General features: G+C 62.2%; 209 protein-coding genes, 1 tRNA gene and 1 riboswitch. Of the genes, 128 read left to right on the forward strand and 82 right to left on the reverse strand.

From position 1 onward, the window contains the following. Positions 1-132: 132 nt before the first annotated feature. Positions 133-1,014 carry a LysR family transcriptional regulator gene (locus tag HT585_RS03235; RefSeq protein WP_176351574.1) on the reverse strand — a complete coding sequence of 294 codons (882 nt, stop codon included), beginning with the start codon at positions 1,012-1,014 and terminating at the stop codon, positions 133-135. 116 nt (positions 1,015-1,130) lie between these two features. Here HT585_RS03235 and HT585_RS03240 point away from each other — a divergent pair, with 116 nt between their 5' ends. The 3 genes from HT585_RS03240 to HT585_RS03250 all read left to right on the forward strand — a co-directional run bounded on the left by HT585_RS03240 (position 1,131) and on the right by HT585_RS03250 (position 5,100). Then, positions 1,131-2,627 carry a CoA-acylating methylmalonate-semialdehyde dehydrogenase gene (locus tag HT585_RS03240; RefSeq protein WP_176351575.1) on the forward strand — a complete coding sequence of 499 codons (1,497 nt, stop codon included), beginning with the start codon at positions 1,131-1,133 and terminating at the stop codon, positions 2,625-2,627. A 321-nt stretch (positions 2,628-2,948) separates the two neighbouring features. After that, a complete protein-coding gene (locus HT585_RS03245; protein WP_176351576.1) occupies positions 2,949-4,055 on the forward strand; it encodes a YjgN family protein in 1,107 nt (368 codons plus the stop codon). Next, positions 4,045-5,100, forward strand: a complete 1,056-nt coding sequence (locus tag HT585_RS03250; protein ID WP_176351577.1) for a M48 family metallopeptidase — start codon at positions 4,045-4,047, stop codon at positions 5,098-5,100. The genes HT585_RS03245 and HT585_RS03250 overlap by 11 nt, the downstream gene beginning before the upstream one ends. Positions 5,101-5,206: 106 nt before the next feature. On the opposite strand, the gene HT585_RS03255 is transcribed toward HT585_RS03250, so the two are convergent. After that, a complete protein-coding gene (locus HT585_RS03255; protein ID WP_425513723.1) occupies positions 5,207-6,226 on the reverse strand; it encodes a Fe(3+) ABC transporter substrate-binding protein in 1,020 nt (339 codons plus the stop codon). A gap of 213 nt (positions 6,227-6,439) precedes the next feature. Between HT585_RS03255 and rirA the strand changes: the two genes are divergently transcribed. Continuing rightward, positions 6,440-6,904 (forward strand): iron-responsive transcriptional regulator RirA, encoded by a 465-nt coding sequence (gene rirA / locus HT585_RS03260; protein ID WP_176351579.1) that lies wholly within the window; start codon positions 6,440-6,442, stop codon positions 6,902-6,904. A 98-nt stretch (positions 6,905-7,002) separates the two neighbouring features. On the opposite strand, the gene HT585_RS03265 is transcribed toward rirA, so the two are convergent. Both HT585_RS03265 and HT585_RS03270 read right to left on the reverse strand, forming a co-directional pair. Further along, positions 7,003-7,524 (reverse strand): response regulator, encoded by a 522-nt coding sequence (locus tag HT585_RS03265; RefSeq protein WP_176351580.1) that lies wholly within the window; start codon positions 7,522-7,524, stop codon positions 7,003-7,005. Between the two features lie 25 nt (positions 7,525-7,549). Next, positions 7,550-8,263, reverse strand: a complete 714-nt coding sequence (locus HT585_RS03270) for a LuxR C-terminal-related transcriptional regulator (protein ID WP_176351581.1) — start codon at positions 8,261-8,263, stop codon at positions 7,550-7,552. A gap of 658 nt (positions 8,264-8,921) precedes the next feature. Between HT585_RS03270 and HT585_RS03275 the strand changes: the two genes are divergently transcribed. The 8 genes from HT585_RS03275 (at position 8,922) to HT585_RS03310 (ending at position 16,396) form a co-directional block, all read left to right on the forward strand. Then, complete coding sequence (locus HT585_RS03275; protein ID WP_176351582.1) at positions 8,922-10,517, forward strand: ABC transporter substrate-binding protein; 1,596 nt, start codon at positions 8,922-8,924, stop codon at positions 10,515-10,517. 216 nt (positions 10,518-10,733) lie between these two features. Continuing rightward, positions 10,734-11,738 carry an ABC transporter permease subunit gene (locus HT585_RS03280; protein ID WP_176351583.1) on the forward strand — a complete coding sequence of 335 codons (1,005 nt, stop codon included), beginning with the start codon at positions 10,734-10,736 and terminating at the stop codon, positions 11,736-11,738. A gap of 10 nt (positions 11,739-11,748) precedes the next feature. Then, a complete protein-coding gene (locus HT585_RS03285) occupies positions 11,749-12,657 on the forward strand; it encodes an ABC transporter permease subunit (RefSeq protein ID WP_176351584.1) in 909 nt (302 codons plus the stop codon). A 2-nt stretch (positions 12,658-12,659) separates the two neighbouring features. Next, positions 12,660-13,514: an ABC transporter ATP-binding protein gene (locus HT585_RS03290; protein WP_176351585.1), complete on the forward strand. Its 855-nt coding sequence runs from the start codon at positions 12,660-12,662 to the stop codon at positions 13,512-13,514. Then, the gene (locus tag HT585_RS03295) at positions 13,511-14,338 is read left to right on the forward strand and encodes an ABC transporter ATP-binding protein (RefSeq protein WP_176351586.1); all 828 of its coding nucleotides are present in this window, start codon (positions 13,511-13,513) and stop codon (positions 14,336-14,338) included. Before HT585_RS03290 ends, HT585_RS03295 begins: the two co-directional genes overlap by 4 nt. A gap of 176 nt (positions 14,339-14,514) precedes the next feature. Further along, positions 14,515-14,862, forward strand: a complete 348-nt coding sequence (locus HT585_RS03300) for a RidA family protein (protein WP_025426006.1) — start codon at positions 14,515-14,517, stop codon at positions 14,860-14,862. 178 nt (positions 14,863-15,040) lie between these two features. Continuing rightward, positions 15,041-15,211: a hypothetical protein gene (locus HT585_RS03305; protein ID WP_171986904.1), complete on the forward strand. Its 171-nt coding sequence runs from the start codon at positions 15,041-15,043 to the stop codon at positions 15,209-15,211. 54 nt (positions 15,212-15,265) lie between these two features. After that, positions 15,266-16,396, forward strand: coding sequence for an AI-2E family transporter (locus HT585_RS03310; RefSeq protein WP_176351587.1), 1,131 nt, complete (start codon positions 15,266-15,268; stop codon positions 16,394-16,396). Between the two features lie 18 nt (positions 16,397-16,414). Here the strand turns inward: HT585_RS03310 and HT585_RS03315 are convergent, their stop codons facing one another. Further along, positions 16,415-17,212: a response regulator gene (locus HT585_RS03315; RefSeq protein ID WP_176351588.1), complete on the reverse strand. Its 798-nt coding sequence runs from the start codon at positions 17,210-17,212 to the stop codon at positions 16,415-16,417. A gap of 165 nt (positions 17,213-17,377) precedes the next feature. Between HT585_RS03315 and HT585_RS03320 the strand changes: the two genes are divergently transcribed. Beyond that, a complete protein-coding gene (locus HT585_RS03320; protein WP_176351589.1) occupies positions 17,378-17,596 on the forward strand; it encodes a NepR family anti-sigma factor in 219 nt (72 codons plus the stop codon). A 61-nt stretch (positions 17,597-17,657) separates the two neighbouring features. On the opposite strand, the gene HT585_RS03325 is transcribed toward HT585_RS03320, so the two are convergent. Further along, positions 17,658-17,906: a glycine zipper domain-containing protein gene (locus HT585_RS03325; protein ID WP_065775524.1), complete on the reverse strand. Its 249-nt coding sequence runs from the start codon at positions 17,904-17,906 to the stop codon at positions 17,658-17,660. A gap of 551 nt (positions 17,907-18,457) precedes the next feature. Between HT585_RS03325 and HT585_RS03330 the strand changes: the two genes are divergently transcribed. From HT585_RS03330 to HT585_RS03345, 4 genes are all read left to right on the forward strand, one after another. Beyond that, positions 18,458-18,781 carry a hypothetical protein gene (locus HT585_RS03330; protein ID WP_176351590.1) on the forward strand — a complete coding sequence of 108 codons (324 nt, stop codon included), beginning with the start codon at positions 18,458-18,460 and terminating at the stop codon, positions 18,779-18,781. A gap of 567 nt (positions 18,782-19,348) precedes the next feature. Next, positions 19,349-19,513, forward strand: a complete 165-nt coding sequence (locus HT585_RS03335; protein ID WP_037105882.1) for a DUF1328 domain-containing protein — start codon at positions 19,349-19,351, stop codon at positions 19,511-19,513. Between the two features lie 164 nt (positions 19,514-19,677). Further along, on the forward strand, positions 19,678-20,181 hold the full coding sequence (locus tag HT585_RS03340) for a TIGR00645 family protein (protein WP_176351591.1): 504 nt from the start codon (positions 19,678-19,680) through the stop codon (positions 20,179-20,181). 63 nt (positions 20,182-20,244) lie between these two features. Continuing rightward, a complete protein-coding gene (locus HT585_RS03345) occupies positions 20,245-21,498 on the forward strand; it encodes an NAD(P)/FAD-dependent oxidoreductase (protein ID WP_176351592.1) in 1,254 nt (417 codons plus the stop codon). Positions 21,499-21,577: 79 nt separating this feature from the next. Here the strand turns inward: HT585_RS03345 and HT585_RS03350 are convergent, their stop codons facing one another. Continuing rightward, positions 21,578-22,324, reverse strand: coding sequence for an SDR family NAD(P)-dependent oxidoreductase (locus tag HT585_RS03350; protein ID WP_176352170.1), 747 nt, complete (start codon positions 22,322-22,324; stop codon positions 21,578-21,580). A gap of 97 nt (positions 22,325-22,421) precedes the next feature. Here HT585_RS03350 and HT585_RS03355 point away from each other — a divergent pair, with 97 nt between their 5' ends. Further along, positions 22,422-23,048 (forward strand): TetR/AcrR family transcriptional regulator, encoded by a 627-nt coding sequence (locus tag HT585_RS03355; protein ID WP_176351593.1) that lies wholly within the window; start codon positions 22,422-22,424, stop codon positions 23,046-23,048. A 182-nt stretch (positions 23,049-23,230) separates the two neighbouring features. Here HT585_RS03355 and HT585_RS03360 read toward each other — a convergent pair whose 3' ends face one another. After that, positions 23,231-23,632, reverse strand: coding sequence for a hypothetical protein (locus HT585_RS03360; protein WP_176351594.1), 402 nt, complete (start codon positions 23,630-23,632; stop codon positions 23,231-23,233). 254 nt (positions 23,633-23,886) lie between these two features. On the opposite strand from HT585_RS03360, the gene HT585_RS03365 reads away from it, so the two are divergent. Beyond that, entirely contained in the window at positions 23,887-25,026 is a 1,140-nt protein-coding gene (locus HT585_RS03365) for a fumarylacetoacetate hydrolase family protein (RefSeq protein ID WP_176351595.1), read from the forward strand. A gap of 235 nt (positions 25,027-25,261) precedes the next feature. On the opposite strand, the gene HT585_RS03370 is transcribed toward HT585_RS03365, so the two are convergent. After that, complete coding sequence (locus HT585_RS03370) at positions 25,262-25,444, reverse strand: YegP family protein (protein ID WP_176351596.1); 183 nt, start codon at positions 25,442-25,444, stop codon at positions 25,262-25,264. Between the two features lie 185 nt (positions 25,445-25,629). Between HT585_RS03370 and HT585_RS03375 the strand changes: the two genes are divergently transcribed. After that, entirely contained in the window at positions 25,630-26,268 is a 639-nt protein-coding gene (locus HT585_RS03375) for a class I SAM-dependent methyltransferase (RefSeq protein WP_176351597.1), read from the forward strand. 189 nt (positions 26,269-26,457) lie between these two features. On the opposite strand, the gene HT585_RS03380 is transcribed toward HT585_RS03375, so the two are convergent. Both HT585_RS03380 and HT585_RS03385 read right to left on the reverse strand, forming a co-directional pair. Beyond that, positions 26,458-27,297 carry a porin family protein gene (locus tag HT585_RS03380; RefSeq protein ID WP_176351598.1) on the reverse strand — a complete coding sequence of 280 codons (840 nt, stop codon included), beginning with the start codon at positions 27,295-27,297 and terminating at the stop codon, positions 26,458-26,460. Positions 27,298-27,508: 211 nt separating this feature from the next. Continuing rightward, positions 27,509-27,582 (reverse strand) — tRNA-Gln (locus HT585_RS03385). Positions 27,583-27,913: 331 nt separating this feature from the next. Here HT585_RS03385 and HT585_RS03390 point away from each other — a divergent pair. The 3 genes from HT585_RS03390 to HT585_RS03400 all read left to right on the forward strand — a co-directional run bounded on the left by HT585_RS03390 (position 27,914) and on the right by HT585_RS03400 (position 30,698). Next, entirely contained in the window at positions 27,914-29,461 is a 1,548-nt protein-coding gene (locus HT585_RS03390) for a Ppx/GppA phosphatase family protein (protein ID WP_176351599.1), read from the forward strand. A gap of 112 nt (positions 29,462-29,573) precedes the next feature. Then, positions 29,574-30,311 (forward strand): RlmE family RNA methyltransferase, encoded by a 738-nt coding sequence (locus HT585_RS03395; RefSeq protein WP_173419101.1) that lies wholly within the window; start codon positions 29,574-29,576, stop codon positions 30,309-30,311. Between the two features lie 3 nt (positions 30,312-30,314). Beyond that, a complete protein-coding gene (locus HT585_RS03400; protein WP_176351600.1) occupies positions 30,315-30,698 on the forward strand; it encodes a VOC family protein in 384 nt (127 codons plus the stop codon). 24 nt (positions 30,699-30,722) lie between these two features. Here the strand turns inward: HT585_RS03400 and HT585_RS03405 are convergent, their stop codons facing one another. Then, entirely contained in the window at positions 30,723-32,132 is a 1,410-nt protein-coding gene (locus HT585_RS03405; protein WP_176351601.1) for a DHA2 family efflux MFS transporter permease subunit, read from the reverse strand. Between the two features lie 180 nt (positions 32,133-32,312). Between HT585_RS03405 and HT585_RS03410 the strand changes: the two genes are divergently transcribed. From HT585_RS03410 to HT585_RS03430, 5 genes are all read left to right on the forward strand, one after another. Continuing rightward, positions 32,313-33,305, forward strand: coding sequence for an MBL fold metallo-hydrolase (locus HT585_RS03410; RefSeq protein ID WP_176351602.1), 993 nt, complete (start codon positions 32,313-32,315; stop codon positions 33,303-33,305). 193 nt (positions 33,306-33,498) lie between these two features. Next, positions 33,499-35,001, forward strand: a complete 1,503-nt coding sequence (gene guaB, locus HT585_RS03415; RefSeq protein ID WP_176351603.1) for an IMP dehydrogenase — start codon at positions 33,499-33,501, stop codon at positions 34,999-35,001. Between the two features lie 106 nt (positions 35,002-35,107). Continuing rightward, positions 35,108-35,524, forward strand: coding sequence for an MAPEG family protein (locus HT585_RS03420; protein ID WP_176351604.1), 417 nt, complete (start codon positions 35,108-35,110; stop codon positions 35,522-35,524). 253 nt (positions 35,525-35,777) lie between these two features. Then, positions 35,778-36,806: an alcohol dehydrogenase AdhP gene (gene adhP / locus HT585_RS03425; protein WP_176351605.1), complete on the forward strand. Its 1,029-nt coding sequence runs from the start codon at positions 35,778-35,780 to the stop codon at positions 36,804-36,806. A 141-nt stretch (positions 36,807-36,947) separates the two neighbouring features. After that, positions 36,948-37,823 carry a dienelactone hydrolase family protein gene (locus HT585_RS03430; protein ID WP_176351606.1) on the forward strand — a complete coding sequence of 292 codons (876 nt, stop codon included), beginning with the start codon at positions 36,948-36,950 and terminating at the stop codon, positions 37,821-37,823. A 127-nt stretch (positions 37,824-37,950) separates the two neighbouring features. Here HT585_RS03430 and HT585_RS03435 read toward each other — a convergent pair whose 3' ends face one another. Next, positions 37,951-38,901 (reverse strand): LysR substrate-binding domain-containing protein, encoded by a 951-nt coding sequence (locus tag HT585_RS03435; protein WP_025426032.1) that lies wholly within the window; start codon positions 38,899-38,901, stop codon positions 37,951-37,953. Between the two features lie 210 nt (positions 38,902-39,111). Between HT585_RS03435 and HT585_RS03440 the strand changes: the two genes are divergently transcribed. Then, positions 39,112-39,408, forward strand: a complete 297-nt coding sequence (locus HT585_RS03440; RefSeq protein WP_176351607.1) for a YjiS-like domain-containing protein — start codon at positions 39,112-39,114, stop codon at positions 39,406-39,408. A 244-nt stretch (positions 39,409-39,652) separates the two neighbouring features. On the opposite strand, the gene HT585_RS03445 is transcribed toward HT585_RS03440, so the two are convergent. The 6 genes from HT585_RS03445 to HT585_RS03470 all read right to left on the reverse strand — a co-directional run bounded on the left by HT585_RS03445 (position 39,653) and on the right by HT585_RS03470 (position 45,964). Next, positions 39,653-40,483, reverse strand: coding sequence for a DUF937 domain-containing protein (locus tag HT585_RS03445; RefSeq protein WP_176351608.1), 831 nt, complete (start codon positions 40,481-40,483; stop codon positions 39,653-39,655). A 92-nt stretch (positions 40,484-40,575) separates the two neighbouring features. Then, a complete protein-coding gene (locus tag HT585_RS03450; protein WP_176351609.1) occupies positions 40,576-41,949 on the reverse strand; it encodes a glutamate--cysteine ligase in 1,374 nt (457 codons plus the stop codon). Positions 41,950-42,094: 145 nt separating this feature from the next. Next, on the reverse strand, positions 42,095-42,832 hold the full coding sequence (locus HT585_RS03455) for a 16S rRNA (uracil(1498)-N(3))-methyltransferase (protein ID WP_176351610.1): 738 nt from the start codon (positions 42,830-42,832) through the stop codon (positions 42,095-42,097). Between the two features lie 10 nt (positions 42,833-42,842). Further along, entirely contained in the window at positions 42,843-44,348 is a 1,506-nt protein-coding gene (locus HT585_RS03460) for an inorganic phosphate transporter (RefSeq protein WP_176351611.1), read from the reverse strand. Positions 44,349-44,462: 114 nt separating this feature from the next. Next, a complete protein-coding gene (locus HT585_RS03465; RefSeq protein ID WP_176351612.1) occupies positions 44,463-44,969 on the reverse strand; it encodes an NUDIX hydrolase in 507 nt (168 codons plus the stop codon). 206 nt (positions 44,970-45,175) lie between these two features. After that, a complete protein-coding gene (locus HT585_RS03470; RefSeq protein ID WP_343213908.1) occupies positions 45,176-45,964 on the reverse strand; it encodes a FadR/GntR family transcriptional regulator in 789 nt (262 codons plus the stop codon). Positions 45,965-46,149: 185 nt separating this feature from the next. Between HT585_RS03470 and HT585_RS03475 the strand changes: the two genes are divergently transcribed. Next, positions 46,150-47,424 carry a DUF3422 family protein gene (locus tag HT585_RS03475; RefSeq protein WP_176351614.1) on the forward strand — a complete coding sequence of 425 codons (1,275 nt, stop codon included), beginning with the start codon at positions 46,150-46,152 and terminating at the stop codon, positions 47,422-47,424. 3 nt (positions 47,425-47,427) lie between these two features. On the opposite strand, the gene HT585_RS03480 is transcribed toward HT585_RS03475, so the two are convergent. Next, a complete protein-coding gene (locus HT585_RS03480) occupies positions 47,428-48,324 on the reverse strand; it encodes a LysR family transcriptional regulator (RefSeq protein ID WP_176351615.1) in 897 nt (298 codons plus the stop codon). A 106-nt stretch (positions 48,325-48,430) separates the two neighbouring features. Here HT585_RS03480 and HT585_RS03485 point away from each other — a divergent pair, with 106 nt between their 5' ends. The 4 genes from HT585_RS03485 to glcF all read left to right on the forward strand — a co-directional run bounded on the left by HT585_RS03485 (position 48,431) and on the right by glcF (position 52,916). Continuing rightward, a complete protein-coding gene (locus tag HT585_RS03485; RefSeq protein WP_176351616.1) occupies positions 48,431-49,870 on the forward strand; it encodes an FAD-linked oxidase C-terminal domain-containing protein in 1,440 nt (479 codons plus the stop codon). After that, a complete protein-coding gene (gene glcE, locus HT585_RS03490; RefSeq protein WP_176351617.1) occupies positions 49,867-51,078 on the forward strand; it encodes a glycolate oxidase subunit GlcE in 1,212 nt (403 codons plus the stop codon). The genes HT585_RS03485 and glcE overlap by 4 nt, the downstream gene beginning before the upstream one ends. Before the next feature lie 33 nt (positions 51,079-51,111). Further along, positions 51,112-51,492 carry a DUF4870 family protein gene (locus tag HT585_RS03495; RefSeq protein WP_176351618.1) on the forward strand — a complete coding sequence of 127 codons (381 nt, stop codon included), beginning with the start codon at positions 51,112-51,114 and terminating at the stop codon, positions 51,490-51,492. A 128-nt stretch (positions 51,493-51,620) separates the two neighbouring features. Further along, the gene (glcF, locus tag HT585_RS03500; protein WP_176351619.1) at positions 51,621-52,916 is read left to right on the forward strand and encodes a glycolate oxidase subunit GlcF; all 1,296 of its coding nucleotides are present in this window, start codon (positions 51,621-51,623) and stop codon (positions 52,914-52,916) included. 90 nt (positions 52,917-53,006) lie between these two features. Here glcF and HT585_RS03505 read toward each other — a convergent pair whose 3' ends face one another. Beyond that, positions 53,007-53,702, reverse strand: coding sequence for a L,D-transpeptidase (locus tag HT585_RS03505; RefSeq protein ID WP_176351620.1), 696 nt, complete (start codon positions 53,700-53,702; stop codon positions 53,007-53,009). A 192-nt stretch (positions 53,703-53,894) separates the two neighbouring features. Continuing rightward, a complete protein-coding gene (locus HT585_RS03510) occupies positions 53,895-54,668 on the reverse strand; it encodes a L,D-transpeptidase (RefSeq protein ID WP_176351621.1) in 774 nt (257 codons plus the stop codon). A gap of 252 nt (positions 54,669-54,920) precedes the next feature. Between HT585_RS03510 and HT585_RS03515 the strand changes: the two genes are divergently transcribed. Continuing rightward, positions 54,921-55,556: a DNA-3-methyladenine glycosylase I gene (locus HT585_RS03515; RefSeq protein ID WP_176352171.1), complete on the forward strand. Its 636-nt coding sequence runs from the start codon at positions 54,921-54,923 to the stop codon at positions 55,554-55,556. A gap of 24 nt (positions 55,557-55,580) precedes the next feature. On the opposite strand, the gene copM is transcribed toward HT585_RS03515, so the two are convergent. Next, positions 55,581-55,961 (reverse strand): CopM family metallochaperone, encoded by a 381-nt coding sequence (gene copM / locus HT585_RS03520; protein ID WP_176351622.1) that lies wholly within the window; start codon positions 55,959-55,961, stop codon positions 55,581-55,583. 278 nt (positions 55,962-56,239) lie between these two features. Here copM and HT585_RS03525 point away from each other — a divergent pair. Further along, positions 56,240-57,453 (forward strand): IS3 family transposase gene (locus tag HT585_RS03525; RefSeq protein ID WP_176351623.1). Its coding sequence is split into 2 segments (ribosomal slippage): positions 56,240-56,576 and positions 56,576-57,453, totalling 1,215 coding nucleotides; the frame shifts between segments, so codons are not numbered across the junction. Here HT585_RS03525 and HT585_RS03530 read toward each other — a convergent pair. Beyond that, positions 57,450-57,800 (reverse strand): hypothetical protein, encoded by a 351-nt coding sequence (locus HT585_RS03530; protein ID WP_176351624.1) that lies wholly within the window; start codon positions 57,798-57,800, stop codon positions 57,450-57,452. The genes HT585_RS03525 and HT585_RS03530 overlap by 4 nt on opposite strands. A 163-nt stretch (positions 57,801-57,963) precedes the next feature. Here HT585_RS03530 and hisS point away from each other — a divergent pair, with 163 nt between their 5' ends. Genes hisS through hisG form a run of 3 tightly spaced genes read left to right on the forward strand, consistent with a single transcriptional unit; the run spans position 57,964 to position 61,318 of the window. Continuing rightward, positions 57,964-59,478: a histidine--tRNA ligase gene (hisS, locus tag HT585_RS03535; RefSeq protein ID WP_425513713.1), complete on the forward strand. Its 1,515-nt coding sequence runs from the start codon at positions 57,964-57,966 to the stop codon at positions 59,476-59,478. Between the two features lie 5 nt (positions 59,479-59,483). Further along, the gene (locus HT585_RS03540) at positions 59,484-60,626 is read left to right on the forward strand and encodes an ATP phosphoribosyltransferase regulatory subunit (RefSeq protein WP_176351626.1); all 1,143 of its coding nucleotides are present in this window, start codon (positions 59,484-59,486) and stop codon (positions 60,624-60,626) included. Continuing rightward, positions 60,623-61,318, forward strand: a complete 696-nt coding sequence (gene hisG / locus HT585_RS03545; protein ID WP_176351627.1) for an ATP phosphoribosyltransferase — start codon at positions 60,623-60,625, stop codon at positions 61,316-61,318. The genes HT585_RS03540 and hisG overlap by 4 nt, the downstream gene beginning before the upstream one ends. A gap of 43 nt (positions 61,319-61,361) precedes the next feature. On the opposite strand, the gene HT585_RS03550 is transcribed toward hisG, so the two are convergent. Continuing rightward, entirely contained in the window at positions 61,362-62,114 is a 753-nt protein-coding gene (locus HT585_RS03550; protein ID WP_176351628.1) for a phytochelatin synthase family protein, read from the reverse strand. Positions 62,115-62,290: 176 nt separating this feature from the next. Between HT585_RS03550 and HT585_RS03555 the strand changes: the two genes are divergently transcribed. From HT585_RS03555 to HT585_RS03565, 3 genes are all read left to right on the forward strand, one after another. Further along, positions 62,291-63,001 carry a glutathione binding-like protein gene (locus HT585_RS03555; protein ID WP_176351629.1) on the forward strand — a complete coding sequence of 237 codons (711 nt, stop codon included), beginning with the start codon at positions 62,291-62,293 and terminating at the stop codon, positions 62,999-63,001. A gap of 90 nt (positions 63,002-63,091) precedes the next feature. Beyond that, complete coding sequence (locus HT585_RS03560; RefSeq protein WP_176352172.1) at positions 63,092-64,315, forward strand: FAD-dependent oxidoreductase; 1,224 nt, start codon at positions 63,092-63,094, stop codon at positions 64,313-64,315. 217 nt (positions 64,316-64,532) lie between these two features. Further along, positions 64,533-67,331: a bifunctional diguanylate cyclase/phosphodiesterase gene (locus HT585_RS03565; RefSeq protein ID WP_176351630.1), complete on the forward strand. Its 2,799-nt coding sequence runs from the start codon at positions 64,533-64,535 to the stop codon at positions 67,329-67,331. A gap of 80 nt (positions 67,332-67,411) precedes the next feature. Here HT585_RS03565 and HT585_RS03570 read toward each other — a convergent pair whose 3' ends face one another. The 3 genes from HT585_RS03570 to groES all read right to left on the reverse strand — a co-directional run bounded on the left by HT585_RS03570 (position 67,412) and on the right by groES (position 70,410). Further along, positions 67,412-67,858 (reverse strand): hypothetical protein, encoded by a 447-nt coding sequence (locus tag HT585_RS03570; protein WP_176351631.1) that lies wholly within the window; start codon positions 67,856-67,858, stop codon positions 67,412-67,414. A gap of 555 nt (positions 67,859-68,413) precedes the next feature. After that, on the reverse strand, positions 68,414-70,051 hold the full coding sequence (gene groL, locus HT585_RS03575; protein WP_176351632.1) for a chaperonin GroEL: 1,638 nt from the start codon (positions 70,049-70,051) through the stop codon (positions 68,414-68,416). A gap of 62 nt (positions 70,052-70,113) precedes the next feature. Next, positions 70,114-70,410, reverse strand: a complete 297-nt coding sequence (gene groES / locus HT585_RS03580; protein WP_004675403.1) for a co-chaperone GroES — start codon at positions 70,408-70,410, stop codon at positions 70,114-70,116. Positions 70,411-70,824: 414 nt separating this feature from the next. Here groES and HT585_RS03590 point away from each other — a divergent pair, with 414 nt between their 5' ends. From HT585_RS03590 to HT585_RS03610, 5 genes are all read left to right on the forward strand, one after another. After that, positions 70,825-71,673 (forward strand): TIGR01459 family HAD-type hydrolase, encoded by an 849-nt coding sequence (locus tag HT585_RS03590; RefSeq protein ID WP_176351633.1) that lies wholly within the window; start codon positions 70,825-70,827, stop codon positions 71,671-71,673. Positions 71,674-71,686: 13 nt separating this feature from the next. Continuing rightward, a complete protein-coding gene (locus HT585_RS03595) occupies positions 71,687-72,670 on the forward strand; it encodes a bifunctional riboflavin kinase/FAD synthetase (protein WP_176351634.1) in 984 nt (327 codons plus the stop codon). A gap of 341 nt (positions 72,671-73,011) precedes the next feature. Next, positions 73,012-75,921 carry an isoleucine--tRNA ligase gene (ileS, locus tag HT585_RS03600; RefSeq protein WP_176351635.1) on the forward strand — a complete coding sequence of 970 codons (2,910 nt, stop codon included), beginning with the start codon at positions 73,012-73,014 and terminating at the stop codon, positions 75,919-75,921. A gap of 129 nt (positions 75,922-76,050) precedes the next feature. Continuing rightward, positions 76,051-76,671 carry a hypothetical protein gene (locus HT585_RS03605; RefSeq protein ID WP_176351636.1) on the forward strand — a complete coding sequence of 207 codons (621 nt, stop codon included), beginning with the start codon at positions 76,051-76,053 and terminating at the stop codon, positions 76,669-76,671. A gap of 3 nt (positions 76,672-76,674) precedes the next feature. Beyond that, positions 76,675-77,154, forward strand: a complete 480-nt coding sequence (locus HT585_RS03610; protein WP_176351637.1) for a GNAT family N-acetyltransferase — start codon at positions 76,675-76,677, stop codon at positions 77,152-77,154. Positions 77,155-77,168: 14 nt separating this feature from the next. Here the strand turns inward: HT585_RS03610 and HT585_RS03615 are convergent, their stop codons facing one another. Continuing rightward, positions 77,169-77,618, reverse strand: a complete 450-nt coding sequence (locus HT585_RS03615; RefSeq protein WP_176351638.1) for a nucleoside deaminase — start codon at positions 77,616-77,618, stop codon at positions 77,169-77,171. 73 nt (positions 77,619-77,691) lie between these two features. Between HT585_RS03615 and HT585_RS03620 the strand changes: the two genes are divergently transcribed. From HT585_RS03620 to HT585_RS03630, 3 genes are read left to right on the forward strand one after another with little or no spacing between them, the layout of a single operon-like run. Then, positions 77,692-79,776 (forward strand): pseudouridine synthase, encoded by a 2,085-nt coding sequence (locus HT585_RS03620; RefSeq protein WP_176351639.1) that lies wholly within the window; start codon positions 77,692-77,694, stop codon positions 79,774-79,776. 6 nt (positions 79,777-79,782) lie between these two features. Further along, positions 79,783-80,343, forward strand: coding sequence for a 16S rRNA (guanine(966)-N(2))-methyltransferase RsmD (rsmD, locus tag HT585_RS03625; RefSeq protein WP_176351640.1), 561 nt, complete (start codon positions 79,783-79,785; stop codon positions 80,341-80,343). Positions 80,344-80,402: 59 nt separating this feature from the next. Next, entirely contained in the window at positions 80,403-81,287 is an 885-nt protein-coding gene (locus tag HT585_RS03630; protein ID WP_176351641.1) for a patatin-like phospholipase family protein, read from the forward strand. Positions 81,288-81,415: 128 nt separating this feature from the next. Here the strand turns inward: HT585_RS03630 and HT585_RS03635 are convergent, their stop codons facing one another. Continuing rightward, the gene (locus HT585_RS03635; RefSeq protein WP_176351642.1) at positions 81,416-83,251 is read right to left on the reverse strand and encodes a monovalent cation:proton antiporter-2 (CPA2) family protein; all 1,836 of its coding nucleotides are present in this window, start codon (positions 83,249-83,251) and stop codon (positions 81,416-81,418) included. Positions 83,252-83,401: 150 nt separating this feature from the next. Here HT585_RS03635 and HT585_RS03640 point away from each other — a divergent pair, with 150 nt between their 5' ends. The 6 genes from HT585_RS03640 (at position 83,402) to lpxK (ending at position 89,371) form a co-directional block, all read left to right on the forward strand. Next, positions 83,402-84,748 carry a TldD/PmbA family protein gene (locus HT585_RS03640; protein ID WP_176351643.1) on the forward strand — a complete coding sequence of 449 codons (1,347 nt, stop codon included), beginning with the start codon at positions 83,402-83,404 and terminating at the stop codon, positions 84,746-84,748. A 61-nt stretch (positions 84,749-84,809) separates the two neighbouring features. Continuing rightward, positions 84,810-85,625: a 3'(2'),5'-bisphosphate nucleotidase CysQ gene (locus HT585_RS03645; protein ID WP_176351644.1), complete on the forward strand. Its 816-nt coding sequence runs from the start codon at positions 84,810-84,812 to the stop codon at positions 85,623-85,625. A 58-nt stretch (positions 85,626-85,683) separates the two neighbouring features. Next, positions 85,684-85,920: a DUF4170 domain-containing protein gene (locus tag HT585_RS03650; protein ID WP_077504213.1), complete on the forward strand. Its 237-nt coding sequence runs from the start codon at positions 85,684-85,686 to the stop codon at positions 85,918-85,920. Positions 85,921-86,011: 91 nt separating this feature from the next. Next, complete coding sequence (gene waaA / locus HT585_RS03655) at positions 86,012-87,325, forward strand: lipid IV(A) 3-deoxy-D-manno-octulosonic acid transferase (RefSeq protein WP_176351645.1); 1,314 nt, start codon at positions 86,012-86,014, stop codon at positions 87,323-87,325. Between the two features lie 25 nt (positions 87,326-87,350). Beyond that, entirely contained in the window at positions 87,351-88,055 is a 705-nt protein-coding gene (locus tag HT585_RS03660; RefSeq protein WP_176351646.1) for an HAD family hydrolase, read from the forward strand. Between the two features lie 275 nt (positions 88,056-88,330). After that, complete coding sequence (gene lpxK, locus HT585_RS03665; protein WP_176351647.1) at positions 88,331-89,371, forward strand: tetraacyldisaccharide 4'-kinase; 1,041 nt, start codon at positions 88,331-88,333, stop codon at positions 89,369-89,371. Positions 89,372-89,387: 16 nt separating this feature from the next. Here the strand turns inward: lpxK and HT585_RS03670 are convergent, their stop codons facing one another. Both HT585_RS03670 and mutL read right to left on the reverse strand, forming a co-directional pair. Then, on the reverse strand, positions 89,388-89,621 hold the full coding sequence (locus HT585_RS03670) for a DUF2093 domain-containing protein (RefSeq protein WP_077504207.1): 234 nt from the start codon (positions 89,619-89,621) through the stop codon (positions 89,388-89,390). Positions 89,622-89,715: 94 nt separating this feature from the next. After that, positions 89,716-91,524 carry a DNA mismatch repair endonuclease MutL gene (gene mutL, locus HT585_RS03675; protein ID WP_176351648.1) on the reverse strand — a complete coding sequence of 603 codons (1,809 nt, stop codon included), beginning with the start codon at positions 91,522-91,524 and terminating at the stop codon, positions 89,716-89,718. A gap of 306 nt (positions 91,525-91,830) precedes the next feature. On the opposite strand from mutL, the gene HT585_RS03680 reads away from it, so the two are divergent. Together HT585_RS03680 and HT585_RS03685 are read left to right on the forward strand one after the other, a co-directional pair. Beyond that, positions 91,831-93,555, forward strand: coding sequence for a response regulator (locus HT585_RS03680; protein WP_176351649.1), 1,725 nt, complete (start codon positions 91,831-91,833; stop codon positions 93,553-93,555). 268 nt (positions 93,556-93,823) lie between these two features. Next, the gene (locus HT585_RS03685) at positions 93,824-95,170 is read left to right on the forward strand and encodes a putative bifunctional diguanylate cyclase/phosphodiesterase (protein ID WP_245298512.1); all 1,347 of its coding nucleotides are present in this window, start codon (positions 93,824-93,826) and stop codon (positions 95,168-95,170) included. 21 nt (positions 95,171-95,191) lie between these two features. Here the strand turns inward: HT585_RS03685 and HT585_RS03690 are convergent, their stop codons facing one another. Then, positions 95,192-96,124 carry a LysR substrate-binding domain-containing protein gene (locus HT585_RS03690; RefSeq protein ID WP_176351650.1) on the reverse strand — a complete coding sequence of 311 codons (933 nt, stop codon included), beginning with the start codon at positions 96,122-96,124 and terminating at the stop codon, positions 95,192-95,194. Between the two features lie 90 nt (positions 96,125-96,214). Here HT585_RS03690 and HT585_RS03695 point away from each other — a divergent pair, with 90 nt between their 5' ends. Next, positions 96,215-97,765: a trimethylamine methyltransferase family protein gene (locus HT585_RS03695; RefSeq protein ID WP_176351651.1), complete on the forward strand. Its 1,551-nt coding sequence runs from the start codon at positions 96,215-96,217 to the stop codon at positions 97,763-97,765. A gap of 89 nt (positions 97,766-97,854) precedes the next feature. After that, positions 97,855-99,903 (forward strand): NADH:flavin oxidoreductase, encoded by a 2,049-nt coding sequence (locus tag HT585_RS03700; protein WP_281410660.1) that lies wholly within the window; start codon positions 97,855-97,857, stop codon positions 99,901-99,903. 56 nt (positions 99,904-99,959) lie between these two features. Here HT585_RS03700 and HT585_RS03705 read toward each other — a convergent pair whose 3' ends face one another. Then, entirely contained in the window at positions 99,960-100,601 is a 642-nt protein-coding gene (locus HT585_RS03705; RefSeq protein WP_176351652.1) for a PRC-barrel domain-containing protein, read from the reverse strand. A gap of 364 nt (positions 100,602-100,965) precedes the next feature. On the opposite strand from HT585_RS03705, the gene HT585_RS03710 reads away from it, so the two are divergent. Beyond that, on the forward strand, positions 100,966-102,063 hold the full coding sequence (locus HT585_RS03710) for a hypothetical protein (RefSeq protein ID WP_176351653.1): 1,098 nt from the start codon (positions 100,966-100,968) through the stop codon (positions 102,061-102,063). Between the two features lie 60 nt (positions 102,064-102,123). Here the strand turns inward: HT585_RS03710 and HT585_RS03715 are convergent, their stop codons facing one another. From HT585_RS03715 to HT585_RS03735, 5 genes are all read right to left on the reverse strand, one after another. Further along, positions 102,124-103,848 (reverse strand): IlvD/Edd family dehydratase, encoded by a 1,725-nt coding sequence (locus tag HT585_RS03715; protein ID WP_176351654.1) that lies wholly within the window; start codon positions 103,846-103,848, stop codon positions 102,124-102,126. A gap of 182 nt (positions 103,849-104,030) precedes the next feature. After that, a complete protein-coding gene (locus tag HT585_RS03720) occupies positions 104,031-104,915 on the reverse strand; it encodes an SMP-30/gluconolactonase/LRE family protein (protein ID WP_176351655.1) in 885 nt (294 codons plus the stop codon). Beyond that, positions 104,915-105,550, reverse strand: coding sequence for a 2-dehydro-3-deoxy-6-phosphogalactonate aldolase (locus tag HT585_RS03725; RefSeq protein WP_176351656.1), 636 nt, complete (start codon positions 105,548-105,550; stop codon positions 104,915-104,917). The genes HT585_RS03720 and HT585_RS03725 overlap by 1 nt, the downstream gene beginning before the upstream one ends. Before the next feature lie 16 nt (positions 105,551-105,566). Continuing rightward, positions 105,567-106,484 carry a 2-dehydro-3-deoxygalactonokinase gene (locus HT585_RS03730; protein WP_176351657.1) on the reverse strand — a complete coding sequence of 306 codons (918 nt, stop codon included), beginning with the start codon at positions 106,482-106,484 and terminating at the stop codon, positions 105,567-105,569. Next, the gene (locus HT585_RS03735; protein WP_176351658.1) at positions 106,484-107,254 is read right to left on the reverse strand and encodes an SDR family NAD(P)-dependent oxidoreductase; all 771 of its coding nucleotides are present in this window, start codon (positions 107,252-107,254) and stop codon (positions 106,484-106,486) included. The genes HT585_RS03730 and HT585_RS03735 overlap by 1 nt, the downstream gene beginning before the upstream one ends. 167 nt (positions 107,255-107,421) lie before the next feature. Between HT585_RS03735 and HT585_RS03740 the strand changes: the two genes are divergently transcribed. From HT585_RS03740 to HT585_RS03795, 12 genes are all read left to right on the forward strand, one after another. Continuing rightward, on the forward strand, positions 107,422-108,234 hold the full coding sequence (locus HT585_RS03740) for an IclR family transcriptional regulator (RefSeq protein WP_176351659.1): 813 nt from the start codon (positions 107,422-107,424) through the stop codon (positions 108,232-108,234). Positions 108,235-108,428: 194 nt separating this feature from the next. Next, positions 108,429-109,169 carry a helix-turn-helix transcriptional regulator gene (locus tag HT585_RS03745; RefSeq protein WP_077504194.1) on the forward strand — a complete coding sequence of 247 codons (741 nt, stop codon included), beginning with the start codon at positions 108,429-108,431 and terminating at the stop codon, positions 109,167-109,169. A gap of 169 nt (positions 109,170-109,338) precedes the next feature. Continuing rightward, positions 109,339-110,094, forward strand: a complete 756-nt coding sequence (locus HT585_RS03750) for an autoinducer binding domain-containing protein (RefSeq protein ID WP_176351660.1) — start codon at positions 109,339-109,341, stop codon at positions 110,092-110,094. Positions 110,095-110,502: 408 nt separating this feature from the next. After that, positions 110,503-111,678 carry an iron-sulfur cluster carrier protein ApbC gene (apbC, locus tag HT585_RS03755; protein WP_176351661.1) on the forward strand — a complete coding sequence of 392 codons (1,176 nt, stop codon included), beginning with the start codon at positions 110,503-110,505 and terminating at the stop codon, positions 111,676-111,678. Positions 111,679-112,098: 420 nt separating this feature from the next. Continuing rightward, complete coding sequence (locus tag HT585_RS03760) at positions 112,099-113,076, forward strand: magnesium transporter CorA family protein (protein WP_176351662.1); 978 nt, start codon at positions 112,099-112,101, stop codon at positions 113,074-113,076. A gap of 17 nt (positions 113,077-113,093) precedes the next feature. After that, positions 113,094-114,995, forward strand: coding sequence for a potassium transporter Kup (locus HT585_RS03765; RefSeq protein ID WP_176351663.1), 1,902 nt, complete (start codon positions 113,094-113,096; stop codon positions 114,993-114,995). Positions 114,996-115,268: 273 nt separating this feature from the next. Then, positions 115,269-116,408: a cell wall hydrolase gene (locus tag HT585_RS03770; RefSeq protein ID WP_176351664.1), complete on the forward strand. Its 1,140-nt coding sequence runs from the start codon at positions 115,269-115,271 to the stop codon at positions 116,406-116,408. Between the two features lie 298 nt (positions 116,409-116,706). Further along, positions 116,707-117,066 (forward strand): AtpZ/AtpI family protein, encoded by a 360-nt coding sequence (locus tag HT585_RS03775; RefSeq protein WP_077504188.1) that lies wholly within the window; start codon positions 116,707-116,709, stop codon positions 117,064-117,066. A gap of 60 nt (positions 117,067-117,126) precedes the next feature. Next, entirely contained in the window at positions 117,127-117,879 is a 753-nt protein-coding gene (locus HT585_RS03780) for a F0F1 ATP synthase subunit A (RefSeq protein ID WP_112808709.1), read from the forward strand. Between the two features lie 81 nt (positions 117,880-117,960). Next, positions 117,961-118,188 carry a F0F1 ATP synthase subunit C gene (locus tag HT585_RS03785; RefSeq protein WP_025426100.1) on the forward strand — a complete coding sequence of 76 codons (228 nt, stop codon included), beginning with the start codon at positions 117,961-117,963 and terminating at the stop codon, positions 118,186-118,188. A 76-nt stretch (positions 118,189-118,264) separates the two neighbouring features. Continuing rightward, a complete protein-coding gene (locus tag HT585_RS03790; RefSeq protein WP_176351665.1) occupies positions 118,265-118,879 on the forward strand; it encodes a F0F1 ATP synthase subunit B in 615 nt (204 codons plus the stop codon). Positions 118,880-118,892: 13 nt separating this feature from the next. Then, entirely contained in the window at positions 118,893-119,378 is a 486-nt protein-coding gene (locus tag HT585_RS03795) for a F0F1 ATP synthase subunit B (RefSeq protein ID WP_176351666.1), read from the forward strand. 672 nt (positions 119,379-120,050) lie between these two features. Here HT585_RS03795 and HT585_RS03800 read toward each other — a convergent pair. Further along, positions 120,051-120,701 carry a ribonuclease HII gene (locus HT585_RS03800; RefSeq protein WP_176351667.1) on the reverse strand — a complete coding sequence of 217 codons (651 nt, stop codon included), beginning with the start codon at positions 120,699-120,701 and terminating at the stop codon, positions 120,051-120,053. 349 nt (positions 120,702-121,050) lie between these two features. Then, positions 121,051-122,208, reverse strand: a complete 1,158-nt coding sequence (locus HT585_RS03805; RefSeq protein WP_176351668.1) for a PA0069 family radical SAM protein — start codon at positions 122,206-122,208, stop codon at positions 121,051-121,053. Positions 122,209-122,406: 198 nt separating this feature from the next. Here HT585_RS03805 and HT585_RS03810 point away from each other — a divergent pair, with 198 nt between their 5' ends. After that, on the forward strand, positions 122,407-122,934 hold the full coding sequence (locus tag HT585_RS03810; protein WP_176351669.1) for a glycosyltransferase family protein: 528 nt from the start codon (positions 122,407-122,409) through the stop codon (positions 122,932-122,934). Between the two features lie 457 nt (positions 122,935-123,391). On the opposite strand, the gene moaB is transcribed toward HT585_RS03810, so the two are convergent. The 4 genes from moaB to HT585_RS03830 form a co-directional block, all read right to left on the reverse strand. Next, the gene (gene moaB / locus HT585_RS03815) at positions 123,392-123,934 is read right to left on the reverse strand and encodes a molybdenum cofactor biosynthesis protein B (protein ID WP_176351670.1); all 543 of its coding nucleotides are present in this window, start codon (positions 123,932-123,934) and stop codon (positions 123,392-123,394) included. 1 nt (position 123,935) lies between these two features. Further along, positions 123,936-124,847, reverse strand: a complete 912-nt coding sequence (locus HT585_RS03820) for a 4-(cytidine 5'-diphospho)-2-C-methyl-D-erythritol kinase (protein ID WP_176351671.1) — start codon at positions 124,845-124,847, stop codon at positions 123,936-123,938. Positions 124,848-124,854: 7 nt separating this feature from the next. Continuing rightward, complete coding sequence (locus HT585_RS03825) at positions 124,855-126,687, reverse strand: tetratricopeptide repeat protein (protein ID WP_176351672.1); 1,833 nt, start codon at positions 126,685-126,687, stop codon at positions 124,855-124,857. A 163-nt stretch (positions 126,688-126,850) separates the two neighbouring features. Continuing rightward, on the reverse strand, positions 126,851-127,867 hold the full coding sequence (locus tag HT585_RS03830; protein WP_176351673.1) for a polyprenyl synthetase family protein: 1,017 nt from the start codon (positions 127,865-127,867) through the stop codon (positions 126,851-126,853). Between the two features lie 108 nt (positions 127,868-127,975). Between HT585_RS03830 and HT585_RS03835 the strand changes: the two genes are divergently transcribed. The 11 genes from HT585_RS03835 (at position 127,976) to HT585_RS03885 (ending at position 139,129) form a co-directional block, all read left to right on the forward strand. Next, entirely contained in the window at positions 127,976-128,197 is a 222-nt protein-coding gene (locus tag HT585_RS03835; RefSeq protein WP_176351674.1) for a putative signal transducing protein, read from the forward strand. 37 nt (positions 128,198-128,234) lie between these two features. Then, a complete protein-coding gene (locus HT585_RS03840) occupies positions 128,235-129,026 on the forward strand; it encodes a tRNA1(Val) (adenine(37)-N6)-methyltransferase (RefSeq protein WP_176351675.1) in 792 nt (263 codons plus the stop codon). A 76-nt stretch (positions 129,027-129,102) separates the two neighbouring features. After that, positions 129,103-129,969, forward strand: a complete 867-nt coding sequence (locus HT585_RS03845) for a S49 family peptidase (RefSeq protein WP_176351676.1) — start codon at positions 129,103-129,105, stop codon at positions 129,967-129,969. 82 nt (positions 129,970-130,051) lie between these two features. Beyond that, positions 130,052-130,243 (forward strand): membrane protein, encoded by a 192-nt coding sequence (locus HT585_RS03850; protein WP_025426113.1) that lies wholly within the window; start codon positions 130,052-130,054, stop codon positions 130,241-130,243. A 110-nt stretch (positions 130,244-130,353) separates the two neighbouring features. Continuing rightward, positions 130,354-131,316: a glycine--tRNA ligase subunit alpha gene (locus tag HT585_RS03855; RefSeq protein WP_176351677.1), complete on the forward strand. Its 963-nt coding sequence runs from the start codon at positions 130,354-130,356 to the stop codon at positions 131,314-131,316. Beyond that, on the forward strand, positions 131,313-131,981 hold the full coding sequence (locus tag HT585_RS03860) for an AAA family ATPase (protein ID WP_176351678.1): 669 nt from the start codon (positions 131,313-131,315) through the stop codon (positions 131,979-131,981). The genes HT585_RS03855 and HT585_RS03860 overlap by 4 nt, the downstream gene beginning before the upstream one ends. Before the next feature lie 441 nt (positions 131,982-132,422). Then, positions 132,423-132,971 (forward strand): LemA family protein, encoded by a 549-nt coding sequence (locus HT585_RS03865; RefSeq protein ID WP_176351679.1) that lies wholly within the window; start codon positions 132,423-132,425, stop codon positions 132,969-132,971. Between the two features lie 87 nt (positions 132,972-133,058). Further along, on the forward strand, positions 133,059-134,327 hold the full coding sequence (locus HT585_RS03870) for a 3-phosphoshikimate 1-carboxyvinyltransferase (RefSeq protein WP_176351680.1): 1,269 nt from the start codon (positions 133,059-133,061) through the stop codon (positions 134,325-134,327). A gap of 80 nt (positions 134,328-134,407) precedes the next feature. Further along, a complete protein-coding gene (locus tag HT585_RS03875; RefSeq protein ID WP_425513724.1) occupies positions 134,408-136,321 on the forward strand; it encodes a DUF2207 domain-containing protein in 1,914 nt (637 codons plus the stop codon). Positions 136,322-136,434: 113 nt separating this feature from the next. Beyond that, positions 136,435-138,600 (forward strand): glycine--tRNA ligase subunit beta, encoded by a 2,166-nt coding sequence (glyS, locus tag HT585_RS03880; RefSeq protein ID WP_176351682.1) that lies wholly within the window; start codon positions 136,435-136,437, stop codon positions 138,598-138,600. Positions 138,601-138,613: 13 nt separating this feature from the next. Beyond that, the gene (locus HT585_RS03885; protein WP_176351683.1) at positions 138,614-139,129 is read left to right on the forward strand and encodes a 2-thiouracil desulfurase family protein; all 516 of its coding nucleotides are present in this window, start codon (positions 138,614-138,616) and stop codon (positions 139,127-139,129) included. Between the two features lie 119 nt (positions 139,130-139,248). Here the strand turns inward: HT585_RS03885 and HT585_RS03890 are convergent, their stop codons facing one another. The 4 genes from HT585_RS03890 to HT585_RS03905 all read right to left on the reverse strand — a co-directional run bounded on the left by HT585_RS03890 (position 139,249) and on the right by HT585_RS03905 (position 144,703). Beyond that, entirely contained in the window at positions 139,249-139,776 is a 528-nt protein-coding gene (locus HT585_RS03890; RefSeq protein WP_176351684.1) for a plant virulence effector HPE1-like domain-containing protein, read from the reverse strand. A gap of 107 nt (positions 139,777-139,883) precedes the next feature. Further along, positions 139,884-141,155, reverse strand: a complete 1,272-nt coding sequence (purD, locus tag HT585_RS03895; protein WP_176351685.1) for a phosphoribosylamine--glycine ligase — start codon at positions 141,153-141,155, stop codon at positions 139,884-139,886. A 147-nt stretch (positions 141,156-141,302) separates the two neighbouring features. Beyond that, positions 141,303-143,666: an EAL domain-containing protein gene (locus HT585_RS03900; protein ID WP_176351686.1), complete on the reverse strand. Its 2,364-nt coding sequence runs from the start codon at positions 143,664-143,666 to the stop codon at positions 141,303-141,305. Then, positions 143,663-144,703, reverse strand: coding sequence for an ABC transporter substrate-binding protein (locus HT585_RS03905; protein WP_176351687.1), 1,041 nt, complete (start codon positions 144,701-144,703; stop codon positions 143,663-143,665). Before HT585_RS03905 ends, HT585_RS03900 begins: the two co-directional genes overlap by 4 nt. Before the next feature lie 50 nt (positions 144,704-144,753). On the opposite strand from HT585_RS03905, the gene HT585_RS03910 reads away from it, so the two are divergent. Then, positions 144,754-144,915 (forward strand): hypothetical protein, encoded by a 162-nt coding sequence (locus HT585_RS03910; RefSeq protein WP_176351688.1) that lies wholly within the window; start codon positions 144,754-144,756, stop codon positions 144,913-144,915. 60 nt (positions 144,916-144,975) lie between these two features. Here the strand turns inward: HT585_RS03910 and HT585_RS03915 are convergent, their stop codons facing one another. Beyond that, positions 144,976-146,175, reverse strand: a complete 1,200-nt coding sequence (locus HT585_RS03915; RefSeq protein ID WP_176351689.1) for an MFS transporter — start codon at positions 146,173-146,175, stop codon at positions 144,976-144,978. Positions 146,176-146,283: 108 nt separating this feature from the next. On the opposite strand from HT585_RS03915, the gene HT585_RS03920 reads away from it, so the two are divergent. The 3 genes from HT585_RS03920 to ubiA all read left to right on the forward strand — a co-directional run bounded on the left by HT585_RS03920 (position 146,284) and on the right by ubiA (position 149,104). Further along, positions 146,284-147,099 (forward strand): AraC family transcriptional regulator, encoded by an 816-nt coding sequence (locus HT585_RS03920; protein ID WP_176351690.1) that lies wholly within the window; start codon positions 146,284-146,286, stop codon positions 147,097-147,099. Between the two features lie 163 nt (positions 147,100-147,262). Continuing rightward, complete coding sequence (locus HT585_RS03925) at positions 147,263-148,069, forward strand: MipA/OmpV family protein (protein ID WP_176351691.1); 807 nt, start codon at positions 147,263-147,265, stop codon at positions 148,067-148,069. A gap of 75 nt (positions 148,070-148,144) precedes the next feature. Beyond that, a complete protein-coding gene (ubiA, locus tag HT585_RS03930) occupies positions 148,145-149,104 on the forward strand; it encodes a 4-hydroxybenzoate octaprenyltransferase (protein WP_176351692.1) in 960 nt (319 codons plus the stop codon). Between the two features lie 376 nt (positions 149,105-149,480). Here ubiA and HT585_RS03935 read toward each other — a convergent pair whose 3' ends face one another. After that, positions 149,481-150,047: a DUF6101 family protein gene (locus tag HT585_RS03935; protein ID WP_176351693.1), complete on the reverse strand. Its 567-nt coding sequence runs from the start codon at positions 150,045-150,047 to the stop codon at positions 149,481-149,483. A gap of 325 nt (positions 150,048-150,372) precedes the next feature. On the opposite strand from HT585_RS03935, the gene HT585_RS03940 reads away from it, so the two are divergent. Continuing rightward, complete coding sequence (locus tag HT585_RS03940) at positions 150,373-152,823, forward strand: DUF1217 domain-containing protein (RefSeq protein WP_176351694.1); 2,451 nt, start codon at positions 150,373-150,375, stop codon at positions 152,821-152,823. 11 nt (positions 152,824-152,834) lie between these two features. Here HT585_RS03940 and HT585_RS03945 read toward each other — a convergent pair whose 3' ends face one another. From HT585_RS03945 to HT585_RS03955, 3 genes are all read right to left on the reverse strand, one after another. After that, entirely contained in the window at positions 152,835-154,268 is a 1,434-nt protein-coding gene (locus HT585_RS03945; protein WP_176351695.1) for an FAD-binding oxidoreductase, read from the reverse strand. Positions 154,269-154,312: 44 nt separating this feature from the next. Further along, positions 154,313-155,287, reverse strand: a complete 975-nt coding sequence (locus HT585_RS03950; protein WP_176351696.1) for an L-threonylcarbamoyladenylate synthase — start codon at positions 155,285-155,287, stop codon at positions 154,313-154,315. Positions 155,288-155,368: 81 nt separating this feature from the next. Beyond that, positions 155,369-155,968: a DUF6656 family protein gene (locus HT585_RS03955; RefSeq protein WP_176351697.1), complete on the reverse strand. Its 600-nt coding sequence runs from the start codon at positions 155,966-155,968 to the stop codon at positions 155,369-155,371. A 316-nt stretch (positions 155,969-156,284) separates the two neighbouring features. After that, positions 156,285-156,486: riboswitch (cobalamin riboswitch) on the forward strand. A 106-nt stretch (positions 156,487-156,592) separates the two neighbouring features. Between HT585_RS03955 and HT585_RS03960 the strand changes: the two genes are divergently transcribed. Further along, positions 156,593-157,837 (forward strand): aromatic ring-hydroxylating oxygenase subunit alpha, encoded by a 1,245-nt coding sequence (locus HT585_RS03960; protein WP_176351698.1) that lies wholly within the window; start codon positions 156,593-156,595, stop codon positions 157,835-157,837. A gap of 1 nt (position 157,838) precedes the next feature. Then, entirely contained in the window at positions 157,839-158,936 is a 1,098-nt protein-coding gene (locus tag HT585_RS03965; protein WP_176351699.1) for an FAD-binding oxidoreductase, read from the forward strand. Between the two features lie 46 nt (positions 158,937-158,982). Here the strand turns inward: HT585_RS03965 and HT585_RS03970 are convergent, their stop codons facing one another. Then, on the reverse strand, positions 158,983-160,047 hold the full coding sequence (locus HT585_RS03970) for a glycoside hydrolase family 25 protein (protein WP_176351700.1): 1,065 nt from the start codon (positions 160,045-160,047) through the stop codon (positions 158,983-158,985). Between the two features lie 418 nt (positions 160,048-160,465). On the opposite strand from HT585_RS03970, the gene HT585_RS03975 reads away from it, so the two are divergent. Next, the gene (locus HT585_RS03975; protein ID WP_176352174.1) at positions 160,466-160,897 is read left to right on the forward strand and encodes a BA14K family protein; all 432 of its coding nucleotides are present in this window, start codon (positions 160,466-160,468) and stop codon (positions 160,895-160,897) included. A 64-nt stretch (positions 160,898-160,961) separates the two neighbouring features. Here HT585_RS03975 and HT585_RS03980 read toward each other — a convergent pair whose 3' ends face one another. Beyond that, positions 160,962-161,951 carry a transporter gene (locus HT585_RS03980; protein WP_176351701.1) on the reverse strand — a complete coding sequence of 330 codons (990 nt, stop codon included), beginning with the start codon at positions 161,949-161,951 and terminating at the stop codon, positions 160,962-160,964. 197 nt (positions 161,952-162,148) lie between these two features. Between HT585_RS03980 and HT585_RS03985 the strand changes: the two genes are divergently transcribed. The 4 genes from HT585_RS03985 to HT585_RS04000 all read left to right on the forward strand — a co-directional run bounded on the left by HT585_RS03985 (position 162,149) and on the right by HT585_RS04000 (position 169,687). Further along, on the forward strand, positions 162,149-163,927 hold the full coding sequence (locus HT585_RS03985; RefSeq protein WP_176351702.1) for an acyl-CoA dehydrogenase family protein: 1,779 nt from the start codon (positions 162,149-162,151) through the stop codon (positions 163,925-163,927). Between the two features lie 11 nt (positions 163,928-163,938). After that, complete coding sequence (locus HT585_RS03990; RefSeq protein ID WP_176351703.1) at positions 163,939-164,691, forward strand: crotonase/enoyl-CoA hydratase family protein; 753 nt, start codon at positions 163,939-163,941, stop codon at positions 164,689-164,691. 338 nt (positions 164,692-165,029) lie between these two features. Beyond that, positions 165,030-167,129, forward strand: coding sequence for a methyl-accepting chemotaxis protein McpU (mcpU, locus tag HT585_RS03995; protein ID WP_176351704.1), 2,100 nt, complete (start codon positions 165,030-165,032; stop codon positions 167,127-167,129). A gap of 341 nt (positions 167,130-167,470) precedes the next feature. Beyond that, positions 167,471-169,687 carry a methyl-accepting chemotaxis protein gene (locus tag HT585_RS04000; RefSeq protein WP_343213921.1) on the forward strand — a complete coding sequence of 739 codons (2,217 nt, stop codon included), beginning with the start codon at positions 167,471-167,473 and terminating at the stop codon, positions 169,685-169,687. A gap of 54 nt (positions 169,688-169,741) precedes the next feature. Here HT585_RS04000 and HT585_RS04005 read toward each other — a convergent pair whose 3' ends face one another. Genes HT585_RS04005 through HT585_RS04015 form a run of 3 tightly spaced genes read right to left on the reverse strand, consistent with a single transcriptional unit; the run spans position 169,742 to position 171,922 of the window. Then, positions 169,742-170,992, reverse strand: a complete 1,251-nt coding sequence (locus HT585_RS04005) for a class I SAM-dependent RNA methyltransferase (RefSeq protein ID WP_176351705.1) — start codon at positions 170,990-170,992, stop codon at positions 169,742-169,744. Then, the gene (locus HT585_RS04010) at positions 170,989-171,759 is read right to left on the reverse strand and encodes a TlyA family RNA methyltransferase (protein WP_176351706.1); all 771 of its coding nucleotides are present in this window, start codon (positions 171,757-171,759) and stop codon (positions 170,989-170,991) included. The genes HT585_RS04005 and HT585_RS04010 overlap by 4 nt, the downstream gene beginning before the upstream one ends. A 7-nt stretch (positions 171,760-171,766) precedes the next feature. Then, a complete protein-coding gene (locus tag HT585_RS04015; RefSeq protein ID WP_176351707.1) occupies positions 171,767-171,922 on the reverse strand; it encodes a hypothetical protein in 156 nt (51 codons plus the stop codon). 87 nt (positions 171,923-172,009) lie between these two features. Here HT585_RS04015 and HT585_RS04020 point away from each other — a divergent pair, with 87 nt between their 5' ends. Further along, positions 172,010-174,223 (forward strand): methyl-accepting chemotaxis protein, encoded by a 2,214-nt coding sequence (locus tag HT585_RS04020; RefSeq protein WP_246707562.1) that lies wholly within the window; start codon positions 172,010-172,012, stop codon positions 174,221-174,223. A gap of 191 nt (positions 174,224-174,414) precedes the next feature. Here HT585_RS04020 and dxs read toward each other — a convergent pair whose 3' ends face one another. The 5 genes from dxs to HT585_RS04045 all read right to left on the reverse strand — a co-directional run bounded on the left by dxs (position 174,415) and on the right by HT585_RS04045 (position 179,843). Beyond that, entirely contained in the window at positions 174,415-176,328 is a 1,914-nt protein-coding gene (dxs, locus tag HT585_RS04025; RefSeq protein ID WP_176352177.1) for a 1-deoxy-D-xylulose-5-phosphate synthase, read from the reverse strand. 259 nt (positions 176,329-176,587) lie between these two features. Beyond that, positions 176,588-177,511 carry a pirin family protein gene (locus HT585_RS04030; RefSeq protein WP_176351708.1) on the reverse strand — a complete coding sequence of 308 codons (924 nt, stop codon included), beginning with the start codon at positions 177,509-177,511 and terminating at the stop codon, positions 176,588-176,590. Positions 177,512-177,621: 110 nt separating this feature from the next. Further along, positions 177,622-177,873, reverse strand: coding sequence for an exodeoxyribonuclease VII small subunit (locus HT585_RS04035; protein ID WP_176351709.1), 252 nt, complete (start codon positions 177,871-177,873; stop codon positions 177,622-177,624). Positions 177,874-177,875: 2 nt separating this feature from the next. Next, positions 177,876-178,805 carry a histone deacetylase family protein gene (locus HT585_RS04040; protein WP_176351710.1) on the reverse strand — a complete coding sequence of 310 codons (930 nt, stop codon included), beginning with the start codon at positions 178,803-178,805 and terminating at the stop codon, positions 177,876-177,878. A gap of 63 nt (positions 178,806-178,868) precedes the next feature. Then, a complete protein-coding gene (locus HT585_RS04045; protein WP_176351711.1) occupies positions 178,869-179,843 on the reverse strand; it encodes a zinc-dependent alcohol dehydrogenase family protein in 975 nt (324 codons plus the stop codon). Positions 179,844-179,859: 16 nt separating this feature from the next. On the opposite strand from HT585_RS04045, the gene HT585_RS04050 reads away from it, so the two are divergent. Continuing rightward, positions 179,860-180,261 carry an acyl-CoA thioesterase gene (locus HT585_RS04050; RefSeq protein WP_176351712.1) on the forward strand — a complete coding sequence of 134 codons (402 nt, stop codon included), beginning with the start codon at positions 179,860-179,862 and terminating at the stop codon, positions 180,259-180,261. 5 nt (positions 180,262-180,266) lie between these two features. On the opposite strand, the gene HT585_RS04055 is transcribed toward HT585_RS04050, so the two are convergent. From HT585_RS04055 to HT585_RS04075, 5 genes are read right to left on the reverse strand one after another with little or no spacing between them, the layout of a single operon-like run. After that, a complete protein-coding gene (locus HT585_RS04055; protein WP_176352178.1) occupies positions 180,267-181,463 on the reverse strand; it encodes a thiolase family protein in 1,197 nt (398 codons plus the stop codon). Then, a complete protein-coding gene (locus HT585_RS04060; RefSeq protein ID WP_176351713.1) occupies positions 181,438-182,934 on the reverse strand; it encodes a class I adenylate-forming enzyme family protein in 1,497 nt (498 codons plus the stop codon). Before HT585_RS04060 ends, HT585_RS04055 begins: the two co-directional genes overlap by 26 nt. A gap of 3 nt (positions 182,935-182,937) precedes the next feature. Next, complete coding sequence (locus HT585_RS04065) at positions 182,938-183,501, reverse strand: biotin transporter BioY (RefSeq protein WP_176351714.1); 564 nt, start codon at positions 183,499-183,501, stop codon at positions 182,938-182,940. A gap of 36 nt (positions 183,502-183,537) precedes the next feature. After that, positions 183,538-184,143: an energy-coupling factor transporter transmembrane component T family protein gene (locus HT585_RS04070; RefSeq protein ID WP_176351715.1), complete on the reverse strand. Its 606-nt coding sequence runs from the start codon at positions 184,141-184,143 to the stop codon at positions 183,538-183,540. Further along, positions 184,137-184,817: an energy-coupling factor ABC transporter ATP-binding protein gene (locus HT585_RS04075; RefSeq protein WP_176351716.1), complete on the reverse strand. Its 681-nt coding sequence runs from the start codon at positions 184,815-184,817 to the stop codon at positions 184,137-184,139. The genes HT585_RS04070 and HT585_RS04075 overlap by 7 nt, the downstream gene beginning before the upstream one ends. 116 nt (positions 184,818-184,933) lie before the next feature. On the opposite strand from HT585_RS04075, the gene HT585_RS04080 reads away from it, so the two are divergent. From HT585_RS04080 to HT585_RS04090, 3 genes are all read left to right on the forward strand, one after another. Next, positions 184,934-186,133 carry a winged helix-turn-helix domain-containing protein gene (locus tag HT585_RS04080; RefSeq protein WP_176351717.1) on the forward strand — a complete coding sequence of 400 codons (1,200 nt, stop codon included), beginning with the start codon at positions 184,934-184,936 and terminating at the stop codon, positions 186,131-186,133. 78 nt (positions 186,134-186,211) lie between these two features. Then, a complete protein-coding gene (gene tldD / locus HT585_RS04085; RefSeq protein ID WP_176351718.1) occupies positions 186,212-187,627 on the forward strand; it encodes a metalloprotease TldD in 1,416 nt (471 codons plus the stop codon). Between the two features lie 252 nt (positions 187,628-187,879). Continuing rightward, positions 187,880-188,389, forward strand: a complete 510-nt coding sequence (locus HT585_RS04090) for a GNAT family N-acetyltransferase (protein WP_246707563.1) — start codon at positions 187,880-187,882, stop codon at positions 188,387-188,389. 28 nt (positions 188,390-188,417) lie between these two features. Here HT585_RS04090 and HT585_RS04095 read toward each other — a convergent pair whose 3' ends face one another. After that, entirely contained in the window at positions 188,418-189,683 is a 1,266-nt protein-coding gene (locus HT585_RS04095; protein WP_425513725.1) for a serine hydrolase, read from the reverse strand. Between the two features lie 325 nt (positions 189,684-190,008). On the opposite strand from HT585_RS04095, the gene HT585_RS04100 reads away from it, so the two are divergent. Continuing rightward, complete coding sequence (locus tag HT585_RS04100) at positions 190,009-191,058, forward strand: polysaccharide deacetylase family protein (protein WP_176351720.1); 1,050 nt, start codon at positions 190,009-190,011, stop codon at positions 191,056-191,058. A 17-nt stretch (positions 191,059-191,075) separates the two neighbouring features. On the opposite strand, the gene pdxH is transcribed toward HT585_RS04100, so the two are convergent. Next, on the reverse strand, positions 191,076-191,696 hold the full coding sequence (gene pdxH / locus HT585_RS04105; RefSeq protein WP_077498069.1) for a pyridoxamine 5'-phosphate oxidase: 621 nt from the start codon (positions 191,694-191,696) through the stop codon (positions 191,076-191,078). Positions 191,697-191,836: 140 nt separating this feature from the next. On the opposite strand from pdxH, the gene HT585_RS04110 reads away from it, so the two are divergent. From HT585_RS04110 to HT585_RS04125, 4 genes are all read left to right on the forward strand, one after another. Continuing rightward, positions 191,837-192,289: an RT0821/Lpp0805 family surface protein gene (locus HT585_RS04110; protein WP_176351721.1), complete on the forward strand. Its 453-nt coding sequence runs from the start codon at positions 191,837-191,839 to the stop codon at positions 192,287-192,289. A 215-nt stretch (positions 192,290-192,504) separates the two neighbouring features. Next, positions 192,505-193,563, forward strand: a complete 1,059-nt coding sequence (locus HT585_RS04115; protein ID WP_176351722.1) for a DnaJ C-terminal domain-containing protein — start codon at positions 192,505-192,507, stop codon at positions 193,561-193,563. A 204-nt stretch (positions 193,564-193,767) separates the two neighbouring features. Then, entirely contained in the window at positions 193,768-194,586 is an 819-nt protein-coding gene (gene fabI / locus HT585_RS04120; RefSeq protein WP_077498066.1) for an enoyl-ACP reductase FabI, read from the forward strand. A 49-nt stretch (positions 194,587-194,635) separates the two neighbouring features. Beyond that, complete coding sequence (locus tag HT585_RS04125) at positions 194,636-195,220, forward strand: histidine phosphatase family protein (RefSeq protein ID WP_176351723.1); 585 nt, start codon at positions 194,636-194,638, stop codon at positions 195,218-195,220. Between the two features lie 135 nt (positions 195,221-195,355). On the opposite strand, the gene HT585_RS04130 is transcribed toward HT585_RS04125, so the two are convergent. Then, positions 195,356-195,616 (reverse strand): DUF1344 domain-containing protein, encoded by a 261-nt coding sequence (locus tag HT585_RS04130; protein ID WP_053250645.1) that lies wholly within the window; start codon positions 195,614-195,616, stop codon positions 195,356-195,358. Positions 195,617-195,913: 297 nt separating this feature from the next. Between HT585_RS04130 and HT585_RS04135 the strand changes: the two genes are divergently transcribed. The 3 genes from HT585_RS04135 to ribB all read left to right on the forward strand — a co-directional run bounded on the left by HT585_RS04135 (position 195,914) and on the right by ribB (position 201,428). After that, the gene (locus tag HT585_RS04135; RefSeq protein WP_343213922.1) at positions 195,914-199,093 is read left to right on the forward strand and encodes a bifunctional diguanylate cyclase/phosphodiesterase; all 3,180 of its coding nucleotides are present in this window, start codon (positions 195,914-195,916) and stop codon (positions 199,091-199,093) included. A gap of 121 nt (positions 199,094-199,214) precedes the next feature. Next, a complete protein-coding gene (aroC, locus tag HT585_RS04140) occupies positions 199,215-200,312 on the forward strand; it encodes a chorismate synthase (protein ID WP_176351725.1) in 1,098 nt (365 codons plus the stop codon). Between the two features lie 15 nt (positions 200,313-200,327). Further along, positions 200,328-201,428 (forward strand): 3,4-dihydroxy-2-butanone-4-phosphate synthase, encoded by a 1,101-nt coding sequence (gene ribB / locus HT585_RS04145; RefSeq protein WP_176351726.1) that lies wholly within the window; start codon positions 200,328-200,330, stop codon positions 201,426-201,428. Positions 201,429-201,570: 142 nt separating this feature from the next. Here ribB and HT585_RS04150 read toward each other — a convergent pair whose 3' ends face one another. Then, complete coding sequence (locus tag HT585_RS04150) at positions 201,571-202,101, reverse strand: invasion associated locus B family protein (RefSeq protein WP_176352180.1); 531 nt, start codon at positions 202,099-202,101, stop codon at positions 201,571-201,573. A 355-nt stretch (positions 202,102-202,456) separates the two neighbouring features. Between HT585_RS04150 and coxB the strand changes: the two genes are divergently transcribed. From coxB to rnhA, 13 genes are all read left to right on the forward strand, one after another. Beyond that, entirely contained in the window at positions 202,457-203,341 is an 885-nt protein-coding gene (gene coxB, locus HT585_RS04155) for a cytochrome c oxidase subunit II (protein ID WP_176351727.1), read from the forward strand. Between the two features lie 21 nt (positions 203,342-203,362). Then, on the forward strand, positions 203,363-205,051 hold the full coding sequence (gene ctaD, locus HT585_RS04160) for a cytochrome c oxidase subunit I (RefSeq protein ID WP_176351728.1): 1,689 nt from the start codon (positions 203,363-203,365) through the stop codon (positions 205,049-205,051). 98 nt (positions 205,052-205,149) lie between these two features. Continuing rightward, entirely contained in the window at positions 205,150-206,106 is a 957-nt protein-coding gene (locus HT585_RS04165; RefSeq protein ID WP_176351729.1) for a heme o synthase, read from the forward strand. Further along, entirely contained in the window at positions 206,106-206,246 is a 141-nt protein-coding gene (locus tag HT585_RS04170) for a hypothetical protein (protein ID WP_053250651.1), read from the forward strand. Before HT585_RS04165 ends, HT585_RS04170 begins: the two co-directional genes overlap by 1 nt. An 11-nt stretch (positions 206,247-206,257) precedes the next feature. Beyond that, a complete protein-coding gene (locus HT585_RS04175; protein WP_176351730.1) occupies positions 206,258-206,857 on the forward strand; it encodes a cytochrome c oxidase assembly protein in 600 nt (199 codons plus the stop codon). 64 nt (positions 206,858-206,921) lie between these two features. Further along, complete coding sequence (locus HT585_RS04180) at positions 206,922-207,800, forward strand: cytochrome c oxidase subunit 3 (protein ID WP_176351731.1); 879 nt, start codon at positions 206,922-206,924, stop codon at positions 207,798-207,800. Positions 207,801-207,894: 94 nt separating this feature from the next. Next, on the forward strand, positions 207,895-208,395 hold the full coding sequence (locus tag HT585_RS04185) for a L,D-transpeptidase family protein (protein WP_246707564.1): 501 nt from the start codon (positions 207,895-207,897) through the stop codon (positions 208,393-208,395). Then, positions 208,392-208,775, forward strand: a complete 384-nt coding sequence (locus HT585_RS04190) for a DUF983 domain-containing protein (RefSeq protein ID WP_176351732.1) — start codon at positions 208,392-208,394, stop codon at positions 208,773-208,775. Before HT585_RS04185 ends, HT585_RS04190 begins: the two co-directional genes overlap by 4 nt. Further along, positions 208,768-209,511, forward strand: coding sequence for an SURF1 family cytochrome oxidase biogenesis protein (locus HT585_RS04195; RefSeq protein WP_176351733.1), 744 nt, complete (start codon positions 208,768-208,770; stop codon positions 209,509-209,511). The genes HT585_RS04190 and HT585_RS04195 overlap by 8 nt, the downstream gene beginning before the upstream one ends. Positions 209,512-209,564: 53 nt before the next feature. Next, positions 209,565-209,930 (forward strand): DUF1304 domain-containing protein, encoded by a 366-nt coding sequence (locus HT585_RS04200; protein ID WP_176351734.1) that lies wholly within the window; start codon positions 209,565-209,567, stop codon positions 209,928-209,930. Between the two features lie 3 nt (positions 209,931-209,933). After that, a complete protein-coding gene (gene ispH, locus HT585_RS04205; RefSeq protein WP_176351735.1) occupies positions 209,934-210,941 on the forward strand; it encodes a 4-hydroxy-3-methylbut-2-enyl diphosphate reductase in 1,008 nt (335 codons plus the stop codon). Between the two features lie 53 nt (positions 210,942-210,994). Next, positions 210,995-211,975, forward strand: a complete 981-nt coding sequence (locus tag HT585_RS04210; RefSeq protein WP_176351736.1) for a homoserine kinase — start codon at positions 210,995-210,997, stop codon at positions 211,973-211,975. Continuing rightward, positions 211,972-212,439 (forward strand): ribonuclease HI, encoded by a 468-nt coding sequence (rnhA, locus tag HT585_RS04215; RefSeq protein WP_176351737.1) that lies wholly within the window; start codon positions 211,972-211,974, stop codon positions 212,437-212,439. The genes HT585_RS04210 and rnhA overlap by 4 nt, the downstream gene beginning before the upstream one ends. A gap of 46 nt (positions 212,440-212,485) precedes the next feature. Here the strand turns inward: rnhA and HT585_RS04220 are convergent, their stop codons facing one another. Together HT585_RS04220 and HT585_RS04225 are read right to left on the reverse strand one after the other, a co-directional pair. Continuing rightward, complete coding sequence (locus HT585_RS04220; RefSeq protein ID WP_176351738.1) at positions 212,486-212,971, reverse strand: redoxin family protein; 486 nt, start codon at positions 212,969-212,971, stop codon at positions 212,486-212,488. 142 nt (positions 212,972-213,113) lie between these two features. After that, entirely contained in the window at positions 213,114-213,962 is an 849-nt protein-coding gene (locus tag HT585_RS04225) for a protein-disulfide reductase DsbD domain-containing protein (RefSeq protein WP_176351739.1), read from the reverse strand. 181 nt (positions 213,963-214,143) lie between these two features. Here HT585_RS04225 and HT585_RS04230 point away from each other — a divergent pair, with 181 nt between their 5' ends. Then, on the forward strand, positions 214,144-214,737 hold the full coding sequence (locus HT585_RS04230; protein ID WP_412728311.1) for a YqgE/AlgH family protein: 594 nt from the start codon (positions 214,144-214,146) through the stop codon (positions 214,735-214,737). A gap of 118 nt (positions 214,738-214,855) precedes the next feature. Here HT585_RS04230 and HT585_RS04235 read toward each other — a convergent pair whose 3' ends face one another. The 4 genes from HT585_RS04235 to thrC form a co-directional block, all read right to left on the reverse strand. Beyond that, a complete protein-coding gene (locus HT585_RS04235; protein WP_176351740.1) occupies positions 214,856-217,765 on the reverse strand; it encodes an EAL domain-containing protein in 2,910 nt (969 codons plus the stop codon). After that, on the reverse strand, positions 217,765-218,376 hold the full coding sequence (locus HT585_RS04240) for a GNAT family N-acetyltransferase (protein ID WP_176352182.1): 612 nt from the start codon (positions 218,374-218,376) through the stop codon (positions 217,765-217,767). Before HT585_RS04240 ends, HT585_RS04235 begins: the two co-directional genes overlap by 1 nt. A 190-nt stretch (positions 218,377-218,566) precedes the next feature. Next, positions 218,567-219,868 carry a M16 family metallopeptidase gene (locus HT585_RS04245; RefSeq protein ID WP_176351741.1) on the reverse strand — a complete coding sequence of 434 codons (1,302 nt, stop codon included), beginning with the start codon at positions 219,866-219,868 and terminating at the stop codon, positions 218,567-218,569. 16 nt (positions 219,869-219,884) lie between these two features. Then, positions 219,885-221,285, reverse strand: a complete 1,401-nt coding sequence (thrC, locus tag HT585_RS04250; RefSeq protein ID WP_176351742.1) for a threonine synthase — start codon at positions 221,283-221,285, stop codon at positions 219,885-219,887. A 279-nt stretch (positions 221,286-221,564) separates the two neighbouring features. Here thrC and HT585_RS04255 point away from each other — a divergent pair, with 279 nt between their 5' ends. Continuing rightward, complete coding sequence (locus HT585_RS04255; protein WP_176352183.1) at positions 221,565-222,113, forward strand: hypothetical protein; 549 nt, start codon at positions 221,565-221,567, stop codon at positions 222,111-222,113. A 75-nt stretch (positions 222,114-222,188) separates the two neighbouring features. On the opposite strand, the gene HT585_RS04260 is transcribed toward HT585_RS04255, so the two are convergent. After that, positions 222,189-223,295 carry an ABC transporter substrate-binding protein gene (locus tag HT585_RS04260; RefSeq protein WP_176351743.1) on the reverse strand — a complete coding sequence of 369 codons (1,107 nt, stop codon included), beginning with the start codon at positions 223,293-223,295 and terminating at the stop codon, positions 222,189-222,191. 229 nt (positions 223,296-223,524) lie between these two features. Continuing rightward, entirely contained in the window at positions 223,525-224,220 is a 696-nt protein-coding gene (locus HT585_RS04265) for an HAD family hydrolase (RefSeq protein WP_176351744.1), read from the reverse strand. 179 nt (positions 224,221-224,399) lie between these two features. Here HT585_RS04265 and HT585_RS04270 point away from each other — a divergent pair, with 179 nt between their 5' ends. The 3 genes from HT585_RS04270 (at position 224,400) to HT585_RS04280 (ending at position 226,337) form a co-directional block, all read left to right on the forward strand. Further along, positions 224,400-225,068: a GntR family transcriptional regulator gene (locus HT585_RS04270; protein ID WP_176351745.1), complete on the forward strand. Its 669-nt coding sequence runs from the start codon at positions 224,400-224,402 to the stop codon at positions 225,066-225,068. Between the two features lie 223 nt (positions 225,069-225,291). Then, entirely contained in the window at positions 225,292-225,885 is a 594-nt protein-coding gene (locus HT585_RS04275) for a biotin transporter BioY (protein ID WP_176351746.1), read from the forward strand. Further along, the gene (locus tag HT585_RS04280) at positions 225,882-226,337 is read left to right on the forward strand and encodes a DUF1284 domain-containing protein (RefSeq protein WP_176351747.1); all 456 of its coding nucleotides are present in this window, start codon (positions 225,882-225,884) and stop codon (positions 226,335-226,337) included. The genes HT585_RS04275 and HT585_RS04280 overlap by 4 nt, the downstream gene beginning before the upstream one ends. Here HT585_RS04280 and HT585_RS04285 read toward each other — a convergent pair. After that, positions 226,317-226,997: an ArsR/SmtB family transcription factor gene (locus tag HT585_RS04285; RefSeq protein ID WP_176351748.1), complete on the reverse strand. Its 681-nt coding sequence runs from the start codon at positions 226,995-226,997 to the stop codon at positions 226,317-226,319. The genes HT585_RS04280 and HT585_RS04285 overlap by 21 nt on opposite strands. Between the last annotated feature and the right edge of the window lie 55 nt (positions 226,998-227,052).

Here is a 227,052-nt window from a genome sequence, read left to right on the forward strand (position 1 = left end):
TTGCCCCTCGGTCCCGACGCAAATGACGCCCGCCGCGAGTCCTGCTCAAGATCAGTCCATCCATACTATACCGTGCAATTGTTGCGTCAACACTCATAGTTGCATAGGTCTGATCTCCGGCACCTTGCCCGCTCAAGCAAACATCTGATGCTCGGCCGTCACCAGTTCCTGCAGGAAGGCGGCGACGGTGCGCACGCGCACCAGGTCGCGGGCGCTTTCGTGGTAGGTGGTCCAGTAGGCCCGCCGGATCGTCGTTTCAGGCAGGATGCGTTCGAGTTCCGGCGTGTGCCGGGCGATGTAGTTGTGCAGGATGCCGATGCCGGCGCTGGAGCGCACGGCCTCCGTCTGGCCGGTGGCGCTCGATATTTCGAACGACGCATCCCAGCTGCGCATGATCTCGGCGGAAAAATTGAGCGACGGGGTGAAGATCAGGTCCTCGACATAGCCGATGCGGCGATGGTGCTTGAGGCCGTCGATCGTCTTCGGCGTCCCGTGCTGCGCCAGATAGGTCGTCGATGCATAGAGGCCGAGTGTATAGTCGGTCAGTTTCGATGAGACCAGTCGTCCCTGTTCTGGCCGTTCGATGGTGATGGCGATATCGGCTTCGCGCTGCGACAGCGAGAAGGAGCGGGGGACCGGCACGAGCTGCAGCTTCAGTTCCGGATAGCGCGCGGTCAGCCGGCCGAGGCGTGGCGCGAGGAAGGAAACGCCGAAGCCGTCGGGCGCGCCGATGCGCACGGTGCCGGCAATCGCCGTGTCGATGCGGCCGATCTGCGACTGTGCGGCGAGCATTTCCGTTTCCATCCGTTCAGCGGCCGCCAGAAAGATTTCGCCCTCGGCCGTCAGCTCGCATCCGTTCGGCCGGCGTACAAGCAGCCGCGTCTTCAGCGTTTCCTCGAGCGCGGTCACCCGCCGGCTGAGCGTCGCATGGTTGAGGCCGAGCCGTTTCGAAGCGGCAAGGATCTGCCCGGTGCGAGCCACCGCCAGGAACATTCTCACATCGTCCCAATTCATGTTTCAGATCCTCATGGACTTCAATTTACGCACAACGGTTGCTAAATATCGTAAATTGCTTTGTTCAAATCGTAGTGTGATCATGCCGCCACAATCAAGATCAGGAGGAGACATCCATGTACGAACTCGGTCATTTCATTGATGGCAAGCGCGTTGCCGGCACCAGCGGCCGCACGAGCAACATCTTCAACCCGGCAACGGGCGAAGTGCAGGGCACCGTGGCGCTGGCAAGCGACGCGGAACTTGCCGCTGCCGTCGCCAGTGCCAAGGCCGCGCAGCCGAAGTGGGCCGCGACCAACCCGCAGCGCCGCGCCCGCGTCTTCATGAAGTTCGTCGAACTCTTGAACACCCACATGAACGAGCTTGCCGAGATCCTGTCGCGCGAGCACGGCAAGACGATCGAAGACGCCAAGGGCGATCTTGTTCGCGGCCTGGAAGTCTGCGAATTCGTCATCGGCATTCCGCACCTGCAGAAGAGCGAGTTCACCGAAGGCGCCGGTCCGGGTATCGACATGTACTCGATCCGCCAGGCCGTCGGCATCGGCGCTGGCATCACGCCGTTCAACTTCCCCGCCATGATCCCGATGTGGATGTTCGCGCCGGCGATCGCCTGCGGCAACGCCTTCATCCTGAAGCCGTCCGAGCGTGACCCGTCCGTTCCGATCCGTCTGGCTGAACTGATGATCGAGGCAGGCCTGCCGGCCGGCATCCTCAACGTCGTCAACGGCGACAAGGGTGCGGTCGACGCGATCCTCACCAACCCCGACATTTCGGCCGTCTCCTTCGTCGGGTCGACGCCGATCGCCCGCTACGTCTACGGCACGGCTGCCATGAACGGCAAGCGCGCCCAGTGCTTCGGCGGCGCCAAGAACCACATGATCATCATGCCGGACGCCGATCTCGACCAGGCCGCCAATGCGCTGATGGGTGCCGGCTACGGCTCGGCCGGCGAACGCTGCATGGCGATCTCGGTTGCCGTTCCGGTCGGTGAAGACACCGCCGACCGCCTGATCGCCAAGCTGACGCCGATGGTCGAAAGCCTGCGAATCGGTCCCTACACCGACGAGAAGGCCGACATGGGCCCAGTCGTGACCAAGGAAGCCCAGGCGCGCATCAAGAGCCTGATCGACAGTGGTGTCGAGGCGGGTGCAAAGCTCGTCGTCGACGGCCGCGATTTCAAGCTCCAGGGCTATGAGGACGGTTACTTCGTCGGCGGTTGCCTGTTCGACCACGTTACCCCCGACATGGACATCTACAAGACCGAGATCTTCGGACCGGTTCTTTCGGTTGTCCGCGCCAAGAACTACGAGGAAGCCCTCGACCTGCCGATGAAGCACGAATACGGCAACGGCGTCGCCATCTACACCCGCGACGGCGATGCCGCCCGCGACTTCGCCTCGCGCATCAACATCGGCATGGTCGGCGTCAACGTTCCGATCCCGGTTCCGCTCGCCTACCATTCCTTCGGCGGCTGGAAGTCCTCGTCCTTCGGCGACCTCAACCAGCATGGCACGGACTCGATCAAGTTCTGGACCAAGACCAAGACGATCACCGAGCGCTGGCCGTCGGGCATCAAGGACGGTGCCGAATTCGTCATGCCGACGATGAAGTAACAACGGGATAAAGATCCTCCCGCCTCCAGGGCCTCCTTCGGGAGGCCCTTTTTTGTTGCTTGCCCGGACACCCTTCAGGCAGCTCTTTCCTGTTGCAGTCAGTTCTGTGTTGCAACTAATTTGATATGTCTCAGGTCGTCGCGAATTGATTCGCGTCTTGATCGAATATTGCAGGTATTTCGACCGTTCTTTTGCATGGAAGGCTCATCCGGGGGGATAGCCACAGTTCGCTGGGTTCACAAATGACGTCATCCTGTCGCAACGCGGCGCCTGTTTGATAGCGGGCAGCCGCACTCTGATTTCATTGAGAGAGGTTTTATCATGGTCGTGGCCGACACGGCGTCGATGCAAGGAACGTTGACGCAGCGAGTACCGGACAATTTCCACCGCCTGTCGTTTACCGGCAGCGGCAAAGAGTATTTTGGCATCTGGATCGTCAACGTGCTTTTGACGATCATTACGCTCGGAATCTATTCCGCCTGGGCAAAGGTCCGTCGCAACCGCTATTTCTACGGCAACACGGTGCTTCTCGGGCGTGCCTTCGAATATCATGCGAAGGGCAAGCAGATCCTGATCGGCCGGATCATCGTTTTCTCCTATCTGATCCTCTACAACGTCATGCTGACCTTCGTGCCGATCGCCGGCATCATCCTTGCACTGCTGCTTGTGGCCTTCGTGCCGTGGCTGGTGGTCAGGGGCCTGCGCTTCAGTGCGCGCGTGACCAGCTATCGCAATGTGCGGTTCGATTTCGTCGGCGGCGTCGGTGGCGCGTTTCTCGCCTTTATTGTCGGTCCGGTCATTTCGGTGTTGACGCTCGGTATTCTCGTGCCGCTCGCCAGCCGCTGGTCGTATCGCTATATCGGCAGCAACCTGCGTTACGGGCAACGGGCATTTGCGACCGATCCTGCCGTCGGGGCGATCTACAGGTCCTGGTTCCTGTCGGCCGCCATCATCGTGGCCGGCCTGCTGATCATTGCCTTTATCGGGTTCCTCAATCTGGCGGTGATCCTGTCGTTGTTCGATAGTTCCTATGAGGCAACACCGGGAATGCAGTTTTCGATGATCGCCTTGTTCGTCATCGGCTACATCGCATTCCTTTCGATCTTCGGGGTCGCGGCTCTGTTCTACCGTGCTGGCGTTCGCAACGTCGCCTGGTCGGCAACGACCTTCGACGGCAAGCATCAGCTGACGAGCGACCTGTCGCGGGGCCGTTACGCCTGGATCGCGACCACCAACCTGATCGCCACCATCTTCACGCTGGGTCTGATGCGTCCCTGGGCAGCAGTTCGCATGGCGCGTTATGTCAATGACCATACGGGTGTGCATTTCGAGGGCAATGTCGGCGAGATGTTCGACAAGATCGCGCAGGAAGGTTCGGCCGTCGGGTCGGAGTTCATGGATTTCGAAGGCTTCGACTTTGGCTTCTAGCGGCATCGACATCGCTGTTGGCGAGTGGCATCCGGCCGGTTCCAGCCGGTCGGTGCCCTCACGGCTGATCGAAGAGGGCGGCGGCCTCAAGGCTTCGGATGAGGCCGGGGCCGAACTCGCAGCCGGCGCGTTTGCCGCCATCGATATCTCCGCGCGTGTCGGCGCCATTCCGCGCCGCGTCGGCTTTCCCGATGGTTCCTTGTTCGAGACGACCGACAATGATGCCATCGATCGTTTCCTCAAGACCAAGGGAAAAACCAGCCTCGTCCACGAATGGGAGCGGTTCCACCCGCGCCTGATTGCGGTCGTCCTGGCGACCGTGCTCTGTGGTATGGCCATCTATCGTTATGCCGTCCCGGCGCTGGTCGAGATCGCCGTGCTGGTGACGCCACCGATCGTGCCGAAGATCATGTCGGCAAGTACGCTGGAGACGATGGACCGCACGGTGCTCGACACCTCCGCCTTGGCGGCCGAGCGCCAGAAAAAGATCCGCGACGGGTTCGATGCCATCGCGCGGCTGTCCGATCGCGGCGAGGGCGGATACACGCTCAACTACCGCAAGGGCGGCTCCATCGGCCCGAATGCCTTCGCGCTCCCCGATGGCACGTTGATCGTCACCGATGAGCTGGTCGAGCTTGCCGGCGACGATACCGAGATGATCGTCGGCGTGCTGGCGCACGAGATCGGTCACGTCGAGCTCGAGCACAGCCTGCGGCAGATCTACAGGGCGGCTGGCGTTGCTGGGCTGATCATGATGATCGGCGGCGACATCGGCTCCGGTGCTGAGGATATTCTGGTGCAGGGCGCCGGCCTTCTGACGCTCTCCTATTCGCGGGCGGCGGAAGCGGCAGCCGATCGGCACTCGGTGGAACTGATGCTGAAGGCCAGGCGGGATCCGACGGCGATCGCCCGGTTCTTCGACCTGCTCGAAAAGGAGCTTGGCGACAGTTCCGATACCAGCATCCTTGCGACCCATCCCGGCACGCCGGAACGGCGCAAGGCGATCCTCGACTATGCCGGCGAATTGAAGGTGCAGGGGCAGTAGGGCTTCGGCCAGTCGAGCGGCTTCGCCACACACGGCACGGCGATATCACCAAACGAAAACAGCGGGCACTCGGCCCGCTGTTTCCACTTCATGTAAAGGCTTTCGATCAGTCCTGCGGACCGTCGTTGTAGCCGACCTTGTCGACCAGTTCCGACGCCTTCTTGCGGTTGGCGGCAATCTCGGCCAGCGGCAGCTCGTCCGGCTTGATCGTGCCGAAGGACTTGACGACGTCGGAGGGCTCGGCACCCGGCAGCACCGGATATTCGTAGACCTGCTCGGCATAGATCTTCTGCGCTTCGCCTTCCGACAGGAATTCCATCAGCTTCAGCGCGTTGTCCTTGTTCGGAGCGTTCTTGGCGAGCGCCATGCCCGAAATGTTCACATGCGTGCCGCGGTCCTTGGCGTTCGGGAACAGCACCTTGATGGCCGCTGCCCATTCCTTCTGCTCCGGCTCCTTCTCGTTGGTCAGCATCAGACCGACATAGTAGGTGTTGCCGAGCGCGAGATCGCATTCGCCGGCGAGGATCGCCTTGGCCTGGTCGCGGTCGCCTCCGTCGGGCTTCTTCGCCAGATTGTTCTTCAGGCCCGTCAGCCACTTCTCGGTCGCAGCTTCGCCGTTGTGGGCGATCATCGAGGCGAACAGGCCGATATTGTAGGAATGCTGGCCGTCACGGGTGCAGATCTTGCCCTTCCACTTCGGATCGGCGAGTTCTTCGTAGGTGATGTCGTTCTCAGTGACGCGGTCCTTGGAGGCGTAGACGACGCGACCGCGGGTGGTCAGGCCGAACCAGTTGCCTTCAGGATCGCGGAAATGCGCCGGAATGTCCTTGTTGATCGTCTCGTTGACAACAGGCTGTGTCACGCCTGCGTCCTTGGCCTCGGTGAGGCGGCTGATGTCGACAGTCAGGATCACGTCCGCCGGCGAGTTGGCGCCTTCGGCCTGGATGCGCTCGACGAGGCCCTTGTCGAGGAAGAGCACGTTCGTCGTGATGCCGGTTTCCTTGGTGAAGGCATCGAGCAGCGGCTTGATCAGGTCGGGCTGACGATAGGAATAGATGTTGACCTCGCCATCGGCCCAGGCGGCCGTGGACGCGAGCAGGCTTGCGGTGAGGGACAATACGCCCATTGCAGCTCTTGAAACGGACATGGTTTCCTCCATTTTTTGGTTTGAGCTAAGTAAACAAAATCGCTCATCTTTTTGATCCGCAGCTCACCAACAGTCAATCGGGTAACGGTTAACGATCAAGCAGATGTGACTTTTTTGGTTTTTTGGAATTGTTCCAAACTACGATCCGTCCTATATGAATGTTCGATAAACCTCTCGATTCCGGAGTGAATTATGCGACTGACGAAACAAACGAACTACGCAGTTCGCATGTTGATGTACTGCGCTGCAAACGGCGAGAAGCTCAGCCGCATTCCCGAAATCGCCAGGGCCTATGGCGTGTCCGAGTTGTTTCTGTTCAAGATCCTTCAGCCGTTGACGCGTGCCGGTCTGGTCGAAACCGTGCGTGGCCGAAACGGCGGCGTACGCCTGCCGAAGCCCGCTTCGGCCATCACTTTGTTCGATGTGGTCAAGGTAACGGAAGACAGTTTCGCCATGGCCGAATGCTTCGAGGCCGGCGAAATCGACTGTCCGTTGGTCGACAGCTGTGGTCTCAACTCCGCTCTGCGCAAGGCTCTGAACGCCTTCTTCGAAGTGCTGCAGGGTTACACCATCGACGATCTGGTCAAGGCGCGTCCCCAGATCAACTTCCTGCTTGGCATCGAAGAGACCAAGCGTCCGCAGACGACTGCGGCCTGATCTCCAATTTCGCGGCGCCGCGTGTCCTGACGCCCGGCGCTGCAACGCCTGATCCTGCCGCATGATTTCGCGGGTCAGAGCCGCCGCCGGCCACCGTTTCAGTTCGGCGCCAGATATTCCCTCAGTATGAACTCTATTGCCGTCGGATCGATCTCTGACTTGTCGATGCGGAAATCCGCGCCGTATTCTTCCAGGTTCTGGAAATAGGGCTCGACGAGCGACCCCGAGATAACACCGATCGGGCCGATGAAGCCCTGGTGCCGGAGCGCCGGTACCGTTTCGCGGAAGTCGCGCTGCGGCTGAAGGCGGTTGTCCATCAACACCATCGAAACCGGTTTTCCCGACCGTAGAAATTCGAGCGCGCTTTCGATCGTCTGGCAGTAATGCAATTCAATCTGGATAGTGCTGACCTTCCTGATCAGCCCGCGCAAAATGAGGTTCTCCGCAGGGTCGTCGTCAACGAGCAGGATATGGGCTTTTTGTGTCATGATCGTCCAAGTACCTGAGTGACCGGGAGCCATTCTGCGGTGCGCGCCTGCTATCGGCAAGCGGCTTGGTGGCGAGTATGTGTCGTTTCTGCGGCGTCCGATTGCAGCGGTTCCGCCTTGCAGCGCAGCCATGTTCAAATCGTCCCGTCGACCGGCGTCACTGAATGATCTGTTCGCGTATCGCCTTCGCCACCATTTGTGTCCGATTGACGACATCCAGCTTCTTCAGGATCGTCGCCGTGTGCGAATTCACGGTGTGTTCCGAGACCGAGACGATCAGTGCGATCTCGCTGGCCGTCTTTCCATGGGAAATCCACTTGAGAATCTCCGTTTCGCGCGGCGTCAGGCCCATTCCGGCCTTGTTGGAAAGCGCGATGCGATAGAAGTAGTCGAAGGCGCAGATGGCATCATAGGTCAGCTCGAAATGCTCGGAGCGGGCGATATCGTTGCCATCGCCCAAGAAGAGCACGGCATACCGCGCGCCCGTCGCCGCCGCGTGCACCGGCACGCTCAAGAGCAGTTCGAAGCCGAGCTGGACCAGCAGGTTCTGGCCGTTGGCGCAGTCGGGGTCGCCCGATCTCCAGACGGAGGAAATAATCGACGTGTGCAGGGTCTTGTAGAAGAGCGAATCGCCGAAGCGGTGGCGCTTGTCGTATTCTTCCGCCAGCCCCGACGGAAGATCGTGCAGGACAAGCCGGGTGGACAGCATGCACGCGTCGTTCTCGTTGCCGAGCTGCAGAATGCCGAAATGATTGAAGCCGAACCGCAGCGTCATCGTGTGAAAGATGCGGAAGAAGTCGACGCGGTTGAGCGCTTTCTCCAGATCGTTGCGGAGATCGTAGCGCCTGTGATTTTCCAGCAAACTTGCCACGAATGCGCTACCCCTTTGTCGCGAGGTGGCAGTCTACGCGCAAGACCGGCTCAATCAACCGCATGAAGCCGGCATCGAAATTGCGGATTGGCATCGTCACGACCGTCTCTCGGCGGTCTTGCCGCGAGATCGAAAGCGCGGTGAGGCGGATGCCGCCCCCTCCCAAGGACGTTTTGGCACGTCGATTGTCTCCCCCGAGATTTTGTCTAGGTTCTATTGCACAATCGGACGGGTGATTTCTACCCAACTATCTTGGGATTGACCGTTTCTTGCGATTTCATCGAATCGCTGACCCTGCGCCTGTGGCAACACACGCAGGGCGGGTGCACGGCGGACTGTCGGCCGCTACAACCAGCCCGTTCCGCGCACGCCCCTTTCCCCGTCGCCCATCACCCCGCACCGTCGACGAAAAACGGATGTGGCCCCGGCGCGCCGGGCGAGGAGGGGCCGACAAAGCCCCCGGAAATGTCAGGGTATTCTAAAACAGTGGACAGATTTCCGGCTCCGCCCCAGGTAGAATTTTTCGCATAGACAAATTTGTTCGGCGACTTATTGCAATGCGACGCCAAATGTCGTTCCATCCGGCCTTGACCGGGGGCAAACGCCATTCCGCGTCAGGAAAATACGAGAACAAGAACAAATCTGGGAAGCAAAGCTCATGAAAAAGCTCACTACTCTCTTCGCAGCGACGGCGCTTGCCACGCTGATGGCCGGCTCCGCCTGGTCGAAAACGTTCGTTTATTGCTCGGAAGGTTCGCCTGAGGGTTTTGACCCGGGCCTCTACACCGCCGGCACGACGTTCGACGCAGCAGCGCACACGGTCTATAACCGCCTGCTCGAGTTCAAGAAGGGCACGACCGAAACCGAGCCGGGCCTCGCTGAGAGCTGGACCATTTCCGATGATGGCCTTGAATACACGTTCAAGCTGCGTCCGGGCGTGAAGTTCCAGACGACGGAGTTCTTCACTCCTACTCGCGAGCTGAACGCTGACGACGTTGTGTTCTCCTATGAGCGCCAGCTCAAGGCCGACAACCCCTGGAACAAGTACGTGACCGGCGCTTCGTGGGAATACGCAGCCGGCATGGGCTTCCCGGAAGTCATCAAGTCGGTCGAGAAGGTCGATGACCTGACGGTCAAGTTCACCCTGACGCGCAAGGAAGCGCCGTTCCTCGCCAACATCGCCATGCCGTTCGCTTCGATCCTGTCGAAGGAGTATGCCGACAAGCTGCAGGCCGAAGGCAAGATGAACCAGATGAACCAGATGCCGCTCGGCACCGGTCCTTTCGCCTTCGTCGCCTACCAGCAGGATGCCGTGATCCGCTACAAGGCACACCCGGATTACTGGGGTGGCAAGCAGAAGATCGACGACCTGGTCTTCGCGATCACTTCGGACGCTTCGGTTCGCTTCCAGAAGCTGCAGGCCGGCGAATGCCACCTGATGCCGTTCCCGAACTCGGCCGACGTGGCTGCCATGAAAGCCGATCCGAACCTGAAGGTGATGGAACAGGCCGGTCTGAACGTTGCCTACCTCGCCTACAACACGACGCAGGCTCCGTTCGACAAGCCGGAAGTTCGCAAGGCGCTGAACAAGGCGATCAACAAGCAGGCGATCGTCGACGCGGTGTTCCAGGGCGCTGCTCAGCCGGCAACCAACCCGATCCCGCCGACGATGTGGTCGTACAACGACACGCTCCAGGACGACACCTACGACCTCGACGCAGCCAAGAAGATGCTCGAAGAAGCAGGCGTCAAGGATCTGTCGATGAAGGTGTGGGCGATGCCGGTTTCGCGTCCCTACATGCTCAACGCCCGTCGCGCGGCCGAACTGATGCAGGCTGACTTCGCCAAGATCGGCGTCAAGGTCGAGATCGTGTCCTACGAATGGGCCGAATACCTCGACAAGTCGAAGGCAAAGGACCGTGACGGTGCCGTCATCCTCGGCTGGACCGGCGACAACGGTGACCCGGACAACTTCCTCGACACCCTGCTCGGCTGCAACGCTGTGGGCGGCAACAACCGCGCTCAGTGGTGCAACCCGGAATTCGACGCCCTGGTCAAGAAGGCCAAGGACACGTCCGATCTGGCAGAGCGCACCAAGCTCTACGAAGAGGCGCAGGTTGTCTTCAAGCGCGAAGCCCCCTGGGCAACGCTTGACCACTCCCTGTCGGTCGTTCCGATGCGCAAGAATGTCGAAGGCTTCGTCCAGAGCCCGCTCGGCGATTTTGCCTTCGACGGCGTGGATATTGTCGAGTAAGCTAATAAACTGATCCGAAAGGGGGCGTTTGCCACGGGCAAACGCCCCTCTTTGCATCTACTGCAGCGCTAAGCGTCTTGTCAGACGCGCCATGATCGCTGTAGGCACGTTTGAATTGCTGCCTGTACCTACCCTCAAATCCGAAGGGGTCGGGAAAACATGCAGTGGTGCCAGCGCCGGGATACAACGGCGCGGCAACATGGCGCGGGGTAAAACATGTTTCGATTTCTCTTGGGGCGTTTGGCGGTCCTGATCCCGACTTTCATCGGGGTCTCCATCATTGCCTTCTCCTTCATTCGCATGCTTCCGGGCGATCCTGTCGCCCTGCTTTCGGGCGAGCGTGTCATGTCGCCGGAGCGGCATGCGGAAATTTCGCACGCGCTCGGTTTCGACCGGCCGATCGTGATCCAGTATCTCGACTACCTCTGGGGTGTGCTCCATGGTGACTTCGGCACGTCGATTGTGACGAAGAAGCCGGTCATCGACCAGTTCTTCGAACTGTTCCCGGCGACCGTCGAGCTTTCGCTCTGTGCAATCCTGTTTGCTATCGTGCTCGGCATTCCGGCCGGCGTGATCGCTGCGATCAAGCGCGGCTCGGCCGTCGACCAGGCAATGATGGGCACCGCCCTCGTCGGGTTCTCGATGCCGATCTTCTGGTGGGGTCTGCTGCTGATCATGCTGGTCTCGGGCATCCTGCAATGGACGCCGGTTTCGGGCCGCATCTCGCTGATGTATTTCTTCCCGCCGGTTACGGGCTTCATGCTGATCGACTCGCTATTGTCGGGGCAGGCGGGCGCCTTCAAGTCTGCGGTGAGCCATCTCATCCTGCCGACGATCGTGCTCGGCACCATTCCGCTGGCCGTGATTGCGCGCCAGACCCGGTCGGCGATGCTGGAAGTGCTTTCCGAAGACTATGTGCGCACGGCGCGCGCCAAGGGCCTCTCGACCTTCCGTGTCGTCGGCGTGCATGCGCTTCGCAACGCCATGATCCCGGTTATCACCACGATCGGTCTGCAGGTGGGCGTCATGCTCGCCGGCGCGATCCTGACCGAGACGATCTTCTCCTGGCCGGGCATCGGCAAGTGGATGGTGGATTCGGTATCGCGTCGCGACTACGCCGTCATCCAGGGCGGCCTGTTGGTCATCGCTGCGGTGATCATGCTGGTCAACCTCATCGTCGACCTGCTCTACGGTCTCATCAATCCGCGCATCCGGCATTAAGGAGGGCGTCATGTCTCAAGCTGCTGCAACAAACGCCGTTTCGACCGATCCGTCCCGCCGGGCGCGCTTGGCCGAGTTCTGGTATTACTTCTCCGAGAACCGCGGTGCCGTCATCGGTCTCGTGGTCTTCCTGTTCCTTGTTCTGCTGGCGATCTTCGCGCCGTGGGTCGCGCCGCACGATCCAGTCATGCAGTATCGTGACGCCGTGAAGGTTCCACCGGTCTGGCAGGAGGGTGGCCGCGCCGAATTCCTGCTCGGAACCGACGCGGTCGGCCGAGACATGCTCTCGCGCCTGATCTACGGCACGCGCTTCTCGCTGTTTGTCGGCGTCATCGTCACGACACTGTCGCTCGTCGGCGGAATCGCGCTCGGCGTCATTGCCGGCTATTTCCGTGGCTGGGTCGATACCGTCATCATGCGTGTGATGGACATCATCCTCGCCTTCCCGTCGCTGCTGCTCGCTCTCGTGCTGGTGGCTGTTCTCGGCCCGGGGCTCGTCAACGCCATGATCGCGATCGCGCTCGTCTTCCAGCCGCACTTCGTGCGCCTGACCCGTGCCGCCGTCATGAGCGAAAAAAGCCGAGACTATGTGGTCGCAGCCAAGGTTTCCGGTGCCGGCCATGGCCGCCTGATGTTCAAGACGATCCTGCCGAACTGCATGGCGCCGCTGATCGTCCAGGCCACGCTGTCGTTCTCGAGCGCCATCCTCGACGCTGCCGCCCTCGGCTTCCTCGGCATGGGTGCCCAGCCTCCGACACCGGAATGGGGCACCATGCTCGCCGAAGCGCGCGAGTTCATCAACAGCCATTGGTGGATCGTCACCCTTCCAGGCATCGCGATCCTGATCACGGTTCTGGCGATCAACCTGATGGGTGACGGCCTGCGCGATGCGCTTGATCCCAAGCTGAAGAGGTCCTGATCATGGCGCTTCTCGAAATCGAAAACCTGGTCGTCGAATTCCAGACGGCCACCGGTCCCTTCCGCGCCGTCGACGGCGTGTCGATGAAGGTGCACGAAAAGGAAGTGCTGGCGATCGTCGGCGAGTCCGGTTCGGGCAAGTCCGTGTCGATGCTGGCGGCCATGGGCCTCCTGCCATGGACAGCCAAGGTCACGGCCGACAAGCTGACGTTCAACGGTCGCGACCTGCTCGGCATGGCGCCGGCAGAGCGCAAGAAGATCATCGGCAAGGATATCTCGATGATCTTCCAGGAGCCGGTCGCAAGCCTCAATCCGTGCTTCACGGTCGGCTTCCAGATCGAGGAGGTGTTGCGTATCCACCTCGGTCTCGACAAGGCTCAACGGCGCAAGCGCGCCATCGAACTGTTCGAGGCGGTCGGCATCCCCGATCCGGGCGAGCGGCTGGGGCACTATCCTCACCAGATGTCGGGCGGTCAGTGCCAGCGCGTGATGATCGCGATCGCCATTGCCTGCAACCCGAAGCTCCTGATCGCCGACGAGCCGACGACCGCGCTCGACGTGACGATCCAGAAGCAGATCCTCGACCTCCTGATGCGGCTCCAGGCCGAGCACGGCATGGGCCTGATCATGATCACGCACAACATGGGCGTGGTCGCCGAGACTGCCGACCGCGTCGTCGTGCAGTACAAGGGGCGCAAGATGGAAGAAGCCGACGTGCTGTCGCTGTTCGAATCGCCGAAGAGCAACTACACGCGCGCGCTGCTGGCAGCCTTGCCGGACAACGCGACCGGCGACCGGTTGCCGACCATCTCCGAGCTTTTTGTCGATGAGCAGAGCCTTCAAGGAGCCGCCCGATGACCGTTGTTCTCGAAGCGCGCAACCTGGTGCGCGACTATCATATCCCCGGCGGCCTGATGAAAAAGGCCAAGACCGTGCATGCGCTCAAGGGCGTGAGTTTCTCGGTCGAAGAGGGCAAGACGCTGGCGATCGTCGGCGAAAGCGGCTGCGGCAAGTCGACGCTTGGCCGCATCCTGACGCTGATCGACCCGGCTACGTCGGGTGATCTGCTGATCGATGGCAACAAGGTCGATATCACCAAGGGCGACCTGACGCCGGAGATGCGCCGCAAGGTGCAGATCGTCTTCCAGAACCCCTATGGCTCGCTCAACCCGCGCCAGAAGATCGGCGACATCTTGACGGAACCGCTGATCATCAACACCAAGACCCCCGCTGACGAACGTCGCGAGCGGGCGATGGCGATGCTGAAGAAGGTCGGTCTCGACGAGAAGCACTACAATCGTTACCCGCACATGTTTTCGGGCGGCCAGCGCCAGCGCATCGCCATTGCGCGTGCGCTGATGCTCAACCCGAAGCTTCTGGTGCTGGACGAGCCGGTCTCGGCGCTCGACCTGTCGGTCCAGGCGCAGGTGTTGAACCTGCTCGCGGATCTGCAGGACGAGTTCCAACTGACCTACGTGTTCATCAGCCACGATCTCTCGGTGGTGCGCTACATCGCCGACGAGGTGATGGTGATGTATTTTGGTGAAGCGGTCGAATACGGCAGCCGCGACGAAGTCTTCGCCGACCCCAAGCACAGCTACACCAAGACGCTGTTTGCCGCGACGCCGCGCGCCGACGTTGCCAGCATCAAGGCACGGCTTGCCAAGAAGCAGGCCGCCTGATCCATCTCGGCGTTGTCTGACAAAGCGAGGCCGGGGAAAGAATTCTCCGGCTTCTTGGCCTTGAGGGGCCGATGGTGTAGAGCTTTCGCGCCGCCATTCACTTCTCGCCTTCCGGCGGCGGGCAGCCGCTTTTCGGCCGACCATTCAGCGTTCGGCCCAACTTCAGGAACACGATCATGGAAATCAAGCGTTTCGAAACCGGCCCCCGGATGAGCCAGGCCGTGGTTTACAACAACACCGTCTACCTCGCCGGCCAGGTCGGCAATGCCGGTGACGATGTCGTGACCCAGACGAAGCAGGCGCTTGCCGAAGTCGACCGTCTTCTGGCGCTCGCCGGCACCGACAAGACCCGCATCCTCTCGGCCACCATCTGGCTCGCCGACATGGCCGACTTCCCGAAGATGAACTCGGTCTGGGATGCCTGGGCACCGCAGGGCAACACCCCGGCACGCGCCACCGGCGAAGCAAAGCTCGCAACCCCGGAATATCTCGTCGAAGTCATCGTCGTCGCAGCCGCCGCTTAAACGCCTGCCGCGCAAAAGTCCTTGGCGAACTTGCCGCCACATTGCATCTCCGCCGCCGTGCCCTGTGCACGGCGGCGTTTTTCATTTGACGGGCCTGCCCTTGTTCCCCCGCCGCGCAGGAACCATTCGCCAGTCCGCACGTTTACCTTCGGTTCCACAAAAAATGGGAGGGCGTTCGATGCTCTACTGGCTGCCGCGGATTTGCGTGCTTGCTTTCGCAGGTCTCTTGATCGGTTTCGGTTTCGTCCCGGACACCGCCACCGGTGTTGCGCACACATTGCTCGTCATCGTTCTCGGTCTCGGGCTTTTGTCGCTGACCTTGCACGTGTTCCCACCCGAACGACACTGAACGACAGGGTACGCAGACTGGCGTGCGCGCGACAAAAAGAGGCGAGGGACGGCATTGGACACATCCGGCCATACGGCTGCTTACTACAAGCTGAAACGCATCGCCGAGGAGGAAACGGCCACGGCTGAAGCGGCCTTGCCTGCTGAGCCGAAGCGGGATGGCATCGATCTGATGGTCGCCTGGAGCATCATCGGCCTATTCGTGATTGCCGGCTCTGCCGCCGTCTACTCGATGGAAACGATCCTGATGCCGATCACGCTGGCCGTCGTTGTCGGCATCGTGCTCGGGCGCGCGGCCGACAGCCTGTCAAAGTTCGGCCTTCCGCCGATCATGGGCGGGTTGTTGCTGGCGCTCGTCTTCGTTCTTGGTCTTGCGTCGGTGGTCAGCGTCCTGCTTGGACCGATCACGGACCTGGCGCAGAAGGCGCCGGCCCTGGCGGAAGGGGTGGTCGAGCGCGTGCTGCCATTCATCGAGCGTTTCGAATGGTTGCGCGTCGCCGTGGCGAAAGGCACAGGCAGCGACGCACTCGCCGATACCGTCATGAAAAATGCCGCGCCCGTGCTCGGTGCCGTCGCCGGCGGGCTGACGCCCGCTCTGGTTCAGACGTTGATCTTTCTGGCAGCACTCGGGCTGTTCCTTCTGGGGCGCCTGCATCTGCGCAGAACCATCATTCTTGCCTTTACCAGCCGGGAAAGACGCCTGAGCACGATCCGCATCATGAACGCGATCGAAAGCGCGCTGGCACAGTATTTTTCGATTGCGAGCCTGATCTATCTCGCCCTCGGTGTCGTCACCATGATCATCGCGCTGGTCGGCGGCCTGGCCATGCCGCCGCTGTGGGGGCTGTTCGCCTTCGTCTCCAGCTTCATACCTTATCTCGGCGTGACACTGATGACGCTGGCGCTGCTCGTCGGTGGGCTGATGACGCATGACGCCATTCTGCTGGCGCTTGCGCCGGCCGCCACCTTCTTCGTGGTGCATCTCGTCATGGAAAACCTGGTGATACCCTCGATCCTCGGCAACAGGCTCGAGGTCAACCCGTTCCTCGTCTTCGTCGCCATCATCTTCTGGACATGGATGTGGGGCGCGGTCGGCGCCATGCTGGCGCTGCCCTTATCGCTCATCGCCATGACGATTTTCGAGGAGGTGCGCGAGCAGCCGCCCGAGCGGCAGCTGCCGGCGTAATGCCTGTGGTGCGTGCGCTTATCTGCCCGTCGAGCGGGCGTGCTCGTCGAAAAACAGGGCCTGGCTGATGAGCGCCTTGACCATATCCGGATTGAAAGGCTTGGTCACCAGGAAGGCCGGCTCCGGCCGCTTGCCTGTCAGCAGCCGCTCGGGGAAGGCGGTGATGAAGATCACCGGCACTGCCGCGTCCTTCAGGATCTCGTTGACGGCGTCGATGCCCGAGCTGCCGTCGGCAAGCTGGATGTCGGCCAGAACCATCTTCGGAGCCGTCTTGTGATAGAGGTCCAGAGCTTCCTTGTGCGTGCGGGCGATGCCGGTCACGCGATGGCCGAGGCTCGTCACCATGTCTTCGATATCGAGTGCGATCAGCGGCTCGTCTTCGATGATCAGGACTTCGGTTGCCACCTGGCGCGAGATGTCTTCCGAAGCGACCGTCAGCAGCTTGGAAAACGCCGCCTGGCTCTGCCCCATGATCTCGGCGGCATCGGCAATCGAGAAACCCTCGACCGAGACGAGCAGAAAGGCCTGGCGCGCTGCGGGCGCGATAAGCGAAAGATTGGCGGCTGCCTGTTGCTCCCAGGCGAAGGGAGAGACGTTCTCGGTCCGGTCGATGGAGACTTTCTCGAACAGCGAGCAGAACAGTTTATAGAGGGAGATCCGGTCATTGGAACTGTCGGGAAAAAGGCTGATGTCTTCGATCAGCGCTTCCAGGACTGCTGCCACATAACCGTCGCCGGCAGCCTGTGAACCTGTCACGGCGCGGGAGTAACGGCGGAGAAAGGGAAGGTGTGGCGCAATACGGGTCGAAAGTGACATCAAGTACTTCCTTGGGTCTGATGTGATTCGCTTGTTTTCTGAGGACAATGGACATCCCGCGAAAGACGTGAATGTTTTGAACACGTTTTTCGGCCTATGGGAAGCTGGCAACAGCGATGCGCGCTCGAGGTGTTTCGAGCGCCTTGCGACGTGGGGATATGTGGGATGGAAGACCCTGTGGACGAACGCGGTGCTACGGAGGGCGGAACGGCGAAGGCCGCAAGCGGTTTGGATCCGAACGGCTTGATTGGCTCGAAACTGAAGGCGCTCTATCGGGCTATCGAACAGGAGCCGGTACCCGACCTTTTCATCGACCTTTTGCAAAAGCTGGATGATGCCGAGGCGTGTATGCAGGCTAACGGCAAGCTTCCGCCCAAGGTATGAGCCCACGACATGAGAAACGGGCCGAAGCCCGTTTCCCTCGCTCTTTCGAAACGTTTTCGCCTTAGCAGGCTGCTTCGTAGCGGCGGCCGTAGCGGTCGCGGTAGATGCAGCGCCCAGGCTCATTGGCATTGCCTATAAGCGCGCCGGCGACACCGCCGATGGCGGCACCCACTGCAGCGCCTCTGACATTGCCTGTTGCGGCACCGCCGATGATTGCACCGCCGGTCGCGCCGATCGCCGCACCCTTTTCCGTTTGCGTGCAGGCCGCGAGGGGCAGGATCAGGCTTGCTACGATAAGTATCTTCTTCATGACGCGTTCCTATCCGAGGTTTGCTTCGTTGAACATTGAAGGATGCATTCAGCCTAGGCCGGTTGCGGGGAATGAGGACGAACAGAATGACGACAATGAGGCCGCTCGCAAAGGCACGCGCTCGGAATCGACGCCAGCCCTGACCTAGGCTTCACGACTATCTTAGCCGCCCTTGCATTGCTCGCAACGGGCCGGAATGCACCGCTCATCAATGTCTCCCTGTGTGGTATCGCCGCGGGCGCAGCGCTTGTTATTGCTGTGGAAACGACGATCACGCCGATTTGTTCCATCGGGCAAATTCTTCTTGGAAGCTGCCGTCGATCAGGCGTTCTGGCGGGTGGTCGGCGGCAATTGCCCGCAGACGTGCCCGACGCTTGCTCCGCCCGACAATGCCCCGACAATTCCTGGGCCGTTAGCCGTCGTCCCGATGTGAAATGCCGCACCGAGTTCGCGGGCTTACGAAGGTTACGACCAAATTTCGGCCCGCACGATGGAACTTCGTAGGGTCCATGATCGTTTGCTTATGGAGTTTTTGATCAAGGAGCATGCGAATGGAACATATCGCTGCCATCATGGTCCTCGTCGGCTGCATGCAGGGCGAAGCCGCCTGCCGTGAGGTTCCGACGCCGGTCGTCGGTTTCGAAACCGTCGAAGAATGTCATGAATTGCTTTCGCCATCGATCGACGAGGTCGGGAAGGTGTTCAAGAGCGCCTACGGTAAATGCGCCGAAGTCGATCCGGCGCTGTTCGTCGAAGATGCGACGATTGAGTGGCGGATCACGCCATCGCGCCAGCTCGAAGTCAAGGTGTTCGCCGACGACGGCGCTTACGCTGTTGCCGCGCGCACGGACGATGCTCCCAAACTCCGTAACTGAAGTTGCCATCGAGACGTGCAACCGTCTGCGCCGCCGGCAACAGAGTTTGACAGTGATGCAGAACGAAAAACTAACGCCGCCGCGGTGATCAATCGCAGCGGCTTTTACTTTTGTGGTGTTTGAAAAGAGCGTTTCTCAGCAACTATCTTTTCGGTTTGGGCTCGGTCTTTTTCAGCTTTTCAAGAAGACTGTCCAGGTTTCTGCTCGGTTTGTCTGCGTTGTGTGCGTAGAGATCACGCATCGTTCTACCGATGTGAAGATTACTGTCCGGCCGCTCAGCGTTTCGGCGTGCTGTTTCAGCGGCGGACTTCCAGATATGTGACATTGGCATCTTCATGTCGAACCTGCTTTATTCCTTCAGGGGACAACGTAGGACTATCTCGAAGGTTCCTGGCGGAATTCGTCTCGGCTGTGTCATTTCGAGACTGATTTGCTGGTCATGGTTAATAGATCGTTTCGATGCTCTTTTGGTAGGGTCGAAGATTTTTCCGTTCTCGACGGACGCGCCGGAACAAAATCCCGGATCATGACGTTTCTTCTCCAGCGACGCACACAAGGAGATATCCTATGCTTTACTACGCTCTCGTCTTTCTGGTGGTGGCGATTATCGCCGGTGTACTTGGTTTTGGCGGTATTGCTGGCGCTTCTGCAGGTATCGCGCAGATCCTGTTCTTCCTCTTCCTCGCCTTCCTGGTGATCTCGCTGGTCGCAGGTTTGATGCGTAGAACCTGATCAGGAGGCCATCCTCTTCCAGGACATGAACAAGGGACGAATGTCGAAAGGCTTCGTCCCTTTTTCGTGTTCGGTTGCCGTCCGCGACATCCCTTGCCCTCACAGATGCGCTTGGCTATTCATGCCGAAACGGATCTGACGCGCACCAAAGGAATGCGAACATCATGAAATCGCTGGAGCTCCTCGTAGAGCGGATCATCTTGTCCAGTCGCTGGCTGCTGGTCATCTTCTACCTCGGGCTTGTTGCAGCGTTGGGACTCTACGGAATCTCGTTCATGTACAAGCTCGCGAAGATTGCCGGCATGGTCTTCGTCTACGACGATGCCCAGATGATCCTTGCGATGCTCGGGCTGATCGATGCGGCGCTGGTGGCAAGCCTGATCGTCATGGTGATGATCTCGGGATACGAGAATTTCGTCAGCCGCTTCGACGAGGGTGACGCCGAGGTCTCCTTCCTTGGCAAACTCGATGCCGGCAGCCTGAAGATCAAGGTTGCCTCGTCGATTGTCGCGATCTCGTCGATCCATCTTCTGCAGATCTTCCTCAATACGCAGCAATATACCGACCAGCAGCTGATGTGGGCGACGATTATGCATCTTGCCTTCGTGGTTTCGGCGGTTCTGCTCGGCTACCTCGAGCAGATCATGAATGGCCTGAAGAAGAAGTAGCGTTTTGGCTCGGCGGTGAATGCTGCCGTGGCTTGTGTTGATCGAGGAGCGAGGCAGCGGGACATGAAGACTGACGTAGTGGTTCTCGGGGCCGGCATCGTCGGCATATCGACCGCCATCCATCTGGCACGGCGCGGCAAGTCGGTGGTGCTGCTCGATCGGCGCGGCGCAGGCGAGGAAACATCCTACGGCAATGCTGGCCTCATCCAGCGCGAAGGCGTGTTTCCCTACGGTTTCCCGCATGATTTCGGGGCACTGTTCCGCTACGCGCTGAACAACACCATCGACGCACATTACCACATCCGCGCCTTGCCGGGCCTGGTGCCGTTCCTGGCGCGCTACTGGTGGCACTCGGGTTTCACCCAGCACCAGCGTATCGCCCACATGTATGCGCCGCTGATCGAGCATTCGATCGTCGAGCATGAGGATCTCATCAACGCATCCGGCGCAAGCGACCTGATCCGCAAGGACGGCTGGATGAAGGTCTTCCGCACCGAGAAGGCGCGCGACGCCGCTTACAAGGACGCCGAAAAACTGTCGGCCGGTTTCGGCGTCAACCACCAGAAACTTTCGGCCAGCGAATTGAAGATGATAGAGCCGTCCATCAAGGCCGATCTCGTCGGTGGCCTGCGCTGGAGCGATCCCTGGTCGATCCGCGATCCGCACAGCCTCAATATGGCCTATCTCGCCTATTTCCAGTCACTCGGCGGTCGTCTTGTTTCCGGCGACGCCGCGACGGTGGAGCACATCCTCGAAGGCCCGGGCTGGCGGGTGGCAACGCCCGAAGGTCCGCTCGAGGCGCATGAGGTGGTCGTCGCGCTCGGTCCCTGGGCCGATACCGTAACGCGCAAGCTCGGCTACCACTTCCCGCTTGCCGTCAAGCGCGGCTACCACATGCATTACGGCATGCAGGAGGGCGCTCAGCTCAACAACTGGGTGCTGGATGCCGAGAAAGGCTATTTCCTGGCGCCGATGCAACGCGGCATCCGCCTGACGACAGGTGCGGAATTTGCCTGGCGCGATGCGCCGAAGACACCGGTGCAACTCACCCGCGCCGAGCGCGTCGCGCGCGAGTTCTTCCCGCTGGCCGAACGCCGCGACGAGGAGCCGTGGATGGGCGCTCGGCCCTGCACGCCGGATATGATGCCGATCATCGGCAAGGCGCCGCGGCACCAAGGCCTATGGTTCGCCTTCGGCCATGCCCATCACGGCATGACGCTCGGGCCCGTCACCGGTCGGGCACTTGCCGAAGCCATGACCGGGGAGAAGACGGTGATCGATATCGCGCCCTATCGGCCGGAGCGCTTCTTCTCCTGATCGTTTCTGCGATCGACAAGAGTCCGGAAGCATCGCGTCCGGCCTCTTTGCCTTTGATCTGCCCTCGCGCAGATGCTGCCTAGGCGTTGGTGCCGCCGTCGATGGTGAATTCGGTGCCGGTTACGCCCCTCGCGTCCGGTCCTGCGAGCCAGGCGACAAGACCCGCCACTTCGCTGGCATCGTTGAACCGAGGGATTGCCATCAGGTCGCGTTGTGGATCTGCATGCGCGCCATCCTGCGGGTTCATGTCGGTGTTGGTCGAGCCGGGATGGACGATATTGACGGTGATGCTTTTCGGCCCGAGGTCGCGCGCGACCGCCTTGGTAAAGCCGACAAGCGCAGACTTGCTGAGCGCATAGAGGCTGATGCCTGGAAAGGGGACGCGCTGGGCCAGATTGCTGCCGACCGAAATGATGCGTCCGCCATCCGGCATGTGCCTTGCGGCAGCGCTCGTTGCCAGCACCACCGCCTTCACGTTGATATCGACCGTGCGATCGAAATCGTCCGCCGTTACCTCCGTGATGGCGGTCGCTTCATAAATGCCGGCATTGTTGACGAGAATGTCGATGCGTCCGTACCGCTCGACGACCGCCTTGACGGCGGCTCCCACCGCCTCCCCATCGCGGTTGTCGGCACGAATGGCGAGCGCCTTGCCGCCCGCCTGCTCGATTTCGGCAACCAGTGCATCGGCCTTGGCCTGTGACTGGCCGTAGGTGATGGCGACGATGGCGCCCTCGCTTGCCAGCCGCCTGGCGATCGCCGCACCAATGCCGCGCGCGCCGCCTGTCACCAACGCTATCCTGTCCTTCAAGTTCGACACGTCCAACTCCATATTTGTAGTGATCGATACATATAAAGATGGCGACTTGCTTCATCCTGTCAAGTAATTTATGTATTGACCGATACAAAATGGAGTTCAGGCGATGTCCAGCCGTGGCCGACCCCGCACCTTCTCGCGCGATGAAGCGCTGAGAAGTGCCATGGAAATCTTCTGGGACAAGGGTTTCGACAACACGTCGCTTGCCGACCTGACACGGGTGATGGGGCTCAACCCGCCGAGCCTGTACGCCGCCTTCGGCAGCAAGGCGAAACTTTTCCTGGAGGCTGTCGATCTCTATGGCCGCACCGACGGCGCCGGCATCTGGGAGTTTCTCGACGATGCGCCGACTGCAAGGGAAGCGGTCCACGACCTCTTGAAGCGGTCGGCCGAGAATTTTACCCAATGGGCAGAACCGCGCGGCTGCATGGTCGTGCTTTCGGCCCCGCAGATGGAAGGGGGCGACACGGCCGTTTGCGATGGCCTGAAGGCACGTCGGCTGGAAAAACAGGTGGCCTTGCAGAGCCGGCTTGAACGGGGGGTGGCGGACGGCGATCTTCCCGAGGGAACCGATTGCGATGCGATTGCGGCCTATGTAACGTCGATCCAGCACGGAATGTCGATCCACGCGCGCGACGGGGCATCGCGCCAGACCCTCATGGCAATCGCCGACTGTTGTGCGGCGGGATGGGACGCGATGGTTGCGGGCGTAACGACGAAAGCTCAATTCTGACATTTGGCTACGGCGAAGCCTCGGCCGGCGTCGCATCAACCAGCGCAACTTTCAGGTCGCGTCCGGCATATTTGGTGCTTCGCAGGGCCAAATCGAAGCCTCACGTCATGGTGAACGACGCCATATGAAACCTTCGCCGGAAGGACTACTTCCGGCGAAGGCAAAGCGTGGCGAAAGAACCGTTACTGCGCCGGTGCCGGCTGCGTTGCCGTGCCATCCGTTGCCGGCGGCGTCGTACCCTGCTGCGGCGTTGATTCCGGAGCGGTCATCGTTCCGCCTGACGGTGCGGTGGTCGTATCGGCCGGTGGCGTGGTCGTCGTATCCGTTGCTGGCGGGGTCACCGTCTGGCCAGTTGTCGACTGGTCAGCCGTGGCCGGTGGCGTCGCCGTATCGGTCGTATCGCGCGACAGTTCCGCTGGTAGCCAGGCGATCAAAGCGATCACGAGGCCGGCAAGCAGGATGATCACGAGCGGCCAACTGCTCCGCCCGGAGCGGACCGGCGCGGGATCGTTTGGCAGCGGTGTCGGCTGACCTGTCACCGGGTCGATGAGCGGCTTTTCCTTGAACTCTTCATGTTGATTCATCGCGTTTACATCCTTTCTGGGCGTCCTCCGGCGATGGGTATTGTCTGGCCGGAACGGCCTCGGCAAAGACCGGGGACCGGATTGTGCGGCTGCAAACTGTCGTTGCGAACCTGGCATGCTCGACTGGACGCGTTCTGCCATAAAAACGCGCGAAAACTTGCAATGTTCCATCGGGTACAACCGCCCGGATCGCATGCGCTTTACAGGCCGCTGTTTTCGCTGCAAGAAAGTCGTCTCTTTAGGGGAGGGCGATCATGACGCTTGAGGCATACCGAAGCGGAACCTTTGTCGGGCGTGTCTGGCGATCTGATATCGATGGGCCGGGGCTGGTGACCATCAGGGATGGCGCGATTGTCGACATCACCTCGAAACCGGCGCCCACCATGCGCGATCTGTTGGAGCTTCCAGACCCCGTCGCCCATATCCATGAGCGGGATGGTGAACGGCTTGCGTCGGTGACGGATCTGCTCGCGGGCGAGGGCGACGGCTCGAGAAATCGGCTGCTTGCCCCCTGCGATCTCCAGGCGGTGAAGGCCTGCGGCGTCACCTTTGCACGCTCGATGATCGAGCGGGTCATCGAGGAGCGGGCCGCTGGCGATGCCGCACGCGCCGAGGCGATCCGCGCACGCGTCACTGCTGTCATCGGCGACAGCCTGCGAAACCTGAAGGCCGGTTCGCCCGAGGCTGCCCGCGTCAAGGCGGCGCTGATCGAGGAGGGCGTGTGGTCGCAATATCTCGAGGTTGGCATCGGTCCGGATGCGGAGGTTTTTACCAAGGCGCAAGTGTTGTCTTCGGTCGGCTCAGGGGCGGAGGTCGGGCTCCATCCAATCTCGCGCTGGAACAATCCGGAGCCGGAAATTGTGCTGGCCGTCGCTTCAGATGGCGCCGTCAAGGGCGCGACGCTCGGCAACGATGTCAATCTGCGCGACGTCGAGGGCCGGTCCGCTCTGCTGCTCGGCAAGGCGAAGGACAACAACGCCTCCTGCGCCATCGGGCCTTTCATCCGCCTGTTCGACGAGACCTATACGATCGACCATGTGCGCAGGGCCGAACTCGGACTGCTGGTCGAGGGGGCCGATGGCTACCGCCTGAAGGGAACGAGCAGCATGGCGGAGATCAGTCGCGATCCTCTCGACCTCGTCGCCCAGACCATAGGGCCGCATCATCAATATCCCGACGGACTGATGCTGTTCATGGGCACCCTGTTTGCGCCGGTCGAAGACCGCGACGAGAAGGGCCAGGGTTTTACCCACAAGATCGGCGACCGAGTGACGATTTCAAACGCCGAACTCGGCAGCCTGACGAACACTGTGCGCCTGTCGACGGAGTGTCCGCCCTGGACCTTCGGCACGGCCGCGCTGATGCGCAACCTCGCCAGGCGCGGCCTGCTTTAGCATCGCTCACCGCTGCTTGCCCATCCAGCCTGAAATCGGCGCCCGGATCAGGTGTTTGGCCACGTCGACGGCTTGGACGACGAAAGGCCCCGCCAATCTTCATCGGCGGGGCCTTCATGTGACTGTACGGTTTAAATCATGCCGCGCAAAAGCGCGCCGCGGTTTTGCGATAACGATATGCGCAGGAACAAGAGCTTAAAGCGCGCCAAGCGAATCCGAAAGATCGCGACGGGCTTCAGGCCTGGCTGTTGTCTTCAACAGGTGCGTCCGGTCCGTTCTTCTTGATCGAATCGATGGCGTTTTGAGCGCTGGCCTTGCTTGCGTAGCCTTCGGTCGAAAACATCACTTCGCTGTTGTACTTGAAGCGAACCCGGTATTCGCCAGCCTTGTCTTTGTAGATCTCGAACTTATGAGCCATGTGCCCTCCCATATGTAACGGTGAATCACGCAAGGACTAGCGTGGCAGTTGCAAGCGGCGTTGACAAGATGTCGGCGCTTTCATTCAAATCTACACATCCGCTTCACGTGGTCTTGATATGCCCATGGCTGGTTGAGCAATTTCCACGCACCGACCAACTCCGCATCGGAAAGGCAGAACCCGCCATGAGCACGCAGACCGATGCCCGCTTCTGGGACCGGACGTCACGGAGGTATGCAGCCGGCAAGATTGTCGACCAGGCCGGATATGAGCGCACGTTAGAGCGAACTCGCGCTCTGTTGAGATCAAGCGACAGGGTTCTGGAATTGGGTTGCGGCACAGGAACCACGGCGCTCCGGCTGGCTGGCCACGTGCTCAGCTATGTCGCGACGGATATTTCGACCGGAATGATTGCGATTGCCGAGGAAAAACGTGCCGCCGACCCCGTCGCGGGCTTGAGCTTTTGCAACGCGACCGCCGATATGCTGTCACCCGCCGACATGCAGTTCGATGTCGTCATGGGGTTCAACTATCTGCACCTGGTGCGCGACCTGCCCGGCACGCTCGGCCGCATCCACGCCCTGCTTGCAAGGAACGGCCGGTTCATCTCCAAGACACCTTGCGTCGGGGATATGAATCCGCTTATCCGGCATGCCCTGCTGCCCGCGATGCGCGCGCTCGGCAAGGCGCCCTATGCCGGCATCTTTCGGGCTGCGGACCTGTGCCGGAGCATCCGTGCTGCGGGCTTCGACGTCGTTGCAACGGAAGGCCACGCAACCAGGGGCAATGACAATCGCCCCTACATCGTGGCGCACAAACGATGATCGAAGGTTAGAGGCGGTCGCGTTCGCAGGGGTTGTCGCGCCGGAGCCTGCGGCCCCGGGGCTTGCCAAGCATCTTCCAGATGATGGTGCCCCGGCCTTGGTGGCAAGCCTGGCTCAGTCAAAAATCATCGCCATGCGACGCCCTTGATGGACGCCGAAGCCGTTGCCACAGACCGAAATGCGCTGCGGTCAGAATGACCGGCTGTTGTTCGACCAGATCGGCCCCAGGCGCTCTTCTTCCTTGATGCTGTTCGTCCCATAGGAGAACCGCAGGCCACCGAAGATGGTGCCCGTGTCTCCCGACACCGAAGAGCCGAAACCGGAAACCTCCTCGTTGGCGTATTTGTAGCCGCCGAACAGGGTGACCGGGAAGTATGCAGGGCGATAGTTGGCCGTCAGCTTCAGACTACTGATGTCGTAGTCGATGCCGCTGTCGGTGATGCGGTCGAGCGCGCCGTCGAGATCGAAACGTATATGGTCGGTCGCATAGACGCGGGCGCCGAGCGCGACCATGTAATGATCGGCGTCCAAACCTTCCCACCGCGCCTGGCCGTAGCCGGCCGCGCCGTGAATGGTCCACGTATCCTGGAAATAAGCGCCTTCGATGCCGCCCATATAGTCGTTGATGTGGCTGTCGAACCCTGCATCGAGACGCGCCGCCTGAACGAACGCGCCGACGGCATAGGCACTGTCGCGGTAGTAGCCGTGCAGGGTGCCGCTGTAGCTATTCGTGTTGGCGTCCTCGATCGAGGCGCTGGTGTAGCCGAGATCCGTCTGGAGATTGAAGCCGCCGCCCGCGTCGAAGTTGACGGCGCCCCGCAGCGCCCATGCGTCGGCATCGATATCGCCGGGAGAATCGACGACACTTCCATAGGCGCCTTCGATGTATCCCGTGACGCCAAGAGACGGTTGTTCGACCGGCGCCTCATAGTAGTCGCCCGTCCCGACCAGCGGCCCGTCAATATCGGCGGCCGCCGCGAGCGGTGCGCTCGACAAAAGAAAAACAAGAAAGCTGTTCGCCCGAAACATCTGCCCACCCCGCTGAGAACCCTACCGAAGAGTAAGCAAACATCGTTAATGCAATCTGAAGGCGCATCGAGTTTGCAAGGGCGTCAGATGTTAAGGCAGCGTACGCGGTGGTGTCTTTTTGAAAAAAAAGCGCTCAAGGCGGCAGCGCAGTGCGCGCGAAAGACACACTTGCCGAGACGACCATGTTACTGAATTTGTTTTTCGAAGAAGTTGGCTGGGGAACCTGGATTCGAACCAGGACTAACGGAGTCAGAGTCCGTGGGTCTACCGTTAACCTATTCCCCAAAGCCGCCGTCGGGGCGAAGCCCGTCGGGTTGGTTGGCGGGCTTATAAACAAATCAGCGGCCGATGCAAATACCTTTTGCAAAAAAAAATCGCGCATGAAGCGAAGATTGTCTCGCGGCGGTGGAGGGAACGGGACGGCTTGGCGCTGAACTTGCCTTGTTTGCGGGGGGGATAGGCCGGACCGGCCGCTCGTCCGAATTGTTGTGCACAAGCCGTTTCTCAAAAAAAGTTTGGCGAATGGGGGCGGCGCTGGTACAGTCGCCCCAACGAAAAATCGAGAAAGCGCCTTGAGCGGCCGATAAGGCTTTGCGCGGCGCGATGGTTGAGACAAGTGAAAGACCCCGATCACGGCGAAAAGCCGTCCGAATCCGGGGCGTCGGCAGCAGGCCGTAGCGATGGACACAAGATGGTTCCGCGCAACGGCAAGGGCAAGCGGAAACGGCGCAAGTCGTCTGCTTCGCCGTCTGCAATTGCCAGCCAACCCGGCGGTGCCGGCATGGCAGGGCGTCCCGCAGGACCAGACGATGCGGAACCGGCGCGCAAGCGCAAACGGCGTCGTCGTTCGAAATCCGCAAAACAGCAGGCTCAGGCTGCACCCGCATCTGCGGGTAGCCGCGATGTGCAGCTTGTCGACCCGGCAATGGGCGACAGGAAAGGGCACAAGCGCAGCAAGAAGGCACGGCATCGTCGTGGCATTCAGGGGCGGCCACTCACCTCGGGCGAGCGGCAGCAGGCGCAGTCGCGCCCCAATGACGGGGCGGCCGTATCCAGGCCCGCTGCGCCTCAGCCTGGCGGACAAGCGCCGTCGCGTTCCGACCAGCCTCGCGCACCCTTCGTTGCCGCCAGCGAGCCGCCGGCGCCGCTTTATGCGGCACTGGATCTCGGCACCAACAATTGCCGTCTGCTGATTGCGCAGCCGACCCGTCCCGGCCAGTTCCGGGTGGTCGACGCCTTCTCGCGCATCGTCAGGCTTGGTGAGGGACTGGGCGCCAGCGGCCGGTTGTCCGATGACGCGATGGACCGCGCCGTCGAGGCGCTGAAGGTCTGCGCCACCAAGCTGGGCGGGCGTCTCATTCGCCGCAGCCGGTTGATCGCAACCGAGGCCGCGCGTGCGGCCGAAAACGGCGAGAGCTTCCTTGAGCGCGTCGCCAAGGAAACGGGGCTCGAGCTGGAGATCATCAACCGCGAGACGGAGGCGCGGCTTGCTGTGTCCGGCTGCTCGTCGCTGGTCGATCGCGAGACGCGCTCCGTTGTTCTCTTCGATATCGGCGGTGGCTCCTCGGAGATCGCCGTCATCCGCATCGGCGACAACAGGTCCAACCGGCTCGCCAACCACATCACCCATTGGACTTCGCTGCCCGTCGGCGTCGTGACCCTTTCCGAGCGCCACGGCGGCCAGCATGTGACGCCTGCAAGCTTCGAAGCCATGGTTCAGGAAGTCGAGGGCATGCTGTCGCGTTTCGACAGTCCGCCGGTCGAGGCGCTGGCAACCGGCATTGCCGGCAGCGGCTTCCATCTGATCGGCACCTCGGGCACGGTGACGACGCTGGCCGGCGTTCACCTGGATCTGCCGCGCTATGACCGCCGTCGCGTCGACGGGCTCTGGCTGTCCGATGACGAGGTCTCCGCCATGCAGGCGCGGCTCCTTTCATGGGATTTTGATGCGCGGGCGGCAAACCCCTGTATCGGCCCCGATCGCGCCGATCTGGTGCTGGCCGGTTGCGCGATCCTCGAAGCGATCCGCCGCCGCTGGCCCTCGACACGCATGCGCGTTGCCGATCGCGGGCTGCGGGAAGGCTTGCTCACCGACATGATGGCCGACGATGGCGCCTGGCGTCGCTCGCGGCCGCGCAGGCATCAGCGCAGCTCGACCACATAATTCCTTCAATCGGAAATCGATTTAGGCAATTGTGCGATAACATCTGCAGATACGGCAGGCCCGGCGCGTCCGAAGCGATGCGCGACCGTCGCCGCCACGAAGGATAAAACATATGACGAAACCTCCTGTTGGCGGCAACCGCAGCGGCCGAAAGCTTGGCCAGAAGGTCAAGAAGGGCAAGCTCAAGGCGTCGTCCCGTCGCTGGATCGAGCGCCACATCAACGACCCTTACGTCCAGCGCGCCCAGCTCGAAGGCTACCGCGCGCGCGCCGCCTTCAAGCTTCTGGAGATCGACGAGAAGCACAAGATCCTCAATGGCGCCCGCCGCATCATCGACCTGGGGGCCGCCCCCGGCAGCTGGTCGCAAATCGCCGCCAAGGTGACCAACTCGACCGATGGCGACCCGCGTGTGGCCGCGATCGACTTCCTGGAGATGGATCCGCTGCCCGGCGTGCGCATCCTGCAGATGGATTTTCTCGACCCGCAAGCGCCTGAAAAGCTGATGGAAGCGATCGGCGGTACGCCGGATCTTGTGATCTCCGACATGGCGGCGCCGACGACGGGGCATCGCCAGACGGATCATTTTCGCACCATGCATCTCTGCGAGGTCGCGGCGCATTTCGCCGTCGACGTTCTGGCCGAGGGCGGGCATTTCCTGGCGAAAACCTTCCAGGGCGGCACCGAGCGCGACCTGCTCAACATGCTCAAGCAGAACTTCCGTCAGGTCATTCACATCAAGCCTGCGTCTTCGCGCGCCGAATCGGTGGAAATGTTCCTGCTTGCCAAGGGCTTCAAGGGGCGCCGTGCGACCGACGCCGATGAGCCCGCAGAAGACGAGGCGGCGGACTGAGCCATGCTGCTCTACGTGACGGTCGGCACCAACGATCTAGACGGCGCGGGCGCGTTTTACGACCCGGTTCTGGCGACGCTCGGATACCGTCGTCAGCGGCAGGACGAGACGGAAATCGGCTACGGTGCCGATGGTGATGTCAGGTGCCGGTTCTGGGTGGTGACGCCGTTCAATGGTAAGCCGGCAACCTTTGGCAACGGTGTGACGATCGCGCTCGTGGCGGAAACGCGCGGGGCGGTCGACGCCTTCCACGCGGCAGCGCTCTCACAGGGCGGCATCGACGAGGGAGCGCCGGGCCTGCGGCCGTTCCACGCCCATTTCTACGGCGCCTGGGTCCGCGATCTCGACGGCAACAAGCTGTCGGCGGTCTGCGAGCGCCCCGAATAGCCCTTAGACCAACCCGCCCCGCTTTTACTTTCCTGCCGACGTTTCGATCTCGCGCACGGGCAGCCTGTGTCCCGAGACCGAGGCGCCGGCATTCTTCGCCATCGTCAGGAACGGGATTGCCGCCAGAAGGTTGGCGATCGCAATGATCATGAAGGCGGTGTGGAAGTTGTCGAGCTGCAGCGGTCCGCCGCTGAGCGACGTCTCGATTTCGAGGATCGCGCCGGCAACGGCAACGCCGAGCGCCAGGCTGATCTGCTGCAGGACGGCGCTCATCGACGTCGCCTTGCTGGCATCGGCGTCGTCGATATCGGCAAAGGACAGCGCGTTGACGCTGGTGAAGAAGAACGAGCGGGCAAAGCCGGCGATCAGCAGGATCGTGATCATGACGAGATAAGGGGTTGCCGGCGTGAAGAAGCCGTTGGCAAAGGTGGTGACGGCCGCGATGATGGCGGCGATGATCAGCGTCGTTCGGAAGCCGGCAAAGGCGAGAACGCGGCGCGCATAGAACTTCGTGGTGATCGCGCCGACGGCGCCGATGAAGGTGATCATGCCGGATTGGAACGGGTTGAGGCCGAAGCCGACCTGCAGCATCAGCGGCATCAGGAAGGGCACGGCGCCGACGGAAATGCGGAACACCGTGCCGCCGATCTGGGCGGCGCGAAAGGCGCTGTCCTGGAAGAGCTTGAGGTCGAGGATCGGGTGGGGATGGCGCCTGGCATGGGCGATGTAGAGCAGGCTGGCGATCACGCCCGTTACGACCGAGCCGATGCCGATGATCGGCGGCAGTGCCGGCAGGCTGATGACCGAGAGGCCGAAGACGACGCCGGATGCGGCGATGCCGCCGAGCAGGAAGCCGACAATGTCGACCGGCGGCGGATTGCGCGGTTCCATGTGGGGCAGGTAGATGCCGGAGAGGATGTAGCCGGCGATACCGACAGGCACGTTGATCAGGAAGATCCAGTGCCAAGAGAAATAGGTGGTGATGAAGCCGCCGAGCGGCGGGCCGGCAAGCGGCCCGACGAGTGCAGGGATGGTCAAGAGCGCCATCGCCGAAACGAGCTCGCTGCGCGGCGCGCTGCGCACCAGCACCAGGCGGGCGACAGGCGTCATCATTGCGCCGCCCATGCCCTGGAGGAACCGCGACAACACGAAGGCGAGCAGGCTGTTGGAGATGGCGCAGAGGATCGAACCGGCAATGAAGACGAGGATCGCCGCGCGAAAGATTTTCTTGGCACCGAAGCGATCGGCCATCCAGCCGCTCAAGGGAATGAAGATCGCCAGCGACACCATGTAGGCGGTGAGCGCCAGTTTGAGTGTGATCGGCCCGACGCCGATGTCGCGGGCAATGGCCGGCAGCGACGTGGAAATGACGGTGGAATCCATCTGCTCCATGAAGAGCGCGACGGCAAGGATCATCGGGACGATACGGTTCATGCGAAAGTGCCTTGGGAGTGGGCGGCGTCAGCTTGGGCTCCAAGCTAGCGCTTCCGATGGCTTTGTCGGGACCAAACCGACGATTGCAGATCAAATGCCTGTGGTCCCGCCTGTCTATTGCTGTCAAGACGCTAGTTCTGGCCGGGTGATGGAACGTAGCTGCGATTTCGGGAGAAAATGATGACGAACGACATGTCAATGAAGCGCCGCACCTTGATGACGGCGGGCACAATGGGTGTATTGGCGGCGCCCTCAATCATGACCGGGTTCGCAGTGGCCCAGGAAAAGACGGACAATCAGAACATGCAGCAAGCACAGCCGCCCATCCGGGCGCTCAAACTCGGCGCGTTCAAGGTCGTGGCGATCTGCGACGGCACGCGCGCTTCTGCCAAGCCGCACGAGACCTATGGCACCGACCAGCCGGAAGAGGCGGTGGCTGAACTGCTGGCGCAGAATTTTCTGCCGACCGATACACTGGTCAACAGCTATTCGCCTGTTCTTGTCGATACCGGGACAGAGGTTATCCTGTTCGACACCGGACTAGGTGAGGGGGGACGCGAAGCGGGTTCCGGTCGTCTCATGGACGGTATCCGGGCCGCCGGCTACACGCCCGAGGGCGTGTCGACCGTCGTGCTCACCCATATGCACGGCGACCACATTGGCGGGCTGATGGAAGGCGGCAAGCCGGCGTTTGCCAATGCGCGCTATATCATCGGCGAAGCCGAATATGCCTTCTGGAAGGATCCGGCCCGGGTCGGAACGCCGGCAGAAGGCGGTCACAAGGGCGTCCTCGAAAAAGTGGTGCCGCTGGCCGAAAAGGCCACGTTCATCGGTGACGGCGCGGAGGTTGCTCCAGGTATTTCGGCGATCGCCGCCTTCGGCCATTCGCCCGGCCACATGGTGTTTCGTCTGGAATCGGCTGGCAAGGCGATGATGCTGACGGCCGATACCGCCAATCATTATGTCCTGTCGCTGCAGCGGCCGGACTGGGAGGTGCGTTTCGACATGGACAAGGCGGCTGCCGCTACCACCCGCCGCAAGGTTTTCGACATGATCGCGAGCGAACGGCTGCCGTTCATCGGCTATCACATGCCGTTTCCCGCCGTCGGTTTCGTCGAGGCGAAGGACCAGGGATTTCGCTTCGTGCCGGCAAGCTATCAGCTCGATATCTGAGCTTTCGACGGCCAAAATGTTGCTCTGCAACAACAATGGGTGTGGCCCGGGACATTTCCCGGGCTTTGCTATTTTCATCCTGACATATCCGTGTTACGAGCCCTCGCCAACTTCCAAGACAAGCTTTGAAGTCACCCGGTGGGCAAATCGCAGCCCGTTTCCCGGGGATTTTCGTTATTGAAGGGAATTGGCCATGGCGCGTATCATCGAAACGGCAACCGGTCTGGAGGCTCTGACCTTCGACGACGTTCTGCTCCAGCCCGGGCATTCCGAAGTCATGCCGGGACAGACGAATATCTCGACCCGCATCGCCCAGGATATCGACCTCAACCTCCCGATCCTCTCCTCGGCCATGGATACGGTGACCGAAGGTCGCCTGGCGATTGCCATGGCACAGGCCGGCGGCATTGGCGTCATCCACCGCAACCTGACGCCGGTCGAACAGGCTGAAGAGGTCCGACAGGTCAAGAAGTTCGAAAGCGGCATGGTCGTCAATCCGGTGACCATCGGTCCCGATGGCACGCTGGCAGATGCTCTCGGCCTGATGAAGATCCATGGCATTTCCGGCATTCCGGTCGTCGAGAACGGCGGCAATGGCGGCCAGAAGCAGGGCCGTCTGGTCGGCATCTTGACCAACCGCGACGTGCGCTTCGCCTCCGATCCGAACCAGAAGATCTACGAATTGATGACGCGTGAAAACCTCATCACCGTCAAGGAAAGCGTCGACCAGCAGGAAGCCAAGCGCCTCTTGCACATGCACCGCATCGAAAAGCTGCTGGTCGTCGACGGCGACGGCCGTTGCGTCGGCCTCATCACCGTCAAGGACATCGAGAAGTCGCAGCTGAACCCGAACGCCTCCAAGGATGCGCAGGGTCGTCTTCGCGCCGCCGCCGCCATCTCGGTCGGCGATGACGGCTTCGAGCGTGCCGAGCGTCTGATCGACGCCGGCGTCGACCTCATCGTTGTCGATACGGCGCACGGCCACTCGCAGCGCGTTCTCGATGCGGTCACCCGCGTCAAGACGCTGTCGAACTCGGTTCGCATCATGGCCGGCAATGTCGCCACCGCTGACGGCACCAAGGCTTTGATCGACGCCGGCGCAGACGCGGTCAAGGTCGGTATCGGCCCGGGCTCGATCTGTACCACGCGCATCGTCGCCGGTGTGGGCGTGCCGCAGCTGGCCGCCATCATGTCGGCCGTTGAGGCTGCCCAGGCGGCGGACATTCCGGTCATTGCCGACGGCGGCATCAAGTTCTCGGGCGACCTTGCCAAGGCGATCGCCGCCGGTGCTTCCGCCGTCATGGTCGGCTCGCTGCTTGCCGGTACCGACGAAAGCCCGGGCGAAGTGTTCCTCTACCAGGGCCGCTCGTTCAAGGCCTATCGCGGCATGGGTTCCGTCGGCGCGATGGCGCGTGGCTCGGCCGACCGCTACTTCCAGGCCGAGGTTCGCGATACGCTGAAGCTCGTTCCGGAAGGCATCGAAGGCCAGGTGCCTTACAAGGGTCCGGTCTCCGGCGTCCTGCATCAGCTCGCCGGCGGCCTGAAGGCCTCGATGGGCTATGTTGGCGGTGCCACGATCAAGGACTATCAGGAGCGCGCCACCTTCGTGCGCATCTCCGGCGCTGGCCTTCGCGAGAGCCACGCGCATGACGTCACGATCACGCGCGAAAGCCCGAACTATCCGGGCTCGCACTAAGCTTCTGCTCGGGGGCGCCATCCGCGCCCCCGTTTTTCCTCATATGCGGCGCCGCCCAGTGCCCCTGCTTTTTCCTGAGTTGGTTGTTTCGAGTGGAGTAAGAGCGATGACGGGCTTTGAGATCTTCTGGCCGATGGTGGCGCATGTGCTGCTCGTCTTCGTCCTCTACGCCCTTCTGTCGTTCCGCCGTGTCGGCCTGGTGAAGGCAGGCAAGGCGCAGGTCTCGCAGTTTCGCGAGAACCGCGACGAGCCCACCGAAAGCCTGGTCGTTCGCAACAGCATCGCCAACCAGTTCGAGCTGCCGGTGCTGTTCCACATCTGCTGCGTGCTGCTCTACATCACCGAGGCGGATAACATCGTCTCGCTGGTGCTCGCCTGGCTGTTCATCGCCTCGCGCTACCTGCATGCCTTCGTGCATGTCACCAGCAACCGTATCCGCTACCGCCGACCGCTGTTCATCGTCGGCGTGGCGACGCTCGGCGGCATGTGGATCTGGCTTTCCGTCTGGATGGCGAACAGCTGACACCTTGACGGGTTCCCACCCCTCGCGCATGTCATGAGAAGCGGAGCCCTTTGGGCATCTGCGCCGGTCCAATACGACAGGCGCAAATCTGAGACACTTTCGAAGATGAACTTCGCGCCTTGATGCGCATCAAGTGCCCGTCACTACTTTGCGGATAGTCTGGTCGTTGTTAGCGTAGCTCTGTCACAAGCGCCTGGCGCGCCTGGTGATGGGCCTCTGCGCCGACGTCGAACAGACAGCATCGGAGATCGATATGACCGCAACGATGAAAGCCGCCGTGGTGCGGGAATTCCGCAAGCCGCTCGTGATCGAGGAAATGCCGATACCGGAGCCCGGCCCCGGCCAGGTGCTGATCAAGTTTCAGGCGACCGGCGTCTGCCACACCGATCTGCACGCGGTGAACGGCGATTGGCCGGTCAAACCCAACCCGCCGTTCATCCCGGGCCACGAGGGCGTCGGCTATGTCGCCAAGCTCGGCTCCGGCGTCACGCGGCTGAAGGAGGGCGATCGCGTCGGCGTGCCGTGGCTGCACACCGCCTGCGGTGGCTGCACGCCATGCCGGACCGGATGGGAAACCCTTTGCGGAAGCCAGCAGAACACCGGCTATTCCGTCAACGGCACCTTTGCCGAGTATGGCCTCGCCGATCCTGATTTCGTCGGCCGCCTGCCGGACAAGCTTGAATTCGGGCCGGCTGCTCCCATCCTCTGCGCCGGCGTCACGGTCTACAAGGGCTTGAAGGAAACCGAAGTGCGGCCCGGCGAATGGGCCCTGATCTCCGGCATCGGCGGCCTGGGGCACATGGCTGTTCAATATGCCAAGGCCATGGGCATGCACGTCGCCGCTGTCGATATCTTCCCCGACAAGCTGGCGCTGGCGAGAAAGCTTGGCGCCGATCTGGTCGTCGACGCGCGCGACAAGGATGCGGTCGAGCAGGTGCAGAAGGCGACCGGAGGGGTGCATGGCGCCCTGGTGACGGCGGTGGCCCCGAAGGCGATGGAGCAGGCCTTCAACATGCTGCGCTCCAAGGGAACGATGGCGCTCGTCGGCCTGCCGCCGGGCCAGATGTGCGTGCCGATCTTCGATACGGTGCTGAAGCGCATCACCATTCGCGGCTCGATCGTCGGAACCCGGCAGGATCTGGAGGAATCGCTGGAGTTTGCCGGCGAAGGCAAGGTCGCGTCCCACTTCACCTGGGACAAGATCGAGAACATCAACGCCATCTTCCAGCGTATGGAGGAAGGCAAGATCGACGGCCGCATCGTGCTGGACCTCAACAACTGATCCCTCCGTAGGCAAGCGTGCGTCTCGCCACGCGTGCGCGGTAACGCAAGTTTGTATATCCGGAGCCGCCCGCTGACCTATTCTGTCGCGGGCGGTTGTCCGTTGGGCTGCCGCAGAGGAAAGAAACCGAAGGAGGCCGTCATGAACAAACCTGTCATCACGCAGGCAATGATCGACGCTTATGACGAGTACACGCACCTCAGTCTGGATCGCCGCCGGTTCATGGAGACGCTGACGGGACTTGCCGGCTCGGCCGCGGCCGCCGCCACCATCGCACCGCTTCTTGCCGCCAGCAGTGCCAAGGCTGAAGTGGTCGCCGATACGGACAACCGCATCGTCGGCGAGGACATTTCCTATCCCGGTGCCGATGGCGACATGAAGGGTTATCTGGTCCGCCCGGCCAACATGACGGGAAAGCTGCCGGCCGTCATCGTCATCCACGAGAACCGCGGGCTCAATCCGCATATTCGCGATGTCGCCCGCCGCATGGCGCTTGAAGGTTTCATCGCGCTCGCGCCGGATTTCCTGTCGCCATCCGGCGGCACGCCTGTTGATGAGGACAAGGCGCGCGAGATGATCGGTGCGCTCGATGCCGGTGAAACCAATGCGGACGCCGTGGCAACCGTTGCGTTTCTCGAACAGCACGCGCAGTCGACCGGCAAGGTCGGGGCCATCGGCTTTTGCTGGGGCGGTGGGTTGGTCAATCGGCTTGCGGTCAATTCACCCGATCTCAAGGCTGGCGTCGCCTATTACGGCGCGCAGGCCAAGGCCGAGGACGTGCCGAAGATCAAGGCCGCGCTGCTCTTGCATTATGCCGGCCTTGACGAGCGCATCAATGCGGGTATCGACGCCTATCGCAAGGCGTTGACGGACAATGGCAAGGACGCGACGATCTATGTCTATGACGGCGTCAACCACGCCTTCAACAACGATACGTCAGCCGCCCGCTACGACAAGGCTGCAGCCGACCTCGCCTGGAGCCGAACCGTCGAGTTTTTGAAGGCCAAGCTCGCCTGAGTGGCGCAGTCGAGCAATCGGTTCGGAACGACGGGGACGATAATTCTCCCGCCTCCCGATCTCAGCGTCGCAACAAAAAGGCCGCGTGCCATCGGATGCGCGGTCGCTTCTTTTGTCCGCCGAGGGCCTACCAGCCCGGCAGCATATGGCTTTGTCGCAGGCGCGGATAGCGCGGAAAGCCCTTGATATCGCCATCGATGTCATCGTTGACGGTGATCGGCGTGATGTTGTCGAGGCAGGCGGTGATGTGGTTGGTGATCGCGTTCGACAGCGACGGTGAAAGACCCGGGCGCTTCATGATGCCGATCTGTACTGGCGCAAGCGCTGGGAAGCCATCAGCAAGCGTCAGCACCTTCATGCCTGGGCGAAGGGCTGATTCCGGCAGAACTGAAACCGCCATGCCGGCAAGCACGGCAGCGGCGACCACGGTCGACGACCAGCTGGTAAACAGGATCTGGTATTCCTTGCCGGTCGCGTCGAGTGCCGCACAGGCCGCTTGGCGCCACTGGCAGTCGCGTCGGCCGACCGCAAGCGGGATCGGCGCGTTTTCCGGCAGCGGATGGTTGATTGAACTGACCCAACAGAGCGGCTCGGTGCGCACCACGTCCGAGGCGCGGGCGCGCGGATTGTGCGTGACCAGCGCGATGTCGAGATCGCCCTTGGCCATCTTCTCCGCAAGGTCGACCGACGGCTCGCAGATGATGTAGAGCTCGACGTTCGGATGCGTCTTGGCAAACCGCACGATGATCTCGGGCATGTAGCGGTCGGCGTAGTCATCCGGCGTGCCGATGCGCAGCGTGCCTTCCAGGCGATTGTCGTCGAAGGAGGCCATCGCCTCGTTGTTGAGGCGAATCATCCGGCGCGCGAAATTGAGCAGCCGATCGCCCTCGACCGTCAGCCGGTTGCCGCGGCCGTCCTTCATGAACAACGGCTTGCCGATGCGCTCCTCCAGGCGCCGCATCTGCATGGATACGGCCGACTGTGTCTTGAAAACCCGGTCGGCGGCCTTGGTGAAGCTGCCCGTGTCGGCGATCGCGACAAAGGTCTGCAGCTGATCGATATCAAGTGGTGCGGACATGGCCGTGATACACCCATAAGATTGTTTGATGAATATCATTAAAAACATTCGTTGGACTGATCAATAAGGATTTGCGATCTATCAGGGGCAAATTTCATTGATCCCCGGCCGGCAACAAGTGCCGGTTCACCCCAAGTTCGCTGGCCCACCCCTGCGTATGACCTCGCGCAGGGGACGGGTCTCTTCGTGCCTGAAAAAAGGAGCGCCGTCATGCGCACGACCGACCACGTCCTCGATCTCGACCTCGTTGCAGGAAAGCAGTCCTCTGCCTCCCGTGCCGCTGGCGTTGTCGGCGTGATGACGGCTGCATGGCGCCTGTTTAGGAACCGATGCGAAATCGCGCGTCTGAATGAGCTGGACGACCGTCATCTGCTCGATATGGGGCTGCGGCGTGAAGATGTCCGCGAGGCGATCACCTCGCCCTTCTTCGACAATCCCGGCAGCTATCTGACGCGCGCGTCGCGAAACCGCGTGAGCCTCTTCTACAAGGGGATCCGTCACGACTGATTTCCCCATGGCGCATCCCGCCGCTTGGGATGCGCCAATCGAGCATGATCCGCGCAAGCTGCCGCCAATGCGGATCATGCTCCGAGTTTCGAAAGTTTCGGTGCTGCCGCTTCCATCGCGCGCCCAAACGTTCCCCGCAGGGTAGAGCCAATAGACCCTGCCGCTTGGCCCGGTACATGAACCAAGACATGTACCGGGCCTTTTTCTTGTCCGCGCAGTTTGAATCTGTGGGAAGTGCCCGGGTTCAGCCCTTGTTGGCGGTGCCGGACTTGTAGCTGTCGAACAGCGCCTCGATGTTCTTCTGATATTCCTTCTGCATCTCCAGCCCGCTGTCGAACATGCTGTTCATCATCTGCGAGAACTGGGCGGCGGCCGGGTTGTCCGCAGCCGGCTTGGCTGTCGCGCTGGCCCCTGTTGGCTGCATCATGTCCTGGAATGCCTTCAGGAAGGGATTATCGGCAAAGAAGTCGGGCGCCTTGGCAGTCTCTTCCTTCTTGCCGGCGCCGAAGAAGCCCTGCATTGCCTGGGTAAAGGGATTGTCGAAGGGGTTGGCCTGCGGCTCCGGCTTCCTGGCAAGACCGGACGCCTCCATCCACTGTTGCATCATCGTCGCCATCGGGTTGTTGGCAAAGGCAGCATTCGCCCCGGCAAACTGGCCAGTTGCCTGCTTGAACAGGCCGCCCATCAGCGTATCCGCCATGGCCGGCAACATCTGCTTGTAAATCTCCTGGCTGATGCCGGTGACCTGGGCCGCTTGGGCTGCGATCGCGCGTGACATTTCCTTGGAGCCGAAGAGCTGCCCGAGAATGCCGTTGCCGTCGGCCATGCCTTGCGGCGTGAACGCCTGGCTGACGTCCTCGAAATATTTGGCATAGTTGCCGCTGGACATCGCCGTCAGCAGGGCGCCGAAATCGTAAGGGTTGGTCGTGTTGCGCTTGAAGGCGGCGGAAAAGGCCGGCAGCAGCGCAGCGGTGGCCTTCGCCATCTGCTCCTGGGCAAGCCCGAATTGCCGGGCCATCAGCTCGGTCGCCTGTCCGTTCTGAGCCTGCGTGAACATGTCAAAAAGCGGTGCCATCCCCGGTTCCCTTCGGCCAAACGACGTATGTCGTTGCACTATAACGGGAAATGTGAAGTGGGAAACCGCTTTTTGATCCCAGACTTACAGTCTCAGTATTGGTATTCGGCAAAGACCGGATCGACCGAACCGTTCCAGCGGCCATTGTAGAGCGACAGCAGATCTTCTGCGAGCGTCGCCTTCTTGGCCAGCACCTCATCGAGCGGTGCCAGGAACTGGCTTTCGTCGATGCCGTCGCCGTTCAAACGGTTGCGCCGCTTCAGGCCACCCCGCGAGATGGATACCGCTTCACGGGCGATATCATAGAGGTTGCCGGCACGGAATTTGGCGTTGAGCGCCTGGGCGGGAACCGCGTCACGCAAGGCGCCGACCTCCTCGAAGGTCCAGTCGCGCGTCAGTTCTTCTGCGGCGGAGAGTGCTTCGCCGTCGTAGAGCAGGCCGACCCAGAAGGCCGGCAACGCGCAGATCCGGCGCCAGGGGCCGCCATCGGCGCCGCGCATTTCCAGGAAGCGCTTGAGGCGGACATCCGGGAAGAGCGTCGAGAGATGGTTGGTCCAATCGCCCATGTTCGGCTGCCAGTCGGCAATCTCGCCCTTGAGCGCCCCGTTCATGAACTGGCGGAAGGTGACATGAGTACAGTCGTGATAGTGACCGTCGCGAACGACGAAATACATCGGCACGTCGAGCGCCCACTCGACATAGTCGATGAACCCGAAGTCTGGTCTGAAGGCTGCCGGCAGCAAGCCGGAGCGCTGGTTGTCGGTGTCGCGCCAGATGTCGCCGCGCCAGGACAGAAGCCCGTTCGGCTTGCCGTCGGTGAAGGGCGAGCTTGCAAACAAGGCGGTCGCCAGCGGCTGCAGCTTCAGCGACACCTGCATCTTGCGGCGCATGTCCTCTTCCGAGGAGAAGTCGAGGTTCACCTGGATCGTGCAGGTGCGATACATCATGTCGAGGCCCTGGGTACCGACCTTGGGCATGTAGCGGCTCATGATGCCGTAGCGCGATTTCGGCATCTGCGGCGTTTCGTCAAGCGTCCATTTCGGGCTGCCGCCGATGCCGAGGAAGCGAATGCCGAGCGGCTCGGCCACTTCGCGCAAAACGGCAAGGTGCTGGTTCGATTCCTTGCAGGTCTGGTGCAGGTTTTCGAGCGGCGCACCGGAAAGCTCGAACTGGCCGCCCGGCTCCAGCGAGATCGCCCCGTTGCCGGAATGCTCGGCAAGGCCGATGATGTTGCCTTCGTCGATGATCGGCTCCCAGCCGCTCTTTGCGGCCATGCCGTCGAGCAGCGCCTGGATGCTGGCATCGCCGAAATAGGGCACGGGGCTGTTGTCCGCCTTAAAGAAGGCAAATTTTTCATGCTCCGTTCCGATCCGGAACCGTTCCTCCGGTTTCGAGCCCGCCGCGATGTAAGCGGTCAGGTCAGCGACAGAGGTTACCGGCGTCTGGTCGGTGGTATCTCGGGCCATGAGCGTCTTCTTTTGCTTGAGCGGTTCCGCCGGAAAGCGGAAGTGGATGGTGGCTGCTTGAACCGTAATCAGGTGCGGTGCAAGTCAATTTCTTTCAAGATCTATTCAAAAAAAGTATGCGCCGTGCTTGCTTGCAGGCGACCGGTCAATGCCAATCACCGACCGTTGCCTGTATCACGGCCATCGCCGCAACCGCCGCGGTATCGGCTCTCAGAATGCGGGGGCCGAGCGGTATGGCGGTGACGAAATCAAGGCTGCGCAGCAGGCTCCGCTCGCCGTCGGAAAAGCCGCCCTCAGGCCCGATCAACAGCGCCAGCTTCTTTTCCGATATGCCTTTCAGGATCGGCAGCGGGTTCTGGCTGTCGCTGCCTTCATCGCAGAAAATGATGCGACGATCCGCAGGCCAACCTTGCAGCAGGTCTTCAAGCCGCCGCGGCTCTTCCACACTGGGAATACCGAGCACGCCGCATTGTTCTGCGGCTTCGACGACATTGGCGCGCACCCGGTCGAGATTGCCGATCTTGCCCTGGACGTGTTGCGTCATTACCGGCTGCAAGACGCCGGCGCCCATTTCGACAGCCTTCTGCACGAGATAGTCGAGGCGGCCGACCTTGAGCGGCGCGAAGAGGTAGACGAGATCGCAAGGGGCCGGCTGCGGCCGGGTCTGCTCGACGGCGGTCAGCATCAGGCGTTTCTTGCTCGCAAGCGAAAGCTCGGCCCGCCACTCGCCGTCACGGCCGTTGAAGACGAGAATGGAGGCACCTTCCTCGTAGCGCAGCACGTTGATCAGGTAGTTGAACTGCTCCTTGGTCGCCTCCTGTGTCGAGCCGGCCAGAAGGGGGTGCTCAACGAAAAGACGTTGCATGCGGAAATTGGCGCGCATGGGAATACCTTCACATGAAAATGGCGGAAAGAAAGAGATAGACGGCGGCCGAAAGAGCAGCGGATGCCGGCACCGTGATGACCCATGCCGCAATGATCGTCAGGAAATGCGAGCGCCGGACGAGACGGCGACGGCGAACCTCGGCGAAGTTGGTCTCGGTCTGCTCCATGAAGTCTGCCTGGCCGGTCTTCTGGCGGACATATTCGAGCCGCCGTTTCGAGTGGCGGGTATACCATTCGCGGAAGAAACCGACGCCGAAGACCGCACCGACCGCCGTATGCGTCGAGCTGATCGGCAGACCCAAGGCAGACGCGAGCAACACCGTGACCGCGGTTGCGAGCGCAACGCAGAAGGCGCGCATCGGGTTTAGGCGGGTGATTTCCTGGCCGACGACGCGGATCAGGCGCGGGCCGTAGAGCAGCAGGCCGATGGAAATGCCGATGGCGCCGATCGCCAGTTCCCACAGCGGCGTCGGCGACGTCTGCGTGGTGATGACGCCATCAAGCGCCGAGACGATCGCCGCAAGCGGGCCGATGGCGTTGGAAACGTCGTTGGCGCCGTGCGCGAAGGAGAGCAGTGCCGCCGACAGGATCAGCGGCGCACGAAACAGCTTGCGCAGCGATTGGTTGCGATTGTCCAGCCCCTCCGACTGGCGCCGGATCCAGGGCTTGCTGAGGAAATAGGTGGCTATGCCGACGACAATGCCGAGACCGAAGCCTGATGCCAACGAGATTGCAGCAACCTGAACCAGCGCGATCACGGCGAGATAGGTGGTGAAGCTGCCGGCCGTCACACCCAGAAGCACAGGCATCCAGCGCCGGGCCGAAGCGATCTTGTCCTCGCGGTAGATGATGAATTCCTTGAGAAACGCAAGGAAGGCGGCGGCGATGACGCCGCCGAGGATAGGAGAAATCGACCAACTCGCGGTAATCCCGGCTAGCGGCCACCATTGCACGCTGGAGACGCCGGCAGCAGCGATGCCTGCGCCGACGATGCCGCCGATGATCGAATGTGTGGTCGACACCGGCGCGCCGGAATAGGTGGCGATGTTGATCCAGACGGCCGATGAGGCGAGCGCCGCCATCATCACCCAGACGATCGTCTCGGGCCCGAGAATATGCTCGCCGTAGATGATGCCCGCCTCGACGGTCAGGGTTACCTGGCGGCCGGCCAGCATGGCGCCGGCGATTTCGAAGACGGCGGCGATCGTCAGCGCCGTCGCCATCGACATTGCCTTGGCGCCGACCGCCGCGCCGACGTTGTTGGTCACGTCGTTGGCGCCGATGTTCATCGCCATGTAGCCGGCAATGGCGGCGGCGGCGATGATGATCGGCGCCGTTGCCGAGTTCGTCACGAAGCTTGCGGCAAAGGCCATGCTGAGCAGCAGGAACAGGAAGGCGAGGCCAGGTGCGGCCAGACCACGCATCACCTGCTGCGACGCCTCCTCGGCAAGGCTGAACTTGTCGAGGTCCTTGTCGAGCGTCTGCTTTTCAAGGCGCATGCGCGGCTTTGCCAATGGTGATCTCCTTTGTCACAGTGGCCACTACTGCCACTGTGGGACGCATTCAAGCGGAATTGATGTTGGTCTGCAAAGCTGTGCAAAAGGTGACGGCAAGATCGCCCGCTGGGGCTAGCCGCTGACCACCTTCGGGGCGGGCGAGGGGGGCGTGGCCATTCGGCTGCCAAAAGCAAGGATGAGATCCTTCAGCGTCGGCTCGGCGACGCGGCTAGCTGCTTCCTGGTAGCCGACCCATTCCAGTTTCCGCGTGCCTTCCTCGGGGAAGTGCTTGCAGAGGTCGTCGACCTCCAGGGCATGCACCTGGACCTTGACCGAGATTTTCAGGCCATGATCCATGCGCTTCTTGTAGAGATAGAAGCCGGCCGGAGCTTTCTGTACCCGGCCCTTGACGCCGGCCTCTTCATAGGCTTCGCGCTCGGCAACTTCATGGGCGCGCTTGCCTCGCATCGGCCAGCCCTTGGGAATGACCCAGCGGCCGGTGTCGCGGCTGGTGATCAGCAGAATCTCGAGCGCCTTGGACTTCTTGCGAACCCGGTAACAGAGCGCCGCATATTGCATGCGCGCCGGTCGACGCAGCATAAGCTGCACATCGGATGCGAGCCGGTTCAGGAAGTTCAAGGTCGTTTGCTCTCCTCTTAGCGAATCAGTGTTCCCTAGGGTTACCGGCCAGTATGCCAGCGCAGCGTTGCGTGTAAATGTCGCGCCGCATCGGTTGCCGGATATGCGGCCAGCATCGTTGCAAACTGTGGTTCCTATGCGACAGAATATGGTGCTTCCGCGCCGGCCTTTCCAACTGGGCGGCAACCGGGCGTTTGGCTTGGGCTTCAGCTCGCCTGGTCGCGTTGCTGCAGCCGCAGCCTCGCGATGCGGGCCCACTCGCCGGTGCGCTCGGCCTCGCGGGTCGACGCGGCGACGAAATCGATGTGGCTTTGGGCAGCGGCCTTGGCTGCCTTCGGATCGCCTGCCATGATCGCGTCGTAGATCGCCTCGTGCTGCGCCAGCAGCCGGTCGCGGGCGCCAGGTGCATCGAAGACCGAATTGCGGTGAAAGAAGATGCCCTGCGTCAACAGTCGGTAGCAGGCGCGCAGCGTGTGCATCAGGATGACGTTGTGGGCGCTTTCGCCGATCGCCTGATGCAGCTCGACGTCCGAGGCCAGCTCGTCATTGAAATTGCCATCGCGGTGTGCGGTTCGCATGCGCTCGATGATGCGCGTGAGGATGTCGCGATCGAAATCGGTGGCGCGGGCCGCTGCCAGTTCCGCAGTCAGGCCTTCGAGTTCCCGGCGATATTCCAGATAGTCCTGCGTCGCCTTGTGGTGCCGGCCGATCAGTTCGATCAGCGGCTTGGAAAAGACCTCGCCGACGACATCGGCAACGAAGGTGCCGCCGCCGTGGCGGCTCTCGACGAGGCCGCGCGTCTCCAGCTCCTTCAATGCTTCGCGCAGGATCGGCCGAGAGACGTCGAAGCGCTTCGATAACTCCCTTTCGCCCGGCAGCCGATCGCCGTCACGCAGGATGCCTTCGAGGATGAGAAGCTCGATCTGTTGGACGACCTCGTCCGCGGTGCGGCTGTGGCTGATGCGGGCATAGAGGTCGATCTGGTCTTCGGTCACGCTTGGGTCTCCCATGCGCCGCAATCTAGGCATCGGCAGGCAACTGGTCAATTTCCTTGTCCACTTCGCTAACCCTCACTCGTAGGGCCTGACAAAAGTCAAAGTGCGGCAATGCGTCCTTTTGCTTTTGCTCATTCGGTTGATAAGAAAGTGATGATGAACGCGTGAGGGGGACAAAGCGCTTCATGGCTAAGGGAAGTTTTGCATTTCCGGTCGCGCCGATGCGGGCGCAGGCACTGGGTGAGGTCCATTCGCGGCCTTACGCCCTGGTGGCGACGCCGCGCGTGATCTTTCAGCTCGCCTTTATGACCGAGGGCGGCTCGATCGTCGATCATGCGGTTCTGTCGGAACTGTCGCGCTCGCGCGGCATCGCCCCGCCCGGGCGTGATGCCAACCACCACGCCATGGCCTGGGGGCAGGGCACGCTGCGCTGGGAGCGGCACACGGAGTTTTCGACCTATTTCTGGGACGGTCCGGCGCCGGAACAGTTTGGCGGCGAGGTGGCGATCCACCCGTTCGGGGATGGCTTTTCGCCGCCCGGCTCGCTCATTTCGGGCATTCGCCTCGAGATTCGCGCCGACACGCCGGAGACCCGCGAAGCAATCAAGGTCTTCGACCCGACCAGCCTCTGTTACAGCGAGACCAAGAATGGCCAGGCGATCCTCGTCACCGACTTTCGCCAGAACGGCGACGGCTTGACGCAGATCCTGGTGATCGACCGCGGCATGACCGAGGCCGGCACCGGCGCGCTTATCCAGCGTCTGCTCGATATCGAAACCTATCGCACGCTTGCGATGGTCGGGCTGCCGCTGGCGCAGTCGCTGTCGCCGGAAATCCGCCGCACGGAAGATGGCCTGACAGCTATCACGCAGCGGATGAAGGAGAACGTTCGCGAAGAGGCGGACGACATGTTGGCGGAGATCACAAGGCTTGCAGCCGATCTGGAGGCAGGCGCTGCGCTCAGCCTCTATCGCTTCGGCGCCAGCCGCGCCTATTACGGCATCGTCCAGGAACGCATTCGCACGCTCGCCGAGACGGCGGTCCCCGGCTACGAGACCATCGGTACCTTTCTCGAGCGCCGGCTGGCGCCGGCCATGCGCACCTGCCAGTCGGTCGAAGAGCGGCAGGCAAACCTGTCGCGCAAGCTGGCCCGCGCCACAGCCCTTTTGCGCAGCTGGGTCGATGTCGAACTGGAACGGCAGAACAGCGCGCTGTTGAACTCGATGGACCGGCGCGCAAAGCTGCAACTGCGGCTGCAGCAGACTGTGGAAGGCCTGTCGGTCGCGGCCATCTCCTATTACGTCGTTGGTCTGTTCGGCTATCTCGCCAAGGCTGTCAGCCACGAACTGCCGATCGATCCCGGTCTGTTGACCGGACTTGCGGTGCCGTTCGCGGTTGCCGGCGTCTGGTTCATCGTCCGACGCATCCGCCACCATCACGGCGACAGCGAGCACAAATAGCCCCTACTGCTCCCAGTAGGGGACAGGCCCGTAAAGGGTGGCGAGGTAATCGATGAACAGGCGCACCTTGGCGGGCAGGAACTGTCGGCTCGGATAGACTGCCGAAAGCGTCAGGTTCTTCGAGCCCTCCCATTGCGGCAGCACCTGCACCAGCTGGCCGCTGCGCAGTTCCGGGCCGATATCCCAAGTGGAGCGCAGCGCAATGCCAGCGCCGGCGATCACCGCCGCCCGGACGATTTCCGAGGAGTTGGTGACGAGCGGCCCCTCGGGATGCCAAACCAGCGAGCCTTCGGGGCCTTCGAGCTTCCAGTTGTCGTTGTTGTGGGCCGGCAGGCAGAAATGCCGGGCAAGGTCGCCGATTTCGGTCGGCGCGCCGTTGCGGGCGATATAGTCCGGCGAGGCGCAGAGCAGCCGGCGAACCGGCGCGAGCTTGCGCGCGACCAGGCTCGAATCGGTGAGTTCACCAATGCGCACGGCCATATCGAAGCCGTCGGCGACGATATCGGTAAAGTCGTCGGTCAAGACGATATGCAGCTTGAGATCCAGATGGTCCTTCATGAAACCGGTCAGATGCGGTGCGATATGCATGCGTCCGAAGGATGTCGGCGCCGAAATGCGAAGTACGCCCTGCGCCTGCGACGAGCGCCCCGACGCATAGGCTTCCGCCTCCTCGATACCCGTCAGTATCCCGAGCACGCGGTCGTAAAAACCCTGCCCCGCCTCGGTCAGCGAGATCTGCCGGGTGGTGCGCTGCAAGAGCCGCGTGCCGAGCCGATCTTCCAGCCGCTTGATGCGTTTGGAGATGACCGCCGGCGAAAAGCCGAGCGTCCGGCCCGCTGCCGACATGCTGCCTGTGGAAACGACGCGTGCAAAAATCTCAAGATCGCCTAAATTCGTCATCAATCGTTGCCATTGTTTCCGAAATGGAAAAGCTCAATAGCATTTGCGAGGGCGCAGTCCTAGTGGTAAAGAAAATGAACCAATTGACATCCGGGCGGAGGATTTGATGGCGGAAACGATCGGCTTTCTGCAGCCAAGACCGGCCGTCATAGCCCGACGCCGCGAGATCGCCGCCGATCTCGCCGACCTGCTGCCACCGGGCTGTCTGATTAGCGATGAACGCGGATTGAAGCCGTTCGAGACCGACGCCTTCATCGCCTATCGCCGCATGCCGCTCCTTGTCGCCTTGCCCGAGACCACCAAGCAGGTCGCAGCCGTGCTCAAATATTGCAGCCGTTACGGCATTCCTGTCGTGCCACGGGGCGCGGGTACCTCGCTTTCCGGCGGCGCCATCCCGCAAGAAGACGCTGTGGTGATCGGTCTTTCGAAGATGTCACGGATCCTCGATATCGATTTCTTCAATCGCACCGCGACGGTCCAGGCGGGTGTGACCAACCTCAATATTTCCGAAGCCGTCACCGCCGACGGCTTCTTCTACGCTCCCGATCCGAGTTCGCAGCTCGCCTGCACTATTGGGGGCAATATCGGCATGAACTCCGGCGGCGCCCATTGCCTGAAATACGGCGTCACCACCAACAATCTGCTCGGCGTAAAAATGGTGCTGTTCGACGGCACGATCATCGATCTCGGCGGCAAGGCGCTCGATGCCGCAGGCTACGATCTGCTCGGTCTCATCTGTGGTTCGGAGGGGCAGCTCGGCATCGTGACCGAGGCAACCGTGCGGCTGATCGCCAAGCCCGAAGGCGCCCGCCCGGTGCTGTTCGGCTTTGCCTCGTCGGAGGCTGCCGGCGCCTGCGTCGCCGACGTCATCGGATCGGGCATCATTCCCGTGGCCATGGAATTCATGGACAAGCCGGCGATCGAGATCTGCGAAGCCTTTGCCCATGCCGGCTATCCCCTGGATGTCGAGGCTCTTCTGATCGTCGAGGTGGAGGGTTCGGAAGCGGAGATGGACGCGATGCTCGCCAGCATCATCGACGTTGCCCGTCGCCATGGCGTCACCACCATCAAGGAAAGCCAGTCGGCGCTCGAGGCGGCGCTGATCTGGAAGGGGCGCAAGTCGGCGTTCGGTGCGACGGGCCGCATTGCCGATTATATCTGCATGGACGGAACGGTGCCGCTCAGCCAACTGTCCCACGTTCTGCGCCGCACCGGCGAAATCGTCGCCTCCTATGGCCTGCGCGTCGCCAATGTCTTTCATGCCGGCGACGGCAACATGCACCCGCTGATCCTCTACAATATCAACGACCCAGAGGATGCGGCGCGCGCCGAAAGTGCGGGCAACGATATCCTCAGGCTTTGCGTCGATGCCGGCGGATGCCTCACCGGCGAACATGGTGTCGGCATCGAGAAGCGCGACCTCATGCTGCACCAGTTCACCCAGACCGATCTCGACCAGCAGATGGCGGCGCGCGCCGCCTTCGATCCGCAATGGATATTGAACCCGTCCAAGGTCTTTCCGCTCGAAGGACGCCCCGCGGCATGATCGTGCATTTTGAACCCGCAAGCGAAGAGGGGATCGCGACCGTTGTTCGGGCGATGGCCGCAGACAGGGCGTCCCTTGCCGTGATCGGTGGCGGTACGCGATCCGGCCTTGGCAATCCCGTGCGTGCCGACCGGGTGCTGTCCACCCGGCGTCTCACCGGAATCGTCAGCTACAATCCGGCGGAAATGACCGTCAGCGCGCTCGCGGGTACACCGCTTTCCGAGATTGAGGCGACACTTGCCGAAAACCGTCAGATGCTGTCCTTCGAGCCGATGGACCATCGCCCGGTCTTTGCAACGACCGGCGAGCCGACGATCGGCGGGGTGTTTGCGGCCAATGTCTCCGGCCCCAGGCGCATCATCGCCGGTGCCGCGCGCGACAGCCTGCTCGGCGTCCGTTTCGTCAATGGCAGCGGCGACGCGATCAAGGCCGGCGGCCGGGTGATGAAGAATGTGACCGGCCTCGACCTGGTCAAGCTGCTCGCCGGCGCCCACGGCACGCTCGGCATTCTGACCGAGGTGACATTTCGCGTGCTGCCGAAGCCGCCGTCCTCTGAAACAGTCGTGGTATCAGGCTTGAACGATGCCGAGGCTGCGGCTGTGATGGCGGAAGCCATGGCGCAAACGGTCGAGGTTTCCGGTGCTGCGCATCTGGCCGAGAGCGTGCGCAGCCGGTTTATTGGTGGCTGCTTGCCGGATGGCGCCGCGACCGTGCTTCGGCTCGAGGGTTTGCCGGCGTCTGTCTCGATCCGCGCCGAAAAATTGGCAAAGGCGCTCGAAAGGTTTGGCGCGGTCACGCGGCTCGACGGGGAACGGACGGCAGTGCTCTGGTCGGAGATCCGTGATGTGAAACCCTATGCCGACGGTACGGAACGACCCCTCTGGCGCGTCTCGGTGGCGCCCTCGGCCGGCCACCAGCTGGTGGCGGCCCTGCGCCTGCAGACGGGGGTCGATGCCTTTTATGACTGGCAGGGCGGACTTGTGTGGTTGCGCATGGAAGCTGATCCCGAGGCGGCGCTTGTGCGCCGCTACATCAAGGCGCTCGGCGGCGGCCATGCGACCCTCGTTCGCGCCAACGACGGCTTCCGTGCGGCCATTCCGTCGTTCGAACCGCAGCCGGCGCCCGTGGCACTTTTGAGCGAACGCGTCCGGGAAAAATTCGACCCGCAGCGGATCTTCAATCCCGGCCGCATGCAGATCGTCTCCTGAGCAATGAGCAAATGACGAGAGAGGGAGGTATCGATGAGTGACAATGGTCCACAGGCTCCGCTTCCCAGAGAGACCGATCGCTGGCTGGAGCCTGGAAAGATCAACGTCCAGGTCATCTATGTGCTCTACCTCGTCGCTTTCGCCGTCGGCATCACCGCTATTATCGGCGTGGTGCTTGCCTATCTCAACCGCGGCAAGGGGGCGCCCTGGGTCCAGACACATTACATGTGGGCGATCCGGACGTTCTGGATCGCAGTGTTGTTCAGCGTCATCTCCGCCTTGTTGATGGTGTTGCTGATCGGGTTCCTCGGGTTTATCGCCACCGCGGTCTGGATCGTCGTGCGCTGTGTCGTCGGCCTGCAGCGCGCCGCCCGGGAAGAACCGATCAGCAATCCGGAAAGCTGGATGATCTAAGGGCATGCCATGCAAACTGCAGCGGCTTTGCAGGTACGACGCGCGAAAACATGAGCCTGAAGCCGCAAGCGATCCCTGGGGGATCGTGATGCGCATCTGGGGCAGGGCCCCGACATTGGAGTAAGCGTTTGCAGACCAATTTTACGCCCGCGCAGCTTGCCGATCCGCATGTGGCCGAATCCGAGGCCATCCTGCGCAAGTGCGTGCATTGCGGTTTTTGCACCGCCACCTGTCCGACCTATGTGACGCTCGGCGACGAGCTCGACAGCCCGCGCGGCCGCATCTATCTCATCAAGGACATGCTGGAGAACGGACGGGCGGCCGACATGGAGACCGTCACCCATATCGATCGTTGTCTGTCCTGCCTCGCCTGCACGACGACGTGCCCGTCGGGCGTCGACTACATGCATCTGGTCGACCACGCACGCGTCCACATCGAGAAGACTTACAAGCGGCCGTTGAAGGACAGGCTGGCCCGCGCGGTCCTTGCGCAGGTTCTGCCCTATCCCTCGCGTTTTCGCTTCGCCTTGAAAGCGGCCGCCCTCGGACGACCCTTCGCCAATGTGCTCAAACGGGTGGCGGCACTCAAGACCTTTGGCGTGATGCTCGATCTGGCGCCGACGGCGGTGCCGGAACCGTCTGCGACAGCAATGCCCGGCACGCACGCTGCCAGCGGCAAGCGCGTCGGCCGCGTCGCGCTTTTGAACGGCTGCGCCCAGCCGGTCCTCAAGCCTGAGATCAACGAGGCGACGATCCGTCTGCTCACCCGTCTCGGCATCGAGGTGGTCGTCTCTCCCGGCGAGGGCTGCTGCGGCGCGCTCGTGCACCACATGGGGCGAGAAGAACAGGCGCTCGCCGCCGCCCGGCACAATGTCGACGCCTGGCTCAAGGTCGCGGACGAGGGGGGGCTCGATGCGATCATCATTACCGCATCCGGCTGCGGCACGACGATAAAGGATTATGGTCACATGCTGCGCCTCGATCCCGCCTATGCGGAAAAGGCGGCAAGGGTCTCGGCGATGGCCAAGGACATTACCGAGTACCTGTCGACGCTCGACCTGCCGGCGCAGGACCCGCGCGGCATGACGGTGACCTATCACTCCGCCTGTTCGATGCAGCATGGCCAGAAGATCACCACGGCGCCGAAGCAATTGCTGAAGCAGGCGGGGTTTGTCGTGCGCGATCCGGCCGAAGGCCATCTCTGCTGCGGCTCGGCCGGCACCTACAACATCCTGCAGCCGGAGATCTCGCAAAAGCTGAAAGCCCGCAAGGTCAAGAACCTTGCCGCGACGAAGCCCGACGTCATCGCCACCGGCAATATCGGTTGCATCACCCAGATCGCCACCGGCACGGAAATCCCGATCGTTCATACGGTCGAATTGCTCGACTGGGCCTATGGCGGAGCGAAGCCGACCGGATTGTAGAACGAAAAATGCCGGCATTGCAGCCCCGCGCGTCTGTTTAGACGCGCTAAGATCGCTGCAATGCCGGCATTCGTGTTTCTGGCGAGAGGATCAACCGCCGAAGATCTGGCGGAAGATGTCGACGCCGCGGTCGTTGAAGTAGGTGTCGCCGGTCTTGCTGCCGGGGCCGATGACGATGACCTTGGTGCCGACGTCGGCGCGGTCATAGAGATGCTCGACGTCGTCATTCATCATGCGGATGCAGCCCGAAGACATGTTCTGGCCGATCGTCCACGGCTGGTTTGTGCCATGGATACGGAAGATCGTGTCCCGGCCGCCCTTGTAGAGATACATGGCGCGGGCGCCGAGCGGGTTGTCGATGCCGCCCTCCTGGGTGACCGGAAGGATGCGACCCTTGGCCGCCTCGCGTACGCGCATTTCCTTCGGCGGCGTCCAGCTCGGCCATTCCGCCTTGCGGCCGACCTTTACCACGCCCGACCAGCCGAAGCCTTCGCGGCCGACGCCGATGCCGTAGCGGGTCGCGCGGTTCGGGCCGTCGATGTAGTAGAGAAACTTGTTGTTGGTATCGACAATGATCGTGCCGGGGGCTTCGTCGGTGCTGAAGCGAACCTTTGTGCGCCAGAACTGTTTCGGCGGCTTCTTCTGTGTCGCCACAAGAACGACATCCCTGCTCTTGGGAGTGCTTGAGGATGTCGGCGCTGGCGTGAAAGCCTGGGCATTGGCGGCGGCAAGAATAGTGCTGGTCGCGATGACGATCGCGGCCAAATTGCTGGCATGACGTTTCATATACGATTCCCTCTAAGCCCTCGTTGTAAGCAGGCTATGCAAAACGGCCCGAAGTTCAAGCCCGGGATACATCCGATAGATCGAACGTGATCACGGATTTTGTATCTTTAAGGCCTGTCTGTTGCCTGAAGATCACGGCCAGGCAACAGCAAGACGTTCGGGGAGAGGGAAATATTCTATCGTCGGCGTCAATTATATGACGATAACCTTGGTGCCGACGTTCACCCTCTCATAGAGATCGACGACATCCTCGTTGCGCATGCGGATGCAGCCTGACGATACAGCGTAACCGATCGTCCAGGGCGCATTGGTGCCGTGGATCCGGTAGAGCGTCGAGCCAAGATACATGGCGCGGGCGCCAAGCGGATTTTCCGGGCCGCCGTCCATGCGTGCCGGCAGGTAATGTCCCTTGGCCGCTTCGCGCGAAATCATTTCCTTCGGCGGCGTCCAGCTCGGCCACTCCGCCTTGCGGGTAACCTTGTGGGCGCCCGCCCATTCGAAGCCCGGCTTGCCGACGCCGACGCCGTAGCGCCGTGCTTGGCCGTTGCCGGTGACGAGATAGAGGAAGCGGTTGTTGGTATCGATGACGATCGTGCCGGCCTTTTCCTTGCCGTCATAGGCGACCGTCTGCGGCAGGTATTGGGGATCGAACTTCGATTTGACCGGGCGCTGGGCGGCGCGGGTTGCATTGACCGGCTGGACCAGCGGCGCGCCAACGCGGCGTTTGGCCTGCGGTTGCACCGTCTGGCCCTGATAATACTGTTTTCGGGTGGTCGCCGGAATCTGCTGGCGGTAGAGGACCCGGCGCGCTTGCTGCGGCTGCCCGCCGAGCTGCATCACCCAGGGGGCGGTCAGGTCGGGGCTGACGATCACCGGCGGCCGGTTCTGGTACCGGTCCTGGGCTTCCACCTGGCCCGCGACGAGGGTGAAGATGGACGCGGCAATAAGAAGGGATTTTTTCAACATCGGACGGACTCGCTACCTTTCGCCGAAACGTATCAAAAAGGGGCGCGGCCAGCCGGAAAACGGGTGCGAAGCACGGTCGGCATGCGCCTTGACAATGCCGCGATCGTGTCATCGCGGCGCCACGGAATGGTAAACGGCGGTCCGTCAAAGGCGCCAAGCGGCGATAAAGCTTTGGGTAGGGTTATCCGTCGCTTTAGGAATCTGGTTTGCGAATGGTAAATGCGTGAAGAGCAGTATGAAACGAGGCGGATGATGACGAGCAAGGGCATAATGATCGGCGATGACGGCCTCGGGCGCTGCGCCTGGCAGAGCAATCTCGACGACTACAGGCGCTATCACGACGAGGAGTGGGGACGGCCTGTCACCGACGACCGCCGCCTGTTCGAGAAAATCTGCCTCGAAGGCTTTCAATCCGGTCTTTCCTGGCTGACGATTCTGAGAAAGCGCGAAGCGTTCCGCGCCGCTTTCGCCGGCTTCGATTTCGACAAGGTCGCGACCTTCGGTGAGGCCGACATCGAGCGCTGCCTTGGCGATACCGGCATTGTGCGCCATCGCGGCAAGATCGTCTCGACCATCAACAATGCCAGGCGCGCCCAGGAACTCAAAGCCGAGTTCGGCTCGCTTGCCGCCTATTTCTGGTCGCACGAACCGGGTGTCGACGAGCGGCTCGCATTTGTCAGCTACGAGGTGATCGCCGCCAACCCGACGACACCGACCTCGACGCGCATCTCCAAGGATCTGAAGAAGCGCGGCTGGACCTTCGTCGGCCCGACGACGATCTACGCCTTCATGCAGGCCATGGGTCTTGTCAACGACCATATCGAAGGCTGCCATTGCCGCGTGACCGTCGAGGGCATGCGGCGGGCGCTAGCGCGCCCGCAACCTTGAATTTGCGTCTTTCCAGGAACGGCTTTAGCCACCGTTGTTGGAAAGCCATTCCTTCATCATCTTTATCTCGCCCTCCTGCGCCTTGATGATGTCTTCCGCCAGTTTGCGCAGTTGTTCGTCCTTGCCGTATTCGAGTTCGACCTTGGCCATGTCGATCGCGCCCTGATGATGGGCGATCATGCCCCGCACGAAGTCGGCATCGGCATTGCCGGTAAAGGCGATGTCCATGCCCTTGTGCATACGGGCATTCGCCTCGGCGAAGGCCTTGCTGGAGGGGGAGGTGTCGCCCGCCGGGGTCGCCGCGTCAGCCGATCCGTGATGCATGTTGCTGTGGTCCTGAGCCATTATGGGAGCCTGGAGCGACACAGTCAGCGTCAGGGCTGCGATGATCGTTTTCAAAGACATTTGGTTTCCTTCTTCCTTGCATTGTCATCTCGAACGACGGCGGCATGAGCCATGCACGCGCCGAGATGTCGGCCGCTTTCGCGGCTTGTCATATGGATTTTCGTGTCGTCCGCGCAGCCGATACTGATGCAGTCGGGCCACGATGACGGTCGTACGCGCGGGAAGGACTTGGGCGGTGGCGAGCGTGGTGCGATTGTGATGGCGCTGAACTGCCCCCCAATTCGACCGGACAGTCGGCATAAGCAGAAAGGCTCAAGCACAGGCTTGAGGACAGGCTTATGTCTAACGAGTATCGACACGTTGAATTGCTGACGGGTGATGTTCACCGCAGGCGGTGGACAACCGAGCAGAAGCTGACGATCATTGAGCAGAGTTTCGAACCGGGCGAGACGGTGTCTTCCACCGCTCGCCGCCATGGCGTTGCGCCCAATCTGCTTTACCGGTGGCGCAGGCTGTTGAGCGAGGGAGGTGCTGCAGCGGTGGATTCTGGCGAGCCCGTTGTCGGCAATTCGGAAGTGAAGAAGCTGGAGGATCGCGTCCGCGAGCTGGAGCGCATGCTTGGCCGCAAGACGATGGAGGTCGAAATCCTCCGCGAAGCCCTTTCCAAAGCAGACTCAAAAAAACGGATATCGCGGCCGATCTTGTTGCCGAAGGACGGTTCCCGATGAAAGCCGTCGCAGACACGCTGGGCGTCTCCCGTTCCAACCTCGTGGAGCGGTTGAAAGGCAGATCAAAGCCGCGCGGGCCCTATCGAAAGGCCGAGGATGCAGAGCTTCTGCCCGTCATTCGCAGGCTGGTGGATCAGAGGCCAACCTATGGCTATCGGCGGATCGCCGCGCTCCTCAATCGCGAAAGGCGAGCCGCCGATAAGCCTGTCGTCAACCCCAAGCGGGTTCACCGCATCATGGGCAACCACGCCATGTTGCTGGAGAAGCATACGGCCGTTCGCAAGGGCCGCATCCATGACGGCAAGGTCATGGTCATGCGCTCTAACCTGCGCTGGTGCTCCGACGGCCTGGAGTTCACTTGCTGGAATGGCGAGGTCATTCGTCTCGCTTTCATCATCGACGCCTTTGACCGGGAAATCATCGCCTGGACGGCGGTCGCCAATGCAGGCATCTCAGGCTCGGACGTACGCGACATGATGCTGGAGGCGGTCGAGAAACGCTTCCGCGCAACCCGAGCCCCGCATGCTATCGAGCATCTCTCGGACAATGGTTCGGCCTATACAGCGCGCGACACGAGGCTGTTTGCCCAGGCGCTCAATTTGACGCCCTGCTTCACGCCGGTGGCCAGCCCCCAGTCGAACGGCATGTCCGAGGCATTCGTGAAAACTCTGAAACGGGATTACATCCGCATATCGGCACTACCGGACGCCGAAACGGCGCTCCGTTTCATCGACGGATGGATCGAGGACTACAACGAAATCCATCCCCATTCCGCTCTCAGGATGGCTTCCCCACGGCAGTTCATCAGGGCTAAATCAAACTAGCCGACCTGTCCGGTGAAACGGGGAGCACTCCAGGCGCGCAATACCGGTTCGGATGCCGCGGGCAGGCGTGACGATGTCATCCCCGCCCGCTCGAATGTCAACGTGACCGGCTCGATTGCAACGCAGGCCGAACAGAGCGAAGGATGGACCTGCTTCTTCGATTTGTCCTGACATGATCCGGCGTCGTCGCAGGCCATCTCATGATCAGCGTGAAAGGCCTGTATCTGCGACACCCGATGGGCAATTGGTGCGGAACCGGTCGCCAGGTCCTGCGCCTGCAGCATCGCCGAAGGCGCGCCGGAAAGCAGGGCTGCAACAAGCAGGAGTATGATGGCTGCGTAACGCATGCCCTTAATCTAGGATCGTCTGGGGCAAAGAGAAGACGTGCTGCCCCAGCGCCACAAGTCCGTCGCATGCTCGCAGGCGCTTTGCGCCGCGCAAACCCTTGCCGCCCATGCACCGATCCGGTAGGGAAAGCTCCAAACTCGCTGATAGCCCGGAATGTTCCCCATGACCGAGAAACAAAAGAAACCGCAGAAGCTCAAGGCGCGCCTGCCGCGCGGCTTTGTCGATCGTTCGGCCAACGATATTCGCGCTACCGACGAAATGATCGTCAAGATCCGCGAAGTCTACGAGCGTTATGGTTTCGATCCGGTCGAAACGCCGCTGTTCGAATACACCGATGCGCTCGGAAAGTTTCTGCCCGACAGTGACCGCCCGAACGAGGGCGTGTTCTCGCTGACCGATGACGACGACCAGTGGATGTCGCTGCGCTACGACCTGACGGCGCCGCTTGCCCGTCACGTCGCCGAGAACTTCAACGAGATCCAACTGCCCTTCCGCACCTATCGCGCCGGATACGTCTTCCGCAACGAGAAGCCGGGTCCGGGCCGCTTCCGCCAGTTCATGCAGTTCGATGCCGACACCGTCGGTGCCGCCGGCGTCCAGGCGGATGCCGAAATGTGCATGATGATGGCCGACACGATGGAAGCGCTCGGCATCAAGCGCGGCGACTATGTGATCCGGGTCAACAACCGCAAGGTTCTCGACGGCGTCATGGAGGCGATCGGGCTTGGCGGCGACGACAAGGCCAATGCCCGCCTGACGGTGCTGCGCGCCATCGACAAGCTCGATAAATTCGGGCCCGAAGGCGTGCGCCTGCTGCTCGGCGAAGGCCGCAAGGACGAGAGCGGCGACTTCACCAAGGGCGCCGGTCTTACCGGCGAGCAGATCGACAAGGTCCTGTTCTTCGTCGGCATCCAGAACTATGCCGAAAGTGCCGACGAACTCGCAGCGCTTGTTTCAGGCACCGCCAAGGGCGGCGAGGGGGTTCAGGAACTCAACACCATCCGCAGCCTGGTCGTCAGCGCCGGCTATGAGGCCGATCGCATCAAGATCGACCCTTCGGTCGTTCGCGGCCTCGAATATTACACCGGCCCGGTTTTCGAGGCTGAGCTGCAGTTTGCCGTCACCAACGAGAAGGGCGAAAAGGTCGTCTTCGGTTCGGTCGGCGGCGGCGGTCGTTACGACGGTCTCGTGTCGCGCTTCATGGGCCAGCCGGTTCCGGCCACAGGGTTCTCGATCGGCGTCTCGCGACTGATGACCGCGCTCAAGAACCTTGGCAAGCTCGGTTCGGCCGAGGTTGTCGCTCCGGTTGTCGTCTGCGTCATGGATCGCGATATCGACAGCATGGGCCACTATCAGCGCTTCGTGCAGCAGCTTCGCCATGCCGGCATTCGCGCCGAAATGTACCAGGGCAACAAGAAGAATTTCGGCGACCAGCTGAAATATGCCGACCGTCGCGGTGCGCCGCTGGCGATCATCCAGGGTGGTGACGAGCGCGCTGCCGGCCTCGTCCAGATCAAGGACCTGATCGAGGGCAAGCGCCTGTCGGGCGAAATCGAGGACAATGCGGCCTGGCGCGAGGCCCGGGTGGCCCAGGTTTCAGTGCCGACCGGCGAGCTTGTCGAAACGGTGCGTGAAATGCTCGCGGCACAGGCCGAGGACCGGGCAAGGGTTGGCTGACGGCAATGCCACTGATCAACCTTCCCGCCTTTTCCGCCGAGTTGCTTGCCGACTTTGAAAGTCTTGGCACGCTTCGGGTTGATACGCCAGTGATCCAGCCGGCCGAGCCGTTTCTCGCCATGGCCGGCGAGGACCTTCGCCGCCGCATCTTCATGACCGAGAGCGAGACCGGCGAGAGCCTCTGCCTGCGGCCGGAATTCACCATCCCCGTCTGCCTACGTCACATCGAGACAGCGACCGGCACGCCCAAGCGCTATGCCTATCTCGGCGAAGTGTTCCGCCAGCGCCGCGAGGGCGGCAATGAATTCTATCAGGCCGGCATCGAGGATCTCGGCGATACCGATACCGCCGCCTCCGACGCGCGTGCGGTCGGCAATGCCATGCGCGTGGTTGCCAATCGGCTTCCCGGACGGCGCCTGTCGGTCACGCTCGGCGACCAGGCGGTCTTCGAAGCGGTCGTCGGTGCCTGCGGCCTGCCGGGCGGCTGGCAGAAGCGGCTGATCCATGCCTTCGGCGATCCGAAACATCTGCAGAAGCTTTTGGCCGAACTTGCCGATCCGAAGGCCGCCGGCGTCTTCGGCCCTGAGGTCGAGCGCCTGGCGATCGCCGGCATGCTCGACGACGAGGCGCGTCTTGTCGCCCATATCGGCGAAACCATGGAGGCGACCGGCTATTCCACCAATGCCAGCCGCTCTCCGCAGGACATTGCCCGGCGCCTGAAGGAAAAGATGGAGCTGGCCAACACCCGGCTCGATCCGGAAACGCTGGACCTCGTGCGCGAATTCCTGGCGCTCGACATGCCGCTTGCGGAGGCGCCGGCAGCGCTCTTCCGCTTTGCCGAGAAGTCCGGCTTGACGCTCGATGGTGCGCTCTCGCGCTTTGACGCGCGCGTGGCAGCGCTTGCCGCTGTCGGCGCCGACGTCTCCGTCATTCGCTACCGTGCCGCCTTCGGCCGCCCGCTCGACTATTACACCGGCCTAGTCTTCGAGGTCGAAGCCGAGGGCACGCCGGCCGTGCTTGCCGGCGGCGGGCGCTTCGACCGGCTGCTGACCCTGCTTGGCGCCAAGGAGCATATCCCCGCAGTCGGCTTCTCACTTTGGCTCGACCGGATCGAAGCGGCGATCGCTGCCAGCGGAGGTGCCGCATGACCATCACCATCGCTCTGCCGTCCAAGGGGCGGATGAAGGACGACGCTTCCGCCATCTTCGAGCGGGCCGGCATGAAGATCGTCGCCGTTGGCAACGACCGTTCGTATCGCGGCCGGGTTGAAGGCTGGGACGATGTCGAGATCGCCTTCCTGTCCGCCTCCGAGATTTCGCGCGAACTCGGCAACGGCTCGATCGATTTCGGCGTCACCGGCGAAGATCTCGTGCGTGAGGGCCTTGCCAATGCCGACGCCCGCGTCGAGTTCTGCGCCCGCCTCGGCTTCGGCCATGCAGATGTCGTCGTTGCCGTTCCGGAGATCTGGTACGACGTCGACACCATGGCCGATCTCGGCGACGTCGCCGCCGACTTCCGAGCCCGCCACGGGCGTCGCCTGGCGATCGCCACGAAATACTGGCGGCTGACGCAGAACCATTTTTCCGGCAGCCACGGCATCCAGCTCTACCGGATCGTCGAAAGCCTCGGGGCGACCGAGGGTGCGCCGGCCTCCGGCTCTGCCGACATCATCGTCGACATCACCTCGACCGGTTCGACACTGCATGCCAACCACCTGAAGATCTTGGCCGACGGGGTCATCCTCCGGTCGGAAGCCTGCCTGGTGCGCGCCCGCAAGCCGGTGCACGACAGTGACCCGGTCGTCGGCCGCATCCTTTCGGCCGTGCGCGACGCGGTTTGAACTCTGAAGTGCGCCGCGCCTCTATGCTTCCGGCCGGCAGCTATCAGCCCTTCGAGACGTGCACCCAACCGCCGGTCTCGCCGGCGAGCACGCCCTGGTCGGCGGGCGCCGGCCGCTGCATGGCCTTGAACAGGGTTTCGGCCGCGGTCCAGTAGGGCACGTACCATTCGCGATCGATGTCCATCACCAGCACACGGTCGTGCGTCGCGTCATAGGCGCCGACCGGCGAGACATGCGGGCCATCCCAGTCGCCGGTGACGACACCCTGGTTGAAGTAGACGACGATCATGTCGTTCGCCGACTTTTCGTTTTCGATGAGCGCCTTGCGGAATGCGTCGAGCGTGGCGTTCGCATCGGGACCGACATGGTTGGCGGAAACGGTCGCCTTGATGTCGAATGCTCTGAGGCTCGCACCCGTCTGCGCGGCAAGCTCGGAGAAAAGCACGCCATCACCGTCCTCCTTGGTCTGCTCGCGCCATTTGCGGCTGTCGACGGCTTCCAGCAGTCCGTCCTGAGTGACGAGATTGTCTTGCGACCCGCCGGGCAGACCGCGCAACGCGTTCGTCAGCATTGCAAGCGAGGCAAGAGAACAGGCACTCGATGTCTGCTGGGGTACGTAGAACGATGCCATCGCCCAATAGTCGGGGGCCGCCGACATCCGCAGATGGCCGTTATCGACGGTAACCGGCACGGCCATGGGGCCGAACTTCGGCTTGTTCGTCTCTTCGGCGCGAAGCGGTTGGGCAAAGGCCAGCAGGCTGATAAGGGCGAGCCAGCGGGCGGATTTTTCAATCATGTTTTCCTCGTTGATCGCCGCCCGCGAGCGCGGGCCGCATCGTCCTCTTCCGGACGAGGCGATTAAAGCAGCGCGGTAAATTTTGCCTCACCGGCTGACAAATGCGCGCGGATGACCTTATCTACGCGGCGCAGGCGGCGGGCGCCGCTTGCACCTTTCGTTTCGAGGAGCATTTGATGGCCGATCTTTCCGCCTTTCCGATTACAAAGCGCTGGCCTGCGAAGAGCCCTGATATCATCCAGCTTTATTCCTTGCCGACGCCGAACGGCGTGAAGATCTCCATTGCGCTCGAAGAGCTCGGCCTGCCCTATGAGCCGCACCGGATCTCCTTTGACACAAACGACCAGAAGTCGCCTGAATTCCTGTCCCTCAACCCCAATGGCCGTATCCCCGCGATCATCGATCCGAAAGGTCCTGGCGGCAAACCGATCGGCCTCTTCGAATCCGGAGCCATCCTTCTCTATCTCGCGGAAAAGACGGGGAAACTTCTGCCTTCCGACGCGGCCGCCCGCTATGAGACGATCTGCTGGGTGATGTTCCAGATGGGTGGCATCGGCCCGATGCTCGGCCAGTTCGGCCACTTCTTCAAATTCGCTGCCGACAAGGTGGCCAACAATTCCTATCCGGTCGAACGTTACCGCGATGAATCGAAGCGGCTGCTCAGCGTTCTGGAGGGCAGGCTTCAGGGGCGGCAATGGCTGATGGGTGAGGAGTATACCATCGCCGATATCGCCACCTATCCCTGGGTCGAGGGCGCGCGCAGGTTCTATGGCGGTGCTGACGAACTCGACTACAGGAGCTTCCCCAATGTGATGGCCTGGGTCGAGCGCGGCCTGGCGCGTCCTGCAGCGCAAAAGGGCATGGAAATACCGGCCAAAGCCGAGTGATCGCCGGGTATGGCCCTTCGTTCGAGTTGACGAGGCTCGGGCGGAAAGGCTACGCCTTGTTGTACAGACGGATAAATGACGGGTGAGAGCGTGACCGGAAGGCTTGTTGTAATCGGTGGTGGTCAGGCCGCCTTTGCGTTGGTCGCCAAACTGCGGGCGTTGAAGGACGAAAGACCGATCACCATCGTTTCGTCCGAGGCAAGCCTGCCTTACCAGCGCCCACCATTGTCCAAGAAATACCTGCTGCGCGAGATGAGCCTCGACCGGTTGCTCTATCGACCCGAGGCCTGGTACGGCGAGCACAATGTCGACGTCAGGCTATCGACCACGGTAACGGAACTCGACCGCGTCGCCCGCCGCGTGACACTGAGCGACGGAACGTCGCTTGACTACGAGACGCTGGCATTTGCAACCGGCGCCACCCCACGCCGTTTGCCGGCGTCGGTCGGTGGCGACCTGGACGGTGTTTTCACAGTCCGCGATTTCAGGGATGCCGATCTCCTGGCCGGAGAGATGAAGCCCGGCAGGCGGGCGCTCGTCGTCGGCGGCGGCTATATCGGCCTCGAGGCTGCGGCGGTCGCGCGCACGCTCGGGCTCGAGGTGACGGTTATCGAGATGGCCGACCGCATCCTGCAACGCGTGGCGTCCGCGGCAACCTCGGGCATCGTGCGCGAAATTCATCGGTCGCGCGGTGTCGACGTCCGCGAGGCAACGGGCTTGAACCGGCTCATCGGCGAGAATGGCCGCGTGACCGGCGTCGAACTGTCCGATGGCTCGGTGCTGCCGGTCGACCTCGTCATCGTTGGCATCGGCGTCACCGCCAACGATCACGTGGCGCATGGCGCGGGCCTCGAAACCGCTGGCGGAATCGTTGTCGACAGCCATGGGCGGACCGCCGACCCGGCGATTTTCGCAATGGGCGATTGCGCCGTCCAGCCTTGGGACAACATGCGTATCCGCCTGGAATCGGTGCAGAATGCCGTGGATCAGGCCGAGGCTGTTGCCGCCGTCATTGCTGGCGGGACGGAACCCTATGCGCCAAAACCCTGGTTCTGGTCGGACCAGTATGATGTGAAACTACAGATCGCCGGGTTTGGCCTCGGTCACGACGAAACCATTGTTCGCCCCGGCCAGCGCGAAGGCAGTGTTTCGGTCTGGTACTTCCGCGAAGGAAAGCTCATAGCCGTCGACGCCATCAACGATGCCAAAGCCTATGTCACCGGCAAGAAACTGCTGGAAACGGGCATCCATCCGGACAGGGCCGCCATTGCCGATCCGCAATCGGATCTGAAGGCGCTTTTGGCACAGGCTTAGCCGCATCACCGTCACGGTCTCATTGAGCCGGTTTGAATGTTCAACCACAAGGCGGTGCCGTTTCAACCTTCGTTAAGGACGAAAGCATCGTCCCGTTTCGAAACGGCGGTTGCGTGCTGACCTTCACCATTCCTTAAATGGCGGGACGCCAACAGAAGCGATGAACCGGAAGTGGGAATCCACTTTCGGACCAGAAGTTTCATTTAGGCGTTTGGCGATGTTCAAGGTTCTCACTTGCCTCGTGGTCGAGCATGATCTCAAGCTGGTCGTGCTCGCTGCCCTCATCTGCTTCCTTTCAAGCTACGGTGCCGTGACCTTGCTGCAGCGAGGGCGTTCATCCGCAGGCAAGGCGAGGGCGATCTGGGCGGTGGCTGCCGGCATAGCCAGCGGCTTCGGCATCTGGGCAACCCACTTCATCGCCATGCTTGCCTATGATCCTGGCGTCGTGCTCGGCTATCAGATCGATCTGACGGCCCTGTCGCTCGCCGTCGCGGTCATTCTGACGACGATGGCATTGCTGATCGCCACCTATGCACAGGGACCTGTCTCCTGGATCATCGGCGGCATCGTTCTTGGCTTCGGTGTGGCCTGCATGCATTTCCTCGGCATGGCGGCACTCGATGTTCCCGGCCGCATCCGCTGGGACTGGACGCTCGTTGTTGCCTCTATCGTGGCCGGCTCCCTGTTCGATATCGGCGCACTGCGGACCATCGCGCTCGCCGGTCGACCGCTGAAGGCCAAGATTCTGGCAACGCTGTTCATGACGCTCGGCATCGTTGCCTTGCACTTCACCGCCATGGGCGCCGTGACGATCGAGGCCGATTTTCTGCTGGCGCCGCCCCAGGGCATGATACAGCCGCATTTCCTAGCCTTCGTCATCGCCGGAACCGCCTTCTTCCTGCTGACGATGGTTTTGCTTGCCGCGGGCTTCGCACACCATGCCGAGCTTTCGGCCGCCGCTTCCGAACGCGAATTCGCCCGCTTCGTTCGCAGCGTGAAGGATTACGCGATCTACATGCTCGACGTGAAAGGCAACGTTGCGAGCTGGAATGCCGGAGCCGAAGCCAACAAGGGGTATACCGCCGACGAAATCATCGGCAGGAATTTCGCATGCTTCTATTCGCCTGAAGACCAGCGGATCGGGCTGCCGCAGCGGGCACTCGACGAAGCCCGCGCCAACGGCAAGTTCGAGTGCGAAGGCTGGCGCTACCGCAAGGATGGCACCCGGTTCTGGGCGCATGTCGTGCTCGATCCGTTCCTGCACGAGGATGGAACCCATGCGGGTTTCATCAAGATCGTCAAGGACATCACCAAGCAAAGGGCCGATGCGGATCACATCGCGGAAGTGAGCATGAACCTCGACATCGCGCTTGAGAACATGTCGCAGGGTATCTGCCTCTTCGACAGTAGCGACCGTCTGCTGCTGTCCAATCGGCGCTGCCGCGAAATCTTCGGCTTCTCCGAAACGCTGGCCGGAAAGGGACTGACGTTCCATCAGATTCTGGACGAGGTCTTTGCCCGCACGTACTCCGATCCGGCAATTGCGCGGGCCAAGTCCGACGAACTCTATCAGAAGCATCGCGTCGATATGGTCGGCAAGGGCGGTGGCGACATCGTCGAAAAGTTGCCTAACGGACGCTCCATCCTGACCAAGCACCGCACCCTTGCCGACGGAGGTTGGGTCAGCACCTACGAGGACATCACCGAGCGCCTCGACAGCGAGGAACAGATTTCCTTCCTCGCCCGCCACGACAGCCTGACTGGCCTTCCGAACCGGTTGCAGTTCAGCAGCTACCTCGAAGAAGAACTCGACGCGGCTGCCTGGTTCTCTCGCAAGGTTGCCGTCATCGGCCTCGACCTCAACAAGTTCAAGGAAGTCAACGACCTGCACGGCCATGCCGCCGGCGATTTTGTGCTTGTCACGATCGCGCAGCGAATGAAATCGCTGCTCCAGGAGGGCGAATTCGTGGCGCGCTTCGGCGGCGACGAGTTTGCGGCCGTCAAGCGCTTCGAAGAGCTGTCGGAACTTAACGATTTTGTCCGCCGCATCGAAAAGAGTCTGCATGAGGAAATGCGCTTCGGCGATTTCGAGTTGAAGTCTGGCGGTAGCATGGGTGTCGCCATCTATCCGCAGGACGCCGAGACGGCGGAAACGCTGATCAACAATGCCGACCTTGCGATGTACCGAGCCAAGGCGGCGCTCAACCAGACTGTTTGCTTCTACGAGGTATCGATGGATGAGGCGGCGCGCCAAAGACGCAGCCTTGCCAACGATCTGTGGGATGCGATCGATAAGAGACAGCTGGCACTGCATTATCAGGTGCAGAAGTCGGTGATGTCAGGCGACGTCATCGGGTATGAAGTGCTGCTGCGCTGGAACCATCCGGAGCGCGGCATGGTGCCGCCGAACGAGTTCATTCCGCTTGCCGAAGAGTGCGGCGCAATCCTGCCGATCGGCGAATGGGTTCTGCGCGAAGCGTGCCGTGAAGCGGCAGGATGGCAAAGTGCCCACAAGATCGCCGTCAATCTCTCACCGGTCCAGCTCGCCAACGGCGACATCGTCAGCCTGGTGGAAGCGGTTATTTCCGAGACCGGCCTTGACCCGAAGCGGCTCGAACTCGAGATCACCGAGTCGACGATCATCGACGACAAGGAGCGTGCGCTGCTCACCCTCCGCCAGATCAAGGAACTGGGTGTCACCATCGCGATCGACGACTTCGGCACCGGCTATTCGTCGCTCGAGACGCTGCGGTCCTTCCCGTTTGACAAGATTAAGCTCGACAAGAGCTTCATGTGGGAAGTTGAGGCAAGTCCGCAGGCAAAGGCAATCGTCCGCGCCATCCTCGCTCTCGGGCAGAGCCTCTCCGTTCCCGTTCTGGCCGAAGGCGTCGAGACACAGAAGCAGCTCGACATCCTCCAGGCGGAAGGCTGTGACGAAGCGCAAGGCTACCTGCTCGGCCGGCCGGCGCCGATCTCAAGCCTCGTTTCGGGCAAGTCCAAGGTGGCGGCGGCCTGAGAGGCGCCGTTGCGCCCTACCCTCGGGGGGGGGGGGCCGCTCCCGCGGTTGCCAAGCCGTCCGAAAATGACGAGACGCGCCTACTGGCGCAGCAGAGCCTTGCCTGCGCCTTCGACGAGGAAGCGTGGGAAGAAGAAGATGCCGTGGATCGTGCCCGAGTAGCGCTCCTCAAGGCCCGAGGATTCGCCGATGCAGAACACCGGCTGCTTGTGGCCGGATTCAAGGCTGATCGTCGTGGAGAAGCAGAAGGACGAGCAACTCGTTGCCGCCTGCTCGAAAAGCTCCAGCACGTGATTGCGGTCGGCCGGGTCGTAGCACCGTACGAAATTGAGCAGCCCGCATTCGCTCTCGCTGAGGCCATGGATGGCCGATGCCTTTTCGCCGAGCTGGAACAGGCCCGTCGACAGGTCTCCCGACCAGCGCTCGGACATGCAGAACTGCTCCAGGAATTCCTGATGCGGAAGCCCGGAATGCATTTGTCCCGGGACACCGAGGGGAACTGAATTTGTTCTCGTGATCTTAAACACGGTCTACCCCAGCACGGCCCCTGGCGACTGTCGTTGTTCGACCAGGCAGGCACATCCCCACTATACAACCCTCGCCAGCCATCACCCCATAGGAAGAAGAACACGCACGATAAGTCGTTTGCGTCTTTCTGTACGGAAAGGTCACCAAACTGTGACGTAGCTCGCCAAGCGAAATGATTTCGCAGGAAAGGCCGGCTTAATTTGCGATGAAATACTTATATGCTTTGCGTGATATTCTCAAAGAGAGCTTGGACACACAGTTAATATGAAAAGTTTGAGCGATTTTTTGCTCGCTTTAGGCCCGCCATCCAGTCTCTCGTGAATCTCTGTCCACTTGGGGCGTTGTTATAGTTCGTTTTTTTTCGACTTCAACGCTTTTTTAGTGCCACTGCAGCCGCCGGGTAATTTTTCGTGCGGACAGCTTTGGCGTGCGCGCCAGATGCAGGCGTTTGATTGCTTGCAAACAGAAAAGGGCGACCCGAGGGTCGCCCTTTCCGATCCGGATGGATCATCGTGGAACTGGTTGAACAGGTCCGCGATAAGGCTGGCGCCTTATCACATCATGTCCATGCCGCCCATGCCGCCCATGCCGCCCGGCATTGCCGGCGAGTCCTTCTTCGGCAGTTCGGCGATCATGGCTTCCGTCGTGACGAGGAGGCCAGCAACCGAAGCTGCGTCCTGAAGAGCGGTGCGAACGACCTTGACCGGGTCGATGATGCCCATGGCGATCATGTCGCCATATTCGCCGGTCTGAGCGTTGTAGCCGAAGTTGTCCTGGTCCTTGTCGAGGATCTTGCCGACAACGATCGAAGCTTCGTCACCAGCGTTCTCAGCGATCTGGCGGGCCGGAGCCTGGAGAGCGCGACGAACGATGTTGATGCCGGCTTCCTGGTCGTCGTTCACACCCTTGACGGTGATCTTGACGGAAGAACGCAGCAGGGCAACGCCGCCGCCCGGTACGATGCCTTCCTGAACAGCAGCGCGCGTCGCGTTCAGAGCGTCGTCGATGCGGTCCTTCTTTTCCTTCACTTCAACTTCCGTCGAGCCGCCAACGCGGATCACGGCAACGCCGCCAGCGAGCTTGGCAAGACGTTCCTGCAGCTTTTCGCGGTCGTAGTCGGAAGTGGTTTCTTCGATCTGAGCCTTGATCTGGGAAACGCGGCCTTCGATATCGCTCTTCTGGCCAGCACCATCGACGATCGTGGTGTTTTCCTTGGAGATCGAAACCTTCTTCGCGCGGCCGAGCATGTCGAGCGTGACGTTTTCGAGCTTGATGCCGAGGTCTTCGGAGATCACGGTACCACCGGTCAGGATGGCGATGTCTTCGAGCATGGCCTTGCGGCGATCGCCGAAGCCCGGAGCCTTGACTGCAGCAATCTTCAGGCCGCCACGCAGCTTGTTGACGACGAGCGTTGCGAGGGCTTCGCCTTCGACGTCTTCAGCGATGATGAGGAGCGGCTTGCCGGTCTGAACGACAGCTTCGAGAACCGGGAGCATGGCCTGCAGGTTCGAGAGCTTCTTCTCGTGGAGGAGAACGTAGACGTCGTCGAGGTCAGCAACCATCTTTTCCGGGTTGGTGACGAAGTAGGGCGACAGGTAGCCGCGGTCGAACTGCATGCCTTCGACGACTTCGAGTTCGGTTTCGGCGGTCTTGGCTTCTTCAACCGTGATAACGCCTTCGTTGCCGACCTTCTGCATTGCTTCAGCAATGTCGAGGCCGATCTGACGCTCGCCGTTGGCCGAGATCGTGCCGACCTGTGCGACTTCTTCCGAAGTGTTGATCTTCTTGGCCTTGGCCTGGAGATCCTTGACGACTTCGCTGACAGCGAGGTCGATGCCGCGCTTCAGGTCCATCGGGTTCATGCCGGCAGCAACTGCCTTGGCGCCTTCGCGAACGATCGCCTGGGCGAGAACCGTTGCAGTCGTCGTGCCGTCGCCAGCGATGTCGTTGGTCTTCGAAGCAACTTCGCGGACCATCTGGGCGCCCATGTTTTCGAACTTGTCTTCGAGTTCGATTTCCTTGGCGACCGATACACCGTCCTTGGTGATGCGCGGAGCGCCGAAGGACTTGTCGATGATGACGTTACGACCCTTCGGGCCGAGCGTGACCTTTACGGCGTCAGCGAGGATATCGACGCCACGCAGCATCTTTTCGCGCGCGGTGCGGCCGAACTTGATTTCTTTTGCAGCCATTTGAGAAAACTCCCGGGCTCATTGCCCATTGGTTGTCATGAAAAGGTGTGGACGACGGCTGATCAGCCGATGATGCCCATGATGTCGGCTTCCTTCATGATGAGAAGGTCTTCGCCGTTGATCTTGACTTCGGTGCCCGACCACTTGCCGAACAGAACGCGGTCGCCAGCCTTGACGTCGAGTGCGACAACCTTGCCGCTTTCGTCACGGGCGCCCGAGCCAACAGCGACGATTTCGCCTTCCTGCGGCTTTTCCTTTGCGGTGTCCGGAATGATGATGCCGCCCTTTGTCTTTTCCTCAGACTCGACGCGGCGGACGACAACGCGGTCGTGCAGCGGGCGGAAATTGGTGCTTGCCATTAGTCTAATCCCTCGATCAAATGACATTACGGATCGCTCATCGACCCGATGGATGGGTGTTAGCACTCTCGTTTGTCGAGTGCTAGCGAGGCCGAGATAAGGCTGGGTCCGGTGTGAGTCAAGGATTGGCCGTTCAAAAAATTTCAGACGACATGGTTATCGGCGGCGCATGAAGGGCAACGAACGGCGGCCGAGCCGGAAGGTTCGCTTGCCTATTGCATGAAGTCGTCGGAATTTGGGCCTTGGTGCCGCGGTTTACATCCGACGTCTGATAGACTGCGAGCCGCGTTCTCGGTGCGTGTAGCGAGCGGGCGTCGAATCCTTGGGAATGGCGGCGTTTTTCGTGGGCCGAGGCTTGTATTCTCGCCCCTTCCTTGCGATGCAAGCCGGAAACCGAGTTTGCAGGAAGCCCGCATGGCCGCAAGGATCAACAGTTTTCGGGAAATCGCAGGGCGCTACGACGTCGTGCTCTGTGACGTCTGGGGTGTTCTCCACAACGGCGTCCAGGCGTTTGCGTCGGCCTGCGAGGCATTGGCGGAGGCGCGCGCCGCAGGACTGACGGTCGTGCTCATCACCAATTCGCCGCGGCCGAGCCCGAGCGTCAAGGTACAAATCCGCGGGCTTGGCGTTCCCGACGAAGCCTATGATCGCATCGTGACATCAGGCGATGTGACCCGCACGTTGATCGCTGCGGCCGAAAAGAAGATCTTCTTCATCGGCGCCGAACGCGATCTGCCGCTGCTCGAAGGTCTCGGAACCGAGATCGTCTCGTCGGAAGATGCCAAGACCGTCGTCTGCGCCGGCTTCTACGACGACGAAACCGAAACGCCGGAACACTACCGTGCGACCTTGACCGGCCTTGCCAAGCGCAAGATCCCCTTCATCTGCGCCAACCCTGATCTGGTGGTCGAGCGCGGACATCGGCTGATCCCCTGCGCCGGCGCCATCGCCAAGCTCTATGAAGAACTGGGCGGCGAAGCGCGCATCGCCGGAAAGCCCTACATCGCCATCTATCGTGCGGCGCTGACGGAGGCCAAGGCCGTTCGCGGCGGGCTCGATCTGACGCGGGTCATTGCCATCGGCGACGGCATGCCGACCGATGTCAAGGGCGCCCAGGATGCCGGTTTCGATCTGCTCTACATCAGTGCCGGCATTCACGCGCAGGAATACATGAACGAAAGCCGGACCGACGAGGCGAAGCTTGCCGCTTTCCTGAAAAAGGAAGGTGCCTCGCCGAAGTGGTGGATGCCGAGGCTCGCCTGACGGGAAGACTGAGATGACGGTTTTTCATCGCAACGAAACCCGCGATCCGCTGCCCGAGCGTCTGCGCGGCGGCGTTGTCGCCATCGGCAACTTCGACGGCGTGCACCGCGGGCATCAATCCGTGCTTGAAAGAGCGCTGGAGGAAGCCGCGGCCCGCGGCGTGCCCGCGCTGGTGCTGACCTTCGAGCCGCATCCGCGCACGGTGTTTCGGCCGGATACGCCGGTGTTCCGGCTGACGCCGGCGCCACTCAAGGCCCGTATCCTTGAAGGCATGGGGTTTGGCGCCGTCATCGAATATCCGTTCGACCGCACCTTCTCCGAACTCTCCGCTTCCGATTTCATCCATCGGGTCCTCTTGGAGTGGCTGCATGCCTCGCATGTGGTTACCGGCTTCGATTTCCATTTCGGCAAGGGCCGTGAAGGCGGCCCTGCCTTTCTGATGGCTGCGGGTGGCGAAAATGGTTTCGGCGTGACTTTGGTCGATGCCTTCCGCGACGAGAACGCCTCGGTAATCTCCTCGAGCTTCATCCGCTCGCTGCTCGGGCAGGGAGACGTCTCCCACGCAGCCGGTTTGCTCGGCTACCGCTACACGGTCGAGGCGGAGGTGATCGACGGCAAGAAGCTCGGGCGGACCCTCGGCTACCCCACGGCCAACATGCGGCTGCCACCCGAGGTCGAGCTCAGGGCCGGCATCTATGCCGTGCGCTTCCGCAGGGCCGACGGTTCGCTTTATGACGGCGTTGCCAGCTTCGGCCGCCGCCCGACAGTCGATAGCGACGGTGAGGCGCTGCTCGAGACCTTCGTCTTCGACTTCTCCGGTGATCTCTATGGCGAGGTCTGTTCGGTTTCGTTCTTCGGCCACCTGCGCGACGAACTGAAGTTCGACGGGCTCGACCCGCTGGTGGCGCAGATCCGACAGGACGAGGAAGAGGCGAGGGCATTGCTCTCCGGCGTTGTGCCCCTGAGCGACATCGATCGCCGGATCAACTTTGCTTGAAAGAAATCCGCCGCGCTGAAGCGGCGGACCTTTTCAAAAGGCCGAAAACGCCTTAAACAACCGGCCAACATGACCCGGCACCGTCGACTGACCATCGATCAGCGAATTATTGGCCCGGCTTTCCGCGCGCACTAGGCCGCCGGAAGGTCCGGGATTTCGGCGTTTCCAACGCCCCAGTCATCTCTAGAGCGCCGTGCGTCCTGGGCGCGCCAGGGTCGCTCTAACACTTTGAAGCTGCGCATGATCCTTTCCGAAGATCCATCCCGATTTCCGGGTCGTGCGCCGGATACCACCCTTTCGTATGCGCGATGATCCGCGCGGAAAAGATGATTGCAAAGACCATGACAGAGACCGCTGAGAAGATCGACTATTCCTCCACCCTCTACCTGCCGCAGACGGAATTTCCGATGCGCGCCGGCCTGCCGCAGAAGGAGCCGGAAACGGTTGCCCGCTGGCAGAAGATGGGCCTCTACAAGAAGCTGCGCGCCTCGGCCGCGGGCCGCGAGAAATTCGTGCTGCATGACGGCCCTCCCTATGCCAACGGCAACATCCATATCGGCCACGCGCTGAACAAGATCCTCAAGGACGTCATCAACCGCTCGTTCCAGATGCGCGGTTTCGACGCCAACTACGTGCCCGGCTGGGATTGCCACGGCCTTCCGATCGAATGGAAGATCGAGGAGAAGTATCGCGAGAAGGGCCAGAACAAGGACGAGGTCCCGGTCAACGAGTTCCGCAGGGAATGCCGTGACTTTGCCGCTGGATGGATCGAGATCCAGGCGGAAGAGTTCAAGCGCCTCGGCATCGAAGGCGACTTCGACAACCCGTACACGACGATGAACTTCCACGCCGAAGCGCGCATCGCCGGCGAACTGATGAAAATCGCCAAGATGGGCCAGCTCTATCGCGGCTCCAAGCCGGTGATGTGGTCGGTCGTCGAGCGTACGGCGCTGGCCGAAGCCGAAGTCGAGTATGCCGACGTTGAAAGCGACATGATCTGGGTGAAGTTCCCGGTCACCGAAGGTCCGGCAGATCTGGCCGGCACCTTCGTCGTGATCTGGACGACCACGCCCTGGACCATCCCTGGCAACCGCGCCATCGCCTTCTCCTCGCGCTACGCCTATGGCCTCTACGAAGTTGCAACCGCCGAAAACGATTTTGGCCCACAGCCCGGCGAAAAGCTGATCTTCGCCAAGCGTCTGGCAGACGAGTCCGCCGCCAAGGCCAAGCTCACCTTCAATTTCGTGCGCGATATCGAAGGCGATGAACTGGCCGCTGTCACCTGCGCCCATCCGCTGCACGGTCTGGGTGGCGGTTACGCCTTCAAGGTGCCGCTGCTCGACGGCGATCATGTGACCGACGACGCCGGCACCGGCTTTGTCCACACGGCGCCCAGCCACGGCCGTGAGGACTTTGACGCCTGGATGGACAATGCCCGCGCGCTCGAAGCGCGTGGCATCTCGTCGGCCATCCCGTTCACCGTCGACGACGCCGGCTACTTCACCGCCGACGCCCACGGCTTCGGCCCGGACGCCGAAGGCGGTGCCGGACGTGTTCTCGACGACAAGGGCAAGAAGGGCGACGCCAACGATCGCGTCATCAAGGCGCTCATCGGCCGCCACGCGCTGTTTGCGCGCGGCCGCCTGAAGCACTCCTACCCGCATTCCTGGCGTTCCAAGAAGCCGGTGATCTTCCGCAACACGCCGCAATGGTTCGTCTACATGGATAAGGGTTTCGGCGACGGCACGACCCTGCGCTCGCGCGCGCTTTCGGCCATCGACGACACCCGGTTCGTGCCGGGTGCCGGACAGAACCGCCTGCGCGCGATGATCGAAGGGCGCCCGGACTGGGTGCTGTCGCGCCAGCGAGCCTGGGGCGTGCCGATCGCGATCTTTGCCGACGAGCAGGGCGAAATCCTCGTCGACGAAGCCGTCAACGCCCGCATCCTCGAAGCCTTCGAGCTTGAAGGTGCCGATGCCTGGTTTGCCGAAGGCGCCAAGGACCGCTTCCTCGGCAACGACCATGACCACGAAAAATGGCACCAGGTCATGGACATCCTCGACGTCTGGTTCGACTCGGGCTCGACCCACACCTTCACGCTCGAGGATCGCCCTGATCTGAAGTGGCCGGCCGACGTCTATCTCGAAGGCTCCGACCAGCATCGCGGCTGGTTCCACTCGTCGCTGCTCGAATCCTGCGCGACGCGCGGTCGTGCGCCCTACAACGCCGTTGTCACCCATGGCTTCACCATGGATGAGAAGGGCGAGAAGATGTCGAAGTCGAAGGGCAACACCGTCACGCCGCAGGAGGTGATGAAGGATGCCGGCGCCGACATCCTGCGTCTCTGGGTCATGACCACGGACTACTGGGAAGACCAGCGTCTCGGCAAGACGATCATCCAGACCAACATTGACGCCTATCGCAAGCTGCGCAACACCATCCGCTGGATGCTGGGCACGCTGGCGCACGACAAGGGCGAAGAGGTTGATTACGCCGATCTGCCCGAGCTCGAGAAGCTGATGTTGCACCGCCTGTCCGAGCTCGATCAGGTCGTTCGCGAAGGCTATGACGCTTTCGACTTCAAGCGGATCGCTCGCTCGCTGATCGATTTCTCGAATGTCGAACTCTCGGCCTTCTATTTCGACGTGCGCAAGGATGCACTCTATTGCGACGCACCGTCGAGCCTTCGTCGGCGTTCGGCGCTCGCCGTCATCCGCAAGCTTTTCGATAGCCTGGTGCTGTGGCTGGCGCCGATGCTGCCATTCACCTGCGAAGAAGCCTGGCTGTCGCGCAAGCCCGATCAGGTCTCCGTTCATCTCGAGCAGTTCCCGGCAATCCCGGCGGAATGGAAGAACGACGCGCTTGAGGCGAAGTGGGAAAAGATCCGCGCAGTGCGCACGGTCGTGACCGGCGCGCTGGAGATCGAGCGCCGCGAGAAGCGCATCGGCTCGTCGCTTGAGGCGGCTCCCGTCGTCTACATCGCCGATCCGGAGCTGCTGAAGGCGCTCGAAGGCGAAGACTTCGCCGAGATCTGCATCACCTCGTCGATCGCCGTCGAAGCGGGCGAAGGTCCTGCGGATGCGTTCCGTCTGCCCGAGGTCGCTAAGGTCGGCGTCGTGCCGCAGGCGGCCGTCGGCCGCAAGTGCGCCCGCTCCTGGCGGATCACGACCGATGTCGGTTCGGACGCACTCTACCCTGAGGTGTCTGCCCGTGATGCTGCCGCACTTCGGGAACTTGGCTTCAAGGCTTAAGGGATCATTTACCGGATGAATTGCGCTTACCGCATTCATCCGGTAAAACCTGCCCGAAATTTGGCGGATTTCTCCGCCATGGGCGCTGAGTGGCCGCGCACGTGACGGTGGCCGGCTGGAAGGAATCTCATGGAAATGACGCGAGAGTTGCGACTGTTTGCTAGCGTTGCCGCCATTATGACGAGCGGCCTGGTGCTTTCCGGCTGCATCGGCGGCCCGACCTACGGCACCGACAAGACCGCCGGCGAGCAGCTGATGGACGATCTCGGAAGCGCTGTAAGCATTGCTCCCAAGAGCGGTGCTCCGGTCAAGTATCAGCCCCGCCCAGGCCTGGTGCTGCCGCCGTCCGGCCAGCAGACCGCCCTCGTGGAGCCGCAGAAATCGCTTGCCACCCGCGAAGCGAATCCGGAGTGGGTCGAGTCTCCGGAAGAAGCACGCAACCGCCTGCGCGAAGAAGCCGACGCCAACAAGAATAACCCGAACTATGTTTCGCCGCTCGCCAAGGCCAGCGCCAATGGCCGCCGTCTTTCGGCCAAGGAGCAGCAGGAAGCCTACCGTGAAGCGCGCAAGATCGAGATGGGCGCCTACTCCGACAAGCGCCGTTTCCTGAGTGATCCGCCGCTCGAATACCGCCGTCTGCCGGAAGGTTCGGAGACCGATCTCGGCGAGCCGGAGAAGACCAAGGAGCGCCGTCGCAAGAAGGAAGCGCAGGTCAAGAATAGCGGCAGCAAGTGGTACTGGCCCTTCTAAATCATGACCATCAGCATTCGCGACGCCCTCCCGGAAGACGCCGAAACCATTCTGCGCTTCATCACCGAACTTGCCATATACGAGAAAGAACCGGACGCGGTCGAAGCGACGGTCGACTTGATACAGGCCTCGCTTTTTGGTCCGGGTGCGCTCACCCGCGCGGTGATCTGCGAGAAGGACGGTAAGCCGGCCGGTTTCGCCATGTGGTTCTACAACTATTCCACCTGGCAGGCCCGCAAGGGGCTCTATCTCGAAGATCTGTATGTCACACCGGATTGCCGCGGCTCCGGCGCCGGCAAGATGCTGTTGAAGCATCTCGCCAAGATCGCCATCGAAGAAGGCTGTGGTCGTTTCGAGTGGAGCGTTCTCGACTGGAACGAGCCGGCAATCCGCGTTTACGAGGCTGTTGGCGCCGAGCCGATGTCGGAGTGGACGCGATATCGGCTCGCAGGCCCGGCACTCGAGGCCTTTGCGGCCGGCTGAGAGGCTCGCTCGTCTCAGCGTTTCCCGGCAAAGAAATCCCTGAGGATGTCCGCGGCTTCGCGCTCTGCCAGCCCGGAATAGACATCGGGGACGTGATGGCATGTTGGCGAGCCGTAAAAGCGCACGCCGCTGTCGACAGCGCCGCCCTTGGGATCTTCGGCGCCATAATAGAGGCGACGGATGCGGGCAAAGGAGATTGCCGCCGCACACATCGTGCACGGCTCCAGGGTCACATAGAGGTCGGCGCCGGTCAGCCGCTCGTCGTCGAGCACGATGGACGCTTCGCGGATGGCAACGACCTCGGCATGGGCGGTTACATCGTTGAGTTCGCGGGTACGATTCCCGGCGCGTGCGATGATCTCGCCATCGAAAACGATGACGGCGCCGATCGGCACTTCGCCGCGCTGGCCCGCTTTTTTGGCCTCTTCCAGGGCCGCATCCATGAAGCGTGTCGTATCAGCCATCGCTCAAACAATAATTTCTCTTAACCCACGGGCTTTGACCTGATAGGACAGCCGCAAAAGGCAGGCAACACAAATGACATCCAAAGACAAGCCCACGCGGCCTGGCGGCAAGCCCGCCGGCCGGGACAAGAAACCTCAATTCGCTGGCAAGAAGGCGGCAGCGCCTCAGGCCGGTGCCGCGCGGCGGCCCAAGGCAGGCCCGAAGCCCGCCGCTGCAAGCGCCGACGAGCCGCAGCGCATCTCCAAGATCCTGGCGCGCGCCGGCGTTGCCTCGCGCCGCGATATCGAGCGCATGATCATGGAAGGCCGGGTCAGTCTCAACGGTGTCGTCCTCGACACGCCCGTCGTCAACGCGACGCTTGCCGACCATATCGAAGTGGATGGACATGCGATCCGCGGCATCGAGCGCACACGCCTGTGGCTCTACCACAAGCCGGCCGGACTGGTGACCACCAATGCCGATCCGGAAGGCCGCCCGACGGTCTTTGACAATCTGCCCGACGAGCTGCCGCGCGTGCTGTCGATCGGCCGCCTCGACATCAATACCGAAGGCCTGTTGCTGCTGACGAATGACGGCGGACTTGCCCGCGTTCTCGAACTTCCGTCGACCGGCTGGCTGCGCCGCTATCGCGTGCGCGCCCATGGCGAAATCGACCAGGACGAACTGGATAAGCTGAAGGACGGCATTGCCGTCGACGGCGTGCTTTACGGCGGCATCGAAGCGACCCTCGACCGCGTGCAGGGTTCGAATGTCTGGATCACGATGGGTCTGCGCGAAGGCAAGAACCGCGAAATCAAGAACGTGCTCGGCGCGCTCGGCCTCGATGTCAATCGCCTCATTCGCATTTCCTACGGCCCGTTCCAGCTCGGCGAACTGCCCGAAAGACACGTGCAGGAAATTCGTGGCCGGACGCTGCGCGACCAGCTCGGACCTCGCCTGATCGAAGACGCCAAGGCGAACTTCGATGCGCCGCTCTATAATGATCCGTCCGCAACCGTCGCGAACGAAGCGCCAGAAGGCGAAGCCTCCGACACGCGCAAGCCCGAACGTGCCAATCGTTGGGAAAAGCCGGAAGACAAGCGTGAGCGTGCGCTTTCCCGTCTAGACACCCGTCGTGACGACCGCCGCGACGGTGGCCGCGGCAAGGATGCTCCCCGTGGCAAGGGTGGCCCGCGCGACGACCGTGGCGACGCCAAGTTCGAAGACCGGCCGAAGCGTACCCCGGCACAGCGCGCCCGCACGGCCAATGTCTGGATGGCGCCCGGCGCGCGTCCGCTGGCCGAGAAGAAGCCGAAATCGGCGGAAGGCGATGCTTCGGCAAAGCCGGCCCGTCGTGAGCGTCCTGAAGGCGCTCCGAATACCAAGCGCTACGGCCGGACCAAGGACGGCTTTGCGACGAAATCATCGGGCAAGTTCGACCCCGACCGCAAGGGCGGTGCCCCCCGGGACTTTGACCGTCCGGCGTCTTCCGCACCGGTCAAGCGCCGGGACGAAGAGGGCGAGTGGATCAGCGCCAGCGAACCCGCACGCCGCGGCAAGGATGAAGGCCGCGATGGCGGTTTCGGCCGGCGCAAGTCGGGCGATGCCGGCGACCGCAGGTCGCGCGATCATGGTGACCGTCCGCCCCGCCGCGAAGGCGGCGATCGTCCAGCCCGCTCCGAGGGCGGCCCGCGTAGCTTCTCCGACAAGCCGCGGTTCCCGCGCGCCGACGGCGACCGCCCGGCGCGTCGCGAAGATGGCGACCGCCCGCGTGGCGATCGGCCTGCCCGCGCCGAAGGCGGCCCGCGCAGCTATTCCGACAAGCCGAGAGCTCCACGCGCCGAGGGCGATCGTCCGCCGCGCCGCGAGGGGGGCGACCGCTCGTTTGGAGATCGGCCCGCCCGCGCCGAAGGTGGCCCACGCAGCTATTCCGACAAGCCGAGAGCCCCGCGCGCCGAGGGCGATCGTCCGCCACGTCGCGAAGGCGGCGACCGTCCGTTCGGCGACAAGCCCCGCGGCAAGTCGTTCGGTGGCAAACCGTCGGGCGGCAAGTCTTTTGGCGAACGCTCCGGCGGTCCGCGTGGCGGTAAGCCCGGTGGCGGCAAACCGGCTGGCGGCGGCCGTCCTGGTGGCGGTGGACGTCCGGCTGGCGGCAAGCCGCGTGGCAGAGGAAACTAAGCGGTCGTGCGCATTGTCGGCGGTGAGTTCCGTGGCCGCAGTCTCGCCACGCCCAAGTCGAACGACATCCGTCCGACGACCGATCGGACGCGCGAGAGTCTGTTTAACATCCTGAGCCATTCCTATCCGGAGGCTCTCGATGGCACGCGGGTGCTGGATCTCTTTGCCGGCACCGGCGCCGTCGGGCTCGAAGCGCTCTCGCGGGGGTGTCGTCAGGCGCTCTTCGTCGAGCAGGGCGTCGAGGGCAGGGGCCTGCTGCAGAACAATATCGAGGCGTTCGGCCTTCAGGGCCGTGCCAAGGTCTTCCGCAGGGATGCGACCAGTCTCGGTTCCGTCGGCACGATGGAGCCGTTCCACCTGGTTTTTGCGGATCCGCCCTATGCCAAGGGACTGGGAGAAAAGGCGCTGGAATCGGCGGCTCTCGGCAACTGGCTGGTTCCCAATGCTTTGGTCGTGCTGGAGGAACGTGCAGACGTTCAGCCGGCGCCAACAGCCGTTTTCGAGCGGCTGGACGTCAGGGTATTCGGCGACACACGCATGCACTTCTACCGCTTCCGTGGCGCCTGACGTCACACTTTTGATTCGCTTGCACAGTTAGACTGCCGATTGAACTGGGGCGCACGTCGATGAAGCAGGACGTATCTACCGTGAATGTTTCGCCTGCAAGCGCGAGCGAGCCGTCGGTCGCGCTGGCGCTCGGTGGCGGCGGTGCCCGTGGGCTCGCCCATATCCATGTCATCGAGGCTTTCAACGAGTTGGGCATTCGCCCTGTCGTCATCGCCGGTTCGTCGATCGGCGCCATCATGGGTGCCGGCATGGCGGCGGGCGTCAGCGGCAAGGAAATCCGCGAGCACACGCTGGCCACGGTTGGCCACCGCCGCGAGGTCGTCAATCGCTTGTGGCAGTTGCGACCGGCAAGTTGGTCGGAAGCGATGACCAACGGTTTCCGTTTCGGTCAGTTCAACGTCGAACGCGTCTTGAAGGCGTTCCTGCCCGCAGGCATCCCTGCGACGTTTTCGGAATTGGGCGTGCCGCTCAAGGTCGTCGTCACCGACTATTACGGCCAGACGGAGCACGTCTGCGAGACGGGCGATCTGCAGAAGGCCCTGGCCGCGTCGGCGGCGCTGCCTGCGGTCTTCATGCCGGTGAAGATCGAAGGACGGGTGATGATCGATGGCGGTATCTACAATCCCATTCCCTTCGACCATCTGCGCGGCCTTGCCGAAATCGTCGTCGGCGTGGACGTCGTCGGCGGCCCTGATGGTGACGGCAAGACGATCCCGAGCCGTATCGACAGCCTGTTCGGGGCGAGCCAGCTGATGATGCAGTCGATCATTGCGATGAAGCTGAAGGAGGGCGCGCCGGATATCCTGCTGCGGCCCGATGTCGGCCGCTACCGGGTGATGGATTTTCTGCGCGCAAAAGAGATCCTGGCGGCCACCGCTGGTATCAAGGATCAGTTCAAGCGCACGCTTGAAGAGCGAATGAAGGTGGCAAGCGTCTCCGGGTGAGGCCGCTGCACCGCTTCGGTCCTGACACCCGCGTTTCAGGCTCACAGCCGTACGTCAAAAGAACGCACGCGTTGCTTTCACACATTTTCAGGACCGAGAACCGCGTCTCGCTTTTCCTGGAAATGCGCTTATGCACTTTCCCGCACATCGACAGGCAGCCCCGGCAGGATGCTCTCGCCGGTTTCCGAGGAATGATCGACATCGCGCTTGGGCTTGACCAGCGGTTCTGGACGCACGGGTTGCGAATGCAGCATGTCACGCCCGGCGGTAATGCCTTCGGCCTCCTGCAGGACGAGACGCGCTTCGTCGCGCTTGCGGATGTCGTCCATGATTGCGAGCGCCTCGTCGTTGCCGACGCCCAGTGCCTCCAGCGTCTTTCGGCCGAACAGCAGGCCGGACTCGAAGGTCTCGCGCAATTCGTAGTCGACGCCCTTTGCCCGCAGTTCGAGTGTGTGCAGCCGGTCATAGGACCGGGCGAAGATACGGGCATCCGGATATTCGGCCTGCACCAGATCGACGATCCGGTCGGTCGTTTCCTTCTTCTGAGTGCAGATGGCGACGAGTTTCGCCCGCTCGATGCCGGCGGCGCGCAGCACGTCGAGCCGGTTGCCGTCGCCGAAGTAGATCCGGAAGCCGAAGGTCGCAGCCTGGCGAACACGGGCGGCGGAGTGGTCGATGATCGTCACGTCGCGTCCCCCGGCCAGCAGGATCTGCGCGGCGATCTGGCCAAAGCGCGAAAAGCCGATCATCAGCACGTCGGCGTCGGCCCCTTCGAAATCCTCCTCCATCTCGTCGGCCATCTCGTCCTGTTCGCGCATCAGGCGCGGGGCGAGCATGGAGGCGATCGGCGTCAGCGCCATCGACAGCGTCACGATGGCAACGAGCAGCGAGGCGTTGCCCTGGGAGAAGACGCCCGCGGTGGCAGCCGCGGTGAACAGCACGAAGCCGAACTCGCCGCCCTGCGGCAAGAGCAGGCAGACGCGCACAGCATCGTTGTGATGGGATCCGGCCAGCCGGCAGAGCCAGTAGAGCACGAAGCTCTTCACCAGCATCAGGAGCGGCACGGCGACGATGATCACCAGGTACTTGTCGATGATGATGTCGAGCTGCAGCGACAGGCCGACGGCCATGAAGAACAGCGCCTGCAGGATACCGCGAAAGGGCTCGATGTCGGCCTCGAGTTCGTGGCGATAGGAGGATTCGGCCAGAAGCACCCCGGCAAGGAACGCGCCCATGGCCATCGAAAGGCCGGCCAGCTGCATCATCGTCGCCGCTCCCATGACGACCAGAAGCGCCGCGGCAATCATCACATCGCGCGCACCGGTGCGCGCGATGATCTGAAACAGCGGGTTCAGCAGATAGCGGCCCGCGGCGAAGAGGATGGCGATCGCGGTAATCGCGATGGCGAAATCTTCGAGCGGTGGCGTTGTATCTTCCGGTGCCTGCGCTGCCAGAAGTGGGATCAGGGCGAGCAGCGGCACGATCGCCAGGTCCTGCAGCAAGAGGATCGAGAAAGCGCGCTGGCCGAAGCGCGTGTTGCGATCGTTGCCCTCGTCAAGGATCTGCATGGCGAAGGCGGTAGAGGAAAGGGCAAGGCCGAAGCCTGCGACGATGCTCCCGCCCCAGTCGAGCAGGCCGGTCAAGACAATCCCGTAGGAAAGGATGATGCCGGTCAGCATGACCTGTGCGGTGCCAAGACCGAAGATGTCGCGCCGCATCTGCCAGAGCCGTGACGGCTTCAGTTCCAATCCGATGATGAACAGCAGGAAGACGACGCCCAGTTCAGACACATGCAGAATTTCTTCCCCTTCGGTAATCCGCTGCGCCACCGGGCCGATAAGGATGCCGGCTGCGAGATAACCGAGGATCGTGCCGAGCCCGAGGCGCTTGAACAGAGGTGCCGCCAACACGGCGCCACCGAGCAGCATCAGCGCCTGGGTGTAAAGGATCGGGGTCGTCGTCATGCGTGCGGCTTTCGATATCGCCTCGTCCTGCCTTGGGCAAACGAAGGTTTCGGCGGGAGTAACATTGCGGTGTCTGGGCGGGAATCATGCCAATGCCCTTGATGCATGCTTCAGTGCACAATAAATGGGGCAGGAATGAAAGGCCACATCATGTCAGAAACGATCGATTCCGCCTCCCTCGAAAAACGCGCCGCCGAACTGGTGGACCTTGCCCGCAAGGCAGGCGCCGATGCGGCTGACGCCGTCGTCGTTCGCGGCCGCTCCCGCTCCGTCTCGGTTCGCCTCGGCAAGGTCGAGGCGACTGAAGCATCCGAAAGCGACGATTTCTCGCTGCGCGTCTTCGTCGGCAACCGCGTCGCCAGCGTATCGGCCAATCCCGGTTTCGAACTGAAGGTGCTCGCCGAACGGGCCGTGGCGATGGCCAAGGCCTCGCCGGAAGACCCCTTCGCTTCGCTCGCCGATCCGGATCGCCTGGCGAAATCCTACCCGGATCTCCAACTCTTCGACACCAGCGAGGTTTCGACGGACGCCCTGACAGAAGCGGCACTTGCCGCCGAGGAAGCCGCGCTCGCGGTTTCCGGCGTTACCAACTCCAGCGGTGCGGGTGCGTCGGCCGGCATGGGCGGGCTGGTGCTCGTCACCTCGCATGGCTTCTCCGGCTCCTACATGGCAACACGCTTCGGCCGCTCTGTGAGCGCGATCGCCGGCGAAGGCACGAAGATGGAGCGCGACTACGATTACGACAGCCGCATCTATTTCGACGAACTGCGTGCCGCCGATGACATCGGACGGGTTGCGGGCGAGCGTGCCGTCGCGCGCATCAATCCCCGCCAGGTGCCGACCGCCAAGAACGTCACCGTCGTTTTCGATCCGCGCATGGCGCGCGGTTTTGTCGGTCACATCGCCGGCGCCATCAACGGCGCATCCGTCGCGCGCAAGACCAGTTTCTTGCGCGACATGATGGGCAAGCAGATCATGAAGGCCGGCCTGTCGGTGACCGACGATCCCCTTATCGTGCGCGGCTCGTCTTCGCGTCCCTTCGACGGCGAGGGCGTCAGCGGGGAGAGGCTGACGATGGTCGAGGATGGCGTGCTGAACCATTGGTTTCTGTCGACGTCTGCCGCACGCGAACTCGGTCTTGAGACCAACGGTCGCGGCGTGCGCGGTGGGCCGACGGTCAATCCTGCCTCGACCAACCTCGCACTGGAGCCCGGCTCGATTTCGCGCGAAGAGCTGATCCGTAGCGTCGGAACCGGTTTCTACGTCACCGAGCTGATCGGGCAGGGCGTCAACATGGTGACCGGCGAATACAGCCGCGGCGCTTCGGGCTTCTGGATTGAAAACGGCGAATTGTCTTTTGCCGTGTCTGAAGTCACGATCGCTTCGAACCTCAAGCAGATGTTCATGGCCATCACGCCGGCCGACGACATCGACAGGAAGTTCGGGGTTGCCGCGCCGACGCTCGCCATCGAAGGCATGACGCTCGCCGGTCTGTAAGCTGCGCACGTCGATGCCATGACAAAAGCGTTCGGCGACATGCCGGCGCATAAGGATTTGAATGTCAGACAAAGCACCATCGATCGCGACGTGGAAGGAGGATCTGGATCTGATCCTTTCCGCCGCGATCGCCGCGGGCGAGACCGCGCTGCGCTACTTCCGCAACAAGCCCGATGTACGCTGGAAGAACGAGGGACGTTCGCCGGTCAGCGAGGCCGATATCGCCGCCAACGATATTCTGAAGGAACGCCTGCTTCTCGCTCGCCCGAACTACGGCTGGCTCTCGGAAGAGACCGACGACGACCAGAGCCGTCTGTCCTGCGAGGCGGTCTTCGTCGTGGATCCTATCGACGGCACCCGCGCCTTCATCGCCGGCAAGGATCTCTGGTGCGTGAGTGTCGCTGTCGTCCACCGAGGTCTGCCTGTCGCCGGCGTGCTCTATGCGCCGGCGCTCGACGAGGTCTATGAGGCAACCTTGAATGGCCCGGCGCTGAAGAACGGCGCGAGCATCCGTGTGCGTGACGTCCAGGACGGCGATGCCCTGCACGTGGCGGTCGCCGAAGACATCGTTTCGAGCCTGGCGCCTTCCTTCCGCAACGGCATCGTTCGGGTGCCGCATGTACCGTCGCTGGCCTACCGGCTGGCAATGGTTGCCGATGGCCGGATCGACGGCACGGTGGTCAAGAAGAATTCCCATGATTGGGATCTCGCCGCCGCTGATCTCATCCTTGAAAGGGCGGGCGGAGGGCTCAATACACTTCAATCCCAGGCTCTGTCCTACAATCGCCCCAATGTGGTTCATGGCCTTCTTTGCGCGGCGTCGAAGGCGGCGTTGCCGGGATTGCTTGCCGCGTCCAGGACCCTTGAGGGCCATTGACCTTTCGGGCCGAATGCCGCAAACCAACGCCCATATCCTATAAGAAAATGGAACTCCAATGGCTCACGACTCCGAGAAGAAACAACGTCTGCATCTGGTCTTTGGTGGTGAACTGACCACGCTCACCGATGTTCATTTTCGTGACCTGGACAAGCTCGATATCGTCGGCATTTTTCCTGACTACGAAAGCGCGCACATTGCCTGGAAGTCGAAGGCGCAGATGACCGTCGACAATGCGCATATGCGGTATTTCATCGTTCATATGCATCGCCTGCTCGATCCGGAAAACGATTGATGCCGATGCCGAGGGCATGCGTGGCGCGTTCCTGCGCGCTCGCTGCGTCTGACCTTCGCCCGAGCTTTGCATCGGGCGGGGGACTGAAGCCATGAGCAGCTTTCGCGCCCGACTGGCGCTTTCGAGCTATCGCTGGATCGGTTCGGCGATCTATCCGTTCGTGTGGTCCTATCTTGCCCTGCGCGCCGCGAAGGGCAAGGAGGACCCGGTCCGTCGCCGCGAGCGCTACGGTTATGCCAGCGTGCCGCGGCCGCAGGGTCCGCTCGTCTGGTTCCATGCCGCAAGCGTCGGCGAGACGAATGCGGTCATCCCGCTGATCAAGGAAATCCATCGCCGCGGCATCAACGTCGTCCTGACGACCGGCACGACCACTTCGGCACGGGTCGCGGCCGGGCGCCTGGGTTCGGCGGTTATCCACCAGTACGTGCCGCTCGATTTCAAGCCGGCGGTCAACCGCTTCCTTGAATACTGGCAGCCGGATCTGGCGATCATCGCCGAGTCCGAGATCTGGCCGATGACGATCCTCGAACTCGGGCGGCGCCACATCCCGCAGGTTCTGGTCAACGGACGGCTTTCCGACCGGACATTCGCCCGCTGGAAGAAACGGCCGGCGCTCGCCGACGCGTTGTTTGAGAACCTCGCGCTGGTCATCGCGCAATCCGATGTCGACGCCGAGCGCTTTCGCACGCTGGGCGCCCTGCCGGTGATGGTCTCGGGCAACCTGAAGGTCGATACCGACGCACCCCCGCACGATCCGCAAGCGTTGAAGGAGTATCGCCAGCAGATCGGCACCCGCAAGACCTGGGCCGCGATCTCGACCTTCGACGGCGAAGAGGCTGCGGCCGGCGTCGTGCATCGCGCGCTGAAGGAACGCACCGGCCTGCTGACCATCATCGTGCCGCGGCACCCCGAGCGCAGCGATGCGATCGAGGCGGCGCTGGCGGGCAAGGGGCTGAAGGTCGCGCGTCGTACCCGCCGCGACCCGCTGACACCCGACGTCGATATCTTCCTTGGCGATACGATCGGCGAGATGGGGCTCTATCTGCGCCTGACCGAAGTGGCTTTTGTCGGCCGTTCGCTGTTTGCCGAAGGCGGACAGAACCCGCTCGAGCCGGCCATGCTCGGCTGCGCCGTTCTTTCTGGCGGCAACGTCCAGAACTTTCGCGAGACCTATCAGATGCTCGCCAAGAACGGCAGCGCCAAGATCGTCCGCGATGTCGAGATGCTGGCCAAGGGCGTCAACTATCTGCTCGCCAACGACGACATGCGTCGCTCGATGATCGATGCCGGCCTCGAAACCGTGCAAGAAATGCGCGGCGCGCTGTCGGCGACGATGAAGGGGCTCGAGCCCTATATCAATCCGCTCGTCGTCAAGGCACGGCTCGAGCCGCGCAACGACCTTTGACCGCACCGGGAGACTTGAGATCACCATGAGCGCACCGACAGCCATTGCCGGCATCCTGTTCGACAAGGACGGCACGCTGCTCGACTATGCCAAGAGTTGGGTGCCGGTGAACTACGAGCTGGCGAAGATCGCCGCCAAGGGCGATGAGGCCCTGGCCCGCACGCTGCTGAAGGCGGGCGGCATGGATGCGGACACCGGCCACGTGCTGCCCGACAGCCTGCTTGCCGCCGGCAACACCGTCGAGATCGCGACCGGGTTCGTCAACGCCGGTGCGCCGTTCACCGTGGAAGCGCTGACGACGCTGTTCGACGGCTTGTTTGCCCGCTCCGCCGAATATGCGGTGCCGGTCACCGACCTCGGTTCGTTCTTCGCCGGCCTGCATGCCAAGGGCTATCGTCTCGGTGTCGCCTCCAGCGACAACGAGCGCTCGATCCGCGAGACAGCCCGCCGCTTCGGCTTCGACGGCTATCTGCATTACATAGCCGGTTACGACAGCGGCTATGGCGTCAAGCCGGAGCCCGGCATGGTGCTCGGCTTCTGCGCCGCCACCGGGCTCGAGCCGCAACAGGTCGTGGTCGTCGGCGACAACAATCACGACATGAACATGGGCCGCAGCGCCGGCGTCGGCATGACGGTGGCGGTGCTCACGGGCACCGGCTCGCGCCAGTCGCTCGCCGCAGCGTCGGACCATTGCTTGGCCGACATCACCGAGCTTGAAGCCGTCCTCTAGGTTTTTTGCCGAGCTAGCGTCGCGGGGTGACGGGCATTGCCCTTCACTCCCCAACATTCTGATCGAGGAGCTTGAACGGCGCCTTGCCGTGGAGAGCAGCACCCTGAGTTAGGCGAGAGGTCTGACGGAACCGCATAGTGTCTTGTGCCGCTTGCCTTTTTCCGCGTTCTGACGTTTTTTGTCGGCCAACAATGCCGTCGCCGTTTTTTGGGCAGCGATAGCCACGATGTGCATCGTCCTTCCCGGAAGGACCAGACGGGGTTACGGAAAGAACTATGGTATCGGAAGCGCCGCCGTTCTGGTGGACCAAGGCGGATTGGCGTGCCCGGGCATTGTGGCCGTTTTCCTGGATTTATGGACGCGTTGCCGGCCTGCGCATGGACCGCGCCCGTCGCGCTTCCGTGCCGGTCCCGATCATTTGCATCGGTAATTTTACCGTCGGCGGCGCCGGCAAGACGCCGACGGCGATCGCACTTGCGCGCGCCGTCAAGGCGAAGGGGCTGAAGCCCGGATTCCTCAGTCGTGGTTATGGCGGTTCACTCGATGTGACGACGGTCGTCGAACCCGAGCACCACAGGGCACGCGACGTCGGCGATGAGCCACTGCTGCTGTCGCGTGAGGCGTTGACGGTCGTCTGCCGTCGCCGCGTCGATGGCGCCCGCCGGCTGGTCGCCGAGGGCGTCGACATCATCATCATGGACGATGGTTTCCAGAGCGCGCGTCTCGCCTTCGACTTTGCCCTTCTGGTCATCGATTCCCGCCGCGGCATCGGCAACGGGTACCTCGTCCCGTCGGGGCCCGTGCGGGCACCCATCTCCAAGCAGCTGCGCCATGCGACGGCCCTGTTGAAGATCGGAGGCGGCGCCGAAGCCGACGCCTTGATCCGCCGTGCCGCGCGGGCAGGCAAGCAGATCTACGAAGCGGAGGTCGTGCGCCTCGACGACGGCTCGCTGAACGGCGTCAAGGTGCTGGCCTGGGCCGGCATCGCCGACCCGGAGAAATTCTATCGCACCGTGCGCGAAACCGGTGCCGTGATCGAGGAAACCCGAAGTTTCCCCGACCATCATCATTTCTCGGAGGACGAGATATCGGACCTGCTCGACCGCGCCGCGGCACTCGGCTGCACCCTCGTGACTACCGCCAAGGACATGGTTCGTCTTGAGCCGGGCCACGGCCGGGCGGCGGAGCTGGCGGCAGCCAGTCGGGTGATCGAAATCGACGTGCGCTTCGACGATCCGACGGCACCGGCAAAGATCGTGACATCAGCGCTGTCGGCGGCACGCGCCCGAAAGCTGCGGGAAGCAGAGCAGAAGTAATTTTCCTGGAAATGGTTTAGCGGCGCTGGTTCGGCAGGGCGCCGGCGCGTTTCTCGGCTTCGAGCGATGCTTCCGCATCGATGTAGGGCTCCTGGCGAGCGACGCTCCAGTAGCGCAATTCGTCGACCGGAATGGTCTTGCCCGTCATCGCGCAGATGACGTGAGACCCGGCAAGAACGATCTGGAAGTCGCCGTCGAGATAACGGATCTTCGCTTCGCGCGAGGCGCTTCCTTCAAACCGGTTCATCATCGTCTATGCCCATTCCGTCTTCTTGGTCTGGTCTCTGATCTAGCCCGGCGTTCGCCAAAATGCCAGCGCATTTCGCCTTCCCGATCGTCCGCGGTCAGCTCCGGCCGAACAGCCGCTCGATGTCGGAGAGCTTCAGCTCGATATAGGTGGGTCTGCCGTGGTTGCACTGGCCGGAGCCGGGCGTTGCTTCCATCTGGCGCAGGAGCGCGTTCATTTCCTCGGTGCGCATCCGGCGGCCCGAGCGGACCGAGCCATGGCAGGCCATCGTTGCGGCGAGATATTCAAGACGGCTTGAAAGCCCGTTGGCCGTATCCCATTCGGCAATCTCGTCGGCGAGCTGGCGCACGAGGCCCGCGGCATCCATCTCGCCCAGCATCGCCGGCGTTTCCCTGACTGCGATAGCCCCTGGCCCGAAGCGCTCGATGCCGAGACCGAGGCGACCCAGTTCGTGTGCATGCGTCATCAGCCGGTCGCAATCGTCTTCCGAAAGATCGACGATTTCCGGGATCAGCAACGACTGGGCGGCAACCGGCTTAGAATGAAGCGCCGTTCGCATGGTTTCGAACACGAGACGTTCGTGCGCGGCATGCTGGTCGACGATGACAAGGCCGTCCTGGGTCTGCGCGACGATGTAGTTTTCGTGAAGCTGGGCGCGCACGGCACCAAGCGGAAACGATTGCGGCGCGGGCGCGTCCGCGACGGTCCGTTGAGGTTCGGGTGAAAGTGATGCCGTGCGGGCCGACGGGGCGGAGAAGGCGGCAAAGCTCGCCTGCGGCGTCTCGGACAGGCCGCGAAGCATGGTATCGAAATGCGTCGGCCGGGAAGGAGAGGTCTCCGCGCTCCAGGGCTGCTGCGGTCGATACTGCCCGGAGCGGAACGCTTGCATCATTCCGCTCGCGCCCGTCGTCGACGCCCGGTCGCCCTCGCGCGCCAGAGCCTGGCGGATCGCGCCGATGATCAGCCCTCGGATGAGGCCTGGATCGCGGAAGCGGACATCTGATTTTGCCGGATGCACGTTGACGTCGACGAGCGCCGGGTCAAGCGTGATCGACAGAACCGCCACGGGATAGCGGCCATGCGGGATCGTTTCGGAATAGGCCGCGCGAATGGCAGACAGCAGTTGCTTGTCCTGGACCGGGCGCCCGTTGACGAAGACATACTGCTGCAGCGAGTTGCCGCGGTTGTAGGTCGGCACGCCTGTAAAGCCTGTCAGCTTTATGTCCTCGCGCTCGGCGTCGATCTCGATGGCGTTGTCGCGAAAGTCCTTGCCGAGCACTTGCGCCATGCGCGCGAGCCGGTCGTCGCCCGTTGCCGGAAACTCCAGCGTCGTGCGATCCGACCCGGACAGCACGAAGCGCACCTTCGGAAATGCAATCGCCATGCGCCGCACGACGTCAGAGATCGCGGATGCCTCGGCCTTTTCCGACTTCATGAACTTGAGCCGGGCAGGCGTCGCAAAGAACAGGTCGCGGACTTCGACGACCGTGCCGGTATTGGCAGGCGACGGGCGCACGGGATCCGTCCTGCCGCCGGCGATGGTGATGACGGCGCCCTCGGCCGCACCGGCCGTTCGGGTGGTGATCGAAAGCCGGGAGACCGACCCGATCGAGGGCAGGGCCTCGCCGCGAAATCCGAGCGTACGAATATCGAACAGGTTGTCGTCCAGCTTCGACGTGCAGTGCCGCTTGACGGCCAGCTCCAGATCCGCGGGCTGCATGCCGGCGCCATTGTCGGTCACGCGCAGCAGCGTCTTGCCGCCACCGGCGGTGGCGATCTCGATCCTGGTCGCACCGGCGTCGAGCGCGTTCTCGATCAGCTCCTTAGCGGCACTGGCCGGACGTTCGATGACTTCGCCGGCGGCGATCTGATTGATGAGGGTTTCGGAGAGCTGCTTGATGGCCATCGCCTATTTTCCCGGATTCGGCGACGGAACGGAAGCGAAAATAAAGGTCTGTCCCCGTCCGCTTGCCTGGATCTCCGAGCTTTGGTTGTGCAACCACTTGGTGCACCCAAAAATGAGGTGCGGATTTAATTGCCCCTTAATATTCTGCTGCGATTTTCCACAACAACCTGAATGATCACGGGTTTTGTCTTCGAAGCACTGCGGCGTTGCTGGACGTCGTGTCACCCCGCTCGAAGGCCTGCCTTCCCAGGCAATCCCAGCATGTCCCGAACTGAAACCGCCGCAGGGGCGAGTGAGGACAGCGCAATGAACGATGGGGCGCCGAACGGCGCGGACATCAACAGGATCATTCTCGAGTCGAGCTGCGATGCGCTCGGCTTTGCGATGCTTGTCTGCGGTCGGGACGACACCATCCTCTTTGCCAGCCGCACGATGCTGCAATATTTTCCCGTTCCATCCGAGATGCTGCTGCCCGGAACGCGGCTGCGCGATTTCCTTGGCGCGGTCTACGACACCGGTGTTCGCCCTGGCACCGTTCCCGAAAAAAGCCGTCGCAGGACGAACCGTGAGGATTGGATTGCCGAGCATATGGCGCTGCATTGGCGCGAGCGCTACGAGAATGTCGAGAGGGCCGGCCGCACGCGCTGGGTATCGATGCGCAAGCGGCGTCTCTCCAGCGGCATCGGCATCCTGTCGATTACCGACGTCTCCGATCAGAAGAAGCGCGACGAGCAGCTGCAGACCGATCTCGAAAGGGTCGAACTGACGGAAGAAATTCTCGACGCACAGCCCAATCCGATCTGCGTCAAGGATCGCAACCTCAACTACATCGCCGTCAACAAGGCGTTCTGCCTGATCCACGATCTGTCCCAGGACGCGATCCTCGGGCGTTCGGCCTGGGATCTGGTTGAAAGCGACCTTGCCGAACGGTTCGAGCAGTCCGATCGGCACGTGCTTGAAACCGGCAAGCCGCATTCAGAAGCCGAGCATATCGTGCGCGCCGATGGCAGCGATCTCTGGGTTCTCACCCGCAAGTATCGCGTCGGCATGCCCGGCCGCCATTTTGTCGTGACCTGCATGAACGACGTGACCGATATCGCCGGCTGGTACAACGGCTCCGAGGACGGCTCTGTTGCCTCGGGCGGTCTCCAGATCAGCGACTACAGCATTTTCGCGCCCGCTCAGAATTTCTATGATCCCTTTCGCGCGCTGAACGTGCAGCAGCTGGTGGAGGCGGGCTCGATGATCGAGACGCTCCCCGCGCGGGGCTCGCGTGTTCTGCTTGCGACGGCCGATCGGTTGACGGAAGATCGCCTGGTGACGCGCCTGCGCGGCTCTGGCCTGGAAGCGTGCGCTGTGCGCAATCTCGACGAATTGACCGCCTTCGGCATGGCGTCCGAGAGCGCCGGTCTGAAGCTCGACGTTCTGCTTCTCGACGGTGCTTTTCCAGATGGTCAGCATGTGCCCACGGCCTGGCGCAACTGCCCCGTCCTTACGATCGAAGCGGATCAGGACGCTGCCGCATTGCTGGCCGAAGTGTTCCGCGTTTGCGCCGAGCGCCCGCAAGCCTCGCCGCTGTTGCAACCGGACTGGTCGCTGTCGTTTGAGGACGAAGGCGCCGCGACCGTGCCTGTGTCGCAGGTCGATGTCCTCGTTGCCGAGGACAACCAGATCAATCAGTTCGTCTTCACCCAGATTCTTGAAGGCCTCGGGGTCTCCCACCGCATTGCCGCGAATGGGCGCGAGGCGGTCGAACTCTGGCACGAGCTGCAGCCGGCGCTGGTTCTCATGGACGTGTCCATGCCTGTCATGAACGGTTTCGATGCGGCGGTGGCCATACGCGCCGCGGAAAAGACCAAGGGGCAGAAGACCCCGATCGTCGCGGTGACCGCACAGGCGCTGGATATCGACCTGCAGCAATGCAAGGCATCGGGCATGGACGACCACATCATGAAGCCGGTCAGCCCCGACATGATCGAGGCCGTGTTGCGAAAATTCATGCCGATAAAGGCGATACGAACGACAGGTTGAACGAAAATCGTGTCAACTCGCTAGAATTGGGGATCTCGATGGCAGATGTTGGAGCGACGCGATATCGGATTGTTAACTCCCGATTGCGATCTTCTGCATCGAATTGCACAAGAGCGTAGAGCCCCATCCTAATGCATCGCAGCCCCACAGCCGTCCAAGCCCATACCCTGCCGGAGGCGCATTTCCGCACCGCAGGTGGCCGCGCGGCGCCAGCTAAGGTGGTCGGTTGCTCTGCCCGTTCGCTTTCTGCTTGGGCGACTTGCCGATGATGTCAGGCGAAACCCCATATCATCGCGTCGGCAAGGAGCCACCGGCTGTCGCCAGCTCGGTCGATCCGTTGACCGGGCTTGGAAATGCGCGCCAACTCCGCAAGACCGTTTGCGACCTGGCGGAGGAGCGCGCCAGCGACCCTGCTCCCTTTACGATCGGCCTTGCCAACATCGATGGCTTCAAGCCGATCAACGACCTGTTCGGCCCACGGGCCGGCGACGAGATCCTCTGCCAGGTTGCCCACCGGCTGCAAGCCTGTGCGCCCGAGGGCGCGACGATCATCCGCTCTGAAAACGACGAGTTCGCCTTCGTCCTGCCGCTCGTCTTCGAGCGCAAGGGAGCCGAGAAGGTCGGCCAGATGTTGAAGGAGGTGCTGTCGGCGCCTTTCGATCTCGGTGATCGCAACGTCCGCCTCTCGGCCTCGTTTGGTTTTGCCGTTTATCCCTTTGCCGGCGAAGTGTTCGAAGACCTGCTGAAGAGCGCAGACACGGCCCTCTATCGTTCCAAGCGCCGCGGTCGCGGCCAGATCACCGTCTATTCCCAGGAAATCGCCCAGGAAATGAAGCGGGCGACGCAGTTGGAGCAGGCTCTGCGCAACGCAATCATCGCCAACGAGGTCGATGTGCATTTCCAGCCGATCGTCGACCTGCGCAACGACGCAGTCGTTGGCTTCGAAGCCTTGGCCAGATGGTGCGACGCCGATCTCGGCTATGTCTCGCCTGCGGTCTTCGTGCCTCTGGCGGAAGAGCGCGGCTTCATCGAATCGCTGGCCGAGACGCTGTTGCGCAAGGCGGCCCACGCGGCACTCTCCTGGCCGAAGGAGCTGTTCCTGTCGTTCAACCTGTCGTCGGCGCAATTGATGGATCCGGCCACCAGCTCGCGGCTTTTGACGATCATCAACCAGATCGGCCTCGACCCGCGACGGCTGGAACTGGAGATCACCGAAACCGCCGTTATGGCCGACGCGGAGACCGCCCAGAAGATCGTGACCGAGTTGCGGGCAGCCGGCGTCCGCGTCTCCCTCGATGACTTCGGCACGGGCCAGTCGAGCCTTGGGCGCCTTCGAGATTTCTCGTTCGACAAGGTCAAGATCGACCGCGCCTTCGTGTCGCGAATCTCGGTCGATCGGGCGTCCGAGCACATCATCAAGGCGATTGTTTCGATGTGCGAAGGTCTGGAGCTTCAGGTCGTCGCCGAGGGTATCGAAGATTTTTCCGAAGCCTTGAAACTGAAGGCGCTCGGCTGCGGCATGGGCCAGGGCTATTTCTACGGCAAGCCGGCTGATGCCGTTGCCACCATGCGCTACCTCTCGGACCGCTATCGCGGCGTTGCAGCCCAGCTTTAGATCCTCGCGTAAATTTGGGCGTCAGCCCCTGGCGCTCTCGGCACGGTTTCGCGTGCCTTCCGCCAGCAACCAGTCCCTGACCCGTCGCGCCTGGTTGTTCAGCTCGCGCGAGCGCGGCCAGACGACGTAGAATGCCAGTCCGGTCTTCAGCACGTGACTGCCGACCGGCACCAGGGCACCGGAGCGCACCTGCGGATCGGTCAGATGTTCCCAGCCGAGCGCAACGCCTTCGCCCGATAGCACCGCCTGGATCACCAGGACATAGTCGTTGATCGCAAGCCGTCGCGCCTGTGGCGGATAGGAAAGGCCGGCGCTGGCAAACCACTCGGTCCAGTCGCAGGCGCGCCGCACCGGTTCTTCCAGGTGAATGAGGTTGTGGCGCAGCAGATCGGCCGGCGTGCCGGGCAGTCCGTGCTGCTCGATGTAGGCAGGCGTCGCCACCGCGTTGACGACCTCCTCTGCCAAAAGGGCCGCATGGTAGCGCGGCCAATGGCTCGGGTCGCCGCCGCGGATGCCGAGCGGGATCGGCTCCTCATCGAGGTCGAGGTCGCGCACGCTCGTCTGGATCCTAAGATCGATCTCCGGCAGATCCTCGCGCATGCGATTGAGGCGCGGCAGCATCCACATCGAGGCAAAGGCCGTCGAGGCCGCAAGCGTCACATTGGTCTCGCGCCCCTTGGAGCGGATGTCTTCCGCGGATTTCTGGATACGCGACAAGCCGACGGACACGTCGGCATGGAATTTCTCTCCCGCTTCGGTCAGCTCGACGGCACGGTGCACGCGGTGGAAGAGCGGAACGCCCAGTTGCTCCTCCAATCCGCGAATGGCGTAGGAGACGGCCGCTTGCGTCATGCCGAGCTCGTTGGCAGCGCGGGTGAAGTTTTGATGGCGACCAGCGGCCTCGAACACGATGAGGCTGGCTGCGGACGGGAGCAGGCGGCGCAGATTTTCCATAACTTAGGCTTATCGCATGGCTCAATTTTTTCCAGCGTTACAATGTGATTTTTCGTCAATACCATCATCTCAAATGATGGGAGAACGGCGATGGAAATGGCAGCTGTGGCAACGGGCGAAGCGCCAAGACGGACAAGAGGCTCAAGGCCACATCGCGGTGGTGCCGCCGCCAGGGATCTTGGAGTCCCCTATATCATCCGCAACATTCCGACCTACGATATCCTGAGCGAGGAAAACCTTCTGCGGATCGAGGCGATTGCCGACCGCATTCTTGCCGAAGTCGGCATCGAGTTCCGAGACGATCCGGCAGTTCTTGATCACTGGAAGCGTGCCGGTGCAAAACTCGACGGCTGTCGCGTGACGTTCGAACCGGGCATGCTGAAAGAAATCGTGCGATCCGCACCGCGCCAGTTTACCCAGCATGCCCGCAATCCTGCCCGCAGCGTCGAGATCGGCGGCAACAACGTCGTGTTCTCGCCGGCCTATGGTTCGCCGTTCGTCACGGATCTCGACAACGGCCGGCGCTATGGCACGATCGAAGACTTCCGCAATCTGATCAAGCTGGCGCAGTCGAGCCCGTGGCTGCACCATTCCGGCGGTACGATCTGCGAGCCGGTCGATGTGCCGGTGAACAAGCGCCACCTCGACATGGTCTACAGTCACATCAAGTATTCCGATCGGGCCTTCATGGGCTCGATCACCGCCGAAGATCGCGCCGAAGACTCGATCGAAATGGCGCGCATTCTCTTCGGGCGCGATTTCGTCGATGCCAATTGTGTCATCCTCGGCAACGTCAACGTCAATTCGCCGCTCGTCTGGGACGGGACGATGACGAAGTCGTTGCGCGCCTATGCGCGGGCGAACCAGGCGGCGGTGATCGTGCCGTTCATCCTCGGCGGCGCCATGGGGCCGGTCACCAATGCCGGGGCAATCGCGCAGTCCTATGCCGAGACGCTGGCCGGTTGCGCCTTGACCCAGCTGGAGCGCAAGGGCGCACCCGTGATCTTCGGCAACTTCCTGTCGTCCATGTCGCTGCGCTCCGGTTCGCCGACCTTCGGCACCCCGGAGCCGGCGATCGGCAGCATGGTCGTCGGCCAATTGGCACGCCGTCTCGGCCTGCCGCTGCGCTGTGCCGGCAACTTCTCCAATTCCAAGCTGCCGGATGCCCAGGCGATGCAGGAGGGCGTCATGTCGATGCTGTCGGCCGTGCATTGCGGCGCCAACTTCATCCTGCACTCGGCCGGCTTCGTCGACGGGCTATTGGCCATGTCCTACGAAAAGTTCGTCATGGACACGGATTTCTGCGGCGCGCTGCACGCCTATCTCGCCGGCGTCGTCGTCGACGACAACACACTCGCCATGGATGCCTTTCTGCAGGTCGGGCCGGGCAGCCACTTTCTCGGCTGCGACCACACCATGCGCAATTACCAGACGGCCTTCTGGGATTCAGGGCTGTCAGACAACGAACCGTTCGAGAAGTGGACGGAGGAGGGCGGCACCGACATGGCGACGCGCGCCAACCGCAGCTGGAAGAAGACGCTGGCCGAATACGATGCGCCGCCACTGGACGTGGCAATCGATGACGCTTTGACCGACTATGTCTCTCGCCGCAAGAACGACATGGCGGACGCCTGGTACTGAAGGCCCGCCAGCTTCTCGGACTGCACAAGACAGAAGTGATCCAGTGTTTCCTGTCCACCCGAGGACGAGGGACGCTCAAGGAAACAGAAATGACGTTGCCGAAAGACCCGCTGCTCCAGCCCTACCGCCTGAAACACTTGACGCTCAAGAACCGAATCATGTCGACGGCGCACGAGCCGGCCTATTCCGAAGACGGCATCCCTAAGGATCGCTACCGTCTGTACCATCTTGAAAAGGCCAAGGGCGGCATGGCGCTGACCATGACTGCGGGCTCCGCCATCGTCTCGGAAGATTCGCCGCCGGCCTTCGGCAATCTCCATGCCTATTCAGACGAGATCGTGCCCTGGCTGAAGAAGATCGCCGACGACTGTCATGAGCACGACACCGCTGTCATGATCCAGCTCACCCATCTCGGCCGCCGCACCGGCTGGAACAAGGGCGACTGGTTGCCGGTTCTCTCGGCTTCGCCCGTGCGCGAAGCCGCGCACCGCTCCTTCCCGAAGGAAATCGAGGACTGGGATATCGAGCGCATTGTCGGCGACTACGCGACAGCCGCCGCCCGCATGCAGGCGGCCGGCCTCGATGGTATCGAGCTGGAGGCCTATGGCCATCTGATGGACGGGTTCTGGTCGCCGGCGACCAACCACCGCGACGACGATTTCGGCGGCTCGCTCGACAACCGCCTGCGCTTTACCCACATGGTGCTCGACGCGATCCGCAAATCCGTCGGGTCGGATTTCATCGTCGGCATGCGCATGGTCGCGGACGAGGATTGGGACAAGGGGCTTTCCAAAGAAGAAGGCATCGAGATCGCCCGCCGCATGGCGGATTCCGGCAAGGTGGATTTTCTCAACATCATCCGCGGGCATATCGACCATGATGCGCCGCTCACCAAGGTTATCCCGATCCAGGGTATGGCAGCCTCGCCGCATCTCGATTTTGCCGGCGAAGTCAGGGCGGCCACGAAGTTTCCGGTGTTTCATGCCGCCCGCATCGCCGATGTCGCGACCGCCCGCCATGCGATCGCCGAGGGCAAGCTCGACATGGTCGGCATGACCCGCGCCCATATCGCCGACCCGCACATCGTCAGGAAGATCAAGGAGGGCAGGGAGGCCGAAATCCGTCCCTGCGTCGGCGCGACCTACTGTCTCGACCGCATCTATGAGGGCGGCGGTGCGCTCTGCATTCACAATGCGGCGACCGGGCGGGAGGCAATCGTGCCGCATGTCATCTCAAGAAGCACGGGACCGCAGCGAAAGGCCGTCGTTGTCGGTGCGGGTCCGGCGGGTCTCGAGGCGGCCCGCGTGCTGGCTGAGCGCGGCCACAGCGTCGAGATTCTCGAGGCGACCGGCCAGGCCGGCGGGCAGATCCTGCTCGCCCAGCGCAATCCGCGGCGCCGGGAACTGATCGGCATCGTCGACTGGCGGCTGTCGGAATTGGAGCGCCTCGGCGTGCCTGTCCACTACAACGTCTTTGCCGGCGTCGATGATATTCAGGAGCGTTCGCCCGATCTCGTCGTCGTCGCCACCGGCGGCATTGCGCAAAACCCGGCTCTGGAGGCGGGGGACGATCTGGTTGTTTCGAGCTGGGATATCATCGCCGGCGCGGTCAAGCCGGAAGGACCGGTGCTGCTCTACGATGACAACGGCGCCCATAGCGGCATGACCGCAGCCGAACTCATTGCGCGCGCCGGCGTCGAGCTGGAGATCGTGTCGCCCGAGCGCATGTTTGCGCCTGAAGTCGGCGGCATGAACCATGTGCCCTATGCCAGGACCTTCGCGGATCACAATGTGCGTGTGACGATCAACACCCGTCTTAAATCGGTTCGCCGGGACGGCAATGGGCTTGTGGCGACGCTTGGGTCCGAATTTTCGGACACTGCATCAAGCGAGCGGCGGGTGGCCCAGGTGGTGGTCGAGCACGGCACCGTGCCGATGGACGATCTCTATCGTGAACTGAAGCCGCTCTCGCGCAATCTGGGCGCCGTCGACTACAAGGCGCTGCTTCGCGGCGAAAACCCGATCCCGTTGCGCAATCCGGGCGCCGGCTTCGACATGTTCCGCATCGGCGACGCCGTCGCCAGCCGCAACATCCATGCCGGGATCTATGACGCCCTACGCTACGGCCTGCTTGTGTAAAAAAGGGGCGGCGGTGTTTTCACCGCCGCCCCATCTCCTGGTCGTGTCGATCCAGCTTACTGCTGGGTACCCTCAGCCGGTGCCGGCTCAATCGCTGTCGCCGGTGCCGTTCCGGTGGTCGAGGAGGTCGTCGAGGTGTCAACCGGCTGGTTGGCGTTCTGCTCGGCAACCTGCTGCGCCTTGGTCTTGAACTCCGGAGCCGCCTTCAAGGTTTCGGCGGTTTCCGTCGTCGTCAGCTTCAGGGCATCCGTGTTGGCCTGCTCGGAGATCTGGATGCGGTCGAACGGGACCGCAACATTCTTCTCGCCAAGACCGAGGAAGCCACCGACACCGATCACCGCGGCTTCGACGCCGCCGTCCTTCTTGATGATCAGGTCGTTGATCTCGCCTACCTTCTCATCGCCGGCGTTGTAAACGGTCTGGCCGACATAGGTGCTGGTCGCGATCTGGTCGGCGGCCTGCTCGGTTATGTAGGTGCCGTCAGACTGCGCCATGTCGGCGGGGGCCTCGGTGGTCGCAGGCGGCGTCGTCTGAGCCTGGTCTGCAGGCGCTTCGGTGCCCGGAGCTGGCTGGATTTCCATCGTCTGCGGCTCGGCCGGCTTCGGCTGAGCGGCGTCCTGGGCGAAAGCCATCGGCGCGAATGCAACACTTGCGATAAGCGCACCGGCCGCAACGGAAGATACAAGTTTCTTGGTCATGTCAAACTGCCTTTCCTTGACGTTGTCGATCAAGGCGCGGTCCTGACTATCGCCAGGTTTCCACCGCACCGGTGATATCAAAGCAACGCTCGGCTGCAGAGACGGTTCCAAAAAAAATGAATTGATCGCTTCGGAATTCCGGTAGTCATGCTGCAGCTTCCGATGGTCGCAGATCAATATCTCCGGCGGTTGTGGTCATTCGTTCGGCCGATATCCGATGTCATCATTCAGGCTTTGTATTTTAGTGATTTATTGATTGCTTCTTTACATTCACACAATCTTGAGCGTTCTTGGCGATACTTGGCGAAGGCCAGAAACGGATCTTATCGTGGATAGCCCATCCTGTTGATCTGGACGTTTCCTAATGTTTCTGCCGCGGCGATTTCTCTCCGTTTCCCTGCTTTCTGTTTTGGTGATGGTCTGCCTTGTCGGCATTGAGCGCAGCCTGTTCGGCGTGCGTTACTTCTCGGAGCGAATGCCGCGGGTCGAGCCCTATAATCTATGGCATGCATGGGTCGCGCTCAGCCTTTCGCTTGCGGCCATTCAAGGCTTTACGCGTGATGCCTCCTGGCTGGGCACGCCTATGCTTCGCGTGGCTTCGCACCGCGAACTGTCGATCTGCATCGCCACGTTGGCCTTTGCGGCCGCCGCCGCCCTGCTTTTCAGCGTCGATGCCGTGACTTTCAGCGCACTTGCCCGCGAGGACAACATCTTCGAGTGGCTTTCTGCCCTGTTGATCTTCGCCGCGAGTGGCTTCTTCGCGCTGGTGGCGACAGGTCAATTGCGTGAGGCGCGCGGCGAAGCCGGCCGCAACGCATGGCTTGCAACTGGCGTCGCCGCGTCTTTCAGCCTTGTGCTCTTCGTTGTCGGTATGGAAGAGATATCCTGGATGCAGCGTGTTTTCAGCCTGTCCACGCCCGACGCATTGCTGGGGCTGAACAAGCAGCAGGAATTGAACCTGCACAACATCTCCACCGGCTTTTCAGAGCTGCTCTACTACACCGGCAGCTTCGCGTTGCTGACGCTCGCGCCCTTTATCTGGCTCTATCTTCGCAAGGGCTTTGCGCTCGGGCGGCTGGAAGCTTTCGTGCCCAGCGTGCTGGTGCTGGCGGCGAGCGCACCGATGGCGGCCTTCAACAGCGACAACTGGAGCATGCTGCCCACGCAGATGATGGTGATGATGACGGTGATCATCCTCCTGGTGATCGCCGATCTCGCCCTGCGGGGTGGGCTGTGGCGGGAGTTCATCCTGCTGACCGCGACCGCCGCTCTGATCGTCGCGATCCAGGAACTGTTCGTGCTGCAGGCGCACGACCTCGTGCGCATCTGGGATCCGACCGAATACAAGGAACTCTTCATTGCGGTCGGTCTTGCCATTTATGGCTACGAGACGTGGTCGCGCCTGCGCTCGTCAGCGCCGGCCGGCGAGGTGCGGATCGGACGACGACCGATGGCGGGATAAGGAAAACCCCGCCGGCGTGGCGGGGTTCCCGTTGCAGCGTCGCTTGGCGCAACGACAGTCTCAGTGGCTTTCGCGCAGAACCTCGCTGCCGCTGCCGCCAACGAGGAAATCGAGGTCCGCGCCCTTGTCCGCCTGCAGAACCGTGTCCTGGTAGAGCTTGTAGTAACCGCGGGTCCATTTCTGTTCCGGCGGCTGCCATGCGGCCATGCGGGCTGCGAATTCCTCCTCGCTGATCATCAGGTTGAGTTCGCCCTTCAGTGCATCGAGGCGGATGCGGTCGCCGGTCTTGACGATCGCCAGCGGCCCGCCAGCATTCGATTCCGGGCTGACATGCAGAACGACGGTTCCAAAGGCCGTGCCCGACATGCGGGCGTCCGAAACGCGCACCATGTCGCGCACGCCTTTTTCGACCAGCCGGCGCGGGATCGGCATGTTGCCGACTTCCGCCATGCCGGGATAGCCCTTGGGGCCGCAACCCTTGAGCACCAGAATGGTATCCTCGGTCACCGGCAGGTCCGGATCGTCGATCTTGGCTTTCAGGTCTTCGATCGTCTCGAACACGTAGGCAGGACCCTCGTGCGCCAGCAGATGTTCGCTGGCCGCCGACGGCTTGATGACCGCACCATTCGGTGCAAGGTTGCCCTTGAGCACTCGAATGCCGGCAGCCGCGCGCAACGGGTTGTCGAGCGGACGGATGACGTCGTCGTTGAAGACTTCGGCGTCTTCCCAGTAGCGGCTGATCGGCATGCCGAAAACCGTGGGCGCATCCGCATGCAGCAGATGCTGGATCCGCTTCATGACGGCAGGCAGGCCGCCGGCATAGGCGAGATCTTCGATCAGATATTTGCCTGACGGCATGCAGTTGACGATGCAGGGCACCTGACCGCCGACGCGGTCGAAGTCCTCAAGACAGAGATCGACGCCGGCACGGCCGGCGATCGCCAGCATATGCACGACCGCATTGGTCGAGCCGCCGACTGCCGCGTTGGCGATGATGCCGTTCTCGAAATTCTTCTTGGTCAGGATCTTCGAAAGGCGCAGGTCCTCATGCACCATTTCGACGATGCGCTTGCCGGTCATGTGCGACAGCGCCATGCGGCGGGCGTCGACGGCGGGAAGGGCAGCGTTGGTCGGCAGCGACAGGCCCATCGCTTCGACGATCGAAGCCATGGTGGTGGCGGTGCCCATGGTCATGCAGACACCGGGCGAACGCGACATGCCGCTCTCGGCCGCCATGAATTCCTGAACGCTCATCTCGCCGGCGCGCACCGCTTCGGAGAACTTCCAGACATCGGTGCCGGAGCCGATGTCCTTGCCCTTCCATTTGCCGTTCAGCATCGGCCCGGAGGAAACGACGATGGTCGGCAGGTCAACGGACGCCGCCCCCATCAACTGGCCGGGGGTCGTCTTGTCGCAGCCGCCGAGCAACACGACGCCGTCGATGCCGTAGGCGCGGATCGCCTCTTCGACATCCATGGCAAGCAGGTTGCGAAACAGCATTGCCGTCGGCCGCATCTGGGTTTCGCCGAGCGAGGACACCGGAAACTCGACGGGAAAGCCGCCAGCCTCCCAGACGCCGCGCTTCACGCCTTCCGCCAGAATGCGTAGATGGCTGTTGCAGGGTGTCAGTTCCGACCAGGTGTTGCAGATGCCGATGATCGGACGCCCGTCGAAGACGTGGTCCGGGAAACCCTGGTTCTTCATCCAGGAGCGGTGGATGAAGCCGTCCTTGTGGGTGCCGCCGTACCAGTGGCGGCTGCGCAGTTCTTTCTTCTTGTCGCTCATGCGAGCTTCCTCCTCACCATGCGATTGATCGCGTGGATGAATTGTATGACTTTTTCTTGGCGTTTCGCTACTGCATGTTTCCTCAAATCCTATCCGATTTAAGGAAAAAACATGCAGCACTTCAAAGTGCTACAGCGACCTTTGCGCGTCTAACGAGAAGCGCTGCGCTGTAGGGATTTCGATCAGAGCCGGAACGACGGCTCGAAGCGGCCCTTGACGCTGACGCCGAGTTCGAAGGTCTTACCGGCATGCGGATCGGCCGCGCGCGCCGCTTCATCGAGGTCCTGCCAGGCAGACGTCACCAGCATGCGATCGGCCTTCGGTCCAATGAAGGCAGTGCAGCTCGGCTGCGTCGTCGGCATCGCATAGCGCGCGACCCTTGCGCCGTCGGGGCGGTAGACGTCGACAGTGCCGCTGCCCCAGCGCGCATTCCAGATCAGGCCATCGGCATCGCAGACCGAGCCGTCGATGCCGCCCTTCTCGCCGCTGCCGTCGACGAGCAGGCTGGGCTCGCCCGTCGGCAGTCCGGTTTCGGCATCGATGTCGACGCGCATCAGGTGGTTGATGTCGGTGTCGACGAAATAGGCAACGGTACCATCAGGCGAAAAGCAGATGCTGTTGGGGATGGTGACCCGATCATAGAGCTTGGTCACCTTTGCCCCGGCCACATGATAGATCGCGCCCGCTTCCTTTTCGGCGCTGCGGCCCATGGTGCCGATCCACAGCGAACCGGAAGCATGAACGCGGCCGTCATTCGAGCGATTGCCGGGCTTGTCTTCCAGCGTCGTCAGCAGGCTGAAGACGCCCGTCTGCGTATCCCTCACGAACAGCCCCTGGTCGGAGGCGATCAGTTGCCGGGACGGGTCGATGACCGCAAGCACGCTGCCGAGGAACGGCAGGGCATGGACCGTCTTGCGACCGGATTCGAGGTGCAGCTCATGCAGTTCCTGGCCCTTGATGTTGAACCACCAGGCGGTGCCGCTGCCGGGGTCATAGGTCGGGCCTTCTCCAAGGATCGAGGCCGATTGGCAGAGGATGCTGCCGGAAAAGGGTAGGGTATCGCTCATCAGCGTGCTCCATAGACGGCGTCATAGGCCCGGACTGTCGCGATGGCGCGCTTGCCGACGTCGGCAGCGCTCATGCCCGGTTTGTAGAGGCTCGATCCGAGCCCGAAGCTTCTGATGCCGATCTTGGCGTAGTCGCCGAAATTCTCCTCCGACACGCCGCCGACGGCTGCTACTTCGACATCCGTCGGGAGAACGGTGCGGATCGCGGCGATGCCGGACGGGCCGAGCACGCTTGCCGGGAAGAACTTCAGGCCGGTGGCGCCCGCCGCGGCCGCGGCAAGGGCTTCCGTCGGGGTGAAGACGCCGGGCATCGTCACCATGCCCTTTTCCGCCGCCAGCCGGATGACTGCTGGTTCGACATTCGGGCTGACCATCAGCCTTCCGCCGACATCGGCAAGCTGTTCGACCTGCGCCGTTGTCAGCACCGTGCCGGCACCGATGAGGCATCCTTCCGGCGCCATCTTCACCGCTGTTTCGATCGACCGGAACGGGTCGGGTGAGTTGAGCGGGATCTCGATCGCGGTAAAGCCCGCCTCGATCAGCGTGCCGACAACGCCTTCGGTTTCCTCTGGCTTGAGGCCGCGCAGAATGGCGACCAGCGGGTATTTCATCGGTGGAAAGGGGATACGGTTCATATCAGCAGTCTTTCGGTCAGAGGGGCCAGATTGCCTGAGCGGCAGTCGAAAGGCCGGCGCGCACGGCCTCGTCGGCATCGACGATCCGCGGGCTAAGGTCGAGGCTTGCAAGTGCGGCGCGGTAGAGCGCGCCGAGAGAGCCGGAGGCAACGAGGCAGACGCTGTCGACCGCACCGGCCGCTGCCAGTGCGCCGGCGATCTCGAGGCCGATCAGCGTGCCCGAGAGCGTTGCCTTGGCGTCGGTCGCCGTTGCGCCGTGAAGCAATTGACCGGCGCGCACGCCGAACATCAGGTTGGTGGCGAGCGCCGGGTTGGCGCAGGCCGCAGCAACGGCTGCGAGGAACGCCGGATGCTCGCCGGAAAAGACCTGCGCATCCGCGACAGAGTGACTGAGGATGGAATGCTTGGAGATCACGTCGAACAACTCGCCGGTCATGAAGGTCGAGAAACCTGTGACCTTGCCGCCCTCAAGGCGCACCCATTTGCTGTGGGTTCCAGGCATGCAGACGAGATGCCGGCCATCGCCAAGGTTGCCGGCGGCACCGAGCAGTTGCGTTTCCTCGCCGCGCATCACGTCGGGATGCTGCAGATCGCGCTGGGCGAGACCCGGAAGAATGCGAATGTCGCGGTCGACATCAGGCACCGCGACGGCACCTGCGGCAATCGTCGAGAGGGCGGCCGGGGTGTCGAGATAGCCTGCCTCCACCCAACCTTGCTTGGCGCCCGCCATACCGCAGATGATCACCGGCAGGTGCGCAGGCGCCGCCACCGCGGCCAGATGCGCCTCCAGGACGGCCGGGAAGCCGGTCTTGGCAGCCGTGGTCATGCCTTCACCGCTGCGACGTTCGGCAAGCACCGTGCCGTCCTCGGCAATGATCCAGAGCCGAAAGCTCGTGGTTCCCCAGTCGACTGCGGCATAATAGGCTGCGGTCATCAAAGTGCGCCTCCATCAATGATCATCGTTTGGGCTGTCATGCCCATGGAACAGTTCGAAGCCAGGTAGAGGCATGGGCCCACGAGGTCGTCGGCGGTCAGGCTTCGTTTCAGGCATTGTTTATCGAGCATCGCTGCGATTGCCGTTTCGTCGAGCCAGAGCTTCTTCTGGCGCTCGGTGACGATCATGCCGGGGAGGATCGCATTGACGCGGATATTGTCGGGGCCGAGTTTGCCGGCGAGCGACTTCGTCAACCCGACGATGCCGGCCTTGGCCGTCGCATAGGCCGGGATCTCCGCCATGTTCAGCAGGAAGGCGATCGACGAGAAATTGATGATCGATCCGCCTCCGGCCTGCCGCATGTGCGGCGCTACCGCCTGGCTCATGAAGAACAGGTGCCTGAGATTGACCGCCTGGCTTTCGTCCCAGCTCTCTTCGGTGACATCTTCGAGTTGCTGCCGGTCGTCGCGGGCCGCATTGTTGACGAGCACGTGCAGCGCGCCGAGCGTCGCCGCAACCGTTTCGACGGCCCGTCTCACCGCGTCGATATCGCGCAGATCGGCGTGAATGAAGAGCGGTCTGTATCCGGTCTCGACCGAGAGCCTGTCGACAAGCTCCAGGCTTGTCGCCGCGTCGATGTCGACGAAGGCGACCTGTGCGCCCTGACGAACGAAACCATCCACGAGTGCTGCACCGATGCCGGTGCCACCGCCTGTGATTAGGACACGGCGATCCCTGAGGTCGTGAAACTGGGCCGCAGGCAACGGCATCTGATCGACACTCCCCGTTCGCGCCGCACCGGCGCGCTTGTCGACTTCTTTGTTCCGATATTTGGAACTCGATTTTATTATATGGAATTATCGGGCGAGAACGGTTATTTTGTCAAGATCGGATTGGCGGACCTAGTGCCCGTATGGGCGGGAATGAAGCGGGCGGCATGAGCGGAGAACTCACAGGGATTGCGGATGGCGAGGCGGCCGGCACCGGTACGCTCGGCAAGGCCATGGCCGTCCTGGAGGCGGTGGTAATGGCGGACGGGCCGCAGCGGTTCACCGATATTCTGGCGACATCCGGCCAGCCGCGCGGTACCTTGCACCGGTTGCTCAGCCACCTCGTCGAGGAAGGGCTGCTCGTGCAGCGTCGCGATCTCTCCTACGAGCCCGGCCTTCGCATGTTGACGCTTGCCTCTCGCTCCTGGTCCGGAAACCGTTTTCGCGATGTTGCCGAACCGCATCTTCGCGGACTGCACGAGCTGACCGGAGAAACCGTGCATCTCGGCATCCTCAGGGAAGCCGAGATCGTTTATGTCGACAAGGTCGAAAGCCGGCAAACGGTGCGCATGAGTTCGCAGATCGGCAAGGCCTCTCCGGTCTATTGCACGGGGATCGGCAAGGCGGCGCTGTCGCTGTTGCCGCAACCGGAACTGGAGCGTCTTGTCGCAGGGATGGCGTTCCATGCGTTCACACCGCATACGCATCGCTCAGCCGAAACGCTGCTGGCGGAGATTGCCGACATCCGCCGCGACGGACACGCTTTCGATCGGGAAGAACATGAGATAGAGATCCGTTGCGTCGCGGCGCCGATCCGTGTGTCGGGCAGCGATCTGACGGCTGGAATCTCGGTTACGGGCCCGGCCTACAGGGTGAGCATGGAGCAGTTGACCGCCTGGTCGGGGGCGGTGCGGGCGGCGGCGGCGGCGATCGGGGAGGAGGCCGCGATTCGCCTCGGTCCGGGCCGCGGTGGACCTTGAGTTCACTTTACGGTAAATTAGAAACATCGACTGGACGTGGTGTTCCAACCTCGATAACGTTAATATATCAGGTTAGCTTTGCGGTTGACCGCGACCAGGTTTGATTTTGTCATTAAGAATAATTTTGACGTGATCTTCATGCGGCGTCAGCGGCCGTGCTCCTCCCCGGAGCCGGATGTGGAGAAGGGCGGAAGATGATCGATTTCAGCGCGAATATGGCGTCGTTGATGCTCCCTGACGGGCGGTCCGTGAGGGGGCCAATCTGTTGCGAGGACGATATCAGACGGGTGATCGGGCAGGTTGCGGACGCCTACGGCTTCCGTGGGTTCCTTGTGCTCGCCGTTCCGGATACCGGCTGTAACAGCCTTGAGGCCAACGCGATCATGACGACCTATCCGGTCGAGTTCCTGAAAGGTTACGACAGCGCTGGCCTGATCAATGGCAGCCCTGTGATCCAGCGCCTGCGCCGCAGCACCATACCCTTCACCTACGACGCCCACCAGCTGGCGCGCCGGCGCGCCGACGGCAAGGGCGACGCGGCGATCTGCGTCTTCGAGCAGGCAGGCATGCCGCGCGGGATTTACCTGCCTGTGCATGACGCCGGCGGCCACCGCGCTGCCATTGCCTTTGGCGGCGATCGCCCTGTTGTGTCGAACGATGAAATGCAGGAACTCAATCTGTGGGCCGGCATCCTTTTCAGCAAGCTCGTCGAGGTGCGCGAGCGCGATCGACGGGGGTCGGGAAGCCTGTCGCGCCGTGAGGTGGAGTGCCTGCGCTGGGCCGCCGCAGGCAAGACCACGAGCGAGATGGCGCGGATCCTTGCGCTGTCGGAGTACACAGTGAACCACTATCTCAACCGAGCGACGCGAAAGCTGGATTCGGTCAACCGCGTGCAGACGGTCGCCAAGGCCATGCGCGCCGGTTTGATCAACTGAGAACTGGCACTTTCTGCACATCAAAGCTGGATGCTGCGGCATGGCGCAGTTCGCTCGTCTGGAAATACACAGGCTTTTAGGCGCGTAGGGCAGGGAATCTCGATCATCTGTTGGCATTGGCCTGCAGGTAGGTCTATTTGATAATTGATGAATGCCATGGAACGCGCGAATGCAGGATACGATGACCACCGGGACGACTGACGCAGATCTGCCCCGGGGCGGTGATTTCGCGTCTGAGATCGCAAAACTGGAGACCCAGTTCGATATCATCCGCTATATGCGGCGGGTCACGCAGATGTTTGGGTTCAAGACCTTTCTCATCTGTTCGATCCCGTCCATCGATGTGGACCGCCTGGCTGCAACCACCGTTATCTCCAACATGCCTGCCGAGCTGCTGAACAAGTATGACAGCCTCTCGATGCTGCGCTTCAGCACCGGCGTCAAACGTCTGCGGGAAACGACGACACCTTTTCAGGTGACGCTCGAAGCCTGGGAAGGCGAGGGTGGCAAGCCGGATTCGGCCAGCGAATACATTGCCATGCTGCGCGAGAATGGCATCTTCCAGGCCAGTTATTTCCCGGTGCACGACGCCGAAGGTGGTCGCGGCGCCGTGATCCTGATGGGGCCGGAAGCCGAACTGCCGATGACCGTGACCATGGAACTGCAGATGATCGCAATCCATATCTACAACCGGTTGGCGGAGATCGGCTCGGTCTGGAAGAACACCAGTGCGTCCCTTTCCGAGCGCGAGATCCAGTGCCTCAGCTGGACGGCGGCTGGAAAGACCAGCGCCGAGATCGCCGGCATCCTCGGCCTCTCCGAGCACACCGTGAACCACTACCTCAACCACGTCACCAAAAAGCTCGATGCGGTGAACCGCACGCAGGCCGTCGTCAAGGCGATGAAGAAGGGCTACATCAGCTAGCCGTGGTTCTGGGGCGTCGAATTCGCGCGTGCGCGCAGCCGCCCCAGATTTGCTGCACTGACGCAGATGCTGTCATCCTGTGCGATTTTGAGATCATTGCTCATAAACTGGGCAGATGCTCTCATGGGTGTCGGCATATGATAATCCCGTTATCTTACTGAAAACATTATATGTTCAGTTTCACTTTGAATCTGGCACGCATCCTGCATAGTTAGGGACATGTCCAGAGGGGACTAAAACAAGACAGCGCCCAAGAAGGTCGCGACAAAAAGGGCCGCTACTTATTCCATTGTGATCCCGGATGTACGGACACAAGGGATGAGTGGCGGCTCTGCTTTTTCCGTTATGTCGCATTGGCGAAGCGCCCGGCCTCGATTATCTAAGAGGACAATAGAATGAGAGGGCGCGATGCCGGAAGTCACCAGAGACGTGGTACTTGATAAACTGCGGACCGTGCGCGGTCCGGATATGGAAGGAAACATCGTCGAGCTTGGGCTCGTGTCGGATGTCTTCATTTCGGATGGCAAGGCCTATTTTTCGATCACCGTGCCGGCCGACCGCGCCAAGGAGCTGGAGCCGATGCGGGCTGCAGCCGAGCGCGTGGTGCGCGAAATCCCTGGCATCAGCGCCGCAATGGTTGCCTTGACCGCGGACCGCAAGGCGGCACCCGCGGCTGCCCCCGTGCAGCGTCCGCAACCGGCCGGTGCTCAAGCAGGTCATGACCATGCCGGCCATTCTCATAGTCAGCGCCCGGCAGGCGGCGCGCCGGCCAAGGCTGGCATTCCTGGCGTCGGCGCGATCATCGCCGTCGCCTCCGGCAAGGGCGGCGTCGGCAAGTCGACGACATCGGTGAACCTGGCGCTGGCGCTGAAGGCCAATGGCCTCAAGGTCGGCCTGCTCGATGCCGACATCTATGGCCCGTCGATGCCGCGCCTCCTGAAGATTTCCGGCCGGCCGCAGCAGATCGAAGGCCGAATGATCCGCCCGATGGAAAACTATGGGCTCAAGGTCATGTCCATGGGCTTCCTCGTCGACGAGGAAGTGGCGATGATCTGGCGCGGCCCGATGATCCAGTCGGCGCTGCTGCAGATGCTGCGCGAAGTCGCCTGGGGCGATCTCGATGTGCTGGTGGTCGACATGCCGCCAGGCACCGGCGACGCGCAGTTGACCATGGCGCAGCAGGTTCCGCTCGCCGGCGCGGTGATCGTTTCGACGCCGCAGGACCTGGCGCTCATCGATGCCCGCAAGGGGCTCGCGATGTTCCGCAAGGTCGAAGTGCCGGTGCTCGGCATTATCGAAAATATGAGCTATTTCGTCGCCCCGGACACCGGCAAGCGCTATGATATTTTCGGCCATGGCGGTGCCCGCAAGGAAGCCGAGCGTATCGGCGTGCCGTTCCTCGGCGAAGTGCCGCTGACCATGGGCATTCGGGAAACCTCAGATGCAGGGACACCGCTGGTCGTTTCCGATCCGGAAGGGGAAATTGCCCGCATCTATCGTGAGATCGCGACGAAGGTCTGGCACGAAGTCTCGGCAGCACGAGAAGACAAGAGCCGGGCAATGCCGAATATCGTCTTCGAATAGGCTGTCGTCCCCGGCCCCTTCAGTGGGGCCAACCCGTCAGCGCGACATAGTGCGGGTCGGCTCCGAAGCCCCTCGAATAGCGGCACAATTTTGTCCGCAACCCGATTTCGATTCGGCGAAACATGCAGTAGGGTGGCGCCGGAACGGTAGACGGCGCCTGTGTCATGTGTCGAGGGGGCATTGATTTTGCGTCTGTGTTGCGCCATATGCCGTGCCGCACTTGCGAAGGTGCCCAACTTAGCGCCCTCTCGCCGGAGACCTTGTCCTCCCGCGATGACCGAGTTGAGGATTTTGTCCTGACTGGGAACGCTTCATCCGATGGATTTCGATAGTGGGAATACTGTGGCGCCGATGCGGTTGCTCACTTTCGCGCGGGTTCACACCTCCACCCGGGACCGCAGCTGCGGGAAGGGCGCCTGAATGATCACGGGCTATTGCTCCAATGGAGAGATCGTCACCCTGTCGGTGGCCGACGAGCCGGTTGCGCTGCGTCCCGACATCGTATGGGTCGATCTCGTCGAGCCGAACAAGGCCGAGGATCTGATGATGGAGAAGCTTCTGGGCATCTCCATCCCGACACGCGACGACTTGAAGGACATCGAGCCGTCGAGCCGCCTCTATACCGAGGCTGATGCGGTTTTCATGACAGCGTCGCTGGTCTATCGCTCTGAAACCGATATCCCGGATCTGACCGACGTAGCCTTCATCCTGCATGGCGGACGGCTGATGACCATCCGCTACGCCGAACCACGCGCTTTCGCTCTCTTCAAGGCGGCAATGCACCGGATTCCCGGCGGCTGTCCGAACGGCGTCGTGATGCTGACCCGGTTGCTTGAAACGATTGCCGACCGCACCGCCGAAATCCTCGAGCAGGCCGTCGGCAAGATCGACGATCTGTCGCTGCAGGTGTTTGGCGATAAGGCCGTCGTCAAGCGGCGGCCGCCGCACTTTCTCGAAGCGCGTCTGCGCGACGTGGCTGGTCATCACCGGCTGGTCGCCAAGACCCGCGACAGTCTTGCCTCTCTCTCGCGCCTTTTGACCTTCGTCTACACCGTTCCCGAGGTTCAGGCGGACAAGGACAGCCGCGAGCTTTGCCGCTCGATCTCGCGCGACATCCAGACCTTGTCGGAGCATGCGTCGTTCATCTCCGGCAACATCACCTTTTTGCTCGACGCCTCGCTCGGCCTCATCAATGTCGAGCAGAATGCCATCATCAAGATCTTCTCGATCGCTTCGGTGGTATTATTGCCGCCAACGCTGGTCGCTTCCGTCTACGGCATGAACTTTCGCGTGATGCCGGAACTCGAATGGCAGCTTGGCTACCCCTTGGCGCTTGCCGCCATGGTGATATCCGCCGTGATACCCTTTTTCTTCTTTCGCTGGAAAGGCTGGCTCTGACGGCCAGTAGGACACGCATGACCCAACCGCATGCCCCTTCCACACAAGGGTCGAAAGACCTGCGCCGGCTGCTCGTCCTCGGCCTCGGCTCCATCGGCGTCGTCTATGGCGATATCGGCACCAGCCCGCTCTACGCGTTTCGCGAAGCGTTGCGTCCGGTGTCCCACGACGGCGTCACCGATGTCGAAATCATCGGTCTGATCTCGCTGATGATCTGGACACTGACGATTATCGTCACGATCAAATATGTGCTGTTTCTGCTGCGCGCCGACAACCAGGGGGAGGGCGGTACGCTCTCGCTGCTGGCGCTGTTAATGAAGACGGGGAACGGCCACACGGCGATCCTGTTCTTCATGGGCATTGCTGGTGCCGCACTCTTTATTGGCGACGCGATGATCACGCCGGCCCTTTCCGTGCTTTCGGCCGTCGAGGGTCTGAAGCTCGTGACCCCGGCGCTGTCGGACTACGTCGTCCCGATTGCGGTCGTCATTCTTTTGCTGATGTTTGCGGTGCAGTCGAAGGGAACGGCAGCCGTCTCCAACTTCTTCGGCCCGATCACGCTCGTCTGGTTCCTGGTCATGGGCGGTATCGGCCTCGTCCACATCTCCGACGATCTGTCGATCTTCAAGGCTTTCAATCCCTATTACGCCGCCAGCTTCATGTTCAACGAGGGCTATGTCGGCATCATCGTGCTCGGCGCCGTCTTCCTGACGGTAACCGGTGCGGAAGCGCTTTACGCCGATCTCGGCCATTTTGGCCGCCGGCCGATCCAGTGGGCCTGGTTTCTCGTTGTCTTTCCGGCGCTGACCCTCAACTATCTCGGCCAGGGCGCTTTCATTCTGAAGAACCCCGAGGCGATGTCGGACCCGTTCTTCCTGATGTTCCCGAAATGGGCGCTGCTGCCGGTCGTCATCCTCGCGACCTTCGCGACGATCATCGCCAGCCAGGCGGTGATAACCGGCGCGTTTTCCCTGACGCGCCAGGCGATCCACCTCGGCTTCCTGCCGCGCATGGCGATCTTCCACACCTCGGAAACCCATACGGGGCAGATCTACCTGCCCAACGTCAACACGCTCTTGATGTTCGGCGTCATGGCGCTGGTCTTCGTCTTCGGCTCGTCGGAATCGCTTGCCACCGCCTACGGCATATCGGTGACCGGCGCGATGGTGGTCACGACAGTCCTTTCCTTCGAGTTCCTGCGCGCGCGCTGGAACTGGTCGGCGCTTTGGGCCGGCGCGGTGCTTTTGCCGTTGTTTGCGCTGGAGTTCGTGTTCCTCGGTGCCAACATGCTGAAGATCCATGATGGCGGCTACGTGCCGGTGCTGATCGCCGCCACCTTCATCGTCATCATGTGGACCTGGAAGCGCGGCACGGAAATCCTCCATGCCAAGACCCGCCATATCGACATTCCCCTGGCGAGCTTCGTCAAGTCCATCGAGCGCAAGAGCGAACACGCCCCGGTTTCTGTACCCGGCACCGCGGTGTTCCTGACCAGCGACCCGGAATCGACGCCCGCAGCCCTGCTGCACAACATCAAGCACAATCACGTGCTGCATCAGCAGAACTTCATTCTGACGATCCGCACCGCCAACACGCCGAAGGTTCCCAAGACCGAACGCGTCAGTGTGCAGCCGTTGTCGGAGCGCTTCACCCTGCTCGAGATGCGTTTCGGCTTCATGGAGACGCAGAACGTCTCGCAGGCGCTCGGCCTCTTCCGCAAGTCTGGGCTGAAATTCGACATCATGTCGACATCGTTCTATCTCGGCCGGCGCAAGCTGGTGCCGGACGCGCAATCGGGCATGCCGCATTGGCAGGATCGCCTGTTCATCGCGCTTGCCAATGCGGCGATCGACCCTTCCGACTATTTCCGCCTGCCGACCAACCGCGTGGTCGAACTCGGCTCGCACGTCATCATCTGACGTCACCGTTTGCGAAAGCGACTATCGGGCCAAAAGTCCGCCACCACTGTCTTTCAGTGAAGGCGCATTAACCAAACATCAAGGTTAATGCTTCATTTTCAAGGCTCGAACGAAGCGTTGCCGGCCATGCGTCCGGCAGCTTCATTGTCCTAGCGTCCCCGCGCGGAATCTGTCCGCTGGCCCATCGCCGGCGAGGGCGGCGCCGTGCCTTCGATAAGCGTTGCGTGGAGTGGGTTGGTGCGTAAGAGTCAAAAACTGCGTCGCGAATCTCGTATGAACGTCTCCGCCTGGCTGGCTCCGGCCCTCATCGGACTTGCGGTCTATGTCGGTTTCCCCACGGTTGCCGCCTATTCCGACCTGGCGACCTTCCTCTCCGGTATCAATCGCGGTGGTGAACGCTGGCGGATGTATATGACGCCGTCGCCGGCGGGATCGATCCACGACGTCGAGATGGTTTTTGCCGATCCGATCACCACGAGCGCGCTCGACGGCGGCGCCGGTATCGAACTTCCCGATGGCAGCCGTGTCGCTCTGACCGCCGAAAGCAAGCACGCCGGCACGCCGGACGAAGATCGCGTCAACCGCCGGGGCAAGAAGGGCCGTATCGTCGCCGTCACGCCCGTCACTCCGCCCAAGGATTTTTCGGCCGGCTCGATCCTGCAGCGCACGAGTTCGCTGATGGAGCCCGATTTCGAGGGCGCCGAAAAGATGGTCTTCGCCAAGCCGAAGATCAAAGGCAAGGAGATTGAGATCGCCACGGCCTTCTACAAGAAGAGGCCGCCAAAGATCGAGCCCGGCCTCTCGCCGATGCTGGCCAAGCTTGTCACCAACGACAAGCCCGACATTCTTGCGACTGCCTATGTCCGGCCCGAGCCGGACTATGCGCGTGAATCACCCTTCGATTCGATCCTCAAGGAAGACAAGAACGCCGGCCGCTTCATTCCCGACATCGCTCCGGAAGATCATGCCTGGGCCGCCACCCCGCTGCCGGCAGAAGTCTTCAGCAAGGAAGAGCAGACCTGCCTTGCCGAAGGCATCTACTTCGAGGCGCGCAGCGAACCGTTGAAAGGGCAGGCGGCCGTCGCGCAGGTGATTCTCAACCGTGTCCGCAATCCGACCTATCCAAAGACGATCTGTGGTGTCGTCTATCAGAACAAAGCCTGGCGCAACCGCTGCCAATTTTCTTTCGCCTGCGACATGATCCGCGACCTGGTCTATTCGAGGTCGCACTGGAACGAAGCCAAGGATGTCGCGATGGCCGTCACCGCCGGCAAGATCTGGCTGCCGGAAGTCGGCTCGGCCACCCACTACCACGCGACCTACGTGAACCCCGCCTGGGCGAAGACGATGAAGCGCGTCGGCAAGATCGGCCTGCACATCTTCTACCGGACCTATGGCGGCGGTTGGAGCTAACGCAAGCCGGCTTTGATCCTGCAGCGTTTGGAGCATTGATCGCGGGCCGGAGATTCTGGCCCGCGATCTGCCGATTCCTGCCTTTGTCTGCCAGTTGCCGGTGCGGAATGCGGTCAAGATAATGAAATCATTGCGAAATATTGTCCACGTCGAAGCGCTCCGCACGCCTTGACTATGCGAATGCCTAAAACTATGTTGCGCGCGACTTCAAATGGGGCTGAAACGTGGCTTGAACAGCAGCCTTTTGTGTGACCGAAATCACGGTCGTGACCGTGTAGGGTAACAATGGGAGAGCCACGTGACGGAGAAACCCGAGGAAAGTCTGGAAGCGCGGCTGAAGCAACTCGGTGAAAAGATTGAGTCCAAGCGACCCAGTCAGCCGGATGGTGCCGAGGCCAGAGCCGCCGAAAGCCGCAAAGGTTATGCGGCGGCAATGAAGCTCTCCAGCGAGTTCATCGCTGGCATCGTTGTCGGGGCGTTTCTGGGCTATCTTTTGGACCACTTTGCGGGTACAGGGCCGTGGGGCATGATCATTTTCCTGCTCCTTGGCTTTTGCGCCGGTGTGTTGAATGTACTTCGTTCGGCGGGGATGGTGGCAACACTCGACTCGGTCAAGCGCAGTTCGGGGAATGACAAGACGGACGGAGATGGCGCCTGAGGCGTCGCCCGGAAAACACGGTATCCGCCCTCAAGGCGGGCAGAACGAAAGAGAAGCGCGGTGTCAAACGATCCGACCCACCAGTTCCTGATCAACAAGATCGTCCCGATCGAAATTGGCGGAATTGACTTTTCCTTCACCAATGCGTCGCTGTTCATGGTTGCGACCGTGGGTGCTGCGGCCGGTTTCCTCTACCTGACGACATCGCAGCGCGGGCTGGTCCCGACGCGCCTGCAGTCGGTTTCGGAAATGTCCTATGAATTCATTGCTTCGATGCTGCGCGAAGGCGCTGGCAACGGCGGCATGAAGTTCTTCCCGATGGTGTTCTCGCTGTTCATGTTCATCCTGACGGCGAACCTGCTCGGCATGTTCCCTTACTTCTTCACCATCACCAGCCAGATCATCGTCACCTTTGCGTTGGCGCTCTTCGTTATCGGCACGGTGGTGTTCTATGGTTTCTACAAGCATGGCTTCGGCTTCCTGAAGCTCTTCGTGCCCCACGGCGTGCCCGGCGTGCTTTTGCCGCTGGTCGTGGCGATCGAAATCATCTCGTTCCTTTCCCGTCCCATCAGCCTCTCGGTCCGTCTCTTCGCCAACATGTTGGCCGGCCACATCACGCTGAAGGTTTTCGCTGGCTTCGTTACCTCCCTGAGCGCGCTTGGCGCACTCGGCATCGGTGGTGCGATCCTGCCGCTCATCATGACCGTCGCTATCACCGGTCTTGAATTCCTCGTCTGCTTCCTCCAGGCCTATGTCTTCGCGGTACTGACCTGCATGTACCTCAACGACGCTGTCCATCCCGGAAGCCACTAAGGAATACAGTCGCTTGCTTCCGGCCGGTCCTCCGCCGGAAGCGCAATCCTAAGCCGCAACACCATTCGAAGGAGTTCAATCATGGAAGCGGAAGCAGCAAAGTACATCGGCGCAGGTCTGGCTTGCCTCGGCATGGCCGGCACGGCTCTCGGCCTCGGCAACATCTTCGGCAGCTACCTCTCTGGCGCGCTGCGCAACCCGTCGGCTGCTGACGGCCAGTTCGGCCGCCTCGTATTCGGCTTCGCCGTTACGGAAGCTCTGGGCATCTTCTCGCTGCTCGTAGCCCTGCTCCTCCTCTTCGCCGTCTAATAACGGCTGGAGTTTCGGCCGCGGCCCGTCAAAGGGCCGCGGCCGCGCATATTCTTGAGTGCACCTGGAGGTGAGCATGTTTGTGACCGCGGCCTATGCCCAGCAGTCAACCACCACTGAAGGCGCCGAAGCACACGATGCCGCTGCGGCCGGTGAGGTGCACACCGAAACGGGTGTGGCCCACGAAGGCGAGGCTGGCTCCGGCGTGTTCCCGCCCTTTGATTCGACCCATTTCGCATCGCAGCTGCTTTGGCTCGCGATCACCTTTGGCCTCTTCTATCTCCTGATGTCGAAGGTCATCATTCCGCGCATCGGCGGAATTCTGGAAACCCGTCACGACCGGATCGCTCAGGATCTCGACGAAGCGTCGCGCCTGAAGGGCGAAGCTGACGCTGCCATCGCATCCTATGAGCAGGAACTGGCAACCGCCAAGGCCAAGGGTCATCAGATTGCCGACGGCGCTCGCGAAGCTGCCAAGTCGAAGGCCGTCGCCGATCGCAACGCTGTCGAGGCCGATCTTTCCAAGAAGATCGCCGCTGCGGAAGACCGTATCGCCGATATCAAGACCAAGGCACTTGCAGACGTCGGCGCAATCGCCGAGGAAACTGCAATCGCTGTCGTCAAGCAGCTCATCGGTGGTACCGTCACCAAGGCTGAGATCGTCGCTGCCGTCAAGGCATCGGGTAACTGAGGAGCACTGAACCATGCATCTTGATGCGACCTTCTATGCCCTCGTAGGCTTGATCCTGTTCTTCGTCCTGATTGCCTATCTCAAGGTGCCGGGCATGATGGGCAAGGCGCTTGACGCCCGCGCCGACAAGATCACCAACGAACTGGCAGAAGCCAAGCGCCTGCGCGAAGAAGCCCAGGCTCTCGTTGCCGAATACCAGCGCAAGCGCAAGGATGCCGAAGCGGAAGCTGCCGGTATCGTTGCGGCCGCTCAGCGCGAAGCCGAAATGCTGACTGCCGAAGCCAAGCAGAAGACGGAGGAATTCGTCGCCCGCCGGACCGCGCTGTCGGAACAGAAGATCAAGCAGGCTGAAAGCGACGCGATCAACGCCGTTCGTTCGGCTGCCGTCGATCTGGCCATCAGTGCGGCCGAAAAGGTTGTTGCTGCCAAGGCCGACGCCGGTGCACAGAGCGAGCTGTTCAAGAAGGCGCTTGGCGAAGTCAAGTCGCGCCTGAACTAAGCCTCGGCTGCAAGCTACGATTTGAAAGCCCCGCTTCGTGCGGGGTTTTTTCGTTCCTAATACCGCTTCGCAAAGGTGTATGAACCTCGGCGCGGAATAGGGTTGAGGAAGAACCGACTGCCGTTGCGGTCGTGTTCGCGGCGAAGGGCTTTGCCCATCCGCGCAATCCTTCCGGCGAACTGAGCGCAAATGTGCAAGCGGCGAGGTGGATACTTCGAGGAAGAATGCGAGACGGCAGGGGCGTCAGGCGGCAGGCGTGGAAAAACGCGTCGCTTCATCCTTCCTGCCGCTGCCGGCCCGGCTGTCAACGGCGCACCGTTCATAGTCCGGGATCGCACAGACAGATAGCGCGGCGCATCAAGTCCGACGCATCGAGGACACTATGACATCTTAAATCTGCTGAACAATTGGCCCGTTAAACCGCTGCCAATTTAAGGAATTATGCCGCAGGGCTTTCTCGCTCCGCCGGCTGATGAGAAATCCTCTGGATCTCTGGAGAGCAAGGGCAGCCTGACAAGGCTGCGCCGCCGCCGCTCAATCCCTCTGCCCCGGTGGCACCTGTCCGGCAGGCAACCCGACGGCGCCCGGTTCGGCCCGGTTTGCTTCGTAGCACGCGGGCGATCGGCGTCGGTTGCAGCTTTTCAATCGGTCGCGCTCCACTGAAGACAAACTTCAATCCTTGCGCAGCGGGCGAAAGCTCATGCGATGCAGCGGGCAGGGACCCTTGGCATCGATCGCCTTGCGATGCACCACCGTTGCGTAGCCGGCATGGACGGCAAATCCGTAGCCTGGGTGGGCGATATCGGCACGCTCCATCATGCGGTCGCGCGTCACCTTGGCGACGATCGATGCGGCCGCGATCGAAAGGGAGCGGGCGTCACCCTTGACCACCGCCTTGGCGTGGCACTGGAGGCCCGGCGGCACATCGCGGCCGTCGACCAGGACGAAGCGGGCGGCGAGAGACAGGCCGTCGACGGCGCGGCGCATCGCCTCGAGGCTCGCCTTGCGGATGTCGATGGTGTCGATGGTCGTGGCCGAGGAAGAGGCGATGGAAACCGTGGCGGTTTCCAGGATCTCGTCGAACAGTTTTTCGCGTTGAGCTGCGCTCAGCTTCTTGCTGTCGTTCAGACCTTCGGGGATCGCGTCGGGGTCGAGAATGACGGCAGCCGCAACGACGGGGCCGGCAAGCGGTCCGCGCCCTGCTTCGTCGGCGCCGGCGACAGGCCAGGCGCCATCCTTCCTTGCAGCCAGTTCAAAGCTGAAATCAGGTCCGAGGATAAGATCCGGGAAAAGGGGAGAATCGGTCGATCTGCGATGTGACATGCGGCGAAACTCGCATGATCGACCGATTCTCTTCAAGTCCCCCGATCTGAGTGCGGCAGCAGCCGGGGGGTATGCCAGCGTCATCCTGAGGCACAAAGGAGACGCCGGAATTTGCTTCTTTCGCGTGCGCCCCTATGACGCGCACACCGCCTGCCCGAGCCGGCTGCGTGATCAGCTTGCTAAATCAATGTTGATTTAGGGAACCACGCCGCCGCTTCAGAGCCAAGACGTGCCGGCATTCGTCGGCCAGCCATTGAAATCATGAAATCTTCCGGCTGTTTCCCCCGTGCCCTGATCTATCCATCAACAAACCTTCTGCCTCCAAAGACATACGCAAGACCTGTTGCCGCTAAAGCAGCGAAAGCTGGACACCGGTCCCAAGCGGCGGGACGAAGATGTCGTCGCGCAGCTGACGGCGGTTGAGGTTGAGACCGAGGCGTTTGGCCGCAAGTTCGAACCTTCGGCCGATCTGCCAGGCATAGGGTCCGGCACCCTTCATGCGCTTGCCGAACTCGGCATCATAATCCTTGCCGCCGCGCATGGAGCGGATGAGCGACATCACATGCCGATAGCGATCGGGATAGTTGCGCAGCAGCCAGTCGCGAAAGAGCGGGCTGACCTCGAGAGGCAGGCGCAACAGCACGTAGGTCGCTTCCAGCGCTCCCGCTGCCCGGGAAGCCTCCAGCACCCGTTCGATCTCATGGTCGTTGAGCGCCGGGATGATCGGCGAGACGAGGACGCCGGTCGGAATGCCGGCTTCAGTGAGCGAGCGTATCGCTTCCAATCGCTTGGAAGGCGTCGAAGCGCGCGGTTCCATGGTGCGCGCCAGCTTCCGGTCGAGCGTCGTTACCGAAATGCCGACCCGTGCCAGTCCCTTTTCAGCCATGGGGGCAAGCAGATCGATGTCGCGCGTCACCATCGCCGACTTGGTCACGATCATGACGGGATGGTTGGCCGCCTGCAGCACTTCGAGGATCTGGCGCAGGATCCGCCATTCCTTCTCGATCGGCTGATAGGGATCGGTGTTGGTGCCGATCGCGATCGGGCGCACCTTGTAGTCTGGTCGGGCGAGTTCGCGCTCCAGCAGGCGTGGTGCGTCCGGCTTGGCAAAAAGCTTCGCTTCGAAATCAAGCCCGGCCGAAAGCCCCATGAAGGCGTGCGTCGGACGGGCGAAACAATAGATGCATCCGTGCTCGCAGCCGCGATAGGGATTGATCGAGCGATCGAAGGAGATATCGGGAGAATCGTTGCGGCTGATGACCGAGCGCGGCTTTTCCACCTGCACTTCGGTCTTGAACGGGGGCAAGTCTTCGAGGCTCTCCCAGCCGTCGTCGAAGGCCTCGCGCGCCTGCTGTTCGAACCGGCCCGACATGTTCAGCCCCGCGCCACGTCCGCGGCGACGGTCAACCTCGATCCGGAGACCGGTTGCGCTCATCAACGCTTCGGCAACCTCTGTCGTATTGGCAGGTGCAAGTGCACCCTGCCTGATCTGAGACAGCTCGTTCATCGGAATCTCCGAGGGATCAGATGTTTGATCCCGTTTTGTTCTGATTATTTTCCTATCGCGAATGCGGGAACAATTCAAGAACAAAAATCGTGGCACCCTCAATTCGGAGCGAAAGCCTTGAGACGGATCACGAACAGGGCGGGAGTGGTCATGCCATACGGTTGTAGCATTTTACGCTGCAATGCGGTACGAACGACTATGCTGACGATCATCATGGAAACACGCGACAACGAGGCGGAACTGGCGCAGACGCTATCCGTGCTCGTGGCGGGCGCAGTGGAGGGACTGGTCAGCGATGTTATCATCCTCGATCATGGCTCGAAGGACGGGTCGGTGCGTGTAGCAGACGCCGCCGGCTGCCGCTTCTGCGTCGATTGGGATCTGGGCGAAATCGTGCGCTCGGCGCGTGGCGAATGGCTGATGCTGCTTGAGCCCGGTGCGCGGCCGATCGGGCGCTGGGTCGACGAACTCGTCGAATATGTATCCCTTCACAAGGGACCGGCCCGTTTCTCTCCGTCGCGGATGCACCGCAGACCGCTGCTGCATCGTCTGGCGCGGCGGGTGAAGCCGCTGGAGGCTGGTTTCCTCGTGCGCAAGGGCGACGCTCTGGCGGTCGCGCGCGGGAAGATGCAACTGAGCGAGGTGGCGAATGTCCGCAGCGTTCGAAAGCTGGCAACGGAGTTGGTTCCGGCCTGGGTTGCGGTCGACAACAGGCAGGATGCCTGAAGCCTGTTGTGCCAAAGTCTGCCGTCGCTTTGCGGCAAAGACATTCGAAAGAGCACGAGTTTGCAGTGGGCGCGGCGGATCTGAAGGAACGCGGCGTGCTTCAAGGCATGCTCGGCGTCAACAAAAAAGGTGCCAGTCCTACGGACGGCACCTCCAAGCAGCTACCAAATATCCTTGCTAGCAAATTCGTGTCCGAGCGACCGGGCGAGCCGCGCGTCGTATGTTCTGTTCCCCTCGCCGGGGGACATCGGCGATGGGTTCGTCTTTGCTCCGTCCGAAGGATTTGCTCGGGTCTCGTTGCTGTCCTTCAAGGCGGGCTGACGGATGAAGCATTAGCAGGCAGGCCGGCGCTTCGCAGTTCCCCAGGGAACAGGCTTGCGTCACGGCGACGGATTGTCGATTGCCGCATGTCCACCGGCGTCCTTCAAAGCGCGCCGTAGGGCGCAGACCGGGCCACTCAGCCCCGTTTCAGATGTTCGTCGAGCCGTGGCATGATCTCGACGAAATTGCACGGCATATGCCTGTAGTCGAGTTGCTGCTTGAGAATGCCGTCCCACGCATCCTTGCAGGCGCCCGGCGAACCCGGCAGGACGAAGATGAAGGTGGCGTTGGCGACGCCGCCGGTCGCTCGCGACTGGATCGTCGAGGTGCCGATCTTCTCATAGGAGATCCGGTGGAAGACTTCCGAGAAGCCATCCATGCGCTTCTCGAACAGCGGCTCGAGCGCTTCCGGCGTGACGTCCCGGCCGGTAAAGCCGGTTCCGCCTGTGGTGATCACTACGTCGATTGCATCGTCAAGCGTCCAGGCCTCCACCTGTTCGCGGATCTTTTGGCGATCGTCAGGCACGATCGTGCGTGCTTCGAGGCGATGGCCGGCGTCGCGGACGCGCGCCTCAAGCGTATCGCCGGACTTATCGTCGGCCGGCGTGCGCGTGTCGGAGACCGTCAAAATGGCGATGCCGACGGGAATGAAGGGGCGATTGTCGTTGGTCCCGGCCATGCTAATTCCCCCTGCCCACGGTTCTTGCGGCGAGAACGTACCATTCGGGGTGGGCGGCAGAAAGAGTGTGTGCAGCGTGCTGCGCGCTTTCGTCGCTATCGAACAGGCCGAAGCAGGTGGCGCCCGAGCCGGACATCCGAACCAGCGCGGCGCCTGTCGTTGCCAGCGCGTTGGAAACGTCGGCGATAACAGGCTGCAACAGGCGAGCCGGCGGCTCCAGGTCGTTGCGCAGGGTCGCCATGGCCGCGAGCCAGGCCGCGTGGCTTTCGAGGCCTTCCGGGATGGCAAGCGACGGATTGATCTTCTGCTGCAGCGTCCGAAAGATCACCGGGGTCGAGACGGCGACCAGCGGATTGACCAGCACGATCGGGAAGGCGGGAAGCTCCGGAGCGGGGGTGATCGCCTCGCCGATGCCGCGGGCAACAAGCGGTTGGCCTTCGAGGCACATCGGCACGTCGGCACCAAGCTTGAGCGCCAAGGTCGCGAGAGAAACTGGCTCGATCCGGGCGTGCCAAAGATCGAGCAATCCCCTCAGTGTTGCAGCCGCGTCGGCGGACCCGCCACCGATTCCCGACGCAATGGGCAGGTTCTTTTCGAGATGTATGTGCACCGGGGCGGCGTCGACGCCCTCCAAGGCGAGCGCCTGGCGCAGCAGATCCCGCGCCTTGAGCACGAGATTGCCGTCTTGGTCGTTGCCCGTCGTCGAGAGTTCGGCGGCAAATGGCCCGGAGAGGGTGAACCGGTCCTCGTTTGACGGCGCGAGGCCGATCCGGTCTCCCTGATCGGCAAAGGTAACGAGACTTTCGAGGAAATGGTGGCCGTCGGCCCGTTGGCCGACGACATGCAGCGCCAGATTGATCTTGGCGGGCGCCGCCCGTGTCAGCGCGAAGCCCGCGATCTCGCCTTCAGGCATGGTGGTGTCAGGACTTCTTGTCCGGCGCAGGCGCCTCCGGGGTGACCTTCTTCGGCGCGGTCTCCTTGGCGTCGGCGGAGGCCGGAACCTCTTCCTTCAGCGCCGGCAAGCCGTTTTCGATCTTGGCCTTGATCTTCGGGATCTCGGCTTCCTCGGGCTTCAGCTCAAGCGTCTGCGTCCATTGGAACACGGCTTCCAGCTTGCGGCCGACGCGCCAGTAGGCATCGCCGAGATGGTCGTTGATGGTCGGATCGCCGGCCATCAGTTCGGCAGCCTTTTCAAGCTCGACCACCGCATCGTCAAAGCGGTTCATGCGGAAGTAGGCCCAGCCGAGCGAATCGACGATGTATCCGTCGTCCGGCTTCAGCTCGACCGCCTTGCGGATCATGTCGAGCCCTTCTTCCAGGTTGATGTTCATGTCGACCCAGGAATAGCCGAGATAGTTCAGCACCTGCGGCTGATCCGGGTTGAGCTCGAGAGCCTTGCGGAAGCTCGGCTCAGCCTTGTCCCACAGCTTCTGACGCTCGTAGGCAATGCCGCGCTGGAAGAACACTGTCCAGTCACTGCGCTTAGGCACGGGTCCGATCTGGTCGACTGCCCGGTCGTAAAGCTCGCCCATCTCCTTGTAATCCTTGGCATCGGAAAGCACGCTGCCATAGGCGAGATAGTTGCGGATGTTCTTCGGATCGACGTCGATCAGCGCCTTCAGGTGCTTCTTGGCTTCATCCACCTTGCCGATGCCTGCAAGGCTGAGGCCAAGCTGCAGCTCGGAAAGCCTGCGCATCGGCGAGGCTTCGGGCACGCTCTGGTAAAGCTCGATTGCTTCCTTCGGCTTCTTCAGGTTTTCGGCGATGCCGGCCAGCATCACCAGGATGTCGGCACTATCCGGGTCGAGACGACGGGCCGTCTGGAGATAGAGCGAGACGATGTCTTCGGCGCCATCACGGTTGAGCGCACCGCCGATGGAAAAGAGCACGGCCGCCGCCCCCTGAGATGCGTTCTTGACCTGCTGTTCCTGGGGTATGCCGGTCTCGATGTTCTTCCTGAGCGCCTCGAGCGGCGTGTAGTTGTTGACCATGTTCTCGCCGACGGCGATCGTGTCCAGGGCCTTCTGCTTGTTGCCTTCGCGCGCCTCGAAGCGTGCCAGGGCCTCGACCGCACGCATGAACGTGTCGGGCGCAGCGCTGCCGCCTTCGCGATCGAGGATCGCGTCGTTGAGCTTGGCGCGTGCGGTGGCCTTGTCGCCGGAAGCGATGGCAATAGCGCCGGCGTGGTAGTTCTTGAACACGCGGAACCACTCCGGCCCTTCAAGGCCGTTGACCTGAGCCAACGCTTCCTTGGGCTTGCCCTGGCCGAATTTGGCCCAAGCGGAAAGCAGGCCGTTCATCAGCCGGTCGAGATCGTTCGGGCCTTCATAGTTGAGAAGCTTCTGCGCGTTGCGGTACTCACGCTTGCGGATCGCCTCGATCGCCCGGATCACGGTGGTGATGCGCTCGACGGCCGGATCGGACTTCAACTGCTCGGCGATCTTGGCGCCGTCGTCGAACTTGCCGGCCATCAGCAGCGTGATCATCAGCCGCTGCTTGACCTCGTTGTTGTTGGGCTCGAACTGCAGGGCGATGCGGTAAAGTTCGTTGGCCGCGGCAAAGTCACGATCCGTGTCGGCCGTGCGGGCAGCGAGAAACGCGCCGGCAAAGGTGTTGACGGTCGTGATGTCGAAAGGCTCGGTCTCCTCGACGGCGGCCTTTTCCTCGGCGAAAGCCTGGTAGCTGCCGCCAACCGTGGCAAGAGCCATCAGTGCGGCGCCGCTGAGGAGGCGCAGGATCGTCTTTTGCCGCATGTCAAACCTTTCATTGCCGATCTCTCGGCCTTGCGCACGACTGAGGGTTGTTTTGGAATCAGCCACGTGTTGCCCGGCACAACTCTTGAGGAACAGAATGGCTTTTTTGGCGCAATGCGGCAAGAAATTCCTCTTGAATGTCCCGGTTCGGCCGAAGGTCGCCTCAGCTGACCCGGTCGATGCAGAAGTCGATGACCTCGACCAGCGCCGATTTCCACGGCGAAACCGGCAGCGGTGCGAGAGCATCGCGCGCGATCGTGCCGTAGTGCTGGGCGCGGGCGATGGTATCGCTCAAGCCGCCATAGCGCTTGATCAGGCCGAGCGCCTTTTCGAGGTTCGCATCGCTGCTGTCGCCACCTTCGATCGCCTCACGCCAGAAGGCGCGATCCTCCGGCGTGCCGCGACGATAGGACAGGATCACCGGCAGGGTGATCTTGCCCTCGCGGAAATCGTCGCCGACATTCTTGCCCAGCTCGCTGGCCGAGCCGCCATAGTCGAGCACGTCATCGACGAGCTGGAAGGCAAGGCCCAGGTTCATGCCGTAGGATTTCAGCGCATTGCGGTCGGATTTGCTGGTCTGGGCGACGATCGGCCCGACTTCGGCGGCCGCTGCAAAGAGCGCTGCCGTCTTGGCGCGGATGACCTGGAGATAGTCGTCTTCGGTCGTCTCCATGTTCTTGGCGACGGAAAGCTGCAGCACTTCGCCCTCGGCGATCACCGAGGCTGCGGTCGAAAGCACGTCGAGCGCATCGAGCGAGCCGACATCGACCATCATGCGGAAGGCCTGGCCGAGCAGGAAGTCGCCGACAAGCACGCTTGCCTGGTTGCCCCAGATCGTGCGGGCGGTGGACTTGCCGCGGCGCAGATCGCTTTCATCCACGACATCGTCATGCAGCAGCGTTGCCGTGTGCATGAACTCGACGCTGGTGGCGAGCTTGACGTGAGCGTCGCCCTCGTAGCCGAACATTGCGGCGGAGGCGAGCGTCAACATCGGGCGCAGGCGCTTGCCACCCGACGAGATCAGGTGGTTGGCAACCTCGGGAATCATCTGGACGTCGGAGCCGGCCCTCGACAGGATGAGCTGGTTGACGCGTTCCATGTCGGCAGACGTCAGATCAACGAGCGGCTTGACGGACGCCTGTTTGTTTTTGCTGTCTTCCAGCGGTATCACTACGCCCAACACCGGGACTCCTGTTTTCATTGTCGCTTTCGACAATAGGAAGGGGGGCCACGTGCGGCAAGAGGCGAATTGTCCCGCTTGCTGAAATAGGACAGGAAAAACCGCTGGATGAAGGAATTGATCCGCACCAACGACGTCGTTCTGCTCTCTTTTGCCGAGAGCCTGATGAAGGACGCCGGTATTAACAGCCTGATCGCTGATCAGGGCATGAGCATTCTGGAGGGATCGCTGGGTCTGCTGCCGCGCCGTTTCCTCGTGCCGGACGATGATGCCGATGCCGCGCGCCGCATCCTCGTCGAAGCGGGGTTGGAAGCGGAGTTGCGGACATGATCGCCGGCTCGTTGGCCCCGGTGGGTGACGATCGGCCATGAGCGAAGAACCCGTTGCGCTTGTCGGGGCCGAGACGGTCGACGCGTTCCACCGCGGCAGGTTCCATGTCGTGCAGCCGCTGGGGCAGGGTCATCGTTCCGGTATGGATGCCATGATGCTCGCCTCGCTGGTCGCTGCCGATCGCGCCTGCCGTGTCGCCGATCTTGGCGCCGGAGCGGGGGCTGCCGGCATGGCGGTCGCCTCGCGGCTGGATCTGGCCGAGGTGGTGCTGGTCGAGCGCTCGCCGACCATGGCGGCATTCGCGCGCCGAAGCCTCGCGCTTCCGGAAAACGGCCGTTTCGCCGAGCGGGTTTCGGTGATCGAGGCCGACGTTTCGCTTGCCGGGCGCGCGCGCCGGGCCGCCGGTCTGCCCGATGATGTCTTCGATCACGTGATCATGAACCCGCCATTCAACGATGCGTCCGACCGGCGCACGCCTGACAGCCTGAAGGCCGAGGCGCACGCGATGAGCGATGACCTCTTCGAGATCTGGATCAAGACGGCGGGCGCGATCATGAAGCCGGGCGGGCAATTGTCGCTGATCGCCCGGCCGGAATCGATCGCCGATATCATCGCCGCCTGCGGTCGTCGTTTCGGCGGCATCGAGATAACACCGCTGCATCCGCGCATTGGGGAAAACGCCGTGCGCATCCTCGTCACTGCGATCAAGCAGAGCCGCAAGCGGCTGGTGCTGCGGGCGCCGCTAATCGTGCACGAGGAGGGCACGCATCGCTTTTCCAGGGATGTCGACGACCTCAACAATGGGCGCGCTGCCTATCGGCGCCGTTGATTTACCGTATGCGGCATTGCGTTTGGGCGACCAGTGCATACATGCAGGAACAAGAGTTCGTATTGCAGGAGTTGACATGGCCGGGTTCTTCAAAAGGCTGATGCCGAAGCGTTTTCGGCGGGATGGCATTGCGATCCCGGTCGTGCGGCTTCACGGCGCCATCATGGCCGGCGGCGGACAGTTTCGCCCGGCGCTCAATATTGCTTCTGCCGCGCCGCTGCTGGAGAAGGCTTTCGCCGTAAAGGAAGCGCCGGCCGTTGCGATTTCGATCAACTCGCCCGGCGGCTCACCTGTGCAGTCGCGGCTGATCTACCAGCGCATCCGTGATCTGGCGCAGGAAAAGAAGAAGCGCGTGCTCATCTTCGTCGAGGACGTGGCCGCATCCGGCGGTTACATGATCGCGCTTGCCGGCGACGAGATCATCGCCGACCCGACGTCGATCGTCGGCTCCATCGGTGTCGTTTCCGGCGGTTTCGGTTTCCCGGAACTGTTGAAGAAGATCGGCGTCGAGCGGCGTGTCTATACCGCCGGCGAGAACAAGGTCATGCTCGACCCGTTCCAGCCGGAAAAGGAACGCGACATCGAGTTCCTGAAAAGCCTTCAGCTCGATATCCACGACACTTTCATCCAGATGGTGAAGGCCCGCCGCGGGCAATTGCTGGCCGACCACCCCGATGTCTTTTCCGGTCTGTTCTGGACCGGTCGGCGCGGACTGGAACTCGGCCTGATCGACGGCCTTGGCGACCTGCGCGGCGAAGTGAAGAAGCGTTATGGCGAGAAGGCGCGGCTCGAACTGATCCAGCCGGCGCGCAGTCTTTTCGGGCGCCGCCAGACGGGTGCGTCGATTGCCGGCGATATCGCCGCGCCGATCGCGGCCTCTGCGATGGCGGGTCTTGCCGAAGCAGTAGAGGAAAGGGCATTGTGGGCGCGTTTCGGGCTTTGAGCCGCGACCGGCCTATAGCGCCGCGCGTCTTGCTTTAGACGCGCAATGGTCGCTGTAGCACTTTGAATGGCTGGGAGGAAAAATGCCGCAGCTTATCCTGCTCCTGATCGCAGGTTTCGTTCTATGGATCGGCTACCGCAAATTCATTGCGGATGCCCAGAAACTGACGCGTCAGCGCGATCAAACGCGCCGCGAGCAGCAGACGGGCGCGAGCGGAACCCTCGTCAAGGATCCCGAGACCGGCGAATACCGGCTGAAGCGCGAAGACGACTGAGATTTTTCGCGCACTTTTGCGTGCACGCAGGTCGCCTTGGGCGCTTGACCCCTGCCGCCCGGCGTGGCACCTGTCCGGCTCTCATTTCGTGAAGAATTCGGACGTTCCCCATGACCACCGCCTCGCTGCCCGACCACATGAACCCCAAGCGCTCGTTCCAGGCCCTGATCCTGACGCTGCACAACTATTGGGCCGACAAGGGTTGCGCGGTGCTGCAGCCCTACGACATGGAAGTGGGCGCGGGTACGTTCCATCCGGCAACGACGCTGCGTGCGCTCGGCCCTCGTCCGTGGCGCGCGGCCTATGTCCAGCCCTCGCGTCGCCCGACTGACGGTCGCTACGGCGAGAACCCGAACCGTCTTCAGCACTACTATCAATATCAGGTGATCCTGAAGCCGAACCCGTCCAACCTGCAGGAGCTTTATCTCGGCTCGCTGGAGGCGATCGGCCTCGACCCGTTGCTGCACGACATCCGCTTTGTCGAGGACGATTGGGAAAGCCCGACGCTGGGCGCCTGGGGCCTCGGCTGGGAATGCTGGTGCGACGGCATGGAGGTGTCGCAGTTCACCTATTTCCAGCAGGTCTGCGGCATCGAATGCTCGCCGGTTTCCGGTGAACTGACTTATGGTCTCGAGCGTCTGGCGATGTACGTCCAGGGCGTCGACAATGTCTACGACCTGAATTTCAACGGCCGCGAAGGCGACGAGAAGATCAGCTACGGCGACGTGTTCCTGCAGGCGGAACAGGAGTATTCGCGCTTCAATTTCGAGTACGCCAACACTGCCATGCTGCACCAGCACTTCATCGATGCGGAAACGGAGTGCCAGGCGCTTCTGGCAGCCGGCGCCCCGGGCGACGGTGCCAACACCCACCTGCACAAGTGCGTCTTCCCGGCCTATGACCAGTGCATCAAGGCGAGCCACGTCTTCAACCTGCTCGACGCGCGCGGGGTGATTTCGGTGACGGAGCGCCAGAGCTACATTCTGCGTGTGCGCACGTTGGCCAAGGCCTGTGGCGAGGCGTTCCTCCTGACCGACGCCGGCGGCGCCAACCTCAACCGGGACGCTGCTTGACTACAGCGCCAGCCAGCCTCATCGTTCATATCAACGGCTGGCCGGGCACCGGAAAGCTGACCATAGCGCGCCATCTCGCCGAGCACGTCGGCGCGAGGCTTGCCGACAATCACACGCTGATCAATCCTGCCGAGGCACTGTTTGCCAGGGGCACGCCGCTCTATCGCTCGCTGCGGGCAACGATCAGAACTGCCGTGCTCGATCACGTGCGCCGGGCCGATGCCGGCCAAAACTTTCTCTTCACCGATGCGCTGTCGGACGACGAATTCGACAGCCGCGCATTCGACGACTATGCGAGACTTGCCTGCGATCGCGGCGCCCGTTTCGTTGCCGTCGTTCTCGATTGTTCGATGGAGGAAAACCTGAAGCGTTTGACGCGGGCGGGTCGCTCAAGGGCCCACAAGCTGACCGATCCGCAGGTGTTGATCGATCTGAGAAGCCGGCACGTTCTGCTGAAGGGAAAATGCGATCAGTTGATCGAGTTCGACGTCACCGATCTTGGCGCCGACGAAGCGGCGAGCGTGCTTGCGGAGCGGATTTTGCAGCATTCGATCTCATGCGACCTCACCGGCCTTGATGCTGTTCTTGCAGAACGGCTTCTGGGTCGGATAGGCCTCGGTGTAGAGTTGGCCGGAATAGGTTTGAAGCGCCCTGCGAACGCCTGACGGTTTCTCGGAAGAACCAACGTTCGCATAGGCAACGAAGAGCGCCAGGAAGGCGATCACGTTGGTGAGGGTTGCGAGCGTTTTCATGGTCTTCACTTCATATCCGGGGTTGTACGATGGGCCGACTATCGCCGATCGTCCGGTTCCTCGCCGTTCCCGATGGAACAGGAATCGAAGTCTTTTGGCTCAGGGATGTGCCGAGGTGGTGAACAGTGTGTTCAGCGCTTTGGAGTGGCATTTGGGGAGGTGGGCGTTTCTCCACCCGGATGCTTAAGAAAGGTCTTTGAAGCTGGAGAGCCGGTGTTGCAGCGCCGCGCGTCAGGCATGACGCGCCAAGGACGCTGTAACACTCTAAACTTGCTGCATAATTTTGCCTCCAAATCGATTCCGATTTAAGGAATTATGCAGTAATCTCTGCCGAGCTTTTTTGGAGGGTATCCCATGATTGGTCTGGCCATCGGCGTCGTCGTGATCCTGTATCTGGTTTTCGTCTATAACGGCCTCGTCAAGGCACGGCAGATCGCCGAGGAAGCCTGGTCGGGCATCGACGTCCAGCTGAAGCGGCGCGCCGACCTCATCCCCAACCTGATCGAGACCGTGAAGGGCTACGCCGCGCACGAGAAGTCGACGCTTGAGGAGGTCATCGCGATGCGCAACCGCGCCCAGGCGGTGCCATCAGGCGATGTCGAGGGGCGGGCGGCGGCCGAAGGCGCCCTGTCGCAGGCGCTTGGCAAACTCTTTGCCCTTGCCGAAGCCTATCCGGATCTGAAAGCCAACGAGAACTTCGCCGAGCTGCAGCGCTCGCTGGAGACGATCGAAGGCGAAATCCAGATGTCGCGCCGCTACTACAACGGTGCGGCGCGCGACCTCAACGTCAAGGTCGAGAGCTTCCCGTCGAACCTCATCGCCAATGCTTTCCGCTTCGTGAAGGCCGGCTATTTCGAGATCGCCAACGAGGCGGACCGTGCGGTGCCGCAAGTTAAATTCTGATCGGGACGTTACCCGAGACCTCAACCAGATGATATGAGACCTGCCGAAGCCGAGCGCGCGGCGTTATTTGCATCAAGAGACCTAAGCATGAGTGACACCGTGAAGAAGCTGACCATCCTGCCGACCGACCATCCCTTGCGCGGTCACGTCCGCCCACCGGGTTCGAAGTCGATCACCAACCGGGCGCTGCTTCTTGCGGGTCTTGCCAAGGGCACGAGCCGGCTGACCGGCGCGCTGAAGAGCGACGACACGCGCTATATGGCCGATGCGCTGCGGGCGATGGGCGTCCAAGTCGATGAGCCTGATGACACCACATTCGTCGTCACCGGAAACGGTCGGCTGGCATCGCCGTCGGCACCGCTGTTCCTCGGCAATGCGGGAACCGCGACACGCTTCCTGACGGCGGCTGCCGCTCTCGTCGACGGCCCGGTGGTCGTCGATGGCGACCAGCACATGCGCAAGCGTCCGATTAAGCCGCTTGTCGACGCGCTCCGTAAGCTCGGCGTCGAGGTGGCGTCGGAAACCGGCTGCCCGCCGGTCACCGTCAAAGGCAAGGGCGGCTTCCCCGCCGGCCGTATCGAAATCGATGCCGGCCTTTCGAGCCAATACGTCTCGGCGCTGCTGATGGCTGCCCCCGGCGCCAAGGGCCCTGTCCGCATCGAGCTTGCCGGCGACGAAATCGGCGCGCGTGGCTACATCGATCTGACCGTTGCGGCGATGCGCGCCTTCGGCGCCGAGGTCGAGCAATTGAGCCCATCCGTCTGGCAGGTTGCGCCGACGGGCTATCGCGCTGCCGATTTCGCCATCGAACCGGATGCATCCGCTGCGACCTATCTCTGGGCCGCCGAAGTGTTGACCGGAGGCGCCATCGATATCGGCGTGCCCGCATCGGTGTTTTCGCAACCCGATGCGCGCGCCCACGACGTCATCTCAAAATTCCCGCATCTTCCGGCCGTCATCGACGGCTCGCAGATGCAGGACGCGATCCCGACGATCGCGGTTCTTGCCGCCTTCAACGAGACGCCGGTGCGCTTCGTCGGGCTTGCCAATCTGCGCGTGAAGGAATGCGACCGCGTCCGCGCTTTGTCGCTGGGCCTGACCGCCATCCGCCCGGGACTGGCGCACGAGGAGGGCGACGATCTCATCGTCTCCTCCGATCCCGGCCTTGCCGGCCAAACGTTGCCGGCCTCCATCGACACGTTTGCCGATCACCGCATCGCCATGAGCTTTGCCCTTGCCGGGCTGAAGATCCACGGCATTGCCATCGAGGACCCCGGCTGCGTCGCCAAGACCTATCCGGCCTATTGGGATGCGCTGGCATCGCTCGGCGTCGCCTACACAGGCGATCGTCCGTGATATTGCGCGGGAATAAACTGCTCCTCGATATCGATCGAAAGGTCTGAGACCGTATGGCCCGTTTCGTCGCCCTGCTTGGCATGTTGTTCCTCCTGCTGGCGACGGCGGGTGCCGGGCGGGCGGACGAAGTGTTTTCCTCCTATCATTCGGTGATCGATGTCGCCAAGGACGGCACGCTGACGGTTACCGAGACCATCACGGCCAATGCCGAGGGCAACCAGATCCGGCGGGGAATCTTTCGTGACCTGCCGTTGACCTTCACCGACGCCAAGGGTCGTCGCAGCAAGGTGGATTTCAAGCTGCTTTCGGTCGAGCGCGATGGAGAAGAGGAACCCTACCGTACCGAATCTATCTCGGGCGGCATCCGCATCTACACCGGCTCGGCGGAGGTGTTTCTGCCGCACGGAGAGCATACGTTTCAGTTCACCTACGAGACGAGCCGGCAGATCCGCTTCTTCGAGGATCACGACGAACTCTATTGGAACGTGACCGGTACCGAATGGGCGTTCCCGATCGATGAGGCGAGTGCCACCGTCAATCTGCCGGAAGGTGTGCGACCCGAGGCGCTCGATGTTTTCACCGGTGGCTACGGCGCGACCGGCAAGGACGCGCGGGCATCCGAGGAGGGCAGCGAGATTTTCTTTGCGACCACCCGGCGGCTGGGGCCGAAGGAGGGGTTGACGATCGCGGTCAAGATGCCGAAAGGCAGCATCGCACAGCCTTCCTCCAGCCAGGAAAACGCCTGGTGGATGCGCGATCATATGGCGCTTCTGATCGCCGCAGCGGGTCTTGTGGTGGTGGCCCTCTACTATGGCCGCGCCTGGCTGAAGGTGGGGCGAGACCCGGCACGCGGCGTCATGGTGCCGCGTTGGGATGCGCCCGAAGGCATTTCTCCGGCGCTGGTCAACTACATCGACAACAGGGGCTTTTCGGGTGAGGGCTGGACCGCGCTGTCGGCTTCCGCGCTGAGCCTTGCGGTCAAGGGCCATGTCGTCCTTGAGGACCTGAAGAGCGCCATCGTCATTGCCGCAACCGGCAAGGGCGGCAGTGAAAAGCTGCCGACCGGCGAGGCGAGCCTGATGAAGGCCGTCAATGCTGCCGGCGGCAAGCTGAAGATCGATCGGGCCAACGGCACGAAGGTGCAGGCAACGGGTACCGATTTTCGCAATGCCATGGAGCGCGAGCACCGCGGCAAATATTATCTTGAAAACACCGGCTACATCATTGCCGGCGTGCTGCTCTCGGTTCTGGCAATCGCTGCGGTGTTTGTGTTCGGCGATCTGAGCGAGGACAGCATCCCGCTGGTGATCGTGCCGGTCTTCATCGCCTTCGTCATTTCGATCCTCGCCGTTTCCTTCGGCAAATCCCTGCGGCGCGAAAAGAGCCTGATGAGCCGCATCATGTCGATCGTGGTGATTGCCTTCATCGGCTTCGTCGCCTTCACCATCTTTTCGAGCATTCTGGCGGTGGTTTTCTATTCCGCCGCGGAGACGGACGAGTTGCCGCTTCTGTTTGCAATCGGCGGCATCGTGCTCGTCAACGTGTTGTTCTTCTTCCTGATGGGCGCGCCGACCCCGCTCGGCACGCGGATGATGGACGGCATCGACGGCCTCCGGCAATACATGACGCTTGCCGAGAAGGACCGGATGAACATGCAAGGGGCACCCGAAATGTCGCCCCGGCATTTCGAGACGCTGCTGCCCTATGCCGTTGCCCTCGGGGTCGAAAAGCCCTGGACGCAAACCTTCGATCGCTGGCTGCTGGCCGCTGCCGCAGGGGCTGCTGCGGCGGCGGCCTACCAGCCCGCCTGGTACCATGGCGACGGTTTCGGCTCGACCTCTTTCGGCGATCGCATCGGCGGCTTTGCGGGCTCTATGGCCGACACCATGACCGCGTCCTTGCCGCCCCCGCCGAAATCCTCGTCGTCAAGCTTTTCCACCGGCGGCGGCTTTTCCGGTGGCGGCGGCGGCGGCGGTGGCGGCGGTGGCTGGTAATCTCGCCACGAGCCTCCTTGCTGCGGGTCAAATTCATCGTCGGGCTTGGTGACATTTTCACCAGAGCTTGCTAAGTCGGCGGCAACCGTCCGGAACAGAAAAAGTCATCTCCCATGCCCGATCTTCTTATCGAACTCCGCTCCGAGGAAATTCCTGCCCGCCTGCAGCGCAAGGCGGCCGGCGACCTCAAGAAGCTCTTGACCGACGCACTGGTCGAAGCGGGTTTGACCTATGAGGGTGCGCGCGAATACTGGACCCCGCGCCGGCTGACGCTCGATATCCGCGGCCTCAACGCCCGTTCCGCCGATGTGCGCGAGGACCGCAAGGGCCCGCGCACCGACGCCAACGAAAAGGCGATCGAGGGCTTCCTGCGTGGCGCCGGCCTGTCTTCGATCAGCGAGGCGCATGTCCATAACGATCCGAAGAAGGGTGATTTCTACGTCGCCCACATCGTCAAGCCGGGCCGTCCTGCCGAAGAGATCGTCGCCGAGGCGATGCCGGACATTATCCGCAACTTTCCCTGGCCAAAGCCGATGCGCTCCGGTGCCGCCTCGGCCAGGCCGGGCGCCCTTCGCTGGGTGCGTCCGCTACAGTCGATCGTCTGCACCTTCGGCTCGGAAACCGACGAAACCCATGTGATCCCGTTCGAGGTCGACGGCATCGTCGCCTCCAACATCACCTATGGCCATCGTTTTCACGCGCCTGAAGCGATCACCGTGCGCCGCTTTGCCGACTATGCCGAGAAGCTGGAGCGGGCGAAGGTCGTGCTCGACGGCGAGCGCCGCAAGCAAATGATCCTCGCCGACGCCCATAACGTCGCCTTCGCCAACGGGCTTGAACTCGTCGAGGACGAAGGTCTGCTCGAGGAGGTTTCCGGCCTCGTCGAATGGCCGCAGGTGCTGATGGGACGTTTTGAGGAGAGCTATCTCGAAATCCCCTCGGAAATCATTCGCCTGACGATCAAGACCAACCAGAAGTGCTTCGTAACCCGCGCGCCGGGCGCAGACACGCTCTCCAACAAGTTCATCCTCGTCTCCAACATCGAGGCGAAGGACGGCGGCAAGGAGATCGTGCACGGCAACGGCAAGGTCGTGCGCGCCCGCCTGTCGGACGCCGCCCATTTCTGGCATCGCGACCAGGGCAACCTGCCGGATCTCGAGACCTTGAAGCCGTCGGCCGAAAAGTTCGGCCTCGATCTCATGAAGCCGCTCGACCAGCGCATGGCGAAACTCGATGCGCTGAACGTGACCTTCCATGCCAAGCTCGGCACGCAGGGCGAACGCGTCGCCCGCATCCGCGCGCTGGCCGCAGAGCTTGCCAAGGTGACCGGAGCTGACGCCGGACTGGTCGACCGTGCCGTGGTGCTGGCGAAGGCCGATCTGCGCACCGAAGCCGTCGGCGAGTTCCCCGAACTCCAGGGCATCATGGGCCGCAAATATGCGCTGCTGCAGGGCGAAGACGCCTCTGTTGCCACGGCGATCGAAGATCACTGGAAGCCGAACGGCCCCTCGGACCGTGCGCCGACTGATGCGGTCGCCGTGACCGTGGCGCTTGCCGATAAGCTCGACACGCTTGTCGGCTTCTGGGCAATCGACGAAAAGCCGACCGGCTCCAAGGATCCCTATGCCCTGCGTCGCGCAGCACTCGGCGTGATCCGCCTTATCCTCGAAGGCAAGGCCCGCCTGCCGCTCGTGCCGTTCCTCGAGATCGCGCTGACCGCTCTCAGGGCGCAGAAGCCGGCACTGACGGGCGACGTGTCGGCGGACCTGCTGTCCTTCTTCCATGATCGTCTCAAGGTTTATCTGCGCGATCTCGGCGCCCGCCACGACCTGATCGATGCGGTGTTGACGCCGGATGCGGATGATCTCCTGATGATCGCGCGCCGTGTCGAGGCGCTGACCGCATTCATCACCGACGAGGAGGGCAAGAACCTGCTCGCGGGCACCAAGCGTGCAACGCAGATCCTGGCCGCCGAAGAGAAGAAGGGCACTGCCGTCGCCGACGCAGTTGATGCCGGCCTCTTCCGTCTCGATGCCGAAAAGGCACTGCATTCCGCAGTTGAGCTCGGCTCCGGCGAGGCGCGCGATGCGATCGAGAGGGAAGACTTCCGCTCCGCCATGCAGGCCTTGTCGAAGTTGCGCGAGCCGGTCGACCGGTTCTTCAACGATGTTCTCGTCAACGACGATGACGTGTCGATCCGCGCAAACCGGCTGGCACTGCTCGGTCTGATCCGCTCGGCGACCGGCACGGTTGCCGACTTCTCCAAGATTGCGGGATAACGGGGAGGGGCGCATGACGGCGAAGATCCTCGTCAGCGCCTGTCTCATGGGCCACGCGGTGCGCTACGATGGCGCGTCGAAGCCGCTTCTCCACCCGGCCATAGACCGTTGGCGCGAAGAGGGCAGGCTTGTCACCATCTGTCCCGAGATGTCGGCCGGTATGCCGGTGCCGCGCCCGCCGGCCGAAATCGCGTCGGGAAAATCGGGCAGGGATGTGCTCGACGGTGACGCGGCGGTGGTCGAGAACACTGGCCGCGACGTGACCGGCGAGTTTCTTACCGCCGCGGAAAATGCGCTATCGCTCGCGCGTGAAACAGACTGTCGTTTCGCGCTGTTGATCGACGGCAGCCCGTCCTGCGGATCGGGTTTCGTCTATGACGGAACGTTCTCCGGCGCCCGCCACGCAGGACAAGGGGTGACGGCCGCATTGCTCGCAAGGAACGGTATCGAGGTCTATTCCGACCGGGAGATCGAAGCGTTGATGGAACGGGTTGATGGGGTGCGCGACCCCGATGGAAAGCCCGAATAAAAAGATTGCGCCCCTGCTTCTCTCAGGGACGCAATCTCTCGCTTCTTCAGCGAATCGCCCGTCAGCCTTTGAATGCAGGGGGCGGCTGACTGGGGCAGGGAACTTTCCCGTTCAGACCTTCAGTTTAACCGAAGTTCGAGGCCGGTCGGATCAAATTGCCGTGAGGTTTCGCCGGTCGCCGCTGCCGCGACGGCAGGTGCCGCCTGTGTCATGGTGTGAACCGCGGCAGTCTTGGCAGTCTCGTCGATCGTGGATGCGACCACGCCAAGATCGCTCGCATCTGCGAGGTCGCCGAGGGCCGCGGCTGTCGCCATATCAGCCTGCGCGGTTTCACCGGATGCCGCCTTGAGCAGATCCTCGGATGGCTTGCTGACGAAAACAACGGGTGAACCGCCGAGCCAGGCCTCGGTGCGCACCAGCTTCATCTCGCCATTGATTTTCTTGAGTTCGACCTTGGCGCTGCCCTTGTCGATTTCGGGCACCACATAGGTGACCTTCTTCCTGTTTTGCAGGGGAGGGCACTGCGGGCAAGTCACCGCCGCCACGCTGGAGTTGACCGCTTGGCCGGAAACGATGGTGTCGATCGACGATGCCCAGGCGCTGCCGGCTGCAAGCGCAACGGCGGTGGTGATCAGCAACAGGCGCATCGGTCTTCTCTCCGAGTTTGTTCTCGGCGAGAATATGCGTTCTGTCTTACTTTCCCGTCAGGAGAATTGGTAAAAATTGAATGATCCGGCGTATTTGCCGATGACGGTCAGGCCTTCTCGCGGGCAACCGCCCGCCAGCCGATATCGTGGCGATAAAAGCCATTGTCCCAGGAAACGCCGTTGACGGCGGCGTAGGCGAGGTCCTTGGCAGCGCTCGCGTTTTCACCGATCGCCGTAACGTTAAGTACCCGCCCACCCGTTGCGACCAGGCTGCCGTCCTTCATCGCCGTGCCGGCATGAAACACCTTGGTCTGCGTCGAGGCTGCAGGCAGCGCCTCGATGGGCGTGTTCTTGTCATAGCTGCCCGGATAGCCCTTTGAAGCCATGACCACGGTCAGTGCCGTCTCGTCGCGCCATTCGGCTTCCATGCCTGCGAGCGTGCCCGTTGCCGCGGCATAGAGCAGCGGCAGCAGGTCGCTCTTCATGCGCATCATCAGCACCTGGCATTCCGGGTCGCCGAAACGCACATTATATTCGATCAGCTCCGGTCCCTTGGCGGTGATCATCAGCCCGGCGAAGAACACGCCGGAAAAGGGATACCCGCTTTCGGACATGCCGCGCATGGTCGGCTCGATGATCTCCTTCATCGTGCGTTCGATCATCTCGGATGTCATCACAGGCGCGGGCGAGTAGGCGCCCATACCGCCGGTGTTCGGGCCGGTGTCGCCGTCTCCGACACGCTTGTGATCCTGCGCCGAGGCGAGCGCCAGGGCGGTCTTGCCGTCGCTCAGGCAGAAGAAGCTTGCCTCCTCGCCGTCGAGAAAGGCTTCGACCACCACTTCCGCGCCGGCCGCGCCGAAGGCGCCGTCGAAACAGTCATCGATTGCATCGAGCGCTTCGTCGAGTTCCATGGCAACGGTCACGCCTTTGCCTGCGGCAAGGCCGTCGGCCTTGATGACGATCGGCGCGCCCTGGTCGCGCACATAGGCCTTGGCGGCTTCGGCGTCGGTGAAGCGGCCATAGGCGCCGGTCGGGATATCGTATCGGGCGCAGAGGTCCTTGGTAAAACCCTTGGATCCTTCAAGCTGGGCCGCAGCAGCGGAAGGGCCGAAAACCGCGATGCCGGCGGCGCGCAGCACATCTGCGAGACCGGCCACAAGTGGACCTTCAGGTCCGACGACGACGAAGTCGATCGCCTCTTCCAGGCAGAAGTCAGCGACTGAAACATGATTGTCGGTGTCGAGCGCGACGAGGGTCGCTTCCTCGGCAATACCGGGATTGCCGGGCGCAGCGTAGAGCTTGGTCAGTTTCGGCGACTGCGCGATTTTCCATGCCAGTGCATGTTCGCGTCCACCCGATCCGATCAGAAGAACCTTCATTGCCTGCTCCCGACATGCTGTGAAATTGTTGCGTTGCGGTTAAGGCGAGGCGGCTGTCAGGTCAAGGGGTCAGGGGGGGATGGCGCACGATTCCCGTGGCAAAGCAACGACCGGAGGCGCCGCATGATGAAACGCGCGAATGTGCGTTCAGGCGATCGCCTGCTGGTTCTTGCGATCATCCTTTTCGTTGCCGTAGCGGGCCGTGCGCGTCAGCGCCCAGATTCCGAGATCTTCGAGCGGCAGCGGTTTGCTGATGAGGTAACCCTGGAACAGGTCGCAGCCTGCAGCCGTCAGCATCGAGAGTTTCTCCGGCGTATCGACGCCTTCGCCGACCACGGCCACATCCTTGGCGTGGCAGAGCGCGATCAACGCCCTTAGAACCGGCAGCGATTGTGATGCGGTCAGGTTCGAGACGAGCGCCCGGTCGAGTTTGATCGTATCGGCGGTGTATTCGATGATCTGCTGGACGGAGGTGTATCCGGCTCCGAAATCGTCGATCGACAGGCGGAAGCCCTTCTGGCGGAGCTCGTCGATGTTGCGGCGAAGCTGGTCGCTGAACTTCACCGCGAATGTCTCGGTGAGCTCGATCTCGATCGATTGCGGCTGCAGCCCATGGCGGTTGAGGCAATCGGAGAAATAGTCGGCAATCGCCTTCGAATGCAGTTCGGCAGAGGAAATATTGATCGCCAGGATCGTATCGGGACCGAACAGCGCCTTCAGCTGCCGGCAGTCGGACATCGCCTGGTTGATTACCCACCAGTCGATCTTGGTGAAGAGGCCGGAGCTTTCGGCGATCGGCACGAACTCGTCGGGCGTCACGTTGCCAAGCACTGGCGAATACCAGCGCAAGAGCGCTTCGCAGCCGGTCACACGCCCATCGGTATTGACGATCGGCATGTAGACCAGATGGAATTGTTCGTCGGGATCGAGTGAGCGCAACTCGTCCTGGATCTGGCGCAGGCGCGTGCGCTTGTCGTGAAGGGCGCGCGAGAACCTTGACGAGCGGTTCTTGCCGCTGGTCTTTGCCTGATACATCGCGGCATCCGCATTCGAGATCAGCTCGGCGAGATTGGTCGCATCATCGGGGCAGATGGCAGCGCCGATGCTGGCTGTGACCGGATAACTCTTGCCCGAGACTTCGAAGCCGTCTTCAAACAGCGCCAGGATGGCGGCAGAGACTTCCCGTACGGTGCCGTCGCCCGGTCGGGAGCGAACGAGCACCGCGAATTCGTCGCCCGAGAGCCGTGCGAGAATTGCCGGCTTCTGGCCGCGCCGCTCGGTGATCGCTTCGACATTCATCGCGATCCGCGTCGCCAGCGTCTTTAAGAGTTCGTCGCCGATCTCATGGCCATGCTTGTCGTTGACGAACTTGAAGTTGTCGATGTCGATGAACAGCAGGCTGCATTTTTCACCCGAGACAATGGCCTCGCGCACGATGCCGGCGGCAACGGCGTTGAAATGGCCGCGATTGCTGATGCCGGTCAACGTGTCGGTCCAGGAACTGCGTTGCACCAGCTTCAGCGATTGTTCCGACTGGCGATGCAGCTCTCTGATGTTTTCGGTCAAGCGACCGATCTCGCCCTTCTCGGCCATGTTGCGGATCTCGTCATGAGCGCCGACCATGACCGCCATGACGTTGGCGTCGAGCGTGGCAATCGGATCGGTGATGAACCGCCGGATGAGCACGATGATCAGCCAGATGGAAAACAGGCTCATGGCCACGGCGCCAAGCGCCAGCAGCAGCTTCTGCTGTGCCATTAGCTGGTCGAAATGATCGCTCGAGACCGTCAGCGTCGCATAGAGCGATGGTCCGAGGTGCACGCTTGCGGAAAGGTCGTCAGTGACCGCCAGCGGCCAGGGCTGAAGCACGACGTCGGCGCCGTATTCCTGCTTCAGGGTTTCCTGCATGTCGAGGAAACGGTCCGGCTGGATTGCCACCTGGATCAGCAGCGCACCCGATTTCTTGCTCGGTAGCGGCCGCGTGAACGTGACGGGATCGAGGAAATACGAATAGACGATACGGGCCTTCTGCCCGGCGTCGGAGAGATAGGTCCAGTCGGCGAGCTTCTCTTCGCGGATCAGTCGCCGCGACAGGTTGAGTTGTGCCTCGTCGATTTCGGCGAAGGGATCCCAGCTGTTTTCGAAATAGTATTCGGATTGCAGGTCCGACGTCAGGATCGCCAGCGACACGTAGCCCATCGGATCGTCAGAGAGCGACTTGACGCTTTCCTGCAGTCGCACGCCGAGCGCATTGGCCCGGTAGTTCCTGTCGGTTTCCGAAATGTACTGCCGCAGCGAATTGCTGTTCAAGAGCGCATTGAGGAAGCCCTTGCTGCGGCCGATCTCGTTTTGGAATACGGCAGCGGCGTGCTCCAACCGCTGCGACAGCTTGGCGTGTTCGAGTGCCCGGATCGAGCGGCTCTGGGTGACATGGACCGAAACCGCCGCCAGCAGGTAGCCGGCCAGCACCACGGGAAAGATCAGGATGAGTGCGCGCTTGCCGAGGGTCACTGGAAATTCGCCAATGTGCTGATGATGCGCCGGCGCAACTGCACCGACGTCGTTGACAGTTCCTGCTGGTACTGGCTCTTGGCCAGAATGTCCGGCGACGGGTAGATCGCCTGGTCCGCGCGGGTCGCTTCCGGCAGGAGCGCAAAGGCGGCCTTGCTGGGCGTCGGCATGTTGAGCGTCTGCGCATTTGCGGCAGCGCTTCCGGGCGAGCCGATATAGTCGAGGAAAGCGAGCGCTCGCGCCTTGTTCGGCGATTTGGCGACGACCGACATGCAGTCGAGCCAGGAAAGCGTGCCTTCCTTGGGCACGACATAGCGCCAGACGCCGGGCGTGCCGGCCTTTTCGTTCAGGACGTGCTGGTCGCCGCTATAGCCGAGCGCCAGATGGATATCCTTGCCGATCGCCTGGTTCTGGATCGAGCTGATAACGTATTCATAGGTCAGAACCGACGGCGCCTGTTGCTTCATCATGTTGAAGGCGGTCTTGAGCGTTTCGGGTTCGTTGGTGTTGATCGACTGGCCGAGCAGCATCAACGGCGCAACGAAAGCCTCGTTGTGATCGTCATACATCGCAACGTGTTTGTGGAGCGCTGGCGCTGGCTGCATCAGGTCTCGCCAGGATGTCGGCGCTTCAGGCAGCACGTCCGATCGATAGAGAATGCCCATCGTGCCCCAGAGGTACGGCAGGCCGTGGTTCGAGCAGCGCGTGCGCCAGCTTTCATCATAGTCCCTGAGCGAGGCGACATTGCTTTCGTCGACCGCTTCCAGCACCCCTTTGCGCCCGAACAGTGCAGCACCGTTCTCCCCGGTCACCACCAGATCGACGATGCTGTTCGGGTCGGCCAGCACCTCATCGCGGGTGTCGCCGCTGTCGTAATAGACCTGGTGGATTCCGACGCCAGTTATCGCTGTCCAGCGATCGAGGATTGCCTGATCGATATAGGATTCCCAGATCAGCAGGTTGAGCGTTTCGGCTTGCCCCGCCGTTGCCAGAAGCAACGTCGTCAAAAAGGCAGGAATCGCCGATCGCCTTCGCATTGTCTACCCTTGCCCAAGCCCCATTCAGCGACCGTAGCGCGCAAAAATTGATGAATGATTACGCAGGGCTGCGGGAAATAGCAGGACTCGCGCATGGCATTGCCACGCAGAAAAAACAGAACGGGCGCCGCATGGCGGCGCCCGTTGAAAAATACACGCTCGATGTGCGCGCTAAGCATGTCGCGCAAAAGTATGCAGCGGTTTTGCGATAACGACATGCGTGAAAACAAGACCTTGAAGCGCGCCAAGCGAATCTGAAAGATCACGACGCGCTAGCGGCGCGCAGGCATCTTGGGCAGCAGGATCGTCAGAATGCCCAGCAGCGGCAGGTAGGAGCAGATGGTGTAGACGAACTCTATGCCCTGCCGGTCGGCAAAAACGCCGAGAAGAGCTGCACCCATGCCGCCGAACCCGAAGGCGAAGCCGAAGAAGACGCCTGCAATCAGACCGACACGCCCAGGCACCAGTTCCTGCGCGAAAACGACGATCGCCGAAAACGCGGAGGAGAAGATGAAGCCGATGATTATCGACAGAACGCCCGTCCAGAAAAGGTTCGCATAGGGCAGCATCAGCGCGAACGGGATGACGCCGAGGATCGAGAACCAGATGACGAAGCGTGCGCCGTAGCGGTCGCCGATCGGACCACCGAGGAAGGTGCCTGCAGCGGCTGCGCCCAGGAAGAGGAAGAGCATCAGCTGTGCCTGTTGCACGGAAACGCTGAACTTCTCGATGACGAAGAAGGTGAAGTAGCTGGAGATGCTCGCCATGTAGATATTCTTGGTGGCCGTCAGCAGCACCAGGACGGCAACGGCCCAAATGACGCGGTTCTTCGGCAGTGGCAGCGCGCGGCTCGGCGCCGGCTTGCTCATCGACGAGCGGCGGTGGCGCACGTACCAGGTGCTGACCCAGGAGAGCACGAAGAAGCCGATAATCGCCACGATCGAGAACCAGCTGAGGCTGCCCTGGCCGAAGGGGAGGACGATGAAGGCGGCAAGCAGCGGCCCCATGGCGCTGCCGGCATTGCCACCGACCTGGAACAGCGATTGCGCCAGGCCATGCCGTCCACCGGAGGCAAGGCGTGCGATGCGCGAGGATTCCGGATGGAAGATTGCCGAGCCGACGCCGATCAGGCTTGCAGCCAGAAGCAGCATCGAGAAGTCATGGGCGTTGGCGAGCAGGATCAGGCCGGAGCAGGTGGACAGCATTGCCACCGGCAGCGAATAGGGCAGCGCCCAGCGGTCGGTGATGATGCCGACGGCCGGCTGCAGCATCGAGGCCGTCAACTGGAAGGTGAAGGTGAGAAGGCCGATCTGCACGAAATCGAGCGAATAGTTCGCCTTGAGCAAGGGATAGAGCGCCGTCAGCAGCGACTGCATGATGTCGTTCAGCATGTGGCAGAAGCTCACTGCCAGGATGACGGAAAATGCCGTCTTTTCCGGGGTTATGCCCCCGGTTGAAGTAACCGTTGCCATGGATGTTTCCTTGCCGTCTCGATGGTTGTGTGCGGCGACGGATATCTCTACTGATCTTGCTCATGGCCTGCTTTTGTGATGTGGTCGAGTTCTTTCGCGAGTGGGCCAATGCCGATCCATCGAGTAAACTTGCCCGAACTGCCCGACGTCGACCATTTCAGAAACCTGGACTGGATCGAGGCCGGAAACTCTGCCGTCCTCGCCCTTGGCCGCGATTATGGAGCGGGGCTGACCGTTCCGCTGCACAGCCACACCCGCACGCAATTGTGGTGGGCGCGGCAGGGGGTTGTGCTTGTGCGCACGGCACACGGCCGCTGGCTCGTTCCACCGGGACACGCGCTTTTGATCCCGGCCGGGGTTGAGCATTCGACCGAGATGATCAGCGATGTGCGCATGCACTCGATCTATTTCACTCCGTCGTTGCTGCGTGCCGAGCGGCCGATGGTCATGGAGATCACGCCGCTTGCGGGAACGCTGGTCGATGCCTTGGTCAGCGTCGAGAGCGAGACCATGTCCGAGCGGCGGGAACAGCTGATCATGGATCTTCTGCTGGAAGAGATCGCCCTTCTGCATGAACGGCCGCTGGGCCTGCCTTTTCCGCGCGAGCAGAAGCTGGCACTTTTGTGCCGGCAGTTCCTGGAGGCGCCATCGGCGACCGCGAACATCGACCAATGGGCCGATCGGCTGGGTTTGAGCCGGCGGACATTCACGCGGATGTTCCGCAACGAGACAGGCGTCAGCTTCGTCACCTGGCGCCAGCAGGCCTGCATTTTCGCATCGTTGCCGCGGCTGGCGGACGGCGAACCGATCACCAACGTCGCGCTCGATGCCGGCTACGAGAACGTCGCGGCCTTCACGACAATGTTTCGGCGCATGCTCGGAAGTGCCCCCAGCCACTACCTGAAAATGTATCAGGGGCGATAGCTGCGGCCGTGATGGGAAACGGGAGCTGAATTGACCTGGTTAACGGAATCGTAGGAACAAGGGGCAATAAGTCGCCCTGTGCCCATTCAGATTGCGCCATTGTCGCGCGCATGGGGCACGGTTCAAACTTCGCCCCGGCGAATGATTCTTCCGGAGTTGTTCCTTGCGTATCCGTTCTCTTCTCCTCCTTTCTGGAACCCTTTTGTTGTCCGCAGGCACCGCCTCGGCAGGTGACGGCCAGTATTTCTGGTCCGGCGACTGGTACTTGAAGGTCGGTGCAACCGGCTTTCTCGGCCCGAAGTATGAAGGCGCCTCCAAGCGCATGTTCCAGGCCGCACCGCTGGTATCGCTCGGCAAGGCCGGCAGCACCGTTCGCTTCTCCTCGCGCAACGACAACATGTCCTACGCGCTGCTCGATCAGGGCGGGTTCCGCGCCGGTGTCGCAGGCAAGCTGATCTTCGAACGCGATTCAGGCACATCCAGCGATCTTAACGGGTTGGCTCCGGTCAAGTTCGGCGGGGAGCTTGGCGGCTTCGCCGAAGTGTATCCGACCGATTGGATGCGCGTGCGCGCGGAGGTCCGCCAGGGCATTCGCAGCCATCACGGCATTGTCGCCGATATCGCCGCCGACGCCTTTACCGACATCAGCAGCAATGTGCGCATTTCTGCCGGTCCGCGGATGACGGCTGCCACCAGCGATTATTTCAGCGCCTATTACGGTGTGAACGATGCCGAATCGGCCGCGTCAGGCCTTAGCCCCTATAATCCGCACGGCGGCATTCATTCCGCCGGTGTCGGTGCCGCGATCAACTGGCAGGCAACCGAGAAACTCGAAACCGGCGCCTATGCGGAATATCGCCGCCTGATGGGCTCGGCCGCCGATTCCAGCCTCGTGCGCGAACGCGGTAGCCGCAACCAGTTCCTCGTCGGCCTGTCGGCAACCTACCGCTTCGACTTCACGCTTCACTGACCGACGCCACTCCGCCTCGGGACGGTGCGGCATCGAACCGCTTGACCGTCCCGGCGCGTGGCGTCAAACAGGGGCATGAACACGTCCTCCGCCGATTCCGGGCGCGTCCACGACGCTCCGTCGAACAACTGGGTCTATCGCGCGCTGCCGCGCGCGCTCTGGCCCTATGCGCAACTTGCTCGCTGGGACCGCCCGATCGGCTGGCAATTGCTGATGTGGCCATGCCTGTGGTCGGTCGCCCTGGCCTCGGGCGCAGCGGCCGCAACCGGGCAGTTCTCGGCCGGTCGGTTCGCCTTTCACTGCTTCCTCTTCATCGCTGGCGCCATCGCCATGCGCGGTGCTGGCTGCACCTTCAATGATATCATCGACCACGACATCGACATGGAAGTGGCGCGTACACGTTCGCGGCCATTGCCGTCGGGACGTGTCTCCCGCTTTCAGGCAAAGGCCTTCATGGTGCTGCAGGCGCTCGTAGGGCTGGTGATCCTGCTGCAGTTCAATGCCTTCAGCATTTCGCTCGGCATTCTGTCGCTCGGACTTGTCGCCATCTATCCCTTTGCCAAGCGCTTTACCGACTGGCCGCAGTTCTTCCTCGGCCTTGCATTTTCCTGGGGTGCGATCATGGGCTGGACGGCGGAGTTCGGAACGCTTTCGCTGGCGCCGGTGCTGCTCTATGGCGCGGCGATCGCCTGGACGATCGGTTACGACACGATCTATGCCTATCAGGACAGGGAAGATGACGAACTGATCGGCGTGCGGTCGACCGCTCGCCGCTTCGGCGACAACCCACGTCCCTGGCTGATCGGGCTCTACGGGCTTGCCATCGTGCTGATGCTGCTGTCGTTCCTCGCGGCTGGCGCGGGGCTGTTTGCCTATCTCGGTTTGCTTGTCGCTGCCGTGCTGCTGATCTATCAGATCCTGGTGCTGAACATTCACGACCCGGCGCAATGCCTGGCCTTGTTCAAGTTCAACGGTGTCGTGGGGCTGATCATCTTCGCCGGGCTCGTCGCGGCTCTGCTCGTTCGCGCGATATGAAAAATCCTCCGTCTTGGCGGAGGATCGGGCAGGCTATGCAATCTGCTTGAGGCACGCTTTTAGTCTTTGCCGATGCGTCGGCAAGGCTGGGAAGGAATTAAGCCCAGCTGACTTCCGTCACGGCCTTGCGCTTCTTCGCCTTGGCACGCGCGCGGAAAATGGCGGCGACTGCGGCAATAGTGGCGGCGATATGTTTGCGCATCGGGTATCTCCTTCGTCCTGACCTTGGCTATGGGCCCGATATGGCACGAAGAAGGCGAAGCGGCTGTTTCCGAAGGAACATCCCGGTTTTTACGATGGCAATTTGGCCTAGGCCGCAAACAAAAACCGGCCGCAGGGAACGACCGGTTTTTGCACTGGAGGAATTCGGAAACACTTAGCTGCGGGCGATGATTTCTCGCCCGTCGATCTTCATGGCAACGCCAAGCCGGCCGGTGGAGCGACGTACCAAGAACCGTGGCCGGCGGTCGGCGAAGAAGGAATGGCGGCGTCGCGGCTTGATCGGCGCGGTGCGCACTTCGCCGAGATGCTCTTCCAAAGCGCGGGCAACACCATCGGCTTCGACCATCAGCATCGGGATGCGATAGGCTTCGGCCCAGGCGCGCCAATCGGCAGCTATGTCGGAAAGATCATGTGCGACGAGCAGCGGAACGCAAAGGTCCGGATCGTCATGATGAAGTTCAAGCGTCACTGTAACGTCTCCGTCGCCGTGGTCGATCGCGCGTGCCGCGACCCCTTTGAATGCCCGCGCCGGCAGTGCGATCGAAAGCGGCAGGCCGCTTGATGGTAGCACCTTGCGCAGAACCGCGCCACGCTCGTCCAGGCTGATCGTAACATTGCCTGTGTGGCCACGCAGGACGTAGCTTGCCTGCTGAGGAAAACGCTTCGGATCGAGCCGGAGCGTATTTTCGACCCATGCGGGTTGAGAGAGTGTATTGCGCATTTCAATCGCCCTTGTTTTTCCTTGAGAGCCGATTTCCGGTCTTCTCTTCGGGACTTTTCGTCCTCTATGGGCCGCAGAATAGGCGGCCCCCCTTCCGACCGACTTAAAAATCGCGGTTAAGAAAACTTTGCGTTTTTCGATGGTTAGCAAAAGCCGACCGGCCAAGGTTTCTGTTTCGTCAACAGGGTCATCGGCATTTGTCGCATCGTCGCGGAGCGCCGGCGAAAAGCCACACACAAGCCTGTCGTGCAATCATGCCGTGTCAGAATTCTGTTTCGGGGGACGGTGTGACCTGCCCCTTGAGTTAAGCGACGGGGCAGCAGGCATGGTTTCGACCTATCTCAACTACAGCCGGATCACGAGCGATTTGAGGACCAGTCTCAATCGCGTGGCCGATCAGCCGCTGGTCGCGCGCGAGGCCCAGTACTACAAGGAAAATATAGGCAGCGTGAAAACCGTCGATGCGTTCCTCGACGACTATCGCCTCTATGCCTATGCGATGAAGGCGCATGGGCTTGAGGATATGGCCTATGCCAAGGCCTTCATGCGCCAGGTGCTCGAAAGCGATCTCAAGGATAAGGACAGCTTTGCCAACCGCCTGACTGATGAGCGCTACCGCAACTTTGCCGAGGCGTTCAACTTCAGCACATCGTCGGCCACCGCACAGACGACGGCGCAGCAGGACGCGTTGATCGGTCTCTACAACGAACGTGTCTCCAATCTCGACACTGTTCTCAAAGGAGACAACGCCTACTTCAATGCGGCGATGGACCTTGTCACCAACGTCGATCAATTTCTTGGAAATGAACGTTTGCGTTCCTACGCTTTCGGAATCTTCAACATCGACAAGCGCAACTATTCCTACGACCAGGTGCGGTACGCACTGACCAGCGAGCCGGCCGATCTCGCCAACTCCCAGACCGCGGCGCAGACCCGGCGTACTGACGCCGAAAAGACGCTGACCGACCTTGAAACGCGTGAGACAGCCGTAAAAGACATCACCACGCTGACGGCACAACTTGCCGCTGCCGCGGAGGCTGACAAGCCGGCGATCCAGGCGCAGATCGACGCAAAGAACGCCATTGTCGCCGATCTCGACACCAAACTGCCGCCACGCGGCGATCAGTCGAATGCGTTGGCTTCGCAGCTTTCAACCGAAGTGAGCCTGTTGACGCGCCAGATCAGCATGCTCGACTCGTATCGCCAATTGAACGCCGCATTCAACTTCGAGCCCGATGGCAGTGTGCCGGCGGGCGGCAAGGCGATCACCGACGAAAAGAAGAAGATGCTGAATGAGGCCTATATCTTCAGCAGCCCGCGCCTGACGCCGTCGGGCGCCGTGCTCAACAGGGATTACTTCGAACAGAAGATCGGTTCGATCACCACGGTGGCCGAACTCGTGGCTGACACGCGCATGCTCAACTATGTCCGAACGGCCTTCGGGCTGCCTCCGACAGCCGTCGGCGCGACGATCGAGAACATTCTCACCAGCGACATCAACGATCCGAACAGCTACGTGAACAAGTTCGGTGGTGAATACAACAAGGCCTACAAGGCTCTGCTTGCCGCGTTCAATTTCAAACCCGACGGCACGTTGCCGGCCGACACCAAGCCACAGACGGCGGCGCAGACCAAGACGACCACCGACGGCTACATGGTCCATTACAACGACGCCGACGATGAAGACGACGAGTCCAAGATCGGCCGGTACAAACTGCAGATCAAGACGCTGAAAACGGTCGATGATCTCATTGGCAACAGCGAATTGCGGTCGTTCGTGTTGAGCGCGTTTGGTCTTGAAAAAGAGGATCTGACGCCGCGCAGGCTCAAGCAGATTCTGACGAGCGATCTCAACAATCCGGCAAGCTACGCCAATTCCCTGCGGGACGAGCGTTACACCAAGCTGGTGAAGGCGTTCAATTTCAACCCCGATGGCACGCTCGGCGCGCCGAAGCTGGCGCAGAACGAGGCCGATATCGTCAATATGGCCAAGGCCTACATCGTCGAGAAGTCGCGTTTTGGCACGGAGGAAGAAAAGAAAACCGCCAAGACGAAGGCTGAAGAGGAAAGCAAGTACTATACGACGCAGATCCAGAAGGTCGAGACGCTCGACGATTTTCTGAAGGACAAGCGTCTCGTCGATATCGTGCTCATTGGCGCCGGCATCGATCCTGAGGGCGTCAAGACCGACTACCTCAAGCAGATGTTCGCGTCCGACCTCGACGATCGCAAGAGCTTTATCAACACCGATCCGAACGGCTTGAAGTATCGCGAGATCGTGTCCGCCTTCAATTTCGACAAGGACGGAAAGATCGTCAGTGGCGAGGCCGGGCAGATACAGACACGGCGCGGTCTGATCACCACCATCGATCTCTACCTCAACCAGACGCTCGAGGAGAACGAAGGCGCGGACAATGCAGGTGTTCGTCTGGCGCTCTATTTCAAGCGCAAGGCGTCGGAAATCACGACGCCCTACGATCTGCTCGCCGACAACGCCCTGATGCAGGTGATCCGCACCGCCTACAGCATGCCCGAAGGCATGGCGAGCGCCAAGATCGAGATGCAGGCCGCCTACATCGAACGCACGATGGATATCAAGGATCTCCAGGATCCGGACAAGCTTGAAAAGCTGCTCCAGCGCTTCACCGCGTTGTACGACGTCGAAAACAATACCGACGTCTCTCCCGGGCTCGCCATCCTGACGGGCGGCAGCGGCGGCGGCATCAGCGCCGATGCGTTGTTTTCACTCGCGCAGCTGAGGTCCGGCGGGCGGTAGGCCCTGCGCCGTCAGTCCGCCCGCAACACCTTGTCGGGGTTCATGATGCCTGCGGGATCGAAGGCGTGCTTGATGCGGCGCATCAGCTCGATCTCTATCGGGGAGCGAACCTCGACGAGTTCGTCGCGTTTCAATTGCCCGATGCCGTGTTCGGCCGAGATCGAGCCGTTGTATTTCGCGACGATGCCATGAACGATCGCGTTCATTTCCCGCCAGCGATCGAGAAAGGCCTGTTTGTCGGCGCCGACGGGCTGCGAGATGTTGTAGTGAATGTTGCCGTCGCCCATATGGCCGAAGGAGCAGATGCGCGCTCCCGGCATCGCCCGCATGACGGCCACGTCGGCCTCTTTCATAAAGGCGGGAATGCTTGAAACGGGAACGGAAACGTCGTGCTTGATCGAGCCGCCTTCCGGCTTCTGTGCCGGCGACATGCTTTCGCGCATGTGCCCAAGGGCCTTGCGCTGGTCTTCACTCGCAGCAATCACCGCGTTTTCGACGAGGCCGCCGACGATCCCCTGCTCAAGCAGGTCGTGCACCATGCGCTCGGCGCTTTCGGCGGTGTCGGAGGTGGAAATGTCGATGAGCGCGTACCAGGGGTGAACGGTGTCCATCGGATCGCGCACGCCAGGGATATGCTTGGCAGTGAACTCGACGCCGAGCCGTGGCATCAGTTCGAAGCCGGTGAGCGCCGCCCCGCAGAGGCTTGATGCCCTATCGAAGAGGGCCAACGCATGCTCGACGCTGCCGACGCCGGCAAAGGCGACCTGGTGGCCAAGCGGCTTCGGAAACATCCTGAGGACGGCACCGGTGATTACGCCGAGCGTGCCTTCCGCGCCGATGAACAGATCGCGCAGGTCGTAACCGGTGTTGTCTTTCTTCAGCCGCCGCAGCCCGTCCCAGATCTCGCCGGTCGGCAGCACCACCTCAAGGCCGAGGCAAAGCTGGCGCATGTTGCCGTAGGCAAGCACCGCCGTGCCGCCGGCGTTGGTCGAGAGGTTGCCGCCGATGCGGGCCGACCCTTCAGACCCCAGCGACAGCGGAAACAGCCGGTCGTTGTCGTCGGCTGCCTTCTGGATATCGGCGAGGATACAGCCGGCGTCGGCAACGATGACGTTGCCGACGGGGTCGATGTCGCGGATCCGGTTCAGTCTCTGCAGTGACAGGACGATGTCGGCCTTGCCTTCGCGCGGGATCTGCCCCGCCACGTGACCGGTATTGCCGCCCTGAGGAACGATTGCCGTGCGCGTCGCGCTGGCAAGCTTCATGATGCGCGACACCTCCTCGACGGTGCCGGGGCGAAGCACCATGGGCGTGGTACCCTTGTAGAGCCCGCGGGATTCGACGAGGTAGGGGGCAAGGTCCGCCGGGTTCGTCAGCGCATTGGCGCTGCCGACGATGTTGATGAAGGAGGCGATCAGTTCTGGAGAGGGGAGCGTCGTCGTCATGGCCCTGCCTTCGCAAATGCGCCTGCTGGCGCTCAGTATCTTGGTCAGTCTCTGGGGGCGGCCGCGCGCTGCAGCCGGTCGAGGATCGCTTCACCCAAACCTTCGGGGGGGATGGGGCCGAAGGCAATGGTCGCGGCGCCGCTGGCATCGGCTTTCTTCATGTAGTCGAACAGATTGGCAGCCGCCTCGCGCAGGCTGCCCGCCGGGCTGAGATCGAGCACGATTGCCGCATGTTCTTCGCCGGGGAGTGCCGCGTTGCCGAAGCGGATCAGGGCTTCTCCCGGGCGCACGTCGCCGGCGTCGAGCCGGACAGCCGCGCCCGGCGCGTAGTGCGAGGCGAGCATGCCCGGAGCCTCGATTGTCGCGCCGGCACTTTCGGGTCTCGACACGGAAAGGCCGGTCAGATTTTCGATAGCGAGGACGTCGAGACCGCCTGGGCGCAGCAGGCGCAACGCCCCGTCCTCGACCTTGATGATTGTCGATTCAAGCCCGATCTCCGCCGAGCCGGCGTCGAGAATGAGCTTGAGGCGTGGGCCGAGATCCGCGTTGACATGGGCAGCGCTCGTCGGGCTGATCTTGCCTGACGTATTGGCGCTCGGGGCTGCGAGCGGCCGGCCGAAACGGGCGATCACCCGACGGGAGAAGCCATCGGGCATGCGGATGCCCAGGGTGTCGAGACCGGCCGATGCGAGCGCATGCACGGAACTTGTCGGGCGCTGGGGCAGGATCAGCGTCAGCGGGCCGGGCCAGAAGGCTTCGGCCAGGCGTCGCGACAACGGATCGAACGTCACATGGGCTTCAGCCATCGCCATGTCCGACACGTGCGATATCAGCGGGTTGAAGCGAGGGCGCCCCTTCATCTCATAAATGCGGCTGATCGCATCCGGGTTGGTGGCATCGGCGGCCAGGCCGTAGACCGTCTCGGTGGGAATGGCGACGGGCTCGCCTTCGGCAAGCACAGCGCAGGCACGCTCGATCGCGCGTTCCGGCTCGGTCCGTGTGTCAATGATTTCGGCCATGTCGCTTCCCTTTCCGAGGCTTCCTTAAAGGAGCGCCGGGAAAAACAGAACGATTTTCTTCAGGGGAGGCGCGTCGGTGGTTCAGAGGCTGCGGATGATGCGCCGCAACGCCTCGTCGCGTGCGCCGAGCATCAGCACGTTCTTGAGCGCGACCTTCGGGTCATCGGTACGGAAGAGCAAGCCGTTGTCGCTGACGCTGCGATTGATCGTCATTTGTCCTTCTTGCGCATCGGGTTCGATGGCGACGGCGAAGTACATCCGGGAATAGCCGGTCTGGATGCGTTCGAAGAAGTGTTTTTCGTCGCCGAGATCACAGAAGAAGTTGGCGAAGTAGAAGGACCAGGTGACGTCCTTGGACTGGGCGAGATGTGTTCTCGCCGCCGTCACATGGCAATAGCCCAGATGCGGCCGGCCGGCGAGCGTGCGGTGGAAGATCATCTTGGGAAACTGGATGGACGTATGGAAGCCGTTCATCCGCTTGTGCGTCGTTTCGCCGGCGGTCGTCAGCTTGTGGCCGGTGCGCTGGGCAACCTCGTCGTAGCTCAGATAGCGCCGTTCGCGCTGCGACCATTGCCGCCTCTCGATGCGGCCGGTGCGTAGGAATTCGGTATGGACCGCTGCCTTCGGAGCGATCGTGGGCAGCTTCTCGGCTGCGGCGTCGTAGTATTTGAGCTTTGCCATGGACTTCAATGCGCTGTTTGCCGGTTCGGTCGGTTTCTCCGTCAGGCGACGCTAATGCATTATGGTTAATGGAAGATTTCGTTGCACCCGGCAGGATCGATGGGCCGAGGACGCGATAGATGTCGCAAAATGGCGAAGGCTTCGCGCTTTCGAGCAGGCGTTGCCGGAAAAAGCGACAACTGCCCAATCTTTGATCTATCTCATTGTTTATAATGAAAAATGACCGGACTTGTGGTGTTTCTGACACGCGATGCGCTGTGTCGTCTTTCTGGAACCGGATGTCGTTAATCGGCAGCTGCGACGACGGCTTCCGCGATTAGATATGTCTACTCAAGGTGCCGCCTCTTAGGGAAGGTGGAGAATTGGGAAGCCGGTCAAATCCCGGCGCTGCCCCCGCAACGGTGGTGGAGCGAAAGCCTCGGCACAAAACCACTGGACGGTTCCGTCCGGGAAGGCGCCGGGCTGGTCCTTGCGGATAGCTCCTGAGCCCGGAAACCAGCCTTGACACGAATAGACCGTAACGGGTTGCGGCGGGCAGCCGGATCGGAGCCGTCATCGCACAGGCAATGCGCCTGCGCGGGTTCCAGTCCTGCCTCTCCGAAACAAGGCCAACGAGGACAGGACATGGACATCAAGGGCGATATGCTCCGCAAGCTGAAGGGTCGACGCGACGGCTACAGCCTCGACCGGGCCTTCTACATCGACCCCGACTACTACAGGCAGGATCTCGAAAGCATCTGGTACAAGGACTGGCTGTTCATCGGCCACGACTGCGAGGTCCCGCGCGCCGGCAACTATTTCACCGTCCAGGTCGGCGATTACCCCGTCGTCATAGTCCGCGACCGGCAGGGCACGATCCGCGCGCTGCACAATTCTTGCCGTCACCGCGGCTCTCGCGTCTGCTCGCAGCACAAGGGCTCATCGGCCAAGCTCGTCTGTCCCTACCACCAGTGGACCTACGAGCTCGACGGCACCTTGCTCTTTGCCCGCCAGATGGGCGAGGATTTCGACAAGGCCGCCCACAGCCTGAAGCCGATCCACTGCGAAACGGTCGGCGGTTACATCTTCATCAACCTGTCCGAACAGCCGATGGACTTCGCCCCGTTCCGCGACATGGTCGCGCCCTATCTGGCGCCGCATCGCCTCGGCGAAACCAAGGTCGCCTTCGAAAGCACCATCATAGAGAAGGGCAACTGGAAGCTCGTCTGGGAAAACAACCGCGAGTGCTACCATTGCGCCGCCAACCATCCCGAGCTTTGCCGCACCTATCCGGAAGCCCCGACGGCGACCGGCGTTCAAGGCGCCAAGGATGATCCTGTCATTGCCGCCCATTGGGCAAAATGCGAAGCGGCCGGGCTTCCGAGCGAGTTCCGCATGTCCGAGACAGGCCAGTTCCGCTCGGCGCGCATGCCGCTGATCGACGACGCCGAGAGCTACACCATGTCCGGCGCCCGCGCCGTGCGGCGGCAACTATCGGCAGACGTCAGCCAGAAGCATATCGGCACGCTGCTCCTGTTCCATTATCCGTCGACCTGGAACCATGTGCTGGCCGACCATGCCATCACCTTCCGGGTTCTGCCGCTCGGGCCCGAGCTGACGCAGGTGACGACCAAATGGCTGGTCAACAAGGATGCCGTCGAGGGCGTCGACTACAATCTGGAAGAACTGACGCACGTCTGGACCGAGACCAACGATCAGGATCGCCAGATCGTCGAAGAGAATGCTTTCGGTATCCGCTCGCCGGCCTACCAGTCGGGGCCATATTCGCCCGATCACGAAGGCGGCGTGATGCAGTTCGTCGAATGGTACTGCAAGTTCATGGAACAGCGCCTGCAGGGCGAAGCTGCTCCGCTCTTTAGGGTCGCCTGACATGCAGATGGCATCCTCGTTCCATCACTTCGATGAGCTCCATGTCTGGATCGACAGGCAGAACACGCTCGAATGCATATCCGCGGTCGTCGAGACCGCTGATGTGATGACCTTTACCTTCCGGCCCGAGAAGCCGGCCTGGTTTCGCTACCTGCCCGGTCAGTTCGTCACGCTCGAACTGCCGGTCACGGACGACGAGCCGGTCATGCGCACCTACACGCTGTCATCGACGCCTTCCCGGCCGTTGTCGATCGCCGTCACCGTCAAGGCGCAGGCCGACAGCATCGGCACGCGCTGGATGTTCGATCACCTGAAGCCCGGCATGCGGCTGAAGGCCTTCGGCCCGCTCGGCGATTTCAGCTTCGTGCGCCATCCCGGTGAAAAATACCTGTTCATCTCTGCAGGCTCCGGCGTCACGCCGATGATGTCGATGACGCGGTGGATGGCGGACTGCATTCCGGAGACCGACGTCACCTTCATTTCCTGCGCCCGCCGGCCGGACGATCTTCTGTTCCGCTCGGAACTTGAAGTGCTGGCCCGCCAGATGTCGGGGCTGAACCTCGGCTTCCTGGTCGAGGGGCATGAGGCCCGGCATGGCTGGCACGGCCTGCGTGGCCGCATCGACGGCGCCAAGCTGCCGCTGCTGGCACCCGACTTCATGGACCGCACGGTGTTTTGCTGTGGCCCCGAGCCGTTCATGCGCGGCGTGCGCGAACTGTTGAAGGCGGCCGGCTTCGACATGAGCCGCTATCACGAGGAAAGCTTCCAGCCGGCGGCAGCACCGGCAGCTGAGGAGATTGCGGTCAGGGCAGGGGCGGCAAGCGACGGCGACGCGCAGGGCGCCAAGGTGGTCTTCACCATGAGCGGCAAGGAGATCGAGGCCAAGCCCGGCCAGACGATCCTGCAGGCGGCGCGCGCCAACGGTGTGAGGATCGGGGCGGCCTGCGAAGGCGGCATCTGCGGCACCTGCCGGGTGATGAAGGTCGCAGGCGAGGTCGAGATGAACCACAATGGCGGCATTCTCGACGACGAAATCGACGAGGGCTACATCCTTGCCTGCTGCTCGCGACCGTTGGGAGATGTGCAGATCGAAGCGTGATGCGGTGTTGAATGGCGTCGACGGCGCGTGACCTATGGCGGGGCCGTCAGCGGCTGGCAGCTGCGAGCCGCAACGCGCGATCGTGCCGGCCGAAATCGATGGATCCGGTCGCCATCATGTCGACGCCTTCGCCCGCAGCGCTTTCGGCTTCCGCGCGGCTGATGAGCAGAGGCTGGCTTTCGATTGCGGCCTTTGCCTGGGCAGCGACGGATGCGCCGGTCCCGTCATAGGCCTTGGCTATGAGAACGAGGGGCATCGGTTTTTCCGGCAACAGGACACCACCCGCCCATATCGATCGCAAGGCGGCGCTCGACATGGCAGCAACGTTGACGTCGATGTCGTCGAGCGTGCCGGGCACCCGATAGGGGCAGCGTCGCTTGCCGCAATTGATCCCCGAAGAAAACTGCCATAGCGCGTAGCTGTCCCAGTTGCCCATCGGGAAGACCTGGCGGATATCCGGCTTGTAGCGCGCGTACCAGAGTGGCAGCCGCGACAGCAGCCGATGCTTGGAGCGGTTGGCCGCGATGTATTTCGCCGTCACGTGGTTGGTGTAGAGCATCGGGTAGCGGCCCGTGCGTGTCTTGATGTGGCCGGCAAAGATCGCCGCGTCTTCGAGCGACATGTATTTGTCCGGGTCGATGCCTTCGAGATCGAGCACCATCAGCTCGTCGTCACGCGGCTCCGCATAGTCGAGGAAATGGTTGGCCTGATCGACCGGGTTGCCGGGGCGGGCGAGATGGTAGGCGCCCCAGAGCAGCCCATGGGCGCGGGCGATCATCCGCCGTGTCTGGTATAGCTCGCGGCTGACCGCGTATTTGCGCCACATCGTCTTGCAATGGGCAAACGTGTCGCCGCCATGATCGCCGGTGCAGGAGAAGCTTTCCGGCAAGCCGTCGGAAGCCTTGGCGATGAAGCCCGAGATGCGCTTGTCGGCAAGCATTTCTTCCCAGTCGATGCTGTTCATCTCGTAGGCATCGACGATGATGGCGTTCGATTTCGTCTTCCAGGGCTCCAACTCGCCGGCGCGTGCGTTTGCCGCCGCGAAAGCCAGACCCAGAAGGGTCGCGAGGCGCAGAATCATCCGTAACGTGGAGATATGCCGCTTTGCCATTCAGTGAGATTGCCGACTCTACAGTTAATGGATCGTAAATCCCAGTCCCCGAGCCGACTGTGCTTGAGACTGGGGCGAATGTATAGAGACTTGCGGCTGTATATAAGGGAGTGCTTCTGTTGTCGTCGCCATCCCTGGGAGGCACTGTTTCCGCACCTCGACAGGGCCTCTGTCACAATCTTGAAAACAGCGTTCACCATGGGCGTCGCATCGGCAGGAGCCTCAACTTCCTGTATCGGAACATGGAACAAAACCCGTGACTTAGGCGTTGTGGCAGGATTTCGTTGCTTGCGATCGCCCCATCGGCGGGATCCGTATCGACACAAAGATGAAATCGCGCAAAACTGGCGGTTGTGATGGTGGCGCGCTGGCATCCAAGGCGGCGCACGGTACTCTTATGGAGGGTTATGTGAGAAAAATGACAGGCAAGTGGTTCTCCGCAGTGCTTGCTGCGGCAGTCTTGGCGACTTCGGCCGCACCGTCCCAGGCTTTCATGCCGGCTCCGCCGCGTGTCGAACGGCAGAGCGAAGCAACCGAGATTCAGTATCGCCGACCCGGCTACGAACGCCGCGGCGGTTACTACTATTACAACGGCTATCGCGGCTACAACTATCGCCGGCCGGGCTATCGCTACTACAATGGCTGGTGGTACCCCATGGCCGCCTTTGGTACAGGCGTGATCATCGGTGGCGCGATCGCCCAGCCGCCGCGCTACGAGCGTCCCGCTCCAGCCTATGGCAGCCGCCACGTGCAGTGGTGCTACGACCGCTATCGCTCTTATCGTGCCTACGACAACACCTACCAGCCCTATGGCGCGCCGCGCCGGCAGTGCTACTCGCCTTACAGCTAAGCAGGCAGGAAAGAGAGACATCGACGGAGGCCGGGCATCGTCCGGCCTTTCTCGTGCGGCAAGATCAGAGAATGCCGATCCGCCGGAGGATCCACCAGGCAAGGCCCATGGAAAGCGCGATGAACAGCGCGGCATAGAGCGTGCCGCTGCCGTCGGCGAAGGGAAGCGTGCCCGTGTTCATGCCAAAGAAGCCGGTGACCAGCGTCGGCGGCAGCAGGAAGGCCGTCATCAGCGACAGAATGTAGAGGTGCCGGTTGGTTTCGGATGAAATTTTGCTGTCGATCTCCTCGTGTAGCAGGCGCGCACGCTCCTGCAGAGCGAAGACGTCGCGATCGACAGACTCCAGCCGATCCGAAAGGCGCTCGGTGACGTCGATGAAGCCGGGCGGCACCTCGTCTTCCTCCGACGCCCCGGCGCGGCGCAGCAGAGCGAGGATCGTGCGCAGATGTCGGTGAAGGCGAACGACCGTCCGACGCAACGGCGCCAGGCCCGGCTGCTGCCGGTGGCCGGCCTCGCCGTAGACATGGTCCTCGATGACATTCAGCTCTTCGGTGAGTTCCAGCACCAGCGAGATCAGCGTGCGCTGGAATTCCACCACCAGCATTTCAAAGAGATCGATGGGCCGCGCGCATTTCGTGCTCTTCTCGACGGCCGCCTTCACCCGGTCGATGCTGCGCAGCGGGTGCAGCCGGGTGGTGATGATCACCCTGTCGTTGACGGCGAAATGCAGCCAGCCGATCGTCTTCGTCACCGCGTCGAAGGTGCGCTCGAAATCGACGAGAGTTCCATGCACGATATCGTCGGAAACGGTGATGGCCGCCTGGGTGTCGTGGCTGGTCAGCGTCGTCACAGCGGCTGGCGGAAGGTTCCCGATCCGCTCGATCAGCGCCGGCGTGCGCGCGTCCGAAAGCGCCAGGTGCAGCCAGATCCAGCCGTCGCCCTTGAGCAGGCCGTCGATCGAGGCGTCGTTGGCGATGCGTTGGCATCGGCTTTCGCCCGGCAGGAAGCGGTAGGCCCAGACGAGGCCGGGTATTTCGGGAGAAATCAGGTTCATGTGAACGCCTTGGCGAGGGCCATCGTTACTGGCTTCTATGCGCCGTTGATGACAGTTTTGTTACGGTGCCGTCCGCGCCGGGAGCCATCGCCATGCGGGCTGAATTGACGTTGACGTTTACGTAAAAATCAATAGTGTTCGGCCAAACGAAGATGCGCCGGCAGCTGCGAAAGCGCCCGGTATCTGGGAGGATCATCATGTACAAGGCACCCGTTGACGAGATTTCATTCACGCTGAAGCACGTGGCCGGCATGGCCGGCGCGCTGGAAAGCGGCGCCCTTGGCGATCTTGGCGAAGATCTCGTCGATGCGATCCTGTCGGAAGCCGGACGGTTTGCGACCGAGGAAGTGGCGCCGCTCGGCGACGTCGGCGACAGACAGGGTTCCCGCCTCGTCGATGGCAAGGTCCAGACCCCGGATGGCTGGCGCGATCTCTATCACAACTGGATTGGCGGCGGCTGGAACGGCTTGACGGCGCCGGAAGAATTCGGCGGCCAGAACCTGCCGCATATGCTCCATGTCGCCGCGATGGAAATGTGGAACGCCGGCTCGATGGCTTTTGCGCTGGGGCCCACGCTCACCATGGGCGCCGTAGACGCGCTGGAGAAGCACGGCTCCGAAGCCCTGAAGGGGACCTATCTGCCGAAGATGGTGTCCGGCGAATGGACCGGCACCATGAACCTGACGGAGCCGCATGCCGGCTCCGATCTCGGTGTTCTCAAAAGCCGGGCCGAGCGCCGCGATGACGGCACCTATCGCATCTTCGGCCAGAAGATTTTCATCACCTGGGGCGAACACGACTTTACCGACAACATCGTTCATCTCGTGCTTGCACGGCTGCCGGATGCGCCTGCGGGCACCAAGGGCATCTCGCTGTTCCTCGTGCCGAAGTTCCTGGTGAATACCGACGGTTCGCTCGGCGAGCGCAACGATCTGTTCTGCCATTCGCTGGAGCACAAACTCGGCATTCATGGTTCGCCGACCTGCACGATGATCTACGGCGACGGCAAGTTCGGCGCTGAAAAGGGGGCGATCGGCTATCTGATCGGCGAGGAAAACCGCGGCCTTGCCTGCATGTTCACGATGATGAACAACGCCCGGCTTGCGGTCGGCATGCAGGGCGTCGCGATTGCCGATGCCGCCACGCAGAAGGCGATCGCCTTTGCCAAGGAACGCACTCAGGGCAAGGCGCCTGGCTGGTCCGGCGAGGGCATGAGCCCGATCATCGAGCACCCGGATGTCGCCCGCATGCTGCTGACCATGAAGGCTCTGACCCAAGGCTCGCGCGCCATCGCCTATGCCTGTGCCCACGCGGTGGACATGGGCCACGCTGACGGCGACAAGACGACGTACTGGCAGGAACGCTCCAGCCTCTTGACGCCGATCGCCAAGTCGTTCGCCACCGATGCCGGCGTTGACGTCGCCTCGCTCGGCATACAGGTTCACGGCGGCATGGGCTTCATCGAGGAGACCGGTGCTGCCCGTTATCTTCGCGACGCCCGCATCGCCCCGATCTATGAGGGTACCAACGGCATCCAGGCGATCGATCTCGTCACCCGCAAACTGCCGCTTTCGGGCGGCGCGCATGTGCGCGGCTTCATCGCTGAACTGCGCGAGATCGCTTCCGCCGTCCGCGCTTCCAACCGCGAAGGTTTCGGCGCGACGGCAGCGCGCCTCGATGTGGCGCTCGACGATCTCTCCGATGCGACGGAATGGCTGCTTGCGGCCGTGTCAGCCGGCAAGCTCTCCGAGGCATTGGCTGGCGCGACTGCCTATCAGCGCCTTTTTGGCCTTGCCTTGACCGGTGCCTACCTCGCCAAGGGTGGTCTCGCCAAAACGTCTGATGGCAAGGATGAGCAGCGCATCGCGCTCAGCCGGTTCGCCGCCGAAAACATGCTGGCGGAAACCTCCGCCTTGAAGGATCTCGTCGTTACCGGCGCCGACAGCCTCGCTGCCGCGCGAGCCGTCTTGGGTTGAGGGGAAATATCATGACCGACCAGGTCCTCGTCGAACGTCCCGATGCCTATCCAGGCGTTCAAGTCATCCGCCTCAACCGGCCGGAAAAGAAGAATGCCATCACACGCGACATGTACGCGAAGATGACGAACGCGCTGACTGTTGCAGGCAGCGATCCGGCCGTTCGCGTCACCGTGTTTCTCGGCACGGACGGGTGCTTTTCCGCCGGCAACGACATGGCCGACTTTCTGGCATTTGCCATGGGCGGCTCGATGGGCACGGAGGTCATCGATTTTCTGAAAGCCCTGGCGAGCGCGCCCAAGCCGGTCGTCTCCGGTGTCGACGGGCTTGCGATCGGCATCGGCACGACGATCCACCTGCATTGCGATCTGACGATCTCGTCCGCCCGCTCTGTCTTCAAGACGCCCTTCGTCGATCTGGCCCTCGTGCCGGAAGCGGCGTCGAGCCTGATCGCGCCGCGCATCATGGGACACCAGCGGGCCTTCGCACTGCTTGCCGCCGGCGAGCCGCTGGAGGCGCGCGATGCGCTCGAGGCCGGCCTCATCTGGAAGATCGTCGGCCAGGATGCCGTCGAAGACGAGACGCTATCGCTCGCTACGCGTCTTGCCAAGAAGCCACCGGAGGCCCTGCGCATCGCTCGCGACCTAGTCCGTGGTGACCGCAGCGACGTGCTCGCGCGTATCGACGAAGAGGCGAAGCACTTCGCGGCACAGCTGAAAAGCGCCGAGGCAAGGGCGGCTTTCGAAGCCTTCATGCGCCGCTAAGTCTCTGCCGGACGACGTTTTCAGCGCCCGACATGGGAAAGACTGGGGCGGCTTCCTAGCCGGCCCATTGTGAAGATCCCGTTGCTGCCGGTATCCCGAACTCGCATATGTCAATTTTAATCGCTTCTTAAATAGCAATCGCTAGCGTGCGGCGCGATAGGCCCACCCTCCGGGGGGCCCCGGCCGCATGAAGCATGGCCGGCCCCGCCTTTTAGGCATGTTCAACGTTTTCCCGAGGCTTGACCAACCGCCATTCCGGCGGCTGAACGATGCTGCGCGTGAAAATCATCGAGAGCTCATGTCCGGCGAAGTACGCCGGCCCCTGCTAGGAGCCCATCTTGTCCAATCGATCGAACCTCATGACGCGTATTCTTGTTGCCGCGTCCGGTGTCGTTGTCACCGCCTTCGCCGGCTTTTCCGTCTATATCGACTCGCTTCAGTACGATACCACCACCAAGGCGGTCGAAGAGAACATCTCTTCCTCCGGCGTCCAGGCAGCCCAGAGCGTCGCCAAGTGGCTGAACGGTCGCGTCACGCTGACGGCGATGGTGGCAGATGCCGCCGGCCGCGCGGCTGATGACAACGGCGTCCAGCCGATCCTCAAGAACGACGTGCTGACCAACGAGTTCATCTCGACCTATGTCGGCAACGAGGCCGGCAAGTTCATCACCTGGCCTGACAATCCGATGCCCGCCGGCTATGATCCGCGCCAGCGTCCGTGGTACCAGCAGGCGGTCAAGGCCGACGCGCGCGTCCTCACCGAGCCCTATGTCGATGCCTCGACCGGCGACCTCATCATCAGCGCCGCCGTTCCGGTCAAGCGCGATGGCAAGCTTTACGGCGTCACCGGCAGCGACTTCTCGCTGGAAACACTGGTCTCGATGGTCAAGGGCATCGACGTCGGCGGTGAAGGTTTTGCCTTCCTCGCCAGCAAGGACGGTCAGATCCTCGTCCACCCGGATTCCAAGCTCGTCACCAAGACGCTTTCCGATGCCTTCCCGATCGACACGCCGACGATCAGCTCCGGCATCATGAACACCGAACTCGACGGCAAGCCGATGATCGTCAGCTTCGTGCCCGTTGAGGGCCTGCCTTCGGTCGAATGGTATGTCGGCTTCGTCATCGACGCCGATGTCGCCTATTCCGCGATCGATCAGTTCCGCATTGCCGCCACCGTTGCGACCATTCTTGCTGTCGGCGTCATGCTCGTCTTCCTCGCAACCTTCCTCAACCGTTTGGTCATCCGCCCCGTTACCGACATGACCGGCGCGATGGAAAAGCTCGCTTCGGGCAACCACAACGTCGAAATTCCCGGTGAAGAGCGTACCGACCAGATCGGCTCGATGGCCGCGGCCGTCGCCGTCTTCAAGGCCAATGCGGTCGAACGTGCTCGTCTCGAAGACGAAGCGGATGCGAACCGTTCGCTGTCGGAGCGTGAGCGTCTGGAACGCCAGGCGCGGGATGCGCGTGAGGCAGCCGAAGTGCAGCAGGCCGTCGATGGTCTGGCAACCGGTCTCGGTCGTCTTGCCGACGGCGATCTTGCCTACCGGATCGACAATCCCTTCGCCGATCGTCTCGATCGCCTGCGCGCCGACTTCAACAACTCGGTCGCCAAGCTGCACGACACGCTCTGCGCCGTCGGGGCCAACGCCCGCGGCATCGATGCCGGCGCGACGGAAATCCGCTCGGCCGCTGACGATCTCGCCCGCCGCACCGAGCAGCAGGCAGCCTCCGTCGAAGAAACGGCAGCAGCGCTTGAAGAGATCACCACCACGGTCAAGGACTCCGCCCGCCGCGCCGAGGAAGTCGGCGCGCTGGTGGCCCGCACTCGGGCGGGTGCTGAAAAGTCCGGCGAGGTCGTTGCCAACGCCGTCGTGGCGATGCATGCGATCGAGAAGTCCTCTGGCGAAATCTCCAACATCATCGGCGTCATCGACGATATCGCCTTCCAGACCAACCTCCTGGCGCTGAATGCCGGCGTCGAAGCGGCGCGCGCCGGGGAAGCGGGCAAGGGCTTTGCCGTCGTTGCCCAGGAAGTGCGTGAGCTGGCGCAGCGTTCGGCCAATGCCGCCAAGGAGATCAAGGCGTTGATCACCACCTCGGGCAACCAGGTGCGCAGCGGCGTGACGCTGGTCGGCGACACCGGCAAGGCACTGGAAACGATCGTTGCCGAAGTCCAGGAGATCAACAAGCATGTGAGCGCGATCGTCACTGCGACGCGCGAACAGTCGACCGGTCTTCAGGAGATCAACACGGCGGTCAACACCATGGACCAGGGCACGCAGCAGAACGCGGCGATGGTGGAAGAGCAGACGGCGGCAAGCCATGGCCTGGCGTCCGAAGCAGCCTCGCTCAACGCGCTTCTCGCCCAGTTCAACCTCGGCAACACCCAGAGCGCCTACGCGCCGGCCGCAGCACCGCGCCGTCGCGCCGCATAGTAAAACATCTTAGATGCGAAATGAGACCCGGGGCACAACCCCGGGTCTTTGCGTTTTGACGCCGCTTCTCGAAAATCCGGCGCTGGAACCGTAATTCGTTGTTCGAACTCTCCTTTTTTACGTTTTGATAAAGTGTCGGGGCCTACCGTCCGATTGCCGCGAAATGACTTCGCACCGCACATCCGCCGATCGGGTCCATCTCCTGAAAAGGTCGCCTCAGGACCGCCGCGCTGTGTTCCAGACACCTGCCTCACGCTGCGCGTGTTTTGGCTTTTCCATCACGCGTTCGAAGTTTTGCTCGTGATCCGCTTTTCAAGCGATCGCGCGAAGGGAGACGAACGGTGATTCTTAAGACTGCGACCGCACGCAACATGTTTGCCATCGTAATGACTGGCCTTTTGACCTGTATGGTCACGGCTGCCATCGTGTTCTGGCTATCCTACCAGCAGCTGAAAGAGCGCAGCATCGCGGAGATGACCAACGCCGCCTATGCAAGCGCTGCCAATGTCGAGGCGAGGTTCGCAGAGACGAAGACGCTCGCCGGCAACATGCGCTCCGCTCTCTATGCCATGAAGGAAAGCGGCACCACATCTCGCGAGGGCACGGTCGCGCTGCTGAAGACACTGATCGCCGACAATCCTCTGGCCGTCGGCCTCAGCACCGCCTGGGAGCCAAACGCCTTCGACGGCAAGGATGCGGATTATGTCGGCAAGCCGGGCCATGACGCCAGCGGTCGCTTTATCCCCTACATCGCGCGCTCCGGCGACCAGATCGTCCACGAGGCGCTTGTCGACTACGACAAGCCCGGCGCCGGCGACTACTATCAGGTTCCCAAGAAGACCGGCCTTGACATGATCACCGAGCCCTACTTCTACAAGATCAACGGCCAGGACGTGCTGATGACGTCGATCATGGTGCCGCTGAAGCTCGACAATGCTTTTGTCGGCGTCGATGGCGTCGACATGGCGCTTGGCCAGCTTTCCAAGGAACTTGGCAAACTGGCGCCGTTCGGCACCGGCTTCGTTTCGCTGGTCAGCCAGGGCGGCAGCATCATCAGCCACCCCGACGAGAAATTCCTCGGAAAATCGCTGAAGGATACCGGGCTCGATGCCGGCGGTTGGGGGCAGCTTCTGGGCAAGACCGAACATGCGCTCGAACTCACGCATACGGATGGCTCGGTGCATATCGCCGTCGCCGTGCCGGTCAAGCTTCTGCCGGATACCACCTGGTACGTCGTGGTATCCGTGCCGCAGGCGACCGTGTTTGCCGGTCTCTCGCAGCTTGCAATGATCTCCGTCGCGGTTATCGCCGTCGCAGCCCTGATCATGATCCTGGTCGGCTGGACGCTCGCCACCCGCTTCCGCAAGCGCGTTGCAGCGGTCATCGGCGTCACCGGTGAAATCGCAGCCGGCAAGACCGATGTCGATCTGTCGGAAGCCGAGCGCAAGGACGAGATCGGCGATCTCGCCCGTTCGCTGCAGGTCTTGCGTGATGCGACCATCGCCAAGCTCAAGCTCGAAGACGAAGCGGATGCGAACCGTTCGCTGTCGGAGCGCGAGCGTCTGGAACGCCAGGCGCGGGATGCCCGTGACGCAGCCGAAGTGCAGCAGGCCGTCGATGGCCTTGCAACCGGCCTCGGTCGTCTCGCCGACGGCGATCTCGCCTACCGCATCGACAATCCGTTTGCCGATCGTCTCGATCGCCTGCGCGCCGATTTCAACAACTCGGTCGCCAAGCTGCACGACACGCTCTGCGCCGTCGGCGCCAATGCCCGCGGCATCGATGCCGGCGCGACGGAAATCCGCTCGGCCGCCGACGATCTCGCACGTCGCACCGAGCAGCAGGCAGCCTCCGTCGAAGAAACGGCAGCGGCGCTCGAAGAGATCACCACCACGGTCAAGGACTCCGCCCGTCGCGCCGAGGAAGTCGGCGCGCTGGTCGCCCGCACGCGGGCGGGTGCCGAAAAGTCCGGCGAGGTCGTTGCCAACGCCGTTGTGGCGATGCATGCGATCGAGAAGTCCTCGGGTGAAATCTCCAACATCATCGGCGTCATCGACGAGATCGCCTTCCAGACCAACCTTTTGGCACTGAATGCCGGCGTCGAGGCGGCGCGGGCAGGCGATGCGGGCCGCGGCTTTGCTGTCGTCGCCCAGGAAGTACGCGAGCTCGCTCAGCGCTCGGCCAATGCCGCCAAGGAGATCAAGGCGCTGATCACCACCTCGGGCAACCAGGTGCGCAACGGCGTGACGCTGGTCGGCGATACCGGCAAGGCACTGGAGACGATTGTTGCCGAAGTGCAGGAGATCAACAAGCATGTGAGCGCGATCGTCACTGCGACGCGCGAACAGTCGACCGGTCTTCAGGAGATCAACACGGCGGTCAACACCATGGACCAGGGCACGCAGCAGAACGCGGCGATGGTGGAAGAGCAGACGGCGGCAAGCCATGGTCTCGCCTCCGAAGCCGCTTCGCTCAACGCGCTTCTCGCGCAGTTCAACCTTGGCAACACCCAGAGCGCCTATGCTCCGGCACCAACGTCCCGTCGACGGGCGGCATAAGGCTGCGATATCAACGCGAATGATGAGAAAAGGCCCGGAAGTTCGGGCCTTTTTCTATTTCTCCAGCGTCGCGACGGCCTCGACATGAGCCGACCAGAGGAACTGGTCGATCGGCGTGACCGAGGTGATGCGGTAGCCGGCGGCAACGAGGATTGCGAGATCGCGGGCAAGCGTGATCGGGTTGCAGGAGACCGCGACGACCTTTTTGACGCCGGAACGGGCGATCTCCTGACATTGCACTTCGGCGCCGGCGCGCGGCGGGTCGAAGACGATGGCGTCGAAGACTTTCAGTTCCTGTGCCATGAGCGGCCGGCGGAAGAGATCGCGCTTCTCGATTGACACCGGCTTCAGCCCTTGCGTGTTGCGGGCGGCAAAGTCGAGCGCCTTCAGCGCCTTGTCTTCGCCTTCGACCGCGTGCACCCGCGCCTTGCGGGCGATGCGCAGGGCGAATGTGCCGCTGCCGGCAAACAGGTCGGCAACGCGTTTTGCCTTGCCGATATGATCGAGCACCAGCGCAGCCATCGCCTCTTCTGCCGCAAGTGTCGCCTGGGTGAAGCCGCCAGGGGGAGGCGACACGGCGATACCACCGAATTCTATGATCGGCTTGGTGGGTTCGACGATGATCTCGCCGTTGAGGCTGACGCGGGCAATGCCGCGTTCGCCGAGTACCGTCTCGACCGTGCGCCGGCGTTCGCGGTCGCCAAATCCCTTGATGCCGTCGACCGAGAGGTCGAGGCCCGTAAGCGTTTCGAGAACGGTAATGCGGAAAGGTTCGGCGTTGACCGCCATGGCCGCACCGACCTTGCTGACGGTGGCGAGCCGCGAGACGATGCCGGGGCTCGCGACGGGACATTCCGAAATCGCGACGATGTGGTGGCTCTCCGCCTGGTTGAAGCCGAGCAGTAGGTCCTTCTCGGTCTTGCGGGCGGTAAACACGGCGCGGCGGCGCTCTCCCGGACGGGCTGCGATCAACGGGGCGACTTCAGGCTTCAGCCCCTTCGACTTCAGGGCGTTTATCACCAGGTCGCGCTTGAACGTCTGGTAGAGGGGATCGGCGGCATGCTGCAGCGTGCAGCCGCCGCAGGTGCCGTTCTCGCCATCCGGGCCGAAATGGCGACAGTGCGGCGCGACCCTATCAGGCGAGGATTCGCGCAGCGAGATCAGCGTGCCCTGAGACTTGTTGACCGCAAGGGCAGCACTTTCGCCCGGCAGCGTGAAGGGGACATAGACCGGACCGTCCTCGGTCTCGGCGATGCCGTCGCCCTGCGCGCCAAGGCGGGCGATCGTCAGGGTCTGCGTGCTCATGGCTTTTTTCCGGCCAGCAGGAATTCGACGTTGCCGTCGCCGCCTGCAATCGGCGAGGGGATCAGGCCAAGGCTCTGCCAGCCCATGTCCTCGACCAGCCAGCGCTCGAGTTCGGCGGCAACGGCCGGCGCGCTCTCAGGATCCTTGAGCAGACCGGCCTTGCTGATCGCATCGCGACCGGCCTCGAACTGCGGCTTGACCAGCAGAATGCAATGCGCGCCAGACAGCGCCATTTCGAGTGCCGGCGGCAGGGCGAGCTTCAGCGAAATGAACGACACGTCCGATACGATGAAGGTCACATCGCGGTTGTCGATGTCGTCCTCGGTCATCGCGCGGGCGTTGAGGCCCTCGATGCTGGTGACGCGCGGATCGCTCTCGATGCGCGGATGGATCTGGCCATGGCCGACATCGATGGCGACCACATGCTCGGCGCCGCGCTTCAACAGCACTTCGGTGAAGCCGCCGGTCGACGCGCCGATATCGACGCAGCTCTCGCCCGTGGGATCGAGCCCGAAATGATCGAGCGCTGCGACAAGCTTCAGCGCCGCGCGGGAGACATAATCCTGCGCCGGATCGTCGATGGTGATGGTCACGCTCTCGGCAAAGGCCAACGACGGCTTGGTGACCGTGCGGCCGTCGACCTTTACGGTGCCGCGCTGGATCGCGTCGCGGGCGCGAGCGCGACTGGCGACCAGTCCCGTGTTGAGCAGCAACTGGTCCAGGCGGACCCTGTTCTTGTGTTCTTCATTCTGGCGATCTTCTGACATGTGCTTCTCATGGAGGCTCGCCGGCCTTATGGCAAGCCCCTTCGCTGCCAAGCGGGCTTTGCGGCGGGAAAGATCGAGCAATAAAGACGCCGAAGAAAACAGGGTAATATTCACGTCTCCTTAAATGATGCGTGGCAATTTCACCAAATGTCGCAACCTGCATGAAGCAGGATCTCCGCCCCTTAATCGGACCTCCCGACACATCTGATCATCCCCCGACCTGACGCCGTCTGGCGCAAGGAGTTTCCGCATGCCCCGCTTTCATCTCAGGCTTTCGCACCGTATCGGCTTGCTGGTGCCGATCGCCGTCGCCGGCATTCTCGCCATCGTCGGCATCTTCATCGTCGAGCGGGATATCGAGGAGGGGTATCGCGAGCAGGTGCAGGTCTATCGCGACGCGGATAGGGCGCTCCTGGTCCTTGAAAGCCAATTCCTGCAGAACCGTCGCGCGGAAAAGGACTTTCTGCTTAGGCGAGAGGAGAAGTACACCGCTTCGCATCAGGACGTCGCCGTCAAGGCAAACGAGACGATCGCCGCGCTCGGCAACCTGCTCGACAGCCAGTCGACGCGGGCGCAACTCAAGCTGATTTCAGAGGGTTACGAACGCTACCTCACTGAATTCGTGGCTGTTGCCGACGCCAACCGCATGCTTGGGCTTGAACCGTCGGCCGGCAAGGAAGGCGCGATGCGGGCTGCGGTCCACACGATCGAGGAAGCGCTGAAGTCCGTTTCGGACAAGGGGCTGAAGGCAAGCATGCTGACGATGCGCCGCCACGAGAAAGACTTCATCATGCGGCGCGATCACAAATACGTCGAGAAGCATGCCGAAGAGGTGAAGGTCTTCGCAGGCTTCCCGACGGAGACGTTCGGTGGCAAGGATAACCAGGCGAAGATCCTGGCGGCATTGAAGAATTACGGCGACGCATTTTCGGATTATGCCGCGATGGCCGAAAACGATGCGGTCTTGCGCAAGCGGATGTCCGAGACTTTTTCCGCCATCGAGCCGATCTTCGAGCAGATGGCGACGGCGATCGAGGCTGAGAAGGCCGATGCCGAGACTAAAAGCGCAGCGATGCAGCAGTTCGCAGAGAAGGTCGCACTCGCTGCTGTCCTTGCGGCCATCGCCATCATCGCGGCCACGGTCTTCCTCGTCGGCCGGACAATTTCCAAACCGATCGTCGCCACCACCCGTTCGATGACGCGTCTCGCCGAAGGTGACACTGCGTCCGCCATCCCCTATGCCGGCCGGAAGGACGAAATCGGCGAGATGGCTGGTGCTGTCGAAATCTTCCGGCAGGCGGCGATCGCCAACCAGAGGCTGGAGGCGGAAGCTGCTGATAGCCGCGCCCGTGCCGATGCTGAGCGCGCACGCCTGCAGGAGGAGGCCGAAGCTGCCGCCCAGGCACGCCTTCGCCAGGCAACCTCCGGCCTTGCCGGCGGCCTGCAACGGTTGGCGGCCGGTGACCTCGCCTTCCAACTGTCGGAGCCTTTTGCGCCGGATTTCGAGCAGCTGCGCCATGACCTTAACTCGGCCGTGTCGCGGCTAGGCGATGCGCTGGCGGCGGTCGCCGATTCCAGCGGCTCGATCGATGGCGGCTCGCGCGAAATCAGCGAGAGCGCCGACGACCTCTCGCGGCGTACCGAGCAGCAGGCCGCCTCGCTGGAGCAGACGGCAGCTGCCCTTGATGAGATCACTGCCAATGTCACAAGCTCGACCCGGCGTGCTGAAGAAGCGCGCGTCGTGGCGGGCGAGGCAAATTCAAGCGCCGCCAAATCCGGTGTCGTTGTCGCAAGCGCCGTGGAGGCGATGCGCCGGATCGAAAGCTCCTCCGGCCAGATCTCCAACATCATCGGTGTCATTGACGAGATCGCTTTCCAGACCAATCTCCTGGCGCTCAATGCCGGCGTCGAGGCTGCGCGGGCAGGCGATGCCGGAAAGGGGTTTGCAGTCGTCGCCCAGGAGGTGCGCGAACTTGCCCAGCGCTCGGCCAAGGCCGCCAAGGAGATCAAGGAGCTTATCCGCAATTCCAGCGTCGAGGTCGAAGGTGGGGTCAAGCTGGTGCGTGATACCGGCGAGGCGCTGAAGGCGATCGGTGGCCACGTCGCCACGATCAACCAGCACATGGACGCGATCGCCATTTCGGCACGCGAACAGTCGGTGGGCCTCAGCGAAGTCAACACCGCCGTCAACCAGATGGACCAGGTGACGCAGAAGAATGCAGCGATGGTCGAAGAGGCCAACGCCGCCAGTGCTCAGCTTGCCAACGAAGCCGGACGCCTGCGCGAGCTCATTGCCCGCTTCACCCTGCCGGGTCGAACGAGTGGCGCGACTGCGGCAAGCGACCTGCGCGCCATGGCGCGTACGATGGCTGCGCCAACGGCACCGGTGCGCGCGGCGAGTGCCGCACGTCCGATATCACGCGGCAATGCGGCAGTGGCACAGGACGACTGGCAGGAATTCTGATTGTCGCCGAAGCACGACAAGAAGGCAAAAGACCCCGGTTCTTCGCCGGGGTCTTTTGTATCTCAAGCCTGTCGCGCAAAAGTGTGCAGCGGATTTGCGCCAGAGACTTGCGTAAATACAAGAGCATAAAGCGCGCCAAGCGAATCTGAAAGATCGCGAAGCGCTCTGCGGTAGTCGTAGACTATGCAGGCTTAGCCAGCCGCGCCAAGTCCGATATCCTGCTTCTGGCCGAGCGCCTTGAATACGGTCGAAACGATGCCGGCGCGGTCGAGGCCGGCGGCGGCGTACATTGCTTCGGGCTTGGCCTGTTCCATCCAGATATCGGGCATCACCATCGGGCGAACCTTCAGGCCGCCATCGAGCAGGCCGTCTTCGGCGAGGAACTGCAGTACGTGGCTGGCGAAGCCGCCGACAGCGCCTTCCTCGATGGTAACAAGCACTTCGTGATGGCGCGCAAGCTGGCGGATGAGGTCATGGTCGAGCGGCTTGGCAAAGCGTGCGTCCGCAACGGTTGTAGAAAGGCCCGCCGCATCGAGATCTTCGGCAGCCATCAAACAGTCGGCAAGACGGGTGCCGAACGAAAGCAGTGCCACCTTCGAGCCCTGCTTGACCACACGGCCCTTGCCGATTTCGAGAATCTGGCCGCGCTCGGGCATCTCTACGCCCACGCCTTCGCCGCGCGGATAGCGGAACGAAATCGGACCGGCATCATAGGCTGCGGCCGTGCGCACCATGTGCTTGAGTTCCGCCTCGTCGGCTGCCGCCATGACGACGAAGCCGGGCAGGGTGGCAAGATAGGTGGTGTCGAAGGAGCCCGCATGGGTCGGCCCGTCGGCGCCGACGAAGCCGGCGCGGTCGATCGGGAAGCGCACCGGCAAGCCCTGGATCGCCACGTCGTGGACCACCTGGTCGTAGCCGCGCTGAAGGAAGGTGGAGTAAAGCGCTGCAAACGGCTTGTAGCCTTCGGAGGCAAGGCCGGCCGCAAAGGTCACGGCATGCTGTTCGGCAATGCCGACGTCGAAGCAGCGCTTGGGGTGGGCCAGCGCAAACTTGTCGAGACCGGTGCCCGACGGCATGGCGGCCGTGACCGCAACGATCTTGTCGTCGAAACCGGCTTCCTGTGTCAGCGCTTCGGCGAAGACCGAGGTGTAGGCGGGTGCATTCGGCTTTGCCTTGGCCTGCGCGCCGGTGATGACGTCGAACTTGTTGACGCCGTGATACTTGTCGGCGGCGGCTTCGGCGGGCGGGTAGCCCTTGCCCTTCTGTGTCACCACATGGATCAGCACCGGGCCCTTGGCGTTGTCGCGCACGTTGCGCAACACGGGCAACAGGTGCTCGAACGAGTGACCGTCGATCGGGCCGATATGGTAGAAGCCCATCTCCTCGAACAGCGTGCCGCCGGTGACGTAACCGCGCGCGTGCTCGACGGCGCGGGTGATTGCCCGATCTACCGTCTTGCCGAGATAGGCCGTCAGCTTCTTGCCGACTTCGCGGATGCCCATATAGGTGCGGCCGGAGGCGAGACGCGCGAGATAGGCGCTCATTGCGCCCGTCGGCTGCGCGATCGACATGTCGTTGTCGTTGAGGATGACGATCAGGCGCGCATCGAGCGCGCCGGCATTGTTCAGCGCCTCATAGGCCATGCCGGCCGACAGCGCGCCGTCGCCGATGACGGCGATGACGTTACGGTTGATGCCGTCGAGGTCTGCGGCAACCGCCATGCCGAGGCCGGCGGAAATGGACGTCGAGGAGTGCGCGGCACCGAAGGGATCGTATTCGCTTTCGGCGCGACGGGTGAAGCCGGAAAGGCCGCCTTCCTGGCGCAGCGTACGGATGCGGTCGCGACGGCCGGTCAGGATCTTGTGCGGGTAGCACTGATGGCCGACGTCGAAGATCAGCCGGTCATGCGGTGTGTTGAACACCTTGTGGATGGCGATCGTCAATTCGACGACACCCAGGCCTGCGCCGAGGTGGCCGCCGGTGCGCGAGACCGCATCGATCATCTCTGCACGAACTTCGCCGGCAAGCTGCGGCAGATCCCGGTCGTCGATCTTCTTCAGATCGTCGGGGAAGGTCACCTTGTCGAGCAAGGGAGTTGCCGGCATTGGGGTGGTTGGCAGTTGTGTCACTCTGCATGCCTCATGCGCACCGCACGGATCGGGTGCGCGAATAGTTGGTTGTATAGTTAAAGCGGCTCTTTAGACGCAATCGTTGCTGAATGCAAAAGTAGGCTTTCCTGCGTCGTCATCCAAGACACTACTGCATGATTCCCTGAATCGAAATCGATTTAAGGAAACATGCGGCAACCTGAAGCGACAAATCTGTCGCTTCAGGGCGGCAAGCGTTCACGACTATCCCGTGCCGTTAGCCGGCCGGCAGGGGCACGAATTCCTCCTCGTCGCCGGGCACGATATCGAAGCGGCCGGTGCGCCACTCCTCCTTGGCCTTCTCGATGCGGTCCTTCGACGACGACACGAAATTCCACCAGATGTGGCGGGCCGAGCCGAGCGCAGCGCCGCCGAACAGCATGATATGACAGCCGAGCGGACCGGCGGTGACGGTGATTTCGTCGCCCGGACGGAAGACCAGCAACTGATTGTCGGCAAAGTGGTCGCCGGCGATGATCGCTTCGCCCGAGAGGATATAGAGCGCGCGCTCTTCCCAGTTGGCCGCAAACGGCGCGCTTTTGCCGGGTGCGATGTTGAGGTCGACGTAGATCGTGTCGGTAAAGACCGAGACCGGCGATTTCTGTCCTTCGAAGCTGCCGATGACCACCCGGGCATCGATGCCGCCGTCGCTGAGCTGCGGCAGGTTGTGCCGCTCGGTGTGATCGAAGATCGGGTCGATTTCTTCCTTGTGGTCGGGCAGCGCCAGCCAGGTCTGCAGCCCCGAGATGGAGCGCGCATGCCCGCGCTGGTTTTCGGGCGAGCGCTCGGAGTGAACGATGCCGCGGCCGGCGGTCATCAGGTTCACGTCACCCGGCCGGATCACCATTTCGGTGCCGAGGCTATCGCGGTGCTTGATCTCCCCGTCGAACAGATAGGTAACGGTGGAAAGGCCGATATGAGGATGCGGCCGAACGTCGATCGCTTCGCCGGCGCGCAGGAGCGCCGGGCCCATGCGATCGAAGAAGATGAACGGCCCGACGAGGCGCCGTCTGGCGGTCGGCAGTGCCCGGCGAACTTCCAGGCCACCGATGTCGCTGGTGCGCGGAATGATCAGGTGTTCGATCGCGTCGCAGGCGGGTTTGTCGCCGGCGAGCGGGTCGGGGCCAGGAAAGAAGGACATGGTGCACGCTCCCGTTGTTCGTATGGCCTGACCCTAGCCCCGAACTCGGGCAGCGGGTAGGGGCGAGACGAAGACGCAGCGTTTCCAGACGTTGACCAATCCCGCGCCGGTTACTCCGCGTCGAGCGGTTCCACGCCCTGCGGCTTGCCGGCGCGATCGAGCCTGATCTTTTCGATCCGGTCCTCGGCCGCTTTCAGCAGCGCCTCGCAGTGTTTCTTCAGCGCTTCGCCGCGCTCATAGATTTCGATCGACTTGTCGAGCGCGACGTCGCCGCGCTCCAGCGCCGAAACGATGCGCTCCAGCTCTTCGACGGCTTGCTCGAAGGAGAGGGCCGGAACGTCCGGTTGCGTGGTGGTGGTCATGGTTACCCTCTCATCAATCTCAAAATATGCATGCCGGCCGACTCGGCCAGCCCCTGCAGGTCATAGCCGCCCTCGAGCAGGCTGACCATGCGGTTGCCGGCACTGCGGTCGGCGATCTCGTGCAGGCGGCCGGTCGCCCAGTCGAAATCCTCGCCGACGAGGTTGATCTGCGCCAGCGGATCGCGGTGGTGGGCGTCGAAACCGGCTGAGATCAGGATGAAATCTGGCCGGAAATTGGTCAGCGCCGACAAGACGCGCGACCGGAATGCCTCGCGAAAATGCTCGCTGCCGACATTGGGCGAGAGCGGTGCGTTGACGATGTTGCCCTTGACGCCGGTCTCGTCCTTGGCACCGGTGCCGGGATAGAGCGGCATCTGGTGGGTGGAGCAGAAAAGCACCGACGGGTCATCCCAGAAGATGTCCTGGGTGCCGTTGCCGTGGTGCACGTCCCAATCAACGATGGCAACGCGTTCGGCGCCATGGGCTACCTGCGCGTGCCGGGCGGCAATCGCTACCGTGTTGAAGAAGCAGAAGCCCATGGCCTTGTTCTTCTCGGCATGGTGGCCGGGCGGGCGGGCGGCGACGAAGGCATTGTCCGCCTTGCCGGTGAACACCGCATCCACCGCCTCGACGGCCCCGCCGATGCCGGTCAGCGCCGCCTCAAAGCTCATCGGGCTGGCATAGGTGTCGGCTTCGAGATCGTTGATGCCTTCGTCGGGGATGGCACGCTTCACGGTGCGTAGATGCTCTTCCGGATGGACGAGCAGTATCAGGTCCTCGCTCGCCTTCGTCGCCTTCACGCGTTTGAGGTCGGCGAAATTCGGATGTTCGAGCGCAAGGTTCAGAGCCTTCAGCCGGTCCGGCCGTTCGGGATGGCCTTCCGGAACCTCGTGTTCCAGGAAGACCGGATTTTCATAGAGCAGCGTGGTCATCCGCCGAAACTAGTGCTGTAACCGGCCAAGGTCCATGGCACGCCCAAGGGAAAGTCCTGATTTTCAACAGCGCGTGTCGAGGAGCAGCTTGCCGTCGCGTTTGGGGTCCGCCTGATGTGCCAGGGCTTCATCAAGGCCGCTGAGCGGATAGATTTGCGCAATCCGGCTTGAGAAAAGTCCGGTTCGAAGTCCGGCAAAGCTCTGCGCGAAAGCCGCCTCGATGGCAGGCCGCCGGGCGGCGTGCACCCAGGTTCTGAGCCAGAGGAAAGAAAAGCGCACGTCCGGCCGTGCCTGGATCGCCGGGATCGGCACGGGCACGCCGCTGAGCGCGCCATACTGGATGAATGCCGCGCCGGGCTGCAACGTCTGGCCGATAAGGTCGCCGGCAAACGAGCCGCCGACCGCGTCGAGAATGGCGTCGAAGGCAAGGCCTGAAGGGATGTGCCTGTCATCGGCGACGACGATTTCGCCGGCCGCATCGGCCGCCAGTCGCTCGGCGCTGCGTTCGCTGCGCACGATCCCGACCGGCCTTGCGCCTTCGCCTGCGATGAGCTTCATCAGCATGCCGCCGATGGCCGAACCCGCGGCGGTGACGCCGATCCTGCGGTCGGCTATCGGTCCGAAATGGGCTTTCAGCGCTTCGATCAGCCGAATTGCCGTCAGCGGGTTGACGTAGCTGGTTGCCGCCTGGCGGTCGTCGATATCGTCGGGCACGGAGAAGCACCATTCGGCGGGTCGCACCAGATACGCCTGCCAGAGACCGCTTGCGCCGATCGGGATCGCGCGATCACCGGGCTTCAAGCTCGTAACGCCGGCGCCGACGCGTGTAACGGTGCCGACACCTTCAAAGCCCGGTACGAAGGGCAGGGTGGTCCGGGCGCTGTAGGCGCCGGTGACGGGAATGAGATCGGAAGGATTGATCGCCGAAAGGGACAGCGCGATCTCGACCTCGCCAGGCCCTGGCGGGATGCGCTCGGCATCGACGAGCGCAATCACTTGTCGCGGATCGCCGAACTGGCTAACGAGGGTGGAGCGCATTTTAAGAGGGCCTCGCATGGACGGCAGGGAGAGGGACAACGTCACGGAAATCCGCATTCCGTTTCGCGATATAGACATGCATGGCCACATGCACAATGCCGCCTATTATGCCCATGCCGAAGCCTCACTTTCCCATCTCTGGCGGCATCGGCCGTCGGTCGCTCATGAGCCGGCCTATCTCGTTCGTCGCTCGGCTTGCGTCTTCCATCGCGGCCTGCGCTATGACGAGCCGGCGCGCTTCATCGTCACCGTCGCCAAGATCGGCGGCAGCTCGGTGAGCTTTGCCGTGCGGGTCGAGGCGGCCGGCCAGCTTGCGGCCGAGCTCGAGGTCGTCTGGGTCGCCGTCGATCGCGAGCGGCACACGCCGCTGCCGGTGCCGGCCGCAACCCGCGAGTGGCTCGGCAGCTACATTCTCTGACAAAATTAACTGACGGGCCGCCGGCTGCGAAACAGCGCGACAGTGCCCATGCCGCCGCCGATGCCCATCATCGCCAGCGCCCGCGTTTCCTGTGGGACCGCCCGCATCTGCGTGAAAAGCCGGACCACGAGGATCGCTCCGGATGCGCCATAGGGGTGGCCGAGCGCAATGGCGCCGCCATCGAAATTGACCCGCTCAGGTGCGATCCCGAGTTGATCGAGGCTGCCGAGAACCTGCGAGGCGAAGGCTTCGTTGAATTCGATGAAGTCGACCGCGTCGGCATCGAGCCCGGGATTGCGCGCTTTCAGCTTGTCCATCGCCGGCACCGGACCAAGTCCGAGCAGGTCGGGATGCACGCCGGCAGTTGCCGCGTCGACGAATTCGAGCGCAAAGGGAAGGCCGAGGCGCTGCGCTTCGGCAAGGCTTGTCACCAGAACCATCGCCGCACCGTCGTTGATCGGGCAGGCATTGCCTGCCGTCACCGTGCCATCCTTGACAAAGACGGGTTTCAGCCGCTGCAAGGTTTCGAGCGACGCATTGGCGCGCGGGCATTCGTCCGTATCGACGGTCCCGGCTGTCGTTTCGATCGGTACGATTTCATTCGAAAACCGGCCAGCGGCCTGGGCGGCCACAGCACGTCGCTGGCTTTCGAGCGCGAAAGCATCCTGTCTTTCGCGGGAAATGGCGCAGGCGGTGGCGACGTTTTCGGCAGCAACGCCCATGTCTGGGTCGCCGATCTCGTCCGGAGCCATGCGCGAGCGTTTGATCGGTTGAGGTTCTTCGCCCGGCGCTGTTGGCGGCCTCAGGCGAATATGGGCGCGGCTGGCGCTTTCGGTGCCGCCGGCGAGATAGAAGCGTCCGGCGCCCGCCTGAATGAGGCGTGCGGCGAGCATGATGGCTTCCAGACCGGCGCCGCATTGCCTGTCGATGGTCAGGCCCGATGTCGATACCGGAAGCCCGGCTTCGAGTGCTGCAAGCCGCCCGAGATTGCCGGCGCAATTGGCGGCATTGCCGAGGATGACGTCGTCGACCACATCGGTAGCCAGGCCGACGTCGCTCAGGATGCGGTTGATGAGGGGCGCGGCGAGGCGTGCCGGCTCGACCTCTGCGAGCACGCCACGCACGCGTCCAACAGGCGTGCGCAGGGCCGCCACGATCACCGGGATGCGCTCTGGGTCAGACGAAGGGCTCGAGGGCGTCATGTCCATCCACAATCCATTGCTTGAGGGTGCCGGCCGCCACCTTACCAGATTGTGTCATGGGCAAGGCACGGCAAAGCCAGATTCGCCGCGGATGTTTATAGCGCGGCAGATGGATATCGAGATGACGGGCGAGGGCCGCCCGGTCGATTGCACCAGCGTTGGGCTCGATGACCGCGACCAACTCGCTGCCGAGGTCGGGATGGTCGAGGCCGAGAACGAAGGCCGCATGCACATCGACATGCCCGGCAAGCGTCGCCTCGACTTCCTGCGGATAGATGTTGTTGCCGCCGGAAAGCACCATGCCGCCGGAGCGACCGACGAGATGCAGCGTGCCGTCGGCATTCAGGAAACCGAGATCGCCAACGGTTGCGAGTTTGCCGACGCGCCGGAGGCCCGCGCCGTCGCCGGCGCCGATATAGCCGCTGGCAATCAGGTCGCTGTCGACGAAGATCGTGCCGGTCTCGCCTGCTGGCAGCGGCCTCTCGCTCTCGTCAAGTACGATGAGGCCGACACCGGGAAAGGCCCGTCCGACGGCGGTTGCCGATGCGGTATCGCCAGGGCCGGCAACGCTGATGAACCCGAGCTCGGAGGCGCCATAATACTCGACGATGTCGGCCAGCGGAAAAGTTGCCGCCGCGGCGGCACGGTCGGCCGGTGTCAGCTTGGCGCCGGCAACGGTGATCTTCTGGACGGAGGTCAAAACTGAGGACGACGCACAGAGCCGCCGCAGCATCGTCGGCACCAGCACGAGCCGTCTGACTTCCAGCGACTTGATGATTTCGGAAGCGCGCGCCGCATCGAAATGCGCCATGCCGATGAATTCGGCGCCGGCGACAAGGGTTTCGGCGAGGGCATAAAGCGTTAGCCCATGAGCGAGCGGGCCGGGCGCGAAGGTGCGGGTATCGCTGCCGATGCCGAAAAAATCCTGCCCCGTCTTCAGGCTGCGCCGCCAGGAGCCGCGATCGCGCACGATCGCTTTCGGCATGCCTGTTGTGCCGGAGGTGAAGACGACGAGAAACGGTTCTTCGTCGGCGCCGATGACAAGCGGCGACGTGTTGTCGCCGGAACCGGCGATGAAGGCCTTGTCGTTTCCGGCAAGGGGTGCGCCCAGCAGCAGCCCGTCGCCGTCGGCGCAAACGACGATGTCGGGGCGCAATTGCTCCCGCATCGCCGCGCGCGTCGCCTCCGGCAGATGCGGATCGATCAATGCGACGCAATGGCCGCCCGATGTTGCGGCGAGAAAGGCTGCTGTGAAAAGGGGATGGTTGCCGATCTCGAGGGCGATCAGCCTCGTGGTGCCGGGCAGTGCGTTTTCACTCCGTGCGTCTACCGTCAGTTTCCCGAACGCTGAAACGAGCTGGCCGGCGCAAAGCGCAAGCTCCCGGAATGTGAAAACCCGGCCTTCCATGTGGAAGGCCGGGGCATGCGGATTTTGGTCCGTGTGGCGCGCAAGCGCGGCGGCAAAAGGCATTGCTCAGGCGCGAACGTGCAGCAGCGGATAGCCCGCAAAAACGGCCCGTGCTGCAAGCGTCGCGATCGCAGCCTTCAAGAGGTCGCCGGGCAGGAAGGCGAGCGAACCGGTCGCAACGGCCAGCAGAGGCGTGCCAGTGATGGCGGATACCCACGGCATGCCAATTGCATAGAGCACGACGATGCCGCCGATAATCGAGGCGAGGAAGAAGCCGATGAACTGGCGGAGTTCCGGCTGGCCCTCACGGACGAAGCGCTGCGCGATCAGGCCGGTGACGAAGGTGGCCACGACCCAACCGAGGATGAAGCCGCCGGACGGGCCGGCAAACACGGCGAGACCGCCACGACCGCCTGACAGCACCGGCAGGCCGATCGCAACGAGCAGCAGGAAGAGCAGAAAGGCCAGCGCGCCGCGCTTGGCGCCGAGGATGCAGCCGGCAAGCATCACGCCCATGGACTGTGCGGTGATCGGCACGGGAATGAAGCCGAGCGTGATCGGCGGAATGAGGCCGAGCGCGACGACGATCGCGGCAAAGAGGGCGATAAGGACGAGGTCTCTGGTGTTCATGCTGTTCCTGTTCCTTGTTTATTAGGGTATGCGAATTTATTGGCGACGAAAACCGCGGGCGTCAATCGCCGCAGCGATCGTATCCGCATCTTTGAGCGTCAGGATGATCAGCGGACCGATGATCGTCAACGGCCGCACCGGCAGCCCGCGCGCCCGGTGTGCTTCGCGGATGGCCTGGTATCGCGCGAAAATGTCGGGAACGAAGCGCAGGACGAGCCCCAGCGCCAGGCTGACATCGGCGGCAAGCACCCATCCGAGGCGCTCGAACGGCGACAAAAGCACGGTGATCTCGTCCATGAAAGCACTGATCGTCGTCGTTGCCGTCACGGCGGCGGCAAACAGCACCAGCGCCAGCAGCCGCAGGGTCAGCACGCCGACTTCGCTTAATGGGAGGAAGAAGAGGTTCACAGCCGCGAGAAAAAAGATGGTGAAGAAGACGAAGCCGACGCGCTTCAGCGCTTCGCGCCAGGAAATGCCGACCGAGAGATAGAGCCCACCCGAGATCACGAACGCAGTCAGTTGCACAGGCAGCGAGCCGCTGAGGAAAAGCAGAATGCTCAGCGCCACCAAAGGCAAAAGCTTAGCGCGCACCGGAAGGCGATGCAGCCAGCTGTCGCCCTCGATGTGCAGGCTCGTCAGCATCCGGCAATCTCATGGTAGCGGCGGATTGTTTCGTGCGGGGCGCCGTCGGCCGCAAGCCGCCCTTCATGGAAGAGCAAGAGCCGCTCGACGTTTTCGACCAGCGGCAGGTCGTGGGTGATGACAAGCGTGTCTTCGTCCAGCGCGGCGATCGTGTCGGCAACCCGCCGGCGGTTGCGCAGGTCGAGCTGGTTGGTCGGCTCGTCGAGGATGAGGATCTTCGGGTCGGTGACGACGACGCTCGCCATGGCGATCAACTGGGTCTCGCCGCCGGAAAGCTCATGAACCCGGCGCCGGGCCAGGTGTTCGACGCCGAAACGCGACAGGACGGCCTGCGTACGTCGATCGATCTCGTCGCCCTTCAGGCCGCGGTTCTTCAGCCCGAAGCCGATGTCGTCGGCAACGACGGGCATGATCAGCTGGTGTTGCGGATTCTGGAAGATGAAGCCGGCTTCGGAAAGCACCGCGCGCTCGTCCTTGACTGTATCGAGACCGTTGACGGTGACTTGGCCGGCGGAAGGCTTGACGAGGCCGTTGATCAGCCGCGCGAAGGTGGTCTTGCCGGAGCCGTTGAGGCCGATAATGCCGACACGCCGTTCCGTGATTTCAAGCGTCAGCGGCTGTAGCGCCACCCGTTCGCCGAAGCGGACCGAGCAATCGGTAAAGCGGATGTCCATCCCGTCCCTCGCGGTTTGCGGTCTGCTCTATAGGCCAAGACGGCGCAGAAGGGCAATGCTGCATCGCAGCAAGCTCCCCATTTGAAATATGGGAATAAAAGCCTACTCTTTCTCCCATGACGATTCGGCTCTCCAATAGCGATGCGCGGCGCATCTTTCTCGCGAAGCAGGGCCTTTCCGGCACGCCGCACCGCGCGCTCGGCAAGGACGGCCTCTTGAAGCTCATCCACGACATCGGCTTCGTGCAGGTCGACAGCATCGCGACGGTCGAGCGCGCCCACCACCAGATCCTGTTTTCGCGCAACCAGACCTACCGGCGCGAACATCTGACATCGCTGCTCGAAGTCGACGGCGAACTGTTCGAGCACTGGACCCATGATGCATCGATCATTCCCAGCAGCTTCTACCGCTACTGGAAGCACCGCTTCAAATGGGAAGGCGAAACGATCGTCGAGCGCTGGAGCAAATGGCGCGGCGAGGGGTTCGAGAAAAGTTGCGACGACACCTATCAGCGCATTGCCCAGGGCGGCCCGGTGCTTGCCCGCGAGCTCAAAGAGGCTGAACACACGTCGGGCGGCTGGTGGAACTGGCACCCTTCGAAGACCGCACTCGAAATCCTGTGGCGCACCGGCAAGCTGGCGATCGCCCGACGGGAGAATTTCCAGAAGGTCTACGACCTGACCGAGCGGGTGATACCGCCCCACCATCACGGTGCCGAAGTGGAGCATCACGAGTTCATCGACTGGGCCTGCCGCAGCGCGCTGGAGCGCCTGGGTTTTGCCACCCACGGCGAAATCGCCGCCTTCTGGGACCTGGTTTCTCCCGATGAGGCAAAGGCCTGGGTGGCCGAGCACCGCGACGAACTGATCGACGTGGCGCTTGAACCGCTCGACGGCGGCAAGCCACGCCTATCCTATGCGCTTGCCGGCTTTCCCGACACGCTCAGTGACATTCCCGACCCGCCCGGCCGCGTTCGTGTCCTGAGCCCCTTCGATCCCCTGCTGCGCGACCGCAATCGCACCGAGCGGCTGTTCGGCTTTTTCTATCGGATCGAGATCTTCGTGCCCGAGCCGAAACGGGAATATGGCTACTATGTCTTCCCGCTGATCGAAGGCGACCGGCTGATCGGCCGCATCGACATGAAGGCCGACCGCAAGCGCGGCAGCCTCGACGTACGCCGGCTCTGGCTGGAGCGCGGCGTCAAGGCATCCTCCGGCCGCATGGAGCGCATCGACGCGGAACTCGAACGCGTCGCCCGTTTCACCGGCGTCGAGCGCATCGAACGCCTCGAGGGCTGGAACGCATCGCTCTCGTGATCGATATTTTCCTTGGCTTGGACCGCGCGCCTTCCTAAATGAAGGCCATCGAATTTCACGACGCGGGAGCGCACGACCATGAACACCGATCTGATGAGCCTCTTCGATGCCGATGAGGCAGCGATCCGCAAGGTTCTGTCGGAGACGCTTGCCGGCGCCGACGATGGCGAACTGTTTTTGGAGCATGCCCAGGCCGAAGTGCTCTCCTTCGACAACGGCCGGCTGAAGGGCGGCAGCTTCAACACCGACCAGGGTTTTGGCCTGCGGGCGGTGGCCGGCGAATCGGTCGGCTATGCCCATGCCGGCGAGCTGTCGCTGGCAGCGCTTGGCCGAGCGGCGGATGCTGTCGGTCAGGTGACGCGCGGCTATGCCGGCTCCTATGCCGCGGCTCCCCAGCGCACCAACAAGAAGCTTTATGGCGACGAAAACCCGATCGGCGAGCCGAGCTTCGAGGCGAAGGTGGCGCTGCTGCAGGAGATCGACGCCTATCTGCGTGCGCGCGACCCGAAGGTCCGCCAGGTGACGGCCTCGATTGCCGCGAGCTGGCAGCTGGTCGACATCCTGCGCGCCGACGGTCATCGGGTCCAGGACATCCGGCCGATGACGCGCATTAACATCTCCGTGGTTGCCGGTGACGGCGACCGCCAGGAAAGCGGCTCCTACGGCATCGGCGGCCGTCGCGGCTTCGGCGACTTCATCACCGAGGAAAACTGGAAGAAGGGCGCCGACGAGGCACTGCGCCAGGCGCTCGTCAATCTCGACGCGATCGACGCGCCGGCCGGCACAATGGATGTGGTGCTTGCCTCCGGCTGGCCGGGCGTCATGCTGCACGAAGCCGTCGGCCACGGCCTTGAGGGTGATTTCAACCGCAAGAAGACCTCGGCTTTTGCCGGCCTGCTCGGCGAGCAGGTGGCGGCCAAGGGCGTGACCGTCGTCGACGATGGCACGATCGAGGCCCGTCGCGGCTCGATCTCGATCGACGACGAGGGAACGCCGTCCGGCTACAATGTGCTGATCGAGGACGGCAAGCTCGTCGGCTACATGCAGGATCGCCAGAACGCTCGCCTGATGGGCATGACGCCGACCGGCAACGGCCGGCGCCAGGGGTATGCCCATGTGCCGATGCCGCGCATGACAAACACCTACATGCTCTCTGGCGACAGGACGCCTGAGGAAATCATCGCCTCGGTGAACAAGGGCATCTATGCGGTTTCCTTCGGCGGCGGTCAGGTCGACATCACCTCCGGCAAGTTCGTCTTCGGCTGCACCGAGGCCTACATGATCGAGAACGGCAAGATCGGCGCGCCGGTCAAGGGCGCGATGCTGATCGGAAATGGCCCGGACGCTATGAAGCGGGTGACGATGGTCGGCAACGACACCAAGCTCGACACCGGCATCGGCAACTGCGGAAAGGCCGGGCAATGGGTCCCGGTCGGCGTCGGCCAGCCGCACCTGCGCATGGACCAGATCACCGTCGGCGGCACACAGGCATAAAGCGCGTCGCGATCTTTCAGATTCGCTGGCGCGCTTTAAGCTCCTGTTTTTACGCATGTCGTTATCGCAAAACCGCGGCACAATTTTGCGTGATGTGCTTTAAGGCCTCTTCGTCAATCCTCACGAAGTCTCCACCGAATGTTGGCGCTTTGCCTTTTGGCCCTACGGCACAATTTTTCTCCTGAGATCGGCTTTGATCTCAGGACTTAATGCCGCGCGTGCATGATTGCCGCCGAGGATATGGAGACTTGCATGGATGAACGGTCAACAATGCGTTTGGATGTGAGGCCATTCGTCAAGGCGGATGAGCAGGCCGTCATCGACGTCATCGTGCCGATACAGAGTATCGAATTCGGCATCGCAATCACGGCGGATGACCAGCCGGATCTGCGGGCGATCCCCACCTTCTACCAATCGGGCAAGGGCGGCTTCTGGGTGGCTACCGCCGGCAACGATATCGTCGGCACGTTGGGCCTGAAGGATATCGGCAACGGAGATGCGGCGCTTCGCAAGATGTTCGTTGCACCCGACTATCGCGGGCGCGAGCACGGCGTGGCCTTGCGCTTGCTCGAGGCGCTGTTTGCTCATGCGAGCGGTGCCGGGATCCGTGCGGTCTTTCTCGGTACCACCGACAAATTCCTCGCGGCGCATCGCTTTTACGAGAAGAACGGTTTCGTCGAGATCGGCCGGGACGATTTGCCTGTTACCTTCCCGCTCATGGCAATCGACTCGAAATTCTATGTCCGCCGCATCCCCGCCTGAGCGCTGCAAGGGCGGAATCAGGCATCGATCACCCTCGCGATGGCAGGAGCATGCAATCGTAGGAGCGCTTCTTCAGCGCGCTGCAGGCTTCGGCCGCCGCTTCGCGGCTGGTGAAACCGACGAAGCGAGCGCGATAAACCGTTCCGGCACCCTTGCCGACGGCCTCCGTGTAGGGGGACGCATGCGCCAGCCTGTCGCCTCCGGCCGCTTGTGCCTGCGCCAGCAGAGCACGGGCCGCGTCAGCAGAAGGGGCTGCCGAGATCTGGATCTGCCAGCCTCCGGCAGCAGGAACGGCGGCGGTGATTTCGACTTCGGCCATGGCCGTGGGGCGTTCCCCCGGAACGGCCGCAGTGGACGATGCGGCGATCAGGGCCGCAACGCTATCGCCCTTGGCGCGATGAGGTGCCGTATAGGGCATGGGCACGTCCGACATCGTGGCGGCGGATGCGACCTCGACCTCCGCGGGGGCAGCGCTGCGTGTCTTGGCGGCAGCGACCAGTTGGCGCCCGGTGGATGCCTTGCCGAGATGGCGGTTGAGCAGGGCCGCCATCTTGTCGTCGCGGCTGCGCGCCGTGCGCCCACCCAGGACGACGCCGATGACGCGGCGGTTGCCGTCCCTGACGGCGCTGACGAGGTTGAAGCCGGAGGCATTGGTGTAGCCGGTCTTGATGCCGTCCATTCCGTCGTAGCGATACATCAGATTGTTGTGGCCGCGGATCTTGCGGCCGCGAAACGTGAAGCTCGGCGTGGCAAACAGCCGATACTCCCGGGGATAATCGCGCATCAGCGCCACGGCGAGTGTCGACATATCGCGCGCGGTCGTCACCTGTTTGCTGGCCGGCAGGCCCGAGGCGTTGATGAAAACCGTGCGGCTCATGCCCAACTTGCGCGCCTTGGCGGTCATCTTCCTGGCAAAGTTCTGCTCCGAGCCGCCGAGCTTTTCGCTCATCGCGGCGGCGGCGTCATTTGCCGAGCGAACGATCATGCCGTAGACCGCCTCGCGCACGGTGATCGTGCTGCCCGGCTTCAGGCCCAGCTTCATCGGCGGTTTTGCGGCGGCCGCCTTCGACACTTTGATCTTGCTGTCCCAGCTGATGTCGCCGCGACGCAGCGCCTCGAAGGTGAGATAGAGCGTCATCATCTTGGTGAGCGACGCCGGGTGGTTGAGCGTATCCGCATTCTCCGACGACAGGACCTTGCCGGTGCGCGCATCGAGCACGAGGGATGCGCTGCCGGCAAAAGCGGTCGCAGACCCCAAGGCGAGAGCGCACATCGCCAGCAGCAGGCAGCGGATAATCTTCATGTCTGTCCCCATCGAAAAGCGCCGTCGGGCAGGCGCGCAGCTGTGTCGTTTTGCGACAAGGCCGTGTCTTTGCTGCAACTTTGAGGCAGAATGCGATTTTTTCCTTCGACTTTCGTCGGGGTGGTAAACCAAAAATTAACGTCATCGCCCTTCAGCAAGGTTTAACGCTCGTGCCGTTAACCTCCATGGTGGTGCGTCTGATAGGACGCGTGAAGGACACACCAGCGCTTGAAGCCTCCACACGATCTCCTCGATAAATCGATCGCGGTCCAAGGCGTCTTCAGTGGTTGTCGATGGTTGATTTGAACGGACCGATATGGCAGGCGGCATCACCGCAGGGATAAAGACGAGAGTGCGACGCGCGGCAATTTCCGGCGGGCTTGAGCTTGCAAGCGGCCTAAACCGCGCCGGCCTGATGTCGGATGCGCGCGGGCGCGGCGCCATCTTCACCCTGCATCACGTTCGGCCAAGGATTGCGCGTGCCTTCGATCCGAACGCTCATCTGGAAATCACCCCGAAGTTTCTGGACAAAGCCCTCGAGCAGATGAAGCGGGAGGGCTATCGCTTCATCGCGCTGGACGATGTGCCAAAGGCGCTTGCCGACAGGGACGGCGCGCCGTTTGCCTGCTTCACCCTCGACGACGGCTACCGCAACAATCTCGATCATGCCCTGCCGGTTTTTACGCGGCATGACGTGCCGTTCACCGTTTTCGTTGCCGGCGGCTTCGTCGATCGTACCCATACGCTGTGGTGGGAAACGCTGGCCGATCTGCTATCGGCCACCAGCCGGCTCCGGTTCGATTTCGGCAGCGGAATGGAGATGCTGAAAACGGAAAGTACCGTGGAAAAGCAGGCGGTGTTTGAGCGGATGGCCGCCTACATCCACGGTGTTGAGGAAAGCATCGCGGTTGCCGCCCTCGACGCAATCGCGTTGGAGCACGGGATCGATGCTGTGGCCATCACCAAAGCGCTGACGCTTGACGAAGCCGGCCTGCGCCGTCTTGTCGAAAGCCCGCTCGCGAGCCTCGGGGCGCACACCATCAGCCATCGTGCCGTCGCGCGGCTCGGCGATGAGCAGGCAGCCGAGGAAATCGAGGCATCCGCTGCTCGCGTCGAAGCCATTACAGGCAAAAGGCCGCGCAGCTTCGCCTATCCCTACGGCGACCGCCCGGCTGTCTCCCCGCGCGATCAACGACTTGTCGCCGATCTGGGATTTGCGGTCGCCGTCACCACAATGCCGGGCACTGTCGCAACAGCAGCGCCGTTGCACGCCCTGCCGCGCATTTCGCTCAACGGCCACTTCCAGCGCGCCCGCTACGTTTCGGCCCTTGCTTCAGGCATTCCGTTCCGGCTTGCCCGCAGTTAGCCGCCGGAACGTGTCCGTCAGGGGTACATCCGCACCTTTTCCCAGCCACCCTCAGGCGTCTCACGCCGAAACTCCAGGCGGTCGTGCAGGCGGAACGGCCGGTCGTGCCAGAATTCGATCGAGGTCGGGCGGATGCGAAAGCCGGACCAGTATTCCGGGCGCGGGATTTCTCCGAGTGCATGGCGGGCGGTGTATTCGGCAACCGCTTTTTCCAGCGCGAACCGGCTTTCCAGCGGACGGGACTGCTTCGAGGCCCAGGCGCCGATGCGGCTGCCGCGCGGCCGCGACTTGAAATATTCGTCCGCCTCTGCGTCGGAGACTATTTCGACGGGTCCGCGCAGCCGCACCTGACGCCGGAGTGATTTCCAGTGGAAACACATGGCAGCCTTGCGGGCGCTCAGAACCTCGCGGCCCTTCTGGCTTTCGAAATTGGTATAGAAGACGAAGCCGCGCTCGTCGAAGTCCTTGAGCAGAACCATGCGGACATTCGGCAGTCCGTCAGGGTCGACGGTTGCCAGCGCCACGGCGTTGGGGTCGTTGATCTCGCTGCCTTCCGCGTCTTTCAGCCATGTGCCAAAAAGGGAAAAGGGCTCGTTTGCTTCCGTGAAGTCACCGCTTGTTAACTCATTCACCGCCATATTGCCTTCTAACGCCGTGATGTCTGGCGCGGAAACGCTTCGGGATGAGCCCGAGCGGTGTTTCCGCATCGAAAATGTCAGAGCCTGCTTGTTGACTTCCTCGGGAAACGTGCGGCTCTTGCGAGTCTGACAGGATTGCCGTGCAAGACATAGCAAAGTGGATCGATGGCAAGAAGGGGTATTCCTTCGCGGTGATGCGTGGCGCGGCAATTTGCCTACCGGTGCTCATCCTGTCCGGCTGCATGGGAGCGGGCCTCGATCTGTTCGGCAGCAGCGTCGATCGCACCGTCTCGACCGGTACCGTTCCCGTTGCCAAAACCTCCGATGGTCTTTCCGATGCGGTCCTGGTGCGCAATGCCGTCACCTCGGCCGAACTCGGGCATGGCGCGCTCAATCCTATTCCCTGGGCGAATTCGACCTCAGGCAGCGCCGGCGTCATCAGCAGCATTCAGGAAGACAATGCCAGCGGCATGCTCTGCCGCCGCTTCACCACGACCCGCCATTCCTATGAGGGCATTGCCAAGTTCGACGGCAGCACCTGCAAGCTCGGCGATGGCGAGTGGTACCTCACCAGCTTCGGCCCGCGCGCCTGAAATCCTGTGTTAACCACATTTCGGCAAACCGCCGACGGAACGTCCCGATCGCCGTCTTGGCCTGCTTCATCGTCGCCGCGGCTAACCGATCTTTAGCAAGTTCTGCCCATCCTCGCCGCTGAGCGGGACATGCCACCACGGCGCGTGATCCCCGGTTTGAGGCATAAGGCGGGCATCCGGGAGAAGCCGCCGATCAGAGAAGATGGTAGCAAACCATGCGTGATCCCTATGCAGTCCTCGGCGTCCGGCGCACCGCCGGTCAGGATGAAATCAAGGCGGCGTGGCGCTCGGTCGCCAAGGCTATCCATCCCGACCACAATCAGGACGACCCGACTGCCGCCGAACGCTTTGCCGAGGCCGGCAAGGCCTATGAACTGCTGCGCGACCCGAAGCTGAGAAGCCGCTACGACTATGCTCGCCGCGAAGCCGAGTTACGTCGCATGGAGGCAATGAAGGCGAAGATGCGCGGCCCCGAACCGGAGGAGCAGCCGGTCGACGCCGAAACCGCCGAGGAGGCGGTCTCGCAGATTTTCGGTGCGGAGACGCGGGCAAGAAACGCCAGGCCTGCCGCCAAGCCGACGGCGGCCCGGGCACCGGAGAGACCCTCCGCGCCGTCAGAGCCGAAGCCAGAACCGGCCAACGAGCCGAAGCAGGAGGCCGTCACCAGGACGGAGCCGCCGTTGATGCAGCGCGCTGCGGCACCCGCCGCCGAGCTGGTGGCCGCCATTGTCCGGCGCATTCGCGGCCGGGCGGCCAAGACCGCCGACAAGGTCCCCGATCTTGCTGTCGATCTGACCGTCACCATCCAGGATCTGATCGATCGCCAGCGCCTGTCGCTTGAGCTGCCCGATGGCGAAACCGTCAAGGTTCAGATACCGCCGGGCGCCGTTGACGGGCAGACGGTCCGGTTGGCAGAGCAGGGGTATCGCGTCACCGGCATGACACGCGGCGATGTCGTCGTCACTTTGCGTGTCGACCAGAGCGGTGCATTCCGAACCAATGGACTGGACCTGCTGACGACATTGCCTGTTGACCTTCAGAGCGCGGTGCTCGGTTGCGAGCATGTCATTTCCACGCCGATCGGCGAGGTGACCGTTGTCGTTCCGGCCTGGTCCGGGTCGGACAAGGTCATTCGCGTCGAAGGCTTCGGGCTGCCGGGTTCCTATGGCGCGCGGGGAAATCTGCTGGTCGAACTGCGGCTCGTCTTGCGTGACACGCCGGATGAGAAAGTCACCGATCTGATGAAATCGCTGCGCGATGGCCTCTATTTGTGACGGTTTGCTGACACACTGACCCAATATTACGGGGACTAACAGTTCCTGATCCCGGCCGCGCTTGAACCACCGGAGCGGCTATGCCATAGGCAATTCTCGACAATTTGCCGCACGTGCGCCGCTAGCGCCGGTCAGGCGTTTTTGAATTTTGTTAAGTCTGGCGTCGGCGTCGTCGATGCCGGCATTTAGTATTGGGGACAATGCATGGCTCAGGCATCGGGTTTGATGAAGGGCAAGCGTGGCGTCATCATGGGCGTCGCGAACAACCGATCGATCGCATGGGGGATTGCCAAGGCTATCCACGCCCAGGGCGGCGAAGTTGCGCTGACCTATCAGGGTGATGCACTGAAGAAGCGCGTCGAGCCGCTGCTGGCCGAAATCGACGGTTTCATGGCCGGCCACTGCGACGTCAGCGACGAAGCGTCCATCGACGAGGTTTTCTCCGCGCTTGAAAAGCACTGGGGCAAGATTGACTTCGTCGTGCACGCGATCGGCTTCTCCGACAAGGACGAACTGACTGGCCGTTATGTCGACACGTCGCCGGAAAACTTCGCCAAGACGATGCAGATCTCGGTCTACTCGTTCACGTCGGTGGCCCGACGCGCTGAAAAGCTGATGACGGATGGCGGCTCGATGCTGACGCTGACCTACTACGGCGCCGAGAAGGTGATGCCGAACTACAACGTTATGGGTGTCGCCAAGGCGGCGCTTGAAGCGAGCGTCAAGTATCTGGCGGTCGATCTTGGCCCGAAGAACATTCGCGTAAACGCCATCTCGGCCGGCCCGATCAAGACGCTGGCCGCCTCCGGCATCGGCGACTTCCGCTACATCCTGAAGTGGAACGAGTACAACGCACCGCTGCGTCGCACCGTCACGATCGAGGAAGTGGGCGATGTCGGCCTCTACATGCTGTCCGACCTGTCGCGCTCGGTCACGGGTGAAGTCCACCACGCCGACAGCGGTTACCATGTCGTCGGCATGAAGGCCGTCGACGCCCCGGATATCTCCGTCATCAAGGATTGATCGGCGTCACCATCAGGCCCGAACAGCCTCCTGCCCGGAGCGAAATGTTGTGCTGATCTATGTGATCCGTCACGGACAAACCGACTGGAACGCGGAAAGCCGCCTCCAGGGGCAGAAGGACATCCCTCTCAACGACACCGGCCGCCAGCAGGCGACCGGAAACGGGCTGGCGCTCGCAGCCATCCTCGGTGCTGACGCTCAGCAGTTCGACTTCGTCGCAAGTCCTCTCGGTCGCACCCGGGAGACCATGGAGCGCCTGCGCCGGGCCATGGGGCTTGACCCCACCCTCTACCGCACCGACGACCGGTTGAAGGAAGTCTCCTTCGGCGATTGGGAAGGCTTCACGCTACCGGAGCTGAAGCGCTCCGTGCCGGAGCGTATCGCCGAGCGACGCAAGGTGAAATGGGATTTCATTCCGCCCGGTGATGATGCCGAAAGCTACGAGATCCTCTCCTGGCGGATTGCGGCCTGGCTCAAGGACGTGAACGGGCCGACGGTCTGCGTCAGCCATGGTGGCGTCATCCGCGCGCTGTTCAAGCTTTTTGGCGAGATGGACGAAGACGAGGCGGCTTCGGCTGCCATCCCGCAGGATCGTCTGTTGCGGATTGCCGGCAATACCATCGGCTGGATCTGAGGTTCTGGCGCATCGCGCATTAGCAAAGCCGTGGAAGCGGCTCTCTCATTGTCTTCATGCATTTCCTGGAAATGCTTCGGCAACGCCGGATCAGGACCCCCGCCCCCATGGGGCGGGACGTGGTTCTCAAAAGTCTTACTGGACGATTTCGAGGTCGTTGATCACACGCTTGCCATCGACCTCTGTATAAAACACGAGAACTTTGACGCCGGCGGTGAGGCCTTCGAAGTTGAACTCTTCAGGTGCCTGATAGCTCTTGCCGTCGTCGAGCTGAAGGCTGAGGCGGTCGGTATCGACGCCAGTGATGACGGCCTCGACGTCGGCGCTTTCGGCAAGAGCCGACAAAGGCGAAAGCAAGCCGGCGGTGGCCATGAGCGCGGCAATGACAAAACGCATCTTTCTTGCCCTCTTCAATATATCTGCGATTCTTCTTGTCATCACCATTTGATCCCCGATTGTGGCAAAAATTGCCTTGTACCGTCGCTTTTGACAGGCATTTCCCTCGTTTGGGGGGTGCCCGGCCGGTTGGGGGAGACTGAACGCCAAACGTGCAGTTTTCAAGCGTTCAGCCGGTGGGATCGGCGACGCTTCCGTATTGTATCCCCATGAATTATGGGGTTTTCCAAAGAAATGTCACGAAAGCCAATCTTAAGACTCGCTCGCTACCTTCGGTTGGGGATCGAGGGGAATAGAGTGAAGATTGTTGACGTTCTGCGCCAACGCATTCGGGCGGCAGCCAGATTTGCGAAACCGTCGCTGATACCGGCTGCGATCGCGGGCATTGTTGTGTTCAGCGGCGGCCACATCTATGAGCGCCAAAACCTTGAAAACTTCCGAAGCGATCTGAGGATCGACGTCGAGAACGAGCTGAACCTCATCGCCAATCGCCTCCAGTCGGAGGTCAATACCAATATTGCCGCCCTCAACGGGTTCGCCAACAGCATCGGCGTTCATCCCGAGATGACCGCGGACGATTTCACGGTCATGTCGACCAAGTTGCTGCTGCAGAACCCGCAGATGGTGCGGGTGTCGGCCGCGCCGGGCGGTGTTGTGCGCATCGCTTTTCCCCGCGAAAGCCAGCAATGGTTCGTCGGCACCGATTTCAACAAGTTCGGTGCGACGCGGCGTGCCGTGGAGCGGGCTTCGTCCACCGTGAAGCCGGTGATGATCGGCCCCATTCGCCTGCCGAGCGGGCGCAACGGCTTTGAGCTCTTCCTGCCTGTCTTCGCCAAGATCCAGGGGCGCATGGAGCGGTGGGGTTATGTCGAGGCGGTCCTTGACGAAAAGGCTCTCTATCGCTCGGCCCGCCTGCTTGACGACGGTGTTGAAACGCCGGAATCGACTGGCGATCACCGCCATGTCGACGTGCATCTCGCAATCCGCGACGTTTCGGAACCGGAGCGCGTCCAGGATGCCTTCTTCGGCAGTGACAGCGTTTTTCGGGTGGCGCCGGCCAGGCGTCAACTTGTCCTGCCCGGCGGCGTGTGGGAGCTGGCGGCGACACCGATTGGGGGCTGGGACCAGCTGCCGGAAAACAGCACCGACCTGCGCCTGGCCATTGCTGCGGCGGTCGCCGTCGTCGTCATTCCCATTCTTTTGACCGGCGGTCTGGTCAACGAGCGCCAGCGCAACATCGCCAAGCTGAGGGCGCGCGAAGGTGAGGTGATGACGCTTTCGCATCGTCTCAATCTGGCGCTCGAGGCCTCCAAGATCGGCATATGGGAAATCGATCAGGCAACGCAGGAGCGGTCGTGGGACGACCGCATGTTCCATCTGCATGGGTTGACCGTCCATGAAGAAGAGCCGACCTACGAGGAATGGCGCTCGACCGTCCACCCAGACGATGCCGGCATTGCCGCCAACACTCTCTTTCGCAGCCTCGACGAGGGGCTGGAGTACCGTTCCCAGTATCGCGTCGTGCTGACCGACGGCAGCATACGGCACATCCGCAATGTCGGTTCCGGCCATCAGGGTGTCGACGGTCGCTCGAAGATCACCGGCATCAGCTGGGATGTGACCGACGACGTGTTGAAGAACGAACGTCTGGGCGCCGCCAAGGCTCAGGTCGATCAGCAGAACCTGGAACTCGAGCGGGCCTTGAAGGGGCTTTACGAGCGCGAGCAGGAACTGGAGAAGCTGTCGCGCCGGCTTGACCTCGCGCTTGACAGCTATCGTTGCGGCATGTGGGAGGCGGATCTCGACAACAACGTCGCTTATTGGGACGAGCGCATGCACCAGCTCTACGGGCTGGTCTATACCGATGGCGCCACCAACGAGGAAACCTGGCTCGGTGCCCTTCATCCCGACGATCGCGGGTCGGCACTGCTGGCCGTCAACACGGCGATCGGCGCGCGCGAAACCTATGTCCACCAGGCGCGCGTGGTTCTGGCCGAGGGCGCCGTTCGACACATTCGTTCGGTCGGCAAGCTGCATGTGTCGCCGGAGGGGCGCAGGAAACTGGTCGGTATCGCGCTCGACGTGACCGACGACGTGGTGATGACCGAACAATTGCGCGCAGCCAAGGCAATGACCGACGCCAAGAACGCCGAGCTGGAGCAGGCGCGGATCCGCATCGAGCACAATTCGCTGCACGATCCGCTGACAGGGCTCGGCAATCGCCGGATGCTCGACAAGGCGCTGGAACGGCTGACCGGTGCGGGGACCGACACGCCGCAACACATCGCCATCCTTCATATCGACCTCGACCGCTTCAAACAGATCAACGACACGCTCGGCCATGCGGCCGGCGACGCGATGCTGGTTCATGCGTCGGAGATCCTGCGCTCCAACATTGGGCCGGGTGACCTCGTGGCGCGCATCGGCGGCGACGAGTTTGTCGTCGTCGTAACCGGCGCGCCGGGCGATGCGGCGCTTGCGGCGCTCTGCGACCGGATCATCGCGGAGATGCGCCAGCCTGTCGATTACAACGGGTTTCCCTGCCGCTTCGGCGTCAGCATCGGCGTCGCCGTGGCGCGCCAGGCGGATGGCGATGCGCGCAAGCTGCTCGTCAATGCCGACATGGCGCTCTATCGGGCGAAGGAGAATGGCCGGAACCGCTATCAGTTCTTCACGCAGATCCTCCAGGCCGAAGTCGTCACCGCCAAGCGCGTTGCTGACGAGATCCTCGAGGGGATCGAGCGCGACGAGTTCGTTCCCTGGTACCAGCCGCAATTCGACGCCGCGACATTGGCGCTCTCCGGTGTGGAGGCGCTCATACGCTGGTGTCATCCCCGTCACGGCATTCTGACGCCGGACAGGTTCCTGGCGATCGCCGATGACCTGAACGTGACCGCGGCGCTCGACCGGCTCGTCCTCGAAAAATCGTTGGCCGACCAGATGCGCTGGGCAGCCGCCGGCCTCAGGGTGCCGAAGATCTCCGTCAACGTGTCGGCCAAGCGCCTGCAGGACGAACGGCTGCTCGCCTCGCTCGAGGGCCTGAGCATCGCGCCGGGGCAGCTTTCCTTCGAACTGGTGGAGTCGATCTTCCTCGATGAGAGCGACGACATCGTCACGGCCAACATCGAGGGCATCAAGAAGCTTGGCATCGACATCGAGATCGACGATTTCGGCACGGGCCATACCTCGATCGTCAGCCTCTTGAAGATCAAGCCGAAACGGCTGAAGATCGACCGTCAGCTCGTGGTTCCCGTGCTCAGCGCCCGCACGGAGCAGGCGCTGATCCGGTCGATCATCGATATCGCCCGCTCGCTCGGCATCGAGACGGTGGCAGAAGGTGTGGAGACCATGGCCCATGCCGAAATGCTCGGCATTCTCGGCTGCGACCTGCTGCAGGGTTATGCCTTCTCGAAACCGCTGAGCGCAGAGAGTTTCCTGGCGTTCGCGACGGAGCGCGGGCTCAAGCTCGCCTCCTGACGCGTTGGCAAAATCCTGGCGCGCGTCGGAAGGACTTTCCCCTGTCCCGGCTTTCCACTAAGAGAGTGGCGCCCGTACATGAAACATGTACGTCCGTTGCTTCTCAGAGTTCGGTTGCCTCATGTCGCACAATACTTTCGGTCACCTCTTCCGCGTTACCACCTGGGGCGAAAGCCATGGGCCAGCACTTGGCTGCGTGGTGGATGGGTGCCCGCCCGGCATTCGTTTCACGCTGGCCGAACTGCAGGCCTGGCTCGACAAGCGCAAGCCCGGCCAGTCGCGTTTCGTCACGCAGCGCCGTGAGGACGATCTCGTCAAGGTTCTCTCCGGCGTGATGCTGGATGAGGACGGAGAGACGATGATCTCGACCGGCACACCGATCTCCATGCTGATCGAAAACACCGACCAGCGCTCGAAGGACTATTCGGAAATCTCCAAGCGTTACCGCCCCGGGCATGCCGATTACACCTATGACGTCAAATACGGCATTCGCGACTACCGCGGCGGCGGCCGCTCGTCGGCGCGTGAAACGGCGGCACGCGTTGCCGCCGGCGGTGTCGCCCGCAAGGTTGTGCCGGGGCTGGTCGTGCGCGCGGCACTCGTGCAGATCGGCAAGCACAAGGTCGACCGGGCGAACTGGGATTGGGCCGAGGTCAACAACAACCCGTTCTTCGCGCCGGACCCGGCGATCGTGCCCGTTTGGGAGGAATACCTGGACGGTATCCGCAAATCGGGTTCGTCGATCGGCGCCGTCGTCGAAGTGGTGGCCGAGGGCGTTCCGGCCGGCATCGGTGCGCCCATCTATGCCAAGCTCGACCAGGACATCGCTTCGAACCTGATGTCGATCAACGCCGTCAAGGGCGTCGAGATCGGAAACGGTTTTGGTGCTGCTGAAATCACCGGCGAGGAAAATGCCGACGAGATGCGCATCGGTGAAGACGGCCAGCCGGTCTTCCTCTCCAACAATGCGGGCGGCATCCTTGGCGGCATCTCGACCGGCCAGCCGGTCATCGCCCGCTTTGCCATCAAGCCAACCTCTTCTATCCTCACCGAACGCCGCTCGATCGACAGCGACGGCAACGAGGTGGATGTGCGCACCAAGGGGCGTCATGACCCTTGCGTCGGCATCCGCGCCGTCCCGATCGGCGAGGCGATGGTTGCCTGCACCATTGCAGATCACTACCTGCGTGACCGCGGCCAGACCGGCCGGCTCAAATAGTTTGGGAACAACAAGATGTCCTATGACCAGAAGCGTGTCGTTGATGCCATCCGTGCCTTCGAAGCCGGCGAGATCGTCGTCGTCACCGATGATGACGGCCGCGAAAACGAAGGCGACCTGATCGTCGCTGCCGTGCATTGCACGCCGGAGAAAATGGCCTTCATCGTGCGCCATACTTCGGGCATCGTCTGTACTCCGATGCCGCGCGAAGAGGCAAAGCGCCTCAATCTCAACGCCATGGTGGCGGAAAACGATTCGGCGCACACGACGGCCTTTACCGTCTCGGTCGATTTCAAGCACGGCACGACCACCGGCATCTCGGCCGACGATCGAACACTGACCGTGCGTAACCTCGCCAACCCCAATGTCGGACCGACCGATTTCGTCCGCCCCGGCCATATTTTCCCGCTCGTCGCCCGCGAAGGCGGCGTCCTGATGCGTTCGGGCCATACCGAGGCCGCGGTCGATCTCTGCAAGCTCGCAAGCCTGCCGCCGATCGGCGTCATCTGCGAACTGGTCAATGACGACGGCACCGTCACGCGCGGCCCGCAGGTCAGCGCCTTTGCTGAAAAGCACGGTTTGAAGCAGGTCTCGGTCGCCGATCTGATCGCCTACCGCCAGCGCAAGGAAACGCTGATCGAGCAGGGCGGCTCCTTCGACATCGACACGCCCTACGGCAAGGCAAAGGGACATTCCTACTCGTTGCCCTGGGATCCGATGCAGCACCTCGCCGTCGTCTTCGGCGACATCCGCGACGGCGTTGACATTCCGGTCCGCCTGCACCTTGAAAATGTCGGCGCCGACGTTTTCGGCAAGGACTGCCAGATCGACCGGATCATGAAGCGCATGGCCGAAGAGGGCAGGGGCGTCATCGTCTACCTGCGCGAAGGCTCGGTCGGCGTCGGCGTGTCGCACACCGCCCGCAAGGGCAAGCATGACCGCGAAGCCCATGACGAGGCGCAGGCCCGCGAAAGCGAATGGCTCGAAATCGGCCTCGGCGCGCAGATCCTGAAGGATCTCGGCATCAGCTCGATCCGTCTTCTTGCTTCGCGCGAGCGCCACTATGTCGGCCTCGAAGGTTTCGGCATCAAGATTGCCGCGACCGACATTATTTGACCGCGAGCGATTGCAGTTCTTTGGACATTGGAAGCCCGGGCCAGCACCCGGGCTTTTGTTTGCCTATGGTTGGCTTCGGAGCAGAAACAAAAAAAGCCGCGCTCGAGGCGCGGCTTTGAAAAGCGTTCCCTGTCCAGTGCCATCAGGGCAGGGCGTCGTAGCCTTCGCCGAAACCCTTGAGGTCGACAGGAATGCCGATGCCTTCTTCCGGCGACTGGAAGACGATGAAGGTTGCCGTCGCGCCGGAGCGGAAGGTCTTCAACAGTTCGTCCTCGAGCACGACCTCGGCATAGCAGCCGTCAGAGAAGCAGCGCACGAAATAGGCGCGGCCGATATCCTTGCCGTCGACATTGAGGCCAAGACCATTGGGCAGGAGCACGCCGAGCGGCGCCAGAACGCGCAGGATCTTCGCCTTCCGGTCGGCGGTCTTCAGCACGACGACCGACAGGCCGACTTCCGGTCGGTCTTCGGCGATGACGTTCTGCATCAGGGCGCACTGGTCGGTCGATGCACCTGCCGGCTGATCGCAGACGATCGACCAGGCGCCGTGGTTGGACTTGACCGTTCCGGGCGCGCCAGCGGGTTGTTGGGCAGCGCTCGCCGTAGGAAGGGCGAGGACGGCAAGTCCGAGAGCGGCAAGAGCCGACAGTCGGGAGAAGAGGGGCAGGCCCATGTAAACCTCAAAACGTCGAATCATCAGGGCTATTCTTGAAGCGCGCGGGGAGAAATGAAAAGCCCTGCGGGGTACATTCCAGCGCCATATGGCGGAAATTGGGCTCGCGGAACGCCATTGTCACACTGACATGGCGTAAGAGCGCCCTCAGCGGCGCAGATCGAGGCATATAAGTCGATTCGCTGGGGGTTCTAAGGGGTGCCTGTGAGAAAAGTCGCATTTGTGCAAAAATGCCGCATGGGGTTGATTGCACAGATGTTGCGGCATTGGGCAAACTGTGGTTTGAAGCGCAGCAGTATCGCAGGGATTCTGCGTTCCGGTTTGATCCTGATCAAGCGCATTGGGGAGACATATTGTGAAAAACAAGGCCTATGCAGTTATGGCAGCGCTTGCCTGTCTGCTTTTTGCTTCGAGCGCCTACGCTGACAAGCCTGTCGATTGGCAGATGACCTTTCAGCAGGCTGCGACGGGCATCATGGAAGAAATCACGTGGTTTGAACGCTATACCCTGTGGTTCATTATTCCGATCACTCTCTTTGTCCTCCTGCTGCTGATTGTCGTGGTGGTCAAATTTCGTGAGAGAGCCAATCCGGTTCCTTCAAAGACCAGCCATAACACCGCTATCGAAGTTGTCTGGACCGTCGGTCCGGTCATCATCCTGCTGTTCCTGGCGATCCCGTCCTTCCAGCTTTTGACCGCGCAGCTGACGCCGCCGGCCAATCCGGATCTGACGGTCAAGGCGACCGGCAACCAGTGGTACTGGTCCTATGAATATGAAGTCGGCGAAAGCCCGCTCTCCTTCGACAGTCTGCTGATGAAGGAAGAGGACCGTGCGAGCCTCGGCAAGGAAGACAAGGTTGAATATCCGCGCCTTCTCGCCGTCGACAACGAAGTCGTCGTTCCGGTCGGCAAGACCGTTCGCCTGCTCGTGACGGCTGCCGACGTCATCCACGCTTTCGCGATGCCCGCCTTCGGCGTTAAGATCGATGCCGTTCCCGGCCGCCTGAACGAAACCTGGTTCAAGGCTGACCGCGAAGGTCTCTATTACGGCCAGTGTTCCGAGCTCTGCGGCAAGGACCACGCCTATATGCCGATCGCCGTACGCGTTGTTTCGCAGGAAAAATACGACGCCTGGCTCGCAGCCGCCGCAACCAACATCGGCGATGCGAACAAGGCGCTCATGGCGTCCATCGACGGCGCGGCGAAGGCCGTTGACGTCGCTGCCAACGCCGCACAGTAATCGGTAAGGGGAGCTCGACCCATGGCTGGAACAGCCGCTCATCACGACCAACGCCATGATCATTCCGATCATGGTCATGCAGACCACGCGCATAAGCCGTTGACCTTCTTTCAGCGCTGGTTTCTGTCGACCAACCACAAGGACATCGGCACACTCTACCTGATCTTCGCGATCTTCGCGGGCATCATCGGCGGCACGCTGTCGATCTTCATGCGCGCCGAGCTGCAGGAGCCGGGCATCCAGATCTTCCACGGTCTGGCGCAGATGGTCTACGGCTTCGAGGGCGACGCTGCCATCGACGGCGGCAAGCACATGTTCAACGTGTTCACGACCGCGCACGCGCTCATTATGATCTTCTTCATGGTCATGCCGGCGCTGATCGGCGGCTTCGCCAACTGGATGGTTCCGATCATGATCGGCGCGCCTGATATGGCGTTCCCGCGCATGAACAACATCTCCTTCTGGCTGATCATTCCGGCCTTCCTGCTGGTGCTGCTTTCGATGTTCGTCGAAGGTCCGGCAGGCGCCTATGGTGCAGGGGGCGGGTGGACGATCTATCCACCATTCTCGACGTCGGGCATGCCCGGGCCAGCGATGGATCTCGTGATCCTCGGCCTGCACATTGCCGGCGCGTCGTCGATCCTCGGTGCGATCAACTTCATCACCACGATCCTGAACATGCGCGCTCCGGGCATGACGCTGCACAAGATGCCGCTGTTTGCCTGGTCGGTTCTGATCACCGCCTTCCTGCTGCTGCTCTCGCTGCCGGTTCTGGCAGGCGGCATCACCATGCTTCTGACCGACCGCAACTTCGGCACGGCCTTCTTCGCGCCTGAAGGCGGCGGCGACCCTATCCTGTTCCAGCACCTGTTCTGGTTCTTCGGTCACCCGGAAGTGTACATCCTGATCCTGCCGGGCTTCGGCATCGTCAGCCACATCGTTTCCACCTTCTCGCGCAAGCCGATCTTCGGCTACCTCGGCATGGCCTACGCCATGGTCGCGATCGGCGCCGTCGGCTTTATCGTGTGGGCACACCACATGTACACCGTCGGCATGTCGCTCGACACGCAGCGCTACTTCGTCTTCGCGACGATGGTTATCGCGGTTCCGACCGGCGTGAAGATCTTCTCGTGGATCGCGACGATGTGGGGTGGCTCGATCCGCTTCACGACCCCGATGGTCTGGGCGATCGGCTTCATCTTCCTGTTCACCGTCGGTGGCGTTACGGGCGTTCAGCTCGCCAACGCCGGCCTCGACCGTTCGCTGCATGACACCTATTACGTGGTTGCTCACTTCCACTACGTTCTGTCGCTCGGCGCCGTGTTCGCCATCTTCGCTGCCTGGTACTACTGGTTCCCGAAGATGACCGGCTACATGTACTCCGAGTTCGTCGGCAAGCTGCACTTCTGGGTCATGTTCATCGGCGTGAACCTGATCTTCTTCCCGCAGCACTTCCTCGGTCTCGCCGGCATGCCGCGCCGCTACATCGACTATCCGGACGCCTACGCCGGCTGGAACATGGTGTCGTCCTACGGCTCGTACATCGCAGCCGTCGGCGTGCTGATCTTCCTCTTCGGTGTTGCCGAAGCCTTCGCCAAGAAGCGCGTCGCAGGCGACAATCCGTGGGGCGAGGGTGCAAACACACTCGAATGGCAGCTGTCTTCGCCGCCGCCGTTCCACCAGTGGGAACAGCTCCCGCGCATCAAGTGATGGGAAAGAAACAGAAGCCGCCGGTTCCGGCGGCTTCACCCCGCCGGAGAACCGGCAAAAGACGGCCCCTATGGGCAAAAGACGATCAAGGACGAGACATGACGGTCATCGACAATCACGAAGCAATGGGCATGGATGGCGCGCCGCGCCTGTCCGAGGCCTCTGCGCGCGATTACTTCGAGCTTCTTAAACCTCGCGTCATGTCGCTCGTCGTGTTCACGGCACTTGCGGGCCTCGTGCTTGCACCCGGACACATCAATCCCTTCATCGGTTTCATCGCGATTTTGTGTATCGCTGTTGGCGCCGGCGCCTCCGGCGCCCTCAATATGTGGTACGACGCCGACATCGACGCAGTCATGACCCGCACGGCCAAGCGCCCGATCCCGGCAGGCAAGATCCTGCCCGAAGAAGCGCTCGCCTTCGGCCTGACGCTTTCAGCCTTTTCCGTGATCATCCTCGGGCTCGCCGTCAATTGGCTCGCAGCCGGTTTGCTCGCCTTCACCATTTTCTTCTACGCCGTCATCTATACGATGTGGCTCAAGCGCTCGACGCCGCAGAACATCGTCATCGGCGGCGCTGCCGGCGCCTTCCCGCCGATGATCGGCTGGGCCTGCGTCACCGGCGGTGTTTCGGTCGAAAGCATCGTGCTTTTCCTCATCACCTTCCTGTGGACTCCGGCACATTTCTGGGCGCTGGCGCTGTTCAAAATGGGCGATTATGGCGCCGTCGGCGTGCCGATGCTGCCCAACGTCTGCGGCCAGGCGACCACCAAGAAGCAGATCGTCATCTATGCGGTGCTGACGGCGCTGATCGGCATCTGTCCCACCTTGCTCGGTTTTGCGAGCATCGGTTACGGCGCGGTTGCAGCGGCCCTTGGTCTCGGCTTCATCTGGTATTCGATCGGCGTTCTGCGCATGCCAGAGACCGATGAGCGCATGCTGCCCGCAAAGAAGCTTTTCGCCTTCTCGATCATGTATCTGTTCGTGATCTTCTCCGCCCTGATGGCGGATCACCTGATCGTCAATATCTGGCTGAATGCCGGGAGTGTTGCCTGATGGAAACCGTCAAGCTGAACGAAGCCCAGAAGAAGTCCCGCCGCGGCCGCAACATTGCGCTCGGTGTCGTCCTGGCTGGCCTTGTCGTCCTCTTCTACGTCGTCACGCTGATCAAGTTCGGCAACGGCATGGTCAACTGAGGAGCCGCAGCATGACGACTTCTCAGAACCCAGAGCAGAAGCAGCGGTCCAACGGTGTCATCGTCGGCACCTGCGTCGCCTTTGTTGTCGGCATGACCGGAATGGCCTACGCCGCCGTGCCGCTCTACGACATGTTCTGCCGCGTCACCGGCTATAACGGCACGACGCAGCGCGTCGAGCAGGCATCGGACGTCATCCTCGACGAAAAGGTCAAGGTAACTTTCGACGCCAACACGTCGGGCGGCCTGCCCTGGGAGTTCAAGCCGGTGCAGCGCGACATCGATGTCCGTATCGGCGAGACCGTGCAGGTGATGTACCGCGCCAAGAACCTTTCATCGAAGCCGACGACGGGCCAGGCGACGTTCAACGTCACGCCGATGCAGGCCGGTGCGTACTTCAACAAGGTCCAATGCTTCTGCTTTACCGAGACGACCCTGCAGCCGGGAGAGGAGATGGAGATGCCGGTGGTATTCTTCGTCGATCCGGACATGGTCAAGGCGGTCGAGACCAAGGATATAAAGACACTGACGCTTTCCTACACCTTCTACCCGCGCGAGCCGTCAAAGCCGGTCGCACAGGTGAAGACGGGCGAAACTGAGAACAAACTTTGACTGGAGGCCCGTTTCGGCTAAGCCGGAAGGGCGACAAGAGAAAGACCTATCGGGGATTACTGACATGGCCGATGCGCATCAGAAGAATCACGACTACCACATCATCGACCCGAGCCCCTGGCCGTTGCTTGCCTCGATCGGCGCATTCGTCATGGCATTCGGCGGTGTCGGCTACATGCGTTATCTCTCGGGCGGCTCGTTCAAGCTGTTCGGCGCAGAGCTTGCCAATCCGTGGGTCTTCTTCATCGGCCTCGCCGTCGTGCTTTACACCATGTACGGCTGGTGGTCGGACACGGTAAAGGAAGCACACGAGGGTCACCACACCCGCGTCGTTTCGCTGCACCTGCGCTACGGCATGATCATGTTCATCGCTTCGGAAGTGATGTTCTTCGTCGCCTGGTTCTGGGCCTATTTCGATGCAAGCCTGTTCCCGGGCGAAGCCATCCAGGCAACCCGCACCGCCTTTACCGGTGGCGTCTGGCCGCCGAAGGGCATCGAGGTTCTCGACCCCTGGCACCTGCCGCTCTACAACACCGTCATCCTGCTGCTTTCCGGCACAACGGTCACTTGGGCGCACCACGCACTGCTGCACAACGACCGCAAGGGCCTGATCTACGGCCTGTCGCTGACGGTCGTGCTCGGCGTGCTGTTCTCCTACGTCCAGGCTTACGAATACGCCCACGCCCCGTTCGCCTTCAAGGACTCGATCTACGGTGCGACCTTCTTCATGGCGACCGGCTTCCACGGCTTCCACGTTCTGGTCGGTACGATCTTCCTGCTCGTCTGCCTGCTGCGTGCGCTTCGTGGCGACTTCACGCCGAAGCAGCATTTCGGCTTCGAAGCGGCCGCGTGGTACTGGCACTTCGTTGACGTCGTCTGGCTGTTCCTCTTCTTCTCCATCTACATTTGGGGTGGTTGGGGCGCGCCGATCGCTCACATGTAAGACGACAAGAGCTCAGCTCATTGTCTATGAGGCGGCTGCGACCATGCAGCCGCCTTATTTTTTTGTCTGTCTTATGGTTGTATCGGGAGGGGGAATGGACATCAAAATGCGCATGGTTGCCGTCGCAACGGTATGGCTCTTGGCGGGGTGTTTTTCTGCACTGGCCGGTGACGTTGCCGATCACGTGGTGGTGCACAAGGAAAAACGCATCCTCCAGCTCTACCGTGGGGATGAGATGCTGCGTGAGTATTCGGTCGCCCTTGGCGGCAATCCCATCGGTCACAAGGAGCGCGAAGGCGACAGGCGAACGCCCGAGGGCCTTTATGTTCTCGACTGGCGCAACGACAAGAGCGGCTATCACCTGTCTATGCATGTCTCCTATCCCAGGCCCGAAGACATCGCTGCAGCGGCAGCCAAGGGCGTCGATCCCGGCGGCATGATCATGATCCATGGCCAGCGCAATTATTTCGGCTGGCTGGCGTTTATGACGCAGATGTTCGATTGGACGGACGGCTGCATTGCGGTTACCAATGCCGAAATGGATGAGATATGGGACATGGTTCCCAACAACACCCCAATCGAGATCAATCCGTGAGTGACGACAAAGCCCTCTATCCGCCGGTCGATCCGGTCATGACAGGCATCAAGGGCCTGTGTCCACGCTGCGGCCAGGGAAAGCTGTTCGACGGTTTCCTGAAGGTCAAGCCCGCCTGCGCCAGCTGCGATCTCGACTATCGCTTTGCCGATTCCGGCGACGGGCCTGTCGTCTTCGTCATCCTCATCGTCGGCTTCATCGTGGTCGGCGCAGCGCTCTGGATGGAGGTCAACTTCAATCCGCCGCTGTGGCTGCATTTCCTGCTCTGGATACCGCTGGCGATCGCTTTTAGCCTCGGCCTGACGCGCATGCTGAAGGGCATCCTCATCAACCTGCAATACCGCAACAACGCGCGGCCGGGCGAGATCGATCGTGGCTGAAGTCTTGACCAAAAAGAAGGCCAGCCTTGTCGGGCGTATCGGCGCCTTCATCCTGATTGCGACCACCTTCGCCATCCTCATCTCTCTCGGCACATGGCAGATGCAGCGGCTGCACTGGAAAGAGGGCCTGCTTGCCGCTATCGCCGAGCACCGGTCGGCGCCGCCGGTGACGATTGCCGAGATCGAAAAGATTTTGGCTGAAGGCGGGGACATCGATTACCGCACCGTTTCGGTTCCCGGGGGGTTCGACCACAGCAAGGAGCGGCACTTCTTTGCGACCTATAACGGCCGCACCGGCTACTACATCTTCACGCCATTGCGGCTCGATGACGGTCGTTTCCTGTTCGTCAATCGTGGTTTTGTGCCCTTCGAGCAAAAAGATTCCTCGACCCGGCTTGCCGGCGAGCTCCCGGCCTCCGTTGCGATCAACGGCCTTGCAAGGCCGAAGCTCAGCGAAAAGCCGTCGTCGATCGTTCCCGACAATGATATTGCCAAGAACATCTTCTACTGGAAGGACCTCGACGCGATGGCTTCGTCGGTCGGGTTTCCCGCCGACAAGGTCCTGCCGTTCTTCGTCGATGCCGATGCGACGCCCAATCCGGGCGGCCTGCCGATCGGCGGCGTCACCCAGTTCGATTTGCCCAACAGTCATCTGCAATATGCCCTGACATGGTACGGCCTTGCCGCGGCGCTGGTGGTTGTCAGCGGTGTCTTCGTCATCCGGCGCAAGCCATAGGCGACCCGATGGCGCCGTGTTATCCCTGAACGACGCAGTTGGGGATATGGGGAATGGCTTTGATATCGGCGATCCTGATCGCGCTGACGGCGCTGTTGCATCTCGGCTTTCTTGTGCTGGAAATGTTTCTCTGGACAAAGCCGCCGGGCCGCTCAGTGTTCCGCATGACGGCCGAGCAGGCCGAGGCGACACGGGTACTTGCCGCCAACCAGGGGCTTTACAACGGCTTTCTCGCAGCCGGGCTTTTCTGGTCTGTCCTGCAGCCGGAGGCGTCATTTGCCTTCGAGTTGAAGGTGTTCTTCCTTGTGTGCGTGATCGTTGCCGCTATATATGGCGCTTGGTCGGTCAAGCCGCGCATCCTGCTGATCCAGGGCGGTTCGGCAACAGCAGCCCTTGTTTTCGTTCTACTGGCATCCTGATCCATGGCATCATCTGCGGCAAAATCTCCGATCACCATTCGCCTTTGCGGGCCGCGCGGCTTCTGCGCCGGCGTCGACCGGGCGATCCAGATCGTCGTCCTGGCGCTGAAGGAATTCGGTGCGCCGGTCTATGTGCGTCACGAGATCGTTCACAACCGCTATGTTGTCGAAGGGCTCGAAGCCAAGGGTGCAATCTTCGTAGAGGAGCTTGACGAGATCCCGCCGGAACATCGCAAGCAGCCGGTGGTGTTTTCCGCTCACGGCGTGCCGAAATCGGTGCCTGCGGACGCCGACACGCGCAATCTGTTCTATCTTGATGCCACCTGCCCGCTGGTCTCCAAGGTCCACAAGCAGGCGATGCGCCACAATCGGCTGGGCCGCCACGTGGTACTGATTGGCCATGCCGGCCATCCCGAAGTCATCGGCACGATGGGGCAGTTGCCGGAAGGTGCAGTCTCCCTGGTCGAGACCATCGAGGATGCGGATGTCTACATGCCGCCTGATCCGGACAATCTTGGTTTCGTTACCCAGACCACACTCTCCGTCGACGATACCGCCGGCGTCATCAAGCGATTGCACGAGCGCTTTCCCAATCTGACGGCGCCGGCCGCGGATTCGATCTGCTATGCCACCACCAACCGCCAGGAAGCGGTGAAGCAGGCGGCACCCGGCTGCGACCTGTTTCTGGTCGTCGGCGCGCCGAACTCGTCGAACTCCAAGCGCCTCGTCGAAGTGGCGCTGAAGGCTGGGGCGAAAAAGTCCGTTCTCGTGCAACGGGCGGCGGAAATCGATTGGGACACGATCGGCGAAATCTCCACAGTCGGCCTGTCGGCAGGGGCATCGGCGCCGGAGGTGATCGTCAATGAGATCATCGAGGCGTTCCGCGAGCGCTACGATGCCGTCGTCGAACTTGCCGACACGGTGGAGGAAAACGAGAACTTCCTCGTCAACCGCGAGATCCGCCATGTGCCGCTGACCGCGGCCGACATGGCCTTCGTCAACGGCGAATAACCCACCTATCTTGCCAGCCTATCTTGCCCGCCCATCTTTGAAAGTGAACAACCGTGGCAGTTTACACCGATATCACGGAAGACGACCTGAGCGCCTTTCTCGAGGCCTATGACGTCGGCCAGCTGACGTCCTACAAGGGCATCGCCGAGGGCGTCGAAAACTCCAACTTCCTGCTGCACACAACGAAGGGCGCCTATATCCTGACGCTTTACGAGAAGCGGGTGAACGCGGGTGACCTGCCGTTTTTCCTCGGGTTGATGCACCACCTCGCCGACCGTGGGCTTTCCTGCCCGCTGCCTCTGCCGCGCGCCGATGGCGAACTCCTTGGCGAACTGTCCGGTCGTCCGGCCGCCGTGATCTCGTTCCTCGAAGGCATGTGGCTTCGCAAGCCCGAGGCTAAGCATTGCCGCGAGGTCGGCAAGGCACTGGCTGAGATGCACCTGGCCGGCCAGGGCTTCGACCTGAAACGTCCCAATGCGCTCTCGGTCGGTGGCTGGCGGCCGCTGTGGGTCAACTCGGAGGCGCGCGCCGATGAGGTGCAGACCGGTCTCAAGGACGAGATTTCAGCCGAACTCGCCCATCTCGAGAACCATTGGCCGAAGACCTTGCCGGACGGTGTCATCCACGCCGATCTGTTTCCGGACAATGTCTTCTTCCTCGGCGACCAGCTGTCCGGCCTGATCGACTTCTACTTCGCCTGCAACGATTATCTCGCCTACGACGTGGCGGTCTGCCTCAACTCTTGGTGCTTCGAGAAGAACGGCTCCTATAACATCACCAAGGGTATGGCGCTGCTTTCGGGCTATGAGAGCGTGCGCAAGCTGACGGCAGGAGAGGTCGAAGCCCTGCCGCTGCTTTGCCGCGGTTCGGCGCTGCGCTTCTTCCTGACGCGTCTTTACGACTGGCTGATGACGCCGGCTGGCGCCCTAGTCGTCAAGAAGGATCCGCTCGAGTACCTGACGAAGATCCGCTTCCATCGGGCGATCGTTTCCAGCGCCGAATATGGTCTGCGGATCGAAGGGGCCTCCGCATGAAACACGTGGATATCTTTACCGACGGTGCCTGCTCGGGCAATCCCGGGCCGGGCGGCTGGGGCGCGGTCTTGCGTTACGGCGATGTGGAAAAGGATCTGTGCGGCGGCGAGGCGGAAACGACCAACAACCGCATGGAACTGCTGGCGGCGATCTCGGCGCTCGACGCGTTGAAGAGCGAGTGCGAGGTCGATCTGCACACAGACAGCAAATATGTGATGGACGGCATCTCCAAGTGGATCCACGGCTGGAAGAAGAACGGCTGGAAAACCGCGGACAAGAAACCGGTGAAGAACGGCGAACTCTGGCAGGCGCTGGACGCCGCCAACCGCCGCCACAAGGTGACCTGGCACTGGGTCAAGGGCCATGCCGGCCATCCGGAAAACGAACGCGCCGACGAACTCGCCCGCAAGGGCATGGAGCCCTTCAAGAAGGGACGCCGTCCGGATTCTCTTCTTGTAAAATGAAAAACGGGCCGTTGCGGCCCGTTTCCATTTGCATTTGTTTCTGTGCTCAGAGCTGTTCCAGCATTGCGGCGGCACCCGAAACCGTCGCCTGGCCCGGGCTGTCCTCGAGGTTGAGCACCTTCACCACACCGTCTTCGACGAGCATGGAATAGCGCTTCGAACGGATGCCGAGCGTTCCGGCGGAGAGGTCGACATCCATGCCGAGCGCCTTGGTGAAGGCGGCATTCCAGTCGGAGAGGAAATGGATCTTGCCCATGCCGCCCGACGACGTCGCCCAGGCACCCATGACATGCAGGTCGTTGACGGCAACCACGGCGATATCGTCGATACCGCGCGACAGGATGGCGTCGCGGTTTTCCAGATAGCCGGGAAGATGGTTGAGCGAGCAGGTGGGCGTGAAAGCGCCCGGAACGGCAAAGAGCACGACGCGCTTGCCCTTGAAGAGCTGTTCGGTCGTCACTTCCACCGGACCATCGGCGGTCTTTTCCTTGAAGGTTGCGGTGGGCAGCTTGTCTCCGACGGCGATGGTCACGGCATTCTCCTTGCGTTGCGCGCACGGCCAGACCTGCATTGCGGAAAGGCGTTGTCGCGGCTTCGAGTTGTCTTGCGTCCGGCTGTCTCCGGCGGTCGTCTTTAGACGCAACCGCCTGAAACGCCTGGACTATAGAGGCGCATCAATCAAAGGCAAGGGTCGTTTCCATGCTGCGGTCCCCGGCGCGCACAGTGAGGATGATCGGCTTCCCCTTGAGGGACTTGTCCTTGGCCGCCAGTCGAACGGGGATCTCCGCCTTGATCTCTGGGCCCTCCGCATTGGTGATCACAGGCTTGCCGAAGGAGACGCCGGAGGCGCCGGCAAGAAACAGTTCGGGAGGCTCCTTGGCCGCATCCGGCGGTAACAGCAACGAGAGCTGCACCACGGCCTTCTGCTCGTCATAGACGACTGTTGCAACCTTGAAATTCTCGGAGGGAGGTTCTGGCAGGGCGGCGACCGCACCATCGATGCGGGCGGCATCAAGCGGGTTGTCGAACTCGCCCTGCTTGAGCGTGAGGTTCAATTCGCCCTGCACCGGTATGCAGATGTCTTCGCAGATGCCAAGAAACACCGAGGCACGGATGTTTACATCCCCGTCACCGTTCACGCGCTTCAGCGTCAGCGGAAAGGCAACGGATTTGTCATAGCCGACATAGTGCACAACCCCGTCGTCGAAGGTCTTGGGAACGGGAAAGCCGATGTTCTCGAGGACGACGCCTTCAATCGGATCAAGGGTGATCTGCGGCGGAATACCGCTGGCGCCTGGCTCACGCCAATAGGTCTTCCAGCCGGGGTTCAGCTTGACCTCGAGCGTTGCCGGGATCGTGCCGTCCCGTTGCGGCGGTGCGGCGACGAGGCGGATCATGCCGCCTGTCGATGTCATCCATTCGCTGGTCGCAGCCTGGGCGCCGGCGGGCAGAAAAAATGCGACGAGAAGGGTTGCCCTGCCGATGCGCTGGACCATGTTCTCATATGTGGGGCGCTTGATCATGCCCAAAGCAATATCGCTTTTACTGGCAGCGCTCCAGACGCCCCTTTGGGCGCGGAGATCATAAATGTTTGATCAGGCAGGGCACGGTAAACGCGCTACGTGCATTATTTGGCGGTCGCGACGTTGAAGCGCTTTTCATTTCGCGACGAATTGGTAGGCTGTCTGCATTATGGCAATAACCATGGCACAGAAGAAGCGGGAACGCGGTTTCCTTGACGGTCAGTTCCTGATCGCCATGCCTGGGATGTTTGACACCAATTTTGCCCGCACCGTCATTTTCATCTGTGCCCATTCGGACGACGGCGCCATGGGGTTTATCCTCAATCGGCCGCAGCAACTGACCTTCCCGGATGTTCTGATGCACCTCGACATCCTTGACGAAGATGAGGCAATCCGCCTGCCGGCGATGACGCGTGACTTCCAGATCCAGGCTGGTGGGCCGGTCGAGACCGGACGGGGTTTCGTCCTGCACTCTGATGACTATTTGAGCGATTCAAGCATCCCTGTCAGCGACGATATCTGCCTGACCGCGACACTCGACATCGTCCGCGCGATCTCACGCGGGGAGGGGCCGCATCGCGCCACCATGATGCTGGGTTATGCAGGCTGGGGGCCTGGTCAGCTCGAAGCGGAAATCACTCAGAATGGTTGGTTGACCTGCCCTGCGCGCGACGAACTGATTTTCGACAAGGCGCTTGGCGACAAATACGATCGCGCTCTCGCCTTGATGGGTGTCAGCCCGGCGATGCTGTCGATCGAAGCCGGCCACGCCTGAAACCAGGCGCTGAGAATACCGACAATCAATGTAGGTGTTGCACGTCGACCAGATTGGCCCGTGTGGCCATCGGGCTGCGTCCTATCCGCAGCCCGCAGTTGGTCCGCCCTTTGCGGGCCTAAGCCCGCTTCATCAGAGGAAACCGCTCTTTCAACAATCGCTGGATGGACTCCGAGCCGATCGGCGGGCCAAACAGGAAGCTCTGGCCATAGTCGCAACCCATCTGCGCGAGCTGGATCGCGTCTTCCTCGGACTCGATGCCTTCGGCCACCACCTGCATTTCAAGTTCGCGCGCCATTGTGATCACCGAGCGCAACAGAATGCCGCGTTTGTCGCTCGGGTCTCGCACCAGCGCCTTGTCGATCTTGATCGTGTCGAAGGGGAACCGGGTGAGATAGGAGAGCGACGAATGGCCCGTGCCGAAGTCGTCGAGCGCCAGCTTCAGCCCGGCTTCCTTCAACTTCTCAAGCACCAGCCGCGCCTGTTCCGGGTTCTCCATCACGAGAGATTCCGTCAGCTCCATCTTCACTTTGGTCGGGTCGCAACGGTTCTTGTTGAGAACGGCTCGAATGTCGTCATAGAGTTCGTTGTTGAGCAATTGCGCGCTGGAAAGGTTAATCGACACGAAGATCGGCAGGTCGCCGGTCTGGATCTGCCATTCCGTGAGGTCGCTGGTTGCCTTGTCGAAGGCGAACATGCCGAGCTGGTTGATCAGGTCGGAATTCTCGGCGATCGGGATGAACTCTGTCGGCGAAACGTTGCCGCGCTTGGGGTGGTCCCAGCGCATAAGCGCCTCGAAGCCAGCGATCTCGGCGTCGCTGAGCCGCACGATTGGTTGATAGACCAGCGACAATTCCTTGCGCTCGATCGCGCGCTTGAGATCGGCTTCGAGCTGCATGCGATCCGAGCCGGAGGTCCTGAAGGCCGGGCGGAAAGGCTCGACGCGGTTGCCGCCTTCCTTCTTGGCGCGGAACATCGCCAGCTCTGCGTCGTCGATCAGGCCGGCGGCGCTCTGTTCCTGGTCGAGCCAGGAGACGAGGCCGATCGAGGCGGTGAGGTTGATTTCCCGGTTGCCGTAGTTGAGCGGCACCATGATCGCCTTGCTGACCGCATCGGCGAAATCGGCGACCTTGGCAGGATCGCGTTCCGACATCAGGATCAGCCCGAACTGGTCGCCGCCCAGGCGCGCGAGCGTATCCTGCGGACGCAGCAGCCGGCGCAGCCGGCGCGTCAGCGCAATCAGGATGTTGTCGCCGGCGGCAATACCGAGCAGGTCGTTGACCTGCTTGTAGCGGTCGATGTCGATGGCAAGCACGGTCGGGCGCGCCGTCGTCGTGCTGTCGGCCATCAGGAGGATCGACTGCAGGCGGTCGAGGAAGACCTGACGATTGGGAAGGCCGGTCAGATTGTCGTGAAGCGCGTTGTGCAGCAGACGTTCGACCGAATTGCGCTGCTCTGTGATATCGATGATCGTGCCGACGCAGCGGATGATCTCGCCATTGGCGCCGAGAACCGGACGGGCGCGGATCGACAGCCAGTGATAGTGGCCGTCCTCGGCGCGCACGCGGAATTCGTGGTTGAGCTTGCCACGGCGATGTTCGAGCAGGACGTCGAGTGTAGCGCGGAAGCGATCGCGATCGTCAGGGTGCAGCCGCGGCAGCCAGTTGCGCAAGGGGCCGTGCATCGAGCCCATCGACAGGCCGAGCTGCAGCGAGATGTCGGGAATGGTGACGACCCGGTCGCGGGCCACATCCCAGTCCCAGACCGTATCGCCCGAGCCCGTGAGCGCCAGCGACTGGCGCTCAAGATCGGAAAACAGCCCCTGCTGATAGGCGCCGCCGGCAAAGGCATGCTGCATGACGGTGAAACCGATCAAGAGCACGATGAGGACGAGACCGCCGCCGAGTGCCGGCTGGACGATGTCGTTGGCGAGCTGGCCGGTGACTGTCAGCCACGCGCCGAACAGCCAGACCAAAATGAGCAGCCAGGCAGGCACCAGCAGGATGGCGCGGTCGTAACGGTTGAAGCCGAGATAGGCGATCAGCACGATGCCGACGGTTGCCGTCAGCGCGAAGGACAAGCGGGCGATGCCCGATGCGATGGCCGGATCATAGACGGCAACGCCGAAGAGCAGGCCGAGGCCGAGGATCCAGGCGAGCGTCGCATAACCCAGGTGCTGGTGCCAGCGATTGAGATTGAGATAGGTGAACAGGAAGATCACGAGGCCTGCCGCGAGGAACACCTCGGTGCCCGCGCGCCATATGCGTTCGTCGCCGGCCGTCACGCTGATGAGCTTGGAGAGGAAGCCGAAGTCGACGCAGATATAGGCAAGCACCGCCCAGGCGAGCGCCGCCGTCGCCGGCAGCATTGACGTTCCCTTAACCACGAACAGGATCGTCAGGAACACCGCGAGAAGGCCGGCGATGCCAAGCACGATGCCGCGATAAAGCGTGAAAGCGTTGACCGTGTCCTTGTAGGCGTCCGGCTGCCAGAGATAGATCTGCGGCAGTTCAGGCGTCGCGAGTTCTGCGACGAAGGTGATGACGGCGCCCGGGTTGAGTGTGATCTGGAACACGTCCGAATCGTCGCTCGGCAGCCGTTCGAGCGCAAAGCCCTCGCTCGGCGTGATCGACAGGATGCGCTGCGACCCCAGGTCAGGCCAGAACAGCTTGGAGTTCACCAGCCGGAAATGCGGCGCGACGATCACCCGGTCGAGCTGTTCGCCGGAAACGTTGGCAAGCGCGAACACGGCCCAGTCGCCCTGGTGGTTCTCGGTGCTGGAGCGCACTTCGATACGCCGGACAATGCCGTCGGCGCCCGGGGCCGTCGAAACCTGGAAGGCTTCGCTGCGACCGCTATAGATCTCGGTCGTCGCGGTCAGGTCGAGTGCGGTGTCCTCACGCGAGATCTTGACCGGCTCAAGCGCATGGGCAATGCCGCCAAAGGCGCAGAAAAGCGTGGTGAGCGTGATCAGGAACGCTGCCAGCTTCGAGACTGACCATGCGAAGGGCGAGCGGGTTAGAGGCATCAAAGGGGCAATTTCCTGTTCGGTACGGCATCGTCGGACAGGAGGGAGAAAAGCACATGGTCACGCCATTGCCCGTTTATCCTCAAGTACTGTCTTAAGTAGCCTTCACGCTCAAAACCGGCCTTTTCAAGGAGCCGGATGCTTCTTGAGTTCTCCGGAATACAGGCTGCTTCAATACGGTGCAACTCAAGGCTCGAAAAGATGTAGGGAATTGCAAGCTTGAGGGCGGCAAACATGTGACCGTGGCCGGCGTGGCGCTCGCCCATCCAGTAGCCGATCATGCAGTTTTGCCCGGCGCCGCGGCGGATGTGGCCGATCGTGAGACCGCCAAGCAGGGTTTCCGCAGGCTTGTGGAAAAGAAAAAGCGGCACGGCCTGGCCCGACGCGAATTCCTGTTCGTTGCGGATGACGCGGCTGCGAAAGGCGCTTTCCGTCATTTCATCGGCGCGCCAGCTCGGCTCCCACGGTTCCAGGAAGCTGCGGCTCTCGCTGCGAAGCTGATACCATTGGCGATAATCGGCGTAACGGGGGAGGCGGAGCAGGTAATCCTGATTGGCGATCTCGATCGTCTCGGGCTGCCGCGACAGGAACCGAAAAACCGATCGTGTCATATGTGCCTCCGAGGCCTTCCAGTTGAACGCGCGGAGTTTCTTGACCGCCCGGCGCACAGTGCCCCTTGCGCTGTCGCAAATCCGAGCGTTGCACAACTTTGCGCACAAATCGAATCCGATTTTACGAAAAGTCGCAAACACTTCGCCGACCGGGCGCTATCGTTCGCCCGGTCGAAACCCGGTGGCGGGTTCAGCTTGCGACGGCGTGCGCGACGGTGGACTTTCCTGTCAGGGACGACAGGATGTCGTCCATCGGGGCCAGCTGTTCGAGCGGCCCGATGGCCGACAGCGTTGGGATGGTGTCGAAGAACAGGCGACCTGCCAGGTCGGTCAGGCGCTCGATGGTGATGCCGGAGAGGCGCTCCATCAGTTCATCGTTGGGGATCGGACGGCCGTAGAGCATCATCTGGCGGGCGATCTGGCCGGCGCGTGCGGCCGGGCTTTCCTGGCCCATCAGCAGCTGTGCGCGGATTTGGGCGCGGGCGCGCTCGATTTCCTGCTGCTCGATGTTCATCGAAGACTTGCGCAGTTCGTCGACGATGACAGGCATCAGTTCCGGCAGGTTTTCTCCGCCGGTAGCCGCATGCACGCCGAAGATGCCGGTGTCGGAGAAGCCCCAATGGAAGGCATAGACCGAATAGCATAGGCCGCGATGCTCGCGCACTTCCTGGAACAGGCGCGAAGACATGCCGCCGCCGAGAATGTTGGCAAGGATCTGCGAACAGTAGAAGTCGCGGGCGTGATAAGCCTTGCCCTCGAAGCCGAGCAGGATCTGGGCGTCCATCAGGTCGCGGGTTTCGCGGCTTTCGCCGCCGGTATAGATCGCTGTTTCGAGAACAGGCGTTGCCAGCGGCGTGCGCGGCAGGCTCGAGAAGCGTTCCTCGACCTGGCGCACGAAAGATTCGTGCTCGACGGCGCCGGCCGCGACGACGAACATCCGGTCGGTGGTGTAGTTGCGGCCGAGATACTGGCGAATCTGGTCGGCCGAGAACGACATCACCGTCTCGGGTGTGCCAAGGATCGGACGTCCGACCGTCTGGTTGCGATAGGCGGTTTCGGCGAAACGGTCGAAGACGACATCGTCTGGGGTGTCGTCGGCAGCGCCGATCTCCTGCAGGATCACCTGTTTTTCGCGGCGCAACTCTTCCTCGTCGAAGCTCGACTCGGTCAGGATGTCGGCAAGGATATCGACCGCCAGCGGCACATGGTCCTTGAGAACACGCGCATAATAGGAGGTCGTTTCGGTCGAGGTCGCGGCGTTGACTTCGCCGCCGACATTCTCGATTTCCTCGGCGATCTGGCGGGCGGTGCGTCGGCCGGTGCCCTTGAAAGCCATGTGCTCTAGCAGATGGGCGATGCCATGCTCACCCACGGTTTCGTTGCGTGAACCCGATTTGATCCACACGCCGAGCGCCACGCTTTCGAGATGCGGCATATGCTCGGTTACCACCGTCAACCCGGAAGGGAGCCGGGTGCACTCAACTTTCATCATACGTTTCTTCTCGTTCTTACCCCTGGAGGCGGGTGCGTTCGCCGATAAAGCTCTCGACGCTCTTCAGATCCGCTTCCAGGATATCGAAACGCTCCTCCCTGTTCATCAGGTCAGCAAGCCACGTCGGAAGCGCCGGGTCAATACCACTTGCCGATTTTACGGCGTCGGGGAATTTCGCGGGATGGGCGGTTGCAAGCGTCACCATCGGGGCCGACGTCTTCTCGTGCTTGGCCGCGACGAAGACGCCGATGGCGCTGTGCGGGTCGAGCAGGTAGCCGGTGTCTTCCAGGGTCTTGGCAATTGTCTTGGCGACTTCCTTCTCGGAAGCGCGGCCGGCGCGGAACTCTTTGCGGATCGCCTTCAGCGCCTTTTCGCGGATGGCAAAGGAGCCGGACTGCTTGAGGCTGTCCATGGCCGAGCGGACCTCGGCCGGATCGCGATCGTTGGCTTCGAACAAAAGCCGCTCGAAGTTCGACGAGATCTGGATGTCCATCGACGGCGACGTGGTCGCCTTGACCTCGCGCATGTCATAGCGGCCGGTCTTCAAGGTGCGGGCGAGAATGTCGTTCTCATTGGTGGCAACGATCAGCTTATCGATCGGCAGGCCCATGCGCTTGGCGACGTAGCCGGCGAAGATGTCGCCGAAATTGCCTGTCGGCACGGTGAAGGAGATCTTGCGGTCCGGCCCTCCGAGCGCAATGGCGGTGGTGAAATAATAGACGATCTGGGCCATGATCCGCGCCCAGTTGATCGAGTTGACGCCTGAAAGCTTGACGCCGTCGCGGAAGGCGACATCGTTGAACATGCCTTTGACGAGGTCCTGGCAGTCGTCGAAATTGCCTTTGACGGCGATGGCGTGGACGTTGCCCGCCTTCGAGGTCGTCATTTGGCGCTGCTGGACCGGCGAAACCTTGCCATGCGGGAAGAGGATGAAGATATCGGTGCGCTCGCGCCCGGCAAAGGCATCGATGGCAGCGCCTCCGGTATCGCCCGAGGTCGCGCCGACGATGGTCGCCCGCTCGCCACGCTCGGCAAGCACATAGTCCATCAAGCGGGCGAGCAGCTGCATCGCCACGTCCTTGAAGGCGAGCGTCGAGCCGTGGAACAGCTCCATGATGAAGGTATTGGGCCCCGTCTGGACGAGGGGAGCGATGGCAGGATGACGGAAGGTGGCATAGGCCTCGTCGATCATCTCCCGGAATTTGGCCGAGGGAATCTCACCGTGGACGAAAGGCTCGAGGACGGCGAAGGCGATGTCCTGATAGGATTTGCCGCGCAGCGCCCGAATCTCCTTTTTCGACAGCGTTGGCCATTCCTTGGGAAGATAGAGGCCGCCATCGCGCGCAAGGCCCGCAAGCAGTGCATCGCAAAAGCCGAGGGGGGCGGCCTCGCCGCGCGTCGAGATATACTTCACCATCCTAGTCCTTCGTCTTGCCTTCGGATCGCGGCGACCCTATGGGAACCGGCCGCGGTGCGTCTGTCTTATTGCGTCAGTCCTTGACAAAGTCCCCACGCATTCTTGTCACCCGTGCAATTTCCGGTCTCAGCATCGTTTCGGAAAATTCCGATCGAGGCGGTTGACCCAATCGATTTTTCAATTCGCCGCTGCTATAGACGATGCCCGAAGGCCATGAAAGGCCTTCCGGCCGAGATTTCGGTCAAGGAGTTTCAACCGGTTCAGCAGAGGTTGTTCAACGTGTTTGGCAAAGTATACCGGCCTGTCCTCGCAATATCGTTTCTCGCGGTCCTCGCCGGCTGTAACAAGACGCAATCCGGTGGAGCGATCGATGCGGGCGGCAGCGCCGCCGCCCCGACACCGGCCGTCGTCCAGGCCGCATGCCCGCAGGTAATCTTAAGAGACGGTACCTCGTCGTTCCGGACCTACGCAAAGGGTGGTAAGGACGATCCAACCAAGGTCATCTATCAGGTGTCGCTTGCCGATACGACGCGGCAATGCGTGCTGAGTGAGACTGCCATGACGGTCACCGTCGTCGTCCAAGGCCGCGTCGTCAGCGGTCCGGCCGGCGGCCCGGGCAAGGTCACCATGCCGATCCGCGTGGCGGCAACGGATGAAGAAAAGACGCTCTATTCCGAGTTGGTCCAGCACGTGGTGGAGGTCCCCGCAAGCGGTTCGACCCAGTTCGTTTTCACCAAGACGGACGTCGCACTGCCGGCTGGTTCCGGTTCCAACGCCAAGGTCTACGTCGGCTTCGACGAAGGCCCGCCGGCCAAGCGCAAGAAATAAGCGGCAGTATCCGCTGCCTGAAACGAAAAACGCCGGGGCTTGCCCCGGCGTTTTCATTCGGCGACTTCTAAAACATCATTCGGCAGCGACGCTCTTGCCGCCTTCCCACTTGTAAAGGGAGAAGGCCTGCGAGGTGAGGTCACCAGCTTCACCGTAGGTGAGCTTGCCCAGTACCGTGTCAATCGCCTCGCCAGACTTGATCGCGGTCGCAACGGCAGTCGCATCTTCGGCGGAACCGGCCTTCTCGATGCCGGCCTTCAGCACCTGGACTGCGGCATAGGCGTTGAGAGTGAAGGCTTCGGCCGGAATGTTCTTCGCCTTCAGCGCCTCGACGGCCGGAGCCGACGCCGGGTTGCGGGTGGCGTCGCTGGCATTGGTGTAGATCGTGCCTGCAGCAGCTTCGCCGCCGATTGCCCAGAATTCGGTGTTCGACAGGCCGTCGCCGCCGAAGATCTGTGCGGTCACACCCTGGTCGCGCATCTGGCGAGCGAGCAGGCCGCCTTCCGGATGGTAACCGCCGAAATAGACGACATCGACCTTTTCGGCCTTCAGGCGGGTAACGATGGCGCTGAAGTCCTTGTCGCCCGGGTTCAGGCCCTCATAGACGACTTCGGTGATGCCGCCGGCGTTGATGCCCTTCTTGAAGCCGTCGGCAAGGCCCTTGCCGTAGGGAGCCTTGTCATGCAGAACGGCAACCTTCTTGTCCTTGAGGTTCTTGACCACAAAGGCGGCCGCGACCTCGGCCTGCTGGTCGTCGCGACCGCAGGTGCGCAGCACGTTCCACAGGCCGCGCGTCGTCAGGTCAGGCGTGGTTGCCGTCGGCGTCACCATGAGGATGCCGTTTTCGGCGAGAACGTCCGAAGCCGCGATCGACGTGCCCGAAAGCACCGGGCCGACGACGAAGCGGATGCCTTCACCGGCTGCCTGGTTTGCGACCGACACGGCCTGCTTCGGGTCGCCGGCGTCGTCCATCATCTTCAAGACGATCTTTTCGCCATTGATCCCGCCGGCTTTATTGATCTCGTCTGCGGCCGCTTCCGCGCCGTTCTTGACCTGCTCGCCATAGGCCGCGACCGGGCCGGTCAGCGGCGTGATGACGCCAACGGTGATATCGGCAAAGGCGAGCGGGCCGAAGGCAACGCTGGCTGCCAGGGTCAGGCCCGTCAACATTGAAAGACGCATGGTGTTTCCTCCTAGAAATACCCCTTGTGGGGCTTGGCTGATATGGCCCTCGTGCGCGGTGCGAAAACCGGGGAGATCTTCGGAGGGACGGCGATCGCACATCAATGTGACATCGTGTCCCTCGGCGCCTAATCGGACGCCCGCCGTGATGGCCGAGAGCTTTTTCCCGCCCCGGTGTAAAGCCGCGGCGAAAGGGGTTTGCGGCCGGTTTGAGTCCGGGTTACCCGGATCAGGCCGTCAGCGATTCCGACCACTCGGAAAGAGCGGCGATCACACCCGGCAGTGCCGACATGCGCGAAATCACCGTTTCGGCGCCCGCTTCGGTCAACTGGTCGGCATGCGAGGGATGGGTATGCGAGCCGCCGGTGAAGCCGACGACGCGCATGCCGGCCGCGCGTGCGCCATGGATCCCGTGCACGGAATCCTCGATCACGAGGACGCGGGAAGGGGCGACGCCCATCTGTTTGGCGCCATGCAGGAAGATATCCGGCTTCGGCTTGACCCGGTCGGCGCCAAGATCACGGGCGGAATAGATGTGGCGACCGAAATGGTCCTTGATGCCGACTTTGCCAAGCATCATTGCTAGCCGCGCCGAAGTCGAGTTGGAGCAGATGCAATGCGGCAGCGTCAGCTGCGCGAGCATAGGTTTGACGCCGTCGATGATATTGAGGTCGCGCGTCAGGCGCTCGTCGAGGATGATATCGACCTTGCTGATGAGCTGGGCCGAGAGCGGGACGCTCGCTTCCTTTTCGATCTGCAGCAGCGTGTTCTGCCAGGTCATGCCAGCAAAGCGCTCTGCCATTTCCTCGACGCTGATCGGGTAGCCAGCTTCGGTCAAAAGGGCCGCTTCGACATCCGAGGCGATGATTTCCGAATCGACGAGAACGCCGTCGCAATCGAAGATGATGAGATCGATACCGTTCATTTGGGTCAGTTCCCTGGGAGAAGGAGGCGCCGCAGGCAGGGGGAGGGTCTCTTTCGCGGCGCGTGCTTTTGTACGCCGAAGGTTTATACGATGGCGGCCGAAATCTCAACCTTTGGAAATCGTCGAAAGGCCGCCGTCGCTTGCTCGACAGGCCCTGCCGGCCCCTCTAGATGTAGCCGATGGACAAGCAACGGGACGATACGATCGCAAGCCGCATCAGCCGCGCACTGGCCGAGAGGATCATCTCGGGTGCGCTGACGCCCGGCGAGCGCCTGCGCCAGGACCACATCGCCGAGGAGTTCGGCGCCAGCCATGTGCCGGTGCGCGAGGCGTTCAGGCTCCTGGAGGCGCAGGGGCTTGCCGCTAGCGAGCCGCGGCGCGGCTTCCGCGTGGCGGCGTTCGATCTCAAGGAAGTCCGCGAGGTCGCCGAAATGCGTGCCGTCCTCGAAGTGCTGGCATTGCGCCATGCGATCCCGCACCTGACCGCTGCCATCCTCGATCGTGCTGAGGCGGCCACGGCTGCGGCCGATACGTCACGCGACGTTCGCTCGTGGGAGGCTGCCAATCGCGCCTTCCATCGTTTGATCCTGGAGCCCTGCGGCATGCCGCGGCTCTTGGCCTCGATCGATGATCTTCACGCCGCCAGCGCCCGTTTTCTGTTTTCGGCCTGGCGGAGCAGCTGGGAAGCGCGCACCGATCACGATCACCGCGCGATCCTTGCCGCCTTGCGGGAAGGGCGGGGCGACGAGGCTGCCAAAATCCTCGAACGCCATGTCGGCTGGATCGGCAGGACTCCGGTCAAGACCGCCGCCGGCGAGATGCGAGAGGCGTTTTCGATCGTCGGATAGGCGTTCGAGCGCAATCGTCGCTTCGTGACCGCCGGTCGGTTGCGAAATTATCTATAATTCTATTTCGTTATTTATCAGGGTGTTGATGGCAAGATTGTGTGATCTTGCCAAACGTTGTGCTGTTTCCTCGGATTGACCGGTTCGCTACTCAGCGATATCGGAGTGATTATTATAGATAGAATCATGAATTATCTATAATTCCAATACAACCACGGAGACCCAGATGTCCAATCTCGCTTCCGCCCACGCGCCCCTCTTTGATCCGCTCCGCCTCGATGGCAAAACCTGGCCTGTAAAGGCCCTCTTTGTGCTGCTTGGAACCGGTTTTCTTGCTCTGTCCTCGCAGATCAGCGTGCCGATGGTCCCGGTGCCGGTGACCATGCAGACTTTTGCTGTGACGATGATCGGCGTCGTCTATGGTTGGCGGCTCGGCGTAGCCACGATCCTTGCCTGGCTCGCCGAAGGCATGATGGGCCTGCCGGTTCTGGCCAACGGCGCTGGCGGTCTTGCGCATTTCGCCGGGCCGACGGCCGGCTATCTCGCGGCCTTTCCCCTGGTCGGTGGGCTTGCAGGATGGCTCGCACAGCGCGGCTGGACCGGTGATCGCGTTATCCTGAGCTTCTCCGCTCATTTCGCCGCCAACATGCTGTGCCTTGTTGTCGGCGCTGCCTGGCTTGCGACGTTGATCGGCTTCGAACAGGCAATCGCCCTCGGAGCAGCACCCTTTGTGCTCGGCGCGGCGCTGAAGTCGGCGCTTGCGGCGGCCGTACTGAAGGCCGTCCAGCGTTATGCGCAAAAGCCGATGAACCTCATTTGACCGTCCGGCTGCGCGGGCATCACCTATTATGCCTGCTGACCTTCGTGGGCGAGGGCTACACGCCCTCGTTCACGCGCAACTATGTCAGGATCGCAGAGCGCCTTTCCGCCGGTGAAGCCATAGCTGTCGTCGATGGCCCTGATGATATCTGCGCGCCCATGCTGTGCGAAGCCGGCGCCCATTGCCGGGAAGAGAGCATCACACAGCGCGACAGCCTCGCGCTCGCTGCAGTTTCGGACATTCTCGACCGGCAGGTGGTGCGCGGATCGGTGCTGATGTTCGATGCCGACAGGTTGAGACGATTGCGCTCGGCTTTCGCGGACGGGAAGGCGGCAGCCGCCTGCGCTGAATGTGAATGGGCGAGCCTCTGCAGCCGCGTTGCCGGAGGTGGCTTCAGCGATGTGCTCGTGCGCGCAGCCGAGGATCCCTGCCTATTGCGGGAACAGGTCTGAAAAGGCCTTCTCACCGCTATCGGTGAAACGGATAGCGCGACTGTTGGTCTCGCGTTTCGCCCAACCCTTGTCGATAAACAGCGTGAGCAGCGCCTCGCCGAGCGAGCCTGCAAGATGCGACCGTCGCTCGCTCCAGTCGAGGCAGGTCCGGCAGATCGGGCGGCGGGATTTCTTCAACGATGCGTAGTTGATGCCGAGTGCCTCGATGCGGATCTGGCCGGCATCGGTCAAGGCAAGATCGTCGCCCGCGACCTCGATCTGCTTGGCCGCGATCAGGCTTTCGAACATGCGCACGCCGTAGTCGCCGGCGAGGTGGTTGTAGCAGACGCGGGCCTTGCGCAGCGCCGGATCCTTGGGCCCGGGGCGATGGCGGTTCATGCCGCGGCCGGCTGCAAATCCCATGAGGTTTTCGAGCATCAGCCCGACCTCGTCTTCGGCGAGCTGGTAGTAGCGGTGACGGCCCTGCTTGCGCTGGCTCAAGAGCCCGCCGGCCTCGAGCTTGGAGAGATGCGAACTTGCCGTCTGCAGCGTGATGCCGGCGTGCGCTGCAAGCTCGGTCGGTGTCAGCGCCCGCCCGCCCATCAGCGCGGTCAGCATGTTGGCGCGGGCCGGATCGCCGATCAGCGAGCCGATGAGAGCGATGTCTGGACCTTCTTTCATACTTCGATGGTAGTCGAAGCATAGATGACCGGCAAGCGGGCATAGTGGCTTCATC

This window comes from Ensifer oleiphilus (genome assembly GCF_013371465.1).
Classification (GTDB): domain Bacteria; phylum Pseudomonadota; class Alphaproteobacteria; order Rhizobiales; family Rhizobiaceae; genus Ensifer; species Ensifer oleiphilus.

What these genes read in the sequence shown, in the direction of transcription:
- HT585_RS03235 (WP_176351574.1), bottom strand. Translation starts at nt 1,014, where the DNA reads ATGAATTGGGACGATGTGAGAATGTTCCTGGCGGTGGCTCGCACCGGG.
- HT585_RS03240 (WP_176351575.1), top strand. Translation starts at nt 1,131, where the DNA reads ATGTACGAACTCGGTCATTTCATTGATGGCAAGCGCGTTGCCGGCACC.
- HT585_RS03245 (WP_176351576.1), top strand. Translation starts at nt 2,949, where the DNA reads ATGGTCGTGGCCGACACGGCGTCGATGCAAGGAACGTTGACGCAGCGA.
- HT585_RS03255 (WP_425513723.1), bottom strand. Translation starts at nt 6,226, where the DNA reads ATGGGCGTATTGTCCCTCACCGCAAGCCTGCTCGCGTCCACGGCCGCC.
- rirA (WP_176351579.1), top strand. Translation starts at nt 6,440, where the DNA reads ATGCGACTGACGAAACAAACGAACTACGCAGTTCGCATGTTGATGTAC.
- HT585_RS03265 (WP_176351580.1), bottom strand. Translation starts at nt 7,524, where the DNA reads ATGGCTGCGCTGCAAGGCGGAACCGCTGCAATCGGACGCCGCAGAAAC.
- HT585_RS03275 (WP_176351582.1), top strand. Translation starts at nt 8,922, where the DNA reads ATGAAAAAGCTCACTACTCTCTTCGCAGCGACGGCGCTTGCCACGCTG.
- HT585_RS03280 (WP_176351583.1), top strand. Translation starts at nt 10,734, where the DNA reads ATGTTTCGATTTCTCTTGGGGCGTTTGGCGGTCCTGATCCCGACTTTC.
- HT585_RS03285 (WP_176351584.1), top strand. Translation starts at nt 11,749, where the DNA reads ATGTCTCAAGCTGCTGCAACAAACGCCGTTTCGACCGATCCGTCCCGC.
- HT585_RS03290 (WP_176351585.1), top strand. Translation starts at nt 12,660, where the DNA reads ATGGCGCTTCTCGAAATCGAAAACCTGGTCGTCGAATTCCAGACGGCC.
- HT585_RS03295 (WP_176351586.1), top strand. Translation starts at nt 13,511, where the DNA reads ATGACCGTTGTTCTCGAAGCGCGCAACCTGGTGCGCGACTATCATATC.
- HT585_RS03300 (WP_025426006.1), top strand. Translation starts at nt 14,515, where the DNA reads ATGGAAATCAAGCGTTTCGAAACCGGCCCCCGGATGAGCCAGGCCGTG.
- HT585_RS03305 (WP_171986904.1), top strand. Translation starts at nt 15,041, where the DNA reads ATGCTCTACTGGCTGCCGCGGATTTGCGTGCTTGCTTTCGCAGGTCTC.
- HT585_RS03315 (WP_176351588.1), bottom strand. Translation starts at nt 17,212, where the DNA reads ATGTCACTTTCGACCCGTATTGCGCCACACCTTCCCTTTCTCCGCCGT.
- HT585_RS03320 (WP_176351589.1), top strand. Translation starts at nt 17,378, where the DNA reads ATGGAAGACCCTGTGGACGAACGCGGTGCTACGGAGGGCGGAACGGCG.
- HT585_RS03325 (WP_065775524.1), bottom strand. Translation starts at nt 17,906, where the DNA reads ATGAAGAAGATACTTATCGTAGCAAGCCTGATCCTGCCCCTCGCGGCC.
- HT585_RS03330 (WP_176351590.1), top strand. Translation starts at nt 18,458, where the DNA reads ATGGAACATATCGCTGCCATCATGGTCCTCGTCGGCTGCATGCAGGGC.
- HT585_RS03335 (WP_037105882.1), top strand. Translation starts at nt 19,349, where the DNA reads ATGCTTTACTACGCTCTCGTCTTTCTGGTGGTGGCGATTATCGCCGGT.
- HT585_RS03340 (WP_176351591.1), top strand. Translation starts at nt 19,678, where the DNA reads ATGAAATCGCTGGAGCTCCTCGTAGAGCGGATCATCTTGTCCAGTCGC.
- HT585_RS03345 (WP_176351592.1), top strand. Translation starts at nt 20,245, where the DNA reads ATGAAGACTGACGTAGTGGTTCTCGGGGCCGGCATCGTCGGCATATCG.
- HT585_RS03355 (WP_176351593.1), top strand. Translation starts at nt 22,422, where the DNA reads ATGTCCAGCCGTGGCCGACCCCGCACCTTCTCGCGCGATGAAGCGCTG.
- HT585_RS03360 (WP_176351594.1), bottom strand. Translation starts at nt 23,632, where the DNA reads ATGAATCAACATGAAGAGTTCAAGGAAAAGCCGCTCATCGACCCGGTG.
- HT585_RS03365 (WP_176351595.1), top strand. Translation starts at nt 23,887, where the DNA reads ATGACGCTTGAGGCATACCGAAGCGGAACCTTTGTCGGGCGTGTCTGG.
- HT585_RS03370 (WP_176351596.1), bottom strand. Translation starts at nt 25,444, where the DNA reads ATGGCTCATAAGTTCGAGATCTACAAAGACAAGGCTGGCGAATACCGG.
- HT585_RS03375 (WP_176351597.1), top strand. Translation starts at nt 25,630, where the DNA reads ATGAGCACGCAGACCGATGCCCGCTTCTGGGACCGGACGTCACGGAGG.
- HT585_RS03380 (WP_176351598.1), bottom strand. Translation starts at nt 27,297, where the DNA reads ATGTTTCGGGCGAACAGCTTTCTTGTTTTTCTTTTGTCGAGCGCACCG.
- HT585_RS03395 (WP_173419101.1), top strand. Translation starts at nt 29,574, where the DNA reads ATGACGAAACCTCCTGTTGGCGGCAACCGCAGCGGCCGAAAGCTTGGC.
- HT585_RS03400 (WP_176351600.1), top strand. Translation starts at nt 30,315, where the DNA reads ATGCTGCTCTACGTGACGGTCGGCACCAACGATCTAGACGGCGCGGGC.
- HT585_RS03405 (WP_176351601.1), bottom strand. Translation starts at nt 32,132, where the DNA reads ATGAACCGTATCGTCCCGATGATCCTTGCCGTCGCGCTCTTCATGGAG.
- HT585_RS03410 (WP_176351602.1), top strand. Translation starts at nt 32,313, where the DNA reads ATGACGAACGACATGTCAATGAAGCGCCGCACCTTGATGACGGCGGGC.
- guaB (WP_176351603.1), top strand. Translation starts at nt 33,499, where the DNA reads ATGGCGCGTATCATCGAAACGGCAACCGGTCTGGAGGCTCTGACCTTC.
- HT585_RS03420 (WP_176351604.1), top strand. Translation starts at nt 35,108, where the DNA reads ATGACGGGCTTTGAGATCTTCTGGCCGATGGTGGCGCATGTGCTGCTC.
- adhP (WP_176351605.1), top strand. Translation starts at nt 35,778, where the DNA reads ATGACCGCAACGATGAAAGCCGCCGTGGTGCGGGAATTCCGCAAGCCG.
- HT585_RS03430 (WP_176351606.1), top strand. Translation starts at nt 36,948, where the DNA reads ATGAACAAACCTGTCATCACGCAGGCAATGATCGACGCTTATGACGAG.
- HT585_RS03435 (WP_025426032.1), bottom strand. Translation starts at nt 38,901, where the DNA reads ATGTCCGCACCACTTGATATCGATCAGCTGCAGACCTTTGTCGCGATC.
- HT585_RS03440 (WP_176351607.1), top strand. Translation starts at nt 39,112, where the DNA reads ATGCGCACGACCGACCACGTCCTCGATCTCGACCTCGTTGCAGGAAAG.
- HT585_RS03445 (WP_176351608.1), bottom strand. Translation starts at nt 40,483, where the DNA reads ATGGCACCGCTTTTTGACATGTTCACGCAGGCTCAGAACGGACAGGCG.
- HT585_RS03450 (WP_176351609.1), bottom strand. Translation starts at nt 41,949, where the DNA reads ATGGCCCGAGATACCACCGACCAGACGCCGGTAACCTCTGTCGCTGAC.
- HT585_RS03455 (WP_176351610.1), bottom strand. Translation starts at nt 42,832, where the DNA reads ATGCGCGCCAATTTCCGCATGCAACGTCTTTTCGTTGAGCACCCCCTT.
- HT585_RS03475 (WP_176351614.1), top strand. Translation starts at nt 46,150, where the DNA reads ATGGCTAAGGGAAGTTTTGCATTTCCGGTCGCGCCGATGCGGGCGCAG.
- HT585_RS03480 (WP_176351615.1), bottom strand. Translation starts at nt 48,324, where the DNA reads ATGACGAATTTAGGCGATCTTGAGATTTTTGCACGCGTCGTTTCCACA.
- HT585_RS03485 (WP_176351616.1), top strand. Translation starts at nt 48,431, where the DNA reads ATGGCGGAAACGATCGGCTTTCTGCAGCCAAGACCGGCCGTCATAGCC.
- glcE (WP_176351617.1), top strand. Translation starts at nt 49,867, where the DNA reads ATGATCGTGCATTTTGAACCCGCAAGCGAAGAGGGGATCGCGACCGTT.
- HT585_RS03495 (WP_176351618.1), top strand. Translation starts at nt 51,112, where the DNA reads ATGAGTGACAATGGTCCACAGGCTCCGCTTCCCAGAGAGACCGATCGC.
- HT585_RS03505 (WP_176351620.1), bottom strand. Translation starts at nt 53,702, where the DNA reads ATGAAACGTCATGCCAGCAATTTGGCCGCGATCGTCATCGCGACCAGC.
- HT585_RS03510 (WP_176351621.1), bottom strand. Translation starts at nt 54,668, where the DNA reads ATGTTGAAAAAATCCCTTCTTATTGCCGCGTCCATCTTCACCCTCGTC.
- HT585_RS03515 (WP_176352171.1), top strand. Translation starts at nt 54,921, where the DNA reads ATGACGAGCAAGGGCATAATGATCGGCGATGACGGCCTCGGGCGCTGC.
- copM (WP_176351622.1), bottom strand. Translation starts at nt 55,961, where the DNA reads ATGTCTTTGAAAACGATCATCGCAGCCCTGACGCTGACTGTGTCGCTC.
- HT585_RS03530 (WP_176351624.1), bottom strand. Translation starts at nt 57,800, where the DNA reads ATGCGTTACGCAGCCATCATACTCCTGCTTGTTGCAGCCCTGCTTTCC.
- hisS (WP_425513713.1), top strand. Translation starts at nt 57,964, where the DNA reads ATGACCGAGAAACAAAAGAAACCGCAGAAGCTCAAGGCGCGCCTGCCG.
- HT585_RS03540 (WP_176351626.1), top strand. Translation starts at nt 59,484, where the DNA reads ATGCCACTGATCAACCTTCCCGCCTTTTCCGCCGAGTTGCTTGCCGAC.
- hisG (WP_176351627.1), top strand. Translation starts at nt 60,623, where the DNA reads ATGACCATCACCATCGCTCTGCCGTCCAAGGGGCGGATGAAGGACGAC.
- HT585_RS03550 (WP_176351628.1), bottom strand. Translation starts at nt 62,114, where the DNA reads ATGATTGAAAAATCCGCCCGCTGGCTCGCCCTTATCAGCCTGCTGGCC.
- HT585_RS03555 (WP_176351629.1), top strand. Translation starts at nt 62,291, where the DNA reads ATGGCCGATCTTTCCGCCTTTCCGATTACAAAGCGCTGGCCTGCGAAG.
- HT585_RS03565 (WP_176351630.1), top strand. Translation starts at nt 64,533, where the DNA reads ATGTTCAAGGTTCTCACTTGCCTCGTGGTCGAGCATGATCTCAAGCTG.
- groL (WP_176351632.1), bottom strand. Translation starts at nt 70,051, where the DNA reads ATGGCTGCAAAAGAAATCAAGTTCGGCCGCACCGCGCGCGAAAAGATG.
- groES (WP_004675403.1), bottom strand. Translation starts at nt 70,410, where the DNA reads ATGGCAAGCACCAATTTCCGCCCGCTGCACGACCGCGTTGTCGTCCGC.
- HT585_RS03590 (WP_176351633.1), top strand. Translation starts at nt 70,825, where the DNA reads ATGGCCGCAAGGATCAACAGTTTTCGGGAAATCGCAGGGCGCTACGAC.
- HT585_RS03595 (WP_176351634.1), top strand. Translation starts at nt 71,687, where the DNA reads ATGACGGTTTTTCATCGCAACGAAACCCGCGATCCGCTGCCCGAGCGT.
- ileS (WP_176351635.1), top strand. Translation starts at nt 73,012, where the DNA reads ATGACAGAGACCGCTGAGAAGATCGACTATTCCTCCACCCTCTACCTG.
- HT585_RS03605 (WP_176351636.1), top strand. Translation starts at nt 76,051, where the DNA reads ATGGAAATGACGCGAGAGTTGCGACTGTTTGCTAGCGTTGCCGCCATT.
- HT585_RS03610 (WP_176351637.1), top strand. Translation starts at nt 76,675, where the DNA reads ATGACCATCAGCATTCGCGACGCCCTCCCGGAAGACGCCGAAACCATT.
- HT585_RS03615 (WP_176351638.1), bottom strand. Translation starts at nt 77,618, where the DNA reads ATGGCTGATACGACACGCTTCATGGATGCGGCCCTGGAAGAGGCCAAA.
- HT585_RS03620 (WP_176351639.1), top strand. Translation starts at nt 77,692, where the DNA reads ATGACATCCAAAGACAAGCCCACGCGGCCTGGCGGCAAGCCCGCCGGC.
- HT585_RS03630 (WP_176351641.1), top strand. Translation starts at nt 80,403, where the DNA reads ATGAAGCAGGACGTATCTACCGTGAATGTTTCGCCTGCAAGCGCGAGC.
- HT585_RS03635 (WP_176351642.1), bottom strand. Translation starts at nt 83,251, where the DNA reads ATGACGACGACCCCGATCCTTTACACCCAGGCGCTGATGCTGCTCGGT.
- HT585_RS03640 (WP_176351643.1), top strand. Translation starts at nt 83,402, where the DNA reads ATGTCAGAAACGATCGATTCCGCCTCCCTCGAAAAACGCGCCGCCGAA.
- HT585_RS03645 (WP_176351644.1), top strand. Translation starts at nt 84,810, where the DNA reads ATGTCAGACAAAGCACCATCGATCGCGACGTGGAAGGAGGATCTGGAT.
- HT585_RS03650 (WP_077504213.1), top strand. Translation starts at nt 85,684, where the DNA reads ATGGCTCACGACTCCGAGAAGAAACAACGTCTGCATCTGGTCTTTGGT.
- waaA (WP_176351645.1), top strand. Translation starts at nt 86,012, where the DNA reads ATGAGCAGCTTTCGCGCCCGACTGGCGCTTTCGAGCTATCGCTGGATC.
- HT585_RS03660 (WP_176351646.1), top strand. Translation starts at nt 87,351, where the DNA reads ATGAGCGCACCGACAGCCATTGCCGGCATCCTGTTCGACAAGGACGGC.
- lpxK (WP_176351647.1), top strand. Translation starts at nt 88,331, where the DNA reads ATGGTATCGGAAGCGCCGCCGTTCTGGTGGACCAAGGCGGATTGGCGT.
- HT585_RS03670 (WP_077504207.1), bottom strand. Translation starts at nt 89,621, where the DNA reads ATGATGAACCGGTTTGAAGGAAGCGCCTCGCGCGAAGCGAAGATCCGT.
- mutL (WP_176351648.1), bottom strand. Translation starts at nt 91,524, where the DNA reads ATGGCCATCAAGCAGCTCTCCGAAACCCTCATCAATCAGATCGCCGCC.
- HT585_RS03680 (WP_176351649.1), top strand. Translation starts at nt 91,831, where the DNA reads ATGAACGATGGGGCGCCGAACGGCGCGGACATCAACAGGATCATTCTC.
- HT585_RS03685 (WP_245298512.1), top strand. Translation starts at nt 93,824, where the DNA reads ATGTCAGGCGAAACCCCATATCATCGCGTCGGCAAGGAGCCACCGGCT.
- HT585_RS03690 (WP_176351650.1), bottom strand. Translation starts at nt 96,124, where the DNA reads ATGGAAAATCTGCGCCGCCTGCTCCCGTCCGCAGCCAGCCTCATCGTG.
- HT585_RS03695 (WP_176351651.1), top strand. Translation starts at nt 96,215, where the DNA reads ATGGAAATGGCAGCTGTGGCAACGGGCGAAGCGCCAAGACGGACAAGA.
- HT585_RS03700 (WP_281410660.1), top strand. Translation starts at nt 97,855, where the DNA reads ATGACGTTGCCGAAAGACCCGCTGCTCCAGCCCTACCGCCTGAAACAC.
- HT585_RS03705 (WP_176351652.1), bottom strand. Translation starts at nt 100,601, where the DNA reads ATGACCAAGAAACTTGTATCTTCCGTTGCGGCCGGTGCGCTTATCGCA.
- HT585_RS03710 (WP_176351653.1), top strand. Translation starts at nt 100,966, where the DNA reads ATGTTTCTGCCGCGGCGATTTCTCTCCGTTTCCCTGCTTTCTGTTTTG.
- HT585_RS03715 (WP_176351654.1), bottom strand. Translation starts at nt 103,848, where the DNA reads ATGAGCGACAAGAAGAAAGAACTGCGCAGCCGCCACTGGTACGGCGGC.
- HT585_RS03720 (WP_176351655.1), bottom strand. Translation starts at nt 104,915, where the DNA reads ATGAGCGATACCCTACCCTTTTCCGGCAGCATCCTCTGCCAATCGGCC.
- HT585_RS03725 (WP_176351656.1), bottom strand. Translation starts at nt 105,550, where the DNA reads ATGAACCGTATCCCCTTTCCACCGATGAAATACCCGCTGGTCGCCATT.
- HT585_RS03730 (WP_176351657.1), bottom strand. Translation starts at nt 106,484, where the DNA reads ATGACCGCAGCCTATTATGCCGCAGTCGACTGGGGAACCACGAGCTTT.
- HT585_RS03735 (WP_176351658.1), bottom strand. Translation starts at nt 107,254, where the DNA reads ATGCCGTTGCCTGCGGCCCAGTTTCACGACCTCAGGGATCGCCGTGTC.
- HT585_RS03740 (WP_176351659.1), top strand. Translation starts at nt 107,422, where the DNA reads ATGAGCGGAGAACTCACAGGGATTGCGGATGGCGAGGCGGCCGGCACC.
- HT585_RS03745 (WP_077504194.1), top strand. Translation starts at nt 108,429, where the DNA reads ATGATCGATTTCAGCGCGAATATGGCGTCGTTGATGCTCCCTGACGGG.
- HT585_RS03750 (WP_176351660.1), top strand. Translation starts at nt 109,339, where the DNA reads ATGCAGGATACGATGACCACCGGGACGACTGACGCAGATCTGCCCCGG.
- apbC (WP_176351661.1), top strand. Translation starts at nt 110,503, where the DNA reads ATGCCGGAAGTCACCAGAGACGTGGTACTTGATAAACTGCGGACCGTG.
- HT585_RS03760 (WP_176351662.1), top strand. Translation starts at nt 112,099, where the DNA reads ATGATCACGGGCTATTGCTCCAATGGAGAGATCGTCACCCTGTCGGTG.
- HT585_RS03765 (WP_176351663.1), top strand. Translation starts at nt 113,094, where the DNA reads ATGACCCAACCGCATGCCCCTTCCACACAAGGGTCGAAAGACCTGCGC.
- HT585_RS03770 (WP_176351664.1), top strand. Translation starts at nt 115,269, where the DNA reads ATGAACGTCTCCGCCTGGCTGGCTCCGGCCCTCATCGGACTTGCGGTC.
- HT585_RS03785 (WP_025426100.1), top strand. Translation starts at nt 117,961, where the DNA reads ATGGAAGCGGAAGCAGCAAAGTACATCGGCGCAGGTCTGGCTTGCCTC.
- HT585_RS03790 (WP_176351665.1), top strand. Translation starts at nt 118,265, where the DNA reads ATGTTTGTGACCGCGGCCTATGCCCAGCAGTCAACCACCACTGAAGGC.
- HT585_RS03795 (WP_176351666.1), top strand. Translation starts at nt 118,893, where the DNA reads ATGCATCTTGATGCGACCTTCTATGCCCTCGTAGGCTTGATCCTGTTC.
- HT585_RS03800 (WP_176351667.1), bottom strand. Translation starts at nt 120,701, where the DNA reads ATGTCACATCGCAGATCGACCGATTCTCCCCTTTTCCCGGATCTTATC.
- HT585_RS03805 (WP_176351668.1), bottom strand. Translation starts at nt 122,208, where the DNA reads ATGAACGAGCTGTCTCAGATCAGGCAGGGTGCACTTGCACCTGCCAAT.
- HT585_RS03810 (WP_176351669.1), top strand. Translation starts at nt 122,407, where the DNA reads ATGCTGACGATCATCATGGAAACACGCGACAACGAGGCGGAACTGGCG.
- moaB (WP_176351670.1), bottom strand. Translation starts at nt 123,934, where the DNA reads ATGGCCGGGACCAACGACAATCGCCCCTTCATTCCCGTCGGCATCGCC.
- HT585_RS03820 (WP_176351671.1), bottom strand. Translation starts at nt 124,847, where the DNA reads ATGCCTGAAGGCGAGATCGCGGGCTTCGCGCTGACACGGGCGGCGCCC.
- HT585_RS03825 (WP_176351672.1), bottom strand. Translation starts at nt 126,687, where the DNA reads ATGCGGCAAAAGACGATCCTGCGCCTCCTCAGCGGCGCCGCACTGATG.
- HT585_RS03835 (WP_176351674.1), top strand. Translation starts at nt 127,976, where the DNA reads ATGAAGGAATTGATCCGCACCAACGACGTCGTTCTGCTCTCTTTTGCC.
- HT585_RS03840 (WP_176351675.1), top strand. Translation starts at nt 128,235, where the DNA reads ATGAGCGAAGAACCCGTTGCGCTTGTCGGGGCCGAGACGGTCGACGCG.
- HT585_RS03845 (WP_176351676.1), top strand. Translation starts at nt 129,103, where the DNA reads ATGGCCGGGTTCTTCAAAAGGCTGATGCCGAAGCGTTTTCGGCGGGAT.
- HT585_RS03850 (WP_025426113.1), top strand. Translation starts at nt 130,052, where the DNA reads ATGCCGCAGCTTATCCTGCTCCTGATCGCAGGTTTCGTTCTATGGATC.
- HT585_RS03855 (WP_176351677.1), top strand. Translation starts at nt 130,354, where the DNA reads ATGACCACCGCCTCGCTGCCCGACCACATGAACCCCAAGCGCTCGTTC.
- HT585_RS03865 (WP_176351679.1), top strand. Translation starts at nt 132,423, where the DNA reads ATGATTGGTCTGGCCATCGGCGTCGTCGTGATCCTGTATCTGGTTTTC.
- HT585_RS03870 (WP_176351680.1), top strand. Translation starts at nt 133,059, where the DNA reads ATGAGTGACACCGTGAAGAAGCTGACCATCCTGCCGACCGACCATCCC.
- HT585_RS03875 (WP_425513724.1), top strand. Translation starts at nt 134,408, where the DNA reads ATGTTGTTCCTCCTGCTGGCGACGGCGGGTGCCGGGCGGGCGGACGAA.
- glyS (WP_176351682.1), top strand. Translation starts at nt 136,435, where the DNA reads ATGCCCGATCTTCTTATCGAACTCCGCTCCGAGGAAATTCCTGCCCGC.
- HT585_RS03885 (WP_176351683.1), top strand. Translation starts at nt 138,614, where the DNA reads ATGACGGCGAAGATCCTCGTCAGCGCCTGTCTCATGGGCCACGCGGTG.
- HT585_RS03890 (WP_176351684.1), bottom strand. Translation starts at nt 139,776, where the DNA reads ATGCGCCTGTTGCTGATCACCACCGCCGTTGCGCTTGCAGCCGGCAGC.
- purD (WP_176351685.1), bottom strand. Translation starts at nt 141,155, where the DNA reads ATGAAGGTTCTTCTGATCGGATCGGGTGGACGCGAACATGCACTGGCA.
- HT585_RS03905 (WP_176351687.1), bottom strand. Translation starts at nt 144,703, where the DNA reads ATGCGAAGGCGATCGGCGATTCCTGCCTTTTTGACGACGTTGCTTCTG.
- HT585_RS03910 (WP_176351688.1), top strand. Translation starts at nt 144,754, where the DNA reads ATGAATGATTACGCAGGGCTGCGGGAAATAGCAGGACTCGCGCATGGC.
- HT585_RS03915 (WP_176351689.1), bottom strand. Translation starts at nt 146,175, where the DNA reads ATGGCAACGGTTACTTCAACCGGGGGCATAACCCCGGAAAAGACGGCA.
- HT585_RS03920 (WP_176351690.1), top strand. Translation starts at nt 146,284, where the DNA reads ATGCCGATCCATCGAGTAAACTTGCCCGAACTGCCCGACGTCGACCAT.
- ubiA (WP_176351692.1), top strand. Translation starts at nt 148,145, where the DNA reads ATGAACACGTCCTCCGCCGATTCCGGGCGCGTCCACGACGCTCCGTCG.
- HT585_RS03935 (WP_176351693.1), bottom strand. Translation starts at nt 150,047, where the DNA reads ATGCGCAATACACTCTCTCAACCCGCATGGGTCGAAAATACGCTCCGG.
- HT585_RS03940 (WP_176351694.1), top strand. Translation starts at nt 150,373, where the DNA reads ATGGTTTCGACCTATCTCAACTACAGCCGGATCACGAGCGATTTGAGG.
- HT585_RS03945 (WP_176351695.1), bottom strand. Translation starts at nt 154,268, where the DNA reads ATGACGACGACGCTCCCCTCTCCAGAACTGATCGCCTCCTTCATCAAC.
- HT585_RS03950 (WP_176351696.1), bottom strand. Translation starts at nt 155,287, where the DNA reads ATGGCCGAAATCATTGACACACGGACCGAGCCGGAACGCGCGATCGAG.
- HT585_RS03955 (WP_176351697.1), bottom strand. Translation starts at nt 155,968, where the DNA reads ATGGCAAAGCTCAAATACTACGACGCCGCAGCCGAGAAGCTGCCCACG.
- HT585_RS03960 (WP_176351698.1), top strand. Translation starts at nt 156,593, where the DNA reads ATGGACATCAAGGGCGATATGCTCCGCAAGCTGAAGGGTCGACGCGAC.
- HT585_RS03965 (WP_176351699.1), top strand. Translation starts at nt 157,839, where the DNA reads ATGCAGATGGCATCCTCGTTCCATCACTTCGATGAGCTCCATGTCTGG.
- HT585_RS03970 (WP_176351700.1), bottom strand. Translation starts at nt 160,047, where the DNA reads ATGGCAAAGCGGCATATCTCCACGTTACGGATGATTCTGCGCCTCGCG.
- HT585_RS03975 (WP_176352174.1), top strand. Translation starts at nt 160,466, where the DNA reads ATGACAGGCAAGTGGTTCTCCGCAGTGCTTGCTGCGGCAGTCTTGGCG.
- HT585_RS03980 (WP_176351701.1), bottom strand. Translation starts at nt 161,951, where the DNA reads ATGAACCTGATTTCTCCCGAAATACCCGGCCTCGTCTGGGCCTACCGC.
- HT585_RS03985 (WP_176351702.1), top strand. Translation starts at nt 162,149, where the DNA reads ATGTACAAGGCACCCGTTGACGAGATTTCATTCACGCTGAAGCACGTG.
- HT585_RS03990 (WP_176351703.1), top strand. Translation starts at nt 163,939, where the DNA reads ATGACCGACCAGGTCCTCGTCGAACGTCCCGATGCCTATCCAGGCGTT.
- HT585_RS04005 (WP_176351705.1), bottom strand. Translation starts at nt 170,992, where the DNA reads ATGAGCACGCAGACCCTGACGATCGCCCGCCTTGGCGCGCAGGGCGAC.
- HT585_RS04010 (WP_176351706.1), bottom strand. Translation starts at nt 171,759, where the DNA reads ATGTCAGAAGATCGCCAGAATGAAGAACACAAGAACAGGGTCCGCCTG.
- HT585_RS04015 (WP_176351707.1), bottom strand. Translation starts at nt 171,922, where the DNA reads ATGCAGGTTGCGACATTTGGTGAAATTGCCACGCATCATTTAAGGAGA.
- HT585_RS04020 (WP_246707562.1), top strand. Translation starts at nt 172,010, where the DNA reads ATGCCCCGCTTTCATCTCAGGCTTTCGCACCGTATCGGCTTGCTGGTG.
- dxs (WP_176352177.1), bottom strand. Translation starts at nt 176,328, where the DNA reads ATGCCGGCAACTCCCTTGCTCGACAAGGTGACCTTCCCCGACGATCTG.
- HT585_RS04030 (WP_176351708.1), bottom strand. Translation starts at nt 177,511, where the DNA reads ATGTCCTTCTTTCCTGGCCCCGACCCGCTCGCCGGCGACAAACCCGCC.
- HT585_RS04035 (WP_176351709.1), bottom strand. Translation starts at nt 177,873, where the DNA reads ATGACCACCACCACGCAACCGGACGTTCCGGCCCTCTCCTTCGAGCAA.
- HT585_RS04040 (WP_176351710.1), bottom strand. Translation starts at nt 178,805, where the DNA reads ATGACCACGCTGCTCTATGAAAATCCGGTCTTCCTGGAACACGAGGTT.
- HT585_RS04045 (WP_176351711.1), bottom strand. Translation starts at nt 179,843, where the DNA reads ATGCGCTCCACCCTCGTTAGCCAGTTCGGCGATCCGCGACAAGTGATT.
- HT585_RS04050 (WP_176351712.1), top strand. Translation starts at nt 179,860, where the DNA reads ATGGACGGCAGGGAGAGGGACAACGTCACGGAAATCCGCATTCCGTTT.
- HT585_RS04055 (WP_176352178.1), bottom strand. Translation starts at nt 181,463, where the DNA reads ATGACGCCCTCGAGCCCTTCGTCTGACCCAGAGCGCATCCCGGTGATC.
- HT585_RS04060 (WP_176351713.1), bottom strand. Translation starts at nt 182,934, where the DNA reads ATGCCTTTTGCCGCCGCGCTTGCGCGCCACACGGACCAAAATCCGCAT.
- HT585_RS04065 (WP_176351714.1), bottom strand. Translation starts at nt 183,501, where the DNA reads ATGAACACCAGAGACCTCGTCCTTATCGCCCTCTTTGCCGCGATCGTC.
- HT585_RS04070 (WP_176351715.1), bottom strand. Translation starts at nt 184,143, where the DNA reads ATGCTGACGAGCCTGCACATCGAGGGCGACAGCTGGCTGCATCGCCTT.
- HT585_RS04075 (WP_176351716.1), bottom strand. Translation starts at nt 184,817, where the DNA reads ATGGACATCCGCTTTACCGATTGCTCGGTCCGCTTCGGCGAACGGGTG.
- HT585_RS04080 (WP_176351717.1), top strand. Translation starts at nt 184,934, where the DNA reads ATGACGATTCGGCTCTCCAATAGCGATGCGCGGCGCATCTTTCTCGCG.
- tldD (WP_176351718.1), top strand. Translation starts at nt 186,212, where the DNA reads ATGAACACCGATCTGATGAGCCTCTTCGATGCCGATGAGGCAGCGATC.
- HT585_RS04090 (WP_246707563.1), top strand. Translation starts at nt 187,880, where the DNA reads ATGGATGAACGGTCAACAATGCGTTTGGATGTGAGGCCATTCGTCAAG.
- HT585_RS04100 (WP_176351720.1), top strand. Translation starts at nt 190,009, where the DNA reads ATGGCAGGCGGCATCACCGCAGGGATAAAGACGAGAGTGCGACGCGCG.
- pdxH (WP_077498069.1), bottom strand. Translation starts at nt 191,696, where the DNA reads ATGGCGGTGAATGAGTTAACAAGCGGTGACTTCACGGAAGCAAACGAG.
- HT585_RS04115 (WP_176351722.1), top strand. Translation starts at nt 192,505, where the DNA reads ATGCGTGATCCCTATGCAGTCCTCGGCGTCCGGCGCACCGCCGGTCAG.
- fabI (WP_077498066.1), top strand. Translation starts at nt 193,768, where the DNA reads ATGGCTCAGGCATCGGGTTTGATGAAGGGCAAGCGTGGCGTCATCATG.
- HT585_RS04130 (WP_053250645.1), bottom strand. Translation starts at nt 195,616, where the DNA reads ATGCGTTTTGTCATTGCCGCGCTCATGGCCACCGCCGGCTTGCTTTCG.
- aroC (WP_176351725.1), top strand. Translation starts at nt 199,215, where the DNA reads ATGTCGCACAATACTTTCGGTCACCTCTTCCGCGTTACCACCTGGGGC.
- ribB (WP_176351726.1), top strand. Translation starts at nt 200,328, where the DNA reads ATGTCCTATGACCAGAAGCGTGTCGTTGATGCCATCCGTGCCTTCGAA.
- HT585_RS04150 (WP_176352180.1), bottom strand. Translation starts at nt 202,101, where the DNA reads ATGGGCCTGCCCCTCTTCTCCCGACTGTCGGCTCTTGCCGCTCTCGGA.
- ctaD (WP_176351728.1), top strand. Translation starts at nt 203,363, where the DNA reads ATGGCTGGAACAGCCGCTCATCACGACCAACGCCATGATCATTCCGAT.
- HT585_RS04165 (WP_176351729.1), top strand. Translation starts at nt 205,150, where the DNA reads ATGACGGTCATCGACAATCACGAAGCAATGGGCATGGATGGCGCGCCG.
- HT585_RS04170 (WP_053250651.1), top strand. Translation starts at nt 206,106, where the DNA reads ATGGAAACCGTCAAGCTGAACGAAGCCCAGAAGAAGTCCCGCCGCGGC.
- HT585_RS04175 (WP_176351730.1), top strand. Translation starts at nt 206,258, where the DNA reads ATGACGACTTCTCAGAACCCAGAGCAGAAGCAGCGGTCCAACGGTGTC.
- HT585_RS04180 (WP_176351731.1), top strand. Translation starts at nt 206,922, where the DNA reads ATGGCCGATGCGCATCAGAAGAATCACGACTACCACATCATCGACCCG.
- HT585_RS04185 (WP_246707564.1), top strand. Translation starts at nt 207,895, where the DNA reads ATGGACATCAAAATGCGCATGGTTGCCGTCGCAACGGTATGGCTCTTG.
- HT585_RS04200 (WP_176351734.1), top strand. Translation starts at nt 209,565, where the DNA reads ATGGCTTTGATATCGGCGATCCTGATCGCGCTGACGGCGCTGTTGCAT.
- ispH (WP_176351735.1), top strand. Translation starts at nt 209,934, where the DNA reads ATGGCATCATCTGCGGCAAAATCTCCGATCACCATTCGCCTTTGCGGG.
- rnhA (WP_176351737.1), top strand. Translation starts at nt 211,972, where the DNA reads ATGAAACACGTGGATATCTTTACCGACGGTGCCTGCTCGGGCAATCCC.
- HT585_RS04225 (WP_176351739.1), bottom strand. Translation starts at nt 213,962, where the DNA reads ATGATCAAGCGCCCCACATATGAGAACATGGTCCAGCGCATCGGCAGG.
- HT585_RS04230 (WP_412728311.1), top strand. Translation starts at nt 214,144, where the DNA reads ATGGCACAGAAGAAGCGGGAACGCGGTTTCCTTGACGGTCAGTTCCTG.
- HT585_RS04235 (WP_176351740.1), bottom strand. Translation starts at nt 217,765, where the DNA reads ATGCCTCTAACCCGCTCGCCCTTCGCATGGTCAGTCTCGAAGCTGGCA.
- HT585_RS04240 (WP_176352182.1), bottom strand. Translation starts at nt 218,376, where the DNA reads ATGACACGATCGGTTTTTCGGTTCCTGTCGCGGCAGCCCGAGACGATC.
- HT585_RS04245 (WP_176351741.1), bottom strand. Translation starts at nt 219,868, where the DNA reads ATGATGAAAGTTGAGTGCACCCGGCTCCCTTCCGGGTTGACGGTGGTA.
- thrC (WP_176351742.1), bottom strand. Translation starts at nt 221,285, where the DNA reads ATGGTGAAGTATATCTCGACGCGCGGCGAGGCCGCCCCCCTCGGCTTT.
- HT585_RS04260 (WP_176351743.1), bottom strand. Translation starts at nt 223,295, where the DNA reads ATGCGTCTTTCAATGTTGACGGGCCTGACCCTGGCAGCCAGCGTTGCC.
- HT585_RS04265 (WP_176351744.1), bottom strand. Translation starts at nt 224,220, where the DNA reads ATGAACGGTATCGATCTCATCATCTTCGATTGCGACGGCGTTCTCGTC.
- HT585_RS04270 (WP_176351745.1), top strand. Translation starts at nt 224,400, where the DNA reads ATGGACAAGCAACGGGACGATACGATCGCAAGCCGCATCAGCCGCGCA.
- HT585_RS04275 (WP_176351746.1), top strand. Translation starts at nt 225,292, where the DNA reads ATGTCCAATCTCGCTTCCGCCCACGCGCCCCTCTTTGATCCGCTCCGC.
- HT585_RS04285 (WP_176351748.1), bottom strand. Translation starts at nt 226,997, where the DNA reads ATGAAAGAAGGTCCAGACATCGCTCTCATCGGCTCGCTGATCGGCGAT.